A 170973-nucleotide genomic window follows, 5' to 3' on the forward strand; every position below is an offset into this window, starting at 1 on the left:
TTTAAAAAAGATGACTCCTGTTGGATACAGAAATCATCTTCTTGATGTTGCCTAACTTTTTTCAAAATGTCCTTTACAAAGGGTACAGATTATATTGCTTTCCTCTTTTCCACATTTTATCCGTAGCGAAAGAGGCTGTTATGAAAAAAAATATTATTTTTGGAAGTATATTTTTGCTAGGTTTAAGTATATTTTTATATCCGATTGCAAGTAATTGGTTTGCAACGAGAACGCACTATTCGGAAGTAAGTACGTACGATGAAGCAGTAAGTAATTTACAAAAAGAAGAAATTGAACGTAAGGAGAAAGAAGCACGGGAATATAATGAAAAAGTTCAAAGTACGATGCAAACATTTTCGGACCCATTTCATGAAAATAGTGATGAGAACAAAAGTTCGCATATAGATATGTTAAATATCGGTGATGTTATGGGATATGTAGAAATTCCAAAAATTGATGTGAATCTTCCGATTTATCAAGGGACGACTGAAGACGTACTAACCCGCGGAGTTGGACAACTGAACGAATCTTCATTACCAGTAGGGGGAGAAAATACGCATACAGTTTTAACGGGGCATCGTGGTTTACCTTCAGCACTAATGTTTACTCATTTAGATAAAGTTGAAAAGGACGATATATTTTATATTCATTCATTAGATAAAGTACTTGCCTATAAGGTAGATCAAATAAAAGTTGTATTACCAAATGAAACAGGAGATTTATTAGTTGTACAAAGAGAAGATTATGCAACATTAATTACGTGTACCCCTTATGGAGTGAACACGCACAGGTTACTAGTGAGAGGACACCGGGTTCCATATGATGCTGGAGCAAAAGAAATGATTACAAAACCTTTCATTTTAGAAGATTGGATGATCGTTTTTCCTATTGTTATTATTTGTATCGTCCTTCTAATGATTTATTTAAAAAAACGAAAATAGTATGTATTGAGTGGTGAGTGTGTGAGAAGGGGATTTATAAGTTTATTATTGTTCCTCGTAGGGCTTTCATTATTTATATACCCAACGGTTGCTAATTATATAAACAATTATGTATATAAAACAAGAGTAATAAGTTATGAGAAAATGGTTGCTAATTTAAAAGTAGAAGATGTTAATGAGAAATTTCGTAGGATGGAAGCATATAATAGCTTATTAGGTAGAACTACTTTTAAAATGAATGATCCATTTGTTCATGATATAAAAGTAAATAACAAACAGTTAGATTTTATAAATAAAGATGAAGTATTTGGTACAATTACAATTCCGAAAATAGATGAAGAGTTACCATTATACTTAGGAGCAAGTCAAGATAACTTGAGTAAAGGAGTCGGACAAATTGAAGGGACTTCTTTACCAATCGGTGGACAAGATACGCACGCTGTATTAGCAGGACATCGTGGATATCACGGCGCAATGATGTTTCGCCACCTGGATCGATTAGCTGATGGCGACACATTTTATGTCAGTGTACTAGGGAAACAACTTGTTTATAAAGTAATTGGGCGTGAGATAATTAATCCAAATCAAGTTGATAAATTGAGTGTAATAAAAGGACAAGATAGAGTTACATTACTTACATGTGAACCATATACATCTAGTAAATATCGATTGTTAGTATATGGAGAGCGAGTAGAAACAGACCAAAATGAAATTGAACGACAAAACAAAAGTATAGTAGAAGTTAGGAGTCATGAAACAAGAGATTCATTTGAGAAACTGGCTTTTGGCATAGTAGGTCTAATTGTAATTTGTATTGGGCTGTATGGTTTACTAAAAAGGAAAAACTAGTGATGAAATATATAATAAAAGAAAAATGCCACTTCAAAAAAAGAAGTGGCATTTTTTATATTTCCTCTAAGCTATTAACTGGAACAGTTAATTCGCGTTTTGGATTTGTTACTTCATATATGCGGGCGGTTTCGTTGCTTTCGTCAACGTGTTGAATCATAACAGGCATGCCTTGAAAACTGACATTGGCTTCTTCAGATGACTCGGAAAGCTCTTTTGCGCGTTGTATATTCATTTATATTCCTCCCATCATTATTATCTTTGCAAAAAAGGAGGAATAATATACCATTTCGAGACATTTTTAAAGTTTTTGTATTATTTGTAATGTTTCTTTAATAAATGAAGAGAAGATGGAATCAGGATAGTCATCTATCGCTTGAACTGCTTCTTTTGCTTCTTTCAGAGCAGATTTTTTATCTTGAAGTTCTATATAGCAAAGAGCACGATAAGATCCAGCTGTTAATAACCACGATTGATCAAGTGGATGACTCATATAATCCGGTATGATAGCACGCTCTAATACTTCTAAAGCTTCCTCGTAACGTTTTAAACCATACAAATATTTTCCTTTTTCAAGATAATACAATCCATCGTCTTGAAAAATTGGTTCATCTTTTAGTTTTTCTCGAAATTGTTCTAAATGTTCTAATGCGATTGTATATTCATTCGTAATTGTATTGTAGTAATAAGCTTTTAATATATCTATATTTGCAGCGGATAAAGTATCTTCTGTAAAAATGGCAAATTGCTCAGATTTTTTTATGTAATATAAATATCTTTCTTTATCCGCCGTAATGATTTTTTGATAAGATAAAATACGATAAAAATCATCTGTTTTATAATACACTTGATGTTTTTTGGAAAAGGCAAGTGCATCTAAGATGACTCTTTCACATTTTTCATAATTGCCATATGCGAGTAAAATAATTGCTTCTTTTAAGTATAACTGTATATGCGTAATAAGATCCATTTCTAAATTCTTCGTTTTATATTCATCACGAATAATGGTAATCATCTGTAAACATTCTTTATATTTTTTACGTTTGAAGAGCATATAGTAAAACAGTAGTTTCGTTTCAGTGCTTTCTCGATATAAAGTATATTTTTCAAATATAGAAATAGCGGTTTCGACGTAATATTCAATATTATAATCGTTCATAATAGCTGCTCCAGTTATGAACTGTTTATATATACGAGCCGTATTTAAAGTAGAAGGTAGCTCTTTTTGAACGATAGGTAGTAAAGTATCATATACTTCATCGCATTTATTTGTCTTTATTAGTTCCTCCATTTTTTGAATGAGTTCTACAATTTCTCCATCATCTTCTTCTAGTAAAAAACTCATTTCACATCCAAGTTTATTAGCGATATATTGTAATGCTTTCATGGAAGGTGTCGCTTTTCCATTTTCAATTTGACTTAGCATACTTTTTGTCAGTTCTGAACCTGCTATTTCTGTTTGAGTAAGCTTTTTTTCCTTTCGTAACGTTTTAATTTTTTCGCCGAGAGTAGCCATCACATGCTCCTTTATAATTGAAAAGTTAAATACGATTAAACTTTTTGTTGTAAAAATTGGAAAGTTGATTATATAATAAGTTTAACACAATTTAACTTTTAAGGGGAGAGTGTCATAATGGGGGATGTAAGTATAGTTCCAAATGATTCAAAAATGAAGATTGCAACGAGAAATATCATTTTAATGATGATTGGAAAGATGACGTCATTGCTAGGAGCGGGTATTTATACGTTTGCAATGGGGTTATACGTATTAAAAACAACTGGTTCAGGTATGGGGTTTGCAACTACGCTCATTTGTGGATCAATACCAAGAATGATTTGTGGGCCAATTGCAGGTGCTGTAGCTGACCGCGTCAATCGAAAATGGCTTGTAATTGGCACTGATTTATTAAGTAGCTTAACAATGCTTATCATGTTTATTCTTGCTACTATATTTGGACCGTCACTTCTTGTTATCTATATTTCAGCGGCATTATTATCAATTTGTGCAAGTTTTTATTCTGTTGCATTAACTTCGTCTATTCCTAATTTAGTAGATGCGGGGCGTATTCAAAAAGCGAGTGCTTTAAATCAAACGGCAGCTTCTTTATCAAATATTTTAGGGCCGATTATTGGTGGCGTTGTATTTGGTTTCTTTTCAATTAAGTCGTTTTTTTTGTTAAATAGTGTTACGTTCTTTTTAGCGGTTATTTTGCAATTATTTATCGTATTTGATTTGTACAAAAAAGAAGTGGCTGAGAGTAAAGAGCGTTTCTTGACGAGTATAAAAGAAGGATTTTCATATGTAAAACGACAGCATGAAATATATGGTTTAATGAAAATAGCATTGTGGGTAAACTTTTTTGCGTGTGGGCTAACAGTAGCACTTCCATATATTATCGTCCATACATTGCATCTATCTTCAAAGCAACTCGGTACTGTAGAGGGAATGTTAGCAGTCGGGATGCTAATGGGTGCGATTGCTTTATCAGTGCGTAAAGAAGTGAATAATCCGTTTCGTTCTATTTATACTGGATTGTTTTTATTTGCGGGTTTAAGTTTATGTACAGTCTTCCCGTTGTTAGTTACCATTCCCAAAGTGGCAAGTTTTATTTACTATATTGCTTTTATGATGTTAACGGGTATTTCAATTATGATTGTAAATATTCCGATGCAAGTACATATGCAAAAAACGACAGATCCGAGCTATTTAGGGCGTGTGTTTGGCCTACTTGAAACAATTGCTACTGCAATCGCACCACTCGGTATGATTGTATATGGATTATTATTAGATATGTTGCCAACTAGCATTGTTATGATGACGATAGGCGGAGGTTTATTGTTAGTTGTATTAGTTGGAGTAAAGCAACATATGGCGAAAAAACAAGTAGATGTGTCGGCTTAAAAATAAGAAAGTAATAAGACTGGAAATAATAAAAATGACCATATTAGTATTTTAGTTTTTGAAACTATTTTTCATGTATGTTACAGTAAAGTGAGCAGGCAAAGAAAAGGAGAAAACATCATGAGAAAATTAAGTTTTGTAATGCTTTTTCTGTTAGTCGTAATGACTGGATGTAGTAATTATGACACGTATATTGAAACAGGTATGCAATCATTGAAAAATGAAAAATATAGTGATGCGATTATGTGGTTTGAAAAAGCGGAAAAAGAGAAATCAGGAAATGAAGCGAAGGCATATAAAGAATTCGCTCAGTTACTAGATCGCGGTGCGACAGCATTAAAAGACGGTAAGTATTTAGAAACGAAAGATATTGCAAATGAAGTGTTACAAAAGAAAAAAGATGATGCACTTGAAAAAGCTGTGACATCAAATGCAGAGAATATGCTTCAAAAAGCAAAAGATGTGGAAGAGAAAGTAAATGAAAGAGTAGCGAAACGAAAAAAGGTAAATGAAGAAGGAATCGATAAATTAATTAAAGCTGTTGATAGTATAGATGATGTAAAAGAAAAAGAGAAAAAAGTTTCAGAAGCATTAGATAAGGCTGAAGAGGCACAAGCAAAAATTGAGGATAAGAAAAACAAATAGAGTTATAGTTTAAAAGGCTGTCGTGTATAACGACAGCCTTTTAATTTTTTTCTGCAAAAGAAGTAATGCTATGTAGTAAAAAAGAAATTATTTTAGAATTCCATCTGTCCTCATGATGAATGGTATAAATATTACGCTGAAATTCAAAATCAGGGATTGGTATATAGCATAGCTCATTTCGTTGTACTTCTTGCTCAATAGCAAGTTTTGAAATAAAGGCAACCCCATTACCATATTTTAAAATTTGTTTCATCGTTTCTAATGAATCTAGTTCAATTTCTGATTGGAATGTAATGTTATGTGCTAACGTCCATTGTGTAAGTAAATCTCTCGTTGTAGATGGGTTACGATGCAATAATATACGTTCTTTTTCGATATCTTGTAATGATACATTTGTTCTTTTAGAAAGATGATGTTCTTTGGAAAAGGCAAGAACAAGTGTATCAGGCATTACATTCATTTGTTTTAGAAGTGGTTCGTCAAACGGTGCCGCAGAAATTACCCCGAGATCAATTTCATGATTTTGTAGCATCGTTCGAATTTCAGGAGCTGTTTTTACTATGAGTGTTATTTTTATATTTGGAAATTCGCATTGAAATTGGTGAACAACTTCTGGTAAAAGATAAGTCGCTGGTACATAACTAGCACCAATTGTTATAGCGCCTTTATTAAAATCTTTAAACTCTTGTGTGACCCGCCTAGCTTCTTTCATAAGTGCATCTATTTTACAAGCATAATGATGCAATGCCTCACCAGCTTCTGTTAAGAAATACCTTCCGGAACGTAATTCAAATAAAGGCACACCAAGTTCCTCTTCTAAGCTTTTTATATGAAACGTAATAGTAGGTTGTTTAACGCCAAGTTTTTCTGCAACAATAGTAAGCTTTTTGTATTTCTTAATAAGCACTACAATTTCTAATTTTAAGAGATTCATGATAAGTTGGCCCCTTTTTCTTCTAACTATAGAAAAAATCTATAGAAATAAATAGTTTATTAGAGATTTTTTAATTTAATCTTTACAGTACATTAACATTCAGTATAAAACTTCCAGATAGAATGAAAGCAGGTTAAGAATGAGGGGAGAGAGGTGAAACGATGGATATTAAAATTCATGGATTAGAAAAGGCATTTGGGAAAACACAGGCGTTAAAGCCGTTACAGATTGTAATGAAAAAAGGGGAATTCACCACACTTTTAGGACCTTCAGGATGCGGGAAAACGACCTTACTTAGAATGATTGCAGGGCTTGAGGAACCGGATAAAGGTGAAATATATTTTGGAGATAAGTGCATGTATTCTTCTGCTAAAAAGATAAAAACATCTCCTCATGAGCGGAATATCGGCATGGTATTTCAAGATTTTGCTTTATGGCCGCATATGACTGTATTTGAAAATGTTGCATTTGGTTTAAGGGCTACAAAGCAAACGAATCAATTAAGAGAAAAGGTAGAAGATGCGATAAAGCGAGTTCGTTTGCAAGGTATGGAGAAAAGATATCCGCATGAACTCTCAGGTGGACAGCAGCAACGTGTCGCATTTGCTAGAGCAATTGTAACGAAACCTCATTTTATTTTGTTCGATGAACCGTTAAGTGCACTCGATGCAATTTTGCGAGAAGAAATGCGATTAGAACTTATGGACATCGTTCATTCAATTGGTTTAACGGCATTGTATGTAACACATGATCAAACAGAAGCTATGTCAATGTCAGACCAAATTATTGTCATGAAGCAGGGTGAAGTATTACAAAAAGGAACACCAGAAGACATTTATGTGAAACCGTCTCATGAATTTGTTGCAAAATTTGTTGGTAAGGCAAATTGGCTTGTAGAGGGGAAAAAAATGATTCGTCCAGAGCATGTGAGCTGGACAAAAAATGACTTATGCGAAATGTATACAGGTGAAGTTCAGCACGTTACATATGTAGGAGAACGTTATGAAGTGAAAGTAAACATGGGGACACTCGGTGTATGGACAGCTTATCACAATAGTAAGCTAAGCATCGGTAAACCGGTATCGTTATATGTACCAAAAAAATGTATTCATCATATAGGGGGAGAATCGTATGAAGAAATTCAGTTCGCTTAAGTCTTTATTTGTATGTACTTTACTATTTTCTGCTGTAGTAACAGGTTGTAGCTCAAAGACAGGCAGTGTAGATGCAAAAAATAAAAACGCTAATGAAAAGAAAATTGTTGTATATAGTGCAGGACCAAAAGGATTAGCAGAAAAAATTCAAAAGGACTTTGAAAAGAAAACAGGGATAAAAGTAGAAATGTTTCAAGGGACAACAGGTAAAATTTTAGCAAGAATGGAGGCTGAAAAGAAAAATCCAGTCGTTGACGTTGTCGTACTTGCTTCTTTACCAGCGATGGAAGGATTAAAAAAAGATGGGCAAACGTTAGCTTATAAAGAAGCAAAACAAGCTGATAAGCTTCGTTCTGAATGGTCGGATGATAAAGGACATTATTTTGGATATAGTGCTTCAGCATTAGGAATTGTGTATAACACAAAAAATGTGAAGACAGCACCTGAAGATTGGAGCGATATAACGAAAGGAGAATGGAAAGGGAAAGTGAATCTTCCAGATCCAGCACTTTCAGGTTCGGCTTTAGACTTTGTAACAGGATATGTGAAAAAGAATGGACAAGATGGATGGAATTTATTTGAACAGCTTAAGAAAAATGAAGTTACAGTAGCTGGGGCAAACCAAGAAGCGTTAGACCCAGTTGTAACAGGTGCGAAAGATATGGTAATTGCGGGTGTTGACTATATGACGTACAGTGCAAAAGCAAAGGGTGAACCGGTTGATATCGTATATCCAAAAAGCGGAACAGTCATTAGTCCACGTGCAGCAGGCATTATGAAGGATAGTAAAAATGTAGAAGGTGCAAAAGAGTTTATTGATTATTTATTATCAGATGATGTGCAAAAACAAGTTTCTAAAGCGTATTTGTTGCCAGGTAGAAAAGATATAAAAGCTGAAAATAGACCGAATGTAGAAGAGATTCCAGTATTAAATATTGATTGGAAAACAGTTGAGAAAGAACAAGATGAAATAGCAAAACAATTTAAGAAAGTATTTGAATAAGATGGTGATTACATGGTAAATCGATTCGTATCAGTAAGACAAGTTGGAATGACAGTAGCGTTGTTACTTGTGGCGATGTTAATCGTCATTCCGCTTTTTCTCATTTTATTTTCTAGTGTATATGAAAATAGCAGTTGGAATTTTTTAAAGCCTTTTGAAGTTATGCAGGGTGGTGGATTAGCTGGGATTTTTCTAAATTCGATGCTTCTAGGCGTACTCGTGGTAATTGGAGCTACAATATTTGCATTTCCATTGGCGTTCATTATGAGCAAAACAGATGTAGGAAAGTATAGTAAGTTAGATATTGTTTTTATGATACCATTTATGACCCCGCCCTATATCGGATCGATGGGCTGGATTTTGTTCATGCAACCTAACGGTTATTTTGAACAATTTTTTCCGGCTTTAAAGCCGATTTCATCATCGTTTTTTAGTTTAGGCGGTATGGTTTTAATTATGAGTCTGCATTTATTCCCATTCCTTTACTTCATGTTGAAAAACACGTTACTTCAGATTGGGAGTAGTAAAGAAGAAGCTGCAGCAGTTCATGGTGGAAGTTTTTTCTATCGTTTAAGAAAAATAATACTACCGTTATTGTTATCAAGTTATGTAATGGGTGCTTTACTCATTTTCGTAAAGACGATTGCTGAATTTGGAACACCAGCTACATTCGGACGTAGAATAGGATTCCATGTGTTAACATCTGAGATTCATAAATTTATCTCTAGTTGGCCGATTGATTTTGGCAGTGCCACAGCATTATCTTCTTTATTACTTAGTGCGTGTATGCTCATTTGGTATATGCAAAATGTATTGAATCGAAAGTATACATATGCAATGGTTAGTGGAAAAGGTGTGAAATCTAAAAGGTATACTTTGTCTATATTTGCGCGCGTTATAGCATGGGTTTATGTAATTGGTTTACTAATAGTAGCAATTGGAATCCCATACTTTTCTATACTTATTGCTTCTTTGTCGAAGTTAAGAGGCGGTGGCTTACATTTTAATAACTTTACAACAAGCCATTATGAAGCATTATTTACAATTGGTTCTCCGGGATTAGAAGCTTTATGGAACAGTTTTCTTTTTTCACTCGTAACGGCGATTGTTGCTGTAATTATTGGCGTGTTTTTGGCGCTTATGATTCGAAAGGGGAAAAAGTCCTCTGAAAAATGGCTTGATATGTGCGGCATGTTACCGAATATGGTACCAGGAATAGTGATGGTTGTAGGGCTTATTTTATTTTGGAATTCACCCTATATGCCTATGTCAATTTACAATACACCAGTCATGGTTATCGTAACGTATGTTGTTCTCTTTTTACCTTATACGGTGCAGTATGTAAAAGCATCGCTCGGACAAATTGATGATTCTCTTGTACAGGCAGGAAGTATTTTTTCCGGGAATTACATTTATATTTTTAGAAAAATAATATTGCCGCTTATTATTCCAGGAATTCTTGCTGGATGGGCGATGACATTTACGATTTCGATACGAGAGTTAGTAGCATCGCTTCTCGTACTACCTCCATCAGTAGAAACGTCAGCAACGTTTATTTTTGCTCAATTTGAACAAGGAGAAGTATCTATAGGAATGGCAATGGCTGTTGTTTCTGTTGGGCTTACAACAATATGCTTATTACTTCTGCAACATATGGAGCAAAAACGAAAAGGGGTAGCATGATGAGGATGGAAGTATGGGGAGGAGCGGGAGAATACGGTCGTTCCTGCTATTTTGTAAAAAATAAAGAGACAAAAATAGTATTTGATTGTGGTATTAATCGATCATATGAGGATAGTTATCCCAAAATAGAAAGAGAAGTTGTTCCATTTTTGGATGCAGTATTTTTATCACATATTCATGAAGACCATACGATGGGTTTACCTTTATTGACGAAGTATGGATATAAGAAAAAAATTTGGACGACTCGTTATACGAAGGAGCAACTTCCAGCTTATTTTGAAAAATGGGGAAACTACAATCTTTCAAAAGGGTGGAATTTACCTTATAACGATCAAAATATTAAAGATTTAAATTATGTATGTATTGATGAGATTAGTAATCCAAATGAATGGATACAGATTACACCAACGTTGAGGTTTCAATGGGGGTATAGTGGGCATGTATTAGGAGCTGTTTGGTTTTTAGTGGATATGTGTAATACATACGTATTTTATTCTGGTGATTATTCAGCAGAATCTAATATACTACGAGCTAATTTACCTGGAAATTTGCGAAGCGATATAAAAATTGCAATTGTAGATGCCGCTTATCACACTGATGATGTTTCGCAAAATGAACGAGTGGACGAATTATGTGCAGAAATTGAACGAGTTGCGCACAATAAAGGAATAGCATTACTACCACTGCCTCCACTTGGTAGGGCGCAAGATATAGTATTGTATTTATATGAACGATATAAAGAGTTTCCGCTTATAGTAGATAAAGAAATTTTGGTTGGTTTTGAAGAAATGTTCATATATAAAGATTGGCTAAAAAATAATGAAAAACTTGAACGAGTTGTGGAGAGTTTAAAAAGAAACATAATAGTTATGGATAATGACATTTGTATGCAAAATAGTTACGGAATAGTTGTAATGAGTGATGCGAATATGCAAACGAAACGAGCACAGTTATATTATGAACAGCTTCGGCATAAAGAACGAAATTCTATTATCTTTACTGGACATATTGCTAAAGGAAGTTTTGCAGAAAAGGTGATGAAAGAATGTGTAAGTAGAGAATGTAGGGTAGAGCGAGTTCCATATAAGGTTCATCAAAGTATAAGTGACGTTAAGGCGATGCTAAATACATTATTACCAGAACATACGGTGTTAGTACACGCACTGAAAGAGGATACGGATCGATTGCAGGAAAAGCTTAGCATAGCAGGATATGAAAATGTGTATTCACTTGCAATGGAACGTATAAAAGTAATTTAAAATGTAAAGGAGATCGGTATATGAAAAAAGTATTTGTATTCGTAAGTATTTTCTTTTGTTGTTTCCTTTATAACGTTAAGGAAGGGTTTGCCGCCAGTCCAATGAAACCTAGTTTTGAAGTGAAGTTATTATTAAAGCCAGAACAAGTATTAGGTTATAACAAAGAGATGAACCAAGAGGTACTAGAATATTTCCAGGCTGGTACAAATTATGAAAGAATACAAGTGCAATTTTTAGATACAGCGAATAAAAGTTTAAGTAATGAAGGTTGGTTTGCAAGGATTCGAAAGAAAGAATTTAGTAAAGATTTTGAGCTAACATATAAAAAGAGATACCCGATTCAAAATGTTATGATTCAAGATGTATTAGAAGTAGCTAAGAAGGATGGATTTGATAGTAAAACTGATAACTATGAGGCAGAAATAGATTGGGGATTTGAGAAGAAAACATTAAGTATTTCAAATAAGAAAAGTTACAGTGCTAAAGGATATGGGGTACTTGATTTACCAAATGAACAAGCTGCTCAAAATATGTTAATAGAAAAGTTGCCAGGGAAAATGAACAAATGGTTGTATACGAATTGGGGAGAAGAGATGCTCAAGGATTCTCACATTTATGGTCCTGTATTAATGAAACGGTATACAGGTGAATTTGAAAATATAAAAACGAATATTGAAATTTGGCCATTAAGTAATACCGGGAAGATAGAAGATGACTTCGTAATAGAAGTGTCGTTTAAAACAACTGAGGAAAGTATCGCGACAAAACAAAGAGAATTATTAATGGCGAGTATAGAGAAAAAAGGATGGTTGTTACCGAAAGATAGTTTGAAGACAGAGCTTATTTTTCAGTAAATAGGAAAGAAGGAATCCATGTGCCATGGATTCCTTCTTCTAATATATGAGTATTAAGCTAAATCAGCTGACACGAACATATCATTATTTTGAAGGTTTTTAGAGCGTAAACTATAAGAAACTACCTTCTTTTTATGTTGTTTTACTACATCAACATGCTCTTCATGACTATAAATATAAAATGTAAAATCTTTTTTGCCACGTTTTGCATTGATAATTAAAGGAGTGCCTTCATTGTGTGGTGGTGCATAATAGCGATCTAAAAATAATCCTTCGTTAAAATCATGAATAATTTTGGATTTCTTTTCGCCTTCTAAGTTATTTCCATTGATTGTAACAGTCACATTCTCTTCCTCAAGTTGTGGATGTGTTTCGTACTTGCTAATAATGGATTCAATAGCAGAGTTAGGAAGGCTAGAAACAATAATTTTAAATGCTCCAAATACAACTAACATTACAATAAACCAAGTCGTCATAGTATTTCATCCCCTTTATCCCACAGTAACGGTCCGTAAAATCCTGGTTGGTGCGGGCTAATAATCAGTGTGGGATAGATACCCCGTACTGACTAAAATTTCACTTTATCCTATTTAACAATATAACTCATGTGGTAATAGTACATATGGTGAAGTTTTGTATAATTTGTGAAAAATATGCCATTTTTACGAACGAAATATTAGAAAAATCAATTTTGTTACAAAAAGTTGAAATCGAAGTAATTTAAAAGAAAAAGGTTTATAATAAAAATATAACTAATAACAACATTACTAATTATAAGGAAGTGTAACTATGAGTACTGTAACAATCGTATATGGTATTATTCTTTCTACAATTATTGTTTTATTTATTGTCGGGGTATCGCGTTATATTCATAAGTGGAAAGAAGGAGTTGCGAAATTAAATCACATTGAAGAAGAACTTAGTGATTTAATGTTACATCATGGTAAGTAAAAAGTTTATTTTTCAACTAAATAATGTGAAAAAAATCACAAAACATGCTCTCATCATGAAGGCATGTTTTTTTGTTATGTGAATGATTAGGCACATACATACATTTTTTCCATACGATACAGTGTGCAGATGGAAATGTTCGGAGTGGAAAAGAGGGATAAAATGAGTAGTTCAGGTTATGTTCCAGGTAATAAAAATTTAAAGAAAAGCTCAGGAACTCCAAACCTTTTCTTTTCTTTGATTCGAGAAAAAATGTCTTTTTTAAAAGAGATGAGAAAAACGTTGCATATGAAGTTACGTCAACGCAGTTACCTGCGATGATAGGAGGGGCGTTTGTTGATTTATTTATGACGAAAGGGCATATGCGGGAACCACATTGGCATCCGAATGCGTGGGAATTAGATGTTGTTGTATCAGGAGAAGCAGTTACATCCATTTTAAATCCCGAAACGAATCAATTGCAAAATTATCATGTGAAAGCGGGGCAAACGGTCTTTATTCCAATGGGATGGTGGCATTGGATTACAGCGGTAACAGAAGAAGTACAATTACATTTGTTTTTCAATAACGATCAGTTTGAAACAGCAGAAGGATCAGACATACTTAGATTAACACCGCCAGAAGTATTTCAAGCTGCATACGGTGTAAGTGCAGAAAAATTAGGAAAGGACCTTTCGCCAATTAAGGAGTCGGTTGTAATTGGTCCTCCTAACTCAAATCGACTAAATAGCGTTAAAGAAAGTGACGACTCAAATATAATCGTTACGTTAAATGGACAAATAACATCATGTGAAATAGAGTAACTCTTTCTGTTTTAGGAAGAGTTACTCTATTTTGTATAATTTTGTAATTTAATTCGTTATAATTATTATATAGAAGGGGGCATATTGTGAACATATTAAAGATTATAGGAATTGTTGCAGGAGTGATTGTAGTAGCTGTTATAGCTTTCTTTTTTATTATGAAGTACTATTTGTCAAAAGAAGATCCTCATTACGTATTAAAGTACATAAAAGAACATAAAGATGATGAAACATGTTCATTACTTATTAGAAAAAACGGTGAAGTAGTAACATCTATAAATGAAAATAAAAAATTGCCATTAGCGAGTACGGCAAAAATCGTCATAGCAGTTGAGTTTGCTAAGCAAGTGTCAGAAGGAAAGATAAGCCGTGATGAACAAATTTCATTGCAGGATTTAGAAAAATATTATGTTAAAAACACTGATGGTGGAGCGCATCCTGACTGGTTAGAAGATTCAAAAGTGAGAGAGTTAGTGCAAAATGGACAGATTGCTTTAGAAGAAGTGGCTAAAGGGATGATTCATTATAGTTCTAATGCGAATACAACATATTTGTTAGATAAGCTTGGAATAGAAAGAGTAAATGATAGTTTAAAAGAGTTAGAGCTTACTAGTCATGACAAGTTCTCTTCGTATACTGCTTCACTATATATGAGAGGGTATGTAGAAAAAGAGCTTAATGAGTCAGAAAATCAATCGTTAGAAATGATACGTAACATGTCTAATGATGAATATAATAAACACGTGTTACAAATACATGAATGGATGAAAGATGAAAGTGAATGGAAGAAACGTGATATACCATTAAAAATAGATATGGAATTCCAGCGTATTTGGTCAGATCGATTAGTGAGTGCAAATGCTAAAGATTATTTGAGTTTAATGGAAAAGATAAATAGTAGAAATTATTTTCCAAAATCAATGCAAGATGAAATTGATAATGTTTTTAAAGGAACAGTTGAAAATAGTAAGTTGGAATATGCTGGTCAAAAAGGTGGTTCTACCACATTCGTATTGACAAAAAGTTTGTATACTACAGATAAGAAAGGGAATAAGGTAGAAGTTGTAATTATGTTTAACGATATAGAAGATCAAGTTGCATATCAAAAGCTGAGAAATAATATAGATTATTTTATTCAAGATGCTATAACAGATGAAGAATTCAGAAGAAAGTTATAATGGAATAATTTTATTATGTAAACAAAAGAGCGCTTTTTAAAAGGCGCTCTTTTCTATTCATGATACAGGATTTCCTATTTACTGCATGGAATATAGATTGAAACTAAGAAAGGAAGTTGAATAATGACTACAGTATATTTCGTTCGCCACGCTCACTCTACATATACAAAGGAAGAAAGGGAACGTCCCTTATCTGAAGAAGGAGAGATTGATGCAGGTAATGTAACAAGTTTGTTAAAGGATAAAAACATTGATGTTGTTATTTCTAGCCCGTATAAAAGGGCGATTCAAACTGTGCAAGGAATTGCGAATAAATATAATTTATCAATACAACTGGAAGAAGATTTACGGGAAAGGTTATTAAGTAAAGAGCCAGTAACAGATTTTAACGATGCTATTCAGAAGGTATGGGAAGACTGGACTTTTGCATACGAAGATGGAGAATCAAATGATGTAGCGCAAAGACGCGCTGTAATATGTATGCAAAGTATATTAAAAAAATATAAGGGTAAGAATATTGTAATAGGTACTCATGGGAATATTATGGTATTACTAATGAATTATTTTGATTCGAAATATGGTTTTCAGTTTTGGAAAACCCTTCATATGCCTGATGTGTATAAATTAACTTTTGATAATAATCGTTTCATTTCTGCTGAAAGAGTAGAGAAAACAGGTCATCGGATAAACATTTTGTAAAAGTTTATCAAAAAAAGAGGAAAGAGAGAAAGTATTGTAGAAGTATGACTTTGTAACATAAAAAATATTGGTTAAAGGAGGCTGTTTACATGTTTGAGAAAGAGAAAGAAGGGCTTATTGAAGTTCACAACGTATATGAAATCGCACCAGCAGATGGAGCAATTATAGGTATGGCAACGGAAGAAGAAATGGAGATTGCTGCTGAACTAGAGTTACAGTACTATGCCCATTCTCGTTTATTAGAAGCAAATATTCAGTTAGACGGTTCCTCCTATAAAGAGTTACTTCAGGAGTTCCAGGAGTACGAAAGAAAATCAATGAACTTTTGGAGAGCAATACATAAACGTTTAGCTGTGCCATGGGCATGGGTACTACGTATTGATGTTGCGAATGGTCCTATATATGTAAGCAATGGGAGTTCGTATTATGAAGAAGTTGATGATGACGAAGAAGACTATGAATAGATAAGTAAGGAAGCAGCTTTAGTTGCTTCCTTTTTTTATTTACAATAAGTGAATGGCTTCAATGATAGCATCTGGACGATCGTTTTCTATCCCATGACTAGCATGTTCAGCCAAAATGTATTGGCTGTTTATTGAGAGATTTAATTGTTCACGAATAAGTTCTTGCCACATATCTTCAAGTTGTGTAGCTTCTTCTTTTGGCATACCGCCCTCAATTAATTGAGCAATAGAATATTGAGGATCTCTACCGATAACAATTAATGGTATTTCTAATGTTTTATGTTGTTTTTTTATTGAGCGAGCACAATTTTTCCACTCGGACAGTTCAGAAGCTGTCGCTTTATATAATGAAGGAGAGGTAGAAAATTTGATATGCTGTTTTGTTGTATTGACGAGCATAGATTTTAGTTCATTATAAAGTGCGTCTGCATCCATGTTGGAGTAAGTATGATATTTTTGTAGCCACATATCATCAGAATCAGTTTGATCAGAAACTGGTAAATGAAGCTCATCTAATCGGTGTAAGTTCATGGAAGTAGAATCAACTAAAAGAAGTGCTTGCAGCCTATCTTCATGTAACATTGCAAAATGTTGTGCACATAACCCTCCATAGGAATGGCCGATTAGAATGATTGGCTCGTGAATATGGAGTTTGTTTAGTAACATATGTAGTTCCTTTGTAACTTGCCTTGCTGTACGTGGAGTATTTCCTAGCGCACTTTTTCCGTAACCTGGGCGATGGTATGAAACAACTGTAAAGTGTTGTGAAAGCTCTTCTATAATAGGGAACCAATCATAAAATGAGCAAGTCATTCCTGTTTGAATGACTACAGTTTGTTTACTGTTACCTCTTATATATACTTCTACAGCTTGTCCAAATATCTCTACTGATCTATTAATAGTAATTCCTCCTAAGCTTGAAATATTTTTTGGCAAGTAAAGACGATACACCAGGCACATATGCCGAAGAGTATAGATGTACTAAGTGAAAAGGAGTTCTTTAAACCGATATAAACAATAAATAATAGTAGTGCAGATGCAGGAAATCCATATAATACGCCTAAAGCGAATTGACTTAATTCTTGTTTACTCCCACCTTCGAAAGAAATCCAAAATAAACTAAGTAAACTAATAAGAGGAAGGGCTGCGATAAAGCCACCAAGCGTACTAAAATATTTGGCAAATTCGGTTACAGCCCCAATAATGAGGGCGGAGACGATGACCTTAACGAGGAAATGCATATTTTGCCTCCTTAGCTAATAACGAAAAGGCTTTTTCAATTAATTGTTGTTCTTCTTTTGATAACTGTGATTCTAATATTTTTATCTTTTCTTTATCTAGTAAAGTATGCTTTTCTAATACTTCAATGCCTTCTTTCGTTAAAGTAAGGTTTACAACTCTTTCATCGTGCTTGTTTCTTTCTTTTATAATAAATCCTTTTTGAATAAGGCGCTTTACGTGTTCAGATGCTGTGTTATGAGAGAGACTAAGCTCAGTAGCAACTTTTCCAATTGTTATATCTTTCTCACGAGAAACGATTTGTAAAATACGAATAGCTTGGTGAGAAAGGTTGTCTTCATATTCATATCGTAAGTGATAATAAATACTTTCCCAATGTTGATTAATGTCTTTCATAATGATAAATCCTCCTATTTTTATATCGCATAGTAAGATATATTCGTTAATTCAGAAGTAAAATCCTTTTATTTTCATTAAAAATGTTGAAAAAGTTTATTTTTATTGAAATATAAGGTAATCTATGTGTAAAGGTATACATTTAGCAAGAGAGAGGATGATAGCTGTGAATACATTTAAATGGATTAGTCATGAAAAGATGTATGTAGATCAAATACATGTTGAAAAATGTGGTCCTCTTTCAGTCGGCGTATATGGAGGAAATCAAGAGAGTGATGCATATGAAAGAGGAGATGCAGTGCTAGCTTGGTGGGATCCGAAATTAGAATTTGAATTTGTTATGATTTTTGATACACATCATAAAACGAAAAATATACATTATATAATAGAAGCGATTTCAGAAAGAGAAGAAAAACTAAAAGAGTTATTTTCATACCCAATCCATTTAGCTTTTCATCATACACATATGTATTTATTAGCATTATTTACAGATGAGCTCTTTATCGAGAAATGTGACCAAGATGATGAGGAACTTGCATGTTTAATTTGTTTACGAAAAGGCGAGTTCTTATATTGGCTATCAGTTGGTGATTGCTTCGCGTACTTATTCCATTCAGAGCAAACGAAAAATGAAAAAGGTAGGCTAAATAAGCGTAAGAACTATGAGTATATAGGAAGAAAAAATGTTTTTGCAGCGAATACACCTTGTTTTACATCAGGGATAAGGGGATTAGAAAAAGGTCAGAATCACATTGTAATGGCAACGGATGGTATTTTAGAGTGTGATAAAATAAAGTTTGATGATGATCAATCTTTAGTAGAAATATTACACGACGGAAATAGCTTACAGATTGAGCCTGTATTAACAAATGTACTTCAGTGGAAAGGTAGAGATTGTGCCACTATTATTGGATGGTCCATCGATACTGAAAATAGACAATGTGCCAATTAATAAATGAAAGAGAGTTCAAGGGTTTTTGTCCTTGAACTCTTTTTTGTTAAGCAATATGAATATGATACGTTTTTAACCATTCATTTACTTGTAGCATATACTCCATAGCACTTCTTGCTTCAAAATTGGTAATCTCTTTGTTACTTTGATCAGCAATTGCAAGTAATATGGAATGGTTAATGAGTGAGAAAACAGGATTGTTTTTATTGCTGCACATATCAAGCGTTAAATTGCGGATTGTTTGTAAATAGTGTGGATCCTGCGAAGTAGGATAAGCGCTTTTTCTTCTATTTCGCACATCGTCAGGTAAAGCCGGTTTCAGTGCTCTACGTAAAATACCTTTTTCAATATTATCAATACTTTTGACGTTAAAAGGTACGTTCCATAAATATTCAACTAATCTATAATCACAAAACGGTACACGAACTTCAAATCCGACAGCCATACTCATACGGTCTTTACGGTCGAGTAAGAACGGAAGGAATCGTGTTAAAAATAAATAAAACATTTGACGTTGTTTCGCGGATTTTTTACTTTCACCTTCAAGAGTAGGTACTTCAAGAGCAGCTTCATGGAATCGTTTATTAATATACTGCTCAGGATTACATTGAGTTGTTACGTCGTTTAATAATAGAGAAGATGTGTTTTTCCAGTTTGTTAACCACGGAAACTTATCTACATATAATAGTTCTTCTTGATGAAACCAAGGATATCCCCCGAATACTTCATCAGCAGATTCTCCAGATAAAGCTACGGTTGCATCTTTTTTCATTTCGCAAAATAATAAATAAAGTGAAGTTTCCATTTCGCCAGCACTGGGTAAATCTTTCGCGTGAAGGGGAACGAATAAGTGATTTGCTAACTCTTCAGCATTCACAATAATGTCATGATGCGATGTCCCTACATGTTCAGAAACGCGTTTTACCCAAGGAGCATCTAAACCAGTACGAGCAAATGTCAGCTCGAAATCTTTGGCGCTATTTACAAAGTCAACGGAATACGTATGAAGTGTCTTATTTTCCGCTGCAAATTCTTTCCCCGCTAGTGCAGTAATACCGCTAGAATCTAATCCTCCTGATAACATACAGACGAGAGGAACATCGGCAATTAATTGTCTTTTTACTGTATCTTGTAAAATAGATAAAATATGTGATGATGTATCTTCAGTAGAATCTGTATGAATCTTACTTTCTAAATTCCAATACTTCTTAACTACTTTTTTATCACGTGTGAATGTTATAGAATGTCCAGCACGAACTTCTTGAATATGTTTAAAGACGCCACATCCTGGAGTTCGAAATAAGCCTAATCCAAATATTTCATTTATTCCATCCGCATCAATTTCAGCAGGAACAGATGGATGAGCTAATAACGCTTTTATTTCAGATCCGAAAATAATACTGTCATTTCTTTCCGTATAAAAAAGTGGTTTTACACCTAAATGATCGCGTGCTAAAAATAATTGTTGCTTCTGATCATCCCATAAGGCGAAAGCGAAAATTCCGTTTAAATGTTGTACGCAGTCTTCTTTCCATTCTAAATAAGCATGTAGTAATACTTCTGTATCTGAATGCGTTTCAAATGCATGCCCACATTTTTGAAGCTGTTCTCTCAGCTCACGAAAATTATAAATTTCTCCATTATAAGTAAGAGCATACGTATAATCACCGGCACGGAATGTTTTTGGCTGCGTCCCGCCTTCTGGGTCAATAACAATTAAACGTCGGTGTGCAAAAGCCGCATGAGGTGAAAACCAAAATCCTTCAGCATCAGGACCGCGATGCTGAATACTATTCGCCATCTTTTCTAAAATAACATGTTCATTTGAAAGATCTTTCTTCCAATCTACCCAACCTGTAATTCCACACATACATATCTCATCTCCTAATTTAAAATTATAAAAGTAGATTAATTAAATGAAATGTACATCAGGTTAAAGAGTGTCTGCATAAATAGTGTACTACACTAATTGAATTACAGACTTGAGAAAATTTTCTTCAAGCTTATATTTATATGAGACAATGGCTAAGGAAAAGTATTCCATTACATACAAAAAATAAAAAAAGATGAGAGAAAAAAATTTCCAAAACGTTATATAGGGTGTAAAAGCTTTTACAAAAAAATAAGGGGAATCGCTACATGAAATCAAATGAGAAAAATTTTATAAAAAGATTACAGCGGCAAAAAGAAGATGCGCTAGAATTTGTTGTCGATACATACTTACCACTCATAAAAGGAATCACGCACAAAGTACTTCTTCCAGTTCAAAATGATGGATTGATAGAGGAATGTGTAAATGATATATTTCTTTCCATTTGGAATAACGCAAATAAGTTTCATGGAGAGCCGAGTGATTTTAAAAAATGGATTGCAGCGATTGCAAAGTTTAAGGCGATTGATTATTACCGGAAAGCGACTAGAACAGTAGAAATTATTTCAGATGAGTTTCATATTAGTACAGAAAAATCGGCAGAAGATGAATTAATCGTTATGGAAGATAGGGAAGAGTTATTGAAGCTTATTAATCAATTAGAACCGTTAGATCAAAAGGTGTTCGTTATGAAATATCTTCTCGGTATGAAGACAGAGGAAATCGGTGACAAGTTAGGATTAACCAGGGCGGCGATCGATAATCGTGTGTACCGGGGAAAAAAGAAACTGCAACAAAATGCTACGAATATTAGTTTTGGAGGTAGTGTAATATGAAAGACATTTATGAACTATTAAATGATATTGATATAGATGAAAAAGAACTTGAGACTTCTGAAATTGAAAAAGAAAAAGTGAAACGTAATTTAAAACGATCTATACGTACGAAGAAAAAGATGAAAACTTGGAAAAAAGGTGTTGCTGCTGCATCTATTTTAGTAGGATTATCAGTTGCAACGCTTGGTATTGGGTTCCCTACATATGCCGGGGGATTGCCAATTGTAGGTGACATATTCCGATTTTTAGATAATGGTAGAACAGGGGTACATGAAAATTATAAAGAGTTTTCGACTGAATTGAATATGACGAAAGAGAGTAATGGGGTTAAAGTTACAATTAATGATGCTGTGTTCGATGGTAGAACTGTAACGATAACGTATTCTATCGAAAGTGATAAAGATTTAGGAGAGCATCCGAGCATATTTGGTTCCCCACAGGTAAGCATGTCTAATGGTGCGGCAGGAAGTTCTAAAACTACGAAAGTAGGAGATAAAAAATATGTAGGTATGACTACAACAAGTGATCTTGGTAGTAAAAGAATGGACGTTGCAAATGTTAGATGGAATATGGAATCAATTAATATGTACGAAGAAAAAAAATCAATTAAAGGGAATTGGAATTTCGCACTTAGTTTAAAAGCAATGGATAGTAAGGAAGTAAAGCTCAATAGGGTTTCTGAAAATGAATTAATAAAAGTAAATATAGACAAAATGGAAGTAACCCCGATGTCCTTTATCGTTTTTTACAATCAAGAAGAATCTAAGGCATTACGAAGTATATGGGATAGCGCGGATGTGGAATTAGAAATAAAAGATGATTTAGGAAATAAATATGCAGGTGAAGGAAATGGAGGAACTGGTACAGTAGCAGAACCACATAAAAGTAGTTGGAGTGCTACATTCCAAAAGCTGAACGAAAATGCAACAAAGCTTATCGTTACACCTCGTGTGCACTTGCGAGTTCATACACCTGAAAATCATGGTGGAGTGGAATATGTGAATGGAAAAGAGAAGAAAATTGAAGTGCCGAAAAAAGAAGCGAAGAGTAAAGATATTGTTCTAGATGATATCGTAATTGATTTAAAGAAATAAAAGAGAGACTGCCTAAAAACATTAGGCAGTCTCTTTTTCGTTAAAAACTAGTAACGAGTAACGCATGCGGATGCTGCGTTTTATATTCCTCTTTCCATGTAATGTTTAGTTGTTCCCACGTTTCACCGCTATCAGTGGATTGAAAGATGCCATTGTTATTTAAAGTGTAAAACGTATGTGGTTCGGCTGGATTTGTAGCAAACATTGAAATGACTGTACCAATTGCAGATGGTAGTCCTTGCTGCACTTGCTCGAACGGAGTATCTTTCGTTTTCCGATAAATATAAGATTCATAAGGAATACGGTGATGAGCAAGGTCGGCACTTGGTGCGGCAGAAACGAGAATTGTATTACAATCAGCTGGATCGATAGCCATACTGTATAAATAATGATGCTCAAGTCCGTCACTACATGAGATCCAGCTGTTTCCACTGTTATAACTTTCAAGATATGCGCGATCAGGTCCGCCCATAAATCCGTCACCACATGATGCATAAAGGCGATTTGGGGCTTCAGGGTGCATGAGTAATTGATGAGCATCGATAGGAGCACCGAATTTTTTATCAATCCATGTATGCCCTTTATCATTACTTTGAATAACAGCACCAGCTTCGATTGAAACATGGAGTGTATTTGGATTGTTTGGATCAACTGTAATCCAGCGTACGTGATGTGTAAAAGGTCTAGGCGGAAAAGCCCACGTATAGGAAGATAATAATGATTTCATATTTTTAAGTTCAGTCCACGTTTCACCGCCATTTTCTGAACGGAATAAAGCACTCGGTTCTGTGCCGACATAAACGACGCCGTAGCCGTTAACTTGTTCATTTGAGCTTATCGTTATAGAAGTAATAGAAGAGTGTAAAATACCATCCTCTTTAGGGAAATCAAAGTAACGATATGAATCTCCAATTGGTCTCCATGAATCCCCGCCATCGTCACTTAGCCATAAACCTCGTCCAAATGTGCCGCAATATACACGATTTGTTTGGAATGGATCAACCACAATACAGGTAGGTTGCATATTTTGTAAATGATATGTGGTTTCATAGTTACCATATTGTTCTTTTACTACAACAAGTTCACGCTCCATGCAAAGAAATAGTCGTTTCAAGTTTGTAACCCCCTTAAAAATTCTTTCATTAGTAAACAATATGAAAATAAAAAAGAAGTAGTCTTGTTTTTAGTTGAGAAAAAGGACTTGTTTGAAAAGTAGCGAAGTTTGTATACAGAGGAAGCGGGATAAAGTGAAACTTTAATCAGTGGGGTATTGTTCATCTTTTACGGATTAGTAGCATTCACTATCGGGCGTTAATGGGGGATAAAGATAGGGAATGTGTTTCATACTAACATACAGATATTGCACTTAAAGGAGCATTTGTATGGGACACTCACATGATCACGGTCATTCAAAAAATAAAAAAGCGTTATTAATTGCCTTCTTATTAACAACAAGCTTTATGATTGCTGAAGTTATTGGCGGATTTGTAACAAATAGCTTAGCACTATTGTCTGACGCAGGGCATATGTTAAGTGATGCAGTATCCTTAGCTTTAAGTTTACTTGCGTTCAAGCTTGGGGAAAAAACGGCAACGGCCGCGAAAACATATGGGTATAAGCGAGTCGAAATGTTAGCGGCATTATGTAATGGTGTCGTTCTTATTGTCATTTCAGTATATATTTTTATTGAAGCAATTCGTCGTTTTAAGGAACCAGTTGAAATCGCTAGTAATGGAATGCTCATTATTGCTGTGCTTGGTCTGCTTATTAATATTGTATCAGCTTGGATATTAATGAGAGGCGGAGATGTGAAAGGTAATTTAAATTTAAGAAGTGCGTTCTTACATGTACTAGGCGATTTATTAGGTTCAGTTGGAGCGATTATTGCTGCGTTACTTATTAAATTTTTTGGATGGACTGCTGCAGATGCGGTTGCTAGTATTCTTGTGTCTATTTTAGTCATTATAAGTGGATGGCGTGTAACACGTGATACAGTTCATATATTAATGGAAGGTGCACCGCAGCACATAGATGCTGAAGAGGTGAAAAATACATTATTAAATATTACTATTGTAAAAGAAGTTCATGATTTACATATATGGTCTGTAACATCAGATTTTCAAGTATTAACTTGCCATCTTATTATCGAAGGTAATGAAACGCCAAGCGTATTAAAAGAAGCAACGGATGTATTAAAAGGGAAATTTCATGTAGAACATGTCACCATTCAAGTTGAAATAGAAGGTGAATTTAACCATAATGAGACAACTTGCAAAGTATGAAAGAAAAAGGGTATGAAAAAGTGTCATAACATTTTTCGCGTGGCATACATATATATAATGTGGCCACAAATACTTTGTAAGGTAAATATTTCATAAGATTACTTTACTTATTAAGAATCATCTTTTATAATCAAAAGTGGTAATTGATAAAGATTATCATTTTCAATGATCGTAGAAAGGAGTTTTTTAAAAGATGAGTATTCAACTCCGTTTTGCTGTTGAAAATCGTAAGAGACATTTAATTGATGAGTTAATTGGAGCAGGGGTGTTTAAGATTCGCGACCGACAATTATACGAGCTGTCTTTAGAGGAATTGGAAAAAGAGTACGAGCATATTGAAGATTACGCAAATATTCAGGCATAGCATATAGATTATTAAAGAAGGAGCTGGTTACACTTTTGTGTAACCAGCTTTATTATTTCATAGAAATTATTTTTTGTATTTCTTTCATTGGACGGAGCCAGTTTTGAGACATCATTTGTTCCATTCGTTTTTCATCCTGCTTTTGTAGTGCTTGAATTATAGAGTGATGTTCTTTAATAGATTGACTTGCAGGTACGAAGTTTTGGAAAAATAAATATTCAAGGCGTAAAATGTGAAGTTGCATATTTTCTAGAAAAGGTTCAATATATCGGTTTTTAGCAATAGAAGTAATTGTATTGTGAAATCGTATATCTAGTTCTAAAGCTTTTTTTGAATCTTTTTCATGTATAGATTGTTGAAAAGCATCATTTATCTCGGAAAGTAGTTTAATATCAGCGTCTGTAACTTTTTGAAGTGCTTGCTTTCCTATAATTGAGTGAAGACCAGCTATCGTCTCATAAATGATAGATACGTCGTCTAACTTAATAGGCGCGATTTTCGTTTTTTGCCCAGGTACCATTTCAACTAATCCAGAAAGCTCTAAAATTTGTAAAGCTTCTCTAACAGGTGTTCTGCTTACTCCTAGTGCTTCTGCCAATTCCCCATCATTTATTTTTTCATCAGGTCGTAAAACACCTTCTATAATCCAATCTTGCAGTTGATTTAAAACGAGTGACTTTGCTGAAACTCTTCCTGGTTTTTTATAATTTTGAGGGACAGGCATAGTGAATTCAATCCTTTCATTGTATATGTTTCTTTTTCGTATTAACAAGCTTTAATTTTGGTTTTTCTTCATCTGGTTTTTGGCCTAATATGAGCACCATTACAATGACACAAAAAGCACCTAATAATTGAAAAGATTGAAACGGTACGTGCAAAATAAGTACGGAAGAAATAATAGCTGCGAGTGGTTCTGTACAGCCAAATAATGTTGTTTCTTTAGGCGTAAGGTATCTTATGCTATCTAAGTATAAATAAAATGCGATGAGTGTCCCGAAAATGACGACAAATGTAATGAGCGGGAGGGTACTTAGTTTTACATATTTCATAGTTGATAATAAAATGAATTCGTTTGTAGAAATAAAGTGTAAAATCGTTACACCAATACCCCCAATAATCATTCCCCATCCAACGATAACAGATGAAGACCATCTTTCTAACAATTCTTTTGAATACAAACTATAAAATGCGAGTGATAATCCAGATAAAATGCCCCAAATGATAGCTGGTGTGGAAACAGCTAAGTTTTGAACAGACCCGTTTGTTAGTAAGAGAAAAGTCCCTACTAATGAGAGTGCAATTGAAATAAAATCAATTTTTGATGGACGGAAGTTCCATTTGAACAGTAAGTATATAGTGATAAATATAGGGGCTAAATATTGTAACAAAGTTGCAACAGCAGCGTTTCCTTCTTTAATAGAAGCGAAGTACGTGTACTGTACAGCAAGCATGCCTAAAAGACCGAACAAAATTATCTTATTTGCATCAGACTTTTGTTTCCAAATTCCAAATATTTCTTTTTTGTTCGCTCCGAATGATGACATAATGAGCAAAATAGCACCGGATATAAGTAAACGGATTGTAACTAACCATTCAGTAGAAACATTTTCATATTGAAATAGTTGTTGCGCAGCTGTTCCGGATAAGCCCCATAAACAAGCACCGATTATGACCATTATAATTCCTTTTAATCGATTTGGATCCATAAGACATATAGTCCTCCTTTCTAAAATATATATTGGATACAATATGCAATATATCACAAAAAGGAATAGTAATAAACTGAAATTTCTAATTAGATGAAAAATATTTATGGTGAAGACGAAAATTTTTTTGTGCGTGGTAAAATATTGTAGAGAGGGTGGTATTAAAATGCTAGCAGGATTTTTGGTTTGTTTATTTGTTGGATTACTTATCATTTTTTTAGGCTATCAAATACATGTGAAAAAGAGATTGTTTTTGTTGGCAGGCTATCAGGAAGAAACGTTTGTTGGAGATAAAAATAAATTAGCGAAGCTTTCAGGTGTGTTTTCCTATATAGTCGGAGTTGCTACTATACTATTACCGTTTGGCTTAGAAAAAATAGGTGATGTAGTTGGTATCGTATATGCTATCTTAATTGTTTTAGGTACAATTGTGTTTCTTATTAAAGCAAGTCGGTTAAATAAGAGTACTACAAAGTGAAAAAGGCTCCATGCTACGGAAGCCTTTTTATTTTTTGTTATGAAGTGTAAGTAAAAGCGGGAATAGGATCAACAAATGTATTCCGGTTTTGGTTCATTTCTTTTTCTGTTAATAGAACGATTCATATCGATGCCGATAAATACAAGTTCAGTTATTTGATCTCCATATCGTTCATCTAAGTTTTTCAATGCTTCTGGTTCTAAGGAATGCTATTTCCACTTGTGAAAATAAGTAAAGTAGAGAAGATTAAGAAGCCAGCAAATCCATATGTATATGATGCTTTACCCCAATAAGAATGGAGTAATTCTTCATCTTTTTATGAAATATAATCATAATTGCGACGCCAAAAAAATAAAGATAAGAGTAATTTGGTTTGTTAAAAATATGTGTATAAGGAGATACGCGATGAACTGGGTTACTCATAAACCATCGTTTGAATTTGAAAAATTTAGTCCTATTATTCGGTCACAATCTGCGTGGAGTGGGCATTTAGATTTCGCATATGATTTAGTAAGATTTGAAGAACCAGCAACTTTAGTTGAGTTAGGTACGCATTTAGGTGCTTCCTTTTTTAGTTTTTGCCAGGGGGTAAAAGATGGTGGGTTAGCCACAAAATGTTTTGCTGTAGATACTTGGGCTGGAGATGGGCATACAGGTCCATATGGAGAAGGGGTTTTTCAAATAGTAGAAAAAGTGGTGAGGGATAACTACCTGAATATAGGGAATTTAATTCGGTCTACTTTTGATGATGCTCTGGATGAGTTTCAAGATGAAACGATAAATCTTTTGCATATTGATGGCTATCATACGTATGAAGCTGTTTCTCATGATTATAAAACATGGTTACCTAAAGTTGCGAAAAACGGTATTGTATTATTTCATGATATTGAAGTTAAAAACGGTGATTTCGGTGTGTATAAGTTTTGGGATGAGGTCAAGGTGAAATACCCTCATTTTCAGTTTGGGCATTCATATGGACTTGGAGTTTTATTTCCGAAAGGTTGTAGCGATAAGTTTTCGGAAATACTTAAAAATAAAGAAGAGATACAAAATATGTATAAATAAAAGAGGGGCATGCATCGATTAAATGATGTGTGCTCTTTTTTTATGTGGAAATATATTATTACATATGAGGTGAAAGCGGTAGTAAAAAGTTTTGTTGAGGCAAATATTAAAAAGGTTATTATGAGTTAATAATTAGTGGGGATGGATAAAACCCTCATTGATTAAAGTTTTATTTCATTAGGTGTTTTTATCTAAATAAATAAAAATACAACATTTTTTATATTTTTCATTGCGAAAAGCGCAATCTACTTTTACAATAGAAAGGGTTGTGAATATATTATACTGAAAAAATAAATCGAAATAATATGAAAATTTTGTTTTGTCTTCGCTAATTGTATACTACATACACGTAAGACTACATACATCATGTTATCGACTTGTAAGGAGAGAAAAAAATGAAAAGTGTAAGATTACCATCGATGCTAGAAATTATTATTCTTTTATGCCTATTTCTTGCTGTCGTCTTTTCCTTCCAAACGATTTTTGATCTCCCAATTCAATTAGCGCTATTTATTTCATGGTTTTTAGTTATTGCGCTTGGATTAAGATTAGGATTTCGTTATCAAGAATTGCAAGATGCAATTACGAAAGGGATTTCTAATGGATTAGAAGCAATTCTTATTTTAGTTGCAGTTGGGGCTTTAATTGGAACGTGGATTGCTGGTGGGGTTGTACCTACATTAATTTATTATGGATTAGAATTCATTCACCCTAGCATATTCTTATTGGCAACTTTAATTATTTGTTCAATCACTTCTATCGCGACAGGAACATCATGGGGAACAGTTGGAACTGCAGGTATTGCTATGATGGCGATAGGTGAAGGGCTTGGATTACCACTTCCGCTTGTTGCGGGTGCAGTCCTTTCAGGAGCTTATTTCGGAGACAAATTATCACCACTTTCTGATAGTACAGTTCTTGCAGCTTCTATGGCGAAAGTAGATGTTATTGCTCACGTTCGAGCTATGCTCGTATTAGACGTTCCAGCTTATATTATTACCAGCATTATGTTTACTGTTGCTGGATGGATGTATGGCGGGGATAATGTAGATTTAAATAGAGTTGAGTTTTTAAAAGAATCTTTATTAAAGCACTTTGATATTAAAATATGGATGCTTGTTCCAGCGGTAATCGTTATTGTGCTATTGGCGATGAAGAAACCATCTATGCCAACAATTGCTATGGGAGCTTTAATTGGTGCAATTTGGGCAACACTTTTCCAAGGAATGCACTTTGGAGAGGCAATTGGAACAGCATATAACGGATTCTCAATTCAATCTGGTGTCGAGTTTGTCGATAAGTTATTAAACCGTGGTGGAATTAATGGTATGCTTGGTTCAGTAGCCGTTATTATTTTCGGCTTAGGTTTTGGTGGATTACTTGAAAAGTTAGGTGTTCTAAAGGTAATCGTATCGAAATTTGAGAAGAAATTAAATTCTGCAGGTAATGTAACATTGTCTACATTAATCGTTGCGTTTTTAGCTAACATATTTGGTTGTGCGATGTACGTATCACTTATTTTAACACCAAAAATTATGGAAGAAAGCTATGATAAATTAAAAATAGATCGCCGCGTATTAGCACGTAACTCAGAAGTAGGTGGAACTTTGACTTCTGGTATGGTTCCATGGTCTGATAATGGTATTTTTATGGCTGGTATTTTAGGTGTATCAACATTATCATACGTTCCATTTATGTGGCTAAGCTTCGTATCACTCATTTTAGCAGTTATTTATGGATATACAGGCAAGTTCATTTGGTATGTAGATGATGCGGATAAAGGAAAGCAAGCATCATAAAATAAAAAATCACCTTCTACAATATGTAGAAGGTGATTTTTTATTTTATAATAGGAGTTGAAGAAGTTATTTCGTCCTCATATTTAGCAATTTTTTGTTGTATCTTTTTTAAGTTTTTTTCAGTGTCTTGAATGAGCTGTAAGACATTGGTCTCCTGTTGTTTCATTAATTCCAACCGTTGAAGGATGGTAGATTCCCCCACCATAGACCAGTCGATAAATTTTTTTATTTTTTGAATTGGCATACTGGTGTTTTTTAAACATAAAATCATCTCTAAATATTTCAGTGCTTCTTCATCAAAAACGCGATCTCCTTTTTCATTTCTTTTAAGAAAAGGGAACAGTCCTTGTTTATCGTAATAACGTATTTGAGAAATAGTTAAGTGGTGCATTTTGGCGACTTGCCCAATTGTATAATACATATCATTCATCCCTTTATTACCAAGGTATAATGCCGTCTTTATTTAGTATTTTACCATTATAGTTTGTTTCACTTAATGCATATTTAATAATAATTTTAGCACTTTCATTGGTCGTATGGCCACCTGGGGAATTTCCATTTAGGTCAGTAGTTGTAAAACCAGGGGTTACTCCGAAAATTGCTGGACCGTTAGTACCAAATTCTTTGCTAAATGCTAATGTTAAAGCATTAATAGCTGTTTTTGAAGAATTGTATCCTAATGTATTAATTGGGTGTGTTTCACCGCTAGCAAACATTGTTAGTGAGGCCATGTCAGTTGTTACATTTATAATTTTACTGTTGCTTGATTTCTTTAATAATGGTAAAAAGGCTTGCACCATTTGGAATGTTCCAAAAAAGTTAACTTCAAATCCTTGGCGTAAAGTTTCAATATTTAATTCACTAGGTAGCGTATGGAAGTCGAGTGCTATGCCTGCATTATTGATTAATAAATCTAAGTGGTCAGTCGTTTCATGGATTTTTTTGATTGCTTCTTGAATGGATTGAGCACTAGAAATGTCTACTTGAGTATAGGAAACGTTTGAAACATTTAAAGATTCTACGGCTTGTTGTCCAAGTTGTTTATTACGAGCACCTAAAAATACGTGATAGTCTTTTTCTGCTAATTGACGAACCAATTCATATCCGATCCCTTTATTCGCACCTGTTATGAAAGCATATTTTTTCATTTTGAATTCCTCCAGTGTCGTTATAGTAGGTTACAATGGAAAGGATACAGCCTAAACCTAAGTTTAGGTCAAGAGGAATTTATGAAAAAAATATTGAATATTTGTATATACGAGTGAGAATTCTTATCATTTGATTAAAAGTCTGTTAATATAAGAGATGTAGGTATTATATTTTCAAGGGGATGAAAAAATGGAGTACAGAATTGAAAGAGATACATTAGGAGAAATGAAAGTTCCAGCTGATAAATTATGGGCAGCACAAACACAACGTAGTAAAGAAAACTTCCCGATTGGAACAGAGCATATGCCGCTTGAAATTGTAAAAGCATTTGCGATTTTAAAGAAGAGTGCAGCGCTTAGTAATCAAAAATTAGGAAAGCTATCAGAAGAGAAGACGCAAGCAATTGTGGAAGCTGCTGATGAAGTTATCGCAGAAAAATGGAATGAACATTTTCCACTTGTCGTATGGCAAACCGGTAGTGGTACACAATCGAATATGAATGTAAATGAAGTAATTGCAAACCGCGGTAATCAAATTTTGAAAGAAAAGGGATCTGACGTACATATTCATCCGAATGATGACGTGAACATGTCTCAAAGTTCAAATGATACGTTCCCAACAGCACTTCATGTAGCGTGTGTAATTGCGGTAGAAAATCATGTATTGCCAGCTATTACGAAATTAAAAGAAACATTAGCAGAAAAAGTAACTGCATTTGAACATATTATTAAAATCGGTCGTACGCATTTACAAGATGCAACACCTTTAACGTTAGGACAAGAAATTAGCGGATGGCACCGTATGCTTGAAAAAACAGAGCGTATGATTGCAGATAGCAATACATATATGAAAGAATTAGCAATTGGTGGTACTGCGGTTGGAACTGGAATTAATGCGCACCCTAAATTTGGTGAGATGGTAGCAGAAGAAATTAGTCTGTTTACAGGTAAACAATTTGTTTCTGCACCAAATAAATTCCATGCGTTAACGAGCCATGATGAAGTTGTATTTGCACACGGAGCATTAAAAGCATTAGCTGCAGATTTAATGAAGATAGCTAACGATGTGCGCTGGCTTGCAAGTGGTCCACGAAGTGGTCTTGGAGAAATTATTATTCCTGCAAATGAACCAGGAAGCTCTATTATGCCAGGGAAAGTAAATCCAACGCAAAGCGAAGCGCTAACAATGGTTGTAGCACAAGTTATGGGGAATGACACAACAATCGGATTTGCTGCGAGCCAAGGTAATTTTGAGCTAAACGTATTCAAACCAGTTATTGCTTACAACTTCCTGCAATCTGCTCACTTATTAGCTGATGCAACCGTTTCGTTTAATGATAAATGTGCAGTTGGTATTGAAGCAGATGAAGAAGTAATTAATGAAAATGTAAATCGTTCATTAATGCTTGTAACAGCGCTAAACCCACATATCGGGTATGAAAATGCCGCGAAAATTGCGAAGCATGCCCATAAAGAAGGGTTAACTTTAAAAGAAGCAGCATTGCAATCTGGACTACTAACAGAAGAGCAATTTGATGAGATTGTAGATCCGAAAAAAATGATTGCTCCGAAAGAATAATAGAAAAAGCCAAGGTTCTTTGTTTAGAATCTTGGCTTTTTTTGATATTCATTTTTAATTCTTTGTGAGAAATTAACTGCACTCAAAGGGTAGTGATCCACTTTTTAGAAATAGTGTATGTTCGTATCGTTTGTAATAGAAAGATAGAGCTACCTTTATGGAATAAAAATAGGCTAACTTAGAATTGAGTTAGCCAGAGTAAGCAATTAATATTTAAACGCAGGTTCTGTTTGTAGATAATATCCATTTCTTACATGACCAGTCCAATTCGCAAAAAATTGTCTCCATGAAACACTACTAAAAAATGAATCTATAGATTGTGTGTCGGAATTCCAGTCTAAAATTAAGAATGGTGCATTTCCTATTTGCCAAATCCCTCTACTTACATCGGTTCCCGTTTCACGAATTAGTAGGAGGGGGAGTCCGTATTGGTACCCCATAGCTGGCTCGATTTGAGAAAAAGGAGTCCCTTCCCAAAATGGTGTGTCTGGTAAAAATGGACCCACATTTGTTTTCACGCCTTGTACAAAAAAACGCTGAAAATCTACAGCCACGAGGCCATAACTTGATAAAATCATTCTTCTTATGCTTGTTAAAGGTGATTCAGGATATTGATCGCTTCGTGGAATTGTGCGAGGAAAAAGAAGAGCTTGCTCCAGTTCAAAAAGGAGTCTGTCTAAAAATTGCTGTTGTATTTGATTAAGTGTATTTACAGTACTTAAAAATACAGGAACTCGAAAAGCTTGATCCATAGCTACTTGAAGTTTTTGAGAGGTAAATACACCTTGCTCAATGTTTACAAAGGGTTTGCTATTTGTATTCTCCATTGCGGTTCCTCCTTTCATCATTATTAACAATGTATGTAAGAGAAAGGTAGGGGTATGGACATTATGATAAAAATAAGTAAATGTATTGAAGAGGCTTTAATATAACGTTACCTCACTATTAATATTAGTGGGGTGTTCGATTCATTACTTTCATATGTGGGCAGTTCTCTTTTAAGAGTGAAATGAATTTTTCTTCTTCTTGTGGTACGAAAGTTGTCACAGAGTCAAATAAATTATAATCAATTTCTAATTGCTGCCTAGTCCATTTTTCTGAACGGAGTGTTTTGCCAGAGTATTTAATGTGACGGATATTTTCAAATGGAATTTCAGTACGTAATATGAAACCGTGTTTTACAATAAGAGAAGATTCCGTTATGTTGTAGTGAGAGAAATAGAATGAAGAGAGATTCACGATATTTAACAGCATCATAAGAGTGAAAAAAATAGAATTTTCATTTTGGAAGAATAGCGAAATGAAAAAAATAATTATAAATAATGTAATGAAAATGACATGAAATGGATTTTTTTTCGCTTTAAACTTCAAGTTAGTCACCTCGTTATACGTGTTCATTAACTAAATTAAATCATAACATCGTAATAAAACGTGAGAATATGCAGAATTGCATATTCTTTCGGTTTATTATTCGTGTAAAATTTTTTGATAGGATAAATTTAAATGAAGTTTTTAGTAGTGGAGTGGCATAAAGTGACTAACAAGAATAGAAGTGTAGTGCTAGTCATAATTAGTTGTATGATGATTATGAGTGGCTGCTCAAATAGATTCGTTGAGGATGGAAAGCGAAAACATGTACTTGTACAAGCGAGTAAAGTTTTAGTGGAAATTGTTTATAAAATATATAAAAGGTAAAAAGGTGTTTCTATATGTGGAAACACCTTTTTTGTAGTTAAAATTGAATGCTGAAGTTTTGGAATGAGTGAATGCCGGTTCCATGTTGAACGAGGTTGTTATCACTTAAATATTGAATAGCGTATTTTACTTCTTTCAATATAGTAGGAGAAAGACCAAGTGTATGATGTGAACCGTAAATTTGTTTAATAGGAGAGAAGTTTGTAATTTTGTTTAGAGACTGAACTAAGTCTACAGGGTTTGTCGACGGATAAAATGCAAAAATCATGCCTTCATAAAGTAAATCTCCTGTAAATAAAAACGCAGTTTCATAATCGTATATGCAAATATGCCCTGGTGAGTGACCTGGAGTATGTATAATTTGAGCTTTCCTATTTCCGATATCAATAATATCTCCATCTTTTAGTAATTTTGTTGGTGTTCCTTGAAATGGTTTGAATGTTTCAGGTTGAAATGTTTTAGGGGTAGGTAAAGTAATATCACGAGCGATGTCTTTCCGGATTTGAGAGATAGGAAGCCCTTTTATACCGTTAATGAGCCAATCTTCTTCTAAAGCATGTACATAGAGTTTTTCATATTGTGCGTGACTACCGATATGATCCCAATGAACGTGTGTTGTGACAACGATAATTGGTAAGTTTGTCAGTTATACGCTTTATATTATCGATACCTAGTCCAGTATCAATAAGAAGTGCGGTAGTATCGCCTATAAGTAGAAAGGAATGTACTTTCTCCCAATGCCCATATTCACTAATCGCATATGTATTTCGAGCGATTTGTTTAACAGTAAACCAAGGGTCGTGCAGAATAGTCATGTTTTGTTTCACATCCTATAGTAATTCATTTATTAAATACATTCGCTTTTCGTTGTTTTAAGTTCTTTTTTAATTTATTTAATAGATTTTTTTGTGAAAGTTTATAAAATGGGTAAACGGAATGTTGAAATGTTTGTTTGTGTTATGCTAAGATGGTGAAGTGGTAATAAACGTTATTGTAATTTGTTTGTTTTTAAGTAAACCTTTTAAAGGAGTGTTTAGTATGAGTGATATTTCAGAGAAGTTTTGGGATGCGTCGATAGAGGAATTGAAGAAAGGGTATGTATTTGACAAGGAAGCAGAGGAGTACGTTTGTTTAGCTTGTGGAGAAACGTTTATTAAAGGGGTTATTTATCAAGAAAATCAAGTTTTGTATGAAGCAGAGAAGTTTGTACAGTTGCATATTCAAAATGAGCATACATCTATGTTTGAATATTTATTAAATCTTGATAAAAAGTTTACAGGCTTAACTGATTTGCAAAAGAAAATGGTTCAGTTTTTCCATATGGGACTTAACGATAAAGAGATTGTAAAAGAAATGGATGGCGGGAGCACATCGACGATTCGCAATCATCGATTTACATTGCGCGAGAAAATGAAGCAAGCGAAAGTATTTTTAGCGTTAATGGAATTGTCAGAAGAAAAATCAAAAGTTCAAACTAAATTTGTACCGATTCATAGAACAGCTACGATGGTGGATGATCGATACAATATTACAGAGGAAGAAAATGCTGAAGTTTTAACAGCGCATTTTACAGAAGGTTTGGATGGACCGCTTTCTAAATTTCCGAAAAAGCAAAAGCGTAAATTAATTATATTACGTCATTTAGTGAAGAAATTCGATAGTAATAAAAAGTATACTGAAAAAGAAGTAAATACAGTTTTAGAAAATATATATCCGGATTTTGTAACTTTGAGAAGATATTTAATCGAATATGGTTTTTTAGATAGAACAGCTGATGGAAGCCAATATTGGGTGAAGTTATAATAATACGGAAAAGAAAATGAATGGAAGCACATCGTTATAACAACTATACAAAGAGATAGAAGTTGAAAAACAGATTTTTAGTAAAAGGAGAAATGAAATTTGAAACCACCTACAGATAACAATAAAGAAGGTGTAGAGTCACAGAAGTCAGAAACAGAACATAAGCCGATATGGAAATCGATGTCCATGTTTTTAGTGCCGTTACTTTTAAGTAATGTATTACAATCAGTTGGACAGTTATTTGGAATGGTAGTAGTAGGAAGATGGCTTGGCGTAAATGATCTAGCAGCTATATCGGCATTTTTCCCGTTATTTTTCCTACTCGTTTCATTTGTAATTGGAATTGGTTCTGGTAGTTCAATTTTAATTGGTCAGGCATTTGGTGCTAAAAATGAGGAGCGCTTAAAAGCTATCGTTGGTACGACGCTTACGTTTACTTTTATTATCGGAGTCGTGTTGGCGATACTAGGTAGTATTTTTGCGATGGATATTATGCGCCTTATGGGAACGCCAGAAAACATTATTGAAATAAGTGTGCATTATGCAAGAATTTTATTTATATCTATGCCAGTATTATTTTTATATTTTGCATACACAACATTTATGAGAGGTACAGGAGATTCTAAAACGCCATTTTACTTTTTAATCGTAAGTACAGCGCTAAATATGATCTTATTACCAATTCTTATTTTTGGCTGGTTAGGAGCTCCGAAATTAGATGTTTACGGAGCAGCCTATGCTTCAGTTATATCTACAGTTATTACGTTTATTGTCATGCTAGTGTATTTAAAGAAGAAAAATCATCCACTGCAATTAGACGTTACAGTAAGAAAATATCTTCGTATGGACTGGGAGTTATTAAAGTTATTATTACGACTTGGTATTCCAGCGAGTATTAATATGATATTAGTTTCATTATCAGAAATTGCGGTAATCGCATTTGTGAATCGCTATGGATCAGATGCAACAGCGGCGTATGGCGTTGTGAACCAAGTTGCAAGTTATGTACAAATGCCAGCGGTTAGCCTCGGTATTACAGTATCAATTTTTGCAGCGCAATCAATTGGTGCGAACCAATTTGATCGATTGCAGAAAGTTGTTAAGGCCGGAATTATTATGAATTATATCATTGGTGGTGTATTAATATCTCTTATTTACTTGTTCTCAAGAGATATTTTAGCACTATTTTTAACAAGTCAAAATACAATTGACATTGCTCATAGTCTAATCATGATTACATTATGGAGCTACTTAATTTTCGGTCATGCACAAATTATTAGTGCGACAATGCGAGCAAGTGGTACTGTACTATGGCCAACTGTAATCAGTGTTGTATCAATTTGGCTTGTTGAAGTACCTGTGGCGTATTATCTTTCTTACCATACGAGCCTTGGAATAGAAGGGATATGGATTGGGTATCCAGCTGCATTCATCGTTAGCTTAATATTACAGTATGCATATTATAAGCTTTCATGGCAGAAGAAACGAATTACACGATTAGTGAGTTAAAAGATGAAAATGTCCCTAAGTCATTATACTTAGGGACATTTTTTTATGAATGCTTATAAATAACTTTTTAAAGTTATGTCAAAATGTTGTCTAATGAGTTCTCCATTATTCATATAAAACTCCCAAGCTGTATCTGGCTCACCGATAATTTCAAATGAACCTTCTGTAATATATAAAGCGCAATTATCTTCTAATGCAATACCTTCTATATTACCTTGGTGAGTTTGTAAAAACGTATGGAAGGCATTCATTCTATTTAATTGATTGTAATGGGGGCAAAATCTTTTATTAACAATACCCCAGCCACTACTTTCTATATAACCGGAACCTTCATAATCTGAACGAATGCTAGATGTGAACCAGCACATAGCACCGGCACTATATCCTGCAATAAGTGTTCCACGTTTTAAAGCAAATAGTAACTTTTCATCTAGTTTATGTTCTTTCCATTGTTCAAGCATGTGAACGTAATTTCCACCGCCAAGGTAAATTAAATCGGCAGAATGAATCATCTCATCTATTTCATATTTAGTAGGTGTTTCGGTTGAAATGCGTAAAATTTGAACCTCACAATGTAATTGCTTTTCAAATGTTTCTAAAAATAACTTTATATATCCTTCATCATCACGACTAGCTGTAGGAATGAATAATACTTTTGGGTATTGTTTATTCGTTAATTCTATAAGTCGTTCATTAATATGCAAGTGATTTGGATCTTGTAAATCACCGCCACCAATGACAGCTAATTTCATAGTAAAGCACCACCTAATAATATTTGTTATGTAAAAATTCGATAGTGGGGAGTTACATTCCTTCTGTGATTTAATGAATAAGGGGAAATAAAGTGAACAATATATTGAAATAGCATAAGGAGTCGATAGCTGTGGATAGTTTATCCCGCTATTTGCGGGCAGTAAACTCCCGCCTCAAAATTCAACTGGAGCAAAGCAGTTAGGTGGGAGCCCTGCTGCCCGTAAACGCCCGATTGGTGTGGGCTAATAATCAATGGGGGATGAACACCCCCCATTGATTAAAGTTTCACTTTATTGATATATAATACTGGAAAATATTGTTTCAAAATATGGGAACAATATGTTTAAATGAATATAACGACGTACTAATGAATGTTGAAGGAGTATTTATATTTAAAAAGTACAGGGAATACCAAAAGTTTTACAAAAGTGTTTTTTACTTTTTATAGGAACTTATTTTATAATATAGTTAAATTATATTAATATATTTATTAGCGTAGACTAAAAAGAGGGAGCGTGAAAGAGTGGATTTTCGATTTGAGTTCGCAGCGAAGGTGAAAGAATATTTAGATGATGAAAAAGATGAAAAAATAATAAAAGATGGACACAGAGATATAATTTATAAATATTTATATCCGTTAGAGAGTGAAATTGGAATTTTTAAAAACCCTAACTTTACTTTTTTTGCATCAGGAAGACGTTCACATATAGTATTAGAAAATATTGAATTTAAAACAGAAGTAAACGTAGAAAGTAATATAATTGAAATTACAAAAATAGTGGATAATGTGGTGATTCCATTAGATACTATCGTAGCTAAAGATCGGGAATTATTTGCACTTGGGCGTAATGAGAAATTTAGTGTGCAAATATTAGAATATTATCTCTATGATACATTTGGAGAGAAGTTAGGTTTACAATGAATCGAACGTGGTACAGATAACTAATTAGTGGAGATTAGGATTCATTTAAGTATCAGTTAATATCATTTATGTTTGACCTTCTATATATTTTATACTACAATCTGTAGTGTGAAAGGGGCCATACGATGTTTACTCAAAACTACAAGTTAAATGAGCAAGGGTTAAATCACTTTTTCGGACCGCTTGAAGCGAAAATAATGGAAATTGTTTGGGCTACTGAGGGTATTACCATTAAAGATGTGCAACAGAGATTAAGTGAAGAATCCCCGGTGAATTTTAATACTGTAATGACAGTTATGAACAGATTAGTAGAGAAAGCACATTTAGAAAAGCATATTGTGAAAAGAAGTGGTATGTATCGTACTACACAAACGAAGGAAGAATTTTTATCTAATCAAACGAAGAAAATGACACAGGAATTAATGGGTGAATTTGGAGATCTTGTTGTGAACCATATGATAGATGAGTTAGAACAAGCTGATCCATCTTTAATAAAAAAATTAGAAGAGAAATTAAGTCGGCTAAAAAAAGAGGACCGATAAAATGAAGTGGCAAATGCGTAAAATCGTTTTGTTAGCAGTGACTATTAGTGTGCTTTTTTTAAGCATGTTAGTATACTACGTTACATACCCATTTCTTTTTCAAAATAAAGCATTTTTCCTTTCTCAATTTTGTTTATTTGAATTACAAAAACATATGAGGGAACTATCAATACTTCGTATAATGATAGCCGGATTACTGTTATTTACTGTAATCATTATGAGTAAAAGAATTTGGAAGCAATTTTTTTATAGTAAAAGATTGAAAAGAAATCTCGTGTCTATTACTAGAAAAGGAAAGCAAGTGTACGTATTATCAACGTTACAGATTACGGCATTTACAATTGGATTATTTCGACCGAAAATTGTCATTTCAGAAGGAATGTTTCAGGCATTTTCTGAGGAAGAAATTGATGCGATTGTATTACATGAGGAATATCATCAAAAAAATCGAGATCCATTAAAGTTATTTTTCTTTACATTGTTAGCTGAGGGAATGATGTATATTCCTATATTAAAAGAGATGTTGCAGCGTTATCATGTATATCAAGAGCTATCAGCAGATAAATATGCGATGCAAAAAATGAAATCTTCATTTGAGCTAGGTAGTGCATTATTAAAGTTAATTAAAATAAAGACGATGGAAAATCAATGTATTACAGCGTCGTTTGCGAAAACCGCAATTAATTTACGAATTGAGCAAGTGTTGAATGAGAAAGTTGTTAAGCTGAATATGCCATTACATACAAATTCAGTATATGTAACGTTAGGGCTATTTTGTATGTCGATTGTACTTATTGTCGGAGAGTGCATATAGCCTCTTTTTTTAATAATTAACACTACGCATTGTAGTGTGTTTAGGAGGGATAAAATGAATGCGGCGGATTTAACAATTTGGCTAGTAGTAGGGGCTGGGATACTTTCATTTATATCACCATGTTCTTTACCGCTATATCCATCTTATTTGTCGTATATTACAGGTGTGTCTATTCAAGATTTAAAAGAAAATCGTGGGATTATGCAAAAGTCAGCGATTATACATACAGTATTTTTTATGATCGGTTTCTCGGTTATATTTTATGCGTTAGGTTTATCGGTGAGTTGGATTGGGATTACTTTTTCATCTAATCAAAGATTGATTCAGCAAATTGGTGGGGTTTTTATTGTTTTGATGGGGTTATTTATGACTGGATTGTTTCAGCCTAAGTGGCTTATGGCAGAGAAAAAAGTGCAGTATAGAAGTAAATCGACAGGATATATTCGCTCAATTTTGGTCGGCATGACATATGCAGCAGGATGGACACCGTGTGTTGGTCCGATATTTTCTGCAGTGCTTATGCTCGGGGCGACCAATCCTGAAAGTGCGCTTCTTTATATTACGGCATATACTCTTGGCTTTGCAGTTCCGTTTTTCATGATGGCATTTTTTATTGGAAAGGTAAAATGGATTGTTACTTATGCCAATGTCATGATGAAAATCGGCGGTGGAATGATGATTTTAACAGGGGTTTTATTATATACAAATCAAATGACGAAAATTACAGCGTTCTTTATTCGTCTATTCGGCGGATTTACGGGATTTTAGAAATGAGGAGGAAGAAAAGTGAAGAAACTAATTGCTATTATACTAGCTGGGGCACTAATTTGGGCAGGAGTTAACTTTTATAATACTAAGAAAGAAGAAAAAGAAAGAAAAGCGAAACAAGCGGAGTTACAAGAGAAGGAAGTATTACCACAAGTGGGATTTAAAGCGCCGAACATAACATTAAAAGGATTAGATGGGAAGCTTTATTCGTTAAATGATGCAAAGGGAAAACCATATGTTATTAATTTTTGGGCATCATGGTGTGGTCCATGTGAAATGGAGGCTCCTGATCTAGTTCGTTTGTATGATAAATATAAGGAGGATGTTGAAATCTTTGCGGTAAATGCAACAATCGGGGATCCAGTACAAGAAGCGAGCGCATTTGCAGATCGTCACGGATTTAAATTTCCTGTTCTATTAGATATGGACGGAGTAGCTGGAATAGATTATAAAGTATTTTCTTTACCAACGACATTTTTTGTTAATAAAGATGGAATTATTGTAGATCATGCACGAGGTGTATTACCTCCAGATCAATTAGAAGAGAAGTTTAAGAAAATAATTGAGAATTAAGAGGGGATTTCATAGTGATGGAGTGGATGGTGAGGTTACAACCTGTTTCTCTTATAATAGGAAGTTTATTTGGATTTACTCTAATGAAACTAAGGATGAAAAAGCAAAATATTCAATATGAAAAAATGATGGATGCAGTAACGAATGGCTTTCTTATCATTGTATTAGTATGGAAATTCGCACCGGCAATTTTAAATCCGGTATGGGCCATTGGGGCGCCAATGCCAGCATTATTAGCTGTAGGAAGTATTCAGCATATTATAGTAGGGTGCGTAATTGCGAGTATATATATTGTTTGGAAAAGTAAAAAAGAGCAATTTTCTCTTCGGATTTTACTTGATACATTACCTTTTGGATTTTGCGTGAGTATAATCTTTTATTTTATATTCCATCAAGAAGTAGGTGCACAAACGACACTGCCGTGGGGGATGAAAATATATGAATCAAAATTTTTGTATCATCCTATTTTCATGTATGAGATTATACTCGCACTCGGTATAATTGGCTCGTTATGGATTAAAAATGAAAGATTAGGAAATGGAAAGAATATAAGCTTTTTTCTAATTTGCGAGGGAATTGCTCATATCATTATTTCACTTATTAGTGAACAAAATTCAGTTCTATTTGGTCTTTCAATACAGCAAATACTCAGTTTTTTTGTTATTAGTTTAGGGATTTTGTTAGTACCAAAAAAATAAAAGTAGCCATGCACGGAGAGCATGGCTATTTTTGTATCATCATATGAATTAAAAAATCGGCGGAGTAACAGAAAATAAAACAATCGCATTTTTCTCGAATTGATTTACCCATTTATGTTTTAAATAAGCTGGTATTTTTACGCTATCACCAGTTTCTAATGTGTATTCTTCTTCATTTAAGTGCAATGTGATTTTTCCGTCTAATACAAATGCTAATTCTTCACCTTTATGCTCTAGAACATTTTCTGATGAAGCAGTATTTGGTGGGATAGTCATAATTGCTGTTGCTAAATTTCCTGTGAAATCAGGTGATAACAATTCATATGATAAATTATCGATAATCATTTTTTTTCTTTTATGAGAACGTACAATTAAATCGTCTGTATTATTTTCTTCAAGTAAAAAACTAAATGTTGGAACATCAAGAGCTTTTGCAAGTACCTTTAATGTTTGAATAGAAGGGTTAGCAGAACCACGTTCAATTTGACTAAGCATTGATGGTGTGATTTCGGCCATCTTTGCTAATTCTTTACTAGTTAATCCTTTTTCTTTTCTTTGTTTTTCAATCTTTTTACCAATATCTATATTTTCCATAATAAATGCTCCTTAATAATTATTAAATTATATTTAAATAAATTAAATTGAAATTAACTAAAATGAATTATTTATGTTAAACTATATTAAAATTAATTTAATTATAATTTATTATATGGCTAGCTACAAGGATATGAGGAGGAAGAGGAATGAAGGAGATAGAGGCATTAAAAGAGCAATATCCACTAGTAAATAACTTAATCGCAACAGAAGAAGTATTTTGGATAAACCCGAATATGGAAAAGTATGAAACAGCAATAAAAAATTCGCCACTTAATGAAGAACATGTAAAAGACGCGGAAGAGAGATTAAAGCGTTTTGCACCATATATTGCGAAAGTATTTCCTGAAACGAAAGAAACAGGCGGTATTATAGAATCACCTTTAGTGAAAATCTCTTCTATGAAACAATCTTTAGAGAAAAGTTATGGGCAACCTATTTTAGGGGAATTACTATTAAAATGTGATAGTGGGCTTCCGATATCAGGATCAATAAAAGCTAGAGGCGGAATATACGAAGTGCTGAAACATGCAGAGCGACTGGCACTTCAGCATGGAATGTTAACAGAGAAAGATGATTATTCAATTTTAGATAATGATAGATTTAGAGGTTTTTTTGCGAAGTATTCAATTGCAGTAGGTTCTACTGGCAATTTAGGGCTTAGCATCGGTATTATGAGTGCGAAATTAGGTTTTAATGTGACTGTTCATATGTCGGCAGACGCAAAAGAATGGAAAAAAGATTTATTAAGAAGTAAAGGTGTAAACGTTATTGAATATGAAGCTGATTATAGTAAAGCAGTAGAAGAAGGAAGACTGCAAGCAGATGCAGATCCTAGCTGTTATTTTGTTGATGATGAAAACTCACATGATTTATTTTTAGGATACGCAGTAGCGGCGTCACGTTTACAAAAACAATTAGAAGAGTTAGAGATTGTAGTAGATGAAGAACACCCTTTATTCGTTTATCTTCCGTGCGGGGTAGGTGGTGGACCCGGCGGAGTAGCATTCGGCTTAAAGTTATTGTACAAAGACAATGTGCATTGTTTCTTTGCTGAGCCTACGCACTCTCCATGTATGTTACTCGGTTTAATGACAGGGCTTCACGATAAAATTTCCGTTCAAGATATCGGAATTGATAATGTAACCGATGCGGATGGACTTGCGGTAGGAAGACCATCTGGATTTGTCGGTAAAACGATGGAACCATTTTTGAGTGGAAATTACACAGTAAGTGATGAAGAGTTATATAGATTATTAAAAGAACTGGCTGATACTGAAAATATTTATTTAGAGCCTTCTGCATTAGCGGGTATGATAGGGCCGTTGAATGTATGTAAAGCTGAAAATGAGTATTTACAAAAACAACATTTAACAGAGAAGGTGAAGAAAGGTACTCATATTGTGTGGGGAACTGGTGGGAGTATGGTTCCGGAAGACGTGATGAGTGGTTATTATAAAAAAGGTTCGGAATTAACGAAAGCAGAGTAAGGAAGAATGAGGCGATTTAAAGCCTCATTTTTTCATGTACATAAAAATCTTTGTTATTTTCACATTAGTTCTTTATAGTATAGTTATAAAGGATTATTCATATCGATTAAATATAACAAAACAGCTTTATTTTACATAATAAGAGGATGTGTATACGATGTCATTACAGACTAAATATATAGCGGGTATTTCGCTTGGGGTTATGGGCGTAGGTTTTGCGGCTTCAATCCCTTTTCAAGGAACGGTAGCTGGGGAGATTATACAAGGGGGATTTGAAGCTGGGTTAGTTGGTGGACTTGCGGATTGGTTTGCGGTTACAGCTTTATTCCGTCATCCGTTGGGAATTCCAATTCCACATACAGCATTATTACCAAAAAATCGTAAGCGGGTAACAAAGGGACTCGTTTCTACGTTAGAAAATGAATGGCTGACGAAAGAAAGTATTACAAGTAAAGTAAAAGAAATGCAGCTAGCACAAATGGTACTGCAAATTGCTGAGAAAGAGTTACAGTCTGACGCTGTGAAAAAAGGAATTGTAACAATTGCTGAGAAAGCGATTCTTCAAATAGATACGGAAAAATTAGCAGTTATTATTGAAAAAGAATTAAAAACGTATTTGCATACAATTAATACAAGTAACATATTACAAGTTCTCGTGGATCAATTAGTAGTGCAAGAATATGATGAAAAAACACTTGATTACATATTAGTAAAAGTGAAAGATTGGACAGCTCAAGATGAAGCACGTTATCAGCTCGGAAGCTTAGGCATGAAGGCGATGGAAAACATAAAAGTAGATGGATTCCTACAGTTTACTTTGAAATCGTTTATGAATATTGTTGATGAGGATAAAATCGGCGGCATTTTGCAGAAGTTTATCATTAGCAATATTAACAGCTTACAAGATGCAGATAATAGCACAAGGCAACTTATATTAGCGAAAATTCGTCAAGAGATTATAAATGTAAAAGAAAATGAATCTTTATTACAGGAATTAGAGAAGTGGAAAGAAAAATGGATTGCAAATTGGGATGCTACTGACAAAATAAAAGAGATGCTAGAGCAAGTACAGAGTAGGGCAGTTACTTTTGTGAAGAATGAAGAATTTGCTGATAAATATGTTGTTCCATTCTTACAAACACAAATGAATAAAATAAAAGAAGACGAATTGACTGTTCAAAAAATAGAAGATTGGTTACAAAAACAAGTTGTTACTATTGTTGAAAAGAATCATTCGAAAATTGGAAAGCTTGTGCAAGAAAACCTTGATAAGTTAGATGATAAAACATTAATCGAAATGATTGAAAATAATGTCGGTAAAGATTTGCAGTGGATTCGTGTGAACGGGGCTGTTTGTGGTTTTATGATTGGATTAATTTTAGAAGGAATAAAAGCGATTATATGAGAAAAACCTTCCACAATTGTGGAAGGTTTCTTATTTTTCGATAACGCTCATATTTAAATTATAAGCTTTCTCAATATTTAATTTGTACGTTCCATTTCCTGTTTTTATCGAGTTTTTATACCAATGTTCTTGCCCATTTAATTCTGGATTTTCTTCTGAAGAATTATTTTCTTTTTTCGCTAAATCTTCTACTTGTTCCCAAGGTGTGTTTCCGTGAGTTTCTTTTTGATTTGTTACGGCTGTTAAAGAAACATCACTTTCTTTAGTTAAATGAACAGATACGTTTGAACTGTTTTGTACAAACCAATTATTTTGTAATTGACCTGGATAAAGAGATAGTTCGTTATTCGAAGCGCGGATCTCTACATTTTTATTTTGCGGAAGAACGAGTGTTTGTTTCACCTGTGGTGCGAAGTTAAAAAACGTATGCTGAACCGGTAATGGTTTTAACGTTATATACATCGTTTCTCCAGCCGTTTGAACTGAAAGGAAATCATCTCTTTTTAAATTAGGTTTTTCATTTGTTTTTGTCGTCATTTCATATGTTCCAAAAAGATGAATTTGATTTGTATTATCACCCTCTATCGTTAGAGGGTGATGCCCCGCATCCACTACGATTTTTTTGATAGATTCAGGTATATCAAGTTGTCCGTCTGGAATATTACTCGTTTGTCTAGTTGTGTTAATAGAATGACGAACTTCTTCTAGCAATCCAGTTGATAATAAGCAGTAAAAAGCAATTCCAACACTTCCTAAAACTCCGATAAAGAAAATACTAAAAATATCATATTTAATAAATGAATGTTCCTTCTTAGAAAATAGAAGGTATAGTAAAATTTCAGCGCCAAGTATGATAAGTAAAACAGGCCACCAGGCTGTTAATGTATCTAATGCTTGAACTCCTTTTACGACTGAAAATAGTAAAAAGCAACCTAATGTAATAATGGAGAGCCCCATTGAGAATGTTCCAACGCGCCATGTTCTCATTCGTTTGTACCACCTTTGTTTTCTTTATTTCCAAGTAACAATTTAAAGCCGCCACCAATTAAAAGGAGAGCAACGATAGATGTTTGGAAATAGCGATAATATAGTTCGCTAAGATGAATATTAAATATAGTTGCAAAATAGTCATTCAAAATAGGAAGGACTGTTTGATCTAATAAATAATAACCACCGAGTGTAATTAACCCAATACCGATCCATCTTTGATGATTGATAAAATAGTCAATGATAGGTTCGTCATTTACACGTTCTTTTCCGTATTTTGCAGTTTGCTGTAACGCATCAAAAAAGCTATAGAACCAAATGATTGGTACTAAAAATAAAAACGCAGAAAGTCTTAATAAGTCGAGCAAATAAATAGATAGTAAAAAGGCTGCCATAAGCTGAAGGCCACGGCGCTGTAAGCCTAAATACATATGTCCTGCTCCAGGAAACATTGCTAAAATGGAAGCGAATGTTTTATTTTTCTTTCCTTGTTCTCGGTGCTCTTCAAATTCTTCAAAAATAGTACGATCCACTAATTGCTCGCCGCGTTCTTTTTTCTGTAGTTGTTGAACAACATCGAAGAAATTATAAATCCATAAAACAGGTAATGTAATAAGAAAGATAAGGAAACTTCCTTGAGATGTTAAGAGTGCAACGAATATAATCATACTTCCGATTCCTGTGCAAGCGACTAAAAATGTAAGTCCGCGTTGCATAAGTCCTAATTGAAAATGACCAAGCCCAGGAATGATTGATAGAAGAATGATATAAAATCGTTCGCTTTCTTTAGAGGACTCTATAAATTCTCCGGCTGCTTGTTTTTTCGATTGATTAATAATAGTGATAACTAAGTCTAATAAATTGATCGCCCATAACACGACTAGTAAAAATAGAGAAAGAAAAGCAATATCACGCGCTCCTAATGCTATTGTACAAAATGCTGCAAGGATAAATAGAAATAAAGCCCCGCCGCTATATAAAATAAATCGTCCAAATTTCTTTAAATATAAATGTCCAAGCCCAGGAATTAGCCCTAACACAAGTGCTAAAAAGGGATTTTTATTCATGCTTTGAACCTCCGTCCTTTTTTGATGTGTCTACCGATTTGTTTACAATTTGTTGTGAGATAGAAGACTCGTTATGTTTTGAAGATTTCTCGAAATTTGATGTCGCTGTGAAAATATACTGGAATAAACCACTTACCATAAAAATAATTGTAGCCGCAGTCGCAATTATGTAGTGAATAATTGTGCGCTTTAGTGAGTTTGTTTTTATATTTTCATTAGATTGTAGTGTTTCAAAATTAATTTGCGTCATAACTTCGTTCGTAAATGAATCATCATTTATCATTGGAAGGTTTTCATGTTGTTCATCAATACTTTCCATATAAAGTGCTAAACAATGATCACATTCATAAAGATGTTCTTCCATAGATTCACGTTCATTGTTTGATATAACATCTAATGTATAATTGCGCCAATCTTCTTTTGAATAATGCATCATAGAAACTCTTCCTCCTTCCAATGTTTTTTAATCCATTTTCTTGCCCGATACAGTTTCATTTCGACTGTTTTCACTTCAATATTTTCTTGCAAAGCAATTTCTTGATAACTTTTTTCTTCTAAGTAATGTGCGAGAACGACGTCACGGTAATTGTCGGGAAGTTCTCGCAGTTTTTGAGCAATGAGTAATTTTTGCTCTTTCGTCAATAATAATGCCTCGATATTATGAGAGGATTTTATATTTTCCGCAGTTTCTTTACATAAGGAGAGTTCTTCGTTTTCTCTAGCTTTTTTTCTCTTATAATCAATAGCGTGATTGGTGGCAATACGTGCCATCCACGTTTTTAATCCGCGAAATTGATAATTTGGGAGAGAGGCGTGAATTTTTACGAATACTTCTTGTGTAACATCTTTAGCATCTTCTTCATGTCTTAAAATGGAAAAGATAACTTGAAAAATATAATGACGATATGTTTGTACAAGGATACGAAAAGCATGTTCGCTTCCTTGCTGTGCTTTTGCAACTAATTGTTTTTCCTCAATCGGTCTCTCCCTCCTTTTTGACGCATTCTATTATATAGACGTAAGAAATGATAAGTCACCCTACACATGTTATAAAAAAAGAATAATATATTTTTAGCAGGAGGGCTATATGAAAAAGGTGTGAAAAAATGGTAAAGAGAAGTATATAATGAGCAAAGAGGAACTGCTACATGGAGAAAGGATGTGAATGTTAGTAGGATAAGGTCCATACTAACAAACATGAAAATTAAAATATTAATAGCGGACGATAATTCTTTTATTAGAGAAGGTATGAAAATTATTTTAAATACATATGAAGAGTTTGAAGTATTAGATACTGTAAATGATGGAAAAGAAGCTGTAGCGTATTGTAAAAAGTATGAAGTTGATATTGCGCTTTTAGATGTTCGTATGCCAAACATGAACGGGGTAGAGGCGACGAAGTTAATTTGTGAAGAGACAAAAACGAAGCCTCTCATTTTAACGACATTTGATGATGATGAATATATTTTGGACGCAGTAAAAAACGGAGCGAAAGGTTATTTATTAAAAAATAATGATCCGGAGCGTATTCGTGATGCGATAAAAGGAGTTTATAACGGTCAAACTGTTATGCAAGATGTAGTGCTTGATAAAATTAAGTCTAATTTAATGGAAAGTAAAGAGGAAGAATCTAAAATTGATAAGAGCCTTTTCACAGAAAGAGAGCTTAGTATTATCGCATTAATTGCGAAAGGTTTCTCAAATAAAGAAATTTCGAAGCAACTTTTCATATCTGAAGGAACGATTGCAAATTATATTACATCAGTTTTAGGGAAAACCGGACTAGAACATCGCACGCAAATTGCGATTTATTACTTAACAGGGAAAGTAGATTAATGTTATGGAATTTTGGTTAACTGTAAGTAAACTTATTGTCTTTTTATATATAGTGTTTAGCTACATTCATTTAAATGTTACGAACTTACCGTGGATTATACTTACTTTGCTTTTATATCTTTCTGTCAATGTGTTGATCTCTATATTTAAAAAAGATACGTACAAAAACATATTAACTTGTGTGTCAATTGGCGTAGTTATGTTATTTACATGGAAGGTTCATCCGTTTTTTATTTTGTTTTTACCTTTGAACTTATATGAAATTGCAAATTATTACATAAAAAAGAAATGGTTAATCTTTTTCATTATGATTCTTCCTATTATTTTTATAGGTGAAGGTATTCAAATGACGTATGGACTTATTAGTGCATTTTGTTTTTTTTCCTTAACGATAGCTCACCGCTATATAGCACGATTATTAAAACTAGAAATGCAAAATGATAAAATGAGAAAAGACATACAAAGACTTACGAAAAGCTTAAATGAAAATAAAGATTACATAAGGCAATCTGAATACACATTTAAATTAGAGGAAAGAAATCGACTATCTCAAGAAATTCATGATAAAATCGGTCACTCAATGACAGGTGCACTAATTCAAATGGAAGCAGCAAAGAGATTAATGGAAATAGATAAAGAAAAATCTGCGGAATTATTACAAAATGCCATTCATATTTCAAAAGATGGAATTGAAAGCATTCGGATTACATTAAAAAATATGAAGCCACCAACAGAGCAAATTGGTATTCATCGTATGAAATTATTCATAGAGGAATTTGCTGGTAAGCATGATATAAATATTCCATTCGTATATAAAGGGAACTTAGATATGATTTCACCAATTCAGTGGAAGATTATTGGTGAAAATGTTATGGAGGCACTAACAAACGCGATGAAATATGCTGATGCGACAGTCATTTCAATAGATATTCATGTACTGAACAAGATGGTGAAAGTACAAGTGAAGGATAATGGTAAAGGTGCAGCTCTTGTTAAGAAGGGCCTCGGTATTATGGGGATGGAGGAGCGAACAGCATCAGTAAACGGAAAAATTATTGTAGATGGAACAAGTGGTTTTTCAGTAACAATGTTATTGCCGATATAAGAGGATGAGACGAGGATGAATCATCTCATATGAAAAAAGTGAATAATCTCATGTGAAAAGAGTGAACTTCTGCACTGAGCAGGTTCATTCTTTTTGTTTATAATAAAGTGAAACTTCAATCAGTGGGGGGTGTTTTTCCCCGCTGATTGTTAGTTGAACCAATCGGGCATTTTTACGGGCAGTTGATCTCCCACCTAACTTCATTGCACCAGCTGAATTTTGAGGTGGGAGTCTTACTGACCGTTGATGCGGGATAAAAGCAGAGAAACCGAAATAGGGGTGAAATGATGAACACATTGGAAATTAAAAATTTAACGAAAAAATTTGGTGATTTCATCGCGGTAGATAATATGTCTTTATCTATTAAAGAAGGAGAAATATTTGGCTTTTTAGGTTCGAATGGTGCTGGTAAGAGTACAACGATTAATATGATTGCTGGTTTGTTAAGAAGTAATGAAGGTGAAATTAGCATACTAGGAAAAAATATAAAGAAACATAATCGATTTGCGAAAATGAATATTGGTATCGTTCCGCAAGATATTGCGATTTATGAAGAGTTAACTGCCTATGAAAATGTGAAATTCTTTGCTGGATTGTATGGATTACGAGGAGCCGAGCTAAAAGCGAGAGTAGAGGAAGCACTTCAATTTGTAGGCCTTAGTGATAAACATAAAAGTTATCCGAAAAACTTTTCTGGCGGGATGAAACGAAGACTGAATATCGCTTGTGCAATCGCTCATAGACCGAAGTTAATTATTATGGATGAACCGACAGTTGGAATTGATCCGCAGTCAAGAAACTACATTCTCCAGTCTGTCCGAAAATTAAATGAAATGGGAAGTACGATTATTTATACGAGTCACTACATGGAAGAAGTAGAAGAGATTTGTACGAAAATAGCAATTGTCGATCACGGTAAAGTAATTGCAGAAGGAACGAAAGAACAGTTAAAAGCGATTATTACCGATACGAAAGACATTTGGATTGAAGTGAAGTCAGTAGAAAATCTAGACGTTGAAAAATTAAAAGAGATAAACGGTGTGAAAGCTGTTCAAATTGAAGAGAACGTAATCAAAGTAAATTCTGATGCAGGATTAAATAATTTAAATAAAATTATTCAACACTTTATTAATCATGACATTGAAATTCGTTCGTTAGAGGAGCAGGCTCCGAACTTAGAAACTGTATTCCTTACGTTGACCGGAAGAAACTTACGAGATAAATAAAAGGTAAATGAAGAAAAAGTAAAGGGAGGTTCATCGATTGAACATCTTCAATATTGCAGTTATGCACATTAAAAGAGATTTCAGGGACGTAAGAACCTTAGTTTTTATGTTGGCATTTCCGATTGTGCTTATGCTTGTATTAGGAACAGCGTTAAGTAACGCATTTAATAGCGATAGTCAATCGTTTAAGGATATACAAGTGCTATATAAAGATGAAGCGAGTAGCACGTTTTCTCAATCATTTGAAGCATTTACAAAAGAAGTCGATAAATCAGGTATTCATTTTAAAAAGGCTTCCGAAGGTATAGATGGGAAAGAAGAAGTGAAGCAAAATAAATATGCTGCTTATGTAGAGTTAAATAAAGATGGTGCAAAATTTTACGGAAGTGACAAAAGTAGTATTGAGGGAAGTATTGTGGAAGGCATGCTTACAACGTTTGTTGATAAGTACAACGTAGTGGCCGAAGTTGCAAAAGTAGATCCGAGTAAGGTTAGCGCAGTTATTTCAAACGGAAATCATAATGATTATATTAAAGAAACATCTTTACAAGCTGCTAAAAAACCAGGTTCTATGGATTACTATGCGGTTGTAATGACGACGATGATTGCACTGTACGCTGCAATGGGGGCGAGTTTTTTAATTCGAGGAGAACGAATACGTAAAACAGGAGATCGTTTAATTGCAGCACCTATAAGTAAGGCTGAAATTTTCATTGGGAAAGTGCTCGGTAGTCTTGTAGCGAATGCACTTTGTCTATTACTCGTCGTTTTATTTAGTAAATTTGTTTTTCAAGCGAATTGGGGCGACCATCTTGGAATCATATTTATTATTTTACTAACAGAAGTCTTTCTAGCAATTAGCTTCGGTTTAGGAATCGGATTTATTACAAAAACAGGTGAGGCATCTAGAGCAATTATTATGGTTGTTGTGCAATTAGCGTCTATTTTTGGTGGTGCGTATTTCGTAGTGGAAGAAAATTCCGTTACGAATTTATCACCATTAACGTGGGCAAACACAGCTATTATGAAAATTATTTATGCAAATGATGTAGGAGCGGCACTGCCGGTAATATCTTTAAATCTTGGGATTTCAGCAATCTTCTTATTAATTGCGATTATTGCATTACGTAGACGGGAGGGGCTATAGTATGAAAGATATTTTATGGCTCATACAAAAAACGTTATCTGTGCTTCTGAAAAATAAAAAGGGGTTACTCATTATTATTAGCTTGCCGATAATAGGAACGCTCATTTCCTTTTCGATATATGGGAATGTAGGGCAAGGAACGTTAAATATTGGGGTTATAAATAAAGAAAATCAACCTATCGCAAATGATACAGTGAAATTTTTAGAAGGACTCAATCATGTAAATGTTAGTAAAATTAAGGAATCTGAAGTGGAGGATAAACTCACTTCAAAAAAACTTGATGGTGTTATTACATTACAGTCTGGTTTTTCTGAAAGTGTTCGAGAAGGGAAACCGAGTCATATTGAGATTTCATCGATTAAAGGCGATCAAGTAACAGGATTTATAAAATCGTATTTATATAACTATGTTGATAACATCGCTGCGATTAGTAAAGTGGCAGGGGCGGATCAAAGTACGTTTAATAGTATGTACGCTGGTTATCAAAAAAGTTCATTTAAAGTAAAAGCAGAGACACTTGAAGATACTTCGAAAAATAAGGATATGACAAATCAAACGATTGGTTATCTTATTATGTTTATGCTATTTTCAGCGATGAACTTATCAGGATTTATATTAAAAGAAAAAGAGAACAGAACGTATTTTAGGTTATTATCGACACCGATAGATGGAAAGAAATTTATATTATCTAATGTCGCGGTGAATATGATTATATTAACATTACAAATTGTAATTGCAGTATTATTTATGACGAATGTTTTTCATACGAATATAAATATGCCTTTCACAGTTATGATTGGTGTACTCATGATATTTGCTTTAATCGCAATTGGTTTATCATTAGTCATTGTGTCTTTTTCAAAAAGTTCAACTGCTTCAAATGCGATGCAAAATGTTGTTATTGTACCGACATGTTTATTAGCGGGATGTTATTTTCCATATGATATTATGCCGAAAACAGTACAAAAAATAGCTGATTTTTTACCGCAACGCTGGCTAATGGACACGATTTCGAAGTTGCAGCAAGGAATTCCGTTTTCAGAGTTGTATTTAAATATTCTAATCTTATTCGCCTTTGCGATAGCGTTCTTCTTAATTGCGATTTATAAGTTTGGAAGAAATAATGATGCAAGGAACTTCATTTAATGAAAAGGTGTGGCGCAATGCCACACCTTTTTTGTATTCGTAATTTAAAGTATCTTTTGTAATATAGGAATGCTTTTGTAGAGCACTTCGTTATGTGAAGCATGCACAACATATTTATTTCCCTCTAGAAGAAAAACGCTATGTAGAACAGCGTTACCATCACCATGTTTTGTAAGTATATCACCGACGACTTTTCCGTCTGTCCATTCTAATTTTGAATGTGAAGGGACGACTTGTAAATATTGAATCGTTTCTACTCCATCTCCTGCAATGAGTGTAGTTTCAATATTTCTTTTCTCTATAATAAATCTATTTGCATTTAATGTATCGAGGAAAGGATTTTTCGTTTTCATCTTGTTATAAGGAAGAAATGTAATAGAAGAGCCGGATCTTATAAATAAATAATTTCCGTAATCTTTACAAGGAATAACATCTTGTAATCCTGGAAAGTAACGGTGTATCGCTTCAACTTTATTCATTTTGTGTAAGGTGCTTACGTAGTGAATGTATTGTTCCATATAAAAATGAACGATATTTATTTTAGAAGATGTATGTACTGGGAGAGTACCTCCAGTCCAATAACTATAATTGGGGGGAGATCCAGCGTTTGGTGTACAGAGTATAATAAGTTGCTCCACATCATTTTCATATTCTTCACTTTGAACGTAAGAACGTGCAAGAAGTCCACCCATACTATGACAAACTAAATTTAGTTTGTCGCACCCTGTAAATTTTTTAACATAGGCAATTGTTTTTAATAAATATTTTTGAGTGGAAAAAGCAATACGCTGACGCCAGTCATAAAAACAGATAAACAAGTTTTTATTTCGTTCATAGCCGATACTTTCTAACATTATAATGAATGGTTCATAAATAAACGAAGAAAGCCCAAAGTTCCAATTACCGGTACCAGGAATAATAATATTACTCATTGAACCGAAAAGACCTGGGATAAAAATAATAGGAGTTTTTCTTATTTTCATATTCTGCTCTCCTTTAACTTTGTAACATCCAAAAAGTAGGAAATGCATTTTGAATGAAAATTTATTTTAATGAAACACTACGAAATAGTAAGTAATATGAGTGGAAGGAAATCAAAATGATTAAAAAAATATTGCGAGTCACTTCTATTATTATTGCTATTTTCGTTGTTATTTTAATTTGGATGCATATTGACGTTACGCTCGGAAGGAAAATGGAAGCCGGGAAAAATATGCCGACAGAGTATGCACCTCATTATAGTGACTTTCAATTATATGTAGAAGGGAAGTCGTTTTATAAACAGTTATTTACTGATATAAGTGAAGCAAAGCAATCTATTTACACTTATTTTTATATTTTATCGGATGATAAAAGTAGCCATACTTTTTTAAACTTATTAAAGGAGAAGGCGAAAGAAGGAGTAAACGTCTATTTATCAGTTGATCGCATTAATGATTTATCATTTGAAAGAAAGATGAAAAATGAATTGCGGGAAAGTGGTGTACATTTTACATATAGTAGAAAACCTGAATTGCCATTCGGATTTTATTCACTTCACCATCGTAATCATCGTCGTATTACGACGATTGATGGGGAGATTGGCTATACGGGTGGCTTTAATATGGGGGATGAGTACTTAGGGAAAGATAAGCGATTTGGATATTGGCGTGACTATCATGTGCGGCTTAGAGGAGAAGGAGCAAAAGATTTGGAAGAGCAATTCGCTTTAGATTGGAAACGAGATACGAAAGAACATATAAAAAGAAGTACGAATAAAGCGAGTAAAGGGAATACATTACATACGATGGTTAGCTACAATGGACATCATGTCGCTGAAAAATATATAAGGTTAATAAAACAAGCGAAACATTCAATTGTAATTACAACACCTTATTTTATAGCGAAAAATAAAGAATTAATGAATGCTTTAATTGGAGCGCAAAAACGTGGTGTTACAGTAAAAATACTATGGTCATATAAACCAGATATTCCTCTTATTAAAGAGGCAGCGTATCCTTATATTCGTCAAGCTGTTAATAACGGGATTACGGTATATGGTTATAAAAAAGGGATGTTTCATGGAAAGTTAATGCTGATTGATAATGAACTAACTGTTATCGGTACAACGAACATAACTGCACGTAGCTTCTATATTAATGATGAAATGAATTTGTATATTCATGGTGGATCTATCGTATCAGAAGTGAATGAAGCGTTAACACAAGATTTTCATGACTCGAAAGAAATGACGAAAGAGTTTTTTGAGAAGTTATCTTTTTGGGAGCGTTGTAAGGAGAGATTTGCGGGATTGGTTGATTTTTATTTGTGAGGGTTCTATGCGCAAGGATATGTTTATAAAAGGAAGTCCTCTTATACACTTGTACAGCTGTGAAAAGAATGAGTATAGCACAGGTTCGAGAAGCTTCGTAGTAAGTTCAAAAAGAAGGCTTGTTGCTGGATGATTTAATAAATATGTAGGTATTGTATGGAGGTCTTTTATATGTAGATTAGAGGGATTAACTCAATGTGACAGAGTAATGTAGCTGCAGTTGGAAAGAGTACGTCATAATCATTGTGTGATGAAAAGCCAGTTTATATTGAATACAATGGCTAGGGTGCTATAGCCAGATATTTATTTTATTGATAAGAGGTGATGGATCTGAGAAGATAAAGTACATTTAGGAATCTTACTTCTAGTTTACTCGGTTATTATATAGTTTACTGTAGCTTTTTTGAAAAAATATTTAATGGAAAATTAAAAAAATATGATATAGCGATAAAATTAATATTTGGCAGTACTAAAAGAATCAGTTGAGCATCAAACTATAAGAATCATTAGTGACATTACCATATAGTTTGATGTTCGACTTTTTGTATTAACAAAATAGACAAGGAACAATTATTATGAAGTTAACTTGCTAGGTATACAATGTTAATATGGTGTAACGAAGCTCTAAAAGCCTATACTTACTTGTAGCTAAAGAATCCGAAGGCACAGAAATAAGACTAAACGTAGGGTTCTATATATATGAAATTTGATTTTATATATATAGAATTTAAATGTTATGATATCAGAATTTTATTAAAGGGATTTTTGGATTTAAAGTAAAGGATTATTTTAGAATTTATTATTATCGCTTCTATTTTTTCGTGTTTCAGTCACTGTAGCTATAGTATAAATTACAGCTAGGATAAAAGCTGCAATTGTTATAACTGGGCCAATTATTTCACCTGCACTTATAGAAAATAACGGTGAGTTTTCTGTTTTAAATAAGTAGATAAACATAGAGAAAGCTGTAGTTATTAAACCAATAAGAATTGAAGTGATAGAAATTAGGTTGTGTCTATGTTGTAATTTATCAATATCTTTAATTTCTTTAGGTGTGTTGCTTTCTATTTTGGGTTTAAGGATGTTTTCTTTTAATTGAATTAGTCTTTCACTGCTTTCAATCTTTTGAATGTAAGATAAAAAATTGGATTCCATTATTTTTCTAATTAAATCATCAATCACTTTGTCTAATGAGTAGATATCCTTAAGTAATACTTTATATTTTCTAGCTGTTGAAGTATGAAAAGAGATAAGTATTTGAGTATTAGGCAAATCTTTTTCTGAAGTAAAAGACTCTATGGTATTCAAAATATCTTTATTAGCTAGGTCAACTTTTTGCCAATAGCTTTTCTTGGAAGTCCCTCGTTTCCATAGCTCAGTAATAGCGGTAACGAGGGCACCTGCAAAGATGCTAATAACCCAATTGTTCTCTAAAAAAGAAGAAATGGCTTCCCACATTTGTATTAAATTCCTCCTAAATTGGAAATAAAAAATTATTTTTTATATAAATAAAGTTAGCATTATTCACGATGTAATTCAATAAACGTTTACCGATTTATGGGGAGCGTTTTAGAAAGTTATCATATCTTAAGATATATATTCTATAAAAGATAGGTTGAATTTAATGGTAAAATAGAAAGTGTGTGCTACATAATGAGTGAATCAATGTTAGAATATTAATCATAATGGTATAAAAATAAGATTTATAAAAATTAAGTAAACGAGGTTCCCTATGTCGAAAGCAGTAATAAAAAAAGGCTACTGGGATCATTTTGTTATGTTTGAAGCATTTAAACATAATGATTCCAAAAAAGCACTTTGTAAATATGAAAAAATAATTGATAAATTAATACAATCTGAACTGATTATTTCTGCAGAAACACAGGATAAGAAAGTATCTTTTAACAAAAAATTTGAAGATGAACTAGCGAATAGACGCAAAGCATACCTTCAAGCTATTCAAAATAATAAAATAGTACCTGCCCATATACGAGGAGATGTAAAAAAGGTTGCTGAAACATCAAAAGTTTTTATTCAATCAGATGATAAATCTATTACAGTTGATGTTGAAGAGAACATCGAGGATGAATTAAGAATTTCTCAATCAAATGCTTTGCAACAATTAATTTCTTTGTACAACTTAGAACAAAAGCACACTGGTTTTTTTCATACATCTTTTAAAAATAGATTTTTAATAATGCCAGTGAAAGTAGAGATTAGTGAGGCGACTTTCTACATAAACGTTATTGTTACGATATTTAAGCATGGATATTGCATGATTCATTTCTCGATTAATGTAGCAAATATTGATATAAATATTTTAAATTTAAGTATATGGAATATGCATTTTGATAAAGTAATGTTCCCTGAAAGAATGATAAATGATTGTACATCTATGGAATATAAAAAGAAAGCTAGATGTAACACTTTGTTTGATATTACTTCAGTATACTTAGAATACTTATCAAAGTATTTAGGTATAGAAGAACAGATCAATACAACACGATATAACCATTTGAATTTAATTGACTATACATATAGACCTAAAAACTTTGAAGATAAAGATATTTCAAATCCGTTGAAGGCTAACATTTTTGAACTATTATTTGCACCAGTATCAGAGTTTACCATGAACAGTGATAAGAATATAGATACTCTGTTGAACCAAAAGAAATACGAATTAAATATGTATTTTCGTTCTTATGCAAACCACAACCGGTTAATTAATATTTATGGCAGTCGAATTGATCAAGCTTTTAAATCTATGGATGAAAATCCATTCTCTGAAATGACATTGTATAATACTGCAATTGGTGGTTCGATAAATTCGATAGAATTACTTATGCAAAAAAAACTTCAAAATGATAAAATAACATTCGTTAATCTTAATTCTGCGATGACGTTAAACGATTTGATTAAAATTAAAACTCAAAGTAATCTGGAATATTTCCATGAATTTTCACAATACTATTATTCATACGCCTCGGTAAATACTTTTACAAATTTTCTTAATAATGCTTGCGATGATTATTTGAAGAGTGAGATGGTCATTGAAAGAAATAAAAGAATGGAAGAACTAATTACTTTAAGGAAAGAAAAATATGTGTCAAAATTTACTGCTTTAAGTCCAATATTAACAATTACTATTACATTGTTATTTTCTTTACCAACTTTAAAGCAATTATTAGAATTATTGAAACTTGAAGAATACCTACTACCTATTTACACCATAAGTAATTTTATTTTTATAATTTTTATTTGTATTTTATATCGTGAACTAATTAAAGAGAAATCAATTAATCTATTTAACTATTTTGTAAGAAATGTATTTCTAATATATAAATATTCGAAAAGTGAATTTTTAGAAGTTGAAAAATATATTATTACAAGATCTAAAACGCTGAATAAACTTTTGAAATTTAAGATACTTAAACTTCAAAAGAAAGTGTCAGGAATATTTGATTATTTTAAGCGTCGGAAAAAATAAGACAGTTGAAGAAGTATTAGATAAAGAATTTGATGTTATCTCTTTTGAACTAGATGAACCTGGATTAAAAAGAGTATTGTATAAAAATGACGTTATAAATATCCAAGAAATAATAATAGATGATATAGAGAGACTATTACAACAAAACGACTATAAAAAAATCCATTTATTCTATGCAGGTCCAGCTGGTCTTGCTATAGAAATAGGGAGAGGGATTAATCTTAATATTTGGAGTAAAGTATGTATATATCAGTGCAATAATAGAATGAGTCTCAAATACCAATATCCTTTTTTTATCTAAACAACTTTACGTATTGCCCAACAAAATAAACTCCATTTTCAAATCCTGTCCCAGCCAAAATTTGAAAATGGAGTTTAGACTTGCGTATCTTTTTGTATAACAAGAGGAAGGGGAAAGGAAATAAAATAATAAAAAAGAACTTTACATCCAATTTATATTCATTCGACAATACGTGTTATTAGTAATACGGTATGATCGTTTAAATGAAAAACATTGCCCCGTGACATAAATCATATACTCTTATGGTACAAAAATATCAGCTCTCAAGTTACAATATAGTAGTGACAAATAGTATCACTATTTACATAATTTGTTGATTGTGTTGTCAACTTTTTGTTGTGTGCTCATTAAACAGTGACTTTTGTATCATAGATTTATGACGGGAAATCAACCGATAAGTGGTTCCCTGGCTTTGCAATATCTGAAAATTTTTAATTCTGAAAAACAAACTACTCTAAGGTGGGGGTTAATATGAATTTATCTTCTCAAACTGACGGTCTATTTGCATATACAGATGAATCTGGTAATTCTGGATTAAATTTATTTGATAAAGGACAGCCGTACTTTTGGACTGGAACTGTAATATCCTTTAATGATTTACAAGTTGAAGCGGAAGGGCTAATTAAGCACTGTGCCGAAAAGCTTCAGGTTAAAGAACTTCATGCGAATGAGCTGGGGCTAAGTAAAATTGAATTAATCGCAGACGATTTCATTTCATTTATTAAAACGCATAATTTAAAATTCATTTTCACCCGTACTAGTAAACAGCATTTTGCAAGTGTAAAGTTTACAGACATCATACTTGATAGTGAGTATAACAAAGCTGTATTACCCTTACACTATTCTAATAAAAATTTCCGTTTAATGTTTACTTATCACCTTACATTGGCGCTTAGTCTAGCAGAGGCGAAAAAGTTTTGGAAAGTATATAAAACTGGAAATAAAACACAATTAATTGAGATTTTAACGATTGTACAACAAAGACTAGAAAGAACATGTCCGGATGTTAGATTGAAAGCATTACTATCTGACGCAATACAATTTGCCAAACAGTACCCTGAAAGGTTTGTAAATGTTAAAAGATCGGATATGGATTCTCCGAATATAACGGCATTTTTTTCTATATTAAACGTGATTAATGGAATTTATCATCAAACTGGTTTGCAAATTAAAAATTTCGTTCATGACGATCAAAATCAGTTCGCTAAATATTTCCAAAAATATTATAAAAATATGAAAGATTTAATAATTAATAATAGTACATACCCTTGGAATACTTCATTCGAAATGGTGAATGTACTTGCTACTGAGGAAGTTCAAATTAGAAATTCAGAGACCTCGTATGGATTACAAATAGTAGATATCGCATTATGGCTGATGAAAAAATATTTAGATCATCCCGAGAGACAGATTAGAGGTAAATGTAACAACTTGATAAATGCCATAATATTAAATGGGCAATTAACACAGTTCACTGAACAACAACTAGAAGAAAATTTAATGGATATGACCAAAGAAATTAGGAATATTCCCTTTACACAAATAGAATTGGACAATGGGAAAAGTATTGTTAGTAAGAGTGAAGAAATCAGATTGGAGCGGAAAAATATCTTTTCAATAGAATAGTGAATACATATCATATTAAATTGATATTGTATCTAACGAAAAGATATTTATAAACAGTTCTGGTAAATTACTTATTGTTGTAAAATCGATTAATAATAACTTTAGTCCCCTTGTGAAACAAATTAGGGGACTTTTTATTTAGTATGGTTTCATCAATATGTCTAATTTAGATGACTAACTGGTAATTAAAGTTTAGTAATAGAATTAAAATTATTTTTCATGCACAAGCAATGAAGCACCATCATTAATCAACGTCCCAACATGTTCACCTAAACAAATTCTTTTCATAACGCCAGGCTCATCAAAGTTAAAGACGTGTGCCGGTAAATTATAATCTCGAGCAAGTAATAAAGCGGCTTGATCCATTACTTGTATGTTTTGCCTAACAATATCGTTATAGTTCAGTTTACTGTACATTTTCGCTGATTTGTTATGTTTCGGATCACTTGTAAAGACACCGTCTACTCCTTGTTTTGCGACTAAAATGGCGTCGCTATTCATTTCAATGGCTCTTTGTACACTTGGGTAATCTGTTGTAACGAATGGTTGCCCGTTACCACCACCGAATATGACAACATAACCATTATCTAAATGATGTACTGCACGTAGGCGAATATATGGTTCAGCTACTGCATTAAAAGGGATGGAAGTCATAACGCGTACTTCTCTATCTGTTTTACTTGTTAAAACGCCGCGAAGCATTAAGCTGTTAATAATCGTACCTAGCGTACCGATATTATCAGCTTCTACACGATCAATTCCCCATTCTTCAGCTAGATGACCTCTGAAAATGTTACCGCCGCCGATGACAATGGATACTTCGATATCTAGGTCAATAATGGATATTATTTCGTTCGCGATATGTTCTAATCGTTTGGAGTTAAAGCTATTTCCAGATTGATCAGCAAGTGCGCCGCCACTTAGTTTAATTAAGACGCGTTTATATGGTTTCATAACAATTCCCCCTATATAGATTGCAATAAAAAAGGAACAAAGGCGAATGCCTTTGTTCCTTCGTAAGAAAATGAAATAGAAAAGAAATAGATATGATGAACTTCTTCACGTGATTTTTCATAACATCCACTCCTTTTCATCCCCATTTATTTAGAATACGTATATCTTTTAGATTATACGAAATAATCTGATGTTTTATCAAGGTTATTTTATTTCTTTTTTATAAAAAAGTGTCAATGAGTATTATAAGAAATAAATTTGAATTTTTTGTGACGAACTTGTAGGTTTTTGTATGATTTTGTAGGTTCGCTTATATGATGTGTGAGTAGCTTTTATAAATTCAAATTGAAAGCGTTCGCATGAAGGGGATGAACATAAATGAAAAAATTCGGATTGGCAACACAAATTTTTGTCGCGCTTGTTTTAGGGATTGTAGTAGGGGCAGTCTTTTATGGCAATAAAACGGCGATTTCTTATATCACACCAATTGGGGATATATTTATTCACTTAATTAAGATGATTGTAGTACCAATTGTTATTTCAGCATTAATTGTTGCGGTAGCTGGTGTAGGCGATATGAAAAAGCTTGGGAAACTGGGCGGTAAGACAATTCTTTATTTCGAAATTATTACGACGATTGCTATTTTAATGGGATTACTTGCAGCAAATATATTCCAACCAGGTACTGGCGTTGATATGAGTAATTTACAGCAAAGTGATATTTCTTCTTATAAACAAACAGCAGATGCAACAGAGAAGAAAGGCTTTGCAGAAACGATTGTTCATATTGTACCGAAAAATATATTTGAGTCTATTACACAAGGTGACTTATTACCGATTATATTCTTCTCAGTACTATTCGGTTTAGGAGTTGCAGCAATCGGAGAAAAAGGAAAGCCTGTTTTTAACTTTTTTGAAGGTGTGCTCGAAGCGATGTTCTGGGTTACAAATCAAGTGATGAAATTCGCACCATTTGGTGTATTCGCATTAATTGCTGTTACGGTTGCAAAATTTGGTGTAGCAACACTACTTCCTTTAGGAAAACTAGTGCTAGCTGTATATGTAACTGTTATACTATTCGTTGTGATTGTATTAGGTATTAATGCGCGAATGGTTGGAGTAAATATTTTTACATTAATGAAAATTTTAAAAGAAGAACTTATTCTTTCATTTACGACAGCAAGTTCAGAAGCTGTTTTACCTAATATAATGAGAAAAATGGAAGAGTTCGGTTGTCCAAAGGCAGTTGCCTCTTTCGTAATTCCGACAGGTTATACATTTAACTTGACTGGATCAGCTATTTATCAAGCGTTAGCGGCATTGTTTGTTGCACAAATGTACGGTGTACACATGTCACTGACGGAGCAAATAACGCTATTATTCGTTCTCATGTTAACATCCAAAGGTATGGCGGGAGTTCCGGGTGCATCATTCGTTGTTGTATTAGCGACGTTAGGATCAATGGGCTTACCGCTAGAAGGTATCGCATTAATTGCGGGAATTGACCGCATTTTAGATATGATTCGCTCAGCTGTCAATGTATTAGGAAATGCATTAGCTGCCATTGTTATGTCGAAGTGGGAAGGCGAATTCGATGATGAGAAAGCAAAACAATATGTAGAAACGGTCAAACAAACAAAAGCAGCGTAAGAGATTGTTAAGGAGTGAGTAATCATGGCAACATTAACTGAAGTTAAAAATGGAGTACGAATTGAAAAAGATTTTTTAGGTGAAAAAGAAGTACCAAATTATGCGTACTACGGTGTACAAACAATGCGTGCAGTAGAGAATTTCCCGATTACAGGATACAAAGTCCATGAAGGTTTAATTAAAGCGTTAGCAATTGTTAAAAAAGCGGCAGCACTTGCTAATGCAGATGTAGGAAGATTGGAATTGAAAAAGGGTGGTGCTATCGCAGAAGCATCACAAGAAATCCTTGAGGGGAAATGGCATGATCATTTCATCGTTGATCCAATTCAAGGTGGTGCAGGAACTTCAATGAATATGAACGCAAATGAAGTCATTGCCAATCGTGCCCTTGAATTATTAGGAATGGAAAAGGGAGACTATGATTATATTAGTCCAAACAGTCATGTAAATATGGCACAATCAACAAACGATGCATTCCCAACAGCGATTCATATTGCAACATTAAATGCATTAGAAGGCTTATTACAAACAATGGGTTATATGCATGATGTATTTGAATTAAAAGCAGAACAGTTCGATCATGTTATTAAAATGGGTCGTACACATTTACAAGATGCTGTGCCAATTCGTCTTGGACAAGAATTTAAAGCATACTCCCGCGTACTTGAACGTGACATGAAACGTATCAAGCAATCACGTCAACATTTATATGAAGTAAATATGGGAGCAACTGCAGTTGGTACAGGCTTAAATGCAGATCCAGAATATATTGAAGCAGTTGTAAAACATTTAGCTACAATTAGTGAACTACCACTTGTTGGTGCAGAAGATTTAGTAGATGCAACTCAAAATACGGATGCGTACACTGAAGTATCTGCAGCACTTAAAGTATGTATGATGAACATGTCTAAAATTGCGAACGACCTTCGTCTAATGGCATCAGGTCCACGCGTTGGATTAGCGGAAATTATGCTACCAGCTCGTCAACCAGGTTCATCTATTATGCCAGGGAAAGTAAACCCTGTTATGCCAGAAGTAATTAATCAAATTGCGTTCCAAGTAATTGGTAACGACCATACAATTTGCCTTGCTTCAGAAGCAGGACAATTAGAATTAAATGTTATGGAACCAGTACTTGTTTTCAACTTACTTCAATCTATTAGCATTATGAATAACGGTTTCCGTGCCTTTACAGATAATTGCTTAAAAGGAATTGAAGCGAATGAAGATCGCTTAAAAGAGTACGTTGAGAAGAGTGTAGGAATTATTACAGCCGTGAATCCTCATATCGGCTATGAAGCAGCAGCTCGTGTTGCGAAAGAAGCAATTGCGACAGGGCAATCCGTTCGAGAACTATGTGTGAAAAATGGTGTATTGTCACAAGCAGAATTAGAGTTAATTCTAGATCCATTCGAAATGACACACCCAGGGATTGCAGGAGCAACTCTTTTAAAGAAAAATTAAAAGAAGAGGGGGACAATCCCCTCTTTTTTGTTTACAATATAGAAATGCTATATATGAATAGAGGTAGGGATGTTATGAGTAAGTTTACAGTGGCTTCTAATGGTGCATTAGAAACAACATTAAGAGGAGCAGAAGTATTATCAACACCACTTTTAAATAAAGGGGTAGCTTTCACACAAGAGGAAAGAGAAGAGTTAGGTTTAAAAGGGTTATTACCGCCAGCGGTTTTAACGTTAGAAGAACAAGCACGCCGAGCATATGAACAATTTAGTTCTCAGCCGGATGATTTATTAAAGAATGTATACTTAACAGCGTTACATGATCGAAATGAAGTGTTATTTTATCGTATTTTAACAGAGCATTTACGTGAAATGTTACCGATTGTATATACACCAACTGTAGGTGTAGCAATTCAAAGATATAGTCATGAATACCGTAAACCACGTGGCATTTATTTATCAATTAACGATCCATCAGGTATTGAAGATGCATTTGCAAATATCGGTGCAACAGCTGAAAACATTGATTTAGTCGTTGTAACGGATGGAGAAGGTATATTAGGAATTGGTGATTGGGGTGTTGGTGGAATTAACATCGCAATCGGGAAATTGGCTGTATATACGGCCGCAGTTGGAATCGATCCTAGCCGTGTATTACCGGTAATTTTAGATGTAGGTACAAATCGTGAGGAATTATTAAACAATCCATTTTATATTGGAAATCGTCACCCTCGTATAACAGGTGAAGCTTACGATAAATTTATTGATACGTTTGTTCAAGCGGTAAATAAACAATTCCCGAAAGCACTTCTACATTGGGAAGACTTCAGTTCTCGTAATGCACGAAAAATTTTAGATAAATATCGTCATGACGTTTGTACGTTTAATGATGATATTCAAGGTACAGGGGCAGTTTCACTTGCTGCTGTATTATCGGCAGTAAAAGCTTCTGGTGTACCGTTAAGTGAACACCGTGTAGTTGTGTTTGGTGCTGGTACGGCTGGAATCGGTATCGCAGATCAAGTAAGAGATGCAATGGTTCGTGTCGGCTTATCAGACGAAGAATCACATAATCGTTTCTGGTGTATTGACCGTAATGGGTTGGTTACAGATAATATGGAAGATCTTCTTGATTTCCAAATTCCATATGCAAGAAAAGAAGATGAAGTAAGTGATTGGAAACAAAATGATGCTATCGGACTTGCTGAAGTTGTGAAACATGTAAAACCGACAATTTTAATTGGTACATCTACTGTTGCGGGCGCATTTAAAGAGGAAATTATTAAAGAAATGGCTTCTCATGTAGAAAGACCAATCATTTTACCAATGTCGAATCCAACGCCACTTGCTGAAGCGAAACCAGCAGATTTAATCGAGTGGACAGAAGGAAAAGCATTAGTTGCAACAGGAAGTCCGTTTGAACCGGTTACATATAACGGTGTAACGTATGTGATTGGACAGTCAAATAACGCACTTATTTTCCCAGGACTAGGTCTTGGTACAATTGTTGTTCGTGCAAGCGTCATGACGGATGGAATGTTCGCAGCAGCAGCAGAAGCAGTTGCAAGTATGGTAGATACAAGTCAGCCAGGAGCGCCTATTTTGCCAGAAGTTGAAGAGTTACGTAATATCTCTGAACTGGTTGCGATTGAAGTAGCAAAAGTTGCAGTTGCAGAAGGTGTTGCTAGAGAGAACTTAAGTGATGACGATATTAAGATTGCAGTAAAAGAAGCAATATGGGAACCGGAGTATCGCCAAATAAAAGCGGTAGAAAAGGTTAGAATATAGAAATAAAGCCCGTTTATAATTATAAGCGGGCTTTCACTTTTACAATTGAAAAAAAGCATAGGAAGTGGCACCTTTGAATTGGAATCAATTATGGAAGAAAGATATGTATCTTTTAATTATATTAATGGTTGTTGTTCCGATTGCTGGAGAGTTGAATTTTCATCCTTTTAATGATATGTTTCGTGTTAGTTTCGGGACACCACTTTTCTTCTTTTTATTACTATTTTTAAGAAGAGTGCCAGCAGCAGCTGCAGGTATTCTTGTAGGTATATCTGTAGTCTTATTTCGTGTATGTCTTGACTGGGTATTGCAAGGTTCATTCCATATGACAGAATCATTTTATTTGCGTTATCCTGTGTTCTTTTATTATTTTATTTATGGAAGTCTTTTTTCGCTTTGTAGGGTGAATAAGTTTCATCAGAAGCCAATTGTGATAGGATGTCTTGGAATTACAATTGAAATTATCGCAAGTATGTCTGAACTTGCGTTTTATCATATGTTAGTGCTGGGGACAACGATAACAGTTTCTGAAGTGAATAAACTAATTATTATTGCTATTTTTCGTAGTTTCTTTGCGCTTGGTTTTTTAAATATGATGAACTTGTATGAAACAAAATTAAAAGAATCACAAGTGCGAAAAGAAAATGAAAAAATGTTGCTGCATCTTTCTAACTTATATGTGGAATCTGTTCATTTGAAAAAAACGTTACAAAATGCGGAGTTAATTACACAAACAGCGTATCAATTATATCGGAATTTACAAGCGAACGATGATTCGAGTAGTAAAACAGCATTGAAAATAGCGGGAGAAGTACATGAAATAAAAAAGGATAATCAAAGAATTTTTGCAGGGTTATCTAAACTGTTATTAGATAAAAGTGTGGCTGAGTATGTAGAAGGACATGAGCTTGCGGAAATGATTGTGAGAATAAATGAGAAGTACGCTGAAATGTTGGGAAAAGATATACGTTTTTCTAAACATATAGAAGGTGAGCATGCAGAATATCATGTGTACACGGTCTTATCAATTTTTAATAATTTAGTTGCAAATGCAGTTGAAGCAATTGAGGGTAGAGGTCTCATTATTATTAAGCTATATAAACGAGATAAACATATATTCTTTGAAGTAATTGACGATGGTCCTGGTATTGCACAGAAGTATAAGAAATTAGTATTTAAGCCAGGATTTACTTCAAAGTATGATCAAGCGGGAACACCTTCAACAGGTATTGGACTTTCTTACATAAACGAAATGGTAACAGAGCTAGGTGGAGAAGTGAGATTAGAAGACCGAGAAACTGGCGGAGGGTGTAAGTTTATCGTTTGTTTACCGGAGTGCAGTTTAAAGCGGGAAGGAGAATGAAGTTGTTTTATTATATCGTAGATGATGATGAAGTTTTCCGCTCCATGCTTTCACAAATTATTGAAGATGGCGATCTTGGGGAAGTAATTGGAGAGTCGGAAGATGGAGCTTTTATTGAAGCAGATCAACTAAATTTTAAAAAAGTAGATATTTTATTTATTGATTTATTAATGCCAATGCGAGATGGGATTGAAACAGTTCGCCATATTGCGTCCTCCTTTACAGGGAAAATCATTATGATTTCTCAAGTTGAATCGAAACAGCTTATTGGTGAGGCGTATACACTTGGTGTTGAATATTATATTACAAAACCATTAAATAAAATTGAGGTTGTATCTGTTGTACGTAAAGTAATGGAACGTATTCGTTTAGAGCGCTCTATACATGATATTCAAAAATCATTGAATAACGTTTTTAAGTGGGAACAGCCGCAAGTTCGAAATGAGCCAATGCAGGAAGGAAAAAGAATAGCAGATTCAGGGCGCTATTTATTATCAGAACTCGGTATTGCGGGAGAGAATGGAAGTAAAGATTTACTTAGTATGTTGGAATATTTATATGGACAAGAAAAAGAGCAAACGTTTGAATTTGGATTTCCTGCGCTAAAAGATATCTTTCACCATATAACTATAAGAAAATTAGAGAATATAGCTTCAGATGCAGATATAGATAAGGAGAGAAAAGCATCTGAACAAAGGGTACGTAGAGCGATTTATCAATCGTTAAATCACTTAGCTTCCCTTGGATTAACAGACTTTTCAAATCCGAAATTTGAAAGCTATGCTCCAAAATTTTTTGATTTCACTGTAGTTAGAAAACGAATGACAGAAATGACAAAGGATGAAGTAGCAACTTCTGGCCATATACGAATTAATACGAAGAAATTTATTCAAGTGTTGTATTTTGAGGCGAAACGGTTGATGGAGATAGAGTGAAAAAAGGTGCTTATATACAAGCATCTTTTTTTATTAAATCTACATTTTATATTTTCTCTTGGAGCATGTAAAATGTTAGTTAAGAGAAACTGGTTTTAAAGTAAGGAAGTGTCAAAACAATGGGTTTTACATTAAATAAATCGATTATTAAAGAAGTATGCGGAGAAACCTCATATAAAAGAGGCGAAGCTTATTATAAATCAAATAAAGTAATAATAAATCATTATGATGAAAATAAAGAAATTTGCGAAGCGACGGTAAAAGGGAACGAAGATTTTCATGTTACAGTAGAAAAAGCTAAAAAAGGTGATGTTGTTGCGAAATGTAGTTGTCCTTCGTTAGCGTCTTTTCAAACATACTGTCAACATGTTGCGGCAGTATTGATACAAATAAATTATAATCAGCAAACCGGTGGAATGGTGACTATTAGTAGCGGAAATGAACAATTAACAAGCGGGATGTTTCATTTATTTGCAGAAAAACCATTAAGACCAAAAAGTAAACAACACCGTTTTGATACACGTGAAATACTTCATGTTGAATTTATATGTACGCCAGTAGTTACGAAAAATGGTGGGGCACTGCTAGGTATTCAGTTTAAACTCGCCAAGATGTATTTTGTAAATCATATTAGAGAATTTCTTTCCAATGTGGAGAAAAGAGAGTCCTATAATTGTTCGAATGAATTTACATATACACCGGATGTACATAGCTTTAAGCAAGAAACGGATGCGATTATTCAGCAGCTCATTAAAATTTATCATAATGAAAAAATGTATGAGGATACACTGGAAGTACATGCAAAACAAGATGATAGTATGATTTTAATACCGCCAGCTTCATGGAAGGATATGCTTTCTTTACTTTCTAAAGTTGAGTTTGTGGGACTTAATCAAGATGGAAAATCTTTTCACGGTTTACAAATTTCAAAAGGGCTACTTCCTTTACATTTTGAGTTTAATAAAGGGAGTAACGGTGGGTTTACACTTTATATTGACGGCTTACAACAAGTAGAAGTAATGGATACGTATAGTTATGCTCTATTTGGAGGGAAACTGTATCAGTTGAACGCTGAGGATTGTAAGCGGCTTATCGAATTACAAAAAATGATGAATCGTTCTAGTAGTAACCAATTGTATATTCCAGCAGATAAGATGGAACACTTTGTAGCAAAAGTTGTACCAGGGTTAATGAAGCTTGGTACTGTGCGAATTGATGAAGTAATATCAGATCGTGTTGAAACGCCTTCGCTAAAAGCAAAATTGTATTTAGATCGAGTGAAAAATCGCTTGTTAGCAGGTCTCGAATTTCATTATGGAAACGTCGTGATTAATCCGTTAGAAGAGGATGGGCAGCCATCTGTTTTTAATCGTGATGAGAAAAAGGAAAAAGAGATTTTAGACATTATGAGTGAAAGTGCCTTCGCGAAAACGGAAGGCGGTTATTTTATGCATAATGAAGAAGCTGAGTATAACTTTTTATATCATGCTGTTCCAACGTTAAAAGGTTTAGTTGATATTTATGCGACGTCAGCCATCAAATTACGAATTCATAAGGGAGACACAGCTCCTCTTATAAGAGTTAGAAGGAAAGAGAGAATTGATTGGTTATCATTCCGCTTTGATATAAAAGGTATTCCAGAGGCAGAAATTAAAGGGGTATTAGTCGCTCTTGAGGAGAAACGGAAATATTATCGTTTAGCAAGTGGTGCTCTACTATCACTTGAGAGTAAAGAGTTTAATGATATTAATCAGTTTATAAAAGAATCTAGTATTCGAAAAGAATTTTTAAAGGGCGAAGAAATAGATGTCCCTCTTATTCGTAGTGTGAAATGGATGAATTCACTGCAAGAAGGAAACGTATTAAGTTTAGATGAGTCTGTTCAAGAATTGGTAGAGAACATTCAAAACCCTAAAAAGCTGAAGTTTGCGGTGCCAAGTGGCTTAGATGCGATAATGAGAGAGTATCAAACATACGGATTCCAGTGGATGAAAACACTTGCCTATTATCGTTTTGGCGGCATTTTAGCTGATGATATGGGACTGGGGAAAACGTTGCAAAGTATTGCTTTTATAGACTCTGTTTTGCCGGAAATTCGAGAGAAGAAACTGCCTATATTAGTTGTTTCTCCGTCGTCCCTCGTTTACAACTGGCTTAGCGAGTTAAAAAAATTCGCTCCACATATTAGAGCAGTTATTGCCGATGGAAATCAAGCAGAGCGCCGAAAAATTTTAAAAGATATAACGAAATTTGATGTAGTAATTACGTCATATCCTTTACTGAGAAGAGATATAAGGTTATATGCGCAGCCATTTCATACGTTATTTCTTGATGAAGCACAAGCGTTTAAAAATCATACGACGCAAACTGCGAAGGCAGTAAAAACGATTCAAGCAGAGTACCGTTTTGGATTAACGGGAACACCTGTAGAGAATTCATTAGAAGAGCTATGGTCTATCTTCCACGTCGTCTTCCCAGAATTATTACCGGGAAGAAAAGAGTTCGGTGATTTAAGACGTGAAGATATTGCGAAGCGGGTAAAACCTTTCGTGTTAAGAAGGTTAAAGGGCGATGTATTACATGAACTCCCAGAAAAAATTGAGCACTTACAATCATCAGAACTTTTACCAGATCAAAAGAGGCTTTACGCAGCTTATTTAGCAAAGTTAAGAGAAGAAACGTTAAAACATTTGGATAAAGATACGTTACGTAAAAATAAAATTCGGGTTTTAGCTGGTTTAACGAGACTACGGCAAATTTGTTGTCATCCTGCTTTGTTTGTTGATGACTATAAAGGTAGTTCAGCTAAATTTGATCAGTTGCTAGAAATTTTGGAGGAATGCAGAAGTACAGGGAAGAGAATTCTTATCTTTTCCCAATTTACGAGGATGCTTTCGATAATCGGACGTGAATTAAATCGTCAAGCAGTTCCATACTTTTATTTAGATGGGAGTACACCAGCGCAAGAACGTGTAGAGCTATGCAATAGGTTTAACGAAGGAGAAGGGGATCTATTTCTTATTTCGTTAAAAGCTGGTGGAACAGGACTAAATTTAACAGGTGCAGATACAGTTATATTGTACGACTTGTGGTGGAATCCAGCTGTTGAACAACAAGCTGCGGATAGAGCGTATCGAATGGGACAAAAAAATACAGTGCAAGTGATTAAGTTAGTAGCACATGGAACAATTGAAGAAAAAATGCACGAGTTACAAGAGAGTAAGAAAAATTTAATCGCTGAAATTATCGAGCCAGGAGAAGAGAAGTTATCTTCTATTACGGAGGAAGAAATCCGCGATATTCTTATGATTTAATATGGAAAAAGCTATGCTTTCATAGAGATGAAAGCATAGCTTTTTTGTTGTAATAATTATATTTTGTTTTGTACAAAGTAAAGAGATAAAGTGAAACTTTAATCAGTGGGAGTTGTTCATCTCCCACTATTTATTTTATTTCTTTGTACCTTTACTTTTGTATGGTTTTGCAGCTTTCTTTTTCGCACTTGATTGCCAACGGTTCCATCCTTTACTTCCTGTACCTTGTCCTACACCTTTTTTCGGTTTTGCTTTCGTTTTACTCATATGATCACTCCGTTATATAAAAAATCTGATTTGATAATAGCCAATGTTTTAGAAAAATACTATCGATAAATGACTATGCTTGCTTTAAATAAAAACAAACTGCTTGAATGCTATAGTATATCATGAAATTGCAAGTAAACTGAAAGGAATTATAAAGAAAATGAAAATAATAAGAAATACTGCGGATTCTATATTTCGAACAATCACACTAGTTGTTGTATATATGTTAGTTTCAATTAGTGAAATGTTTTTTGGATTGAAGAGACAAAGGAAATAAAAATGTTATATTAAGAACAATCGGTAAAGGCATAAAATAAAGAATTGAAAAATTCTTTAAAACTTTTTGTTGACTTTATCTATTTTTTGTATAGAATAATCATTAATAAAATGTTTCAGAGATGTGACAATAAAACGACTATGAAAGGACGAGTAGTAGTAGGATGTAGTTTAAGCGAGTCAGGGACGGTGTGAGCCTGATACGAAGCCTATTATGAAGAACCTCCTGGAGTCGCTAACCGAAATCCTTTATAGGAAAGTAGACTTAGCCGGGAACTTCGCCGTTACAAGAAGAACAGTATCGAGATTTTTTGATCTCCGTATTGTATAAGTGAGCAACCTCTGTTGCTAATTTGGGTGGTACCGCGGAACCAAAGTCTTTCGTCCCAGTTTTTTGGGAAAGAAGGGCTTTTTTTGTTGGCTTCTTTTCACAACATCCAAACATTTTAGGAGGAAACCACCATGTATCAATCATTAATGACAGTAAGAGAGACTCAAATCGCAATTAAGGAAGTTAAAACATTTTTCGAGGATCAATTAGCAAAACGTCTTGAACTATTCCGCGTATCTGCACCATTATTCGTAACGAAAAAATCAGGATTAAACGATCACTTAAACGGTGTAGAACGCCCAATTGAATTTGATATGTTACATTCAGGAGAAGAATTAGAAATTGTGCATTCACTAGCGAAGTGGAAAAGATCCGCATTACATGAATACGGATATGAAGCTGGTGAAGGTTTATATACAAACATGAACGCGATTCGTCGTGATGAAGAACTTGATGCAACGCATTCCATTTATGTTGACCAATGGGATTGGGAAAAGATCGTTCAAAAAGAATGGCGTACTGTAGATTACTTACAAAAAACAGTACAAACAATTTATGGAATATTCAAAGAATTAGAAGATCACTTATTTGAAAAGTATCCGTTCCTTGGAAAGTATTTACCAGAAGAAATTGTTTTCATTACTTCTCAAGAACTGGAAGATAAATATCCAGAATTAACACCGAAAGATCGTGAACATGCAATTGCGAAAGAACATGGTGCAGTCTTTATTATTGGAATTGGTGATGTACTCCGTTCAGGTGAAAAGCATGATGGACGCGCAGCAGATTATGATGATTGGAAATTAAACGGTGACATTTTATTCTGGCACCCAGTACTACAAGCTTCATTCGAATTATCATCAATGGGAATTCGTGTTGATAGTAAATCACTTGATGCGCAATTAACGAAAACAGGTGAAGATTTCAAACGTGAGTACGATTTCCATAAAGGTATTTTAGAAGACGTTCTACCATTAACAATTGGTGGTGGTATCGGCCAATCAAGAATGTGTATGTACTTCTTACGTAAAGCACATATCGGTGAAGTCCAATCTTCTGTATGGCCTGACGATTTACGTGAAGCTTGCAAGAAAGAAAACATTCATTTGTTTTAATAGAAGTGAGAGGATAGCTCAAAGAGTTATTCTCTCTTTTTTATAGTGTAAACGAGTGGTTTACAGTGGGTTTTACTAATGGTTTCTTTCTTTTTTGGATCCTTTTATGTAATAATTTGTTAAAGGAGGGGACGTTATGAGCTTAGGACAACAACTTAAAAGATTACGAGAGTCAAAAGGGTTTTCACAAGAAGATGTTGCTAAGAAAATTGGTGTGACAAGGCAAGCTGTGTATAAGTGGGAACATGATAAAAGCTGTCCGGATATTGATAATTTAATTTTGCTTAGCGAAATGTATAATGTCACGCTAGATGAATTAATAAAAGGAAACCAAAGCTTTAAAGAGAAAATACATATTGATGAAGATGAAGATTTTGAGAAAGAGAATGAATTTGGTTTCTACATTGGATTTGGTTTGCTAATTGTGAGTGCTTTCATTGATTATGAAGGAATGAAAGAGATTTTATTAGGAATTGCACTATTCATGATGGTTTTTTACTCTGACGTGAAGAAAGTTATTTTGAATGAGTTCAGATCGTTTTTTAAAAGAAAAGATATATATGATAAGAAGTGAGAAGAGTCCGTTATATTTCCTAGGAAAGAGTATAACAAGTAATTGAATTGTTTTATAATGATTTTGGGATGTTGATAGTATTTTAAAAAGTTTAAACAAGCATAACCCCGTTCTAAAGCTAGGACGGGGTTCAAAATCTAAGTTTTATTAAGCGTAAAGTTCTTTCAAATATTTTTACTTCAGTAAAGACTTCTAATAAAACATTACTTATTTATTACCGAGTTCTTCCGCTAAACCGATTAAAATTCCTTCGGTTCCACGAATGTAGCAGAGTCGATACGAGTTCTCATACTGAACTACTTCACCAACGAGCTGAGCACCATGCTTAGTCAGTCTCGATACCATTTCGTCAATGTCTTCGACGGTGAACATGACGCGCAAATAACCGAGGGCGTTTACAGGAGCTGTCCGGTGATCTGCTATAGTAGGTGGGGTGAGAAATCGCGAAAGTTCAATTCGGCTGTGGCCATCTGGCGTAACCATCATAGCAATCTCCACGCACTGAGTACCCAATCCGGTTACGCGACCAGCCCATTCACCTTCAACAGTAGCTCGCCCTTCGAGATTCAAGCCAATCTCCTCGAAGAAAGAGATTGCGTCATCAAGTGATTCTACAACGATGCTGACATTGTCCATTCGTAGTAATCGGTTGTTTGCCATAGTTTTTATCTCCTTTTATGTATAAATTTATTATTTAATTATCCTTATAATTATACTAAAATCTCTTCTAAACAAAAAACATCTTGTCACAGTGTAGGAAAATGTGACAAGGTGTTTTCGGGCATAGTATATAAAATCTTGTTAACGAATAACACTTCGTAAACCCTTTACTATTGAAATATTCGAGAACTTTATTTCGTGAATGCTATCATTTCAAGAATTTGATACTGTAATTGCTATTCGATAGAATAACTTCGACTTTCCCACAAAACAGTCCTACCCTGTTTCTATTTATATAGGAAGGAAATAGATTCATATATTTTTTAAAGTTTTACCGGTGGAAATTAACTCATCTGCACTAAAGGTTCAATTTTCGCCATAAATGATTGATGAAGTGCTTCAACACCCGTTACTAAATGAAGACGGTCAATAACGACAGATACTTTAATTTCTGATGTACTTACCATTTTAATATGAATATCTTCTTCTTTTAAAGTAGTGAACATATTCGCAGCAACTCCTGGGTTAGATACCATACCAGATCCTACAATTGATACTTTTGCTAAATGATTTTCATGTTCTACAGATTCATAGTGAAGTGCTTCTTGATTTTGTTCCAATACTTCTAATGTTTCTCTTAAATCATTAGAATGGATTGAGAAGGAGAGGTGAACAGTTCCTTCATTTGTAATACTTTGAATAATAATATCTACATTAATATGTGCTGCTGCTAATGTAGAGAAAACTGTTGAAAGTGCACCTTGTTCTAACCCTTTAATTGTGACACGTGTAATATTATCCTCAAATGCAATACCTTTAACGATTGATTGTTGTTCCATGTTACATTCTCCCCTTACAATTGTTCCGTTTTCTTGTTCCATACTTGAGCGAACTTCTAAAATTACATTATGATTTTTAGCAAATTCAACAGCGCGTGGGTGTAATACGCCAGCACCGAGGTTGGCAAGCTCTAACATTTCGTCATAAGAAATTTCATCTAATTTATAAGCATCTTGTACAACTCGTGGATCAGTCGTATATACGCCGGTCACATCCGTATAAATATCACATTTTTTTGCTTTTAGTGCAGCAGCTAATGCGACAGCAGTCGTATCGGAGCCACCGCGGCCAAGTGTGGTAATTTCATTTTCTTCACTTATTCCTTGGAAACCAGCTACTATAACAATCGTGCCTGCAGTAAGGTAAGACTGAATACGAGTGGTGTTAATGTCAGTAATCCGTGCACTACTATGTACAGATTCTGTCGTAATACCAGCTTGCCATCCTGTTAATGAAATTGCGTTATAACCTTTTGTTTGTAGTGCTATTGTTAATAATGAAATAGTTACTTGTTCTCCTGTAGATAGGAGCATATCCATTTCACGTTTACTTGGATTCTCAGTAATAGCGTTAGCAAGTGCTACAAGTTTATCCGTACTTTTTCCCATTGCTGAAACGACAGAGACAATACTATGTCCTCGTTCATATTCTTCAATAATTAAATTTGCTACATGTTGAATGCGTTCGACGCTTCCGACAGAAGTACCGCCAAATTTTTGTACAATCGTTTCCATTACAAATTCCTTCTTTCGTCCATTTTTAAGAATAGGTTAGGACATATACAAATCCCAATATTCCTGTAGTTACCAGAGAGAAAAACAAAAAACACCATCTCAAATAAGTGAGGATGGTGCTGTTACAGGAAAAGGGAAACAGAAAACGGAGCTAATAAAAAAACCGCCAAAAAAGGAATATCATAAAAATGATATCTCTTTTTTGTAGATAGCTCTTCATACGTACACGTCTGTACATATGACAGTTCTGTTTCTATTCGAAAACAGCCCCAATTGATAAATGCAGAGAAATTTATCAATTTCGGCAACACTTCCTTTCCTCTAAAATCATAGACATCTCTGTGTCTCCTTTAGAATACTTATAAGCGTTGCAACCTCTATCTCACGTTTTAGGCGAGAGTGTATGATTTATGAAGTTGTTGGTAACATTTGTTTTATAATAATTTAAATTTTTCAGGGAATCAAGTGTTTTTTGTATTTTTTTGAAATTCTATCTTTTTATTAAATTAGTTTGTGAAAAATGTAGCAAAATAAATTCATTGCATGTACATTGAAAATATAGCGCATGGGAGGTGGAAGGATGGGGAAGAAAAAACCTATTTATGTAGCAACAGAAATGAACACAACAATGGAGAAACTATGGGCATATACACAAGAGCCTGATATACATACAGAATGGGATGCTCGTTTTACTGAAATTTCGTATTTAGAAAAAAAAGAGGGAGAACCACAGAAGTTTTTATATAAAACAAAGATCGGATTTGGTCTTGAAATAGCCGGAGAAGGGGAATCGATAGGTGAAATAAGAAAAGAAACTGGGGAGCGCATTTCCTCTTTGAAATTTTGGACAGACAATCAATTATCACTTATACAAATTGGGCGTGGTTATTGGAAGTATACCCCGAATGGAGAACATATTCATTTTGAAACGCAATATGATTATGATACAAGGTTTGGTCGTATAGGAAATGTGATGGATTTATATATTTTTCGTCCACTATTAGGTTGGGCAACAGCATGGAGTTTTGATGCTTTAAAATTATGGTTAGAAAAGGGACTTCATCCAAAGTTGCTAATTAGAAGAACGATGACGTATTGGCTAGTTTGCTTTTTATTTGCTTTCGTATGGTTATATCAAGGGATTGTACCGAAATTGATGTTTACTCATTCAGAAGAAGTAAAGATGCTTTCTGCACTAATCGGATCGAATGAAAGTAGTATTTTTATACTTAAAATAGTTGGATTTTTAGAAATAATATGGGGTGTTATGTGGCTATTGCCACTTCAAAAGCGAAAACTATTTATATTGCATATTATATTGTTGATAGTTTTAACATTAGCGGCAGGATCGACGAATATCGCTAGTTTTACGCAACCGTTTAATCCGATTACATTAAATTTTCTTCTAATAGGGTTATCGATTGTCGGTTATATAAATAGCACTAATTTGCCAAGCGCAAAAAATTGCAAGAGGACGAGAAAGGGATAAGTATATGGTTAATATTTATGAAAGATTATTAGGGGATTCTTATAAAAGGCTTCATCCAAAATTGCAGGGACGATATGCGATAACAAAGGAAAATAGCTTTATTGGGGAAGGGGAAATGGATGAAATTTATGGGGGATCTTTTTTCGTTAAATTAATATTAAAAATTACATCGAAGTTCCGTATGTTTTTCTCTGAGCGAGGGCAAAAAGTTCCGTTTGTGATACATAATACCGCTGAGCGAGATGGACAGGGGAAAGAATTTGTACGGTGGAATCGTACTTTTTATTTTCATAATAAGAAAAGATATTTTAACGCTGTTATGAAATTGGATGAAGAGAATAATGAAATTGTAGATTATTTTGGTGAGCCACATATACTCGTTTCTACATTGAATTTCTATATTGATGAAAAAGGCGGGATACATATTTCCTCAAAGAAACAATGGTTTTATATGTTTGGTAGAAAAATCCCGTTACCAAAATTTTTATATGGAGAGGCAAAAATTGTTGAAAGTTATGATGATGCACTGCAATGTTTTCGAATTCATGTACAAGTACGGAATCCGTTAATTGGTTCGTTATTTTCATATAAGGGAACATTTGTGGAAAGGAAATAAACGAGATGAAAAATATACTATTTGGGCTTGCTTGTTATATTATATTTCTAATATACGAGTGGTCGAATGTAAATCCTGTTGAAGCAATCATATTGTTATCTATTTTGTTATTTATACCGATGTCATTTTGCATTATTGATAAGAAAACAAGAAATGGATCGTATGTATTATTTTATAAATTTGTATCGCTTTTATATCCAATTGCAGCAGTTAGTGCAATGCTAGCTTTCGTAACAAATCACTTTTTCTTTGCGCTACTTTGGTTTGTATATACAGGAATCGTTGCATTATTTGGTGTAAGTAGATTGCTAGAAAGAGGATGGAAGCCTCTAGAAGAAGTAGCTATAGATAGTGCGTTTATTTATTTGTTTTTAGGTGGTTTTTGGTTTTTTGCTTCAGTAGCAAAGGTTTCAATTATGCACTTTAGTTCTGACATTGTTTTACTTACAGCGGCACACTTTCATTATTCGGCATTTCTATTGCCGTTATCAGCTGGTTTACTTGGAAGAAAAAGAGAACAGGGAAGTAAGTTATATGATGCTATTATGTTTATCATCGTCATTTCTCCAATGACAGTTGCAATAGGAATTACGTATTCGAGGGTATTTGAATTTTTTGCAGTGTTCATATATTTATGTGCCATTTATGGATATGGAGTTTACGTGTGGAGAACGAAATTCAATACTATAAGTGCGAAGGTACTTTTAGTTCTTTCTGCTAGTACACTTATGGTAACAATAATGTTTTCACTCATATATTCATACGGGAATTTCAAACAAGTAATGACGATTACAATTGCACAAATGGTCTGGATTCACGGTGTTGTAAATGGAATTGGAGTAGCGTTACCAGCTTTTCTTGGTTGGATGATTGAAAAGAGTACTCCGAATTATAAATATTACGGGAAAACAATGAGCAGGTTAAGAGGAAATGCGACAGTTGGTGAAGCATTTTTACATAACAGAAATTTAATAGATAGCAAGGAATACAAAGGTTTAGTTGATAAAATGAATGATTTTCATAGTGAGGCATTTGACATGACGAAGATTCCTTTAAGTATTATTCGTTTTTATGAAAATACAAAAGAGTATGAGTTACAATCGCATATTAAATGGACTCGTTGGTTCCGCCCGGTTGCATTTTGTTATGAGAAAATGAGTAAGCGTGTAGGACAAATACATTTAGGAATGGGCGGCAAGTGGGAAACGATGCATGGCTCTATCATTGGGATAATAGATGAGAAGGATGGAAGAGAGAATGTAAGGGCTTGGCTAAGAAAAAATGAAGCAGGAGAGTCTGTTTTTGTAGCCCTCTATTCAAAGCATGCATACAAGAACGAGACATATATGAATATCGCATTGCCTTTACCATATTCGAATATGACTGGTATTTTGAAGTTGTACAATGATACGAACCAGTTAATGATTACAAGTAAGCTAAGAGAGCGTCGTAAGGGAGATGAAGGGATATACTTACATACCCGCTTCTTTACAATACGCTTACCATTAGCAGAGACTTTTATTATTAAAGAGAGAAAGGATCGAATATTAGAAGCTAATCATAGAATGTGGATATTTGGAGTTAATTTTTTAGAAATTGATTATGAGATTAAGAAAATAGAGGGAAAGTAAGAAAGGCTTGGAGAGATTCCAAGCTTTTTTACGTATGGATAATTGTCATAGCAACTTGTTTATCCAAGTCTTGGTCCCAAACACGCTGAATTTCAAACGTACCTTTTTCAAAAAATAATGGGAATCTCTCTTTAAACCAATCTTGCATAGGAAGATTGAGTGCTGTATCAATTGGCACCCATAATAATTCGCCTTCAGGAGGATTCAAAAGGAGTTCACCTTCAAATGAATCTGTCCAATAGTTAAATACCATATATCGAACATTTTCTTTCGGATTTACGTATTCATCTAATCCCTTAAAAGTTAAATTTGAAACAAGTAATCCAGTTTCTTCTTTTACTTCTCGTTTAGCAGCTTGAACGATACTTTCTGGAAAATCTACTTTACCGCCAGGAGCGATGTAACCAGGGAAGCCTAGATGATCCGGCCGTTGTATTAGTAATACTTCGTTATTATGCTGAATCATACACATTGTATAAATGCGGTGTTCGACGCTTTTCCAATTCGTGCTCATACGAATCTCTCCTCTTATATAATAAGAATCTTATAGTTTAACTATAGTTATTTGTTCCAAAAAATACAATAATAATACAAAATTATACAAAATTCGATTGACTATTACTAATTTTCAGAACTATAATTAGTCTGTTACATAAAAACATTGTACTTGAGAGGGGAATATATTCTATGAAAAATAGAATAATCGCAGCAGGAATAATTGCAGCTAGTATATTATCTTATTCATCTAGTAGTTTCGCACAAACAAAAACATTTCCAGATGTCCCAGCAGGGGGCTGGGCAGAAGGTTCTATTTACTATTTAGTAGAGAAAGGTGCAATTAAAGGTAATGATGCAGGAATGTTCGAGCCTGGAAAAGAAATCACTCGTGCAGAAGCAGCAACAATTATTGCGCAAACTTTAAAGTTACCGATTGATAATGCGGCTCAGCCAACCTTTACAGATTCTAAAACTCATTGGGCAACTCGATTTATTGCCGCTGTAGAAAAAGCAGGAGTAATTGCAGGGAAAGGAAACGGGATTTTTGATCCAGACGGTAAAATTGACCGAGTTTCTATGGCAGCGATGCTTGTTGGGGCGTATAAATTAGATGCGAAAGTAAAACAACCATTACCAACAAAATTTGCAGATTTAAATCCTAGTTGGGGAAAAGATAAAGCGAACATTTTAGTAGAATTGAATATTTCACAAGGTGTAACTAGTACAGCTTGGCTACCTAATAAAACTGTAACGAAGGCAGAAGCAGCGCAATTTATTGCAAAATCAGATTCTCTTAAAATTCCAGATGCATTAGAAGGAAAAGTAATTATTATTGATCCAGGTCATGGTGGGAAAGATTCTGGGAAGCCGACACAAGGATTATATGAAAGTGATATTGTATTAGATACATCGAAAAGATTACAAAAATTACTAGATAAAAATACTCCATTCCATGTGTTGTTAACACGTGAAACGGATATCCGTCTTGGTGAAAATCAACCTGAGGACCTTAAAAACCGTGTAGAGTTCGCGAAAGAGCATAATGGAGATATTTTTATAAGTATTCATGCAAATGGCTCTAACAATCATGATGGATATGGAACGGAGACTTTTTATTATAAAGGATCTGAAACGAAAGAATTAACTGAACGTGAAAAAGATAGTCGTATGTTAGCAGAGAAAATACAAAAACGAGTAGTTAAAGCTCTAGATACAAGAAATCGTGGTGCGAAACCAGAAGACTTTTATGTACTAAGAGAAAATGAGATGCCTGCAGTATTAACTGAACTAGCATTTTTAGATAATAGTGCAGATTATGAGAAGTTGGCTTCAGAATCAGGAAGACAAATTGCTGCTGAAGCAGTTTATGCTGGTATTTTAGATTATTATGAGTGGAAAGGTTTCAATGTTTCAAAATATCGTTTGGCTAAATAAAAACATCTTTTGCTAAGCCCATCTTCTATATAGAGATGGGCTTTTCATATGAGTTTATATAATTTTGTATCAAAATAAAAAGATATATCGTATTATGCTGATTATAAATAAAATAATGGTAGATTAGTTTATTTGTATCACGTATACTTTTACTGTTGACTAATTAAGAGTTTGTTAGTTTGATAGGGAAAATTTTATTATAAAGGGAGGCAAGTTAACACGGGACAAGCATATACATAACGTGTTAAAAAATATGAAAAAAGTTATTTCTAATGTGTTAGCAGTGACAGTCGCACTTCAAGTAGTGATGGCTCCGGCAACTTCATTTGCAGCTGAAAAAGAATTTCCAGACGTTCCGAAAGATCATTGGTCGTATAAAGCAATTACTAATTTAACATCAAAAGAAATTATTGCAGGATATGATAATGGTAAGTTTGGATTCGGGGATGTTGTAAATCGTGAGCAAGTAGCCGCATTAATATATCGTGCATTAAAACCAGAAGCGAAAAGCGAATATAAAAATCCATACTCTGATATTAACGAAGGGACAACAATGTTCCAAAAAGAAATTTTAGCTTTAACAGATATGGGGATTTTCGTAGGTGATGGTAAAGGAACATTTAGACCGAAAGAATCTTTAACTCGTGCTGAAATGGCTGTAATTTTACAGAAAGCCTGTAAACTAAAAGTAAAAGCTAATCATACATTTAATGATGTTCCGAAAGATCATTGGGCAAATGAAGCGATTAGTGCATTAGAGTCTAACGGTGTTGCTGCAGGTAATGGAGCAGGTGCATTTAATCCAACAGGTGTTTTAACACGTGAAGAATATGCACAATTTTTATATAACGCCATGGCATCATATATCGATTTAGATGTAACATTACCTTCTAATGTAACAGCTCAAGAGATTGATAATTATATTAAAAGATATCATCCCGATAGTCCGCTTGTTGGAGTTGGACAAGACTTTATTAAAGCGCAAAACGAGTATGGCGTGAACTCTTTATATTTAGCAGCACATGCAATCTTAGAGTCTGGATACGGGAAATCAGAAATTGCATATCGTAAACATAATTTATTTGGACTACGAGCGTATGATTGGGATCCATTCGCACATGCAAAATATTTACCATCTTATGGATTAAGTATTTCATATAATGCTGATTATGTGAGAAAGAATTACTTAGAACAAGGTGCTAAGTATTTCAAAGGTTACACATTACCTGCGATGAATGTAATGTATTCAACTGATAAAGAATGGGCTGGCAAAATTGCTAATATTATGGAACGTATTAAGCCTTTCAATAACAAGGATTATCAAAATGTCAAACGATTACCGAAAAACCCTAATACATTAAATGTAGATGCATTAGGCGAAACAATTCCATATAAAGATTATGCAAAAGACGCAAAAACTACTGTTCAGTCGGTAGGGTCTTACTATCAAGTTCCATTCCCGTTTAACAACCCAATTAAGAGTGTACCAAACGTTACACAAAATGAAGTTGGAAAATTAGAAAATGGTACAAAAGTAAACGTATATCGTGAAGATCCAAATGGCTGGGTAGAATTCTCACTTGAAAATGCTCCAGAAAAATATTGGACATTGAAGAAGAACTTAAAATTATAAATAAAAAAGGTGTTTTCATATATGAAAACACCTTTTTTATTTATATTCAACACGTAATATGTGTAGATTCATTATGATGTTCTTTTTTATATTTCTACCAATAATTTAACAGTTTCATATATAATTAAAGTTATTAAAGATTGAATTTTCTGTGTTTGTTTTTGGTATTGACTTAATTTGAAAAGAGGAGAGAGATATGCAAGGAGAAATACCAACAGAGAAAAATTTAGGTTATGTCGGTAAATTGTTATTGCCAGTTAAAGTGTCACCGCACTTTAAGTTTTTATGGATTGGGCAATTACTTTCGACTTTAGGTAGTTCGATAACGATGGTTATTCTGCCAGTCGTTGTGTATTCATTAACTGGTTCAACAGTTGTAATGGGAATGACTATGGCAATGTACATGCTTCCTAATATTCTTGCGTTACCGTTTGCTGGATTAGTCGTGGATCGAATTGACCGGGTGAAATTGATGTTATTTACAGATATAATCCGCTGCATATTAATGCTATTACTTGCAACGCTTATATTTATGGACGTTTTAACAATTTCACTTCTATATGTACTCGTAGCGTTATATGGACTTATGGAAGGGATATTTCAGCCGGCGTATTCAGCTGTAAGAGCGAAAGTATTTGTACCGGAAATTCGAAATGCAGCTAATGCATTAACGCAAATGAGTAATCAAGGAATACGATTAATTGGCCCAGCACTTGGTGGGTTAATAGTATCGGTTACATCTGCAGGGATAGGATTCGGACTAGATGCAGCAACGTATTTGTTATCATTTTTATGTTTATTATTTTTAAAAGAAATTAAGTTTAAAAAAGTAAAACCCATTGAAAAGAGTAAGATCGATTACAAACAAGAGTTTATGGAAGGTATTTTAGTTTTAAAAAGTCATCCGTGGTTGTGGATTACCATTCTAGTCTTTTCTTTCGTTAATATTTGTTATGCAGGCATTATCGTTGTATTAATTCCATGGTTGTTTAATGTTCATCATCATTTTGAAGCTTACGTGTATGGCTTAGGTATGGCTGCTTCTGGTGCTGGAGCTGTAATTGCAGCACTAATTTTTGGTGGGAGGCAGCGGTGGCATAAGAGAGGATTACTTGCGTATGGTGGTGTTTTAATTAGTGGAATGGCGTTATTAATTATGCCTTTCGTTTCTTGGGCACCCGCCTTAATTGGATTAATGGCAATTGAAGGATTCGGTATCATGATATTTGGGCTTATTTGGGAAACAAGTTTACAAGAGCTTGTACCAGAAGAAGCTTTTGGAAGAGTGGCAAGTCTTGATATGTTAGGCTCATTTGCTTTATTACCATTAGGGTATGTGGTGGTAGGCTGGTTAGCTACTGTAATAGGTGGAAAGATAACAATTATAATGCTAGCTATTTTAGTACTCATAACAATTGGAATGGCATTGTCTGTACCAAGTATTCGGCGGTTCGATTGATTATGTAGGCAAAAAGGGGAAATGGTATATGACTATAGAAAATCTACATGATTTAGTAGTACATGAGTTGGGATGTAAATACGTTTTGGGAGAAAAGGTATTTGAAGCAAGGAATTTCACGGTGTATATTGCTACTCCTATAGAAAATAAAATGACATATAATCGATTCATCTTAATTAAGCATTTGTCTAATGAAGAGCCTTCCGTACATGTTTGGGACAAAAAAATCTGTGTAGACGCTACAAAAATACATATTGCAAAAGAAGTGACAGAAGCAATTCAATCGGGTTTTGTAAATAAAGAGTAAGCCCTAATCAAATTAGGACTTACTCTTCATTAAACACAAATGTTTGCTTCATTTTTTTACTCTCATGTACTGGATGACCGTTGTAAGAGAAATTCTTTTCTTCCCAAGTAATGACAACTTTAAAATTATGGCTATTAAAGTCTAATGGGAATACCATGTAGTCAAAGCTTGTATGACTTTTTGAAACGTTGTTATTAGATGAAGTAGGATTAAAGGTAGCTTTAGATGTAGGTGTGTTATCAAGTATTTCCACCGATACATTTGCAACATCATTACCAATATTTTTTAAGAGTAAACTATACGTGTCATATACACCTTGTTTTGGCTGCACGGCTTGCTTGTTTGAGTTATGAGATTTGTCAATTTCGATATACCACTGTTTAGACTTTGACGCAATTGGTAGTGATTGAAATGTGTATGCACTAGCTTGTATTGGTAGTGCTAAGCAGATTAGTGCAAAGAGAGAAAATATTTTTCGTTTCATTTTTAGAGAGCTCCCATTCTTTAATGGATTTATTTGTTATTATCTTCTCTTTTTAAGATAATATACCATGTAGTTTAGGGGAGGGTATATTGAAAGAATTAGTAAGTATGGGAAGCAGCATGTTTCTACAACTGTTATTTTTGTATATATTTATTTCTGTTGTTTTATTGGAACTCAATCCATGGTATGCGGTAGTGGTTTATGTGGCTATTGCTATAATCAGTCTTCTGCTAGGGATATACTCGATTGCTTTCCCTATGAAGAGTAGCTTGAATACTATTTTTCTAACACTACCAGGTGGAATTATAATAACATTATTTTCAATATTAATTATTGGATTTACAGTGTTTGCTTACTTTTTACGAGAAGGAGATATTCCGCCTGTAATTCGTTTGTAGTATAAGTGAATCGATAGAGCTCCTATCTTTTCGTTATTAATCTTCCCAAGTATGTCACACGCACATTAAAAAAAACAAGGAAACTGTGTAGAGATTTTTCGGCATAGTTTCCTTATTTTGTTTTTTTTGATTAATAATAAATGCTTGCTAAAGGATACGAAAAAGCATATCAGGGGGATTAATTTATTAATATAAAGTAGCGTCCAACTTATAAAAGATAGATAGAGGTGGAGGGGTACGAGTATTAGTTAAAAGAGATACTAATATGAAAAAATTACCAATAAATATGTTAAAATAACATTGTCATATAACAAGGGGGATTCGTTTGATGGAAAAAGAGCATCTTGCTAAAGTAGATTTAACGAAAAGAATTGATTCGAAATCTAAGTACAATAAGAAACTTGAAAAATATCAAATGCGTTTATTGGCACTACAACAAATATTAAAAGAAGAGAAAATAGCCGTTATGATGGTTATGGAAGGTTGGGATGCGGCAGGTAAAGGCGGAGCAATTAAGCGAGTGACTGAACATCTTGATCCACGCGGATTCCAAGTAAATCCAATTGGAGCACCTGCTCCTCATGAAAAACGGTATCATTATTTGCAACGTTTTTGGCGGAAACTGCCTCAGTACGGGCAAATTACTATATTCGACCGTTCATGGTATGGGCGTGTATTAGTTGAACGTGTTGAAGGCTTTGCTACAAACGAAGAGTGGACGAGAGCGTATGATGAAATTAATGATTTCGAAAAACTATTAACAGATGATCATTACATAATAGGAAAGTTTTTCTATCATATTAGTAAAGATGAGCAGTTAAAGAGATTTACAGAAAGAGAGAACAACCCTCTTAAAAGGTGGAAAATTACAGATGAAGACTGGCGAAATCGTGAAAAATGGGATGAGTATGTCGAAGCAATAGAAGACATGTTTGAAAATACAAATAAGCCGAATGCAAAATGGCATATTATCGCGAGTAATGATAAATTATACGCCCGTTTGAAAACATTGAAAGTAATTATTTCATTAATTGAGGATTATTTCTTAGAGCATAATATAGAATTACCTTCTTATTATAATGAAATAAAAGAAGGAAAGAAAAAGAAAATTGAATCTGTGCAAGATGCAGGAGTCAAATAGTAAAAAGGTTTGTATAGGAAATATGAAGGGAAGCTGTCTTGTAATTGGGTAAACCCAAATTACAAGACAGCTTTTTTAGTTAGAAACATTTTACAATTTACAGAATAAGGTATATAATCAATAATCATATTAACGTTGTTAATATGATTATTGATTATATACTGTGTGGGGGTCTTATTTTGAAGGGAAGAGATGTTGTTTTAGGTTTATTAATGGAAAAAGAATTGTCTGGTTATGACATTAAAATTGTGTTTGAGGATGTATTTACTTACTTTTTTGATGGAAGCTTTGGAATGATTTATCCAACGTTACGACAATTGGAAAAGGAGGGGAAAATTAAAAAAGAAATTGTCATGCAAGAAGGTAAACCGAATAAGAAAATGTACTTTATTACAGATGAAGGGCGTGAAGAGTTTTATAAATACATGCAAACGGATGTAGAGAAAGACGTTTTACGTTCAGATTTTTTAATGAGGATGTATTTTGGTAATTATAGTGATGATAGGGCGATAAAAAAATGGATTGAAGACGAAATTGAAAGGAAAGAAGCGTACATTGCGGATCTTCGTTTGAAATATGAAAAATGGAGAGAAGGTATTACTTTCGTTGAAGAAATTTCGCTCGATGTAGGTATTGCATCATATAGTGCACAAGTAGAGATGTTGAAGAGGAAGTTACAGCAATTAGAAGCAAAAGAAAACAATAAAACGGAAGAATGAAAAACACGTTCACAATAAATAAAGGGGTAGATTAACATGGAGCAGTCAAAGGGTATTAAGATTGTCTTTTTAATGTGCTTAGGTATTTTTCTTTGTATGATTGATACAACGATTATGAATATAGCTTTACCAGCAATACAATCGAGTGTAAATACTTCATTAGAGAAGATGTCTTGGGTATTAAATGTTTATACAATGACGATTGCAGTACTCGCAATCCCGCTAGGACGGATAGCTGATATTTTTGGGAAAGCAAAGGTGTATATTCTCGGTTTAATTATTTTTGGTGGTGGATCAGTGCTTTGTGCTTTTGCTAATACAGGTGACTTCCTTATTTTTTCTCGTTTTATACAAAGTGTTGGAGCAGCAATTTTATTTCCGACAAGTATGGTAATTGGTGTATCAGCTATGCCGTTAGCAAAGAGGCATGTTGCACTTGCTATTTTAGGAGTAACGCAAGGATTGTCAGCTGCACTTGGTCCGGTAATAGGCGGAATTATTACGCAAAATGTAGGGTGGAGATGGGTGTTCTTCGTCAATGTTCCGATTTGCATTCTTGGAATCATTTTATGCTGTATTATGTTACAAGTAAAAAATGAAGAACGTATTATTTCAAAAATTGATTGGATTGGACTCATATTAAGTAGTTTAGCGATTTTTTCTTTTACTCTCGTATTAGTGAAAGGCAATACGTGGGGATGGCAAAGTAATATCGCTGGGTCTTGTTATGCAATTAGCACTATTTCTCTTATTCTATTTGTTCTAGTGGAACGAAAGATTCATAATCCGATGGTGAATTTAAAATTATTTAAAGATCGAATGTTTGTAGGGGCGTCTATCGTTGTTATATTAAGTAATTTATTTTTAATTGGAGTAACTGTATTACTTCCAACATTCTTGACAAAAATACAATACCGAACGGAAATTGAAGCTGCTTTTTTAGTGACACCTATTTCAGCGATGATATTTTTTGTCTCACCAGTTGCAGCAACTTTAATTAAAAAATTTGGAAAAGTAACTATTATTTTGTCAGGGTTTCTTGTTATGGGCCTATCCTACTATTGGTTGCAAATGATTGACGTCAATTCAACAAATATAGAAATTATTATTCCGTGTATGATATTAGGTGTTGGATATGGTTTAGTAGTGGGACCAATTACAGTTTTAAGTGCATCTTCGTTTGAAGGAGAATTATTAACTGCTTCTCAAAGTGTTGTATCAATGTTGCGGCAAGTAGGGATTGTATTAGCGGTTGCAATATTTGTATCTAATTTAACTCACAACTTATCTTTAAATAAAGAGAATGTATATCGTTATGCAGAAGAAAAAGTGCGTAATATTCATGTGAATAGTGCTCAGCAAGCTGAGATATTACAGGTAACAAAAGAAAAAATAGAGAAACAAAGTATAGAAACAAATGTAGAAAAGAAACAAAATGAAACATTGGTGGGATTAAGTAAAGAGAAAAAAGACGAACTAATTCACCAAAAAGTGGATGAAGTATTAAGTGGTGTTCCAGTAGAATATAGAGATATAAAAAGAGAAGAAATTACGAATCAAGTAACAAAAGAAGTTGAAAAACAAGAGGAGAGTATAAAGAAAGAAGTACTTGTATTTTCAAAAGATGTAAGTCGGTATGCCAAAAATAAGATGGCTATGAGTTTTACTGATTTATATAGAGCGAGTGTTCCAGTTATTTTAATTTGTGCTTTAGTAAGTTTGTTATTTTGGGAAGGGAAAGCTTTAAGTAACAGAAGAGACAAACGAATAGCAGGGGAAGTGTAAAGAAAAACAGGCTATAATTAGCCTGTTTTTCTTTACACTATTATGGAAGATCTGGGTTTAGTTCATTAAACTTATTACTACAATGTCTTTTATTATTAAAACCAGCAAAATCAATTCCGACGTAATTTAAAATTGAAGTGTTATTTTCAATTTCATCAATATGTTCTAAATTTCTTAAATAACTGGGAGATGACAATTGAAAAATAGTATGATTTGATATTAAGATTGTTAAAAAGAGAATGTGTAAAGGAGTTAATATGAGATTTCTAATTGAATATAAAGATTTGAAAAGTAAGGAGGGAAAAAATAAAACCTTAAATGTACTTGATACATTTTTAAACGAACACTTAATTGATAAATATCATGGACAAACCTTCGATACAATTCTGGTCAGATTTATTAATAATTCACCTGTAACACGGAAATTAAAAAATAAATCTCTTTATAAAATAATAGCTGAGATTGAATTAATAGAGGACTTTAAAAGTAGTAATAAATTAAATTTTGAGGAATTTCAAATAGCGTTATTAAAAATAGAAGAAGCAATAAAAAAAGTTCGGCATATTAGGTTGAAAGAACCTTTAGATTATAAAGAGAGTGAGCTTTTAAATGATTATTATAAAGCAATTGAAAAAGCACCGAAAAATTTGGAAGAGCTAAAGGATTATGCTCGAGAAGAAGAAAAAAAGAAATTTTATAATAATGCAAAACGAAGCGATTGTTTAATCTATAAGTATAAAACTAATCCAACGGAATTGAACAGAAATATAGTTGGTATTCGGATATATGACCAACTTGAAAATGGAATATTAGCACCTTTTGATTATATCTATTCGGAGTTATTTAGTAATTTGCTGAGGCGTGCCAAGGTGAAACTTCCAAATTACAGTGAAATATACGTTAATATTGGCGAAACGATAGAAGATGCAAAACAAGAAATATCATTAGAAACATGGCATAAATACACATATGCTACATTGAATATATCTAAGTATACATGTAGCGACAAATATGAAAAATCCCAAATGCTTTTTGAGAGTGTATGTGATGGAATGAGACTAATTGCAGAGTTTGATCATTTAGAAAAAGAGAAAATAGAAAAAGTAATTAATTATATAAAAAATAATGGAGAAGATATTGATTTAGTTTATGCAGAAAAGGAGAATAAAAACTACAGGGTTGAAGTTATTTATAAAGTTCCTAAAGATTTTAGAGATGAAGCGGAATATAGACTTAAAGTAACAGATTTAAAATCAGGGAATATAGAAATTGTTCATATTGACTTTATTGATACATATTGGGCACCCTATAGCTTTGGGAAAATATTAATAAAAAAAGAAGAAATTATTATTAAAGGCAGAGAAAGTTTCAGAGCAGAAATCTCGAGAAAACGAGATAAATTACCTTCAGAATATAGTTTTAAAATTTCAGAGATTTTTTAAGTCTATTTATTTTAGAAATACCTTCATTTCTAAAATAAGGAATGAGGGCATATTTGTATTTAAATGAGACGAATCAAAGAGAAGTAATAAAACTACCATAATTATTGAATATGAAACAATAATTATAGTACATTAACAATGAGAATTCATTATATAAAGTAGGTGGAAAAAATGATAGATACAGCAGACGCTTCATTAAGTAATCACATATACACCGAAGAAGAGCAACAAAAATTATATAAACGAACGTTAATAATCGTAAGTATTTCACAAATGTTCGGCGGAGCAGGGTTAGCCGCTGGAATTACAGTAGGTGCATTACTTGCACAGCAAATGCTTGGGACGGATGCGTATGCAGGATTACCGGCTGCTATGTTTACAATGGGATCTGCGGTAGCGGCTTTCTTTGTTGGGAAGTTATCGCAAAAATATGGTCGCCGAATAGGACTTGCAACAGGGTTTATAGTAGGAGGACTAGGAGCTATTGGAGTTGTATTGGCTGCGTTAACAAATAGTATTATTCTATTACTAGTTTCTTTACTCATATACGGTGCAGGTACAGCCACGAACCTACAAGCTCGTTATGCTGGTACCGATTTAGCAGATAAGAAGCAGCGAGCAACTGCTATTAGTATTACGATGGTTATGACGACTTTTGGTGCGGTGGCTGGTCCGAATTTAGTAGGTGTAATGGGGGATTTTGCTGATTCAATTGGAATTCCTAACCTTGCTGGTCCTTTCATATTATCAGCAGCGGCATTTATACTTGCGGGTCTTTTTCTTTTTGTTATGCTTCGTCCAGACCCGTTAATTATTGCTAACATAATAGAAACATATAAACAAGAACATACATATAAAGGGCAACCAGTAACAGAAGAAATAATAGAGAATAAGCGTGGTGTTACCGTTGGAGCAATCGTAATGATACTTACTCAAATAGTGATGGTTGCGATTATGACGATGACGCCAGTTCATATGGGGCATCATGGTCATGGTTTAAGTGCAATAGGGCTTGTAATTGGTTTTCATGTAGGTGCAATGTATCTTCCGTCTCTCGTTACAGGAATGTTAATTGATAAAATCGGCCGAACTACGATGAGTATAGCTGGTGGAGTAATTTTACTAGCGGCGGGTGTCATAGCTGCGATAGCGCCGAGTGATTCTTTACTATTATTAATTGTTGCTCTGTCTTTACTTGGGTTAGGGTGGAACCTCGGTTTAATAAGTGGTACAGCTCAAATTGTTGATGCAACTATACCTTCTACACGTGCAAAAACACAAGGGAAAATAGATGTATTTGTTGCGTTAGCTGGAGCTTCTGGTGGAGCGATGTCAGGTATGGTAGTAGCTAATTCAAGTTATGCGGCATTATCATTAGCGGGAGGAGTGTTAGCATTATTGCTAATTCCTGTTGTGATGTGGTCTCGGACAGGTGAATAAGCCTAAGATAAAAGAAGTAGCATTCAAAGGGAGGTAATCAATCTTTGAATGCTGTTTTTTTGCGATTAACTAATAGTTTAACTGGAATCGTTCATATATTTTGAGCTGTGATAGATATATTCAGGAAATCATTGATGTAATTTCATTTACCGTAATGTTAGCTGTATAAAAAAGTGTTAGTCTAAACCCCACTCCACAATAAGCCCTAAATGCGTAAGTCCACCACCAAATCCGTATAGCAAAAGTGTGTCTCCGTTATTTAATCTTCCTTTTTTTCTAGCTAAATCTAAAGCGAGTGGAATAGAGACGGAAGATGTATTCCCCATATCTTCCACACTCGTTAATGTTTTTTGAATAGATATTTTTGATTTTTCGCAAATAGATTCAATCATTCTTAAGTTAGCACTATGTGGTATGAACCATTCTATATCATCTATTTGCAAATTTGCAGTATGTAATAGTTCTTTTATGCCGTATGGTACTGTTCGTACAGCCCATTTATATACTTCTCTTCCATTTTGAACAATTTTTTCACTTGTTTGTAGTGGTGTGCCATTCATAGTAGTAGATAAGTTTGTTCTGTATAGATGAATGCCACCGTCACCGTTTGTTCCCATGTGAGCAGCGATAAAGCTTGGTTTGTTTTCATCTCTTTCTAATAAAATAGCTCCAGCGCCATCACCGAACAAAATACAGGACGTTCTATCGGTGTAATCAGTAACTTTAGATAATGTCTCTGTCGCTATGACGAGTACTTTTTGATGTGATCCAGAAGTGATTAAGCTATTACCGACATGCAGTCCGTATGTGAAACCAGCGCAAGTCGCATTTAAATCAAAAGCTAGTGTATGAGGTATGTTGAAGTATTGTTGTATTTGGCAAGCAACACTAGGGAAAACATAGTCAGCAGTAGTTGTAGCGACGATGATACAGTCAATATCCTCTAAGTTTTTCTTATATGTTGTACACAAATTTTCGATTGCTTTAATGGCTAAGTGTGAGGAGTATTCGTCTTCGTTAGCAATTCTTCTTTCTTTCATGCCTGTTCTTTGTACAATCCATTCATCATTCGTATGGACCATCTTTTCTAAATCGTTATTAGACAATACTTGATCTGGAACATAAGTACCAATTGCGGTAATACGAGATTTAGAATTCATAGGAACATCTCCTAACTTATTTTTATAACCTGATACTAATATCAGGTTATAAAAATGTCAATAAAGATTTTCTGTTCAATGAAATTAATATATTTTAATAAATGGAAAGGGATTTGAGGAGTGATGTCCAAATAATATACGGAAAGCTTCTAAAATTGATACTTTGAAGGGGTCTGAGATTCTTGAAAAGAATCATTTATTCGTTGTCTCTTGTTTTAATTTGTAGCTTTACTTTTTTTATTTTGCCAGAGAAATCTTATGCTTGTGACTGTATTAATGTATCACCAGAAGATGCATTTCAAAAAAATGATGTGGTGTTTGAAGGTAAGGTGTTAGAAGTTCAAGAGAAAGGTGAAGGCGGAATTAAAACATTATTTGAAGTGAAGAAAATTTGGAAAGGGACAAGTTCTTCGCGAATTATTATATATACAAGTGTAAGTAGCTGTGCATTTCGTTTTGCAAAGGGAGGAGAGTACTTAGTCTTTTCTTCTTATAGAGGAGAGGAAAAGTTAGAGACATCTATCTGCAGTGGAACGAAGAGATTAGATGAGGCAGAGATTGAGAAAAATGCTTTAAGTCATATTGCAAAAGAGTCTGTTCCAACGAAGAAAGTGAATTTAAAAGGGGATATGGTGAGCGGCTTAAGTTTGTGGCAAGTTGTGGTTATTGTTATAGGTGTATTATTCATTGTAGCTGTTGTTATTTTTATTGTGAGAAGAACTCGCAAAAAATGACGATTAAAGTAAAAATATAAAGATTTTCTTTCGGTTTCTATAGGTGGTTTAATCTTGTGAAAGCGAATTACTTATGCTACACTTTATGTAACTTAAAATGAACGGAGGGGCTTCCTTTGATCTTAATCAGATTACGTCTCAATACTTTGTGCCGATAATTGAATAGCGCTCAAAGGCTCTGTCTGTGTACAGAGTGAACGGGATTGGTCTGCCTATTTTAAAGGAACTCTTTATTAAGCTTATATGTGAAAAAGAGGGAGGGACGAATACGCCCTCTTTTTGTTTTGCCTTTATAAATAGAATGGGATAGTATAGGTGAACGCTTGTTGGATACGTATACTATCTTGGGACTTTTTGACCATGTATAGGACGAAAGCACTGCTTTCTTCTATTTCTTTGGTGAACCCTTATCCGTTTACGAAAACATAGGCAGTGACCTGTGTTTTTTATTTTGCGTAATCGAAATGGAGGAATAAATATATGGAAGAATTATTACAAAGAGCAATATTAGTTGGAGTAAATTTAGGTAAGGAAGCTGATTTTGCATATTCGATGGAAGAGTTAGCAAATCTTACGGAAGCTTGTGATGTGGAAGTAATCGGTCAAGTGACGCAAAATTTACAACGAGTAAATCCGTCGCATTATATTGGAAAAGGGAAGATTGAAGAAGTAGCAGCGTATGTGAAAGAAGCAGATGCAAATATGGTCATCTTTAATGACGAATTATCTCCTTCACAAATTCGAAATTTAGAAGAGGATTTAGATTGTAAAGTAATTGATCGTACCATTTTAATTTTGGATATTTTTGCGCAGCGTGCGAAAACGAAAGAAGCGCAGTTGCAAGTAGAGGTGGCCCATCTTCAGTACATGATGCCTCGTTTAATCGGTCTTCGTGAATCTTTAGGAAGACAAAGCGGGGGAGTTGGCACGAAAAATAAAGGCGTCGGTGAGAAGAAGTTGGAATTAGACCGTCGTAAAATTGAAGAACAAATTGCAGCTCTAAATAAAGAATTAGAGGCACTTGTTGCACAGCGTCAAACGCAGCGTAAACAACGTAAGAAAAATGAAATGCCAGTTGTATCATTAGTAGGATATACGAATGCAGGTAAATCAACGATAATGAATACAATGCTTGAAATTTTTAATGGTACTGTAGAAAAACAAGTATTTGAAAAAGATATGTTATTTGCGACGTTAGAGACATCTGTACGAAATATTGATTTGCCGGATAATAAATCATTTTTATTAACGGATACTGTTGGATTTGTAAGTAAATTACCGCATCATCTTGTGAAAGCATTCCGTTCAACGTTAGAGGAAGTGGCGGAAGCAGATTTACTTATTCACGTTGTAGATTACTCAAATCCCAATTATGAGCAATTAATTGATATTACAAATGAAACGTTAAAGAAAATTGGCGTGGAAAATATCCCGACGATTTATGCATATAACAAATCAGATTTGGTAGATGTTGAAATTCCGAAAGTGCAAGAAGATCGCGTTTATCTATCTGCGAAGAAACATGTTGGAATTAAAGAGCTTGTAGAAGTAGTTCGCTCACACATTTATAAAGAGTATACGACGTGTGAAATGTTAATTCCGTATGATCAAGGGCAGGTAGTTTCGTATTTCAACAATCATGCACACGTTTTATCTACGAGTTATGAAAACGAAGGTACGAAAATGGCACTAGAATGTAAGACGAGTGATTATGAGAAATATAAGCGTTTTTCTATTTAATAAAAAAAGGCGATCCTAATATGTTTTAGGATCGTCTTTTTCTTCATAATTGCAAGCCTTCCTTTCGTCCTGCCTTAGTATAAAAGAAAATACAAAGAGTTCATATGAATAAATCCGACAAAGCACATAGAAAAAATATATTTTTTTAGAAGTTGAATTTCTGGAAAAAGAAATGAAACCAGTATAGAATAGAAATGTTTCAAAACTCAGAATTTATTCTGATTAAAGTCTAAATTTATTACAATAACTGTAATAAATATACATTTTGTACAGGAAGGAGAAATACACATATGCAGGCAGTTTCACAAAAAAATACAGTAGAAACACCGACAATATATCGAATATTATTTGCGATTAGTTTCGGACATTTTTTGAATGATTCGATGCAAGCAGTTGTGCCAGCGTTGTTTCCTATTTTGGAAAAAACGATGAATTTATCCTATATGCAAGTAGGGTGGATTGCGTTTGCGTTAAATATGACGTCATCGATTATGCAGCCGGTTTTTGGGATGTATTCAGATAAGAAGCCGTCACCATTTTTATTACCGCTCGGTATGTTTTCGAGTATGCTTGGGATGATTGGACTCGCATTTGCACCGAACTTTATAGTTGTTATTATTTCTGTTTTATTTATTGGATTAGGTTCCGCGGTCTTTCATCCGGAGGGCGCTCGTGTTGCTTATATGGCAGCCGGTGCAAAACGAGGTTTAGCACAAGCGATTTATCAAGTGGGGGGAAATACAGGGAATTCTCTAGCACCTATTTTTACAGCATTAATTTTCGTTCCGCTCGGTCAAATTGGTTCTTTAGGTTTTACAGCCTTTGCAGCAGTAGGAATTGTATTACTAATTTTCGTATCAAATTGGTATAAAAATGAATTAGCCACTGGTGCTGTAAGAAGGAAAAAGAGGGCTGCACTTGAGGCTGAAAATGCGATTGTAAGTACGCACATTAAATTTGTTATTATACTTCTTGTTTTTCTAACATTTGTACGTTCTTGGTACGGTGCTGGTATCGGGAATTTCTATCAATTTTATTTAATAGAGCATTACGGTTTATCTATAAAAAATGCACAGTATTTCGTCTTCGCTTTTATGATTGCTGGTGTATTAGGTACTTTCTTTGGTGGTCCGCTAGCGGATCGATTCGGTAAGAAAAAGATTATTGTCTTTTCGATGCTCGGTTCAGCACCGCTTGCACTATTGTTACCTCACGTTTCTCTTATGTGGGTTGTACCGTTATTTTTATGCATTGGATTTATTAGCTCTAGTAGTTTTAGTGTAATCGTTGTATATGCTCAAGAACTTGTTCCAGGGAAAGTTGGAATGGTGTCAGGATTAATTGTCGGTCTTGCGTTTGGTCTTGGAGCATTAGGTGCTGTAGTCCTTGGGAAATTAGCTGATATGTATAGTCTTCAATTTATTATGCTATTATGTAGTGGTTTACCATTAATTGGACTTACTTCATTGTTACTGCCAAATGATAAGAAAACGATAGAATAGGGGATGCGCTATGAAATTATGTGAAAACGTTACAGAATTAATAGGAGATACACCTGTTGTCCGATTATCTAAATTTATTCCAGAGGACGCAGCGGATGTGTATGTAAAACTGGAAATGTTTAATCCGTCACGCAGTGTGAAAGATCGTGCTGCTTATAACTTAATTCATATTGCCGAGGAACACGGTCTCATTAAGCCAGGTGATACAATTATTGAACCGACAAGTGGAAATACAGGAATTGGCTTAGCGATGAATGCAGCTGCTAAAGGATATAAAGCTATTTTAATTATGCCAGATAATATGTCCAAAGAGCGTATTAATTTATTGAAAGCATACGGCGCAGAAGTAGTTTTAACACCAGCAGAACAAAGAATGCCAGGAGCAATTGCGAAGGCGGTAGAGTTACAAAAAGAAATTCCAAATAGTTTTATTCCGCAGCAATTTGAAAACCCAGCAAATCCGAATATTCATCGTTATACGACTGCACTTGAAATTTATGAACAAATGGATGGAGAACTTGATGCATTTGTAGCAACTGCGGGAACAGGTGGAACAATTACAGGGACCGGTGAAACGTTAAAAGAGAAACTACCAAACTTATATATTGCCGTAGTAGAACCGAAAGGATCACCAGTGTTATCTGGCGGTGTTCCAGGCCCTCATAAACTAGTCGGAACAAGCCCAGGGTTTATTCCCAAAAACTTAAATACAGAAGTGTATAACGAAATTATGCAAATTGCAGATGAAGAGGCATTAACTACAATGAGGAACTTGGCAAGACAAGAAGGATTACTAGTAGGGCCATCTTCAGGAGCTTCTGTTTACGCCGCAATAATGATAGCGAAGCGTTTAGGTGCTGGTAAAAAGGTTTTATGTATTGCACCTGATACAGGGGAACGCTATTTAAGTATGGGGCTATTTGAATAAAATTGATGGAAACACCTTAATAGTAAGGATGAAAATCCCCTATTAAGGTGTTTCTTTTAGAAAAATAGATAATGGGTGAGTGGGGAGAATGACAATGAAGCTATTGAAACCAACATACGAATATAGCGAACAAATTATGGAGTATAGGCAGGCATTTTTACATGCAGGAGAACAACCACACGGTAGTAGTTCTTTACAAAATTTTGATTCACTAGATGAATGGTTTGAAAAAGTGAGTATACAAGAAGTAGGAGAAAACTTACAAGCAAATCGAGTGCCATCTAGTCAGTTTTTAAGTTTTGAAAAAGGAGAACTTATCGGTTTTGTGAATATTAGACATCGATTAAATCCAGAATTATTGCTGGAAAGCGGTCATATCGGTTATAGTATCCATCCGAATAAACGTCGCCTAGGTTACGCGACAAAACAATTGAAACTTGCATTAAGTGAAGCGCAAAAGTTAGGGTTGAAGAAAGTGCTAATAACTTGTGATAAAGCTAATATTGGTTCGGCTAAAACGATTCAAAAGGTTGGTGGTGTGCTAGAAAATGAAGTAGTTTCTTCTAATTCTGGCGAAATTGTTCAACGTTATTGGGTAGAAATATGATTTAGTGGGAATTTGAAAAGGTAATATAATGTTTAATATCGAAATAGATAAATGAAAAGTAAGGGGAGTACTGCAGTTTTAGGGGGAAATGAGATGGGATTAAAAGAGAAAGCGATAGAAATATCGGAGATTTATAGGCGAAATCCGAAAGTCGAATCTATTATTTTAGCAGGCTCTGTAGCGAGAAAATTAGAAGATGAACATTCGGATATCGAATTACATATTTTATGGTCAGCATTACCTGAGGATAAAGACCGTCAAAAGCCAATCGAAACTATAGGTGGCACTATTTTGTCATATCATCCATACGAGGAAGAAGAATGGTCGGAAACGTATTTGACGAAAGAAGGAATTAAACTAGAGATTAGTAATTTTTTAACAGTGACAGCAAAAAAGGTTATTTCAGATGTTGTAGAGCAGTATGATATAAATTATGAGAAACAATGTATTGTATCATCGGTTCATGATGGTGTGAGTTTGTATGGAGAAGTGAAAGTACATGCTCTAAAAGATAGGGTTGAAGCATATCCAGAAGAACTGGCGAAAAGGATGATCTCAGAAAATCTTTGGTTTAGTAATCGTTGGCATAATCGAGAGGCGCTTTTAAAACGGAAAGATTGGCTTATGCTTTATGATGTTATTTGTGAAGTACAAAGGGATTTATTCGGTGTTTTATTCGGTTTGAATAGAATGTACGTGCACCATCCTGCATTTAAATGGATGGCTTATAATGTAGAGCGTATGAATATTAAACCTGAAAATCTATATGAGCGTATGGCGGATACGCTGATAGGGGAACCGGAGTATAGTGTACAGGAGTTAGAAGTGTTGATCGAAGAGGTATTACATTTAGTAGAACAATATGCTCCAGAATTAAATATTGCTGAACAACAAAAGCGCATTCAATATGCGAAGTGAAAAAACAAGAGATGTAACAACGCGTTACATCTCTTGTTTTTTTATTTTACTAACTTTCCTAGTATAGGTAATCGTTGAATCCTATCACCGAGAATATGCGAGGCAAGTCCACTCGTTAATACGAATAAAAGATAAACAAGTCCTCCTGCTGCGGCGCATATAAACACAATGATCAGTGATTCTACATAAGATTGTCCAGGAATAATCCAGCTTATAATTGCTCTTAATGCAATTACAACAGCAGACATTGCTGCGGAGTAAATCGTAATAAGAAATACTGTTTTTGCCGTTTCGCCAATTTTAAATTTCGCAAACTTAACGATGCAGTACAACATAATAATATTTGAAACGAGATATCCAAGAATTGTTCCAAGTACAGCACCATGTCCACCGAATAAATGTAAGAGCGGTGTGTTCATCACAATTTTAACGAGAATACCGGCTGAGAATGCGATCATTGTTTTTCTTTGATAATCAATTCCTTGTAATATAGCGGCTGAAACTGTGAAAATTGCACTTAATACAGCAGAAGGTGCAAATGAAATTAAATATTGTGATCCACCAAGTGCAATTTCAGGATTTACATAAACCATGCGGAATGCATCGTAAGCGATACTTGCTAGACCGAATGCGGCTGGGATAGTGAAGAATAACAATACTTGGAATATCTTTGAAATTTGTTCTTGTAATTCTTCTAGTTTCCCGCTTGTAAATGATTTCGTTATAGCCGGAATAATTGTTAATGAGAATCCAGTTGCAAGTGAAGCGGGAATCATAATTAACTTTTGTGCATAGTTCGTTATATAAGCGAAAACTGCATTCGCGGTTTCTAAAGGCTCTCCCATCGCTCTAAGGACATCAGCTACGGTATATTGATCTACTAACGTATAGAGCGGAATTGCAATACCGACAAATACAATTGGGATTGCATATCGAAGTAATTCTATATAAATATTTTTTAATGGAATATCGGATGCCCTTGACTTTAATTCACCTTCGGGAGGCTTTAATCCGTTATATTTTTTCCAGTACATCATTAAAATAGAGACGCTGGCAAGCGCTCCGATAACAGCGCCAAACGTAGCAACTGCAACAGAAGAGGCGACTGAACCCCCTAATAGTTTTGAAACGATAAAACTACCAACTAAAATGAAAACGACACGTGCGATTTGTTCTACGACTTGAGAAACAGCACTTGGTTTCATATGTTGAAAACCTTGGAAATAACCACGTGTAACACTCATAGCTGGTACGATAATAAGTGCGAAACTTAATGCTCGCATCGTAAGTGTTACGTCAGCGATAAATTGTGGATCTGGCGTTTTTGAGCGAATAATAAATTGTGATATGTACGGTGCCCCAATAAATAAAGTTAAAAACCCTAAAAAGCCCATAAACAACATTAATTTTACGCTAGAGTTGTATAATTTTTTGCTTGTACTATAATCACCGAGCGCATTATGTTTTGCAACAAATTTTGAGACGGCAATAGGAATACCAGCTGTTGAAAAGCTTAATAAAATACCGTACCAAGAGTATGCGTATCCATATAAAGCGACCCCTTGCGTTCCAACTAATAATTGAAAGGGGAAAAAGTATATAAAACCTAAAATTCGTGAAATCATTGTTGCACCACTTAATAAAGCGGTACCTTTTAAAACTTTTGAAGTAGACAAAATTCTTTCCTCCTACTCGTGCTGTCTTGCATTTATCCCGCTATTTGCGGGCAGTAAAACTCCCACCTCAAAATGCGACTGGAGCAAAGAAGTTAGGTGGGAGATCAACTGCCGGTAAACGCCCGATTGGTTCAACTAATAATCAGTGAGGGATGAACAAAACCCCACTGATTAAAGTTTCACTTTATCGTATACTACTATAAACCTGCTAGAGAAGTTAATACAGTATAAACCATAAATGTTCTAATACTATTCATACAAAAGTCATATTTTGAATTTTTAAATAGAATGTAATGCATAAAATTTCAAAATATAAGTTGACACTATTTTTAATGTATGATAAAAATGATAGTAATCAATTCGGAAAATAATATTTGGGCAATGAAAGGGTATAGTAGTGAATATCTCCCTATTTCAGAGAGCTGATGGTTGGTGTGAATCAGTATATAGATTATTCATGAAGTTCGTCCTGGAGCATCTTTCATAAATCTCACATTATGAGGAAATGAAAGACGGTAGTTTATACCGTTATCAAATAAAGTGGTGAAGATTGTTTCACAACTAGGGTGGTACCGCGATATTTATCGTCCCTACGTATTTACGTAGGGACGTTTTTTATTTAGGTCCTAACTTTGGTGTGGCTTCATAACTAGGGTGGTACCGCGATATTTTATCGTCCCTACGTATTTGCGTAGGGACGTTTTTTATTTAGGTCCTAACTTTGGTGTATCTTCATAACTAGGGTGGTACCGCGATATTTTTGTCGTCCCTACGTATTTACGTAGGGGCGTTTTTTTTATTATTAGGGAGGAAGTGAACGTATTAGAAAAGAGTATGGATAGAACAATATAAATACCGGATTGTAAAACAGAAAAAGATAAAGAGAGGAGATTAATAAATGAATTCACAGCAATGGACATCAAAATTAGGTTTCGTATTAGCTGCAGCAGGTTCAGCAATTGGTCTAGGGGCGATTTGGAAGTTCCCGTATATGGCCGGAATTGGAGGGGGCGGCGCGTTCTTCCTTATTTTCATCGGTTTCACATTATTAATTGGTTTACCGCTATTATTAGCTGAATTCGTTATCGGAAGAAGTACACAAAAAGAGGCCGTTGATGCATATAGAGAAATCGCACCAAAAACATTATGGCCATGGTTAGGGAAGTTAGGGATTGTAACATGTTTCATATTACTTTCTTTCTACAGTGTTGTAGGAGGATGGATTATATTATACTTATGGAATGCAATTACAGGTAGACTATGGGAAGGAAATGGAGCATACGAAGCTACGTTTGGTGAAATCATTTCCAATCCGTATTTAGCAGTTGGATCACAGCTATTATTCATCCTTATTACTATTTTTATCGTAAGTAAAGGTGTACAAAATGGTGTTGAAAAAGTAAATAAATATTTCATGCCAGCATTATTCGTTTTATTCTTCGTATTAATTGTTCGTGCACTTACGTTAGATGGTGCTGGAGAAGGAGTTCGATTCTTCTTACAACCTGATTTCTCAAACGTAACATCAGAAATCATTTTATATGCAATGGGGCAATCGTTCTTTTCGTTATCTGTCGGGGTAGCCGTTATGGTAACGTATAGTTCGTACTTACCGAAAGAAGAAAGCTTACCACGTTCAGCATTTTCTATCGTAGCTTTAACGCTTGTTATTACATTACTTGCAGGGCTTGCAATTTTCCCAGTAGTGTTCGCATTTGGGATGGAACCATCTCAAGGACCAGGGCTATTATTTATCGTACTGCCAGCTATTTTCAGTAAAATGGCGTTCGGGAAGTTATTCTTCATTGTTTTCTTATTACTATTCTTCTTTGCTACTATTACATCAGCAATTTCGATGTTAGAAATTAGTGTTGCGTCTTTAACAACTAAAGGTAAAAGTAAAGGGAAACGTGAAAAAATGGCATTAATTGTTGGCTTGTTAATCTTTGTTGTAGGGGTTCCATCAGCCTTATCATTCGGTTTGTTAAGTGATGTGAAACCATTTGGGAAAACAATTTTTGATTTAGCAGACTATGCGGTTAGTAACATACTAATGCCACTTGGTGTTTTATTAGTTTCCATCTTTGTCCCTTTAAAAATGAAGAAAGATGTATTAATGAAAGAACTTGGTGTAAGTAAAAATAAAGGCTATAAACTGTTTGTATTATGGTTATTCTTACTTCGCTATATTGCACCAATTGCGATTATTATCGTATTCCTAAATGTATTAGGAATCATTTAATGTAAAGCGTTAGTCTATCGTTTTAACGAAAAGACTAGCGCTTTTTCTTTAAAAGATTATGAAGATGCAAGGCGAGAAAAATTAGCATATAATAAAATATAAAAGGTATATTAGGAGGTATTTATATGGCGATTACAATTCAATTGCCAGACACTGCAGCGTCTCATGCAAAGCCAAGTATGGAAATGGCGATACTTTGCGTGAGGTAGACAAGTAATATACAATCAATCGCCAAAATGAGCTCGTATCATTTTTTATATTTGGCTTTGCACCTTATTGAAATGAACCATAAAAAATAAGGGGCGAGCAGAAATGAAATACGTAAAGGCTAAGGCCGTTTTACCAGAAAGTTTAATTGCTGAAATTCAAAAGTATATACAAGGTGAAACAATTTATATTCCAAAACAAGAAACGAAACATTATAAATGGGGTACACGATCTGGAGGAAGAAAACAATTAGATGAAAGAAATAAAGCAATTAAAGACGCTTTTAAAAGTGGAATTGCAATTCATCAATTAGCAGAAGAATATTTTCTGTCTGGAGAAACGATTAAGAAAATCGTGTATTCTAAATAAGGAAGCCGCCTCTAATTGGAAACTTAGAGGCGGTTTTGTTATGTAATGTTCTTTTGTAAATCGTCTTTTACATACCGTAAAAGATAATTATTGTATACAATAAAACTAATTCAACAATTTGTATGGAGTGATAAAGATGGAAGCTTTTATTAGAAGTGATCAATATAATTTTATAAAGTCACAAGCTTATATTTTAGCAAATGGACACGCGACGGCAAATGATAGAGGAGTAATTCAAGCGTTAAAGTCACTTGCAATTGAAAAGATAATACATGTATTTGAGAATTTAACGGATGAACAGAAAGAGTTAATTGATACAGTATTAACAGTTCAAAATAGAGAAGATGCAGAATCGTTTTTAATGAAAATAAATCCGTATGTCATTCCGTTTCAGGAAGTTACAGCACAAACGTTAAAAAAACTATTCCCTAAAGCAAAAAAATTAAAACTGCCTGATATGGAAGAACTGGACATGAAAGAATTATCTTATTTAAGCTGGATTGATAAAGGGTCAAGTAGGAAATTTATTGTAGCGAAAAATGATAAAAATAAGTTTGTTGGTCTGCAAGGAACATTTCAAAGTTTAAATAAAAAAAGCATTTGTTCATTATGTCATGGGCATGAAGAAGTAGGAATGTTTTTAGTTGAAATTAAAGGTGATGTACAAGGAACTTTCGTTAGAAAGGGAAACTATATTTGCAAAGATGGTGTAGCTTGTAATCATAATATGAAATCGCTTGATAAATTACAGGATTTTATCGAGAGATTAAAGAAATAAAATGGAAGACCTCTAGTACTTAAACTGGAGGTTTTTATTTTTTGAAGAAGTAATAATAGGCTTCTTTTGTAGCTGTAGATTTATAAAAAAAGTCAGGTCATTTATAATGAAATTTGATAAAAACATCTATTTGGATACAGTTACTTATATGTAAGGAGGTAAAACATGAATTACATTTCACCGAAAGATGAGGTGTTAAAGGTGAAACGATGGCCTAAAGATACGATAGCGGCGGGGCGTGGTCATACTGTTGGTCTTAAATCGGATGGCACAGCGGTAGCAGTGGGGCGAAATAAAGAAGGAGAATGCAATGTAAGCAGCTGGTGTGATATGGAAGCATTCGCTGCGGGCAATGTTCATATGGCGACGAACACTGGGAACGCTCATACAATCGCTCTTAAAAGTGATAATACTGTGGTAGCGGTGGGGTGGAATAAGCATGACCAATGCGATGTAAACGATTGGTGCGATATTGCAGCGATAGCGGCGGGGTGGCGTCGTACCATTGGTCTTAAATCGGATGGCACGGTGGTAGCAGTGGGACGAAATAAAGAAGGTGAATGCAATATAAATAGCTGGCGTGATATTGTGGCGGTCGCGGTGGGTGACTGGCATACAGTCGGTCTTAAATTGGACGGAACGGTGACGACTGTGGGTAATAATCGGTATGACCAATGCAATGTAAGTGGCTGGCGTGATATTGTGTCGATAGCGGCAGGCTATCTTCATACAGTTGGTCTTAAATCAGACGGTACAGTGACGGCTGTGGGTAATAATAAACATGGTCAATGTGATGTAAGTGATTGGCGCGATATTGTGTCGATAGCGGCAGGGAGTAATCATACAATTGGTCTTAAATCAGACGGCATGGTGACGGCTGTGGGTAATAATAAACATGGTCAATGTGATGTAAGTGATTGGCGCGATATTGTAGCGATAGCGGCGGGTTGTGCGCATACGGTCGGTCTGAAATTAGATGGCACGGTGGTAGCTGTGGGTGATAACGAATATGGTCAATGCGATGTAGACAGCTGGCACGGTATCCGATTGCCCGATCCAAACATTTTGTCAATCTAAATATTTGTTGATGGGTAATAAGAATGTTTAATTTCTAGTAAATCGCTGGTAATATTATTTTACTCAAAGATAAAAACGCATCGCACTTTGAAAAGAAAGCACGATGCGTTTTTATTATTTTTTTTGCCAATTTTCTTTTATGAAATCTTCACGGCCAGATTCTTTTTGCTCGGTAGCATATTTCTCTGGATTCTTTTTATAGAAATGTTGGTGATATTCCTCAGCTTCATAAAAAGGTGCGGCTGAGCGAATTTCAGTCACAATAGGATCTTTAAACATACCGCTTTCTGCTAGAGTTTGCTTCGATTTTTCTGCAAGCTCTTTTTGTGTTTCATTATGATAAAAAATTGCTGTGCGGTAAGAGGGACCACGGTCAAAAAATTGTCCGCCGTCATCAGTTGGATCAATTTGTGGCCAATATAAATCTAGTAATTTTTGATAAGGAAAAATAGAAGAATCGAATGTAATTTGTACAACTTCTAAATGTCCAGATGTTCCAGTCTTTACTTGTTCGTATGTTGGGTTTTCTACATGACCACCTGCATAGCCGGAAAGTATTTTATGAATACCAGGAAGTTCATCAAATGGTTTTACCATGCACCAAAAACAACCGCCTGCGAAGGTTGCGAGTTCGTATGTTTTTTCAGACATTGCTGTAACCCTCCTAAATATATATGTTTTATACAGTATTATATAAATTGTTTTATTGCGCAATAAAAAAGATTTAGAAGTGAATAAAAATTGAAATATATTTCTTTATAAAGTCTTTAAAATTCCTTCAAAGTTTCTTTTTTTCTGAGTGTTATGATGTAAATCGAAGTGAATATGTGAGGTGATAGGCAATGAATCCACGTATGAAAATTAATAGTTTACAACAAAAAATGAAAGAGAGACTAATATGAAAAAGGAATTTATACAAAGTGATTTAAGAAATATATTGATTGCGGCGTGCTTACTATTAGGGTTAGTTATTTTCGGATATTTTTTAATTAATAATTACCCAGGTGCAAATGAAAAAAAGAAGTTAACAGATGCAACATCTACTTCAGAATCAATTACGTCTCTTGCTAATTCAGCTGCCGAAGAAAGGGTTACAAAAACTTTTAATATTACGGCGAAAGTAGCAAGTTTAGATTTGGGAAATGGGAAAAAGGTAGATGCATGGACCTTTGATGGAACATCACCGGGTACTCAAATTCGAGTTAAACAAGGTGAACGTATTGTTGTAAATTTGAAAAATGAATTGCCAGAACCGGTTACAATCCATTGGCATGGATTAGATGTTCCAGCAGCAGTAGACGGTGTTCCAGGTGTTACGCAAAATGCTATAAAACCAGGTGAAACATATACATACGCATTTAATGCTGATCAGGTAGGGACATATTGGTATCATTCACATCAAAAAAGTGCAATACAAACGGAACGGGGACTATTTGGAACCATTGTTATTGAACCGAATAAACCAGCTGTAAAATATGAAAAGGATTATACAGTGGCGATCCATGAATGGAAAACAGGAGCCATAAAAACCCGTAAGCATAATGGCGAACAAGATAAAGATTGGGATAGCTATCCTAGCAATTATATTCGAAATGAAAAGGCACAAACTTTAGAAGGGCCGCTTATGATACCAAGTAATGATCAACTCAAAGATTTATCTGATGGAGATGATTACGATGTATTTACATTAAATGATACAAGTGAGGGACTACGATTGGATGCAAAACCAGGTGAAACAGTACGCCTTCGCTTAATTAATGCTGGGAATAATACGCATTTAATGACATTAGTTGGGGCGCCATTTCAAATTATTGCATTAGATGGTCGTGATATAAAAGGTGGGGACGAGCTAGATAAAGCAATTCTTCCGATGGGAGCTGCACAACGTTATGACCTTGTTTTTAAAATGCCAGAAACAACGAGTGTAAAACTTATTAATGTTGATCCATCTAAGAAAATGAATCGAATGTTAACGACGACTATTGGGAACGGTTCTTTGCCGAAAAAACCTGTTGATATAAAGAGTTATCCATGGTTTGACTTTACGAAATATGGAGAAAAAGAAGTTGGCAAGTTTACGATAGATTCAAAGTTTACAAAGGTCTATGATATGGATTTGGCAGAAGGTGTGAAAGATGTAAATGGACAAGAAAAATGGGTGTATACGATTAATGGAAAGACATCACCTGACATTCCACCAATTAAAGTAGAGAAAGGGGATAAAGTTAAGATTCGATTTAAAAATAAGGGGGAAGAAATTCATCCAATGCATTTGCATGGACATACATTCCAGGTTATTTCTAAAAATGGTAAACCAATGGAGGGAAGTCCGATTTACTTAGATACAGTTAATGTTTTTCCGGGAGAAGAATATGAAATTGCTTTAGAGGCAAATAATAGTGGACTATGGATGGTTCATTGTCATCATCTCGTTCATGCGGAAAAAGGAATGCATACGATGATGAATTATGAGGGGGTAACTACTCCGTTTTCTACAGGAGATCACGCGGGTAATCATCCAGAATAATAATACGGAGGTTTTCATGCTTTATAGAATGATAGTATTTATTGTAATAAGTACAAGTATATTTTTATTTTCTCATAGTAGTGTATTTGCTCATACAAGTGTTGTAGGAGCCACCCCTAAAGAGGGTGAGGTTCTTACAGTACAACCGGAACAGATTATTCTTGAATTTAGTGAACCAGTTGCGGGAAATGTAGTTAATATTGAATTGCTAGATGCAAGTGCAAAGAGAGTGCAAGTATCAAAGGTTGAAATATTAGATAACCCAACAAAATTAAAAGTGAAATTACCAAACTTAAATAATGGTACTTACACAGTAAGGTGGTCTATGATTTCTGCAGACGGACATCCGAGTGAGGGAGGCTATCCCTTTTCAATTGGAGAAGAAGTACAAACTAATGTAGTGGTAGAGGGAAATGCGAGTGGGAGTGGCTCAGTATTTTCAGATGTTATGATAGTAACACTACGCTATATTGTAGAGGGAATGATTTTAATTGGAGCAGGAGTAAAGTGGCTCGATATGTTTGTAAAACGTTATAGATTACCTCCCATATTGCAAAGAATGAAGAATATGAAAAAGATTTTCTTCTCTATACTTGTAGTAGGATTAATAGCCGAATTAATAGTATATAAGTCAGTTATTCCGAAGGGAAGTTTACTTATTCATTCGCCATTTTCAGTTATTATTATGATTCAACTGCTATTATTAGTTCTTATGTCTTTGCAGCATATGGGGAACGAATGGTATGCGCTAATTTGGGGATTTCTTGTTGCGAGTTTTTCTTTCACAGGTCATGTATGGATTACTAATCCAAATTGGGCAGCAGTTATAATTAGAATGGTCCATGTTATGAGTATTGCAGTGTGGCTAGGAGCACTTATTTATTTAGCTCTTGTTATAGCGTGGACAACATTATACAAAATTACATTTGATCAAAAGAGTTTCCGTAAGCATTTTAGCATTATTGCTGGTATTTCATTTATTCTAGCATTTCTTTCTGGGGAATTAATTGTGTTTTTACAGACAAGGAATTGGGTACTTTTTAATTTTAATTCAATATGGACGAACCTTTTAAATATAAAGATTCTTACTGTATGTATAATTACAATTGTAGCATGGAGACAAACGAAAACATGGGGTAACGATATCGGAACAGTTAATCGCCGTTTATTGCTCTTAGAAATTGTTCTAGCTATACTCGTATTATTAGCTGGTATTTGGATGAGTCAAGTTTCGTTTCCGGTGAATTCTGTAACAAGCTAAAATTATAATGTTCATAGGAGTTCTGTAATGTCAATCCGTATTAGATTGCTGTTGTCGTATGTTGCGATGGTAATTATTCCAATCGTTTTTTGCGGTATAGCAGTTATGTTAATTAGTGTTACTTTATTTGGTGATATTCGTATTGCAAAAGCAATCATTGGTCTTAATCAAAATAGTCATTCTCTCATTGATAAAGAGCAGGAGGGAGCTATTCGTACAAAAGAAGATGAAGATGATATTTTTAGTAGGTTGAAAATTCTTTCATCGTACGCTCCAGATAAATTGGAGGATATAAATTTTTTAAAGGAAACTGATAAAGAATTAAACGATAATCAAGCAGGATTACTAATTCGAAAAAATGATGAGCTTAAATATTCATCCCCATATTTTAAAATCTCTTCGTTTGATAAATACCTACCCGCATTTGAAACGGAAGGACAAAGAAAAGGAATGGATGTGAAAATAGAGGGTAATTCTTTTTACTATAAGCAATTTGATTACTACGATGCAGAGAAGGATAAGGTTAGTATTTTTGTATTTGAGTATGTAAACCCTTTAGAAGAAATGATTAGAGAATTTTTCCCGTATTTCGTATTCTCTTTAATACTGGGGTTAATTATTACGAATGGAATATTAACATATTTTATATCACGGAGTATTATTAAACCATTGCATTCATTAAAGCAGGCAACGGAAAGAATTCAAAAGGGTGATTTAGAATTTCAAGTAAAGCCACTTGCGAAAGATGAAATAGGTGAATTAAGTTTATCGTTTGAAGAGATGCGTGGCAGGTTGAAGGAATCGGTCGAGTTGCAAATGCAATATGAAAAAAATCGTAAAGAGTTGCTTTCAAATATTTCTCATGACTTACGGACGCCGATTACGGCTATTAAAGGTTATGTACAAGGGATTAAAGAAGGTATCGCTCGAACGCCGGAACAATTAGATAAATATTTAACGATTATTTATCATAAAGTGTTTGATATGGATCAATTAATTGACGAGCTTTTTCTCTTTTCAAAACTTGATTTGAAAGAGGAACCATTTCAATTTGAAGAGGTTGAAATTAACCAATACTTATCTGATTGTATAGAAGAATTACAGCTTGAATTGCAAGATAAGGGAATTGCAGTGAGTTGGGATGCTCAAAAGGATACTTCTATTTTGGTAAAAGGTGATCGTGAAAAATTACGTCGTGTTATTACAAATATCATTTGGAATAGTGTGAAGTATATGGATAAAGAAGAAGGATATATAGGAATTCGCATGACCGAATCTATTGATTATGTAACGATTTACATAAAAGATAATGGGATAGGGATAGAAGAGAAGGCGTTGCCTTATATATTTGAAAGATTTTATCGTGCAGATCATTCTAGAAATTCTAAAACGGGTGGAAGCGGACTTGGTTTGTCAATTGCACATCAGATTATCACACAACATGGTGGTGATATTTGGGTAGAAAGCAAAAAAGGTAAAGGAACGACGCTGGCATTTACATTACAAAAAATCAATTAGAAAAAGGAGAGCATCTTGAAAAGAATTTTAATTATTGAAGATGAAGCTATTATAGCAGAGTTAGAAAAGGATTATTTAGAGGTTGCCGGGTATACAGTAGATATTGATTACTCTGGCGAAAAAGGTTTACAAAGAGTTCTTCTGGAGGATTATGACTTGTTAATTTTAGACATAATGTTACCGGGAATAGATGGATATGAAATTTGTAAACAAGTTCGATTGAAAAAGGACATACCAATACTTATGGTGTCCGCAAAACAAGAGGAAATCGATAAAATTAAAGGGTTAGGTTTTGGAGCAGATGATTATATTATAAAACCATTTAGCCCAAGTGAAATGGTGGCGCGTGTAAACGCTCATCTAGCCCGTTATGATCGTTTAACAGGGAAGCGAGAACAAATAAAAGATGAAATTCGTATTCGAGGATTGCTTATTGATAAATCGGCACGACGTGTATTTATAAATGGAACTGAGGTCATGTTAACAGGAAAAGAATTTGATTTATTAACTTGTATGGCGGAACATCCAAACCAAGTATTTAGTAAAGATCGTCTCTTTGAAACTGTCTGGGGGATGGATGTAATTGGTGATGCAGCAACGGTTGCTGTACATGTGAAAAATATTCGTCAAAAAATTGAACTCGATCCATTTGATAAATCATACATTGAAACAATTTGGGGAGTAGGATATCGTTTTACACAGTGAAAAAAGGTCAGCAAAAATGCTGGCTTTTTTGTGTACATAAATTATTAAGAAATATATGAGTCTGCATTAGAAGTTCATAATAAAAAACAAATAACCCTCCAGTAGACGAACTGAACTTAAATGAAAAAAATCCAAAAAATATGTTGACAATGAAAAGAACAAAGTCCTATAATACGTTTAACAAATAAAAGTCAATTATGAATTTTCAGACTTTATATATGTATATGCAAAGAAGAGGAAAGTAGATGATTATGATTGTTTCAGAGAGCTACTCCAAGGCTGCGAGAGTAGTAACCATCGAATCATTGAATATCACCTCGGAGCATCGCTTGCGAAAGGGAAACTGAGTAGAGGGCGGCGGTATCGTCTTCGGTAAAAGGACGGGGGTCTGGTTGGACCTACAAAGCTTATATTTCGTGAGAAGTGTAAGGAAGCTGAGTGGTAACGCGAAACTCTCGCCTCAGCAATCAAAGCTACTATTAAGTAGTAGTTGATTGCTGAGGTGAGAGTTTTTATTTTAAAAAATAGATTAAGTAAGAGAAAAAATGTGTAAGAAGGGATTTGACAAGATGAGAAGTGACATGATTAAAAAAGGTTTTGATAAAGCTCCGCATCGTAGTTTATTAAAAGCAACTGGTTTAAAAGATGAAGATTTTGATAAACCATTCATAGCAATTTGTAATTCTTTTATTGAAATTATTCCAGGTCATAAGCACTTAAATGAGTTTGGGAAACTTGTTAAAGAAGCAGTACGTGCAGCAGGCATGGTTCCATTTGAATTTAATACAATTGGAGTAGATGATGGTATTGCGATGGGTCATATCGGTATGCGTTATTCGCTTCCGAGTCGTGAAATCATTGCAGATTCAGTAGAAACAGTTGTAAATGCACACTGGTTTGATGGAATGATTTGTATTCCAAACTGTGACAAAATTACACCAGGTATGATGATGGCTGCACTTCGAATAAACATTCCAACTGTTTTCGTTTCAGGTGGTCCGATGGCAGCGGGGAAAACATCTAAAGGGGAAGTTGTCGATTTAAGTTCTGTTTTTGAAGGGGTAGGAGCCTATCAATCTGGGAAAATTTCAGAAGAAGAATTAAAGGATATTGAAGATCATGGCTGTCCATCTTGTGGTTCTTGTTCCGGTATGTTTACAGCGAACTCTATGAACTGTTTATGTGAAGTGTTAGGTTTAGCTCTTCCTGGTAACGGGAGTATTTTAGCGATTGATCCAAGACGTGAGGAGTTAATTAAACAAGCAGCAGAAAAATTAAAAATTTTAATTGAAAGAGATATTAAACCACGCGACATTGTAACAGAAGAAGCAATTGATGATGCGTTTGCACTTGATATGGCGATGGGTGGATCAACGAATACAGTATTACACACGTTAGCACTCGCACAAGAGGCGGGGTTAGATTACGATATGAACCGCATTGATGCAGTTTCAAGGCGTGTACCGCATTTATGTAAAGTAAGTCCAGCTTCTAATTGGCATATGGAAGATATCGATCGCGCAGGCGGGATTAGTGCAATTTTGAAAGAGATGAGCCGAAAAGAGGGGGTACTTCACCTTGATCGTATAACTGCTACTGGGCAAACATTAAGAGAAAACATTGCTCATGCAGAGATTCAAGATAAGGAAGTTATTCATTCTCTAGAAAATCCTCATAGTGAAGAAGGAGGATTACGTATATTAAAAGGAAACCTTGCGAAAGACGGAGCGGTTATTAAAAGCGGAGCAACAGAAGTAAAGCGATTTGAAGGACCTTGCGTTATTTTTAATTCACAAGATGAGGCGCTTGCCGGTATTATGCTTGGAAAAGTTAAGAAAGGAGATGTAGTTGTTATTCGTTATGAAGGGCCAAGAGGCGGACCTGGTATGCCGGAAATGTTAGCACCAACATCAGCAATTGCTGGTATGGGATTAGGAGCAGATGTTGCACTTTTAACTGATGGTCGCTTCTCTGGTGCTTCACGTGGTATTTCAGTAGGGCATATTTCACCAGAAGCAGCTGCTGGCGGAACGATTGCACTTCTTGAACAAGGAGATATTGTATGTATTGATGTTGAGGAACGCTTGTTAGAAGTGAGAGTTAGTGATGAGGCATTAGAGAAGCGTAAAAAAGGATGGAAACGACCAGAACCAAAAGTGAAAACTGGGTGGCTTGGACGTTATGCACAAATGGTAACATCGGCGAATACAGGTGCAGTTCTGAAAATCCCGAATTTTGATTGAGCCAATATAAAAAGAGATAAGGATGATATAAAATGGTGCAAAATGTAAAGGAGAGAGTGAAAATTGAAGATATCTTAATGGCTCATAATTGCATGAAAGATATCGTTATTAAAACACCGTTACAACGAGATTCAGTTTTATCTGAGAAATATGAATGTGACGTATATGTTAAGCGAGAAGATTTACAAGTTATTCGTTCTTTCAAAATTCGTGGTGCGTATAATTTAATTCAAAGTTTACCGAAAGAAAAGTTACAAAATGGTGTTGTTTGTGCAAGTGCTGGTAATCATGCACAAGGAGTTGCTTATACGTGTAATTTATTGAAGATTCCGTCAAAAATTTTCATGCCAACAACGACACCTAAGCAAAAAGTATCACAAGTTGAATTTTTCGGTGGTGATTTCGCAGACATTGTATTAGTTGGTGATACATTTGATAGTTCTTTCCAAGAGGCGCAGCGCTATTGTGTGGAAAATAGGATGACATTTGTACATCCGTTTGATGATCCGTATGTCGTTGCTGGTCAAGGAACAGTCGCTGTTGAAATTATGCATGATATGGAGAAACCAGTTGATTATATATTTACAGCAATTGGCGGTGGTGGATTAGCATCTGGTATTGGTACATATGTAAAGGGGGTTAGTCCTACTACAAAGGTAATCGGTGTAGAACCGATGGGAGCTGCATCTATGAAAGAAGCTTTTCTTCAAAATGAGAATGTTGCATTAGAAAAGATTGATAGTTTTGTTGATGGTGCAGCTGTTAAGAAGGTAGGAAAGTTAACTTTTGAAACATGTAAAGATGTAATTGATGACATAGTTTTAGTACCAGAGGGAAAGGTTTGTACGACGATTTTAGAACTGTATAAGAAAAATGCAATTGTAGCAGAGCCAGCTGGTGCGCTTTCTATTGCGGCACTTGATCTATACAGAGATGAAATAAAGGGAAAAACAGTTGTATGCACGTTAAGTGGTGGAAATAATGATATTGATAGAATGCAAGAAATGAAAGAACGATCCCTTATTCATGAAGGATTAAAGCACTATTTCATCATTGAATTTCCGCAACGTTCAGGAGCACTACGAGAGTTTCTTGATAAAGGATTAGGACCGGAAGATGATATTACTCGCTTTGAGTATATTAAGAAACATAATAAAGAAAATGGTCCAGCTTTAGTGGGGGTAGAATTAAAGCATAAGGAAGACTATGAAGCTTTAATTACTCGTTTTCAAGAAAATAACATTCAATTCGTGGAGCTTAATAAAAATCCTGTGCTGTTTGATTTACTTATTTAATAAATGAAAAGAGTTAACATACAATTCTACTTGAAATAAAAAAGGTAGATACAAGCGGAGGGAAATCCTGCTTGTTCTATCTTTTTTATTCTTTGAAAGTTAAACGAAATACGCTCCATATTCAAGAAGGATAAAGCTAGTTAACCAAAAAAGTATTGCAATACAAATGATTACATACATTGTAAATTCAAAGGGAGTAAGTTTTCTCTCTCGCTTTATTTTACTTAGAAGTCTAACAGAAAAAAATGAACATAAAAGCAGGATCGCTATAGATATTTTATACACGTTTTCTAACAGACTTATATTTTCTAATAAGTTTTTCAGCATATACATCACCTATCCCATAATGTATGTTACAGAGAAATGAATCTCGTGCTGTTTAGTTGCGTTTATTTATTATTTTCCCAGTATCATCAATTTCTACATCAGTTGAAACCGTTTGTAAATATTGCAGTGCTTTTTTCTTTTCTTCTTCATTTACAGGAGAAACTTGGTTGTTGCGAATGATGTAAGGATTGAATGACATTTGGACATCCTTACCTTTAAAGGTTAAAGTTAATACGCCTGTTTCGGCACTCTTTCCATTTACATAATTCGGGAATAAAAAGTTTCCTAACGAGTATGCGATAGGAACTTTATTGTAATACTCAAATCCTTGTAACCAATGCGGGTGACTTCCAACGATTGCATCAGCACCCGCCTCTACCATTTTCGGAACATATTGTTTCTGGTATTCTATTGGACGATTAGATTTTTCGACGCCCCAATGCATATAGACGATTACATAATCAGCATCTTTCTTTTGCTCTTGAATCGTTTTTGTTACAAGATCTAGGTCATATCCGTTTGCAACGCCGGGTTTATTGTTACCAGCTACCCAATTAAAGTTGGGCATAAAGCGTACAAAGGAAAGAAATTTAAACTTTTTTCCTTTTACAGTTAGTTCACGAGCAGTATAAGCATCTTCAGCATTTTTTCCGGCTCCAGTGTAAGGTAGTTTTAATTTTTCGACGTGAGAAATGGTGTCTAGTAGTCCATCTTGCCCATAATCAAGCGTATGGTTATTGCCAATGTTCACGATGTCATATCCGGTATTTTTAATGGCTTGTAGTGTGGATGGATCACTTTTAATCCAAAATTGTTGCCCAGGTACTCTTTTTTCTCTCGTTGTAAATGCTGACTCTAAATTAACAAAAGAAATATCAGCTTTCGTTATTTCTTCTTTTACGTGTTGGAATGGATAATCAGCCCCATTTTTTTCGATTACGGGACGTAATTGCCAATCGAACATTGTATCACCAGAGAAGGTGAGTGTGATTTCAGGGTCTTCGGTTTTCTTTTCGCTTTTTGAAGCTGTTTTACTAGATTTGTTTTGCATATCAGGTTTGTCTTTCGCTTTTGAAATAAAAGAGTAGTTGATTAATAAAACAATTGGTGTAATGAAAAAGGCTATTAACAGAAATCGTTTTAGTAAAGTTTTCATAAATACCTTCCCTTTTGAGTTTATCCCGCAATTAGATTAACAATGAATCTACTAAAGGCAATCGGTCTTTGTATAGTTACAAAAAAATAGCGGGTTATGTAGTGAAAAACGTTTGTTAATATTCACAATATTACGTTAACATATAGGTAACCTGTAAATCAATGTATAAACCAAAATATAGAAATAAAGAATTCGAAGGGTGAAGAATGAGAAATGGTTATATTAGGAGCAGTTGTAAATGGGATTTGTATTATATTTGGTACTTTACTAGGAAAATTATTTAGTAGGATTCCAGAAAGTATGAAGGGAACAATTATGCATGCAATCGGTTTAGCGGTTACTGTGCTTGGACTTCAAATGGCATTGAAAAGTGAAAATTTTCTTGTTGTCATTTTAAGTTTAGTTATTGGTACCGTCATCGGAGAATGGCTACAATTAGAAGAAAGGTTAAAACTGTTAGGGGATTGGCTAGAAAATAAAGTTGGATCGAAAGGGAAAGGGAGCATATCAGAAGGGTTTGTAACAGCTACTTTAATTTTTGCAATTGGTGCGATGGGCATACTTGGTGCACTCGACAGCGGGATTCGCGGAAATCATGATATTTTATTTACAAAGGCGATTATCGATGGGTTTATTTCTATTATATTAACGACAACTTTAGGAATTGGCGTAGTATTTTCGGCGATTCCAGTTATTTTATATGAAGGAGGGATTGCGGTTTTTGCAACACAAATTAATAGTTTTGTACCAGAGAAATTAATGAATCAATTTATAGTTGAAATGACAGCAACTGGTGGTATTATGATTTTTGCAATTGGATTAAACTTACTTGGATTCATTAAAATTAAAGTAGCAAATTTACTTCCAGGGATATTAGTAGTTGGGATAATTGTTTCAATTATATATATTTACGGCTTGATATCAAGTTATTAGGGGGAAGGGATGTATATGGAGGAATTTCAATTTACAAAACGTGCACATAAAATATTGGAGATTGCAACGCGAGAGGTTGAGTGTAATAAAGGTATTATTCATCCTATGCATCTATTTATAGGAGCTTGTAAGGAAGGTAATGGAGTTTGCGCGGAGTTACATATGTATTTATTTCACACGGTGGGTATGGATTTTTTAGCAAAAATATCATTGCTCCAACAATATTATGCAAATGAAATAGAATACATAAATGTTGGGGAGTTTAAAGTTTCAAATAAGACGATAGAAGTTTTACAAGTAGCAAAGAAACGGATGGACCGTTTTCAGCAAGTATTAATAAATGAAGGTCATGTTTTATATGCACTGTTTCAAGTTGATACAGTTCTTGAAAAGGTTATAAGTAAAAACGTGCAAAAAGAGCTGTTGAGTATTACATCTGAGTCAAGAGACTTAACCGTTGATTTAAAAAGATTTAATCCTATTTATAATAATTTTAATGTTAGAAGAGCTGTCTTTTCTGATTTTGAAAAGTTGGCACGTTTTGTTAAGGATGAATTTGGTGAACGTTGGTTAAAATCTTTAGATTATGGATTTCGGACATATAAAGAGGAGTTACCTATTTTTATTGCTGAGCAGGAAGGAGCAATCATTGGTTTCGCTTGTTACGATGTTGTGAGAGGAAAAAAAGGGTTGTTTGGCCCGATGGGTACAGCGAAACATAATCGTGTGAACGGTGTTGGGAAGACGTTATTGAATCATTGTTTATATAACATGAAGAAAAGCGGATATGATTATGCAATTATAGGACAAGCAGGTCCGATTGAGTTTTATGAGAGGTGCTGTAATGCACGTTTAATACCCATAGGAGATAATTAAATCTATCCCTTTGCAAAGAATGCAAAGGGATAGATTTTTATTATGTATAAAGCAAATTACTAAACTTTTTACAAGAAAGGGTGTAGAATGGGTATCTAATGAAAGAAGGTGTGAAAATGGCCAACTGGAAACGAAATTTAATGATTTGTTGGCTAGGTTGTTTTACCACTGCAGCCGGTATGAGTTTAGTAATTCCTTTTTTATCTTTTTATATTGAGGAATTAGGGGTGACCGGCACTGCTAGTATTGCACAGTGGTCGGGACTTGCATTTGGTGTAACATTTTTAATGGGTGCGATTGTATCACCGATATGGGGAAAGCTCGGTGATATACATGGACGGAAATTGATGCTTATACGTGCTAGCCTTGGTATGGCGATAATTATGACGCTTATGGGGTTTGTGACAGATGTGTATCAATTAGTCGCACTTCGGTTTTTAATGGGATCGGTATCAGGTTTCCTTTCTACAGCGATGACACTTATTGCTGCAGAAACTCCGCAAGAACATTCAGGTTGGGCAATTTCTACAATTTCAACTGGAGGCGTGAGCGGTTCATTACTTGGGCCGATACTCGGAGGTTATTTGTCAGAGTTAATTGGAATGCGCCATGTTTTTCTAGTTACAGGAGCTTTCTTATTCCTTTCCTTTCTTATCGTCTTTTTCTTCTTACATGAGGAGAAACATTCTGCTAAAGAAAAAAAGGCACAGCCGAAGAAAGTATGGACGATGGTCCCTGCAAAACATTTAATAATAAGTTTATTTGTAGCAACGTTTATTATTCAGCTTGCAAATATGTCGATTCAACCTATTATTACGTTGTACGTAAAGCATTTGGCAGGACCAGGAACAGATCATATTGAAATGCTTGCAGGTGCAGTCATGTCTGCGACAGGATTAGCAGTAATTTTAGCAGCTCCTAAGCTAGGAAGATTATCAGATCATATTGGACCTCAAAAAACGTTAGTTGTAGCGTTGTTTGCTGCAGGAATTATTTTTATTCCGCAAGCATTTGTAACCTCAGCTTGGCAACTATTAATTCTTCGCTTTTTATTAGGTATTGCACAAGCAGGACTATTACCTTCCGTACAAACTCTACTAAAACAACATACGCCAACCCATGTAACGGGACGAATATTTGGATATAATCAATCGTTTCAGTTTTTAGGAAATATGATTGGGCCAGTACTTGGTGGACAAATTGCAGCTCATGCAGGCTTCCAATATGTTTTCTTCTCTACATCATCACTATTATTTATTGCGTGCATTTGGGTTTATTTTCATAGTAAGAACGAAGAGGTATCAGAGAAACGACATTTGGAAGTTAGTTAACTATGTGAATGAAAAACAGAAAAAGGATGAAGCAATATTGCTTCATCCTTTTTCATTAAAATTGAAGGCAAAGATAACTTAATGTACCAAGCTCGTAGCTACGGTGAATGACCGTACCGTCGTTCTCACCACTACCCATCGCGATAAATAGAGGAACAAAATGTTCCGCTCTTGGTACAGCTAATTGTGCATGAGGAGCATTTCTTTCCCAGTTAAACAATGCATCTTTATCGCTAGTATGCATATGATTTATAATCCAATCATCAAATTCAATCGCCCATTGTTCCGGAGTTGTTTCATTCCATTTTAATGCTCGTAAATTATGAACAGTAACTCCGCTGCCGATTACTAAAATATCTTCTTGTCCAAGTCCTTTTAGTGCTTCTCCAATTTCAAATTGTTCTTTTGCAGGAAGGAATGGATTTACTGATATTTGTACGACAGGAATATTGGCTTCTGGGTACATACGATGCAGGAGTGTCCATGAACCATGATCTAAACCTCTCGTCATATTATGATGGACTGGAATGCCTTTGTTTTTAAATTTTGTTTCTAGCATAGACGCAATGCTAGAAGAGCCTTTCGCATGATATTTGATTTCGTATAACTCAGGAGGAAAACCTCCAAAGTCATAAATTGTTTCATATTCGTTATCTGAAGAGGAGATCGTTAATACTTCACTTTCCCAGTGAGCGGTAAAAATAACAATAGCTTTCGGTTTATATGTTTCTCCAAGTGTCTTTAAAAATCGTGTATAGTCTGTATCTTGAATAGCAAGCATAGGTGATCCATGTGCTAAAAATAGTGAGGGCATCATGATTAAAACCTCCTAAAAATATATTAATTACTTTATGTAAGTAACTATATAATTTTAATTCGAATTCGTCAAGAGAATAGTTTAATATGTAATCGGAAAAATAGATCATTTGTCATAATGAAAGCAATTGCATATAATACATAATAAGAATAATGAATGTTTATTCATTATAAAAAAAGATATACATAATAGATTTGGAGGCTGTCGGAATGAGCATACAGGAAAGTTTCGTTACGGCATTGGATGGATCGGAAATTTATTTACGTAAATGGCTACCAGAAGGAGATCCGCGAGGGATTATTCAAATTGCACATGGTATGACAGAACATGCAGGTGTTTATACAGACTTTATTGCTGCTTTATTAGAAGCTGGGTATGGTGTTTATGCACATGATCATAAAGGTCATGGGAAAACAGTAAAAAGAGAAGAAGATTATGGTCATTTTAAACCAAATGTAGGCTGGAATGAGGCTGTGTCTGATGTTATTTTTGTATCAGAAACGATAAGAAAAGAGCAGACATGCCCGTTATTTTTACTTGGACATAGTATGGGTTCTTTTTTATCTAGGCGTGCTGTACAACTGAAAGGTGAATTATATGATGGATTCCTTATTTCAGGAACTGGTGGAGATCCAGGGCTATTAGGAAGTATCGGTCATAAAGTAGCGACAATTGAGATGAAACTTCGCGGAAAGAAAACGAAAAGTCCGATGCTGAACTTTTTATCTTTCGGAAATTTCAATTCGCACTTTAAACCAAATCGTACGAAATTTGATTGGTTATCTTCAGATAATAATCAAGTTGATAAATATATTGCGGATCCTTTATGTGGATTTATTTGTACAACAAGCTTTTATCGTGAATTATTTTCTGGGGTATTAGAAGTAAATAAACTAGAAGAGTTTAAGAAAACACCGAAAAACCTTCCAATACATATTTTTTCAGGAGATCGTGATCCTGTTGGGGATATGGGGAAAGGTGTAAAAGAAGTATACGAAAACTATAAAAAATGTGGTGTGAAAGATGTAACACTTCGTTTATATGAAAATGGTAGACATGAAATGTTCCATGAAGTGAATAGAGAAGATGTATTTCAAGATTTGATTTCATGGTTAGATGAGCATATTGTATAAGAAGAAACCTCACTTCATGCTGAAGTGAGGTTTTTTGAAAAATTGGAGGATTGATTATGAGCGAATTTGTAAATAAAGAATATGTAGAAATAGATTTTCAAGATGTCTGGATAAAAGAAGAGGAATTGAAAAATTGTACCTTCATAAAATGCCGTTTTAGAGGGATAGATGCATCAGAAGTTTTTAGTGAAAATTGTAATTTCATAGAATGCGATTTTACTGGTTCTCTTTTTAATGCTTCTATCCATCAAGGAACTACATTTGCTAATTGTAGGTTTTTTGGTGCGAATTTATTTGTATCTAAGTTTGAAGAATGTAAAATGACTGGTTCGGATTTCGAAGAGGCGAATTTAGACGGAATAACAATTATATCGGGTGATTGGTCATATACGAATTTAAGATTCGCGAACTTAAGTAAACAAATGTTAAAGGGTATACGTTTAATTGAAGCTGACCTATATGAATGTAATTTAGAAAAAGCAGATTTGCGTGAAGCGGATTTAACGGGCGCACAATTAGGTAAGGTGAAACTTAGTGGTGCGGATTTAAGAGGAGCTGTAGTTGATAGAGTTGATTTTAAAGCTTTTGATTTAAAAAACGTGAAATTAGATATAGCGCAGGCGGTTGCAGTTGCGAGATGTTATGGAGCAAAGGTGAATTAAATCATTTGTAACACCGTTCAATATATTGAACGGTGTTACAAATAGTAATGATTTTGAAAAATTGCCTTTTACCGCTTTTACATATGATGTGTAAAACTGCTAATGTCAGGAGATGCTGAATATGGATAGCATAAAGATTAAACAACTATATGAAGCATTAAGAAAATCTTGGTCAATAGAAACGAGTTCTAAGTGGACGAGCGAAAGCCCAGCAAAGGGACAATGTGGTGTAACGGCCCTTATTGTCCAAGAATTGTGCGGGGGAGAGATAATAAAGACGAAGATAGGTGAAGTATGGCACTTTTACAATATAGTAGATGGAAAAAGGTATGATTTTACTAGGACCCAATTTCATGAAACATTAAACTATATGGACATGAAGTCGAGCCGTGAAGAAGCATTTGCAGATACAAATGAAAAATAATATAGCATTTTGAAGGAAAAGACAACGAAAGAATTAAAATTATCTTTTGACTCTTAATCTTTAATAAGTTACTATAATGGTGGTAACTTATTAAAGGGAACTTCATAGAGTTGAAAGGGGAAATACTTTTGAAAACAACTTATGTAAACGCTACAATCGTAACGATGAATGAACAAAATGAAGTGATAGAAAATGGATATATCATTGTAGAAAATGATCAAATTATAGATGTAAAGAGCGGAGAATTCGCTAACGATTTTGAAGTAGATGAAGTAATTGACATGAAAGGAAAGTGGGTTTTACCAGGGCTTGTCAATACACATACACATGTTGTTATGAGCCTTTTGAGAGGTATCGGAGATGATATGTTATTGCAGCCATGGCTTGAGACGAGAATTTGGCCACTTGAAAGTCAATTTACGCCAGAGCTTGCGGTCGCTAGCACGGAATTAGGATTACTTGAAATGGTGAAAAGTGGTACAACATCATTCTCTGACATGTTTAATCCAATTGGAGTAGATCAAGACGCAATTATGGAAACGGTATCAAGGAGCGGAATGCGAGCTGCTGTTTCAAGAACTTTATTTAGCTTCGGAACGAAAGATGATGAAAAGAAAGCAATTGAAGAAGCTGAGAAATATGTGAAGCGTTACTATAACGAAAGTGGTATGTTAACTACGATGGTTGCACCGCATAGTCCATATACATGTTCCACAGAACTGTTAGAAGAATGCGCACGTATTGCAGTAGAAAATCAAACGATGGTTCATATTCATCTTTCTGAAACAGAGCGTGAAGTACGTGATATTGAAGCACAGTATGGGAAGCGTCCAGTAGAATATGCAGCAAGTTGCGGATTGTTTAAACGCCCAACAGTTATTGCGCACGGTGTAGTATTAAATGAAAATGAGCGTGCATTTTTAGCAGAACATGATGTTCGAGTAGCTCATAACCCGAATAGTAATTTAAAATTAGGTTCTGGTATAGCAAATGTAAAAGCGATGCTAGAAGCAGGAATGAAAGTAGGAATTGCAACAGATAGTGTGGCGTCTAACAACAATTTAGATATGTTTGAAGAAATGCGCATAGCGACTTTATTACAAAAAGGTATTCATCAAGATGCAACAGCATTACCAGTTGAAACAGCTCTTACACTTGCGACTAAAGGAGCTGCTGAAGTAATCGGGATGAAACAAACGGGCTCACTTGAGGTTGGAAAGTGTGCTGATTTTATTACGATTGACCCATCTAATAAGCCGCATTTACAACCGGCAGATGAAGTGTTATCACATCTTGTGTATGCAGCTAGTGGAAAAGATATAAGCGATGTAATTATTAATGGTAAACGTGTCGTTTGGAATGGTGAATGTAAAACATTAGATGAAGAGCGTATTATATTTGAAGCAAGTCGTTATAAACGAGGTTTACAAAGATAGGTATTTATATGTCAGTTGAAAAAGCTGTCCTTTTTTAAAAGGATAGCTTTTTTTCTTGAACGAATAAATATTCAAAAGAATGTCGCATCTTTCTGTTAGTATTTCTGCTATAATATATAACGTTTTACAATATCATATTTTTAAGGAGAACAACTCATGAAGCGAAAAAAGAGCCATTTAATGGTAATGGCACTTGTTACAACTTTATTATTAACAGCTTGTAATAATAAAGCGAATAAAAGTGACACAGAGGCAAAAAAACAAGTATTAAATGTAACGGTATCAGAAGAAATTCCTTCTCTTGATACTGCGAAAACGATGGATGGTACGTCAGCGCACGTTATGCAAAACATATTTGAAGGGTTGTATGTATTAAATGATCAAGATCAGCCTATTCCAGCAGTAGCAAAGTCGTTTGAAAGAAGTGAAGATGGTAAAAAATATACATTTGATTTGCGTAAAGATGCAAAATGGTCAAATGGAGACAGTGTAACAGCCAATGATTTTATGTTTGCGTGGAGACGGGCGGTAAGTCATGAAACAGCGTCTCAATATGCGTATATGCTCTTTTACGTGAAAAATGCGAAAGAGATAAATAAGGGAACAATGCCTCTTGATGAACTTGGGGTTAAAGTCATAAATGATTATAAGTTAGAAGTGGAACTAGAACAGCCAATTCCGTATTTTTTACAGTTGTTAGCGTTACCTATATACTTACCACAGTACGAATCATTTTTAAAAGAACAAGGAAAGAATTATGCATTGGAACCTAGTAATCTCATATATAACGGTCCATTTGTATTAGAGAAGTGGAAGCATGAACAAGAATTTCAATTAAAGAAAAATGATACATATTGGGATAAAAAGAAAGTGAAATTAGAAGAAATAAACTTTCAAATTGTGAAGGATACAATGACAGCAGTAAATTTATATGAAGCTGGCGATTTGGATCGAGTACCAATTAATTCTCAATTTGTAGACAAGTATAAAGGGAATAAGGAATTACATATGTCGAGCGATCCTGGAATTGCAATGCTCCGTTTTAATGAAAAAAATAATGCGTTAGCAAATAAGAAAGTGCGTCAGTCTATCTCATTAGCGTTAAATAAAGAAGATTTTGTAGCTCACTTTATTAATAACGGGGCAAAACCTGCAAGTGGACTTGTACCAGTTGGTCATATAAATGAAGCGACTGGCAAAGATTTTAGAAAAGAAAACGGAGATATTTCTCCATACGACTTACAAAAAGCGAAAAAGATTTGGGAAGAAGCGAAAAAAGAACTTGGAGTAGAACAAATAAAACTCGAGTTTTTAACGTTTGAACAAGATAACGCAAAACGTATGGCGGAATATATAAAAGGTGACTTAGAGAAGAATTTGCATGGACTCGCGATACAAATTAAACAACAGCCATTTAAGCAAAAGTTACAATTAGAACAAACAGGTGATTACGATATATCTATGGTAAATTGGGGACCAGATTATAAAGATCCAATTAGTTATTTAGAGCTATTTACGACAAGTAATCCAAATAATAAAATGAATTATTCTAATCCTCATTACGATGAGCTAATAAAAAAAGCTAAAAATGATCTTATACTAGATCAAAAGAAAAGATGGGAAGCGTTGCGAGGAGCTGAGCAGGTCATATTAGAGGACGCTGCGGTAGCACCGCTTTATCATATTGGTTCCGCTTATGTACAAAGGGATTATGTAAAAGGAATTGAAAAGCATCAATTTGGTGGCGTTTATACTTATAAGAATGCTTATATCGATAATAAGTAAAACTATTAATCAAAAAAGAAACCTTACTTTTAAAAGTGAGGTTTCTTTTTTTTGAATTATATCTATTAAACCGATTTTAATAAAGAATAAAAATTCGTATCATAGGGGATATCATCTTGATACATATAGTTTTTTAGAACTCCTTCTTTTTCAAAACCTAATTTTAATAGTACTTTATTTGAAGCCTCATTTTCAAGAAAGACAATTGCTCCGATACGTTTTAAATGAAGTGTGTGGAAACCGTATGATATAACTTCAGAAACCGCTTCAGTCGCATATCCATTTCCCCAGTGTTCAGGGAAAAAGGCATAACTTATATTTGCTCGTTTATGTTCGGAAGACCAATCATGAAAACCAATTGTTCCAATGAGACCTTTCTTGTCTTTTAATTCGATTCCCCATTTAATGCCGCTTCTTGCGTTGTAACCCAACTTAAAATTATTAAGGATTTGCTTTACTTGATCCAAATTTTGCAATGGTTTTTGGCCATAATGGCGCAGGACATCGGTATTAGAAAAGCACTGTAATATACTCGGTGCATCTTCTTCGGTAAGTTCTCGTAAAATGAGCCGGTTGGTTTTTAATATAGGAAACATGCCTTCACTCCATTTCTTCTGAAACTAGAATGTGTTGTTATTATATAATTTAATCTGAAAATAAAGATTATTCAAGGTGTAATGATGATTTTGATTTATGTTAAAATTAATTGTGGAATATATTTCAAAAAGAGGTTTAGATATGGAGAAAAACTCAATTTTAATTGTAGATGATGATCGAGATATTATTCGATTCGTTAATGAAAATTTAAAACAAGAAGGTTTTACTGTCTTTAGTGCTGACAACGGAGAAGAGGCGTTAGAGGTATTGAATAATAATGATGTTCAACTTGCTATCCTTGATGTTATGATGCCTCAAATGGATGGGATTGAATTGTGTAGAAGGATAAGAGAGAAATATAGTTTACCAATTATGTTTTTAAGCGCGAAATCATCGGACATAGATAAAGTCGTTGGATTTAGTACTGGGGCAGATGATTATATTGTGAAGCCGTTCAGTACAATTGAATTTATAGCAAGAGTGAAAGCTCAATTAAGAAGGTATACATATTTCAATCAAAATGCTGTTCAAGTAATAAAAAAGGAAATAAACATTAGAGGTTTAGAAATAGATGAAGTGTCGAGAACAGTAATGTTATATGGAGAAACAATTAATCTTACGAAAACTGAATATGATATTTTGTACTTAATGGCCGCTGCAATGAATCGTGTGTTTACTATTGAAGAAATATATGAAAGCGTTTGGAAAGAAAGGGCCTATGAAAGTAATAATACAGTAATGGTTCATATTGCAAGATTAAGAAATAAAATTGAAGAGAATCCAAAAGAGCCGAAGTTTATTCAAAATGTTTGGGGAGTCGGATATAAAATTGAAGATTAAATCATTACAAGGCATGAGAGCTAAGTTTTTTATCGCATTCATATGTAGCATTTTTTTAGCAACTGTAAGTATAATAGCGTTTCAAATTGCAATTGGAAATATATATAGTCATGTTACTGCGTTAGAGGAAAAATATTCATTTTTATATTTAATAGTTTTTTTAATTTTTACTACAATATACTTTGCATTCATGACAAAAACAACGATGAAAAGATTATCTGAAATTAACAAGAGTCTGAAGGAAATAAGTAATGGTAATTTGGAAATACATATACCTATTTCAAAAAATGACGAGATTGGTGAATTAGCAGCGAATGTTAATAGAATGGCCAAAAGTTTAAAAGAGTCTATAGAGAATGAAAAAAAATCGCAAGAAATGAAAGATGAAATGATTAGTAATATTTCTCATGACTTACGAACACCTGTAACATCCCTAATAGGTTACGCGGACCTGTTAGGAAATCAGCTGCATTCAAATAGAGAAGAATGTGAACAGTATGTAAGTATATTAAAGCGAAAAAGTTATGAATTGAAAAATCAAGTAGATGATTTATTAGAATATTGTCAAATAAATTATAGAGAGATCGAATTACATAAAAGTGTAGTAAATATGAAAGCGTTCATTGAACAAATCATGATTGATTTTGTACCACAACTAGATGATGCCGATATGAGCTTTTGTATTAAAGGTGATAAGGTGTTACATGTGGAAATGGATGTAGCGGTTATGGTGAGGCTATTCGAAAATGTAATTAGTAATAGCATTATGTACGGGAAAGACGGAAAGGAGCTTTTAATTCAAGTTTCTAAAAGAGATATGAATGTTGAAATAGAAATTAAAAATTTTGGACAATGCATTCCGAATGAGAACCTTCCTTACGTTTTTGAAAAGTTTTATCGTGGTGAAAAATCACGTAGCTCTCATACGGGTGGAAAAGGAATGGGGCTTGCAATTGCGAGAAGTATAGCGGAACTTCATAAAGGAGATATCACTGTACGTAGTAACGATAAAGAAACGGTTTTCACTATCGTTTTACCGCGGTATAAAGAAATGTAAGAAAGTCGTAAGTATTTCTTTCATATGTCGTAATTTTTACTTCGTATCATGGGGAACAAAGATAGGAGAGTAGGGATACAGCATGTGGAAGAGATTTTTATTAGCGATTATAGTTGCTTTTTTAATTATAAGTTGGAGTTTAGTTTATTTAGGTAATGGCGTTACATCAGTCTTTGTGTGGTGGATTATACAGGCTTTTAGTGTAATTTCAGTTTGTCTCTTAATAGGCTCAGCAGTAATGTTTGTTTGGAAAGGCATTTTTAGAAAGCGGATAGATGGAACGCTACTATTAATAGTTCTGTTTTCTACCATTGGAGCTTGGCCCGTGGGGTGGTTCGCTAACATTGGGAGAATTGCATACCCGGTAGATGTACAGTCTATGAGTCCTAAAGTAGTCGTTCGTTTTCCTTTGAATGAACGAGCATTGATAGGTTGGGGCGGCGATAAATTAGAAACGAACTATCACGTTATAAAACCAAATGAACGATGGGCATACGATATTCTCATTCCACCTGCTGAAGTGAAAAGTAGTAAGTTAGAGGATTATGGAATATATGGAGCGAAAGTAATGGCACCAGCTTCTGGGACAGTTGTATCAATTAAAAATGATGAAATAGATTTAGTTCCGGGATCGGATGATTTTCAATCGATGGCGGGAAATCATATTTATTTACGACTGGATGAAACAGGTACATTTTTGTTTCTTGCCCATTTAAAGAAAGGATCAATTAAAGTGAGGGAAGGCGAACATGTAAATGAAGGAGAATTTCTTGCCCAAGTTGGTAACTCAGGAAGTTCAAGTGAGCCGCATTTACATATTCATCATCAAAGGCAGGATCCATCTAAGGTGAGCATATTTCTTTCGGAAGGATTACCACTTTATTTTCGAACTGAAAAAGGTGCGATAATGCCAGAAAGAGGGACATACATAAGTGGTAAGTAGAAGGAAATCATTTCATCCAAAAAGGGTATTCCAAATTAAATTTGGAATACCCTTTTTTATTAACCTACAAATGTTTGATACAGTAAGAAAATATTTAAAGCGATAATAAGTGCAGCGATTAACCACGCGATAAATGTTGTAATGCGATGGTTGACGAGTGCGCCCATAATCTTCTTATTACTTGTAAACATAATAAGTGGTACTAATGCAAAGGCAATACCGAACGATAAGACAACTTGACTCATAACGAGAGCGTAAGTTGGATTTACACCTAAAGCGATAATAACGAGAGGCGGAATCATTGTTATAAATCGGCGTAAGTATAACGGAATATGCATTCGAATGAATCCTTGCATAATAATATCACCAGACATCGTACCAACAGAAGAACTAGATAAACCTGCTGATAAAAGTCCAATTCCAAATAATGCAGCCGATACAGGACCGACTAAATTACTGAACTGGTTAAAAGCAACATCAAGGTCTTCAACGTGCAAGCCGTTTTTAAAGAATAGTGCAGCTGCTACAATTAACATACTTGCATTAATTGCTCCAGCGATAACCATTGCAATAATAATATCGATGAATTCGAAGCGGAAAATCTTTTTCTTTTGTTCATCATTTGTTCCGACTACACGGCGCTGCGTTAAGGCCGAATGTAAATATATCGCGTGCGGCATTACTGTCGCACCTAAAATTCCAGCTGCTAAAAGGATGCTATCTACACCTTGGAATTTTGGAGTGAAAAGTCCTGAGAGTAGAGGGCTTAATTCCGGTTTTGCGTAAAAGACTTGGATACCAAAAGCGATAACAACGATAAAAATCATACCTGTTATGATAGCTTCTAATGGACGAAAGCCTCTGCGTTGAAATTCAAGAATAATAAATGATCCAACTGCTGTAATTAAAGCAGCTGGTAACATCGGAATTCCAAATAATAAATACAATCCAAGTGCTGCCCCGATAAATTCTGCTAAATCTGTAGCCATAATAACGAGTTCACCTTGAATCCATAAACCGATGGAAACTGGTTTGGGGAAGTTTTCGCGAGCTACTTCAGGAAGATTTCTCCCAGTAGCGATTCCTAATTTAGCTGATAAAGTTTGAATTAATACAGCCATTAAATTAGAAGCGAGTATTACCCAAAGCAATAAATACCCATATTGTGATCCAGCTGCGATATTTGTAGCAAAGTTCCCAGGATCAATATAAGCAACTGATGCGATAAAAGCAGGTCCTAAGAATGGTAACAGTCTTTTAAAGCCTTTTGTTTGTCCACTTAACGCTAAATGGGCTGATTGAACTGTTGTACTTTGAGAAGGGACTTGTTTATCTTTTGTTATATCTTTATTCATAGTAGTATTCCCCTTTGAAATCTTAACTTGATTAAAGTTTCACTTTATTCTTACTCTTACTCATTATTTCAATACATTTAGATATATGATGTGGCAATTTCATTTGAACATAAAAGTTTCCTTAATGCAAATTATATGACTGTGTACAATGAATGGTGTGACGATGCAAAAATATTTTGGGAGTTTATGGTTGATGAATAAGGGAGAAGATAATAAATTATAGGGCTATTTTTGAAATTTATGTGAACATACAGCTTATATTACAGCATATTAATTGATGGAAATGAAATTGTATGATATATAATATATTGGGATTACAACCTAACCGTAGTGTTTTGTTCTGTAATCTTGTTTTTATTTTTGTTAACTTGTAGAAAAAATTGTAAATAGAAGAAAATAGGCTAAGTACAATTTAGTATGTATTTTCTTATTATATATGTTTTGATATGAACGTTAACTTATACATGATTTTAAAATTTAGATAGGTGGTAGAAATACATTGGCAACTACAAAACCATATAGAGTATTACTGTATTACATGTACACAACAATTGAAAATCCAGAAGAATTTGCTGAACAGCATTTAGAATTTTGTAAATCACTTGAGTTAAAAGGAAGAATTCTTGTAGCGACAGAAGGAATTAACGGAACTTGTTCTGGAACTGTTGAGCAAACAGAAAAATACGTGGAAGCGATGAATAATGATCCACGTTTTGCTGGAATCGTGTTTAAAATTGATGAGGCGGATGAACATGCATTCAAGAAAATGCACGTACGTCCTCGTTCAGAGTTAGTTACACTTCGTCTAGAAGACGACATTAATCCGAAAGAGATTACTGGGAAGTATTTAGAACCAAAAGATTTTTATGAGGCAATGAAACAAGAAGATACAGTTATTATTGATGCACGAAATGATTATGAATTTGATTTAGGACACTTTAAAGGTGCAATTAAACCAGATATTGAATCATTCCGTGAATTACCAGATTGGATTAGAGAAAATAAAGAAACACTTGAAGGTAAAAAGATTTTAACGTACTGTACAGGGGGAATTCGTTGTGAGAAATTCTCAGGTTGGTTAGTTCGCGAAGGTTATGAAGATGTAAGCCAGCTTCATGGCGGAATTGTAACGTACGGAAAAGATCCAGAAGTACAAGGTGAACTTTGGGATGGTCAATGTTACGTATTTGATGAGCGTATCGCTGTACCAGTAAACCAAAAAGAGCACGTTATCGTTGGTAAAGATCATTTTACAGGTGAACCTTGTGAGCGCTATGTAAACTGTGCAAACCCTGAATGTAACAAGAAAATTTTATGTTCTGAAGAAAGTGAAGCAAAACATTTACGTGCATGTTCTCATGAATGTCGTGTACACCCACGTAATCGTTATATCGTGCAACACGAATTAACTGAAGAGCAAGTAGCTGCTACATTAGAAAAAATCGAAGCAGGTAAGTAAGCGGAATTAGTTTAACAAAAACGAGAAGAAGTTACTCCAAAGTTTATTTTAGAGTAACTTCTTTTTTGTCAATTTTTGTCGGTAAGTCGATATATTTAAAAAATCGCCGATATATTTTGAGTTGCACCGATATACTCGGAAAATCGCTGATAAAAATTTCATTTACTGAAGCGCGCCATGAATTTGTAATTTGAAAATAATCGTCTTTAATTCTTATCTTCTTTTTCTTTAACGGCAGAAAGTACAGTTTGTTTTACCCATGCTTTTCGGTTTTTATGTTGCATCGCCCATTGATATAAACTGTGAGCACCTAAAATTAGAGATATACATATCCCACTAATAGATAAAAATAGGGCGAAATATTCAAGAGGAGTATAAGAAACTACATGCCCCTCACTTTTTTTTCCTATAAGATCAATTAGTGTAAATCCAAACATTTGGCCCACTACAGAGTAGAGAGTTAAAATTAATAATAAAAGGCTATCTTTTTTAGATGCAACATTTTCTTGATATTTAAACAAGCCATCAAGATTTTGTTTCGCATTCGTGAACAGTATTTCAATATTGAAAAGTTTTCTTAAACGAAAGAAAATATCTTCACTTTGTGACTGAGATACTAACTCTAAAGAAAAATAATTAGCTGTAAACGAATTAATAGAGTAAATTAACTTTTCTATCTCATTTGTATCTTGTTCAATATTTAGTTCAGCATAAGCGTTTGCCATTTTTAACAATACAATTTTATGGAATAAGTTTAATAATAAAGCGTAATAAAACTCCCCATACATTTGGCTAGCAAGTTTAGCTATTTTATTATCATCTTCGTTCGTAATACATGTGAAAATATGTTCTTCCATTATGAAATAACGATTAGGAGCCCACCTTTGATAGGCGTGCTGTTTCAAGTAATCATTTATATAAGGGAGATTGTTCGCACTTACATACGGTTTACCATCACTTGTTAATCCAGAAAGACTGGAAGTACGATAAACATCAATAACGTTAAGTTCCATATGTTGTTTTAGCGATAACAAAGTTTGCACGTACATTCTTTGGTCTTCAAAAAAAGGAAAAGTTTGAAAGTAAGAACTTCTTAATCTTTTCTTTTCAAAAAAATCTGTTAAACCGTTAAATAAATAACCGAAAATGAACTTTTCAACTTGGGAATATTTTTTCCCCGCACATGTTATGCAAATGCTTTCGTCCATTTCATCTCTCGTTTCAAGTACGCGGAATCGTGCAGCGAATTCTATTGCTTCTGATAATGTCATATTTGGAGAGATGTTAACTTCTGTTCGGATTGTTAGAAACCCAAGTTCATAAGGACAAAGTGTTACATCAATTGAGTGCACTGTGAATGGGACAGAGATAAGATTTGTTGTTAAATGGCCGTTTAAATTGAGATCTTTAGAATAGCGCTGTAATCCTTTTTGATGCTCAGAATGAGGGAAGAGAATTTTATTCGTAAATGAAAGATAGTATGCTTCCATATTTTGATGTGAAACATGAAACTCCCCGTAATATGTATTTTCATCTTCAAGATGATCGAGTCGAAAGGGCCGGAAATCATTTTTTTGTAAGAAAGGGAACATATTTTGTTCATATCCACTTTTGAACGAAAATGGGAAAATAAATTGAAAAATAGCTGTTGATACATATTTTTCTTCGATCGTTTGTATTGCCTCCATTTATATTGTTTCCTTTCAATGTAAGCTATAGAAACAACATGCCCTAATCTGCTAAAAAATAACCACGGGATTTTTATATAATTAAGAATGAAAATTCAGCTTATTTATTAGGTGACATGTATAATGTTATGTATACTAAAAGGAGTAGAATTGTGTTTTGAAAAGGGGGATGTATTATGCGTATTTTAGTATTAGGAGCTGGAGGCGTTGGAGGTTTTTTTGGTGGACGACTTGCCGAAAAGGGAGAAGATGTAACTTTTCTCGTACGTAGTAAACGGAAAGAACAATTAGAGGAAAAAGGTCTTGTTATCCGAAGTATTAACGGCGATTTTTCATTTCAACCGAAGCTAATAACGAAAGAAGATATTACCACTCCATTTGATGTGATTTTATTCTCAACAAAAGCGTATCACCTAAACGAGGCAATAACAGATTTGAAACCATTTGTAGGAGAGAATACAGTAATAATTCCAGTGTTAAATGGTATCGCTCATTTAACACTATTACAAAAGGAATTCGGCGTGGAAAAAGTAATTGGCGGTTTATGCTTTATCGAGACGACGTTAAACGATCAAGGAGAAATCGTACAAACTAGTGTTGCCAACAGACTTGTATTTGGGGAAATTAAGCCTCAAGATTCAGAGAGAATAAAGCTTATTTCTAAAATATTTGCAGATACAAAAGCTAGTTTTGTTTTAAGTGAAAATATTGTGCAAGATATGTGGCATAAATATTTATTTATCACCGTAATGTCAGGTGTGACAACATTAATGCGTGCGCCGATAGGACCGATTCGTGAGAGTGATGGAGGCCGAGAATTTATTAGGAACTTATTTGAAGAATCAGTGCAAATCATGAAATCTATGGGGGCTCCAGTTAAGGACAATATCGCCCAGGAACATATGAAAACGATTGATAAAATTTCGTATGATATGAAGTCATCTATGCAACGGGATATGGAAAAAGGTTCGCTCATTGAAGGGAAGCATTTACAAGGATACTTATTGAAATTAGCAGAGGAAATGTCTATAGATGTGCCTTTATTAAGTGTTGTGTATCAAAATTTAAAGGTATATGAAAAAATGATTTTTACTAAAGAAATGGTATGAAAAAGAGTAAAGGATAGCAAAATATAAATGTTGCTATCCTTTTTTTTGTTTCTTTTTGACAATTTATTCGTTTCTTTTCGGTTTATCTGTCGTATTTCGTTCTCTTTCACGTTTACCATATAGCTGATTAATTTCATTTGCTACTGCATCTAAATATGAATCGGAAAAAAGTGGCTTCTTTTCTTTAGACATACGGGTCTCCTTTGTGGATTTTTAGTATTCATTATGTATATTTTTCAGTGGATTATGCGCAATCGTTTTAATTTTTTTCTTTTTTAAAATTTTTGTTTACTTTTTGAAAATAAAGGAGTATTATAATCCACAGTTTCAATTTTCTAAATCGCTGAAGCCGCATGGTGCGGGGGACCCGTTCTTATGGATTAGTACATAATCCAATGGGGTGAATCCTTGAAAAAGGTAGGGCTACTCATAGGCCCGAATCCGACAGCTAACCTCGTAAGCGTTATATTGAGAAGGAAGGTGGAGCTTGTGCGACAAAAAAAATAATGTCTACAAGTCTATTTCATTATGGCTTGTAGACATTTTTTGTTTTCTGAAGAAATAGTTTATCCGCTGTAATTAGCAGAAAAATTCGTGCAAAATTATTGGAGAGTGGACAGCGTTGGTTTCATCTATCAAAAGGTTTTTAATTGGAAGACCGTTAAAATCAACTGAGTTAGGAGAGCAAAAGCTTAATAAAACGAAGGCGCTAGCAATTTTATCTTCTGACGCATTGTCATCGGTTGCATACGGACCAGAGCAAATTTTAATTGCTTTAGCAGGTCTTGGAGCAGTAGCTTATTGGTATTCCATTCCGATTGCTATTGGGGTATTAGTATTATTGACAGCTCTTATTTTATCTTATCGACAAATTATTTTTGCTTACCCTCATGGCGGCGGGGCATATGTTGTATCAAAAGAGAATTTAGGGATGAATCCAGGCTTAATAGCAGGAGGATCTTTATTAGTTGATTACATTTTAACGGTTGCAGTAAGTGTATCTGCGGGTACAGATGCGCTCACATCTGCTTTTCCTAGCTTACATGCACATAATGTAATCATTGCGATTATATTTGTCATATTGATTACCATCTTAAATTTAAGAGGTGTAACGGAATCAGCTTCCGTTTTAGCATATCCGGTTTATTTATTCGTTGTAGCATTATTTATATTAATTGGTGTAGGAATATATAATATTTTGACTGGTCACGTTTCACCCACGCTACATTCGCCAATTGGAACACCAGTTGCGGGAATTAGTTTATTTCTACTGTTACGAGCATTTGCTTCAGGAAGCTCTGCTTTAACGGGTGTTGAGGCGATATCTAACGCAATTCCAAACTTTAAAGATCCTGCACCTAACAATGCAGCGAAAACATTGCTTGCGATGGGTGCATTACTTGCAGTTTTATTTTCAGGAATTGTCTTTTTAGCTTATTATTACGGAATTAATCCAAGTAAGGAAGTAACAGTTGTTTCACAAATTGCTGAACAAACATTTGGACGTAATTTCATGTACTATTTCATTCAAGGTACAACAGCTTTAATATTAATTCTTGCTGCTAACACAGGTTATTCTGCATTTCCGCTATTAGCAGTTAACCTTGCAAAAGATAAGTTTATACCGAGAATGTTTACGATTAGAGGAGACCGCCTAGGTTATTCAAACGGTATTATTATACTTGGGATTTCTTCGATTATTTTAATTGTAGCTTTTCAGGGAAAAACAGAACACTTGATTCCGCTATATGCAGTAGGGGTATTTATTCCGTTTACACTTTCTCAAACTGGAATGGTACTAAAATGGCTTCGTGAAAAGCCTGAAGGATGGGCTTTAAGATTAACGGTCAATTTAATTGGTGCAGTCATTAGTTTTATCGTAATGAGTATGTTCTTTTTAACTAAATTCGCACAAGTTTGGTCGATCCTTATTTTCTTACCTGCCATTATCTTCTTGTTCCATCGAATAAAGAAGCATTATGATGCAGTGGGGGATCAATTAAGTTTAAAAACTTGTGAACCACTTGTTCCGATTGAAGGGAATGTAATTGTCGTTCCTGTAGCAGGTATGACTCATGTAGTAGAAAATTCACTGAACTATGCTAAAGCTCTTTCTGCAGATCAAGTTATCGCTGTGTATGTTGCTTTTGACAGAGAAGAGGAAAAGAAATTTGAAGAGAAATGGGAGAAGTGGCAACCTGAAGTAAGGCTTGTTACATTACATTCTCATTATAGAAGTATTATTCAGCCGCTAACAAAATTTATTGATACAGTACAATATAAGGCGAGTGAATCAAATTACCGAGTTACGGTCGTTATACCACAGTTTATTCCGAAAAAAGGTTGGCATAACATTCTTCATAATCAGTCTAGTTTACTCATTCGTGCGTATTTACTCTATAAAAGAAATGTTGTTATTACGACAGTACCGTATCATTTGAAAAAGTAAGGAAATTTTTTAAGGATAACTTCACGAAAGTGAAGTTATCCTTTTTGTGTATATGCTATGCATAATTGCATATGGATCTAAAAAGTATATTAGTATAATTTTAATGATTATGAATATGTAGTGTTTTCTGTTGTGGTATATAGATAGTTTAATCGAGAAAGTGAATTGAATTTTATTTTGGGATAAGGACATGAGAGCTTGAAAATAAAGGGAATTAAAATACTTCTTTACGTTATATAAATAGCTGTGTTTAAATGACCTTACAGTACAAAACTTACATGAAAACAAAACGAAATTTCATACTTTCATACGTTAATTAGTTTAAAATGAATAATATTTTCATGTAATATATTCACTGTGTGAATGTGGAACTCGCAATAAAACAGAAAATTTATACAGATTTATTCATACTAAGCACATATGAAAAGTTATGAATTGTTTTATAACAATAAGTAAGTACTGTAGAAATAAAGTTTGAGAGAGGTGGTTCGTACATGACTCACGGTGAGAACGTTCTCTATTTTTAACCATCTCAAATCAATTGCAAGAAAATAGAATAATAAAATGCGATAGTAATAGTTGCTAATACATAGGAGGAGTTAAAGTGAAAAAGACTTTAATTACAGGGTTATTGGTTACAGCAGTATCTACGAGTTGCTTCGTTCCTGTAAGCGCTTACGCTAAGGAGGGGCAAACAGAAGTGAAAACAGTATATGCGCAAAATGTAATTGCTCCAAATACATTATCCAATTCAATTAGAATGTTAGGGTCACAGTCACCGCTTATCCAAGCATACGGATTAGTTATTTTGCAACAGCCAGACATTAAGGTAAACGCTATGAGTAGTTTAACGAATCATCAAAAATTTGCAAAAACGAATGTACGAGAGTGGATTGATGAATATAATCCGAAGCTAATCGACTTAAATCAAGAAATGATGAGATACAGCACAAGATTTAATAGTTATTATAGTAAGCTCTATGAACTAGCAGGAAAAGTAAATGAAGATGAACAGGCAAAAGCAGATTTTACAAACGCATATGGAAAATTACAATTGCAAGTCCAAAGCATTCAAGAGAGTATGGAGCAAGATTTATTAGAGTTAAATCGATTTAAAACGGTATTAGACAAAGATAGTAACAACTTATCAATTAAAGCTGATGAGGCAATAAAAACACTTCAAGGATCAAGTGGAGATATTGTGAAATTAAGAGAAGATATTAAAAGAATTCAAGGGGAAATTCAAGCTGAATTAACTACTATTTTGAATAGACCGCAAGAAATCATTAAAGGTTCTATTAATATCGGTAAACAAGTATTTACAATTACAAATCAAACTGCACAAACGAAAACAATCGACTTTGTTTCTATCGGTACTTTAAGTAATGAAATTGTAAATGCTGCAGATAGTCAAACGAGGGAAGCAGCTCTTCGTATTCAACAAAAGCAAAAAGAGCTATTACCGCTTATTCAGAAGTTATCACAAACTGAATTAGAGGCGACTCAAATTACATTTGTTGAAGATCAAGTAAGTAGCTTTACAGAACTAATTGATCGCCAAATTACAACTTTAGAAACGTTATTAACGGATTGGAAAGTTTTAAATAATAATATGATCCAAATTCAAACAAATATTGAAGAAGGCACGTATACAGACAGTAGTTTACTTCAAAAACATTTCAATCAACTTAAAAAAGTAAGTGATGAAATGAATAAGCAAACAAATCAATTTGAAGATTACGTTACAAACGTTGAAGTACATTAAACAGAAAAATAATTAGCGATATAGGGAGAGAAGAAAAATGACAAAAAAACCTTATAAAGTAATGGCTCTATCAGCACTTATGGCAGTATTTACAGCAGGGAATATTATGCCGGCCCATACGTATGCAGCTGAAAGTACAGTGAAACAAGCTCCAATTCATGCAGTAGCAAAAGCATATAATGATTATGACGAATATTCATTAGGACCAGAAGGCCTTAAAGATGCGATGGAAAGAACAGGTTCTAACGCTTTAGTAATGGATCTGTACGCTTTAACAATTATTAAACAAGGTAATGTTAACTTTGGGAACGTAACGTCAGTTGATACATCTTTAAAAGGTAAAGTGATTCAGCATCAAGATACAGCTAGAGGGAATGCACAACAATGGCTAGATGTATTGAAGCCACAGCTTATTTCAACAAATCAAAATATCATTAATTACAATACGAAATTCCAAAACTATTATGATACTTTAGTTGCTGCGGTTGATGCAAAGGATAAAGCAACTCTTACGAAAGGTCTAACTAGATTATCAAGTAGTATTACTGAAAATAAAGCGCAAGTAGATAAGTTAGTAGAAGACTTAAAGAAATTCCGAAATAAAATGACGTCGGATACTCAAAATTTCAAGGGAGATGCAAATCAAATTACATCTATCTTGGCTAGTCAAGATGCTGGAATTCCGCTTCTGCAAAATCAAATTACAACGTATAATGAAGCAATTAGTAAATATAATGCAATTATTATCGGTTCATCTGTTGCGACAGCTTTAGGCCCAATTGCAATTATCGGTGGTGCGGTTGTAATTGCTACGGGAGCAGGAACTCCGCTAGGAATCGCATTAATTGCAGGTGGAACAGCAGCAGTAGGTGGTGGTACTGCAGGAATCGTCTTAGCGAAGAAAGAGCTTGATAATGCACAGGCAGAAATTCAAAAGATAACAGGACAAGTTACAACTGCGCAATTAGAAGTGGCAGGACTAACGAACATTAAAACACAAACTGAATATTTAACAAACACAATTGATACAGCAATTACAGCGTTGCAAAACATTTCAAATCAATGGTACACAATGGGATCAAAATACAATTCTTTACTTCAAAATGTAGATTCAATTAGTCCAAATGACCTTGTTTTCATTAAAGAAGATTTAAACATTGCGAAAGATAGCTGGAAGAACATTAAAGACTATGCAGAAAAAATCTATGCTGAAGATATTAAAGTAGTAGATACGAAAAAAGCATAATCGAATACGAATCGTTAGAGCGTTAAGTATTGATGAATGAGTTGAAGCTCCTGTTCAGTTGTGAGCAGGAGCTTTTTTATATCCTTATAAAGAGAATGGGTGAAAAGTATGCAGAAAAGATTTTATAAAAAATGTCTTTTAACGATCATGATTGCTGGGGTGGCAACGAGTAATGCACTTCCTTTACATCCTTTTGCAGCGGAACAAAACGTAAAAACATTACAAGAAAATGCAAAAAATTATTCTCTCGGTCCAGCAGGATTCCAAGATGTAATGGCGCAAACGACATCGAGCATATTCGCAATGGATTCATATGCAAAATTAATTCAAAATCAGCAAGAGACTGATTTGAGTAAAATAAGTTCAATTAATAGTGAGTTTAAAGGAAATATGATTCAGCATCAAAGAGATGCAAAAATTAATGCGGCGTATTGGTTAAATAATATGAAGCCTCAAATTATGAAAACGGATCAAAATATTATTAATTACAATAATACTTTTCAAGCGTATTATAATGACATGTTAGCAGCGATTGATCAAAAGGATAGCGGTAAATTAAAAGCGGATTTAGAAAAGTTGTATGCGGATATTTTAAAGAATCAAAATGAGGTAGATGTACTATTAGGGAATTTGAAAGCTTTTCGCGATAGAATGGCGAAAGACACAAATAGTTTTAAAGAGGATACGAATCAATTAACCTCGATTTTGGCGAGTACGAATGCTGGTATTCCAGCTCTAGAGCAACAAATAAATACATATAACGATTCGATTAAAAAGAGTAACGACATGGTCATTGCTGGTGGCGTACTTTGCGTAGCACTAATAACATGTCTTGCGGGCGGACCGATGATTGCGATCGCAAAAAAAGATATTGCAAATGCAGAACGAGAAATAGCCAGTTTAAAGAATAGAATTTCAGGAGCACAAGCAGAAGTGGCAATTTTGACAGATGTGAAAAATAAAACGACTAATATGACAGAAACAATTGATGCAGCAATTACAGCACTGCAAAACATATCAAATCAGTGGTATACGGTAGGTGCGAAATATAATAATTTACTACAAAACGTAAAAGGAATCAGCCCTGAAGAATTTACCTTTATAAAAGAAGATTTAAATACAGCGAAAGATAGCTGGAAGGATGTAAAAGATTATACAGAAAAATTACATGAGGGTGTGACGAAATAAACAGTGGACTAGTTCCGCTGTTTATTTTTTTATCCCGTTTTTTGTGAGAGCCGAGCTTGTAATTTTACCCATAAGTTTGCCGTTTGTTTTATCAATGTAACTTTAGGATAATGTTTGGTCAAATTGATACTAATAACCTCGATAAACTCCTGATCACGCTTTTTATATTTAATATTTTAAGTAAAAAAGCTATACTATAGGCAAAACTAAAAATTGGAAAGGAAATACTAGAACATGGAAAATTATTTGTTATTTATCCTCACAGCAATCTTAATCATAATAATGCCTGGTCCCGGTTTTGCCTTAGTTACAAAAAACACTATCTCGCATGGTAGAAATGGTGGGATAAGGACCGTCTTAGGAACGGTATCTGGAATGATGATTCATACAATAATGGCTACACTAGGACTCTCTGCTATCCTAATGAAATTCTCTATGTTATTTACATTAATAAAATATGCTGGGGCTTTTTATTTAATTTACTTAGCTGTAAAGTCAATTAAAAGTGCCTTTTCTAAAAAAGAAGATATGTCAGGTTCAGTGGAAATGAACTCTAAGGATATTGGTACGATTAAAAGTTTTAGACAAGGATTTACCACGGCAATCTTAAATCCGAAAACGGCTGTATTTTTCCTAAGTTTTCTACCCCAATTTATTGTGAGCAATCAAAGTCATCTCTTCCAATTTCTGTTGTTAGGACTCACATTTACGACTTTGACAGCAATATGGTATTTACTTTATATCTCACTAATACGTCAATTAAGAACTTTTTTACGAAAAGAAAAAGTGAACCGTACAATAGAGGGTATTACTGGTACAGTATTATTAGCATTTGGAGTTAGGTTATTTTTCCAAAAATAAATATGTATATGAAAAGAGAAATAATCAATGGTGGTTATTTCTCTTATTCACTTATTCTAAAACTACCATTATAGATTTCTAGAGGTGAGATGATTTTTTGTTGGGTATTTATGTTACTATCACTGTAAAAATTGTGAAGAAATGTACTTAAACTAACGGGGCAGGATAGTTGAATAAGAATAAAAATATTTTTATAAGTTAAATTTATTGAATATCATAAAATATTTATAATTAAACTTTTTTCTAAATCAACACTCGATGGCGAGGTGGTGTTACCTCAAATATAATTATTTTATTTGAAGATCTCATTTTAATTTTTTCAAATCTTTTCATAGGTTGATATACAAAGACGTGTAGTGATAAGCCTATAACTGCAGTAATGTTTAAAATAATACTTATAATCATTAAAGACCATTCTATAACTGGAGAAAAGTATCCGTCCGTACTTAATGTAGAAGAACTTACATCTAGTATTAAAATAACTATTAGTATAAAGGTAAGTTTTTAACCAATTTGAATCCCCCCTTTTAAGAGTAATATCTTTATATTATTATATTAAAAAATAAATTATATAATTAATTATAAGATAGTTATCTATGAGAATTTAACTTGTTTTTTCGTTTTGGGGTGTTAAAAAATTCTTAAGTTGATGGGCATGGGATAGCACACCATGCCTATGAACTTAAGAACAGAAACTTACGCTTGAACATAATATCAAATTTAGATGAGCAAAGCTATTTCAAGTGAATAGAATCCACTCTTTAAGAATACATAAAATATATACATACAAGCTTAGTCTGATCACTACATCATTAGTGAAAGTAGGATTCTATAGATTTTGGAGGAAGAGATATGAAAAAAAAGGTTCTCCTGTTTACAGATTTGGGGATTGATGATGCGTTTGCTATACTGTACACTTTTTTTCGTAAAGACATTCAACTTGTAGGAATTGTAGCCGATTATGGAAATGTATCCAGAGAAAATGCAATAAGAAATATTAACTATTTGAAGTACATTGCGGGAAGAGAAGAGATACCCGTATTCCTTGGTGCTTCTGTACCGTTGACAGGTATATTGATTCAGTATTTCCCTGAGGTACATGGAAAAGTCGGATTAGGACCTATCATTCCCCCTGAAATTTCATATCCAGTTTATCCTTTAAATGATATTTATCAAATTATAGAATCAAATTTAGAAGATCTTACAATTATCAATTTAGGAAGACTTTCTTCGCTAGCTACGACTTTTGTGTTGAATTTAGAAACAATGCGAAACGTAAGAGAATGTATTTGCATGGGGGGAGCTTTTTTCTATCCAGGTAACGTAACTGCTGTGGCTGAAGCTAACTTTTACTCAGACCCTTATGCAGCAAACTTAATTCTGCAGCATGCAAAGAACTTGACAATTATTCCTTTAAATGTGACTCAACATGCGATTGTTACACCCGAAATGGTCCAGCAAATCGATGCATTTCATCGGAATACACAGGATCTTGCAGGACTCATCATCAAACCTATGTTAGACTATTATTATAAATTCTACTCCAAGTCTAATCCTGGTATAAGTGGAAGCCCTATGCATGATTTTGTAACAGTGTGGTATTTGCTGAATCAAGAGGCTGTTGGCCTTTCAAGAGTACCCATTAAAGTAATTCCTGATCAAGGAGAAGGATTTGGTCAAAGTATTGCAGACTTTCGTTTTGCTACTAATCCAGGCTATAAAACGCATAATGTAGCTTTTCAGCTTGATTATAAAAGATTCAAGAAGGATATTATGGAAACGTTTTTAAAGAAGAGAGTGTAACAGACTTTATTAACTTCAGATAATAGGGATTATGTGAATGAAATGCCACTTCACTTAACGTACAGGAATTCGACTTTTTTAGGTTAAAATTCGCTTAGCATATAAAACTTCCAAAATGTTGGCTGTATCCCATCACTATCAAGCTAACAAAACAAAATCCCCCTAAAATGAAAAAATCCGCTGACTTCTCAAAGTAATTAACTGTAGTGAAAGAAAATTTTTATTTTGGGGTACATTAAAACTTTAGCTTGACGGGCAGGGGGCCTCGTCACATGCTTATCAAGCTAAGAAATTAGTTGTTCTCCAAAACGAAAAAATTAACTAAATCCCCATAAATAACTATAGGAAGATAAAAACACTGTAGCTTTCGAATAAAGTTTGATCAAAATTATGTAGTTGTTTGGTGATAATAAAATTGTTTCATTTATAATAAAATCATTTAAAAATTAATAGAGTTATTCAATTTATTCTGACGGTAATAATAAAGTAATTAAAAAGTGAAAATATTTGTTTGGAAAATACGGTTACTCATTTGCGATATTTACGTACCATGAAACAACTAATTACACTGTCTATAACTGAAATTCTCTTTGATTTCGAATGCTTTACAAACAAAAAAATAGCACGAATGTTCGTATGAAGGTATAATTATAAGTATCTTAAAATCAAAGGAGGTCTTGCCTTATGAGTCAAAGAATTTCCTACTATGATGTTGCACCTGATGGCATGAAAATTATGATGGATATGGAGAAGTACACTAAGAAATCTACAATTAATCGAATTACTAGAGAACTTATAAAGATTAGAGTCTCTCAAATTAACGGTTGTGCTTTCTGCATGGATATGCATACATCAGATGCCCGTAAGATAGGTGAAACCGAACAACGAATTTATTGCTTGAATGCTTGGAATGAATGTGATTTTTATACACCTGAAGAGAAAGTTGCTCTTGAACTATCTGAGCATATTACTCTAATTCCCACTAAAAGAGTTCCTGAAGACCTATATAAGCGAGTACGTGAACACTATGACGAGAAACAATATATTGACCTTGTTCTGGTAATTAATCAAATCAACAGTTGGAATAGAATTTCTATTGCAATGGGAAATACAGCAACTAAAAAATAATTGCTCTCAACGAACGGTAAATAAGAATAAAATTAAAGATGTTTAAAAATCACAATACAATTGTTTCATTTTTCTTTATTACGCAGTTATCATAAACTGTAACATAACCAAATTTTTGAAATTTATTGGTTCATCCTTTATAGCTTTTATAATAATATTATCTTGAAACACGAAGGGACTGAACTATGCGCAGATATCAATATCTTGACCCCAAAATAAAAACATAATGGAGGTAAAAATATTGATTACAGAACTACAAACCGAAAGATTAGTTTTAAGAAAAATGAAAGTATCAGACTCAGCTAGCATGTTTACAATTTGGGCGGATCCAGAAGTTACAAAATTTATGAATATCAATAGTTTTACTGATGAAAGCCAAGCGGTAGATATGATTGAAATGCTTGATAAGTTATCTCGGGAAAACAGAGCTATTCGTTATTCAATAATTGAATTAGAATCAAATGAAATTATCGGTTCTTGTGGTTATAATTCATTTGATTTCAAAAACGCCAAAGCAGAAATTGGTTACGATATTAGTAAAGCTTTTTGGGGTAAGGGGTATGCGCCAGAAGCCATTCTCTCTTTAATGGATTATGCGTTTAGTACTTTAGAATTCAATAGAATAGAAGCAAAAGTTGAATCTGAAAACATCAATTCAATAAAAGTCTTACAAAAGTTAAACTTTACATTCGAAGGGACAATGAGAAAGTGTGAAAAATCTAATGAAAAGTTTATTGATCTAAGTATTTATTCAAAATTAATAACAGATTAACTTATATTACTTAGCCTACATTCCTTAAAATGTAGACTATTAAATACCCTCGAAGCATCCTTAATTGCTATTAATTGGAAGTGAGGGCTACGGCTCTCTTTTTTAATTCACAATTTCTAGTACAATTGAAATAATTAAGAAACGTATAGAGTAATCCGTCCGATCTTAACCACTGAAGAAAAATTAACAGAGGAAGAGATCATGAACTTTGCTGTTGAAATGAGGGAAAAGAAATAGAAGGACACAACTATATAATAAGAAAAATCTAGAAGATACGTAATATTTAAAAATGAACCGTCTCATAAAGAACATGTAGTAATTTCTACGTGTTCTTTTTTAATAAAAATGAAAGTAAACTGTTAAATAAAAATTTACTTTCAATGTCATATAAGAAGAACAAAAAATAAGTCGTCTTTTGCTCTTAACAGGGTCTTACCAGCAGCATCCGTTACTTTAGAAACACTCCTATGAGATATAATTATTGATGGTACTTTTTAGGTGATATACTGGAGGTAGATTACTCATCTAATGATGAAGGGAGGTTTACGCGTATGGAAGTAACATTTACAGTAAGTAAATGGGATGAAAAGCCAGTCAATGACACTAGAAAAGATTTCCCTATTAATATTGCCCATGTCGAATATGATATTGACGGTGAATTAAAAGGAAAAGCTTTTGTTGAATATTTATTATATTATTTAGAATCAACTATAGATGATGGTCACTTGGCTACTGCTAAAATTTCTGGATTTTTACATTTCGAAGGAATTTATAAGGGAAAACGAGGGACATTTATAGCTATAGAGCAAGGGATATTTGATAAAGGAAATCTAGATTCCCCTGCAATAATCATCAAAGCTACTGGTGAATTAGAAAGCCTGAAAGGGTCCTATAATTATAAGTTTACAGGTCAAACCAGTAAAATGATTCTAGACTTTGAATTCTAACAAAATATCTTATAATTTAGCAAAAAGGGCATCCACTGTAATACCAGGAATGTCCTTTTTTAAACTAAATTATACCGAAAAACAAGACTCAAAATTTTCAATGGGAGGAAATGATATGAGGATCACGATACAAGAATATGTGGTCAATGAAATAGATTCAGGACCATATGGAATAACCGTAGGAAAAGACGGAGCATTGTGGTTTACGGAACAGAAAGGGAATCGAATTGGTAGAATAAATGCTACTGGTGAAATAAATTCTTTTCCCATTCCGACAGCAAATGCAGGAGCTATGTCAATTATCTCGGACCAGACCGGTGACTTATGGTTTACGGAATATAACTCAAGCAAGATCGGTAAAATGTCGATGAACGGTCTTTTTGAAGAATATGTACTCCCTACAACGAACGCCGCACCTTTTGGCATAACGGAAGGACCAGATGGAGCAATATGGTTTACAGAAATGAATAATGGTAGGATCGGAAGAATAACAAAGTCAGGGGAAATCACCGAGTTTGAATTGCCTAACTCCAAATCATTTCCCTCTTTTATTACTCTGGGATCAGACGGTGCATTATGGTTTACACAGAATCAGAACAATAGGATTGGGAGAATAACCACTAAAGGTGAGGTCAAAGAATATCCAATCCCAACACCCAACTCCGGGCCAGTTGGAATTGCGAGCGGCCCAGATGGAGCAATATGGTTTGTGCAAATCATAGGCAATAAAATTGGTAGAATTACGTTCGAAGGTGAGATCAAAGAATTTGTTATACCGACGCCGAACGCTCGTCCTCATGCCATAATACCTGGGAATAACAGAGATCTTTGGTTCACAGAATGGGGAGGTAACAAAATCAGCCGTATTACAGTTGAAGGAGTTATTACGGAATATACGATACCTACAAATAATGCAGAGCCACATGGTATCACGTTTTGTCCGGATGGCGATCTTTGGTTCGCTGAAGAGTGTAATCAAATTGGACGTCTAACAATCATTACGTAATAGGGATATCGTCCATCGCTATCAAGCTTAGAAAAGTAAATATCCCATCACCATCAAGTTAAGAATTTGGTTGCTCCCCAAAACGAAAAAATGTGCTTTTTTGTTACAAGTAGCACAAAATTTCGTTCTGGGGGTACTATAAAATTTTAGCTTGATGGCGATGGGGTCTCGCCATCAAAACGTGAATTTCGCACGCTAAGGAATTTCTATATTAAAAAACTTGGCTTTACCGTACGTTAAGGAAGTTCCATAAACGATATTTAATGTTTGTTATTGTTACTACAGAAAGAACAAAAAGAATGAATTAAATATGAATCGATTTATCCCGCTATTTGCGGGCAGTAAGACTCCCACCTCAAAATTCGGCGAATACGAGGGAGTTAGGTGGGAGTCGGACTGCCCGTAAAAGCCCGATTGGTGAGGGCTAATAATCAGTGGGGGATGAACAAAACCCCCACTGATTAAAGTTTCACTTTATCTGATTCAAGATCATTTGTATCGAGTGTATGAAGCTAAAAAATAAAAGTTTCATTGTAAATCCTAAGTGGAGTAGAAGTTTAGGTTGATAAATAAGGGAGTCGAATTTTTTTGCATAAAGCTGTATAATGCTTGTAACGAAAAGGAAATACAGGAAAGGATATGTAATGAGTTACTATGGATAAGGATAAACAACAATTAAGCGTTGAAGTTGCAAGATTATATTATCAATCAGATTATAGTCAGCAAGAAATTGCTAACAAATTAAATATCTCAAGACCGACAATCTCAAGATTATTAAAGTACGCGAAAGAAAAAGGATTTGTTCAAATTAGTATAGCTGATCCGTTTGCTGATTTAGATAACGTCGGGAACTTACTTAAAGAAAAGTATAACCTGTTAGAAGCGCATGTCGTATTTTCTCCAGTACCAGAATATGCAACGATTACGGAGTATATTAGTAAATATGCAGCTGAGTATATGGAAAAGACAGTGAAAAATGGTGATATCGTTGGTGTAAGCTGGGGAATGACGATGTATGAAATCGCTAGAAAAATCGTACCGCAACATGTGAAAGGTGTAGAGGTTGTCCAGTTAAAAGGTGGCATTAGTCACTCAAGTGTAAATACATATGCGAATGAAACGATCGCGTTATTTGCAGATGCTTTTCAAACGACGCCAAGAAATCTACCTCTTCCAGTTATATTTGATAATGCGGTGACAAAAGAATTAGTGGAGCAGGATCGACATATTCATCACATTATTGAAATGGGAAAACAAGCGAATATTGCAATTTTTACTGTCGGAACAGTGCGTGATGAAGCGTTATTATTCCGATTAGGATATTTAGATAAGGATGAAACTAGCTTACTGAAAAAACAAGCAGTCGGTGACATTTGTTCACGTTTCTTTGACGGAGATGGAAATATTAGTAGTGAAGAAATTAATAAGCGTACAATTGGAATTGAGTTAGAAGAGTTAAAGTTAAAGAAACGTTCTATTTTAGTTGCAGGTGGTAATAGAAAAATAAAAGCAATTGACGGTGCGTTACGTGGCGGGTATGCAAATGTACTAATTATAGATCAGCATACAGCGAAAGAATTGTTACATTATCAAAAAGGTTAGAAATAAAAGGCTTTCTCAAAATATTAATTTTGAGAAAGCCTTTTATTTTTAGTATGAATAAATCAATGTGTAGTACCTTGTAAAGTATTTGTAAGGAACGCTCTTTGATTGATCTCCTTTTTCAAAAATTAGTGAGTTAGCCATAATATCTCTATCTACAAAACTCCATCCATCTTGCTCCATCATATCGATAAAAGGTTCCATTTTTCCGCGCTTTACTAAGTAGGGGTATTGATTATCTATCGGTTCTACTTCCACCATTTCTTTATCTTGAATAACCATCTTAGACATAGCTGAAGCAAATGGAACTGGGTTTCCTTCTTGGAAAATAACATCCCTTTTATAAAAAATAAATATGGATAGTGAGGTGCATACTAGCAATGTGAATATAAAGAATTTTGACTTAAACAAGTGGTTCACATCCTTTATTTACAAGCTTATACTACTTTCAATGTATTACTAGAAATTCCCTTCTGAAAAAGAATGAACAAAAGTTCAAAAGTGTATTTACATTTGTTCAACTAAGAGTTAGAATGAAGTTGTTAAAAGATATGAGGAGTGAAGATAATGAACATTGCAAAGTTAATTGACCATACAATTTTAAAACCAAATTCTACAAAAGAAGATGTTATGAAAGTAATCGAAGAGGCAAAGCAATACAAATTTGCTTCAGTTTGTATTAATCCTACATGGGTAAAGCTAGCTGCTGAAGAATTAGCTGGACATGATGTAGACGTTTGTACTGTAATCGGTTTCCCATTAGGAGCAAGCACTACTGAAACAAAAGCATTCGAAACAAAAGATGCTATCGCAAAAGGTGCAACTGAAGTTGATATGGTAATCAACGTAGGTGCTTTAAAAGATGGCGACAATGAGTTCGTTGAAAAAGATATTTATGAAGTAGTACAAGCAGCAAAAGGAAAAGCTCTTGTAAAAGTAATCATTGAAACTTGCCTTCTAACAGATGAAGAAAAAGTTCGTGCTTGTGAATTATCAGTAAAAGCTGGCGCTGATTTCGTAAAAACTTCAACTGGATTCTCAACTGGCGGAGCAACTGCAGAAGATATCGCATTAATGCGTAAAACAGTTGGACCAAACGTTGGCGTGAAAGCATCTGGCGGCGTTCGTACACGTGAAGATGCAGACAAAATGGTAGAGGCTGGAGCTTCTCGCGTTGGAGCAAGTGCTAGTGTTGCAATCGTATTAAATGATGCAAAAGGTGCTACAGATAACTACTAATCAATAAAGTGTGAAAAGCAATAGATACACGTTTAAAGTAAAGTGTATCTATTGCTTTAACAATTGAAAAGAATGTAAGCGGATACGAATGGGAGGAGACGGCTTATGAAATACTTAATCGGTGTTTTAGGCCTCGTATTGATTTTAGGTATCGCTTGGCTTGCTAGTAATGATAGAAAGAAAGTCAAATATCGCCCAATCATAACGATGGTTATATTACAATTCATTTTGGGGTTTTTATTATTAAATACAAGCGTAGGGAATATATTAATTAGTGGAATAGCAGATGGTTTTGGAGAATTATTAAAATATGCCGCTGATGGTGTGAATTTCGTATTTGGTGGATTAGTAAATCAAAAAGAGTTTTCATTCTTTTTAAGTGTATTAATGCCAATCGTATTTATATCAGCTTTAATAGGTATTTTGCAACACATTAAAGTATTACCTATTATTGTGAAATCTATCGGTCTAGTATTAAGTAAAGTAAATGGAATGGGGAAATTAGAATCATATAACGCGGTAGCTTCTGCGATTTTAGGACAATCTGAAGTGTTTATTTCAGTTAAGAAACAACTAGGATTATTGCCAGAGAAAAGAATGTATACATTATGTGCATCTGCAATGTCTACAGTATCTATGTCTATCGTTGGATCATATATGGTGTTATTAAAACCGCAATATGTTGTAACCGCTTTAGTGCTTAACTTATTCGGTGGCTTCATTATTGCTTCTATCATTAACCCGTATGAAGTTACTGAAGAAGAAGATATGTTAGAAGTACAAGAAGAAGAGAAAAAGACATTCTTTGAAGTATTAGGGGAATACATTATAGATGGATTTAAAGTTGCGATTACAGTAGCAGCTATGTTAATCGGTTTCGTTGCCCTTATCGCATTCATTAATGCAGTATTTAAAGGTGTAATCGGTATCTCATTCCAAGAAATTCTTGGTTATGTATTTGCACCATTTGCATTTATTATGGGTGTTCCATGGCATGAAGCAGTTAACGCAGGGAATATTATGGCGACAAAACTTGTATCAAATGAATTTGTTGCGATGACAGATTTAGCACAAGGAAACTTTAATTTCTCAGATAGAACGACAGCGATTATATCTGTATTCTTAGTTTCATTTGCAAACTTCTCTTCAATTGGAATTATTGCTGGGGCAGTTAAGAGCTTAAATGAAAAACAAGGGAATGTAGTCGCAAGATTTGGTTTGAAATTACTTTTCGGTGCAACGTTAGTAAGTTTCTTATCAGCAACAATCGTTGGCTTATTATTTTAACAGATTCATATAATATAAAAAGGAATGGTGATTACAATGAGAATGGTAGATATTATTGCGAAAAAACGTGATGGAAAAGAATTAACAACTGAAGAAATTAATTTCTTTATTAACGGTTATACAGACGGAAGTATTCCTGACTATCAAGCGAGTGCACTTGCAATGGCAATTTTCTTTAAAGATATGACGGATCGTGAACGTGCAGATTTAACGATGGCAATGGTTGAGTCTGGAGAAACAATCGACTTATCAGCAATTGAAGGCATTAAAGTAGATAAGCATTCAACTGGCGGTGTTGGTGATACAACAACATTAGTATTAGGACCATTAGTCGCTGCTTTAGATGTACCAGTAGCAAAAATGTCTGGTCGTGGTTTAGGACATACGGGCGGGACAATTGATAAATTAGAAGCGGTAGAAGGATTCCACGTTGAAATTACGAAAGAACAGTTCATTGATATTGTAAACCGTGACAAAGTGGCTGTTATCGGACAAACAGGAAACTTAACACCTGCTGATAAAAAGATTTATGCATTACGTGATGTAACAGGAACAGTAAATTCAATTCCTCTAATTGCAAGTTCAATTATGAGTAAAAAAATTGCAGCTGGTGCTGATGCAATCGTACTTGATGTAAAAACAGGTGCTGGTGCATTTATGAAAACCGAAGAAGATGCAAAAGAATTAGCTCATGCAATGGTACGTATCGGAAATAATGTTGGACGTCAAACGATGGCGGTAATTTCAGATATGTCACAACCTCTTGGTTTTGCTATTGGTAACGCTCTAGAAGTGAAGGAAGCAATTGATACTTTAAAAGGCGAAGGTCCAGAAGATTTAACAGAATTAGTACTTGTATTAGGAAGCCAAATGGTCGTACTTGCGAAAAAAGCAAATACATTAGAAGAAGCTCGTGAAATGCTAATTGAAGTGATGGAAAACGGAAAAGCAACTGAGAAGTTTAAAGAGTTCTTAAGCAACCAAGGCGGAGACAGCTCAATTGTAGATAATCCAGAAAAAATGCCACAGGCGAAGTATGTAATTGATGTACCTGCAAAAACTTCAGGTGTGATTTCAAACATTGTTGCAGATGAAATCGGTATCGCAGCTATGTTATTAGGTGCTGGCCGTGCAACAAAAGAAGATGAAATCGATTTAGCGGTAGGATTAATGTTACGTAAAAAAGTTGGCGATGCAGTAAAAGAAGGCGAGCCGTTCGTAACGATTTATGCAAATCGCGAAAATGTAGAAGATGTAAAAGCTAAAATTTATGAAAACATTTCTATCGCTGAAACAGCAGTGGCTCCTAAATTAGTTCATACAGTTATTACTGACTAATCATAATTACATTTACTTTGAGGAGGAAATAATATGGATAAGAAAAAATATATCGAAGAAGCAAATAAGATGTTGTCAAAAGCATATATTCCGTATTCTAAATTTCCTGTTGGTGCAGCATTAGTTACGAAAGAAGGTAAAATCTATACTGGTTGTAATATAGAAAACGCTTCTTACGGTTTATGTAACTGTGCAGAAAGAACAGCGATCTTTAAAGCAGTATCAGAAGGTGAGCGCGACTTTAGTTACTTAGTCATTACAGGAGAAACTGACGGACCTATTTCACCATGTGGTGCATGTAGACAAGTTATTGCTGAATTTTGTAATCCGAAAATGCCAGTTTTACTAACAAATGTAAAAGGCGATGAAAAAGAAGTGACTGTAGAGCAGTTACTTCCTGGTGCCTTTTCAATTGAAGATTTAAAATAAGTTAAAAGGCCATTCCACAATGAATAGTTGGGGAATGGTCTTTTTTATTTTCAAAAAATAAAACGCAAGACTAACAATGTAATACTCTGTTCATATTCCGTTCATAAACTTTGCGTAAAATGATTGCAGTGAATAAAGAAAGTGACAATATGAATTGTCGTTCTACAGCAGGAGGAATATAATGAAGAAATTATATAATGCAGCATTCATTTACTTAATTATTGGTTTATTATCAGGTGTATTTGCAAGAGAGTATACGAAAGCACAAGGAATTAAAGGATCCACTATGTTGCAATTAGTGCATACACACGTATTAGTGCTCGGCTTCGTATTCTTTTTGATCGCTTTAGCTCTATTTAAAGTATTTAATGTCCGTGAAACAAAAAGTTTTCGTGCGTGGTTTGTTGTTTATAACATAGGACTTATTTTTACAATCGCTACAATGGTATTTAGAGGTCTTCTACAAGTAAATGGAACTGACTTTAATGGTTTAAGCCATATGGCTGGATTAGGTCATGTCATTATAAGTGTTGGGCTCGTTTGGTTTATGATTTTGCTCAAAAAATCTTTTAAATAGATAGGAGTGGAGAGTATGAGTTTAGCACTTTTATCAAGTATAGTAGCGGTTTGTATGGCCGTTGGAGTTATGTTTCTTCGCTTTAAGTCAGCGAAAAAACCGGTAACAAAAAAGAAAATTATATTACCGCCAATTTTTATGAGCACTGGTGCAATGATGTACTTTTTACCAGAGTTTCGGTTAACATCGTTAGAAATAGTAGAGGCAATTAGCCTAGGACTTATTTTCTCTATATTTCTTATTAAAACATCTAAGTTCGAAATAAGAGGCGAAGACATATATATGAAACCATCAAAAGCGTTCATATTTATTTTAGTTGGTTTATTAGCTGTCCGGGTAGCATTGAAATCATATTTAAGTCAGTCGATTGATTTAACCCAATTAAGTGGAATGTTTTTCTTACTCGCTTTTGCGATGATTGTATCGTGGAGAATTGCGATGTATCGCTCGTTTACTAAATTAGAAAAGACAATAAAAAGAGCTGGAATTTCTATATAGGAATTTCAGCTCTTTTTATGTTTTATACGATTGTTTTTTTAGCTTTGATTTCATTTGCTTAATTTTAAACGTATTTGAGCATCTTGTAATGCAACTGGTGTAACGTTAAGACCATTTTGATCAACGATTTTTGTGTTTAATAAAATGGAATCTAAGCTCCCGCGAAATGTTTTTGTATAGTTTTGACGCAACATTTGTTGTTCTTGTTTTTCATCAACTGTTAATCCAGATGCTTTTTCTTTTTTTGATAATTCGTTAATACGGAATAAAATGTTTTTCATTTGTTTTCACCTCTAGTTAGATTTAATTACATTAGTTACTTACTAATATATAGTTATTTTAACCTATCTTTTAATAAGTGTCAATGCCTATAAACATTCCTTGTTTTGTAAGTGTATGGGGTGATAAAGAATGAAAAAACTACAAATACTTGAAATAGAAAAGATGTTAATATACAATACCTAAGTAGGGTATATAGGGTATTGTTTTACTTTATGAGAGTAATAAGCAAAAAGGAGTATGTAATAATGAATTCAGTAATTTCAAGGAAAGAAACAATCATATCATATAGCATTGCAATTCTATTTATATTAGCGATGGTTACAGCTGGTGTACTATTAGATGATCCAGAAGTAATTTTGCCGGAAATAGCTGCGATGGCAATAGCTTTATGGGCATATCGTGAGCCGGGATGGCTAAGACAACCAGAAAAAATCTTTATTGCGCCGTCAATAACAGCTGTTATTGGTTTTGCAGTGAATCAAATGGATATTTCCTATATAGGAAAAGTTAGCTTAACACTTATATTAATGATGTTGTTTTTACGTGTTATTCAATCCAATTTAGCACCATCTATTGCGACAGGTTTATTACCATTAGTAACAAATGCGACGGAATGGTCATTTGTTATCTCAGTCTTCGTTTTGACATTTATTTTAATGATTGGTGTTCTTATTTTTAAATTGAACAACGGTATTGAGAGAAAAGTTAAAATCCAATATAAATATATGGTTGTATTTCTATTTTTAAATTTTGTATGGATCAGTTTATGTTGGATAACTGGTTATGAACAATTAGCGGTTATTCCGCCAATTCTAGTCGTTGTGTATGAATCACTTCAAAAACCGATGTACAATGAAAAAATGGCATTTAAACAAATAGTAGTATTAACTATATCGGCGACTGTTGGAACTTTATTGTATTTTGCAATTGATTCATGGATTGTAGTCACTTTATTAAATATGATATTGATGCTTATTTTATTAAAAATCGTTGGAGTACGTATTCCAGCAGCGTATGCATTCCCATTACTTCCGCTCGTATTTCCTGATGAAATGATAAAGATGTTACCAGTAGGTTCATTTGTTGCAGGGGTATTTTTATTTGGCGCAGTACTACTGTATAAGAAGTGGGAGATGAAGCAAAAGGGCATGCAAATGTAGAGAAGAAAATACAATCCCTAGTTAGCATAATAAATAGACACCCACGGGTGTCTATTTTCATTAAATGAAATTTAGCTTAACTCATTTAAGCAATTCACAAGTTCTGTTGTTTTAGAAAAGAATGGTGAATGATCAGCTTCCAAAGTAATTATTTTTGTGCAAGTAGTTTCTGTATTCATTCGGCGCTGAAAATCAATCGGAATCGCTCTATCTAGAGTTGTTTCGATATAAATACGATTTACAGTTCCAAAGTTCTCTTCTGATATTTTTAGCTCTTTTTGGAACGGTCCTAGTGGTTGAGGACGCATTTGATTAAAAGATGCTCCTTTAATAGAACCGTCTTCTGTAGCATTTAAAAATGTTTGTTCAATCAACTCTGGTACAAGTTCTGCAGTCAAGTCATTCTCATTTATAGAGAATTGTGGTCCGGTTTCTCCATTTAATTTACTACCAAGACTTTCGCCGTTTTGTGGTAAGAATGCGCAAAGATAAACTAATTTATCGATTTTATTTGGTATAAGCTCAGCGGTTTGAGTGATCACAATTCCACCCATACTATGTCCAACCAGAATAACTTTTTCATTTTGTTGATCTATAGTAGCTGTTACTGCATTAACATAGGAATCTAATGTTATATTTTGTGATGGAGTTGTATCTTTCCCACTTCCAGGTAAGTCTAGTGTAATAACTGTATGTCCGAAAGCCTCTAGTTGAGGTTTTACTAAATCCCATGCCCATTCACCTTGCCATGCTCCATGTACTAAAACGTAAGTACTCATTTAATCAACACTCCTCTAATGTTTATATGTTTATTTTTTCGTAATATTGATGATGTATAATTAGTGTATATGAAGTGGGTTGATAAATATAATGAAGCTTATTTATAGATGATATAAATAACTTTTATATAAGGAGAACAGAATGAACGTTTTTGATTTTAAAGTTTTTAAATACGTGGCTCGTTTGAACAGCATTAGTTTAGCAGCTAAGGAGTTACATATGACACAGCCGGCTATAACTCATATCGTAAACAAATTAGAGAAACGATATGCGATAACATTATTTGATCGCTCTAGACGAGGAACTGTTTTAACTGAAAATGGAAAAGAATTTTTAGTTTGTGTAGATCGACTTCTAATGGAGTATGAAAACCTTGAAGAAACAGCTTTACAATTAAAAAATAATAACTTGTATAAGATTGTATTAGCTACATATCCTTCAGTTACTGTATATTGTTTGGCGGAGTGTATCGAACTAGGTAATTTTGATCAAAGTCAGTATGTGCTTGCAGTTCGAGAAGGAAGCTATCAAGAAGTGTTAGATTGGCTGTCTTCTGGAAGTGCTGATTTTTCTATTTCTATAAAAGAAAATTTAATACCAGGATTTCATTATGATGTAATTGGTGAAGATCCGTATGTTATGGTTTCTTCTAAGTCAGTTCCATCTGGTCTTACAATGAAAGAGTTGAAAAATTATCCTTTTATAATGCCGCTCTCTGGTTGTAAAGAAGTACTTGAACCATATTTGATGAAAAATGAAATAGTAGTTAATAAAGTGATGGAATCAGAGACAATTAGTTCGGCGTTAGCACTGGCTTTACAAGTTAAAGGGATAACAATCGTTCCAGTATCAGGACTTCATAAACAAATTATTCATGACTTCATCGTGCAACCGATAGAAATTAAAATTCCACGACAACTTATTATGCAATGGTCACCTAAAAAAGAAAATGACTCACTGTTTCTGGCGTTTGTTACGAATTTACTAAGCCAACTACAACAAAAGAAAAAATGAATAAAATGATACAAAAGGTAAGCTCATTTCACTGAAGCTTACCTTTTGTGTGTATTACCAATATAGGACAGTATCATAAAGCCCGATTAATATAAGGAGAACACCGGCTATACGCTGAATGTTTTTTCCTATTTTTCGGCTCTTTTTCAGTAAAGTCCCATTTAATCCAAGGTAGGAGATGATGAACATAAGTACAACGATAGGTAGAGCAGTTCCTATCGAAAAGAATGTCGGAAACAAGTATCCATAATTAGATGAGAAAGATAAAGGGATTAACGTTCCGAAAAATAGAACGAACATAGTCGGACAGAAAGCTAAAGAAAAGAAGAATCCAAGTGAAAATGAGCTAACTTCGGTTTGTTTTCGTATAAATTTGATCGAGAAGAAACTTCTTCCTTTTATAATACCTGCCAACATTAGCCCCATTAAAATTAATAAAGGTCCAATTATTTTTCGTAACCATGGGAAATACAAAGTTAATATTTGCTGAATCTCTTTTCCTAAGAACCATACTAATAGTCCAAGTGTCGTAAAAGCTATTATTTTTCCTAAAATGAATAACAATATATGTTTCCATGCATGTCCCTTTTGTAAAGATTGATTGCCATAAAGTGAAACTTTAATCAGTGGGGGTTTTGTTCATCCCCCACTGATTATTAGCCTTCACCAATCGGGCATTTACGGGCAGTTGATATCCCACCTAACTTCTTTGTCCTATCCGAATTTTGAGGTGGGAGTTTTACTGCCCGTTAATGCGGGATAAAGTGTAATAGCACTAATGTTTCCTGTTAATTGGCAAGGAGAAAGGGTACCTACAATGCCTAATAAAAACGCAAATAAAAGAGGAATTGATTTCGTAGCATTCGCGATAGCCATTAAAGGAGACATGAGTTGATAACTCCACTCGCTAATTGTAGAAAACACGTTATATTCACCTTTCTAATTAAATTGGAATGTTCCATTTCTAGTAAGCTGTTTCCACGTTTTACCGTCATCTGTAGAGAGGAACACATTTGCTTTCATTGTAGCAAAAACTATTTCAGCTGAATTTTGAGGATTTTGTGATATGTACATAATTGTATCTTTAGAATCTAAAGATGGAATCTGTAAGTTTGTTTCTTCATTTGTAGCAATTGATTTCTTCGTAATCAGTTGCTCAGCTTGCTTATTAATAGAGGCATAGATAATGTCTTCATTACTTAATGTCACTGCGGTCGATTCAACTGGTTTAGAAAATAGTTCAAATGTATTTCCATAATCTGTAGACAAATATACACCGTCTTTAGCACTTACCGCGACTACACTAGATTGATCTGGATGTGCTGAAAAGGAATGGATTGTACTTGAAAGACCGTTTAATTTACTATTTTTCCAATCTTGTCCGTTGTTCGTACTGAAATAAAAACCTTGTTGTAATTTAGAATTTGGACGCTCATTGTATAAATAAATTGCTTCCGTATTATATCCGACAGCAAGGTTATGAAAATCAGATTCTCCATAAAACGTTAGCTTTTCAAGGGTATTACCGCCATCAGAACTTTTCATTAATCCTAAAGGGTTTTTTAAGTTTGCTCCTGGTTCAGGATGCCCGCTAGCAAAAAATCCATTTTTTGTTGCCTGAAAGCCCATATAATCGTGTAACTGTGTAGTAGTTTCAAACCATTTGCCATCTTGATAAACTTTTATACCACTGTGCGTGGCGATAGAAATCCCAGGCATATTTCCTGCATAGCCAATTCCATGAATGTGCTCGATTTTTCCAGATGTAATTTCTTTATAGAAGTTTTGCGGGATCGTATTTGCTATTTCTTTATTTTTTGGCTGAGATTGCACCGTTTCTTTTTTAGCTGGTGCTGTTTCAGCATTGCTAGAACATCCTGTAATTATTAATAAAGAAGTAATTACTAACCCTGTTGCTACATAATGTTTCACTTTTGTAGACTCCTTTCTATATATGAGATTTTAAGTATATGGAATAAATGTCAAGAAATTGTGGAGTGGTATGCATAATTGCGAGTGAAAGAGCGCCTAGTATGAAAGTTTTATTTTCTATATGAGCACTATTAATTGACGAAAAATTATAACAATAATAGAATGAATTGTATTGGATAATTAATTTTAAAAGCATACATAGAATGCAAGGGGGATTATTATGAAATCAATATTTTTTGCTCAAAATAGAGAACGATTAGTAAACACATTACCGGATGAATCTATTACTATTTTATTTGCTGGGCAAGCACCTCATATGTCAGCCGATGCACATTATAAATTTGTGCCGAATCGAAATTTTTACTATTTAACGGGAATCGATGAGCCAAATGTTATTTTCATGTTGAAAAAGTTTGGAAATAGTGTGGAAGAAACTCTTTTCATTGAAAAATCAGATCCAGTAACGGAAAAATGGGACGGTAAAACAGTTTCTAAAGAAGATGCAGAACAAATTTCAGGCATAAAAAAAGTTGTATATATAGAAAGCTTTGAGAAGACAATGGTAAATACACTTTTCACAGAAAATGCGAAGCATCTGTATTTAGATTTAGAGCGTCGTGAGTGGAAGGGTACTGAGACGAAAACGTTAGCGTTTGCTAAACATGTAAGAGAACAGTATCCACACGTTTTAATTGGTAATGTATATCCGCATATTTGTGAATTACGAGTGTTTAAAACGGAAGAAGAAATTGAAATCATTAAAGAAGCGATTGCTGTAACTAAAGAGGGTATTTATAACGTGCTGAAGCATGCAAAAGCAGATGTGATGGAATATGAATTAGAAGCTCATTTTGATTTTACGCTTAAATCATCTGGAATTAAACATCATGCATTCAATACAATTTTGGCGAGTGGTAAAAATGCTACAGTCCTTCATTATGAAGATAATGATGCACAAATTCAAAATGGTGATTTAGTGCTGCTCGATTTAGGTGCTCAAAAAGATTACTACAACGCTGATATTAGTTACACATTCCCAGCTAGTGGAACATTCTCTAGTCGCCAAAAACAAATATATAATATAGTGTTAAAAGCATTGAAAGAAACAACTGAGCTTATTAAGCCAGGATTAAAGTTTACTGCATTAAATGAGCATACAAAAAAGGTACTGGCAGAAGAGTGTAAAGCAATTGGTTTAATTCAAGAAGATGAAGAGTTATCAAAATACTATTATCATGGCGTCAGCCATTTCCTTGGTTTAGATACTCACGATGTAGGAACATACAAAGATAGAGTGTTAGAAGAAGGTATGGTTATAACAATCGAACCTGGTCTTTATATTGAAGAAGAATCAATTGGAATTCGTATTGAGGATGATATCCTTGTAACAAAAGATGGGTATGAAAACTTGTCAAAAGATATCATTAGAGAAGTTGAAGAGATTGAAGAGTTTATGAGTGAAAATAATGTGAATGTAAAAGAAGATGAAGTTGTTACGAAATAATTATTAGAAGAGGCGCTCAATTTTGGGCGTCTTTTTATTTGGGCCATTTTAAACCTCCATATTTTCTTGAAAATTGTCTTCTATAATAATCTTGAAAAAGAAAAAGGAGGGATTTTCATTGAAGAGATTTGTATTAACAGCAGTTACAGTCTCCGTAATATCTTTAATTGCTGCATGTTCTGCGACCACGAATACAACAAATGATCATAAAAATATGGACGATAAAAAAACAACACAGACTGAAACGGCTACAAAACCATTGAAAGTTGTAAAAGGGCCAGAAGTTACTTTAGTAGCGAAAGAAGAAAAGCAAAAGCTAAGTAACGGTGTTATTGTTCCAGTCTGGACATTTAATGGCTCATCCCCAGGTCCAGAAATTAGAGTGAAAAAAGGTGAAAAGGTTAAAGTGACATTAAAAAATGAATTATCTGCACCAGTATCTATTCATTGGCATGGGTATCCTGTCCCAAATAACATGGATGGAATTCCAGGTGTGACGCAAGATGCGGTTGAAGCAGGAAAAAGTTTCACCTATGAATTTGAAGCGAACGTATCAGGAACGTATTGGTATCATTCACATCAAGATTCTGTAAATCAACTAGATAGAGGCTTGTATGGTGCTCTTATTGTAGAGGATACAAATGAAAAGTATGATAAAGATTACACATTAATGTTAGATGAATGGGTAACAGATGAAGAAGAAATTAATAAGCAGTTAAAAGAAATGACAAAAGGGAAAACAGAAAAAGCAGACGGTAATAAATCTAAGGGTAATGAAAATACGAAAAAGAATGATGATATGAAAGGCATGGATCATTCCGGTATGGACATGAAGAGTGATAAAAAAGACTCTGGCAATATGGCAGGAATGGACCATGGAAAGATGAAGATGGAAGGTCATGATATGAGTATGTATGATTTATTCACAATCAATGGTAAAAGTGGGGATTTAGTAGAACCATTAAAAGTGAATAAAGGAGATAAAGTTCGTCTTCGACTCGTTAATGCTGGTTATCTATCACATGATATACATGTTCACGGTCATGATATAAAAGTAATTGCGACAGATGGTCAACCAATAAACGATCCAAAAGTTATAAAGGATCAAGTAATTTCAATCGCACCGGGTGAACGTTATGATATTGAATTTACTGCTAATAATACTGGGAAATGGTATGTGGAAGACCACTCAGCAAATAAAGGTGCCAAAGGAATGAAAGCTGTTATTGAATATGATGGCAGCAAAGAGATGAAAGATAAAGCAGATGAAAAAGAAAAATTATCGAAATTAGATATGACGAAATATGGTGCTAAAAAATTAGGTGGTTTCACGTTAGATCAGCAGTATACTGCCACATATAATATGGACTTGAATACACAAATGAATGGAAATGAAATGGTATATACAATTAATGGAAAGGTATTTCCGGATATTGACCCAATTCCAGTGAAAAAGGGTGATTTAGTAAAAGTAAAATTGGTAAATCGTTCTAAAATGGACGATCACCCGATGCATTTACACGGTCATTTCTTCCAAGTGTTAAGTAAAGATGGAAAACCGATAGAAGGTTCCCCAATTGTGAAAGATACATTGAACTTAAAACCAGGAGAAGAATATGAAGTAGCCTTTGTAGCAGACAATCCGGGTGAATGGATGTTCCACTGTCATGATTTACACCATGCTTCAGCCGGGATGGTAACAGAAGTGAAATATACAGATTACAAATCTGATTATGTTCCAAACCCTAACATTCCTAATAAGCCAGAATAATATGAAGCAGTTATCCGATGGATAGCTGCTTATTCATTTTCGTTGCAAGTGTTAATGCATATGTTGATCGTGCCCGGATGAAGATGGGGGAGTATGATCGGGGAATGTCACGAACACGGCAACGATAATTACCACACTAATTGAAAGTAATAATAAAAAACGCCGTTGGATAAAAGTAGAAAAGGTTTCTGATAAAAGTTGAATTATACATGACATAGTTATTGTTATAGTAAGTAAAAGACTAATGAACAGTATACTGTGGGCTTGTTGAGCGTTTAACATTTCTGTAATCATTGCTCCCATCATACTTGCCATTAATCCAGAGAACAGTCCTTCTAAAGCAGTATATAGGTGAAAACGTAGACCGACTAAAAAACCGATAAACCCACTAATCAAAATAGCAAGCAAAGTAGAATATAGTAATTCTCCTTTGAAGAGAATCCCTAAATAAAAACCTATACTTAAACCGATACACATACTAAAAGACATAATAAATACCATATACTCCATTAGGGTACCCTTACGTTTAGAAATATATGATGTAATAATAATCGAGATACAACAAAGTGTTAAGGCAGTTAACGTATAAGCGAACATCATGATACCTCCCTGTCCTATCATTCACTTCATCATATGTTCAAATGGAGAGTACTTATGCTAATATATATCTGCAAATTATCTGCACAATTTTAAAAAGGTAAGTTCAATATAATTTTCAAATAATGATGGTTATCTTAGTGGACGATGCTTCATAAAGAATTGTTGTATTTTTATTTTGAGAGAATATATGTAAGCAAGTAGTAGTGAATGGAAAAGATGTTCGATTTTTGAGCGTCTTTTTTGTCTATAAGCATGAGAAAGAAAGTGTTATATAATGAGTTTCTATTGTGAAGCCATAAAGAATAGGCGTATAATATTATAGGTCTCCCATTTGTGAGGCAAACCGCGAATGATAAATAAGATGGTTGTTTTATCATCGCTTCTAAACAGATAGACAATGAAAGTAACACTGGAATACAGATAGGGAGTTAGAAGATGAAATTAATTATTGCCGAGAAACCAGATCAAGGTTTGGCTCTTGTTTCACAGTTTAAATATCGCCGGAAAGATGGGTATTTAGAAGTAGAAGCAAATGAGTTATTTCCAAATGGAGCGTACTGTACATGGGCAATTGGTCATTTGACGCAGTTATGTAATCCAGAACATTATCACGCTGAGTGGAAGAAATGGTCACTTAATACATTGCCGATGATTCCAGAGCGCTTTCAATTTGAGGTAACAAAGTCAAAGTATAAGCAATTTAACGTTGTGAAACAGCTGTTACATAATCCACAGGTAACAGAAATTATTCACGCGGGCGATGCTGGGCGTGAAGGGGAACTGATTGTAAGAAATATTATTAATCTTTGCAACGTGCAAAAGCCAATGAAGCGTCTTTGGATTTCATCTTTAACGAAGCAAGCTATTTATCAAGGATTTAAAAACTTACTAGATGAAGCAGATACGATTAATACGTATTACGAAGCATATACAAGATCTTGCGCTGACTGGGTCGTTGGTATGAATGCATCGCGTGTCTTTAGTATTTTGCTAAAGAAAAAAGGAATGAATGATGTGTTTTCCGCTGGTCGTGTACAAACACCAACATTAGCACTCATCGTAAAGCGTGAGAAAGAAATTGAGAACTTTAAGTCAGAGCCGTTTTGGGAAGTTTTCGCAACCTTTAATATAGAAGGAAAGAAGTATGAGGGGAAATGGGAGAAAGATAATGAGTCCCGCTTAAATGATCCTGATTTGGCAAATAAAATTGCAGCGTTTTGTCAAAACAAACCGGCTGTAGTAAAAGAAATGAAAACGGAGCGTAAAGAGTTTCAGCCACCGTTTTTATTTAATTTATCAGCACTGCAAGCAACGGCGAATAAAGCCTTTAAATTTTCACCGAAAAAGACGCTAGATATCACGCAAGCACTATATCAAAAAGGGATAGTCTCTTATCCACGTTCGGATTCTAACTATGTTACACAAGGAGAAGCAGCGACTTTCCCTGATATTTTACAGAAGTTAAGTCAGTTTGATGAATATAAAGGTTTATTGCCAGCACCAATTGAATCAATTATGAATAATAAGCGTTATGTGAATGAAAAGAAAGTTACAGATCACTACGCAATTATACCGACAGAGCAAGTGACAAATCCAAGCAAACTATCAGGTGATGAAAAGAAAATTTACGATATGATCGTAAGAAGACTTATTGCGGCGCATTATGAAGTAGCAATCTTTGACTACACAACGATTACAACTCTTGTAGACGAACGTGCTGCGTTCATTTCGAAAGGAAAACAGCAAATTCAAGAAGGTTGGCGTAAAGTTATTTTCCAAGATGATAAAGATGACGAAACGATTCTTCCAATTGTAGCTGAAGGTGAACAAGGAAAAGTTGTAAAGGTGAAAGTGAAAGAAGGAAAAACACAGCCACCGAAACGTTATACAGAAGGACAACTCATTACGTTAATGAAAACGGCCGGTAAGTATTTAGAGAATGAAGAGCTTGAGAAAGTATTGAAGAAAACAGAAGGTTTAGGTACTGAGGCCACTCGTGCTGGTATTATTACAATGCTGAAAGACCGTAAATATATAGATGTACAGAAAAACCAAGTGTACGCAACCGATAAAGGGAAAGTATTAATTACAGCAATCGGTGATAAAATACTGGCTTCACCAGAAATGACAGCAAAATGGGAGCAACGCCTTGCGGAAATTGGAGAAGGTACAGCTTCACCAGCGACATTTATGGAGCAAACGAAAAAGCTATCAGCTAAAATTATTGAAGACGCGGTAGAAATGTCGGAGAAATGGGATTTCACCGGATTACATGTTGAATCGATTGAGCGAAAAGGATCGAAATTTACAACAGGTAAAAAGGTCGGTAGCTGCAAAAAGTGTGATGGCGATGTGATTGATAAGTCAACGTTTTACGGTTGTTCTAACTACAATACAACACAATGTGACTTTACCATCTCGAAGAAGATTTTAAGCAAAGCTATTTCGCAAAAAAACATGACGAAACTATTAAAAGGTGAGAAGACCGATTTAATTAAAGGCTTTAAAAAAGGCGAGAAAACGTTTGATGCGAAGTTAGAGTGGAAAGATAATAAGATTAATTTTGTGTTTGAGAATTAAGTGATTTTAACAAATGAAAAAGCTCTTTCCCAAGTAAAATGTTCTGTATTAGGTTTAAAAATATAGATATAAAAGAAAAAGCATGACAATTTTATGTCATGCTTTTTTATTTTATAATTACAGAGTT

161 protein-coding genes, 4 pseudogenes, 2 riboswitches and 2 other annotated features are annotated in these 170973 nt (G+C 34.2%); of the genes and pseudogenes, 117 read left to right on the plus strand and 48 right to left on the minus strand.

The window, feature by feature from the left end:
• The first annotated feature begins 140 nt into the window (after positions 1 to 140).
• Both DET63_RS23760 and DET63_RS23765 read left to right on the plus strand, forming a co-directional pair.
• Positions 141 to 941: a class C sortase gene (locus DET63_RS23760; protein WP_113938039.1), complete on the plus strand. Its 801-nt coding sequence runs from the start codon at positions 141 to 143 to the stop codon at positions 939 to 941.
• A gap of 21 nt (positions 942 to 962) precedes the next feature.
• Positions 963 to 1790, plus strand: a complete 828-nt coding sequence (locus DET63_RS23765; RefSeq protein WP_113938040.1) for a class C sortase — start codon at positions 963 to 965, stop codon at positions 1788 to 1790.
• A 55-nt stretch (positions 1791 to 1845) separates the two neighbouring features.
• Here DET63_RS23765 and DET63_RS23770 read toward each other — a convergent pair whose 3' ends face one another.
• Both DET63_RS23770 and DET63_RS23775 read right to left on the minus strand, forming a co-directional pair.
• Positions 1846 to 2025: an H-type small acid-soluble spore protein gene (locus tag DET63_RS23770; RefSeq protein ID WP_001025736.1), complete on the minus strand. Its 180-nt coding sequence runs from the start codon at positions 2023 to 2025 to the stop codon at positions 1846 to 1848.
• 66 nt (positions 2026 to 2091) lie between these two features.
• Positions 2092 to 3306 carry a helix-turn-helix domain-containing protein gene (locus DET63_RS23775; protein ID WP_113938041.1) on the minus strand — a complete coding sequence of 405 codons (1215 nt, stop codon included), beginning with the start codon at positions 3304 to 3306 and terminating at the stop codon, positions 2092 to 2094.
• Between the two features lie 117 nt (positions 3307 to 3423).
• Here DET63_RS23775 and DET63_RS23780 point away from each other — a divergent pair, with 117 nt between their 5' ends.
• Together DET63_RS23780 and DET63_RS23785 are read left to right on the plus strand one after the other, a co-directional pair.
• Entirely contained in the window at positions 3424 to 4692 is a 1269-nt protein-coding gene (locus DET63_RS23780; RefSeq protein ID WP_113938042.1) for an MFS transporter, read from the plus strand.
• A gap of 120 nt (positions 4693 to 4812) precedes the next feature.
• Positions 4813 to 5337, plus strand: coding sequence for an outer membrane protein assembly factor BamD (locus DET63_RS23785; RefSeq protein ID WP_113938043.1), 525 nt, complete (start codon positions 4813 to 4815; stop codon positions 5335 to 5337).
• Positions 5338 to 5377: 40 nt separating this feature from the next.
• Here DET63_RS23785 and DET63_RS23790 read toward each other — a convergent pair whose 3' ends face one another.
• Positions 5378 to 6271 (minus strand): LysR family transcriptional regulator, encoded by an 894-nt coding sequence (locus DET63_RS23790; protein ID WP_002126660.1) that lies wholly within the window; start codon positions 6269 to 6271, stop codon positions 5378 to 5380.
• A gap of 161 nt (positions 6272 to 6432) precedes the next feature.
• On the opposite strand from DET63_RS23790, the gene DET63_RS23795 reads away from it, so the two are divergent.
• The 5 genes from DET63_RS23795 to DET63_RS23815 are packed head-to-tail and all read left to right on the plus strand — an operon-like array spanning position 6433 to position 12224.
• Complete coding sequence (locus DET63_RS23795; protein ID WP_113938044.1) at positions 6433 to 7425, plus strand: ABC transporter ATP-binding protein; 993 nt, start codon at positions 6433 to 6435, stop codon at positions 7423 to 7425.
• Positions 7403 to 8428: an ABC transporter substrate-binding protein gene (locus tag DET63_RS23800; protein WP_113938045.1), complete on the plus strand. Its 1026-nt coding sequence runs from the start codon at positions 7403 to 7405 to the stop codon at positions 8426 to 8428. Before DET63_RS23795 ends, DET63_RS23800 begins: the two co-directional genes overlap by 23 nt.
• Positions 8429 to 8440: 12 nt before the next feature.
• Complete coding sequence (locus tag DET63_RS23805) at positions 8441 to 10111, plus strand: ABC transporter permease (protein WP_113938046.1); 1671 nt, start codon at positions 8441 to 8443, stop codon at positions 10109 to 10111.
• Positions 10108 to 11370, plus strand: a complete 1263-nt coding sequence (locus DET63_RS23810) for an MBL fold metallo-hydrolase (RefSeq protein WP_113938047.1) — start codon at positions 10108 to 10110, stop codon at positions 11368 to 11370. The genes DET63_RS23805 and DET63_RS23810 overlap by 4 nt, the downstream gene beginning before the upstream one ends.
• Before the next feature lie 20 nt (positions 11371 to 11390).
• On the plus strand, positions 11391 to 12224 hold the full coding sequence (locus DET63_RS23815) for a hypothetical protein (protein ID WP_113938048.1): 834 nt from the start codon (positions 11391 to 11393) through the stop codon (positions 12222 to 12224).
• A gap of 53 nt (positions 12225 to 12277) precedes the next feature.
• Here DET63_RS23815 and DET63_RS23820 read toward each other — a convergent pair whose 3' ends face one another.
• A complete protein-coding gene (locus DET63_RS23820; protein WP_113938049.1) occupies positions 12278 to 12700 on the minus strand; it encodes a YfmQ family protein in 423 nt (140 codons plus the stop codon).
• A 131-nt stretch (positions 12701 to 12831) separates the two neighbouring features.
• Here DET63_RS23820 and DET63_RS23825 point away from each other — a divergent pair, with 131 nt between their 5' ends.
• The 6 genes and pseudogenes from DET63_RS23825 to DET63_RS23850 all read left to right on the plus strand — a co-directional run bounded on the left by DET63_RS23825 (position 12832) and on the right by DET63_RS23850 (position 16319).
• Positions 12832 to 12948 (plus strand): multidrug transporter MatE, encoded by a 117-nt coding sequence (locus DET63_RS23825; RefSeq protein WP_113938050.1) that lies wholly within the window; start codon positions 12832 to 12834, stop codon positions 12946 to 12948.
• A gap of 65 nt (positions 12949 to 13013) precedes the next feature.
• Entirely contained in the window at positions 13014 to 13175 is a 162-nt protein-coding gene (locus DET63_RS23830) for a hypothetical protein (protein WP_000109008.1), read from the plus strand.
• Between the two features lie 162 nt (positions 13176 to 13337).
• Positions 13338 to 13978, plus strand: a pseudogene (locus DET63_RS23835) (cupin domain-containing protein).
• A gap of 86 nt (positions 13979 to 14064) precedes the next feature.
• Positions 14065 to 15156 (plus strand): serine hydrolase, encoded by a 1092-nt coding sequence (locus DET63_RS23840; RefSeq protein WP_113938051.1) that lies wholly within the window; start codon positions 14065 to 14067, stop codon positions 15154 to 15156.
• A 123-nt stretch (positions 15157 to 15279) separates the two neighbouring features.
• Entirely contained in the window at positions 15280 to 15855 is a 576-nt protein-coding gene (locus tag DET63_RS23845; protein WP_113938052.1) for a histidine phosphatase family protein, read from the plus strand.
• An 89-nt stretch (positions 15856 to 15944) separates the two neighbouring features.
• The gene (locus DET63_RS23850; protein WP_000461761.1) at positions 15945 to 16319 is read left to right on the plus strand and encodes a hypothetical protein; all 375 of its coding nucleotides are present in this window, start codon (positions 15945 to 15947) and stop codon (positions 16317 to 16319) included.
• 39 nt (positions 16320 to 16358) lie between these two features.
• Here the strand turns inward: DET63_RS23850 and DET63_RS23855 are convergent, their stop codons facing one another.
• Genes DET63_RS23855 through DET63_RS23865 form a run of 3 tightly spaced genes read right to left on the minus strand, consistent with a single transcriptional unit; the run spans position 16359 to position 17954 of the window.
• Positions 16359 to 17279, minus strand: coding sequence for an alpha/beta fold hydrolase (locus tag DET63_RS23855; RefSeq protein ID WP_113938053.1), 921 nt, complete (start codon positions 17277 to 17279; stop codon positions 16359 to 16361).
• The gene (locus DET63_RS23860; RefSeq protein WP_113938054.1) at positions 17231 to 17560 is read right to left on the minus strand and encodes a DUF3147 family protein; all 330 of its coding nucleotides are present in this window, start codon (positions 17558 to 17560) and stop codon (positions 17231 to 17233) included. The genes DET63_RS23855 and DET63_RS23860 overlap by 49 nt, the downstream gene beginning before the upstream one ends.
• The gene (locus tag DET63_RS23865; protein ID WP_002030991.1) at positions 17544 to 17954 is read right to left on the minus strand and encodes a MarR family winged helix-turn-helix transcriptional regulator; all 411 of its coding nucleotides are present in this window, start codon (positions 17952 to 17954) and stop codon (positions 17544 to 17546) included. Before DET63_RS23865 ends, DET63_RS23860 begins: the two co-directional genes overlap by 17 nt.
• 124 nt (positions 17955 to 18078) lie before the next feature.
• Between DET63_RS23865 and DET63_RS23870 the strand changes: the two genes are divergently transcribed.
• A complete protein-coding gene (locus tag DET63_RS23870; protein ID WP_113938055.1) occupies positions 18079 to 18906 on the plus strand; it encodes a PP2C family serine/threonine-protein phosphatase in 828 nt (275 codons plus the stop codon).
• 46 nt (positions 18907 to 18952) lie between these two features.
• Here DET63_RS23870 and asnB read toward each other — a convergent pair whose 3' ends face one another.
• Entirely contained in the window at positions 18953 to 20776 is a 1824-nt protein-coding gene (asnB, locus tag DET63_RS23875; protein ID WP_113938056.1) for an asparagine synthase (glutamine-hydrolyzing), read from the minus strand.
• 269 nt (positions 20777 to 21045) lie between these two features.
• Here asnB and DET63_RS23880 point away from each other — a divergent pair, with 269 nt between their 5' ends.
• Both DET63_RS23880 and DET63_RS23885 read left to right on the plus strand, forming a co-directional pair.
• Positions 21046 to 21612 carry a sigma-70 family RNA polymerase sigma factor gene (locus tag DET63_RS23880; RefSeq protein ID WP_088292890.1) on the plus strand — a complete coding sequence of 189 codons (567 nt, stop codon included), beginning with the start codon at positions 21046 to 21048 and terminating at the stop codon, positions 21610 to 21612.
• Entirely contained in the window at positions 21609 to 22706 is a 1098-nt protein-coding gene (locus DET63_RS23885; protein WP_113938057.1) for a DUF4179 domain-containing protein, read from the plus strand. Before DET63_RS23880 ends, DET63_RS23885 begins: the two co-directional genes overlap by 4 nt.
• A 40-nt stretch (positions 22707 to 22746) precedes the next feature.
• On the opposite strand, the gene DET63_RS23890 is transcribed toward DET63_RS23885, so the two are convergent.
• Entirely contained in the window at positions 22747 to 23820 is a 1074-nt protein-coding gene (locus DET63_RS23890) for a beta propeller repeat protein (RefSeq protein ID WP_113938058.1), read from the minus strand.
• Positions 23821 to 24088: 268 nt separating this feature from the next.
• Between DET63_RS23890 and DET63_RS23895 the strand changes: the two genes are divergently transcribed.
• The gene (locus DET63_RS23895) at positions 24089 to 24988 is read left to right on the plus strand and encodes a cation diffusion facilitator family transporter (protein ID WP_113938059.1); all 900 of its coding nucleotides are present in this window, start codon (positions 24089 to 24091) and stop codon (positions 24986 to 24988) included.
• Between the two features lie 193 nt (positions 24989 to 25181).
• Positions 25182 to 25352, plus strand: coding sequence for a Fur-regulated basic protein FbpA (gene fbpA / locus DET63_RS23900; RefSeq protein WP_113938060.1), 171 nt, complete (start codon positions 25182 to 25184; stop codon positions 25350 to 25352).
• A 52-nt stretch (positions 25353 to 25404) separates the two neighbouring features.
• Here the strand turns inward: fbpA and DET63_RS23905 are convergent, their stop codons facing one another.
• Both DET63_RS23905 and DET63_RS23910 read right to left on the minus strand, forming a co-directional pair.
• Positions 25405 to 26076 (minus strand): GntR family transcriptional regulator, encoded by a 672-nt coding sequence (locus tag DET63_RS23905; protein ID WP_002030983.1) that lies wholly within the window; start codon positions 26074 to 26076, stop codon positions 25405 to 25407.
• Between the two features lie 16 nt (positions 26077 to 26092).
• Positions 26093 to 27058, minus strand: coding sequence for a DMT family transporter (locus DET63_RS23910; protein ID WP_113938061.1), 966 nt, complete (start codon positions 27056 to 27058; stop codon positions 26093 to 26095).
• Between the two features lie 166 nt (positions 27059 to 27224).
• Between DET63_RS23910 and DET63_RS23915 the strand changes: the two genes are divergently transcribed.
• The 4 genes and pseudogenes from DET63_RS23915 to nhaC all read left to right on the plus strand — a co-directional run bounded on the left by DET63_RS23915 (position 27225) and on the right by nhaC (position 30400).
• Entirely contained in the window at positions 27225 to 27536 is a 312-nt protein-coding gene (locus DET63_RS23915) for a DUF3784 domain-containing protein (RefSeq protein WP_113938062.1), read from the plus strand.
• Between the two features lie 203 nt (positions 27537 to 27739).
• A pseudogene (locus DET63_RS30810) lies at positions 27740 to 27829 on the plus strand (TIGR03943 family putative permease subunit); the annotation flags it as partial.
• Between the two features lie 112 nt (positions 27830 to 27941).
• Positions 27942 to 28601, plus strand: a complete 660-nt coding sequence (locus DET63_RS23925) for a class I SAM-dependent methyltransferase (RefSeq protein WP_002168696.1) — start codon at positions 27942 to 27944, stop codon at positions 28599 to 28601.
• Between the two features lie 395 nt (positions 28602 to 28996).
• Positions 28997 to 30400, plus strand: coding sequence for a Na+/H+ antiporter NhaC (nhaC, locus tag DET63_RS23930; RefSeq protein WP_002086402.1), 1404 nt, complete (start codon positions 28997 to 28999; stop codon positions 30398 to 30400).
• Positions 30401 to 30440: 40 nt separating this feature from the next.
• Here the strand turns inward: nhaC and DET63_RS23935 are convergent, their stop codons facing one another.
• Entirely contained in the window at positions 30441 to 30830 is a 390-nt protein-coding gene (locus DET63_RS23935; RefSeq protein WP_080019756.1) for a MerR family transcriptional regulator, read from the minus strand.
• 7 nt (positions 30831 to 30837) lie between these two features.
• On the minus strand, positions 30838 to 31548 hold the full coding sequence (locus DET63_RS23940) for an SDR family NAD(P)-dependent oxidoreductase (protein WP_113938063.1): 711 nt from the start codon (positions 31546 to 31548) through the stop codon (positions 30838 to 30840).
• A gap of 190 nt (positions 31549 to 31738) precedes the next feature.
• Here DET63_RS23940 and fumC point away from each other — a divergent pair, with 190 nt between their 5' ends.
• On the plus strand, positions 31739 to 33127 hold the full coding sequence (gene fumC / locus DET63_RS23945) for a class II fumarate hydratase (protein ID WP_002035171.1): 1389 nt from the start codon (positions 31739 to 31741) through the stop codon (positions 33125 to 33127).
• Positions 33128 to 33333: 206 nt separating this feature from the next.
• Here fumC and DET63_RS23950 read toward each other — a convergent pair whose 3' ends face one another.
• A complete protein-coding gene (locus DET63_RS23950) occupies positions 33334 to 33954 on the minus strand; it encodes a hypothetical protein (protein ID WP_113938064.1) in 621 nt (206 codons plus the stop codon).
• A gap of 124 nt (positions 33955 to 34078) precedes the next feature.
• The gene (locus tag DET63_RS23955; RefSeq protein WP_113938065.1) at positions 34079 to 34498 is read right to left on the minus strand and encodes a PH domain-containing protein; all 420 of its coding nucleotides are present in this window, start codon (positions 34496 to 34498) and stop codon (positions 34079 to 34081) included.
• Positions 34499 to 34630: 132 nt separating this feature from the next.
• On the opposite strand from DET63_RS23955, the gene DET63_RS23960 reads away from it, so the two are divergent.
• Positions 34631 to 34822, plus strand: a complete 192-nt coding sequence (locus DET63_RS23960) for a hypothetical protein (RefSeq protein WP_113938066.1) — start codon at positions 34631 to 34633, stop codon at positions 34820 to 34822.
• Between the two features lie 37 nt (positions 34823 to 34859).
• Here DET63_RS23960 and DET63_RS23965 read toward each other — a convergent pair.
• Positions 34860 to 35637 (minus strand): annotated as a pseudogene (locus DET63_RS23965) (MBL fold metallo-hydrolase).
• Positions 35638 to 35860: 223 nt separating this feature from the next.
• Between DET63_RS23965 and DET63_RS23970 the strand changes: the two are divergent.
• Positions 35861 to 36625 (plus strand): DUF2087 domain-containing protein, encoded by a 765-nt coding sequence (locus tag DET63_RS23970; protein WP_113938067.1) that lies wholly within the window; start codon positions 35861 to 35863, stop codon positions 36623 to 36625.
• A 99-nt stretch (positions 36626 to 36724) separates the two neighbouring features.
• Entirely contained in the window at positions 36725 to 38134 is a 1410-nt protein-coding gene (locus tag DET63_RS23975; RefSeq protein ID WP_113938068.1) for an MATE family efflux transporter, read from the plus strand.
• A gap of 53 nt (positions 38135 to 38187) precedes the next feature.
• On the opposite strand, the gene DET63_RS23980 is transcribed toward DET63_RS23975, so the two are convergent.
• Positions 38188 to 38886: a peptidase E gene (locus DET63_RS23980; protein ID WP_002064712.1), complete on the minus strand. Its 699-nt coding sequence runs from the start codon at positions 38884 to 38886 to the stop codon at positions 38188 to 38190.
• A gap of 524 nt (positions 38887 to 39410) precedes the next feature.
• Here DET63_RS23980 and DET63_RS23985 point away from each other — a divergent pair.
• From DET63_RS23985 to DET63_RS24010, 6 genes are all read left to right on the plus strand, one after another.
• On the plus strand, positions 39411 to 39809 hold the full coding sequence (locus DET63_RS23985) for a DUF3942 family protein (RefSeq protein WP_002031084.1): 399 nt from the start codon (positions 39411 to 39413) through the stop codon (positions 39807 to 39809).
• Between the two features lie 125 nt (positions 39810 to 39934).
• Positions 39935 to 40351, plus strand: coding sequence for a BlaI/MecI/CopY family transcriptional regulator (locus DET63_RS23990; RefSeq protein WP_002031086.1), 417 nt, complete (start codon positions 39935 to 39937; stop codon positions 40349 to 40351).
• A gap of 1 nt (position 40352) precedes the next feature.
• Positions 40353 to 41165 carry a M56 family metallopeptidase gene (locus tag DET63_RS23995; RefSeq protein ID WP_113938069.1) on the plus strand — a complete coding sequence of 271 codons (813 nt, stop codon included), beginning with the start codon at positions 40353 to 40355 and terminating at the stop codon, positions 41163 to 41165.
• Between the two features lie 54 nt (positions 41166 to 41219).
• Positions 41220 to 41933 carry a cytochrome c-type biogenesis protein CcdA gene (gene ccdA, locus DET63_RS24000; RefSeq protein ID WP_113938070.1) on the plus strand — a complete coding sequence of 238 codons (714 nt, stop codon included), beginning with the start codon at positions 41220 to 41222 and terminating at the stop codon, positions 41931 to 41933.
• An 18-nt stretch (positions 41934 to 41951) separates the two neighbouring features.
• A complete protein-coding gene (locus DET63_RS24005) occupies positions 41952 to 42506 on the plus strand; it encodes a TlpA family protein disulfide reductase (protein ID WP_002031090.1) in 555 nt (184 codons plus the stop codon).
• Between the two features lie 14 nt (positions 42507 to 42520).
• The gene (locus DET63_RS24010; protein ID WP_002086390.1) at positions 42521 to 43204 is read left to right on the plus strand and encodes a prolipoprotein diacylglyceryl transferase family protein; all 684 of its coding nucleotides are present in this window, start codon (positions 42521 to 42523) and stop codon (positions 43202 to 43204) included.
• 48 nt (positions 43205 to 43252) lie between these two features.
• Here DET63_RS24010 and DET63_RS24015 read toward each other — a convergent pair whose 3' ends face one another.
• Positions 43253 to 43798, minus strand: coding sequence for a helix-turn-helix domain-containing protein (locus tag DET63_RS24015; protein WP_002012259.1), 546 nt, complete (start codon positions 43796 to 43798; stop codon positions 43253 to 43255).
• Positions 43799 to 43947: 149 nt separating this feature from the next.
• Here DET63_RS24015 and DET63_RS24020 point away from each other — a divergent pair, with 149 nt between their 5' ends.
• Both DET63_RS24020 and DET63_RS24025 read left to right on the plus strand, forming a co-directional pair.
• Positions 43948 to 45288, plus strand: coding sequence for a D-serine ammonia-lyase (locus tag DET63_RS24020; RefSeq protein ID WP_113938071.1), 1341 nt, complete (start codon positions 43948 to 43950; stop codon positions 45286 to 45288).
• A gap of 157 nt (positions 45289 to 45445) precedes the next feature.
• Positions 45446 to 46693 carry a DUF445 domain-containing protein gene (locus DET63_RS24025; protein ID WP_002086386.1) on the plus strand — a complete coding sequence of 416 codons (1248 nt, stop codon included), beginning with the start codon at positions 45446 to 45448 and terminating at the stop codon, positions 46691 to 46693.
• A gap of 30 nt (positions 46694 to 46723) precedes the next feature.
• Here the strand turns inward: DET63_RS24025 and exsE are convergent, their stop codons facing one another.
• Genes exsE through DET63_RS24045 form a run of 4 tightly spaced genes read right to left on the minus strand, consistent with a single transcriptional unit; the run spans position 46724 to position 49725 of the window.
• Positions 46724 to 47680 (minus strand): exosporium protein ExsE, encoded by a 957-nt coding sequence (gene exsE, locus DET63_RS24030; RefSeq protein WP_002141220.1) that lies wholly within the window; start codon positions 47678 to 47680, stop codon positions 46724 to 46726.
• The gene (locus tag DET63_RS24035; protein ID WP_113938072.1) at positions 47677 to 48747 is read right to left on the minus strand and encodes a hypothetical protein; all 1071 of its coding nucleotides are present in this window, start codon (positions 48745 to 48747) and stop codon (positions 47677 to 47679) included. The genes exsE and DET63_RS24035 overlap by 4 nt, the downstream gene beginning before the upstream one ends.
• Positions 48740 to 49183, minus strand: coding sequence for a hypothetical protein (locus DET63_RS24040; RefSeq protein WP_002086380.1), 444 nt, complete (start codon positions 49181 to 49183; stop codon positions 48740 to 48742). The genes DET63_RS24035 and DET63_RS24040 overlap by 8 nt, the downstream gene beginning before the upstream one ends.
• The gene (locus DET63_RS24045; protein ID WP_307897080.1) at positions 49180 to 49725 is read right to left on the minus strand and encodes an RNA polymerase sigma factor; all 546 of its coding nucleotides are present in this window, start codon (positions 49723 to 49725) and stop codon (positions 49180 to 49182) included. The genes DET63_RS24040 and DET63_RS24045 overlap by 4 nt, the downstream gene beginning before the upstream one ends.
• Positions 49726 to 49944: 219 nt before the next feature.
• Here DET63_RS24045 and DET63_RS24055 point away from each other — a divergent pair, with 219 nt between their 5' ends.
• The 5 genes from DET63_RS24055 to DET63_RS24075 all read left to right on the plus strand — a co-directional run bounded on the left by DET63_RS24055 (position 49945) and on the right by DET63_RS24075 (position 55208).
• A complete protein-coding gene (locus tag DET63_RS24055) occupies positions 49945 to 50583 on the plus strand; it encodes a response regulator transcription factor (protein ID WP_002012250.1) in 639 nt (212 codons plus the stop codon).
• A gap of 4 nt (positions 50584 to 50587) precedes the next feature.
• Entirely contained in the window at positions 50588 to 51688 is a 1101-nt protein-coding gene (locus DET63_RS24060) for a sensor histidine kinase (RefSeq protein WP_078203058.1), read from the plus strand.
• A 287-nt stretch (positions 51689 to 51975) separates the two neighbouring features.
• The gene (locus DET63_RS24065) at positions 51976 to 52914 is read left to right on the plus strand and encodes an ABC transporter ATP-binding protein (protein WP_002148977.1); all 939 of its coding nucleotides are present in this window, start codon (positions 51976 to 51978) and stop codon (positions 52912 to 52914) included.
• 37 nt (positions 52915 to 52951) lie between these two features.
• Positions 52952 to 54061 carry an ABC transporter permease gene (locus DET63_RS24070; RefSeq protein WP_113938074.1) on the plus strand — a complete coding sequence of 370 codons (1110 nt, stop codon included), beginning with the start codon at positions 52952 to 52954 and terminating at the stop codon, positions 54059 to 54061.
• Between the two features lies 1 nt (position 54062).
• Positions 54063 to 55208, plus strand: a complete 1146-nt coding sequence (locus DET63_RS24075; protein WP_113938075.1) for an ABC transporter permease — start codon at positions 54063 to 54065, stop codon at positions 55206 to 55208.
• Positions 55209 to 55252: 44 nt separating this feature from the next.
• Here the strand turns inward: DET63_RS24075 and DET63_RS24080 are convergent, their stop codons facing one another.
• A complete protein-coding gene (locus DET63_RS24080; RefSeq protein WP_113938076.1) occupies positions 55253 to 56191 on the minus strand; it encodes an esterase/lipase family protein in 939 nt (312 codons plus the stop codon).
• A 116-nt stretch (positions 56192 to 56307) separates the two neighbouring features.
• On the opposite strand from DET63_RS24080, the gene cls reads away from it, so the two are divergent.
• A complete protein-coding gene (gene cls / locus DET63_RS24085; RefSeq protein WP_113938077.1) occupies positions 56308 to 57519 on the plus strand; it encodes a cardiolipin synthase in 1212 nt (403 codons plus the stop codon).
• 789 nt (positions 57520 to 58308) lie between these two features.
• On the opposite strand, the gene DET63_RS24090 is transcribed toward cls, so the two are convergent.
• On the minus strand, positions 58309 to 58977 hold the full coding sequence (locus DET63_RS24090; RefSeq protein WP_113938078.1) for a hypothetical protein: 669 nt from the start codon (positions 58975 to 58977) through the stop codon (positions 58309 to 58311).
• A 274-nt stretch (positions 58978 to 59251) separates the two neighbouring features.
• On the opposite strand from DET63_RS24090, the gene DET63_RS24095 reads away from it, so the two are divergent.
• The 3 genes from DET63_RS24095 to DET63_RS24105 all read left to right on the plus strand — a co-directional run bounded on the left by DET63_RS24095 (position 59252) and on the right by DET63_RS24105 (position 62933).
• Entirely contained in the window at positions 59252 to 61006 is a 1755-nt protein-coding gene (locus DET63_RS24095) for a hypothetical protein (RefSeq protein ID WP_113938079.1), read from the plus strand.
• Positions 60978 to 61307 carry an SAVED domain-containing protein gene (locus tag DET63_RS24100; RefSeq protein ID WP_113938080.1) on the plus strand — a complete coding sequence of 110 codons (330 nt, stop codon included), beginning with the start codon at positions 60978 to 60980 and terminating at the stop codon, positions 61305 to 61307. The genes DET63_RS24095 and DET63_RS24100 overlap by 29 nt, the downstream gene beginning before the upstream one ends.
• A gap of 471 nt (positions 61308 to 61778) precedes the next feature.
• A complete protein-coding gene (locus DET63_RS24105; RefSeq protein WP_113938081.1) occupies positions 61779 to 62933 on the plus strand; it encodes a DUF3800 domain-containing protein in 1155 nt (384 codons plus the stop codon).
• Positions 62934 to 63143: 210 nt separating this feature from the next.
• On the opposite strand, the gene pyrH is transcribed toward DET63_RS24105, so the two are convergent.
• Positions 63144 to 63887, minus strand: a complete 744-nt coding sequence (gene pyrH, locus DET63_RS24110) for a UMP kinase (protein ID WP_113938082.1) — start codon at positions 63885 to 63887, stop codon at positions 63144 to 63146.
• Between the two features lie 378 nt (positions 63888 to 64265).
• Between pyrH and DET63_RS24115 the strand changes: the two genes are divergently transcribed.
• The 6 genes from DET63_RS24115 to DET63_RS24140 all read left to right on the plus strand — a co-directional run bounded on the left by DET63_RS24115 (position 64266) and on the right by DET63_RS24140 (position 74400).
• Entirely contained in the window at positions 64266 to 65537 is a 1272-nt protein-coding gene (locus tag DET63_RS24115; protein WP_002086365.1) for a cation:dicarboxylate symporter family transporter, read from the plus strand.
• Between the two features lie 24 nt (positions 65538 to 65561).
• Positions 65562 to 67001 carry an aspartate ammonia-lyase gene (aspA, locus tag DET63_RS24120; RefSeq protein WP_002200956.1) on the plus strand — a complete coding sequence of 480 codons (1440 nt, stop codon included), beginning with the start codon at positions 65562 to 65564 and terminating at the stop codon, positions 66999 to 67001.
• Positions 67002 to 67075: 74 nt separating this feature from the next.
• Positions 67076 to 68788 (plus strand): oxaloacetate-decarboxylating malate dehydrogenase, encoded by a 1713-nt coding sequence (gene malS, locus DET63_RS24125; RefSeq protein ID WP_113938146.1) that lies wholly within the window; start codon positions 67076 to 67078, stop codon positions 68786 to 68788.
• 64 nt (positions 68789 to 68852) lie between these two features.
• Complete coding sequence (locus DET63_RS24130; RefSeq protein ID WP_181777955.1) at positions 68853 to 70151, plus strand: ATP-binding protein; 1299 nt, start codon at positions 68853 to 68855, stop codon at positions 70149 to 70151.
• Positions 70152 to 70153: 2 nt separating this feature from the next.
• Positions 70154 to 71086, plus strand: a complete 933-nt coding sequence (locus DET63_RS24135; protein WP_002135525.1) for a response regulator — start codon at positions 70154 to 70156, stop codon at positions 71084 to 71086.
• A 119-nt stretch (positions 71087 to 71205) separates the two neighbouring features.
• Complete coding sequence (locus DET63_RS24140) at positions 71206 to 74400, plus strand: DEAD/DEAH box helicase (RefSeq protein ID WP_113938084.1); 3195 nt, start codon at positions 71206 to 71208, stop codon at positions 74398 to 74400.
• Between the two features lie 135 nt (positions 74401 to 74535).
• Here DET63_RS24140 and DET63_RS24145 read toward each other — a convergent pair whose 3' ends face one another.
• Positions 74536 to 74667 carry a DUF3934 family protein gene (locus DET63_RS24145; RefSeq protein ID WP_000047589.1) on the minus strand — a complete coding sequence of 44 codons (132 nt, stop codon included), beginning with the start codon at positions 74665 to 74667 and terminating at the stop codon, positions 74536 to 74538.
• Between the two features lie 408 nt (positions 74668 to 75075).
• Positions 75076 to 75335, plus strand: a binding site (T-box leader).
• A 70-nt stretch (positions 75336 to 75405) separates the two neighbouring features.
• Between DET63_RS24145 and asnA the strand changes: the two genes are divergently transcribed.
• On the plus strand, positions 75406 to 76389 hold the full coding sequence (gene asnA / locus DET63_RS24155) for an aspartate--ammonia ligase (protein ID WP_113938085.1): 984 nt from the start codon (positions 75406 to 75408) through the stop codon (positions 76387 to 76389).
• A gap of 136 nt (positions 76390 to 76525) precedes the next feature.
• A complete protein-coding gene (locus DET63_RS24160) occupies positions 76526 to 76963 on the plus strand; it encodes a helix-turn-helix domain-containing protein (protein WP_113938086.1) in 438 nt (145 codons plus the stop codon).
• Between the two features lie 207 nt (positions 76964 to 77170).
• Here DET63_RS24160 and DET63_RS24165 read toward each other — a convergent pair whose 3' ends face one another.
• Positions 77171 to 77623, minus strand: coding sequence for a VOC family protein (locus tag DET63_RS24165; protein WP_113938087.1), 453 nt, complete (start codon positions 77621 to 77623; stop codon positions 77171 to 77173).
• A gap of 344 nt (positions 77624 to 77967) precedes the next feature.
• Positions 77968 to 79197: an aspartate kinase gene (locus DET63_RS24170; protein ID WP_113938088.1), complete on the minus strand. Its 1230-nt coding sequence runs from the start codon at positions 79195 to 79197 to the stop codon at positions 77968 to 77970.
• 201 nt (positions 79198 to 79398) lie between these two features.
• Positions 79399 to 79585, minus strand: a riboswitch (Lysine riboswitch).
• A 192-nt stretch (positions 79586 to 79777) separates the two neighbouring features.
• Here DET63_RS24170 and DET63_RS24180 point away from each other — a divergent pair.
• Genes DET63_RS24180 through DET63_RS24190 form a run of 3 tightly spaced genes read left to right on the plus strand, consistent with a single transcriptional unit; the run spans position 79778 to position 82933 of the window.
• Entirely contained in the window at positions 79778 to 80686 is a 909-nt protein-coding gene (locus DET63_RS24180) for a DoxX-like family protein (RefSeq protein ID WP_113938089.1), read from the plus strand.
• Between the two features lie 4 nt (positions 80687 to 80690).
• Positions 80691 to 81302 carry a DUF4166 domain-containing protein gene (locus DET63_RS24185; protein ID WP_113938090.1) on the plus strand — a complete coding sequence of 204 codons (612 nt, stop codon included), beginning with the start codon at positions 80691 to 80693 and terminating at the stop codon, positions 81300 to 81302.
• Between the two features lie 5 nt (positions 81303 to 81307).
• Positions 81308 to 82933, plus strand: a complete 1626-nt coding sequence (locus tag DET63_RS24190) for a YndJ family protein (RefSeq protein ID WP_113938091.1) — start codon at positions 81308 to 81310, stop codon at positions 82931 to 82933.
• Between the two features lie 28 nt (positions 82934 to 82961).
• Here DET63_RS24190 and DET63_RS24195 read toward each other — a convergent pair whose 3' ends face one another.
• Positions 82962 to 83447, minus strand: coding sequence for an 8-oxo-dGTP diphosphatase (locus DET63_RS24195; protein WP_113938092.1), 486 nt, complete (start codon positions 83445 to 83447; stop codon positions 82962 to 82964).
• 173 nt (positions 83448 to 83620) lie between these two features.
• On the opposite strand from DET63_RS24195, the gene DET63_RS24200 reads away from it, so the two are divergent.
• The 4 genes from DET63_RS24200 to DET63_RS24215 all read left to right on the plus strand — a co-directional run bounded on the left by DET63_RS24200 (position 83621) and on the right by DET63_RS24215 (position 88264).
• Positions 83621 to 84865 (plus strand): N-acetylmuramoyl-L-alanine amidase, encoded by a 1245-nt coding sequence (locus DET63_RS24200; protein ID WP_113938093.1) that lies wholly within the window; start codon positions 83621 to 83623, stop codon positions 84863 to 84865.
• Positions 84866 to 85118: 253 nt separating this feature from the next.
• Positions 85119 to 86498: an S-layer homology domain-containing protein gene (locus DET63_RS24205; RefSeq protein WP_113938147.1), complete on the plus strand. Its 1380-nt coding sequence runs from the start codon at positions 85119 to 85121 to the stop codon at positions 86496 to 86498.
• A gap of 196 nt (positions 86499 to 86694) precedes the next feature.
• Positions 86695 to 87957 (plus strand): MFS transporter, encoded by a 1263-nt coding sequence (locus DET63_RS24210; RefSeq protein WP_113938094.1) that lies wholly within the window; start codon positions 86695 to 86697, stop codon positions 87955 to 87957.
• A gap of 28 nt (positions 87958 to 87985) precedes the next feature.
• Entirely contained in the window at positions 87986 to 88264 is a 279-nt protein-coding gene (locus DET63_RS24215; RefSeq protein WP_002135550.1) for a hypothetical protein, read from the plus strand.
• A 19-nt stretch (positions 88265 to 88283) separates the two neighbouring features.
• Here DET63_RS24215 and DET63_RS24220 read toward each other — a convergent pair whose 3' ends face one another.
• Positions 88284 to 88748 (minus strand): hypothetical protein, encoded by a 465-nt coding sequence (locus tag DET63_RS24220; protein WP_002086342.1) that lies wholly within the window; start codon positions 88746 to 88748, stop codon positions 88284 to 88286.
• 89 nt (positions 88749 to 88837) lie between these two features.
• Between DET63_RS24220 and DET63_RS24225 the strand changes: the two genes are divergently transcribed.
• The 6 genes from DET63_RS24225 to DET63_RS24250 all read left to right on the plus strand — a co-directional run bounded on the left by DET63_RS24225 (position 88838) and on the right by DET63_RS24250 (position 95673).
• Positions 88838 to 89146, plus strand: coding sequence for an alpha/beta hydrolase (locus DET63_RS24225; RefSeq protein WP_113938095.1), 309 nt, complete (start codon positions 88838 to 88840; stop codon positions 89144 to 89146).
• Between the two features lie 328 nt (positions 89147 to 89474).
• The gene (locus tag DET63_RS24230) at positions 89475 to 90287 is read left to right on the plus strand and encodes a polyphosphate kinase 2 family protein (protein ID WP_113938096.1); all 813 of its coding nucleotides are present in this window, start codon (positions 89475 to 89477) and stop codon (positions 90285 to 90287) included.
• Between the two features lie 179 nt (positions 90288 to 90466).
• Positions 90467 to 91006 (plus strand): PadR family transcriptional regulator, encoded by a 540-nt coding sequence (locus tag DET63_RS24235; protein WP_002086322.1) that lies wholly within the window; start codon positions 90467 to 90469, stop codon positions 91004 to 91006.
• Between the two features lie 36 nt (positions 91007 to 91042).
• A complete protein-coding gene (locus tag DET63_RS24240) occupies positions 91043 to 92791 on the plus strand; it encodes an MFS transporter (RefSeq protein WP_113938097.1) in 1749 nt (582 codons plus the stop codon).
• A gap of 257 nt (positions 92792 to 93048) precedes the next feature.
• On the plus strand, positions 93049 to 94233 hold the full coding sequence (locus tag DET63_RS24245) for a hypothetical protein (RefSeq protein ID WP_113938098.1): 1185 nt from the start codon (positions 93049 to 93051) through the stop codon (positions 94231 to 94233).
• Positions 94234 to 94404: 171 nt separating this feature from the next.
• Entirely contained in the window at positions 94405 to 95673 is a 1269-nt protein-coding gene (locus DET63_RS24250) for an MFS transporter (RefSeq protein ID WP_113938099.1), read from the plus strand.
• A 176-nt stretch (positions 95674 to 95849) separates the two neighbouring features.
• On the opposite strand, the gene DET63_RS24255 is transcribed toward DET63_RS24250, so the two are convergent.
• Entirely contained in the window at positions 95850 to 96833 is a 984-nt protein-coding gene (locus DET63_RS24255) for a ketoacyl-ACP synthase III (protein WP_113938100.1), read from the minus strand.
• 182 nt (positions 96834 to 97015) lie between these two features.
• On the opposite strand from DET63_RS24255, the gene DET63_RS24260 reads away from it, so the two are divergent.
• The 6 genes from DET63_RS24260 (at position 97016) to DET63_RS24285 (ending at position 103262) form a co-directional block, all read left to right on the plus strand.
• Positions 97016 to 97567, plus strand: a complete 552-nt coding sequence (locus tag DET63_RS24260) for a cobalamin biosynthesis protein CbiN (RefSeq protein WP_113938101.1) — start codon at positions 97016 to 97018, stop codon at positions 97565 to 97567.
• A 480-nt stretch (positions 97568 to 98047) separates the two neighbouring features.
• Entirely contained in the window at positions 98048 to 99307 is a 1260-nt protein-coding gene (hflX, locus tag DET63_RS24265; protein ID WP_061688951.1) for a GTPase HflX, read from the plus strand.
• 290 nt (positions 99308 to 99597) lie between these two features.
• Complete coding sequence (locus tag DET63_RS24270; RefSeq protein ID WP_002012170.1) at positions 99598 to 100809, plus strand: MFS transporter; 1212 nt, start codon at positions 99598 to 99600, stop codon at positions 100807 to 100809.
• A gap of 10 nt (positions 100810 to 100819) precedes the next feature.
• A complete protein-coding gene (gene cysK / locus DET63_RS24275) occupies positions 100820 to 101737 on the plus strand; it encodes a cysteine synthase A (RefSeq protein WP_002012169.1) in 918 nt (305 codons plus the stop codon).
• A 94-nt stretch (positions 101738 to 101831) separates the two neighbouring features.
• Positions 101832 to 102344, plus strand: a complete 513-nt coding sequence (locus tag DET63_RS24280) for a GNAT family N-acetyltransferase (RefSeq protein ID WP_016103124.1) — start codon at positions 101832 to 101834, stop codon at positions 102342 to 102344.
• Between the two features lie 93 nt (positions 102345 to 102437).
• Positions 102438 to 103262 carry a DUF4037 domain-containing protein gene (locus DET63_RS24285; RefSeq protein WP_113938102.1) on the plus strand — a complete coding sequence of 275 codons (825 nt, stop codon included), beginning with the start codon at positions 102438 to 102440 and terminating at the stop codon, positions 103260 to 103262.
• Between the two features lie 41 nt (positions 103263 to 103303).
• Here DET63_RS24285 and DET63_RS24290 read toward each other — a convergent pair whose 3' ends face one another.
• Complete coding sequence (locus DET63_RS24290; RefSeq protein ID WP_113938103.1) at positions 103304 to 104938, minus strand: putative polysaccharide biosynthesis protein; 1635 nt, start codon at positions 104936 to 104938, stop codon at positions 103304 to 103306.
• Between the two features lie 372 nt (positions 104939 to 105310).
• Positions 105311 to 105533, plus strand: a binding site (T-box leader).
• A gap of 303 nt (positions 105534 to 105836) precedes the next feature.
• Between DET63_RS24290 and DET63_RS24295 the strand changes: the two genes are divergently transcribed.
• The 4 genes from DET63_RS24295 to DET63_RS24310 all read left to right on the plus strand — a co-directional run bounded on the left by DET63_RS24295 (position 105837) and on the right by DET63_RS24310 (position 109611).
• Positions 105837 to 107180, plus strand: a complete 1344-nt coding sequence (locus DET63_RS24295) for a sodium-dependent transporter (protein ID WP_002012165.1) — start codon at positions 105837 to 105839, stop codon at positions 107178 to 107180.
• A 312-nt stretch (positions 107181 to 107492) separates the two neighbouring features.
• Entirely contained in the window at positions 107493 to 107756 is a 264-nt protein-coding gene (locus tag DET63_RS24300; RefSeq protein WP_000878314.1) for a CD3324 family protein, read from the plus strand.
• 136 nt (positions 107757 to 107892) lie between these two features.
• The gene (locus tag DET63_RS24305; RefSeq protein WP_113938104.1) at positions 107893 to 108534 is read left to right on the plus strand and encodes a FusB/FusC family EF-G-binding protein; all 642 of its coding nucleotides are present in this window, start codon (positions 107893 to 107895) and stop codon (positions 108532 to 108534) included.
• Between the two features lie 165 nt (positions 108535 to 108699).
• Positions 108700 to 109611 carry an RCC1 domain-containing protein gene (locus DET63_RS24310; protein WP_113938105.1) on the plus strand — a complete coding sequence of 304 codons (912 nt, stop codon included), beginning with the start codon at positions 108700 to 108702 and terminating at the stop codon, positions 109609 to 109611.
• A 114-nt stretch (positions 109612 to 109725) separates the two neighbouring features.
• On the opposite strand, the gene msrA is transcribed toward DET63_RS24310, so the two are convergent.
• Positions 109726 to 110262: a peptide-methionine (S)-S-oxide reductase MsrA gene (gene msrA / locus DET63_RS24315; protein ID WP_113938106.1), complete on the minus strand. Its 537-nt coding sequence runs from the start codon at positions 110260 to 110262 to the stop codon at positions 109726 to 109728.
• Positions 110263 to 110509: 247 nt separating this feature from the next.
• Between msrA and DET63_RS24320 the strand changes: the two genes are divergently transcribed.
• The 6 genes from DET63_RS24320 (at position 110510) to ilvA (ending at position 119160) form a co-directional block, all read left to right on the plus strand.
• Positions 110510 to 112138 carry a multicopper oxidase family protein gene (locus tag DET63_RS24320; RefSeq protein ID WP_113938107.1) on the plus strand — a complete coding sequence of 543 codons (1629 nt, stop codon included), beginning with the start codon at positions 110510 to 110512 and terminating at the stop codon, positions 112136 to 112138.
• Positions 112139 to 112154: 16 nt separating this feature from the next.
• Positions 112155 to 113399, plus strand: a complete 1245-nt coding sequence (locus tag DET63_RS24325; RefSeq protein ID WP_113938108.1) for a copper resistance CopC/CopD family protein — start codon at positions 112155 to 112157, stop codon at positions 113397 to 113399.
• Positions 113400 to 113426: 27 nt separating this feature from the next.
• Complete coding sequence (locus DET63_RS24330; RefSeq protein ID WP_113938109.1) at positions 113427 to 114917, plus strand: sensor histidine kinase; 1491 nt, start codon at positions 113427 to 113429, stop codon at positions 114915 to 114917.
• Between the two features lie 15 nt (positions 114918 to 114932).
• Entirely contained in the window at positions 114933 to 115622 is a 690-nt protein-coding gene (locus DET63_RS24335) for a response regulator transcription factor (protein WP_113938110.1), read from the plus strand.
• A gap of 569 nt (positions 115623 to 116191) precedes the next feature.
• Complete coding sequence (gene ilvD / locus DET63_RS24340; RefSeq protein ID WP_113938111.1) at positions 116192 to 117865, plus strand: dihydroxy-acid dehydratase; 1674 nt, start codon at positions 116192 to 116194, stop codon at positions 117863 to 117865.
• A gap of 32 nt (positions 117866 to 117897) precedes the next feature.
• Positions 117898 to 119160 (plus strand): threonine ammonia-lyase IlvA, encoded by a 1263-nt coding sequence (gene ilvA, locus DET63_RS24345; RefSeq protein WP_002012149.1) that lies wholly within the window; start codon positions 117898 to 117900, stop codon positions 119158 to 119160.
• A 99-nt stretch (positions 119161 to 119259) separates the two neighbouring features.
• On the opposite strand, the gene DET63_RS24350 is transcribed toward ilvA, so the two are convergent.
• Both DET63_RS24350 and DET63_RS24355 read right to left on the minus strand, forming a co-directional pair.
• Complete coding sequence (locus DET63_RS24350) at positions 119260 to 119487, minus strand: hypothetical protein (RefSeq protein ID WP_113938112.1); 228 nt, start codon at positions 119485 to 119487, stop codon at positions 119260 to 119262.
• Positions 119488 to 119539: 52 nt separating this feature from the next.
• Positions 119540 to 120643, minus strand: a complete 1104-nt coding sequence (locus DET63_RS24355; protein ID WP_113938113.1) for a CapA family protein — start codon at positions 120641 to 120643, stop codon at positions 119540 to 119542.
• Between the two features lie 213 nt (positions 120644 to 120856).
• Between DET63_RS24355 and DET63_RS24360 the strand changes: the two genes are divergently transcribed.
• The 3 genes from DET63_RS24360 to DET63_RS24370 all read left to right on the plus strand — a co-directional run bounded on the left by DET63_RS24360 (position 120857) and on the right by DET63_RS24370 (position 123783).
• Complete coding sequence (locus tag DET63_RS24360) at positions 120857 to 121576, plus strand: DUF554 domain-containing protein (protein ID WP_113938114.1); 720 nt, start codon at positions 120857 to 120859, stop codon at positions 121574 to 121576.
• Between the two features lie 15 nt (positions 121577 to 121591).
• Complete coding sequence (locus DET63_RS24365; RefSeq protein ID WP_113938115.1) at positions 121592 to 122452, plus strand: GNAT family N-acetyltransferase; 861 nt, start codon at positions 121592 to 121594, stop codon at positions 122450 to 122452.
• Between the two features lie 116 nt (positions 122453 to 122568).
• Positions 122569 to 123783 (plus strand): multidrug efflux MFS transporter, encoded by a 1215-nt coding sequence (locus DET63_RS24370; RefSeq protein ID WP_113938116.1) that lies wholly within the window; start codon positions 122569 to 122571, stop codon positions 123781 to 123783.
• 55 nt (positions 123784 to 123838) lie between these two features.
• Here the strand turns inward: DET63_RS24370 and DET63_RS24375 are convergent, their stop codons facing one another.
• Positions 123839 to 124600 (minus strand): DODA-type extradiol aromatic ring-opening family dioxygenase, encoded by a 762-nt coding sequence (locus tag DET63_RS24375; RefSeq protein ID WP_113938117.1) that lies wholly within the window; start codon positions 124598 to 124600, stop codon positions 123839 to 123841.
• 209 nt (positions 124601 to 124809) lie between these two features.
• On the opposite strand from DET63_RS24375, the gene DET63_RS24380 reads away from it, so the two are divergent.
• The 5 genes from DET63_RS24380 to DET63_RS24400 all read left to right on the plus strand — a co-directional run bounded on the left by DET63_RS24380 (position 124810) and on the right by DET63_RS24400 (position 130040).
• Positions 124810 to 125733, plus strand: a complete 924-nt coding sequence (locus tag DET63_RS24380; protein ID WP_113938118.1) for an alpha/beta hydrolase — start codon at positions 124810 to 124812, stop codon at positions 125731 to 125733.
• A gap of 56 nt (positions 125734 to 125789) precedes the next feature.
• Entirely contained in the window at positions 125790 to 126395 is a 606-nt protein-coding gene (locus tag DET63_RS24385) for a pentapeptide repeat-containing protein (protein ID WP_113938119.1), read from the plus strand.
• Between the two features lie 121 nt (positions 126396 to 126516).
• The gene (locus DET63_RS24390; protein ID WP_113938120.1) at positions 126517 to 126819 is read left to right on the plus strand and encodes a YunG family protein; all 303 of its coding nucleotides are present in this window, start codon (positions 126517 to 126519) and stop codon (positions 126817 to 126819) included.
• A 110-nt stretch (positions 126820 to 126929) separates the two neighbouring features.
• On the plus strand, positions 126930 to 128255 hold the full coding sequence (locus tag DET63_RS24395; RefSeq protein WP_113938121.1) for a bifunctional S-methyl-5'-thioadenosine deaminase/S-adenosylhomocysteine deaminase: 1326 nt from the start codon (positions 126930 to 126932) through the stop codon (positions 128253 to 128255).
• Positions 128256 to 128411: 156 nt separating this feature from the next.
• Positions 128412 to 130040 carry a peptide ABC transporter substrate-binding protein gene (locus DET63_RS24400; protein ID WP_113938122.1) on the plus strand — a complete coding sequence of 543 codons (1629 nt, stop codon included), beginning with the start codon at positions 128412 to 128414 and terminating at the stop codon, positions 130038 to 130040.
• Between the two features lie 65 nt (positions 130041 to 130105).
• On the opposite strand, the gene DET63_RS24405 is transcribed toward DET63_RS24400, so the two are convergent.
• On the minus strand, positions 130106 to 130636 hold the full coding sequence (locus DET63_RS24405; protein ID WP_088039196.1) for a GNAT family N-acetyltransferase: 531 nt from the start codon (positions 130634 to 130636) through the stop codon (positions 130106 to 130108).
• A gap of 142 nt (positions 130637 to 130778) precedes the next feature.
• Here DET63_RS24405 and DET63_RS24410 point away from each other — a divergent pair, with 142 nt between their 5' ends.
• The 3 genes from DET63_RS24410 to DET63_RS24420 all read left to right on the plus strand — a co-directional run bounded on the left by DET63_RS24410 (position 130779) and on the right by DET63_RS24420 (position 133477).
• Positions 130779 to 131477, plus strand: a complete 699-nt coding sequence (locus tag DET63_RS24410; RefSeq protein ID WP_016104516.1) for a response regulator transcription factor — start codon at positions 130779 to 130781, stop codon at positions 131475 to 131477.
• Positions 131467 to 132534, plus strand: a complete 1068-nt coding sequence (locus DET63_RS24415) for a sensor histidine kinase (protein ID WP_113938123.1) — start codon at positions 131467 to 131469, stop codon at positions 132532 to 132534. Before DET63_RS24410 ends, DET63_RS24415 begins: the two co-directional genes overlap by 11 nt.
• Positions 132535 to 132616: 82 nt before the next feature.
• Entirely contained in the window at positions 132617 to 133477 is an 861-nt protein-coding gene (locus DET63_RS24420; RefSeq protein ID WP_113938124.1) for a M23 family metallopeptidase, read from the plus strand.
• Positions 133478 to 133536: 59 nt separating this feature from the next.
• Here the strand turns inward: DET63_RS24420 and DET63_RS24425 are convergent, their stop codons facing one another.
• Positions 133537 to 134832, minus strand: coding sequence for an Nramp family divalent metal transporter (locus DET63_RS24425; protein WP_113938125.1), 1296 nt, complete (start codon positions 134830 to 134832; stop codon positions 133537 to 133539).
• Between the two features lie 499 nt (positions 134833 to 135331).
• Here DET63_RS24425 and trhO point away from each other — a divergent pair, with 499 nt between their 5' ends.
• Positions 135332 to 136291 carry an oxygen-dependent tRNA uridine(34) hydroxylase TrhO gene (gene trhO / locus DET63_RS24430; protein ID WP_002086277.1) on the plus strand — a complete coding sequence of 320 codons (960 nt, stop codon included), beginning with the start codon at positions 135332 to 135334 and terminating at the stop codon, positions 136289 to 136291.
• Between the two features lie 206 nt (positions 136292 to 136497).
• Here the strand turns inward: trhO and DET63_RS24435 are convergent, their stop codons facing one another.
• A complete protein-coding gene (locus tag DET63_RS24435) occupies positions 136498 to 137979 on the minus strand; it encodes a hypothetical protein (RefSeq protein WP_113938126.1) in 1482 nt (493 codons plus the stop codon).
• A 176-nt stretch (positions 137980 to 138155) separates the two neighbouring features.
• Here DET63_RS24435 and panE point away from each other — a divergent pair, with 176 nt between their 5' ends.
• Positions 138156 to 139088 (plus strand): 2-dehydropantoate 2-reductase, encoded by a 933-nt coding sequence (gene panE / locus DET63_RS24440; RefSeq protein ID WP_113938127.1) that lies wholly within the window; start codon positions 138156 to 138158, stop codon positions 139086 to 139088.
• A gap of 63 nt (positions 139089 to 139151) precedes the next feature.
• Here panE and DET63_RS30815 read toward each other — a convergent pair whose 3' ends face one another.
• Complete coding sequence (locus tag DET63_RS30815; protein ID WP_002086273.1) at positions 139152 to 139280, minus strand: hypothetical protein; 129 nt, start codon at positions 139278 to 139280, stop codon at positions 139152 to 139154.
• A gap of 139 nt (positions 139281 to 139419) precedes the next feature.
• Positions 139420 to 139566, plus strand: a riboswitch (cyclic di-AMP (ydaO/yuaA leader).
• Between the two features lie 144 nt (positions 139567 to 139710).
• On the opposite strand from DET63_RS30815, the gene DET63_RS24445 reads away from it, so the two are divergent.
• The 5 genes from DET63_RS24445 (at position 139711) to DET63_RS24465 (ending at position 146597) form a co-directional block, all read left to right on the plus strand.
• Positions 139711 to 141537: an APC family permease gene (locus tag DET63_RS24445; RefSeq protein ID WP_044440488.1), complete on the plus strand. Its 1827-nt coding sequence runs from the start codon at positions 139711 to 139713 to the stop codon at positions 141535 to 141537.
• Between the two features lie 604 nt (positions 141538 to 142141).
• Positions 142142 to 143302, plus strand: a complete 1161-nt coding sequence (gene nheA, locus DET63_RS24450) for a non-hemolytic enterotoxin NHE subunit A (RefSeq protein WP_002135640.1) — start codon at positions 142142 to 142144, stop codon at positions 143300 to 143302.
• Positions 143303 to 143339: 37 nt separating this feature from the next.
• Positions 143340 to 144548 (plus strand): non-hemolytic enterotoxin NHE subunit B, encoded by a 1209-nt coding sequence (nheB, locus tag DET63_RS24455; protein WP_113938128.1) that lies wholly within the window; start codon positions 143340 to 143342, stop codon positions 144546 to 144548.
• A 108-nt stretch (positions 144549 to 144656) separates the two neighbouring features.
• The gene (nheC, locus tag DET63_RS24460) at positions 144657 to 145736 is read left to right on the plus strand and encodes a non-hemolytic enterotoxin NHE subunit C (RefSeq protein ID WP_113938129.1); all 1080 of its coding nucleotides are present in this window, start codon (positions 144657 to 144659) and stop codon (positions 145734 to 145736) included.
• A 234-nt stretch (positions 145737 to 145970) separates the two neighbouring features.
• A complete protein-coding gene (locus tag DET63_RS24465) occupies positions 145971 to 146597 on the plus strand; it encodes a LysE family translocator (RefSeq protein WP_113938130.1) in 627 nt (208 codons plus the stop codon).
• A gap of 243 nt (positions 146598 to 146840) precedes the next feature.
• Here DET63_RS24465 and DET63_RS24470 read toward each other — a convergent pair.
• Positions 146841 to 147109: pseudogene (locus DET63_RS24470) on the minus strand (hypothetical protein).
• A gap of 340 nt (positions 147110 to 147449) precedes the next feature.
• On the opposite strand from DET63_RS24470, the gene DET63_RS24475 reads away from it, so the two are divergent.
• The 6 genes from DET63_RS24475 (at position 147450) to DET63_RS24500 (ending at position 153855) form a co-directional block, all read left to right on the plus strand.
• A complete protein-coding gene (locus DET63_RS24475) occupies positions 147450 to 148400 on the plus strand; it encodes a nucleoside hydrolase (protein ID WP_002126827.1) in 951 nt (316 codons plus the stop codon).
• A 684-nt stretch (positions 148401 to 149084) separates the two neighbouring features.
• Positions 149085 to 149528: a carboxymuconolactone decarboxylase family protein gene (locus DET63_RS24480; RefSeq protein WP_113938131.1), complete on the plus strand. Its 444-nt coding sequence runs from the start codon at positions 149085 to 149087 to the stop codon at positions 149526 to 149528.
• Between the two features lie 241 nt (positions 149529 to 149769).
• Complete coding sequence (locus DET63_RS24485; protein WP_002126830.1) at positions 149770 to 150300, plus strand: GNAT family N-acetyltransferase; 531 nt, start codon at positions 149770 to 149772, stop codon at positions 150298 to 150300.
• A 551-nt stretch (positions 150301 to 150851) separates the two neighbouring features.
• The gene (locus tag DET63_RS24490) at positions 150852 to 151247 is read left to right on the plus strand and encodes a DUF3224 domain-containing protein (RefSeq protein ID WP_113938132.1); all 396 of its coding nucleotides are present in this window, start codon (positions 150852 to 150854) and stop codon (positions 151245 to 151247) included.
• 115 nt (positions 151248 to 151362) lie between these two features.
• Positions 151363 to 152253 carry a Vgb family protein gene (locus DET63_RS24495; protein ID WP_113938133.1) on the plus strand — a complete coding sequence of 297 codons (891 nt, stop codon included), beginning with the start codon at positions 151363 to 151365 and terminating at the stop codon, positions 152251 to 152253.
• Positions 152254 to 152907: 654 nt separating this feature from the next.
• A complete protein-coding gene (locus tag DET63_RS24500) occupies positions 152908 to 153855 on the plus strand; it encodes a DNA-binding transcriptional repressor DeoR (RefSeq protein WP_113938134.1) in 948 nt (315 codons plus the stop codon).
• Between the two features lie 48 nt (positions 153856 to 153903).
• Here DET63_RS24500 and DET63_RS24505 read toward each other — a convergent pair whose 3' ends face one another.
• Positions 153904 to 154266 (minus strand): hypothetical protein, encoded by a 363-nt coding sequence (locus DET63_RS24505; RefSeq protein ID WP_113938135.1) that lies wholly within the window; start codon positions 154264 to 154266, stop codon positions 153904 to 153906.
• 156 nt (positions 154267 to 154422) lie between these two features.
• Between DET63_RS24505 and deoC the strand changes: the two genes are divergently transcribed.
• From deoC to DET63_RS24535, 6 genes are all read left to right on the plus strand, one after another.
• Complete coding sequence (gene deoC, locus DET63_RS24510; RefSeq protein WP_002012110.1) at positions 154423 to 155094, plus strand: deoxyribose-phosphate aldolase; 672 nt, start codon at positions 154423 to 154425, stop codon at positions 155092 to 155094.
• A gap of 105 nt (positions 155095 to 155199) precedes the next feature.
• Positions 155200 to 156381, plus strand: a complete 1182-nt coding sequence (locus DET63_RS24515; protein ID WP_002035026.1) for a NupC/NupG family nucleoside CNT transporter — start codon at positions 155200 to 155202, stop codon at positions 156379 to 156381.
• 36 nt (positions 156382 to 156417) lie between these two features.
• Positions 156418 to 157719, plus strand: coding sequence for a pyrimidine-nucleoside phosphorylase (locus tag DET63_RS24520; protein ID WP_002141297.1), 1302 nt, complete (start codon positions 156418 to 156420; stop codon positions 157717 to 157719).
• A gap of 33 nt (positions 157720 to 157752) precedes the next feature.
• Positions 157753 to 158148 carry a cytidine deaminase gene (locus tag DET63_RS24525; RefSeq protein WP_002158324.1) on the plus strand — a complete coding sequence of 132 codons (396 nt, stop codon included), beginning with the start codon at positions 157753 to 157755 and terminating at the stop codon, positions 158146 to 158148.
• Between the two features lie 181 nt (positions 158149 to 158329).
• A complete protein-coding gene (locus DET63_RS24530) occupies positions 158330 to 158725 on the plus strand; it encodes a DUF2871 domain-containing protein (RefSeq protein ID WP_113938136.1) in 396 nt (131 codons plus the stop codon).
• A gap of 15 nt (positions 158726 to 158740) precedes the next feature.
• Entirely contained in the window at positions 158741 to 159223 is a 483-nt protein-coding gene (locus DET63_RS24535) for a CcdC family protein (protein WP_113938137.1), read from the plus strand.
• 50 nt (positions 159224 to 159273) lie between these two features.
• Here the strand turns inward: DET63_RS24535 and DET63_RS24540 are convergent, their stop codons facing one another.
• Positions 159274 to 159504: a DUF896 domain-containing protein gene (locus DET63_RS24540; protein WP_061689763.1), complete on the minus strand. Its 231-nt coding sequence runs from the start codon at positions 159502 to 159504 to the stop codon at positions 159274 to 159276.
• A 246-nt stretch (positions 159505 to 159750) separates the two neighbouring features.
• Here DET63_RS24540 and DET63_RS24545 point away from each other — a divergent pair, with 246 nt between their 5' ends.
• Positions 159751 to 160665: an HPP family protein gene (locus DET63_RS24545; protein WP_113938138.1), complete on the plus strand. Its 915-nt coding sequence runs from the start codon at positions 159751 to 159753 to the stop codon at positions 160663 to 160665.
• A 71-nt stretch (positions 160666 to 160736) separates the two neighbouring features.
• Here DET63_RS24545 and DET63_RS24550 read toward each other — a convergent pair whose 3' ends face one another.
• Positions 160737 to 161444 carry an alpha/beta fold hydrolase gene (locus tag DET63_RS24550; RefSeq protein WP_113938139.1) on the minus strand — a complete coding sequence of 236 codons (708 nt, stop codon included), beginning with the start codon at positions 161442 to 161444 and terminating at the stop codon, positions 160737 to 160739.
• A gap of 142 nt (positions 161445 to 161586) precedes the next feature.
• Between DET63_RS24550 and DET63_RS24555 the strand changes: the two genes are divergently transcribed.
• Positions 161587 to 162459 carry a LysR family transcriptional regulator gene (locus DET63_RS24555; protein ID WP_113938140.1) on the plus strand — a complete coding sequence of 291 codons (873 nt, stop codon included), beginning with the start codon at positions 161587 to 161589 and terminating at the stop codon, positions 162457 to 162459.
• A gap of 54 nt (positions 162460 to 162513) precedes the next feature.
• Here DET63_RS24555 and DET63_RS24560 read toward each other — a convergent pair whose 3' ends face one another.
• The 3 genes from DET63_RS24560 to DET63_RS24565 all read right to left on the minus strand — a co-directional run bounded on the left by DET63_RS24560 (position 162514) and on the right by DET63_RS24565 (position 164391).
• Positions 162514 to 163023, minus strand: coding sequence for an urease accessory protein UreH domain-containing protein (locus tag DET63_RS24560; RefSeq protein ID WP_235661793.1), 510 nt, complete (start codon positions 163021 to 163023; stop codon positions 162514 to 162516).
• Positions 163024 to 163173: 150 nt separating this feature from the next.
• Positions 163174 to 163347 carry a hypothetical protein gene (locus tag DET63_RS30395; protein ID WP_181777956.1) on the minus strand — a complete coding sequence of 58 codons (174 nt, stop codon included), beginning with the start codon at positions 163345 to 163347 and terminating at the stop codon, positions 163174 to 163176.
• Between the two features lie 51 nt (positions 163348 to 163398).
• Entirely contained in the window at positions 163399 to 164391 is a 993-nt protein-coding gene (locus tag DET63_RS24565; RefSeq protein ID WP_113938142.1) for a F510_1955 family glycosylhydrolase, read from the minus strand.
• Between the two features lie 220 nt (positions 164392 to 164611).
• On the opposite strand from DET63_RS24565, the gene DET63_RS24570 reads away from it, so the two are divergent.
• Complete coding sequence (locus tag DET63_RS24570; RefSeq protein ID WP_113938143.1) at positions 164612 to 165895, plus strand: aminopeptidase P family protein; 1284 nt, start codon at positions 164612 to 164614, stop codon at positions 165893 to 165895.
• A gap of 118 nt (positions 165896 to 166013) precedes the next feature.
• The gene (locus DET63_RS24575; protein WP_113938144.1) at positions 166014 to 167666 is read left to right on the plus strand and encodes a multicopper oxidase family protein; all 1653 of its coding nucleotides are present in this window, start codon (positions 166014 to 166016) and stop codon (positions 167664 to 167666) included.
• Positions 167667 to 167717: 51 nt separating this feature from the next.
• Here the strand turns inward: DET63_RS24575 and DET63_RS24580 are convergent, their stop codons facing one another.
• Complete coding sequence (locus tag DET63_RS24580) at positions 167718 to 168263, minus strand: hypothetical protein (protein WP_002141309.1); 546 nt, start codon at positions 168261 to 168263, stop codon at positions 167718 to 167720.
• Between the two features lie 438 nt (positions 168264 to 168701).
• Here DET63_RS24580 and topB point away from each other — a divergent pair, with 438 nt between their 5' ends.
• Entirely contained in the window at positions 168702 to 170846 is a 2145-nt protein-coding gene (gene topB / locus DET63_RS24590) for a DNA topoisomerase III (RefSeq protein WP_113938145.1), read from the plus strand.
• Positions 170847 to 170973: the final 127 nt, after the last annotated feature.

Source organism: Bacillus sp. DB-2 (genome assembly GCF_003315125.1).
Classification (GTDB): domain Bacteria; phylum Bacillota; class Bacilli; order Bacillales; family Bacillaceae_G; genus Bacillus_A; species Bacillus_A mycoides.

Coding starts and splice junctions, on each gene's coding strand:
- DET63_RS24090 (WP_113938078.1), bottom strand. CDS start 58,977: ATGTGGGAAGCCATTTCTTCTTTTTTAGAGAACAATTGGGTTATTAGC.
- asnB (WP_113938056.1), bottom strand. CDS start 20,776: ATGTGTGGAATTACAGGTTGGGTAGATTGGAAGAAAGATCTTTCAAAT.
- DET63_RS24105 (WP_113938081.1), top strand. CDS start 61,779: ATGAATTTATCTTCTCAAACTGACGGTCTATTTGCATATACAGATGAA.
- DET63_RS24140 (WP_113938084.1), top strand. CDS start 71,206: ATGGGTTTTACATTAAATAAATCGATTATTAAAGAAGTATGCGGAGAA.
- DET63_RS24075 (WP_113938075.1), top strand. CDS start 54,063: ATGAAAGATATTTTATGGCTCATACAAAAAACGTTATCTGTGCTTCTG.
- DET63_RS24185 (WP_113938090.1), top strand. CDS start 80,691: ATGGTTAATATTTATGAAAGATTATTAGGGGATTCTTATAAAAGGCTT.
- DET63_RS23785 (WP_113938043.1), top strand. CDS start 4,813: ATGAGAAAATTAAGTTTTGTAATGCTTTTTCTGTTAGTCGTAATGACT.
- DET63_RS23990 (WP_002031086.1), top strand. CDS start 39,935: ATGTTTACTCAAAACTACAAGTTAAATGAGCAAGGGTTAAATCACTTT.
- DET63_RS24580 (WP_002141309.1), bottom strand. CDS start 168,263: ATGTTCGCTTATACGTTAACTGCCTTAACACTTTGTTGTATCTCGATT.
- DET63_RS23805 (WP_113938046.1), top strand. CDS start 8,441: ATGGTAAATCGATTCGTATCAGTAAGACAAGTTGGAATGACAGTAGCG.
- DET63_RS30395 (WP_181777956.1), bottom strand. CDS start 163,347: ATGTCTCCTTTAATGGCTATCGCGAATGCTACGAAATCAATTCCTCTT.
- fbpA (WP_113938060.1), top strand. CDS start 25,182: ATGAGTATTCAACTCCGTTTTGCTGTTGAAAATCGTAAGAGACATTTA.
- DET63_RS23915 (WP_113938062.1), top strand. CDS start 27,225: ATGCTAGCAGGATTTTTGGTTTGTTTATTTGTTGGATTACTTATCATT.
- DET63_RS24240 (WP_113938097.1), top strand. CDS start 91,043: ATGGAGCAGTCAAAGGGTATTAAGATTGTCTTTTTAATGTGCTTAGGT.
- DET63_RS24165 (WP_113938087.1), bottom strand. CDS start 77,623: ATGGCAAACAACCGATTACTACGAATGGACAATGTCAGCATCGTTGTA.
- DET63_RS24480 (WP_113938131.1), top strand. CDS start 149,085: ATGAGTCAAAGAATTTCCTACTATGATGTTGCACCTGATGGCATGAAA.
- DET63_RS24220 (WP_002086342.1), bottom strand. CDS start 88,748: ATGAAACGAAAAATATTTTCTCTCTTTGCACTAATCTGCTTAGCACTA.
- msrA (WP_113938106.1), bottom strand. CDS start 110,262: ATGTCTGAAAAAACATACGAACTCGCAACCTTCGCAGGCGGTTGTTTT.
- DET63_RS24390 (WP_113938120.1), top strand. CDS start 126,517: ATGGATAGCATAAAGATTAAACAACTATATGAAGCATTAAGAAAATCT.
- DET63_RS23830 (WP_000109008.1), top strand. CDS start 13,014: ATGAGTACTGTAACAATCGTATATGGTATTATTCTTTCTACAATTATT.
- DET63_RS24360 (WP_113938114.1), top strand. CDS start 120,857: ATGGTTATATTAGGAGCAGTTGTAAATGGGATTTGTATTATATTTGGT.
- DET63_RS24405 (WP_088039196.1), bottom strand. CDS start 130,636: ATGTTTCCTATATTAAAAACCAACCGGCTCATTTTACGAGAACTTACC.
- malS (WP_113938146.1), top strand. CDS start 67,076: ATGAGTAAGTTTACAGTGGCTTCTAATGGTGCATTAGAAACAACATTA.
- DET63_RS23910 (WP_113938061.1), bottom strand. CDS start 27,058: ATGGATCCAAATCGATTAAAAGGAATTATAATGGTCATAATCGGTGCT.
- DET63_RS24145 (WP_000047589.1), bottom strand. CDS start 74,667: ATGAGTAAAACGAAAGCAAAACCGAAAAAAGGTGTAGGACAAGGTACA.
- DET63_RS24160 (WP_113938086.1), top strand. CDS start 76,526: ATGAGCTTAGGACAACAACTTAAAAGATTACGAGAGTCAAAAGGGTTT.
- DET63_RS24515 (WP_002035026.1), top strand. CDS start 155,200: ATGAAATACTTAATCGGTGTTTTAGGCCTCGTATTGATTTTAGGTATC.
- DET63_RS24020 (WP_113938071.1), top strand. CDS start 43,948: ATGAAGGAGATAGAGGCATTAAAAGAGCAATATCCACTAGTAAATAAC.
- DET63_RS23795 (WP_113938044.1), top strand. CDS start 6,433: ATGGATATTAAAATTCATGGATTAGAAAAGGCATTTGGGAAAACACAG.
- exsE (WP_002141220.1), bottom strand. CDS start 47,680: ATGAGAACATGGCGCGTTGGAACATTCTCAATGGGGCTCTCCATTATT.
- DET63_RS24325 (WP_113938108.1), top strand. CDS start 112,155: ATGCTTTATAGAATGATAGTATTTATTGTAATAAGTACAAGTATATTT.
- DET63_RS24570 (WP_113938143.1), top strand. CDS start 164,612: ATGAAATCAATATTTTTTGCTCAAAATAGAGAACGATTAGTAAACACA.
- DET63_RS23810 (WP_113938047.1), top strand. CDS start 10,108: ATGATGAGGATGGAAGTATGGGGAGGAGCGGGAGAATACGGTCGTTCC.
- panE (WP_113938127.1), top strand. CDS start 138,156: ATGCGTATTTTAGTATTAGGAGCTGGAGGCGTTGGAGGTTTTTTTGGT.
- DET63_RS24280 (WP_016103124.1), top strand. CDS start 101,832: ATGAAGCTATTGAAACCAACATACGAATATAGCGAACAAATTATGGAG.
- DET63_RS30815 (WP_002086273.1), bottom strand. CDS start 139,280: ATGTCTAAAGAAAAGAAGCCACTTTTTTCCGATTCATATTTAGATGCA.
- DET63_RS24385 (WP_113938119.1), top strand. CDS start 125,790: ATGAGCGAATTTGTAAATAAAGAATATGTAGAAATAGATTTTCAAGAT.
- DET63_RS24115 (WP_002086365.1), top strand. CDS start 64,266: ATGAAAAAATTCGGATTGGCAACACAAATTTTTGTCGCGCTTGTTTTA.
- DET63_RS24195 (WP_113938092.1), bottom strand. CDS start 83,447: ATGAGCACGAATTGGAAAAGCGTCGAACACCGCATTTATACAATGTGT.
- DET63_RS24320 (WP_113938107.1), top strand. CDS start 110,510: ATGAAAAAGGAATTTATACAAAGTGATTTAAGAAATATATTGATTGCG.
- DET63_RS24410 (WP_016104516.1), top strand. CDS start 130,779: ATGGAGAAAAACTCAATTTTAATTGTAGATGATGATCGAGATATTATT.
- DET63_RS24435 (WP_113938126.1), bottom strand. CDS start 137,979: ATGGAGGCAATACAAACGATCGAAGAAAAATATGTATCAACAGCTATT.
- DET63_RS24065 (WP_002148977.1), top strand. CDS start 51,976: ATGAACACATTGGAAATTAAAAATTTAACGAAAAAATTTGGTGATTTC.
- DET63_RS24525 (WP_002158324.1), top strand. CDS start 157,753: ATGGATAAGAAAAAATATATCGAAGAAGCAAATAAGATGTTGTCAAAA.
- DET63_RS24545 (WP_113938138.1), top strand. CDS start 159,751: ATGAATTCAGTAATTTCAAGGAAAGAAACAATCATATCATATAGCATT.
- DET63_RS23850 (WP_000461761.1), top strand. CDS start 15,945: ATGTTTGAGAAAGAGAAAGAAGGGCTTATTGAAGTTCACAACGTATAT.
- DET63_RS24420 (WP_113938124.1), top strand. CDS start 132,617: ATGTGGAAGAGATTTTTATTAGCGATTATAGTTGCTTTTTTAATTATA.
- DET63_RS23925 (WP_002168696.1), top strand. CDS start 27,942: ATGAACTGGGTTACTCATAAACCATCGTTTGAATTTGAAAAATTTAGT.
- DET63_RS24200 (WP_113938093.1), top strand. CDS start 83,621: ATGAAAAATAGAATAATCGCAGCAGGAATAATTGCAGCTAGTATATTA.
- DET63_RS24250 (WP_113938099.1), top strand. CDS start 94,405: ATGATAGATACAGCAGACGCTTCATTAAGTAATCACATATACACCGAA.
- cls (WP_113938077.1), top strand. CDS start 56,308: ATGATTAAAAAAATATTGCGAGTCACTTCTATTATTATTGCTATTTTC.
- DET63_RS24355 (WP_113938113.1), bottom strand. CDS start 120,643: ATGAAAACTTTACTAAAACGATTTCTGTTAATAGCCTTTTTCATTACA.
- DET63_RS24475 (WP_002126827.1), top strand. CDS start 147,450: ATGAAAAAAAAGGTTCTCCTGTTTACAGATTTGGGGATTGATGATGCG.
- DET63_RS24035 (WP_113938072.1), bottom strand. CDS start 48,747: ATGAATAAAAATCCCTTTTTAGCACTTGTGTTAGGGCTAATTCCTGGG.
- DET63_RS24380 (WP_113938118.1), top strand. CDS start 124,810: ATGAGCATACAGGAAAGTTTCGTTACGGCATTGGATGGATCGGAAATT.
- DET63_RS23940 (WP_113938063.1), bottom strand. CDS start 31,548: ATGAAAAAATATGCTTTCATAACAGGTGCGAATAAAGGGATCGGATAT.
- DET63_RS24555 (WP_113938140.1), top strand. CDS start 161,587: ATGAACGTTTTTGATTTTAAAGTTTTTAAATACGTGGCTCGTTTGAAC.
- topB (WP_113938145.1), top strand. CDS start 168,702: ATGAAATTAATTATTGCCGAGAAACCAGATCAAGGTTTGGCTCTTGTT.
- DET63_RS23780 (WP_113938042.1), top strand. CDS start 3,424: ATGGGGGATGTAAGTATAGTTCCAAATGATTCAAAAATGAAGATTGCA.
- DET63_RS23775 (WP_113938041.1), bottom strand. CDS start 3,306: ATGGCTACTCTCGGCGAAAAAATTAAAACGTTACGAAAGGAAAAAAAG.
- DET63_RS23855 (WP_113938053.1), bottom strand. CDS start 17,279: ATGTGCCTGGTGTATCGTCTTTACTTGCCAAAAAATATTTCAAGCTTA.
- DET63_RS23960 (WP_113938066.1), top strand. CDS start 34,631: ATGAAGTTTTTAGTAGTGGAGTGGCATAAAGTGACTAACAAGAATAGA.
- cysK (WP_002012169.1), top strand. CDS start 100,820: ATGAAATTATGTGAAAACGTTACAGAATTAATAGGAGATACACCTGTT.
- DET63_RS24210 (WP_113938094.1), top strand. CDS start 86,695: ATGCAAGGAGAAATACCAACAGAGAAAAATTTAGGTTATGTCGGTAAA.
- DET63_RS24540 (WP_061689763.1), bottom strand. CDS start 159,504: ATGAAAAACATTTTATTCCGTATTAACGAATTATCAAAAAAAGAAAAA.
- deoC (WP_002012110.1), top strand. CDS start 154,423: ATGAACATTGCAAAGTTAATTGACCATACAATTTTAAAACCAAATTCT.
- ilvA (WP_002012149.1), top strand. CDS start 117,898: ATGGTGCAAAATGTAAAGGAGAGAGTGAAAATTGAAGATATCTTAATG.
- DET63_RS24400 (WP_113938122.1), top strand. CDS start 128,412: ATGAAGCGAAAAAAGAGCCATTTAATGGTAATGGCACTTGTTACAACT.
- DET63_RS24190 (WP_113938091.1), top strand. CDS start 81,308: ATGAAAAATATACTATTTGGGCTTGCTTGTTATATTATATTTCTAATA.
- DET63_RS24370 (WP_113938116.1), top strand. CDS start 122,569: ATGGCCAACTGGAAACGAAATTTAATGATTTGTTGGCTAGGTTGTTTT.
- DET63_RS23815 (WP_113938048.1), top strand. CDS start 11,391: ATGAAAAAAGTATTTGTATTCGTAAGTATTTTCTTTTGTTGTTTCCTT.
- DET63_RS23950 (WP_113938064.1), bottom strand. CDS start 33,954: ATGGAGAATACAAATAGCAAACCCTTTGTAAACATTGAGCAAGGTGTA.
- DET63_RS24465 (WP_113938130.1), top strand. CDS start 145,971: ATGGAAAATTATTTGTTATTTATCCTCACAGCAATCTTAATCATAATA.
- DET63_RS24305 (WP_113938104.1), top strand. CDS start 107,893: ATGGAAGCTTTTATTAGAAGTGATCAATATAATTTTATAAAGTCACAA.
- DET63_RS24095 (WP_113938079.1), top strand. CDS start 59,252: ATGTCGAAAGCAGTAATAAAAAAAGGCTACTGGGATCATTTTGTTATG.
- DET63_RS24375 (WP_113938117.1), bottom strand. CDS start 124,600: ATGATGCCCTCACTATTTTTAGCACATGGATCACCTATGCTTGCTATT.
- DET63_RS24550 (WP_113938139.1), bottom strand. CDS start 161,444: ATGAGTACTTACGTTTTAGTACATGGAGCATGGCAAGGTGAATGGGCA.
- DET63_RS24230 (WP_113938096.1), top strand. CDS start 89,475: ATGGAAAAAGAGCATCTTGCTAAAGTAGATTTAACGAAAAGAATTGAT.
- DET63_RS24300 (WP_000878314.1), top strand. CDS start 107,493: ATGAAATACGTAAAGGCTAAGGCCGTTTTACCAGAAAGTTTAATTGCT.
- DET63_RS24025 (WP_002086386.1), top strand. CDS start 45,446: ATGTCATTACAGACTAAATATATAGCGGGTATTTCGCTTGGGGTTATG.
- DET63_RS24365 (WP_113938115.1), top strand. CDS start 121,592: ATGGAGGAATTTCAATTTACAAAACGTGCACATAAAATATTGGAGATT.
- DET63_RS24170 (WP_113938088.1), bottom strand. CDS start 79,197: ATGGAAACGATTGTACAAAAATTTGGCGGTACTTCTGTCGGAAGCGTC.
- DET63_RS23800 (WP_113938045.1), top strand. CDS start 7,403: ATGAAGAAATTCAGTTCGCTTAAGTCTTTATTTGTATGTACTTTACTA.
- DET63_RS24535 (WP_113938137.1), top strand. CDS start 158,741: ATGAGTTTAGCACTTTTATCAAGTATAGTAGCGGTTTGTATGGCCGTT.
- DET63_RS24055 (WP_002012250.1), top strand. CDS start 49,945: ATGAAAATTAAAATATTAATAGCGGACGATAATTCTTTTATTAGAGAA.
- DET63_RS24330 (WP_113938109.1), top strand. CDS start 113,427: ATGTCAATCCGTATTAGATTGCTGTTGTCGTATGTTGCGATGGTAATT.
- DET63_RS23905 (WP_002030983.1), bottom strand. CDS start 26,076: ATGCCTGTCCCTCAAAATTATAAAAAACCAGGAAGAGTTTCAGCAAAG.
- asnA (WP_113938085.1), top strand. CDS start 75,406: ATGTATCAATCATTAATGACAGTAAGAGAGACTCAAATCGCAATTAAG.
- aspA (WP_002200956.1), top strand. CDS start 65,562: ATGGCAACATTAACTGAAGTTAAAAATGGAGTACGAATTGAAAAAGAT.
- DET63_RS23970 (WP_113938067.1), top strand. CDS start 35,861: ATGAGTGATATTTCAGAGAAGTTTTGGGATGCGTCGATAGAGGAATTG.
- DET63_RS24015 (WP_002012259.1), bottom strand. CDS start 43,798: ATGGAAAATATAGATATTGGTAAAAAGATTGAAAAACAAAGAAAAGAA.
- pyrH (WP_113938082.1), bottom strand. CDS start 63,887: ATGAAACCATATAAACGCGTCTTAATTAAACTAAGTGGCGGCGCACTT.
- DET63_RS24205 (WP_113938147.1), top strand. CDS start 85,119: ATGAAAAAAGTTATTTCTAATGTGTTAGCAGTGACAGTCGCACTTCAA.
- hflX (WP_061688951.1), top strand. CDS start 98,048: ATGGAAGAATTATTACAAAGAGCAATATTAGTTGGAGTAAATTTAGGT.
- DET63_RS24295 (WP_002012165.1), top strand. CDS start 105,837: ATGAATTCACAGCAATGGACATCAAAATTAGGTTTCGTATTAGCTGCA.
- DET63_RS24495 (WP_113938133.1), top strand. CDS start 151,363: ATGAGGATCACGATACAAGAATATGTGGTCAATGAAATAGATTCAGGA.
- DET63_RS23980 (WP_002064712.1), bottom strand. CDS start 38,886: ATGAAATTAGCTGTCATTGGTGGCGGTGATTTACAAGATCCAAATCAC.
- DET63_RS24245 (WP_113938098.1), top strand. CDS start 93,049: ATGAGATTTCTAATTGAATATAAAGATTTGAAAAGTAAGGAGGGAAAA.
- DET63_RS23845 (WP_113938052.1), top strand. CDS start 15,280: ATGACTACAGTATATTTCGTTCGCCACGCTCACTCTACATATACAAAG.
- DET63_RS23870 (WP_113938055.1), top strand. CDS start 18,079: ATGTGTAAAGGTATACATTTAGCAAGAGAGAGGATGATAGCTGTGAAT.
- DET63_RS23770 (WP_001025736.1), bottom strand. CDS start 2,025: ATGAATATACAACGCGCAAAAGAGCTTTCCGAGTCATCTGAAGAAGCC.
- DET63_RS24425 (WP_113938125.1), bottom strand. CDS start 134,832: ATGAATAAAGATATAACAAAAGATAAACAAGTCCCTTCTCAAAGTACA.
- DET63_RS23860 (WP_113938054.1), bottom strand. CDS start 17,560: ATGCATTTCCTCGTTAAGGTCATCGTCTCCGCCCTCATTATTGGGGCT.
- DET63_RS23995 (WP_113938069.1), top strand. CDS start 40,353: ATGAAGTGGCAAATGCGTAAAATCGTTTTGTTAGCAGTGACTATTAGT.
- DET63_RS24285 (WP_113938102.1), top strand. CDS start 102,438: ATGGGATTAAAAGAGAAAGCGATAGAAATATCGGAGATTTATAGGCGA.
- DET63_RS24255 (WP_113938100.1), bottom strand. CDS start 96,833: ATGAATTCTAAATCTCGTATTACCGCAATTGGTACTTATGTTCCAGAT.
- DET63_RS24215 (WP_002135550.1), top strand. CDS start 87,986: ATGACTATAGAAAATCTACATGATTTAGTAGTACATGAGTTGGGATGT.
- DET63_RS24520 (WP_002141297.1), top strand. CDS start 156,418: ATGAGAATGGTAGATATTATTGCGAAAAAACGTGATGGAAAAGAATTA.
- DET63_RS23790 (WP_002126660.1), bottom strand. CDS start 6,271: ATGAATCTCTTAAAATTAGAAATTGTAGTGCTTATTAAGAAATACAAA.
- DET63_RS24060 (WP_078203058.1), top strand. CDS start 50,588: ATGGAATTTTGGTTAACTGTAAGTAAACTTATTGTCTTTTTATATATA.
- DET63_RS24270 (WP_002012170.1), top strand. CDS start 99,598: ATGCAGGCAGTTTCACAAAAAAATACAGTAGAAACACCGACAATATAT.
- DET63_RS23865 (WP_002030991.1), bottom strand. CDS start 17,954: ATGAAAGACATTAATCAACATTGGGAAAGTATTTATTATCACTTACGA.
- ccdA (WP_113938070.1), top strand. CDS start 41,220: ATGAATGCGGCGGATTTAACAATTTGGCTAGTAGTAGGGGCTGGGATA.
- DET63_RS24040 (WP_002086380.1), bottom strand. CDS start 49,183: ATGATGCATTATTCAAAAGAAGATTGGCGCAATTATACATTAGATGTT.
- nheC (WP_113938129.1), top strand. CDS start 144,657: ATGCAGAAAAGATTTTATAAAAAATGTCTTTTAACGATCATGATTGCT.
- DET63_RS23895 (WP_113938059.1), top strand. CDS start 24,089: ATGGGACACTCACATGATCACGGTCATTCAAAAAATAAAAAAGCGTTA.
- ilvD (WP_113938111.1), top strand. CDS start 116,192: ATGAGAAGTGACATGATTAAAAAAGGTTTTGATAAAGCTCCGCATCGT.
- DET63_RS24080 (WP_113938076.1), bottom strand. CDS start 56,191: ATGAAAATAAGAAAAACTCCTATTATTTTTATCCCAGGTCTTTTCGGT.
- DET63_RS24490 (WP_113938132.1), top strand. CDS start 150,852: ATGGAAGTAACATTTACAGTAAGTAAATGGGATGAAAAGCCAGTCAAT.
- DET63_RS24530 (WP_113938136.1), top strand. CDS start 158,330: ATGAAGAAATTATATAATGCAGCATTCATTTACTTAATTATTGGTTTA.
- DET63_RS24180 (WP_113938089.1), top strand. CDS start 79,778: ATGGGGAAGAAAAAACCTATTTATGTAGCAACAGAAATGAACACAACA.
- nheB (WP_113938128.1), top strand. CDS start 143,340: ATGACAAAAAAACCTTATAAAGTAATGGCTCTATCAGCACTTATGGCA.
- fumC (WP_002035171.1), top strand. CDS start 31,739: ATGGAGTACAGAATTGAAAGAGATACATTAGGAGAAATGAAAGTTCCA.
- DET63_RS23885 (WP_113938057.1), top strand. CDS start 21,609: ATGAAAGACATTTATGAACTATTAAATGATATTGATATAGATGAAAAA.
- DET63_RS24310 (WP_113938105.1), top strand. CDS start 108,700: ATGAATTACATTTCACCGAAAGATGAGGTGTTAAAGGTGAAACGATGG.
- DET63_RS24350 (WP_113938112.1), bottom strand. CDS start 119,487: ATGCTGAAAAACTTATTAGAAAATATAAGTCTGTTAGAAAACGTGTAT.
- DET63_RS23880 (WP_088292890.1), top strand. CDS start 21,046: ATGAAATCAAATGAGAAAAATTTTATAAAAAGATTACAGCGGCAAAAA.
- DET63_RS23935 (WP_080019756.1), bottom strand. CDS start 30,830: ATGAATGATATGTATTATACAATTGGGCAAGTCGCCAAAATGCACCAC.
- DET63_RS23820 (WP_113938049.1), bottom strand. CDS start 12,700: ATGACGACTTGGTTTATTGTAATGTTAGTTGTATTTGGAGCATTTAAA.
- DET63_RS23760 (WP_113938039.1), top strand. CDS start 141: ATGAAAAAAAATATTATTTTTGGAAGTATATTTTTGCTAGGTTTAAGT.
- DET63_RS24500 (WP_113938134.1), top strand. CDS start 152,908: ATGGATAAGGATAAACAACAATTAAGCGTTGAAGTTGCAAGATTATAT.
- nhaC (WP_002086402.1), top strand. CDS start 28,997: ATGAAAAGTGTAAGATTACCATCGATGCTAGAAATTATTATTCTTTTA.